The organism is Actinoplanes palleronii, assembly GCF_016862315.1.
Lineage (GTDB): Bacteria > Actinomycetota > Actinomycetes > Mycobacteriales > Micromonosporaceae > Actinoplanes > Actinoplanes palleronii.
Map to the genome: position 1 here is coordinate 1 of NZ_BOMS01000026.1, position 230,686 is coordinate 230,686.

At 71.4% G+C, this 230,686-nt stretch carries 181 protein-coding genes and 2 pseudogenes; 82 read left to right on the forward strand and 101 right to left on the reverse strand.

Annotated elements, in window-relative coordinates; translation table 11 throughout:
* On the forward strand, positions 1 to 558 hold a 558-nt coding region (locus Apa02nite_RS09910; RefSeq protein WP_203824769.1), incomplete at its 5' end, for a RidA family protein.
* A gap of 46 nt (positions 559 to 604) precedes the next feature.
* Here Apa02nite_RS09910 and Apa02nite_RS09915 read toward each other — a convergent pair.
* Together Apa02nite_RS09915 and Apa02nite_RS09920 are read right to left on the reverse strand one after the other, a co-directional pair.
* A complete protein-coding gene (locus Apa02nite_RS09915) occupies positions 605 to 1,042 on the reverse strand; it encodes a hypothetical protein (RefSeq protein WP_203824770.1) in 438 nt (145 codons plus the stop codon).
* Between the two features lie 478 nt (positions 1,043 to 1,520).
* Complete coding sequence (locus Apa02nite_RS09920; protein ID WP_203824771.1) at positions 1,521 to 2,012, reverse strand: peptidase inhibitor family I36 protein; 492 nt, start codon at positions 2,010 to 2,012, stop codon at positions 1,521 to 1,523.
* A 223-nt stretch (positions 2,013 to 2,235) separates the two neighbouring features.
* On the opposite strand from Apa02nite_RS09920, the gene Apa02nite_RS09925 reads away from it, so the two are divergent.
* Together Apa02nite_RS09925 and Apa02nite_RS09930 are read left to right on the forward strand one after the other, a co-directional pair.
* A complete protein-coding gene (locus Apa02nite_RS09925; protein ID WP_203824772.1) occupies positions 2,236 to 2,433 on the forward strand; it encodes a hypothetical protein in 198 nt (65 codons plus the stop codon).
* Entirely contained in the window at positions 2,430 to 2,861 is a 432-nt protein-coding gene (locus Apa02nite_RS09930) for an MEKHLA domain-containing protein (RefSeq protein ID WP_203824773.1), read from the forward strand. The genes Apa02nite_RS09925 and Apa02nite_RS09930 overlap by 4 nt, the downstream gene beginning before the upstream one ends.
* A 67-nt stretch (positions 2,862 to 2,928) precedes the next feature.
* Here the strand turns inward: Apa02nite_RS09930 and Apa02nite_RS09935 are convergent, their stop codons facing one another.
* A complete protein-coding gene (locus Apa02nite_RS09935; RefSeq protein WP_203824774.1) occupies positions 2,929 to 4,308 on the reverse strand; it encodes an FAD-dependent oxidoreductase in 1,380 nt (459 codons plus the stop codon).
* Positions 4,309 to 4,664: 356 nt separating this feature from the next.
* Between Apa02nite_RS09935 and Apa02nite_RS09940 the strand changes: the two genes are divergently transcribed.
* The 3 genes from Apa02nite_RS09940 (at position 4,665) to Apa02nite_RS09950 (ending at position 8,332) form a co-directional block, all read left to right on the forward strand.
* A complete protein-coding gene (locus Apa02nite_RS09940) occupies positions 4,665 to 5,033 on the forward strand; it encodes a hypothetical protein (protein WP_203824775.1) in 369 nt (122 codons plus the stop codon).
* Positions 5,034 to 5,124: 91 nt separating this feature from the next.
* Positions 5,125 to 6,438 (forward strand): hypothetical protein, encoded by a 1,314-nt coding sequence (locus tag Apa02nite_RS09945; protein ID WP_203824776.1) that lies wholly within the window; start codon positions 5,125 to 5,127, stop codon positions 6,436 to 6,438.
* 214 nt (positions 6,439 to 6,652) lie between these two features.
* On the forward strand, positions 6,653 to 8,332 hold the full coding sequence (locus Apa02nite_RS09950) for a serine/threonine-protein kinase (RefSeq protein WP_203824777.1): 1,680 nt from the start codon (positions 6,653 to 6,655) through the stop codon (positions 8,330 to 8,332).
* On the opposite strand, the gene Apa02nite_RS09955 is transcribed toward Apa02nite_RS09950, so the two are convergent.
* The 7 genes and pseudogenes from Apa02nite_RS09955 to Apa02nite_RS09985 form a co-directional block, all read right to left on the reverse strand.
* Positions 8,299 to 9,102: an AfsR/SARP family transcriptional regulator gene (locus Apa02nite_RS09955; RefSeq protein WP_203824778.1), complete on the reverse strand. Its 804-nt coding sequence runs from the start codon at positions 9,100 to 9,102 to the stop codon at positions 8,299 to 8,301. The two genes, Apa02nite_RS09950 and Apa02nite_RS09955, sit on opposite strands and share 34 nt — an antisense overlap.
* Positions 9,103 to 9,136: 34 nt before the next feature.
* The gene (locus Apa02nite_RS09960) at positions 9,137 to 9,568 is read right to left on the reverse strand and encodes a LuxR C-terminal-related transcriptional regulator (protein WP_203824779.1); all 432 of its coding nucleotides are present in this window, start codon (positions 9,566 to 9,568) and stop codon (positions 9,137 to 9,139) included.
* An 18-nt stretch (positions 9,569 to 9,586) separates the two neighbouring features.
* Positions 9,587 to 9,865 (reverse strand): hypothetical protein, encoded by a 279-nt coding sequence (locus Apa02nite_RS09965; protein WP_203824780.1) that lies wholly within the window; start codon positions 9,863 to 9,865, stop codon positions 9,587 to 9,589.
* A gap of 626 nt (positions 9,866 to 10,491) precedes the next feature.
* Complete coding sequence (locus Apa02nite_RS09970; RefSeq protein ID WP_203824781.1) at positions 10,492 to 11,790, reverse strand: AAA family ATPase; 1,299 nt, start codon at positions 11,788 to 11,790, stop codon at positions 10,492 to 10,494.
* A 213-nt stretch (positions 11,791 to 12,003) separates the two neighbouring features.
* Positions 12,004 to 12,563, reverse strand: a pseudogene (locus Apa02nite_RS09975) (IS701 family transposase); the annotation flags it as partial.
* A gap of 179 nt (positions 12,564 to 12,742) precedes the next feature.
* Positions 12,743 to 13,618 carry an alpha/beta fold hydrolase gene (locus tag Apa02nite_RS09980; protein ID WP_203824782.1) on the reverse strand — a complete coding sequence of 292 codons (876 nt, stop codon included), beginning with the start codon at positions 13,616 to 13,618 and terminating at the stop codon, positions 12,743 to 12,745.
* Positions 13,619 to 13,682: 64 nt separating this feature from the next.
* Entirely contained in the window at positions 13,683 to 14,378 is a 696-nt protein-coding gene (locus Apa02nite_RS09985) for a GNAT family N-acetyltransferase (protein WP_203824783.1), read from the reverse strand.
* 211 nt (positions 14,379 to 14,589) lie between these two features.
* On the opposite strand from Apa02nite_RS09985, the gene Apa02nite_RS09990 reads away from it, so the two are divergent.
* A complete protein-coding gene (locus Apa02nite_RS09990) occupies positions 14,590 to 15,852 on the forward strand; it encodes an MFS transporter (protein WP_203824784.1) in 1,263 nt (420 codons plus the stop codon).
* A 181-nt stretch (positions 15,853 to 16,033) separates the two neighbouring features.
* Here the strand turns inward: Apa02nite_RS09990 and Apa02nite_RS09995 are convergent, their stop codons facing one another.
* The 6 genes from Apa02nite_RS09995 to Apa02nite_RS10020 all read right to left on the reverse strand — a co-directional run bounded on the left by Apa02nite_RS09995 (position 16,034) and on the right by Apa02nite_RS10020 (position 24,776).
* The gene (locus tag Apa02nite_RS09995; protein WP_373872897.1) at positions 16,034 to 17,179 is read right to left on the reverse strand and encodes an IS701 family transposase; all 1,146 of its coding nucleotides are present in this window, start codon (positions 17,177 to 17,179) and stop codon (positions 16,034 to 16,036) included.
* Positions 17,180 to 17,237: 58 nt separating this feature from the next.
* The gene (locus Apa02nite_RS10000) at positions 17,238 to 18,650 is read right to left on the reverse strand and encodes an MFS transporter (protein WP_203824785.1); all 1,413 of its coding nucleotides are present in this window, start codon (positions 18,648 to 18,650) and stop codon (positions 17,238 to 17,240) included.
* A 93-nt stretch (positions 18,651 to 18,743) separates the two neighbouring features.
* Positions 18,744 to 19,688 carry an acyl-CoA dehydrogenase family protein gene (locus tag Apa02nite_RS10005; protein WP_203824786.1) on the reverse strand — a complete coding sequence of 315 codons (945 nt, stop codon included), beginning with the start codon at positions 19,686 to 19,688 and terminating at the stop codon, positions 18,744 to 18,746.
* Positions 19,689 to 19,692: 4 nt separating this feature from the next.
* Positions 19,693 to 20,169 (reverse strand): GNAT family N-acetyltransferase, encoded by a 477-nt coding sequence (locus Apa02nite_RS10010; protein WP_203824787.1) that lies wholly within the window; start codon positions 20,167 to 20,169, stop codon positions 19,693 to 19,695.
* Complete coding sequence (locus tag Apa02nite_RS10015) at positions 20,166 to 21,716, reverse strand: long-chain-fatty-acid--CoA ligase (protein WP_203824788.1); 1,551 nt, start codon at positions 21,714 to 21,716, stop codon at positions 20,166 to 20,168. The genes Apa02nite_RS10010 and Apa02nite_RS10015 overlap by 4 nt, the downstream gene beginning before the upstream one ends.
* 78 nt (positions 21,717 to 21,794) lie before the next feature.
* Positions 21,795 to 24,776, reverse strand: a complete 2,982-nt coding sequence (locus Apa02nite_RS10020; RefSeq protein ID WP_203824789.1) for an AfsR/SARP family transcriptional regulator — start codon at positions 24,774 to 24,776, stop codon at positions 21,795 to 21,797.
* Positions 24,777 to 25,010: 234 nt separating this feature from the next.
* On the opposite strand from Apa02nite_RS10020, the gene Apa02nite_RS10025 reads away from it, so the two are divergent.
* Positions 25,011 to 26,015, forward strand: coding sequence for an RNA polymerase sigma factor (locus Apa02nite_RS10025; RefSeq protein WP_203824790.1), 1,005 nt, complete (start codon positions 25,011 to 25,013; stop codon positions 26,013 to 26,015).
* A 10-nt stretch (positions 26,016 to 26,025) separates the two neighbouring features.
* A complete protein-coding gene (locus Apa02nite_RS10030) occupies positions 26,026 to 26,772 on the forward strand; it encodes a GNAT family N-acetyltransferase (protein ID WP_203824791.1) in 747 nt (248 codons plus the stop codon).
* Here the strand turns inward: Apa02nite_RS10030 and Apa02nite_RS10035 are convergent.
* Positions 26,754 to 27,773: an alpha/beta fold hydrolase gene (locus Apa02nite_RS10035; protein WP_307871960.1), complete on the reverse strand. Its 1,020-nt coding sequence runs from the start codon at positions 27,771 to 27,773 to the stop codon at positions 26,754 to 26,756. The genes Apa02nite_RS10030 and Apa02nite_RS10035 overlap by 19 nt on opposite strands.
* A gap of 148 nt (positions 27,774 to 27,921) precedes the next feature.
* On the opposite strand from Apa02nite_RS10035, the gene Apa02nite_RS10040 reads away from it, so the two are divergent.
* Positions 27,922 to 28,455 carry a sigma-70 family RNA polymerase sigma factor gene (locus tag Apa02nite_RS10040; protein WP_203824793.1) on the forward strand — a complete coding sequence of 178 codons (534 nt, stop codon included), beginning with the start codon at positions 27,922 to 27,924 and terminating at the stop codon, positions 28,453 to 28,455.
* A 171-nt stretch (positions 28,456 to 28,626) separates the two neighbouring features.
* On the opposite strand, the gene Apa02nite_RS10045 is transcribed toward Apa02nite_RS10040, so the two are convergent.
* Complete coding sequence (locus Apa02nite_RS10045) at positions 28,627 to 30,435, reverse strand: acyl-CoA synthetase (RefSeq protein WP_275412457.1); 1,809 nt, start codon at positions 30,433 to 30,435, stop codon at positions 28,627 to 28,629.
* The gene (locus Apa02nite_RS10050; RefSeq protein WP_203824795.1) at positions 30,432 to 32,045 is read right to left on the reverse strand and encodes a fatty acyl-AMP ligase; all 1,614 of its coding nucleotides are present in this window, start codon (positions 32,043 to 32,045) and stop codon (positions 30,432 to 30,434) included. The genes Apa02nite_RS10045 and Apa02nite_RS10050 overlap by 4 nt, the downstream gene beginning before the upstream one ends.
* Positions 32,046 to 32,671: 626 nt before the next feature.
* Between Apa02nite_RS10050 and Apa02nite_RS10055 the strand changes: the two genes are divergently transcribed.
* Positions 32,672 to 32,872, forward strand: coding sequence for a DUF3311 domain-containing protein (locus tag Apa02nite_RS10055; protein WP_203824796.1), 201 nt, complete (start codon positions 32,672 to 32,674; stop codon positions 32,870 to 32,872).
* Between the two features lie 5 nt (positions 32,873 to 32,877).
* A complete protein-coding gene (gene mctP, locus Apa02nite_RS10060; RefSeq protein WP_203824977.1) occupies positions 32,878 to 34,491 on the forward strand; it encodes a monocarboxylate uptake permease MctP in 1,614 nt (537 codons plus the stop codon).
* Positions 34,492 to 34,633: 142 nt separating this feature from the next.
* Here the strand turns inward: mctP and Apa02nite_RS10065 are convergent, their stop codons facing one another.
* Both Apa02nite_RS10065 and Apa02nite_RS10070 read right to left on the reverse strand, forming a co-directional pair.
* Entirely contained in the window at positions 34,634 to 35,017 is a 384-nt protein-coding gene (locus tag Apa02nite_RS10065) for a hypothetical protein (RefSeq protein WP_203824797.1), read from the reverse strand.
* Positions 35,018 to 35,511: 494 nt separating this feature from the next.
* Positions 35,512 to 36,033: a sigma-70 family RNA polymerase sigma factor gene (locus Apa02nite_RS10070; RefSeq protein WP_203824798.1), complete on the reverse strand. Its 522-nt coding sequence runs from the start codon at positions 36,031 to 36,033 to the stop codon at positions 35,512 to 35,514.
* A 219-nt stretch (positions 36,034 to 36,252) separates the two neighbouring features.
* On the opposite strand from Apa02nite_RS10070, the gene Apa02nite_RS10075 reads away from it, so the two are divergent.
* Positions 36,253 to 37,488 carry an MFS transporter gene (locus Apa02nite_RS10075; protein ID WP_203824799.1) on the forward strand — a complete coding sequence of 412 codons (1,236 nt, stop codon included), beginning with the start codon at positions 36,253 to 36,255 and terminating at the stop codon, positions 37,486 to 37,488.
* A gap of 65 nt (positions 37,489 to 37,553) precedes the next feature.
* On the forward strand, positions 37,554 to 38,258 hold the full coding sequence (locus Apa02nite_RS10080) for a hypothetical protein (protein WP_203824800.1): 705 nt from the start codon (positions 37,554 to 37,556) through the stop codon (positions 38,256 to 38,258).
* A gap of 145 nt (positions 38,259 to 38,403) precedes the next feature.
* Here Apa02nite_RS10080 and Apa02nite_RS10085 read toward each other — a convergent pair whose 3' ends face one another.
* Entirely contained in the window at positions 38,404 to 38,943 is a 540-nt protein-coding gene (locus Apa02nite_RS10085) for a DUF3455 domain-containing protein (protein WP_239164222.1), read from the reverse strand.
* A 656-nt stretch (positions 38,944 to 39,599) separates the two neighbouring features.
* Between Apa02nite_RS10085 and Apa02nite_RS10090 the strand changes: the two genes are divergently transcribed.
* A complete protein-coding gene (locus Apa02nite_RS10090) occupies positions 39,600 to 40,151 on the forward strand; it encodes a fascin domain-containing protein (RefSeq protein WP_203824802.1) in 552 nt (183 codons plus the stop codon).
* A 246-nt stretch (positions 40,152 to 40,397) separates the two neighbouring features.
* On the opposite strand, the gene Apa02nite_RS10095 is transcribed toward Apa02nite_RS10090, so the two are convergent.
* The 8 genes from Apa02nite_RS10095 to Apa02nite_RS10130 all read right to left on the reverse strand — a co-directional run bounded on the left by Apa02nite_RS10095 (position 40,398) and on the right by Apa02nite_RS10130 (position 52,673).
* Positions 40,398 to 41,447, reverse strand: coding sequence for a tyrosine-type recombinase/integrase (locus Apa02nite_RS10095; protein WP_239164223.1), 1,050 nt, complete (start codon positions 41,445 to 41,447; stop codon positions 40,398 to 40,400).
* 23 nt (positions 41,448 to 41,470) lie between these two features.
* The gene (locus tag Apa02nite_RS10100; protein WP_203824803.1) at positions 41,471 to 42,007 is read right to left on the reverse strand and encodes a hypothetical protein; all 537 of its coding nucleotides are present in this window, start codon (positions 42,005 to 42,007) and stop codon (positions 41,471 to 41,473) included.
* Between the two features lie 43 nt (positions 42,008 to 42,050).
* Positions 42,051 to 43,205 carry a recombinase family protein gene (locus tag Apa02nite_RS50920; protein ID WP_239164224.1) on the reverse strand — a complete coding sequence of 385 codons (1,155 nt, stop codon included), beginning with the start codon at positions 43,203 to 43,205 and terminating at the stop codon, positions 42,051 to 42,053.
* 315 nt (positions 43,206 to 43,520) lie between these two features.
* On the reverse strand, positions 43,521 to 45,257 hold the full coding sequence (locus Apa02nite_RS10110) for an ABC transporter ATP-binding protein (protein WP_239164225.1): 1,737 nt from the start codon (positions 45,255 to 45,257) through the stop codon (positions 43,521 to 43,523).
* The gene (locus tag Apa02nite_RS10115) at positions 45,247 to 46,005 is read right to left on the reverse strand and encodes a sulfotransferase-like domain-containing protein (RefSeq protein WP_203824804.1); all 759 of its coding nucleotides are present in this window, start codon (positions 46,003 to 46,005) and stop codon (positions 45,247 to 45,249) included. Before Apa02nite_RS10115 ends, Apa02nite_RS10110 begins: the two co-directional genes overlap by 11 nt.
* Positions 45,963 to 46,169 carry an MbtH family protein gene (locus tag Apa02nite_RS10120; RefSeq protein WP_067699533.1) on the reverse strand — a complete coding sequence of 69 codons (207 nt, stop codon included), beginning with the start codon at positions 46,167 to 46,169 and terminating at the stop codon, positions 45,963 to 45,965. The genes Apa02nite_RS10115 and Apa02nite_RS10120 overlap by 43 nt, the downstream gene beginning before the upstream one ends.
* Positions 46,166 to 52,099, reverse strand: a complete 5,934-nt coding sequence (locus Apa02nite_RS10125) for a non-ribosomal peptide synthetase (protein ID WP_203824805.1) — start codon at positions 52,097 to 52,099, stop codon at positions 46,166 to 46,168. The genes Apa02nite_RS10120 and Apa02nite_RS10125 overlap by 4 nt, the downstream gene beginning before the upstream one ends.
* Before the next feature lie 259 nt (positions 52,100 to 52,358).
* Positions 52,359 to 52,673, reverse strand: a complete 315-nt coding sequence (locus tag Apa02nite_RS10130) for a hypothetical protein (RefSeq protein ID WP_203824806.1) — start codon at positions 52,671 to 52,673, stop codon at positions 52,359 to 52,361.
* Between the two features lie 618 nt (positions 52,674 to 53,291).
* Here Apa02nite_RS10130 and Apa02nite_RS10135 point away from each other — a divergent pair.
* Positions 53,292 to 53,594 (forward strand): hypothetical protein, encoded by a 303-nt coding sequence (locus Apa02nite_RS10135; protein ID WP_203824807.1) that lies wholly within the window; start codon positions 53,292 to 53,294, stop codon positions 53,592 to 53,594.
* A gap of 888 nt (positions 53,595 to 54,482) precedes the next feature.
* On the opposite strand, the gene Apa02nite_RS10140 is transcribed toward Apa02nite_RS10135, so the two are convergent.
* Positions 54,483 to 55,643 carry an amidohydrolase family protein gene (locus Apa02nite_RS10140; RefSeq protein WP_203824808.1) on the reverse strand — a complete coding sequence of 387 codons (1,161 nt, stop codon included), beginning with the start codon at positions 55,641 to 55,643 and terminating at the stop codon, positions 54,483 to 54,485.
* Between the two features lie 923 nt (positions 55,644 to 56,566).
* On the opposite strand from Apa02nite_RS10140, the gene Apa02nite_RS10145 reads away from it, so the two are divergent.
* The 3 genes from Apa02nite_RS10145 (at position 56,567) to Apa02nite_RS10155 (ending at position 61,164) form a co-directional block, all read left to right on the forward strand.
* A complete protein-coding gene (locus Apa02nite_RS10145) occupies positions 56,567 to 58,720 on the forward strand; it encodes an MMPL family transporter (RefSeq protein ID WP_203824809.1) in 2,154 nt (717 codons plus the stop codon).
* Positions 58,721 to 59,035: 315 nt separating this feature from the next.
* The gene (locus tag Apa02nite_RS10150) at positions 59,036 to 59,719 is read left to right on the forward strand and encodes a response regulator transcription factor (protein ID WP_203824810.1); all 684 of its coding nucleotides are present in this window, start codon (positions 59,036 to 59,038) and stop codon (positions 59,717 to 59,719) included.
* Positions 59,720 to 59,787: 68 nt separating this feature from the next.
* A complete protein-coding gene (locus tag Apa02nite_RS10155; RefSeq protein WP_239164226.1) occupies positions 59,788 to 61,164 on the forward strand; it encodes a HAMP domain-containing sensor histidine kinase in 1,377 nt (458 codons plus the stop codon).
* A gap of 296 nt (positions 61,165 to 61,460) precedes the next feature.
* Here the strand turns inward: Apa02nite_RS10155 and Apa02nite_RS10160 are convergent, their stop codons facing one another.
* A complete protein-coding gene (locus tag Apa02nite_RS10160; protein WP_203824812.1) occupies positions 61,461 to 62,222 on the reverse strand; it encodes an SDR family oxidoreductase in 762 nt (253 codons plus the stop codon).
* 101 nt (positions 62,223 to 62,323) lie between these two features.
* Between Apa02nite_RS10160 and Apa02nite_RS10165 the strand changes: the two genes are divergently transcribed.
* The 3 genes from Apa02nite_RS10165 to Apa02nite_RS10175 all read left to right on the forward strand — a co-directional run bounded on the left by Apa02nite_RS10165 (position 62,324) and on the right by Apa02nite_RS10175 (position 65,977).
* Positions 62,324 to 63,235, forward strand: a complete 912-nt coding sequence (locus Apa02nite_RS10165; protein WP_203824813.1) for a helix-turn-helix transcriptional regulator — start codon at positions 62,324 to 62,326, stop codon at positions 63,233 to 63,235.
* 199 nt (positions 63,236 to 63,434) lie between these two features.
* A complete protein-coding gene (fucP, locus tag Apa02nite_RS10170) occupies positions 63,435 to 64,694 on the forward strand; it encodes an L-fucose:H+ symporter permease (protein WP_203824814.1) in 1,260 nt (419 codons plus the stop codon).
* A complete protein-coding gene (locus Apa02nite_RS10175; protein ID WP_203824815.1) occupies positions 64,691 to 65,977 on the forward strand; it encodes an ABC transporter substrate-binding protein in 1,287 nt (428 codons plus the stop codon). Before fucP ends, Apa02nite_RS10175 begins: the two co-directional genes overlap by 4 nt.
* A gap of 142 nt (positions 65,978 to 66,119) precedes the next feature.
* Here the strand turns inward: Apa02nite_RS10175 and Apa02nite_RS10180 are convergent, their stop codons facing one another.
* The 3 genes from Apa02nite_RS10180 to Apa02nite_RS10190 are packed head-to-tail and all read right to left on the reverse strand — an operon-like array spanning position 66,120 to position 68,571.
* A complete protein-coding gene (locus tag Apa02nite_RS10180) occupies positions 66,120 to 66,593 on the reverse strand; it encodes a hypothetical protein (protein ID WP_203824816.1) in 474 nt (157 codons plus the stop codon).
* Positions 66,590 to 68,230, reverse strand: coding sequence for an alpha/beta hydrolase (locus Apa02nite_RS10185; RefSeq protein ID WP_239164227.1), 1,641 nt, complete (start codon positions 68,228 to 68,230; stop codon positions 66,590 to 66,592). Before Apa02nite_RS10185 ends, Apa02nite_RS10180 begins: the two co-directional genes overlap by 4 nt.
* Complete coding sequence (locus Apa02nite_RS10190) at positions 68,227 to 68,571, reverse strand: hypothetical protein (protein ID WP_203824817.1); 345 nt, start codon at positions 68,569 to 68,571, stop codon at positions 68,227 to 68,229. The genes Apa02nite_RS10185 and Apa02nite_RS10190 overlap by 4 nt, the downstream gene beginning before the upstream one ends.
* Before the next feature lie 296 nt (positions 68,572 to 68,867).
* Here Apa02nite_RS10190 and Apa02nite_RS10195 point away from each other — a divergent pair, with 296 nt between their 5' ends.
* Entirely contained in the window at positions 68,868 to 69,245 is a 378-nt protein-coding gene (locus Apa02nite_RS10195; protein WP_067699586.1) for a hypothetical protein, read from the forward strand.
* A 117-nt stretch (positions 69,246 to 69,362) separates the two neighbouring features.
* Here the strand turns inward: Apa02nite_RS10195 and Apa02nite_RS10200 are convergent, their stop codons facing one another.
* Together Apa02nite_RS10200 and Apa02nite_RS10205 are read right to left on the reverse strand one after the other, a co-directional pair.
* Positions 69,363 to 70,139, reverse strand: a complete 777-nt coding sequence (locus Apa02nite_RS10200) for a hypothetical protein (protein ID WP_203824818.1) — start codon at positions 70,137 to 70,139, stop codon at positions 69,363 to 69,365.
* A gap of 86 nt (positions 70,140 to 70,225) precedes the next feature.
* Positions 70,226 to 70,456, reverse strand: coding sequence for a hypothetical protein (locus Apa02nite_RS10205; protein WP_067699589.1), 231 nt, complete (start codon positions 70,454 to 70,456; stop codon positions 70,226 to 70,228).
* 194 nt (positions 70,457 to 70,650) lie between these two features.
* On the opposite strand from Apa02nite_RS10205, the gene Apa02nite_RS10210 reads away from it, so the two are divergent.
* Positions 70,651 to 71,208: a hypothetical protein gene (locus Apa02nite_RS10210; protein ID WP_203824819.1), complete on the forward strand. Its 558-nt coding sequence runs from the start codon at positions 70,651 to 70,653 to the stop codon at positions 71,206 to 71,208.
* A 64-nt stretch (positions 71,209 to 71,272) separates the two neighbouring features.
* On the opposite strand, the gene Apa02nite_RS10215 is transcribed toward Apa02nite_RS10210, so the two are convergent.
* Positions 71,273 to 71,881 (reverse strand): response regulator transcription factor, encoded by a 609-nt coding sequence (locus Apa02nite_RS10215; protein ID WP_203824820.1) that lies wholly within the window; start codon positions 71,879 to 71,881, stop codon positions 71,273 to 71,275.
* Between the two features lie 75 nt (positions 71,882 to 71,956).
* Positions 71,957 to 73,081, reverse strand: coding sequence for a hypothetical protein (locus tag Apa02nite_RS10220; protein WP_203824821.1), 1,125 nt, complete (start codon positions 73,079 to 73,081; stop codon positions 71,957 to 71,959).
* A 138-nt stretch (positions 73,082 to 73,219) separates the two neighbouring features.
* Here Apa02nite_RS10220 and Apa02nite_RS10225 point away from each other — a divergent pair, with 138 nt between their 5' ends.
* Positions 73,220 to 74,434, forward strand: coding sequence for a WD40 repeat domain-containing protein (locus Apa02nite_RS10225; RefSeq protein WP_203824822.1), 1,215 nt, complete (start codon positions 73,220 to 73,222; stop codon positions 74,432 to 74,434).
* Positions 74,435 to 74,527: 93 nt separating this feature from the next.
* Here Apa02nite_RS10225 and Apa02nite_RS10230 read toward each other — a convergent pair whose 3' ends face one another.
* From Apa02nite_RS10230 to Apa02nite_RS10295, 14 genes are all read right to left on the reverse strand, one after another.
* Positions 74,528 to 75,487 carry a hypothetical protein gene (locus Apa02nite_RS10230; RefSeq protein ID WP_203824823.1) on the reverse strand — a complete coding sequence of 320 codons (960 nt, stop codon included), beginning with the start codon at positions 75,485 to 75,487 and terminating at the stop codon, positions 74,528 to 74,530.
* Positions 75,488 to 75,546: 59 nt separating this feature from the next.
* On the reverse strand, positions 75,547 to 76,257 hold the full coding sequence (locus Apa02nite_RS10235; RefSeq protein WP_067699595.1) for a putative glycoside hydrolase: 711 nt from the start codon (positions 76,255 to 76,257) through the stop codon (positions 75,547 to 75,549).
* Positions 76,254 to 77,222 carry an NAD-dependent epimerase/dehydratase family protein gene (locus Apa02nite_RS10240; RefSeq protein ID WP_203824824.1) on the reverse strand — a complete coding sequence of 323 codons (969 nt, stop codon included), beginning with the start codon at positions 77,220 to 77,222 and terminating at the stop codon, positions 76,254 to 76,256. Before Apa02nite_RS10240 ends, Apa02nite_RS10235 begins: the two co-directional genes overlap by 4 nt.
* On the reverse strand, positions 77,219 to 78,532 hold the full coding sequence (locus Apa02nite_RS10245; RefSeq protein WP_239164228.1) for a nucleotide sugar dehydrogenase: 1,314 nt from the start codon (positions 78,530 to 78,532) through the stop codon (positions 77,219 to 77,221). Before Apa02nite_RS10245 ends, Apa02nite_RS10240 begins: the two co-directional genes overlap by 4 nt.
* A gap of 38 nt (positions 78,533 to 78,570) precedes the next feature.
* A complete protein-coding gene (locus Apa02nite_RS10250; protein ID WP_239164229.1) occupies positions 78,571 to 79,563 on the reverse strand; it encodes a glycoside hydrolase family 191 protein in 993 nt (330 codons plus the stop codon).
* Positions 79,564 to 79,574: 11 nt separating this feature from the next.
* A complete protein-coding gene (locus Apa02nite_RS10255) occupies positions 79,575 to 80,474 on the reverse strand; it encodes an NAD-dependent epimerase/dehydratase family protein (RefSeq protein WP_203824825.1) in 900 nt (299 codons plus the stop codon).
* A complete protein-coding gene (locus tag Apa02nite_RS10260) occupies positions 80,471 to 81,199 on the reverse strand; it encodes a sugar phosphate nucleotidyltransferase (protein ID WP_203824826.1) in 729 nt (242 codons plus the stop codon). The genes Apa02nite_RS10255 and Apa02nite_RS10260 overlap by 4 nt, the downstream gene beginning before the upstream one ends.
* A 25-nt stretch (positions 81,200 to 81,224) precedes the next feature.
* On the reverse strand, positions 81,225 to 82,826 hold the full coding sequence (locus Apa02nite_RS10265) for a hypothetical protein (protein ID WP_203824827.1): 1,602 nt from the start codon (positions 82,824 to 82,826) through the stop codon (positions 81,225 to 81,227).
* Entirely contained in the window at positions 82,823 to 84,379 is a 1,557-nt protein-coding gene (pelF, locus tag Apa02nite_RS10270) for a GT4 family glycosyltransferase PelF (RefSeq protein ID WP_203824828.1), read from the reverse strand. The genes Apa02nite_RS10265 and pelF overlap by 4 nt, the downstream gene beginning before the upstream one ends.
* Positions 84,380 to 84,408: 29 nt before the next feature.
* A complete protein-coding gene (locus Apa02nite_RS10275) occupies positions 84,409 to 86,538 on the reverse strand; it encodes an Agd3-related carbohydrate-binding protein (RefSeq protein WP_203824829.1) in 2,130 nt (709 codons plus the stop codon).
* Between the two features lie 607 nt (positions 86,539 to 87,145).
* The gene (locus Apa02nite_RS10280) at positions 87,146 to 88,144 is read right to left on the reverse strand and encodes a methyltransferase (protein WP_157441771.1); all 999 of its coding nucleotides are present in this window, start codon (positions 88,142 to 88,144) and stop codon (positions 87,146 to 87,148) included.
* A 104-nt stretch (positions 88,145 to 88,248) separates the two neighbouring features.
* A complete protein-coding gene (locus Apa02nite_RS10285; protein ID WP_203824830.1) occupies positions 88,249 to 88,995 on the reverse strand; it encodes a peptidylprolyl isomerase in 747 nt (248 codons plus the stop codon).
* Positions 88,996 to 89,066: 71 nt separating this feature from the next.
* Complete coding sequence (locus Apa02nite_RS10290) at positions 89,067 to 90,284, reverse strand: cytochrome P450 (RefSeq protein WP_203824831.1); 1,218 nt, start codon at positions 90,282 to 90,284, stop codon at positions 89,067 to 89,069.
* 128 nt (positions 90,285 to 90,412) lie between these two features.
* Entirely contained in the window at positions 90,413 to 91,213 is an 801-nt protein-coding gene (locus tag Apa02nite_RS10295) for a PaaX family transcriptional regulator (RefSeq protein WP_203824832.1), read from the reverse strand.
* A gap of 135 nt (positions 91,214 to 91,348) precedes the next feature.
* Here Apa02nite_RS10295 and Apa02nite_RS10300 point away from each other — a divergent pair, with 135 nt between their 5' ends.
* From Apa02nite_RS10300 to Apa02nite_RS10320, 5 genes are read left to right on the forward strand one after another with little or no spacing between them, the layout of a single operon-like run.
* Complete coding sequence (locus Apa02nite_RS10300; RefSeq protein WP_203824833.1) at positions 91,349 to 92,521, forward strand: ABC transporter substrate-binding protein; 1,173 nt, start codon at positions 91,349 to 91,351, stop codon at positions 92,519 to 92,521.
* Positions 92,518 to 93,282 carry an ABC transporter ATP-binding protein gene (locus Apa02nite_RS10305; RefSeq protein ID WP_203824834.1) on the forward strand — a complete coding sequence of 255 codons (765 nt, stop codon included), beginning with the start codon at positions 92,518 to 92,520 and terminating at the stop codon, positions 93,280 to 93,282. Before Apa02nite_RS10300 ends, Apa02nite_RS10305 begins: the two co-directional genes overlap by 4 nt.
* Positions 93,279 to 93,938, forward strand: coding sequence for an ABC transporter ATP-binding protein (locus Apa02nite_RS10310; RefSeq protein WP_203824835.1), 660 nt, complete (start codon positions 93,279 to 93,281; stop codon positions 93,936 to 93,938). Before Apa02nite_RS10305 ends, Apa02nite_RS10310 begins: the two co-directional genes overlap by 4 nt.
* Positions 93,938 to 94,795 carry a branched-chain amino acid ABC transporter permease gene (locus Apa02nite_RS10315; RefSeq protein ID WP_203824836.1) on the forward strand — a complete coding sequence of 286 codons (858 nt, stop codon included), beginning with the start codon at positions 93,938 to 93,940 and terminating at the stop codon, positions 94,793 to 94,795. The genes Apa02nite_RS10310 and Apa02nite_RS10315 overlap by 1 nt, the downstream gene beginning before the upstream one ends.
* Positions 94,792 to 95,754 carry a branched-chain amino acid ABC transporter permease gene (locus Apa02nite_RS10320; RefSeq protein ID WP_203824837.1) on the forward strand — a complete coding sequence of 321 codons (963 nt, stop codon included), beginning with the start codon at positions 94,792 to 94,794 and terminating at the stop codon, positions 95,752 to 95,754. The genes Apa02nite_RS10315 and Apa02nite_RS10320 overlap by 4 nt, the downstream gene beginning before the upstream one ends.
* Positions 95,755 to 97,084: 1,330 nt before the next feature.
* Here the strand turns inward: Apa02nite_RS10320 and Apa02nite_RS10325 are convergent.
* Positions 97,085 to 97,969, reverse strand: a complete 885-nt coding sequence (locus tag Apa02nite_RS10325; RefSeq protein ID WP_203824838.1) for an SCO6745 family protein — start codon at positions 97,967 to 97,969, stop codon at positions 97,085 to 97,087.
* A gap of 170 nt (positions 97,970 to 98,139) precedes the next feature.
* Between Apa02nite_RS10325 and Apa02nite_RS10330 the strand changes: the two genes are divergently transcribed.
* Positions 98,140 to 99,690 carry a GGDEF domain-containing protein gene (locus Apa02nite_RS10330; RefSeq protein WP_203824839.1) on the forward strand — a complete coding sequence of 517 codons (1,551 nt, stop codon included), beginning with the start codon at positions 98,140 to 98,142 and terminating at the stop codon, positions 99,688 to 99,690.
* Between the two features lie 139 nt (positions 99,691 to 99,829).
* On the opposite strand, the gene Apa02nite_RS10335 is transcribed toward Apa02nite_RS10330, so the two are convergent.
* Together Apa02nite_RS10335 and Apa02nite_RS10340 are read right to left on the reverse strand one after the other, a co-directional pair.
* A complete protein-coding gene (locus tag Apa02nite_RS10335; RefSeq protein WP_203824840.1) occupies positions 99,830 to 100,711 on the reverse strand; it encodes an alpha/beta hydrolase family protein in 882 nt (293 codons plus the stop codon).
* A gap of 136 nt (positions 100,712 to 100,847) precedes the next feature.
* On the reverse strand, positions 100,848 to 101,420 hold the full coding sequence (locus tag Apa02nite_RS10340) for a QsdR family transcriptional regulator (RefSeq protein ID WP_203824841.1): 573 nt from the start codon (positions 101,418 to 101,420) through the stop codon (positions 100,848 to 100,850).
* Positions 101,421 to 101,667: 247 nt separating this feature from the next.
* Between Apa02nite_RS10340 and Apa02nite_RS10345 the strand changes: the two genes are divergently transcribed.
* Positions 101,668 to 102,888 (forward strand): MFS transporter, encoded by a 1,221-nt coding sequence (locus Apa02nite_RS10345; RefSeq protein WP_203824842.1) that lies wholly within the window; start codon positions 101,668 to 101,670, stop codon positions 102,886 to 102,888.
* Here the strand turns inward: Apa02nite_RS10345 and Apa02nite_RS10350 are convergent.
* The 7 genes from Apa02nite_RS10350 to Apa02nite_RS10380 all read right to left on the reverse strand — a co-directional run bounded on the left by Apa02nite_RS10350 (position 102,860) and on the right by Apa02nite_RS10380 (position 110,702).
* Complete coding sequence (locus tag Apa02nite_RS10350) at positions 102,860 to 103,936, reverse strand: tail fiber domain-containing protein (protein WP_203824843.1); 1,077 nt, start codon at positions 103,934 to 103,936, stop codon at positions 102,860 to 102,862. The two genes, Apa02nite_RS10345 and Apa02nite_RS10350, sit on opposite strands and share 29 nt — an antisense overlap.
* A gap of 186 nt (positions 103,937 to 104,122) precedes the next feature.
* Positions 104,123 to 105,118, reverse strand: a complete 996-nt coding sequence (locus Apa02nite_RS10355; protein ID WP_067699848.1) for an N-acetylglucosamine kinase — start codon at positions 105,116 to 105,118, stop codon at positions 104,123 to 104,125.
* Positions 105,115 to 106,371, reverse strand: coding sequence for a family 4 glycosyl hydrolase (locus Apa02nite_RS10360; protein WP_203824844.1), 1,257 nt, complete (start codon positions 106,369 to 106,371; stop codon positions 105,115 to 105,117). Before Apa02nite_RS10360 ends, Apa02nite_RS10355 begins: the two co-directional genes overlap by 4 nt.
* Positions 106,368 to 107,258, reverse strand: coding sequence for a carbohydrate ABC transporter permease (locus Apa02nite_RS10365; protein ID WP_203824845.1), 891 nt, complete (start codon positions 107,256 to 107,258; stop codon positions 106,368 to 106,370). Before Apa02nite_RS10365 ends, Apa02nite_RS10360 begins: the two co-directional genes overlap by 4 nt.
* On the reverse strand, positions 107,255 to 108,178 hold the full coding sequence (locus Apa02nite_RS10370; protein ID WP_203824846.1) for a carbohydrate ABC transporter permease: 924 nt from the start codon (positions 108,176 to 108,178) through the stop codon (positions 107,255 to 107,257). Before Apa02nite_RS10370 ends, Apa02nite_RS10365 begins: the two co-directional genes overlap by 4 nt.
* A 3-nt stretch (positions 108,179 to 108,181) precedes the next feature.
* Positions 108,182 to 109,498: an ABC transporter substrate-binding protein gene (locus Apa02nite_RS10375; RefSeq protein ID WP_203824847.1), complete on the reverse strand. Its 1,317-nt coding sequence runs from the start codon at positions 109,496 to 109,498 to the stop codon at positions 108,182 to 108,184.
* Positions 109,499 to 109,526: 28 nt separating this feature from the next.
* Positions 109,527 to 110,702 (reverse strand): ROK family transcriptional regulator, encoded by a 1,176-nt coding sequence (locus tag Apa02nite_RS10380; RefSeq protein WP_203824848.1) that lies wholly within the window; start codon positions 110,700 to 110,702, stop codon positions 109,527 to 109,529.
* Positions 110,703 to 110,880: 178 nt separating this feature from the next.
* On the opposite strand from Apa02nite_RS10380, the gene Apa02nite_RS51880 reads away from it, so the two are divergent.
* Positions 110,881 to 112,104 (forward strand): chitosanase, encoded by a 1,224-nt coding sequence (locus Apa02nite_RS51880; protein ID WP_203824849.1) that lies wholly within the window; start codon positions 110,881 to 110,883, stop codon positions 112,102 to 112,104.
* 54 nt (positions 112,105 to 112,158) lie between these two features.
* Here Apa02nite_RS51880 and Apa02nite_RS10390 read toward each other — a convergent pair whose 3' ends face one another.
* The 4 genes from Apa02nite_RS10390 to Apa02nite_RS10405 form a co-directional block, all read right to left on the reverse strand.
* Positions 112,159 to 114,651 carry an ABC transporter permease gene (locus Apa02nite_RS10390; RefSeq protein ID WP_203824850.1) on the reverse strand — a complete coding sequence of 831 codons (2,493 nt, stop codon included), beginning with the start codon at positions 114,649 to 114,651 and terminating at the stop codon, positions 112,159 to 112,161.
* Entirely contained in the window at positions 114,648 to 115,382 is a 735-nt protein-coding gene (locus Apa02nite_RS10395) for an ABC transporter ATP-binding protein (protein WP_232344724.1), read from the reverse strand. Before Apa02nite_RS10395 ends, Apa02nite_RS10390 begins: the two co-directional genes overlap by 4 nt.
* Positions 115,383 to 115,491: 109 nt before the next feature.
* Positions 115,492 to 116,157, reverse strand: a complete 666-nt coding sequence (locus Apa02nite_RS10400; protein WP_067699650.1) for a response regulator transcription factor — start codon at positions 116,155 to 116,157, stop codon at positions 115,492 to 115,494.
* Positions 116,145 to 117,413: a sensor histidine kinase gene (locus Apa02nite_RS10405; RefSeq protein ID WP_203824852.1), complete on the reverse strand. Its 1,269-nt coding sequence runs from the start codon at positions 117,411 to 117,413 to the stop codon at positions 116,145 to 116,147. Before Apa02nite_RS10405 ends, Apa02nite_RS10400 begins: the two co-directional genes overlap by 13 nt.
* Before the next feature lie 109 nt (positions 117,414 to 117,522).
* On the opposite strand from Apa02nite_RS10405, the gene Apa02nite_RS10410 reads away from it, so the two are divergent.
* The 5 genes from Apa02nite_RS10410 to Apa02nite_RS10430 all read left to right on the forward strand — a co-directional run bounded on the left by Apa02nite_RS10410 (position 117,523) and on the right by Apa02nite_RS10430 (position 121,196).
* On the forward strand, positions 117,523 to 117,690 hold the full coding sequence (locus Apa02nite_RS10410) for a hypothetical protein (protein WP_203824853.1): 168 nt from the start codon (positions 117,523 to 117,525) through the stop codon (positions 117,688 to 117,690).
* 58 nt (positions 117,691 to 117,748) lie between these two features.
* Entirely contained in the window at positions 117,749 to 118,501 is a 753-nt protein-coding gene (gene lexA / locus Apa02nite_RS10415) for a transcriptional repressor LexA (protein WP_203824983.1), read from the forward strand.
* Between the two features lie 151 nt (positions 118,502 to 118,652).
* Positions 118,653 to 119,348 (forward strand): helix-hairpin-helix domain-containing protein, encoded by a 696-nt coding sequence (locus Apa02nite_RS10420; protein WP_203824854.1) that lies wholly within the window; start codon positions 118,653 to 118,655, stop codon positions 119,346 to 119,348.
* The gene (locus Apa02nite_RS10425; RefSeq protein ID WP_203824855.1) at positions 119,345 to 120,400 is read left to right on the forward strand and encodes an OmpA family protein; all 1,056 of its coding nucleotides are present in this window, start codon (positions 119,345 to 119,347) and stop codon (positions 120,398 to 120,400) included. The genes Apa02nite_RS10420 and Apa02nite_RS10425 overlap by 4 nt, the downstream gene beginning before the upstream one ends.
* Positions 120,401 to 120,497: 97 nt before the next feature.
* Entirely contained in the window at positions 120,498 to 121,196 is a 699-nt protein-coding gene (locus Apa02nite_RS10430) for a DUF6518 family protein (RefSeq protein WP_203824856.1), read from the forward strand.
* A gap of 40 nt (positions 121,197 to 121,236) precedes the next feature.
* Here Apa02nite_RS10430 and bfr read toward each other — a convergent pair whose 3' ends face one another.
* On the reverse strand, positions 121,237 to 121,719 hold the full coding sequence (bfr, locus tag Apa02nite_RS10435) for a bacterioferritin (protein ID WP_067699665.1): 483 nt from the start codon (positions 121,717 to 121,719) through the stop codon (positions 121,237 to 121,239).
* 54 nt (positions 121,720 to 121,773) lie between these two features.
* A complete protein-coding gene (locus tag Apa02nite_RS10440) occupies positions 121,774 to 121,965 on the reverse strand; it encodes a (2Fe-2S)-binding protein (RefSeq protein ID WP_203824857.1) in 192 nt (63 codons plus the stop codon).
* 187 nt (positions 121,966 to 122,152) lie between these two features.
* Here Apa02nite_RS10440 and Apa02nite_RS10445 point away from each other — a divergent pair, with 187 nt between their 5' ends.
* The 3 genes from Apa02nite_RS10445 (at position 122,153) to Apa02nite_RS10455 (ending at position 125,588) form a co-directional block, all read left to right on the forward strand.
* Positions 122,153 to 123,523 (forward strand): glycoside hydrolase family 6 protein, encoded by a 1,371-nt coding sequence (locus Apa02nite_RS10445; RefSeq protein WP_203824858.1) that lies wholly within the window; start codon positions 122,153 to 122,155, stop codon positions 123,521 to 123,523.
* A 120-nt stretch (positions 123,524 to 123,643) separates the two neighbouring features.
* Positions 123,644 to 124,411 carry a S1 family peptidase gene (locus Apa02nite_RS10450; RefSeq protein WP_203824859.1) on the forward strand — a complete coding sequence of 256 codons (768 nt, stop codon included), beginning with the start codon at positions 123,644 to 123,646 and terminating at the stop codon, positions 124,409 to 124,411.
* A gap of 22 nt (positions 124,412 to 124,433) precedes the next feature.
* Positions 124,434 to 125,588: an FAD-dependent monooxygenase gene (locus tag Apa02nite_RS10455; RefSeq protein ID WP_203824860.1), complete on the forward strand. Its 1,155-nt coding sequence runs from the start codon at positions 124,434 to 124,436 to the stop codon at positions 125,586 to 125,588.
* A gap of 289 nt (positions 125,589 to 125,877) precedes the next feature.
* Here the strand turns inward: Apa02nite_RS10455 and Apa02nite_RS10460 are convergent, their stop codons facing one another.
* Together Apa02nite_RS10460 and Apa02nite_RS10465 are read right to left on the reverse strand one after the other, a co-directional pair.
* Positions 125,878 to 127,047 (reverse strand): cytochrome P450, encoded by a 1,170-nt coding sequence (locus tag Apa02nite_RS10460; protein WP_203824861.1) that lies wholly within the window; start codon positions 127,045 to 127,047, stop codon positions 125,878 to 125,880.
* A gap of 21 nt (positions 127,048 to 127,068) precedes the next feature.
* Positions 127,069 to 128,301: a hypothetical protein gene (locus tag Apa02nite_RS10465; RefSeq protein ID WP_203824862.1), complete on the reverse strand. Its 1,233-nt coding sequence runs from the start codon at positions 128,299 to 128,301 to the stop codon at positions 127,069 to 127,071.
* A gap of 84 nt (positions 128,302 to 128,385) precedes the next feature.
* Here Apa02nite_RS10465 and Apa02nite_RS10470 point away from each other — a divergent pair, with 84 nt between their 5' ends.
* Genes Apa02nite_RS10470 through Apa02nite_RS10480 form a run of 3 tightly spaced genes read left to right on the forward strand, consistent with a single transcriptional unit; the run spans position 128,386 to position 130,656 of the window.
* Entirely contained in the window at positions 128,386 to 129,051 is a 666-nt protein-coding gene (locus Apa02nite_RS10470; RefSeq protein ID WP_203824863.1) for an acyltransferase family protein, read from the forward strand.
* Positions 128,972 to 129,265, forward strand: coding sequence for an acyltransferase family protein (locus tag Apa02nite_RS10475; RefSeq protein ID WP_203824864.1), 294 nt, complete (start codon positions 128,972 to 128,974; stop codon positions 129,263 to 129,265). The genes Apa02nite_RS10470 and Apa02nite_RS10475 overlap by 80 nt, the downstream gene beginning before the upstream one ends.
* A gap of 56 nt (positions 129,266 to 129,321) precedes the next feature.
* Positions 129,322 to 130,656 (forward strand): acyltransferase family protein, encoded by a 1,335-nt coding sequence (locus tag Apa02nite_RS10480; protein ID WP_203824865.1) that lies wholly within the window; start codon positions 129,322 to 129,324, stop codon positions 130,654 to 130,656.
* Here Apa02nite_RS10480 and Apa02nite_RS10485 read toward each other — a convergent pair.
* Positions 130,584 to 131,792: a PucR family transcriptional regulator gene (locus Apa02nite_RS10485; protein ID WP_203824866.1), complete on the reverse strand. Its 1,209-nt coding sequence runs from the start codon at positions 131,790 to 131,792 to the stop codon at positions 130,584 to 130,586. The genes Apa02nite_RS10480 and Apa02nite_RS10485 overlap by 73 nt on opposite strands.
* A 138-nt stretch (positions 131,793 to 131,930) precedes the next feature.
* On the opposite strand from Apa02nite_RS10485, the gene Apa02nite_RS10490 reads away from it, so the two are divergent.
* Positions 131,931 to 134,132: an aminotransferase class III-fold pyridoxal phosphate-dependent enzyme gene (locus tag Apa02nite_RS10490; RefSeq protein WP_239164231.1), complete on the forward strand. Its 2,202-nt coding sequence runs from the start codon at positions 131,931 to 131,933 to the stop codon at positions 134,130 to 134,132.
* Entirely contained in the window at positions 134,132 to 135,724 is a 1,593-nt protein-coding gene (locus Apa02nite_RS10495) for a xylulokinase (protein ID WP_203824868.1), read from the forward strand. The genes Apa02nite_RS10490 and Apa02nite_RS10495 overlap by 1 nt, the downstream gene beginning before the upstream one ends.
* A gap of 44 nt (positions 135,725 to 135,768) precedes the next feature.
* On the opposite strand, the gene Apa02nite_RS10500 is transcribed toward Apa02nite_RS10495, so the two are convergent.
* Complete coding sequence (locus Apa02nite_RS10500; RefSeq protein WP_203824869.1) at positions 135,769 to 138,621, reverse strand: DEAD/DEAH box helicase; 2,853 nt, start codon at positions 138,619 to 138,621, stop codon at positions 135,769 to 135,771.
* Between the two features lie 270 nt (positions 138,622 to 138,891).
* Here Apa02nite_RS10500 and Apa02nite_RS10505 point away from each other — a divergent pair, with 270 nt between their 5' ends.
* Entirely contained in the window at positions 138,892 to 139,818 is a 927-nt protein-coding gene (locus Apa02nite_RS10505; protein WP_203824870.1) for an RpnC/YadD family protein, read from the forward strand.
* 9 nt (positions 139,819 to 139,827) lie between these two features.
* Here Apa02nite_RS10505 and Apa02nite_RS10510 read toward each other — a convergent pair whose 3' ends face one another.
* The 4 genes from Apa02nite_RS10510 to Apa02nite_RS10525 are packed head-to-tail and all read right to left on the reverse strand — an operon-like array spanning position 139,828 to position 143,507.
* A complete protein-coding gene (locus tag Apa02nite_RS10510; protein ID WP_203824871.1) occupies positions 139,828 to 140,421 on the reverse strand; it encodes a GTP-binding protein in 594 nt (197 codons plus the stop codon).
* The gene (locus Apa02nite_RS10515) at positions 140,405 to 140,737 is read right to left on the reverse strand and encodes a DUF742 domain-containing protein (RefSeq protein ID WP_067699686.1); all 333 of its coding nucleotides are present in this window, start codon (positions 140,735 to 140,737) and stop codon (positions 140,405 to 140,407) included. The genes Apa02nite_RS10510 and Apa02nite_RS10515 overlap by 17 nt, the downstream gene beginning before the upstream one ends.
* A complete protein-coding gene (locus tag Apa02nite_RS10520) occupies positions 140,734 to 141,159 on the reverse strand; it encodes a roadblock/LC7 domain-containing protein (RefSeq protein WP_203824872.1) in 426 nt (141 codons plus the stop codon). The genes Apa02nite_RS10515 and Apa02nite_RS10520 overlap by 4 nt, the downstream gene beginning before the upstream one ends.
* Positions 141,156 to 143,507 carry a sensor histidine kinase gene (locus Apa02nite_RS10525; RefSeq protein WP_203824873.1) on the reverse strand — a complete coding sequence of 784 codons (2,352 nt, stop codon included), beginning with the start codon at positions 143,505 to 143,507 and terminating at the stop codon, positions 141,156 to 141,158. Before Apa02nite_RS10525 ends, Apa02nite_RS10520 begins: the two co-directional genes overlap by 4 nt.
* A gap of 346 nt (positions 143,508 to 143,853) precedes the next feature.
* Between Apa02nite_RS10525 and Apa02nite_RS10530 the strand changes: the two genes are divergently transcribed.
* From Apa02nite_RS10530 to Apa02nite_RS10575, 10 genes are all read left to right on the forward strand, one after another.
* Positions 143,854 to 149,310: an ATP-binding protein gene (locus Apa02nite_RS10530; RefSeq protein ID WP_203824874.1), complete on the forward strand. Its 5,457-nt coding sequence runs from the start codon at positions 143,854 to 143,856 to the stop codon at positions 149,308 to 149,310.
* A gap of 134 nt (positions 149,311 to 149,444) precedes the next feature.
* Complete coding sequence (locus Apa02nite_RS10535; protein ID WP_239164232.1) at positions 149,445 to 150,287, forward strand: DUF4132 domain-containing protein; 843 nt, start codon at positions 149,445 to 149,447, stop codon at positions 150,285 to 150,287.
* Positions 150,284 to 154,957 (forward strand): hypothetical protein, encoded by a 4,674-nt coding sequence (locus Apa02nite_RS10540; protein WP_203824876.1) that lies wholly within the window; start codon positions 150,284 to 150,286, stop codon positions 154,955 to 154,957. Before Apa02nite_RS10535 ends, Apa02nite_RS10540 begins: the two co-directional genes overlap by 4 nt.
* Positions 154,954 to 159,687, forward strand: a complete 4,734-nt coding sequence (locus Apa02nite_RS10545; RefSeq protein ID WP_203824877.1) for a hypothetical protein — start codon at positions 154,954 to 154,956, stop codon at positions 159,685 to 159,687. The genes Apa02nite_RS10540 and Apa02nite_RS10545 overlap by 4 nt, the downstream gene beginning before the upstream one ends.
* Positions 159,684 to 164,351 carry a hypothetical protein gene (locus Apa02nite_RS10550; RefSeq protein ID WP_203824878.1) on the forward strand — a complete coding sequence of 1,556 codons (4,668 nt, stop codon included), beginning with the start codon at positions 159,684 to 159,686 and terminating at the stop codon, positions 164,349 to 164,351. Before Apa02nite_RS10545 ends, Apa02nite_RS10550 begins: the two co-directional genes overlap by 4 nt.
* On the forward strand, positions 164,348 to 165,517 hold the full coding sequence (locus tag Apa02nite_RS10555; RefSeq protein WP_203824879.1) for an ATP-binding protein: 1,170 nt from the start codon (positions 164,348 to 164,350) through the stop codon (positions 165,515 to 165,517). The genes Apa02nite_RS10550 and Apa02nite_RS10555 overlap by 4 nt, the downstream gene beginning before the upstream one ends.
* Positions 165,510 to 169,055: a DUF5682 family protein gene (locus Apa02nite_RS10560; protein WP_239164233.1), complete on the forward strand. Its 3,546-nt coding sequence runs from the start codon at positions 165,510 to 165,512 to the stop codon at positions 169,053 to 169,055. Before Apa02nite_RS10555 ends, Apa02nite_RS10560 begins: the two co-directional genes overlap by 8 nt.
* Positions 169,052 to 171,076, forward strand: coding sequence for a hypothetical protein (locus Apa02nite_RS10565; RefSeq protein ID WP_203824880.1), 2,025 nt, complete (start codon positions 169,052 to 169,054; stop codon positions 171,074 to 171,076). The genes Apa02nite_RS10560 and Apa02nite_RS10565 overlap by 4 nt, the downstream gene beginning before the upstream one ends.
* Before the next feature lie 33 nt (positions 171,077 to 171,109).
* The gene (locus Apa02nite_RS10570) at positions 171,110 to 171,877 is read left to right on the forward strand and encodes a hypothetical protein (protein ID WP_203824881.1); all 768 of its coding nucleotides are present in this window, start codon (positions 171,110 to 171,112) and stop codon (positions 171,875 to 171,877) included.
* Positions 171,874 to 172,245 (forward strand): GntR family transcriptional regulator, encoded by a 372-nt coding sequence (locus tag Apa02nite_RS10575; RefSeq protein ID WP_203824882.1) that lies wholly within the window; start codon positions 171,874 to 171,876, stop codon positions 172,243 to 172,245. Before Apa02nite_RS10570 ends, Apa02nite_RS10575 begins: the two co-directional genes overlap by 4 nt.
* Here the strand turns inward: Apa02nite_RS10575 and Apa02nite_RS10580 are convergent.
* Together Apa02nite_RS10580 and Apa02nite_RS10585 are read right to left on the reverse strand one after the other, a co-directional pair.
* On the reverse strand, positions 172,233 to 174,530 hold the full coding sequence (locus Apa02nite_RS10580) for a putative bifunctional diguanylate cyclase/phosphodiesterase (protein ID WP_203824883.1): 2,298 nt from the start codon (positions 174,528 to 174,530) through the stop codon (positions 172,233 to 172,235). The two genes, Apa02nite_RS10575 and Apa02nite_RS10580, sit on opposite strands and share 13 nt — an antisense overlap.
* A 74-nt stretch (positions 174,531 to 174,604) precedes the next feature.
* Positions 174,605 to 175,717 carry an acyl-CoA dehydrogenase family protein gene (locus tag Apa02nite_RS10585; RefSeq protein WP_203824884.1) on the reverse strand — a complete coding sequence of 371 codons (1,113 nt, stop codon included), beginning with the start codon at positions 175,715 to 175,717 and terminating at the stop codon, positions 174,605 to 174,607.
* Positions 175,718 to 175,804: 87 nt separating this feature from the next.
* Here Apa02nite_RS10585 and Apa02nite_RS10590 point away from each other — a divergent pair, with 87 nt between their 5' ends.
* Positions 175,805 to 177,205, forward strand: coding sequence for an aldehyde dehydrogenase family protein (locus tag Apa02nite_RS10590; RefSeq protein WP_203824885.1), 1,401 nt, complete (start codon positions 175,805 to 175,807; stop codon positions 177,203 to 177,205).
* Between the two features lie 106 nt (positions 177,206 to 177,311).
* Here Apa02nite_RS10590 and Apa02nite_RS10595 read toward each other — a convergent pair whose 3' ends face one another.
* Positions 177,312 to 177,959 carry a GntR family transcriptional regulator gene (locus Apa02nite_RS10595; protein ID WP_203824886.1) on the reverse strand — a complete coding sequence of 216 codons (648 nt, stop codon included), beginning with the start codon at positions 177,957 to 177,959 and terminating at the stop codon, positions 177,312 to 177,314.
* 62 nt (positions 177,960 to 178,021) lie between these two features.
* Here Apa02nite_RS10595 and Apa02nite_RS10600 point away from each other — a divergent pair, with 62 nt between their 5' ends.
* Positions 178,022 to 178,900 (forward strand): oxygenase MpaB family protein, encoded by an 879-nt coding sequence (locus tag Apa02nite_RS10600; protein WP_203824887.1) that lies wholly within the window; start codon positions 178,022 to 178,024, stop codon positions 178,898 to 178,900.
* A pseudogene (locus Apa02nite_RS52320) lies at positions 178,897 to 179,196 on the forward strand (transcriptional regulator); the annotation flags it as partial. The gene Apa02nite_RS10600 and the pseudogene Apa02nite_RS52320, both read left to right, overlap by 4 nt.
* Positions 179,197 to 179,214: 18 nt before the next feature.
* Here the strand turns inward: Apa02nite_RS52320 and Apa02nite_RS10610 are convergent.
* The 3 genes from Apa02nite_RS10610 to Apa02nite_RS10620 form a co-directional block, all read right to left on the reverse strand.
* On the reverse strand, positions 179,215 to 181,140 hold the full coding sequence (locus Apa02nite_RS10610; protein WP_203824888.1) for an AMP-dependent synthetase/ligase: 1,926 nt from the start codon (positions 181,138 to 181,140) through the stop codon (positions 179,215 to 179,217).
* The gene (locus tag Apa02nite_RS10615) at positions 181,092 to 181,937 is read right to left on the reverse strand and encodes an oxygenase MpaB family protein (RefSeq protein WP_203824889.1); all 846 of its coding nucleotides are present in this window, start codon (positions 181,935 to 181,937) and stop codon (positions 181,092 to 181,094) included. The genes Apa02nite_RS10610 and Apa02nite_RS10615 overlap by 49 nt, the downstream gene beginning before the upstream one ends.
* A 134-nt stretch (positions 181,938 to 182,071) precedes the next feature.
* The gene (locus tag Apa02nite_RS10620) at positions 182,072 to 183,244 is read right to left on the reverse strand and encodes a TetR/AcrR family transcriptional regulator (protein WP_239164234.1); all 1,173 of its coding nucleotides are present in this window, start codon (positions 183,242 to 183,244) and stop codon (positions 182,072 to 182,074) included.
* Positions 183,245 to 183,640: 396 nt separating this feature from the next.
* Between Apa02nite_RS10620 and Apa02nite_RS10625 the strand changes: the two genes are divergently transcribed.
* From Apa02nite_RS10625 to Apa02nite_RS10635, 3 genes are all read left to right on the forward strand, one after another.
* Complete coding sequence (locus tag Apa02nite_RS10625; RefSeq protein WP_203824891.1) at positions 183,641 to 184,855, forward strand: acetyl-CoA C-acetyltransferase; 1,215 nt, start codon at positions 183,641 to 183,643, stop codon at positions 184,853 to 184,855.
* Positions 184,856 to 184,872: 17 nt separating this feature from the next.
* Positions 184,873 to 187,095, forward strand: coding sequence for a 3-hydroxyacyl-CoA dehydrogenase NAD-binding domain-containing protein (locus Apa02nite_RS10630; protein ID WP_203824892.1), 2,223 nt, complete (start codon positions 184,873 to 184,875; stop codon positions 187,093 to 187,095).
* Between the two features lie 169 nt (positions 187,096 to 187,264).
* Positions 187,265 to 188,503, forward strand: a complete 1,239-nt coding sequence (locus tag Apa02nite_RS10635; RefSeq protein WP_203824893.1) for an IS701 family transposase — start codon at positions 187,265 to 187,267, stop codon at positions 188,501 to 188,503.
* A 107-nt stretch (positions 188,504 to 188,610) separates the two neighbouring features.
* On the opposite strand, the gene Apa02nite_RS10640 is transcribed toward Apa02nite_RS10635, so the two are convergent.
* From Apa02nite_RS10640 to Apa02nite_RS10660, 5 genes are all read right to left on the reverse strand, one after another.
* Entirely contained in the window at positions 188,611 to 190,320 is a 1,710-nt protein-coding gene (locus tag Apa02nite_RS10640) for an acyl-CoA dehydrogenase family protein (RefSeq protein ID WP_203824894.1), read from the reverse strand.
* Positions 190,321 to 190,323: 3 nt separating this feature from the next.
* Positions 190,324 to 190,872: a PadR family transcriptional regulator gene (locus Apa02nite_RS10645; protein ID WP_203824895.1), complete on the reverse strand. Its 549-nt coding sequence runs from the start codon at positions 190,870 to 190,872 to the stop codon at positions 190,324 to 190,326.
* 44 nt (positions 190,873 to 190,916) lie between these two features.
* Positions 190,917 to 191,729 carry a patatin-like phospholipase family protein gene (locus Apa02nite_RS10650; protein WP_203824896.1) on the reverse strand — a complete coding sequence of 271 codons (813 nt, stop codon included), beginning with the start codon at positions 191,727 to 191,729 and terminating at the stop codon, positions 190,917 to 190,919.
* Positions 191,730 to 191,946: 217 nt separating this feature from the next.
* The gene (locus Apa02nite_RS10655; RefSeq protein WP_203824897.1) at positions 191,947 to 194,145 is read right to left on the reverse strand and encodes a molybdopterin oxidoreductase family protein; all 2,199 of its coding nucleotides are present in this window, start codon (positions 194,143 to 194,145) and stop codon (positions 191,947 to 191,949) included.
* Between the two features lie 60 nt (positions 194,146 to 194,205).
* Positions 194,206 to 195,237 carry a LacI family DNA-binding transcriptional regulator gene (locus Apa02nite_RS10660; protein WP_239164235.1) on the reverse strand — a complete coding sequence of 344 codons (1,032 nt, stop codon included), beginning with the start codon at positions 195,235 to 195,237 and terminating at the stop codon, positions 194,206 to 194,208.
* 265 nt (positions 195,238 to 195,502) lie between these two features.
* On the opposite strand from Apa02nite_RS10660, the gene Apa02nite_RS10665 reads away from it, so the two are divergent.
* From Apa02nite_RS10665 to Apa02nite_RS10685, 5 genes are all read left to right on the forward strand, one after another.
* The gene (locus Apa02nite_RS10665; protein WP_239164236.1) at positions 195,503 to 196,765 is read left to right on the forward strand and encodes an ABC transporter substrate-binding protein; all 1,263 of its coding nucleotides are present in this window, start codon (positions 195,503 to 195,505) and stop codon (positions 196,763 to 196,765) included.
* Positions 196,766 to 196,872: 107 nt separating this feature from the next.
* On the forward strand, positions 196,873 to 197,772 hold the full coding sequence (locus Apa02nite_RS10670; RefSeq protein WP_203824898.1) for a carbohydrate ABC transporter permease: 900 nt from the start codon (positions 196,873 to 196,875) through the stop codon (positions 197,770 to 197,772).
* 1 nt (position 197,773) lies between these two features.
* The gene (locus Apa02nite_RS10675) at positions 197,774 to 198,589 is read left to right on the forward strand and encodes a carbohydrate ABC transporter permease (RefSeq protein WP_203824899.1); all 816 of its coding nucleotides are present in this window, start codon (positions 197,774 to 197,776) and stop codon (positions 198,587 to 198,589) included.
* Between the two features lie 4 nt (positions 198,590 to 198,593).
* Positions 198,594 to 200,513: a glycoside hydrolase family 127 protein gene (locus tag Apa02nite_RS10680; RefSeq protein ID WP_239164237.1), complete on the forward strand. Its 1,920-nt coding sequence runs from the start codon at positions 198,594 to 198,596 to the stop codon at positions 200,511 to 200,513.
* A 226-nt stretch (positions 200,514 to 200,739) separates the two neighbouring features.
* Positions 200,740 to 201,162: a hypothetical protein gene (locus Apa02nite_RS10685; RefSeq protein WP_203824900.1), complete on the forward strand. Its 423-nt coding sequence runs from the start codon at positions 200,740 to 200,742 to the stop codon at positions 201,160 to 201,162.
* A 73-nt stretch (positions 201,163 to 201,235) separates the two neighbouring features.
* Here Apa02nite_RS10685 and Apa02nite_RS10690 read toward each other — a convergent pair whose 3' ends face one another.
* On the reverse strand, positions 201,236 to 202,039 hold the full coding sequence (locus tag Apa02nite_RS10690) for an IclR family transcriptional regulator domain-containing protein (protein WP_203824901.1): 804 nt from the start codon (positions 202,037 to 202,039) through the stop codon (positions 201,236 to 201,238).
* 4 nt (positions 202,040 to 202,043) lie between these two features.
* Positions 202,044 to 203,465, reverse strand: a complete 1,422-nt coding sequence (locus tag Apa02nite_RS10695; protein ID WP_203824902.1) for an amidohydrolase family protein — start codon at positions 203,463 to 203,465, stop codon at positions 202,044 to 202,046.
* Positions 203,466 to 203,632: 167 nt separating this feature from the next.
* Here Apa02nite_RS10695 and Apa02nite_RS10700 point away from each other — a divergent pair, with 167 nt between their 5' ends.
* From Apa02nite_RS10700 to Apa02nite_RS10735, 8 genes are read left to right on the forward strand one after another with little or no spacing between them, the layout of a single operon-like run.
* Positions 203,633 to 204,769, forward strand: a complete 1,137-nt coding sequence (locus tag Apa02nite_RS10700) for a CaiB/BaiF CoA transferase family protein (RefSeq protein WP_203824903.1) — start codon at positions 203,633 to 203,635, stop codon at positions 204,767 to 204,769.
* The gene (locus Apa02nite_RS10705) at positions 204,754 to 205,500 is read left to right on the forward strand and encodes a citryl-CoA lyase (protein WP_203824904.1); all 747 of its coding nucleotides are present in this window, start codon (positions 204,754 to 204,756) and stop codon (positions 205,498 to 205,500) included. Before Apa02nite_RS10700 ends, Apa02nite_RS10705 begins: the two co-directional genes overlap by 16 nt.
* Before the next feature lie 12 nt (positions 205,501 to 205,512).
* Positions 205,513 to 206,376 (forward strand): DODA-type extradiol aromatic ring-opening family dioxygenase, encoded by an 864-nt coding sequence (locus Apa02nite_RS10710; RefSeq protein WP_067699759.1) that lies wholly within the window; start codon positions 205,513 to 205,515, stop codon positions 206,374 to 206,376.
* On the forward strand, positions 206,373 to 206,735 hold the full coding sequence (locus Apa02nite_RS10715; RefSeq protein ID WP_203824905.1) for a hypothetical protein: 363 nt from the start codon (positions 206,373 to 206,375) through the stop codon (positions 206,733 to 206,735). Before Apa02nite_RS10710 ends, Apa02nite_RS10715 begins: the two co-directional genes overlap by 4 nt.
* Positions 206,732 to 207,694: a quinone oxidoreductase family protein gene (locus Apa02nite_RS10720; protein WP_203824906.1), complete on the forward strand. Its 963-nt coding sequence runs from the start codon at positions 206,732 to 206,734 to the stop codon at positions 207,692 to 207,694. The genes Apa02nite_RS10715 and Apa02nite_RS10720 overlap by 4 nt, the downstream gene beginning before the upstream one ends.
* A gap of 47 nt (positions 207,695 to 207,741) precedes the next feature.
* Positions 207,742 to 208,377 (forward strand): D-alanyl-D-alanine carboxypeptidase family protein, encoded by a 636-nt coding sequence (locus tag Apa02nite_RS10725; protein ID WP_203824907.1) that lies wholly within the window; start codon positions 207,742 to 207,744, stop codon positions 208,375 to 208,377.
* A gap of 13 nt (positions 208,378 to 208,390) precedes the next feature.
* Positions 208,391 to 210,379 carry a sensor histidine kinase gene (locus Apa02nite_RS10730; RefSeq protein WP_203824908.1) on the forward strand — a complete coding sequence of 663 codons (1,989 nt, stop codon included), beginning with the start codon at positions 208,391 to 208,393 and terminating at the stop codon, positions 210,377 to 210,379.
* A 21-nt stretch (positions 210,380 to 210,400) separates the two neighbouring features.
* Positions 210,401 to 212,206 (forward strand): hypothetical protein, encoded by a 1,806-nt coding sequence (locus Apa02nite_RS10735; RefSeq protein WP_203824909.1) that lies wholly within the window; start codon positions 210,401 to 210,403, stop codon positions 212,204 to 212,206.
* Here Apa02nite_RS10735 and Apa02nite_RS10740 read toward each other — a convergent pair.
* Entirely contained in the window at positions 212,203 to 212,814 is a 612-nt protein-coding gene (locus tag Apa02nite_RS10740) for a response regulator (protein ID WP_198171138.1), read from the reverse strand. The two genes, Apa02nite_RS10735 and Apa02nite_RS10740, sit on opposite strands and share 4 nt — an antisense overlap.
* A 133-nt stretch (positions 212,815 to 212,947) precedes the next feature.
* On the opposite strand from Apa02nite_RS10740, the gene Apa02nite_RS10745 reads away from it, so the two are divergent.
* The gene (locus Apa02nite_RS10745; RefSeq protein ID WP_067699768.1) at positions 212,948 to 213,697 is read left to right on the forward strand and encodes a M23 family metallopeptidase; all 750 of its coding nucleotides are present in this window, start codon (positions 212,948 to 212,950) and stop codon (positions 213,695 to 213,697) included.
* A 9-nt stretch (positions 213,698 to 213,706) separates the two neighbouring features.
* Here the strand turns inward: Apa02nite_RS10745 and Apa02nite_RS10750 are convergent, their stop codons facing one another.
* Positions 213,707 to 214,951, reverse strand: a complete 1,245-nt coding sequence (locus Apa02nite_RS10750; protein WP_203824910.1) for an MFS transporter — start codon at positions 214,949 to 214,951, stop codon at positions 213,707 to 213,709.
* Between the two features lie 492 nt (positions 214,952 to 215,443).
* Here Apa02nite_RS10750 and Apa02nite_RS10755 point away from each other — a divergent pair, with 492 nt between their 5' ends.
* The gene (locus Apa02nite_RS10755) at positions 215,444 to 216,886 is read left to right on the forward strand and encodes a GGDEF domain-containing protein (protein ID WP_203824911.1); all 1,443 of its coding nucleotides are present in this window, start codon (positions 215,444 to 215,446) and stop codon (positions 216,884 to 216,886) included.
* Between the two features lie 42 nt (positions 216,887 to 216,928).
* Positions 216,929 to 217,462, forward strand: a complete 534-nt coding sequence (locus Apa02nite_RS10760; protein ID WP_203824912.1) for a GNAT family N-acetyltransferase — start codon at positions 216,929 to 216,931, stop codon at positions 217,460 to 217,462.
* Here the strand turns inward: Apa02nite_RS10760 and kduD are convergent.
* The 8 genes from kduD to Apa02nite_RS10800 form a co-directional block, all read right to left on the reverse strand.
* Positions 217,459 to 218,214 carry a 2-dehydro-3-deoxy-D-gluconate 5-dehydrogenase KduD gene (kduD, locus tag Apa02nite_RS10765; protein ID WP_203824913.1) on the reverse strand — a complete coding sequence of 252 codons (756 nt, stop codon included), beginning with the start codon at positions 218,212 to 218,214 and terminating at the stop codon, positions 217,459 to 217,461. The two genes, Apa02nite_RS10760 and kduD, sit on opposite strands and share 4 nt — an antisense overlap.
* Entirely contained in the window at positions 218,214 to 219,038 is an 825-nt protein-coding gene (gene iolB / locus Apa02nite_RS10770; RefSeq protein ID WP_203824914.1) for a 5-deoxy-glucuronate isomerase, read from the reverse strand. The genes kduD and iolB overlap by 1 nt, the downstream gene beginning before the upstream one ends.
* 10 nt (positions 219,039 to 219,048) lie before the next feature.
* On the reverse strand, positions 219,049 to 220,131 hold the full coding sequence (locus tag Apa02nite_RS10775) for a glycoside hydrolase family 88 protein (RefSeq protein WP_203824915.1): 1,083 nt from the start codon (positions 220,129 to 220,131) through the stop codon (positions 219,049 to 219,051).
* A 99-nt stretch (positions 220,132 to 220,230) separates the two neighbouring features.
* A complete protein-coding gene (locus Apa02nite_RS10780; RefSeq protein WP_203824916.1) occupies positions 220,231 to 220,947 on the reverse strand; it encodes a YesL family protein in 717 nt (238 codons plus the stop codon).
* Complete coding sequence (locus tag Apa02nite_RS10785; RefSeq protein WP_203824917.1) at positions 220,944 to 221,828, reverse strand: carbohydrate ABC transporter permease; 885 nt, start codon at positions 221,826 to 221,828, stop codon at positions 220,944 to 220,946. The genes Apa02nite_RS10780 and Apa02nite_RS10785 overlap by 4 nt, the downstream gene beginning before the upstream one ends.
* A complete protein-coding gene (locus Apa02nite_RS10790; RefSeq protein ID WP_067699782.1) occupies positions 221,828 to 222,715 on the reverse strand; it encodes a carbohydrate ABC transporter permease in 888 nt (295 codons plus the stop codon). The genes Apa02nite_RS10785 and Apa02nite_RS10790 overlap by 1 nt, the downstream gene beginning before the upstream one ends.
* A 56-nt stretch (positions 222,716 to 222,771) precedes the next feature.
* Positions 222,772 to 224,070 carry an ABC transporter substrate-binding protein gene (locus Apa02nite_RS10795; protein ID WP_067699787.1) on the reverse strand — a complete coding sequence of 433 codons (1,299 nt, stop codon included), beginning with the start codon at positions 224,068 to 224,070 and terminating at the stop codon, positions 222,772 to 222,774.
* Positions 224,067 to 226,139, reverse strand: a complete 2,073-nt coding sequence (locus tag Apa02nite_RS10800) for a DUF2264 domain-containing protein (protein ID WP_239164238.1) — start codon at positions 226,137 to 226,139, stop codon at positions 224,067 to 224,069. Before Apa02nite_RS10800 ends, Apa02nite_RS10795 begins: the two co-directional genes overlap by 4 nt.
* Positions 226,140 to 226,373: 234 nt before the next feature.
* Between Apa02nite_RS10800 and Apa02nite_RS10805 the strand changes: the two genes are divergently transcribed.
* The 3 genes from Apa02nite_RS10805 (at position 226,374) to Apa02nite_RS10815 (ending at position 229,919) form a co-directional block, all read left to right on the forward strand.
* Entirely contained in the window at positions 226,374 to 228,395 is a 2,022-nt protein-coding gene (locus Apa02nite_RS10805) for a heparinase II/III domain-containing protein (RefSeq protein WP_203824919.1), read from the forward strand.
* Positions 228,392 to 229,480, forward strand: a complete 1,089-nt coding sequence (locus Apa02nite_RS10810; protein ID WP_239164239.1) for a substrate-binding domain-containing protein — start codon at positions 228,392 to 228,394, stop codon at positions 229,478 to 229,480. The genes Apa02nite_RS10805 and Apa02nite_RS10810 overlap by 4 nt, the downstream gene beginning before the upstream one ends.
* Positions 229,481 to 229,586: 106 nt before the next feature.
* Positions 229,587 to 229,919 carry an STAS domain-containing protein gene (locus Apa02nite_RS10815; RefSeq protein WP_203824920.1) on the forward strand — a complete coding sequence of 111 codons (333 nt, stop codon included), beginning with the start codon at positions 229,587 to 229,589 and terminating at the stop codon, positions 229,917 to 229,919.
* Between the two features lie 15 nt (positions 229,920 to 229,934).
* On the opposite strand, the gene Apa02nite_RS10820 is transcribed toward Apa02nite_RS10815, so the two are convergent.
* Positions 229,935 to 230,681, reverse strand: a complete 747-nt coding sequence (locus Apa02nite_RS10820) for a sulfite exporter TauE/SafE family protein (RefSeq protein ID WP_203824921.1) — start codon at positions 230,679 to 230,681, stop codon at positions 229,935 to 229,937.
* Between the last annotated feature and the right edge of the window lie 5 nt (positions 230,682 to 230,686).

The following is a 230,686-nucleotide window of genomic DNA, read 5'->3' on the forward strand; positions in this document are numbered from 1 at the left end:
GTGGCCAGGAGCCTGATCAGCGGAATCCGACGCAACGGCTGCTTCAGCATCGAGCAGTCGGCGAGACAGGCCAATCAACCCGGCGGTGTAACGTGGCGACGCGCTCCGAACATCAGCACAGATCGGATCACCATCGTGCAAGCTCTGCAACGCGTGAATCCCACGTCCGCCCCGGCGCCGAAAGGTAAATACAGCCAGCTGACCATCGTGGCGGCCGGTACCCGCACCGCGACCTTCGCCGGGCAGATCGCCACCGATGCGTCGGCCGGTGCCGCTGAGCAGACCCGCCTCGTCTTCGCCGCCATCGGTGAGCTCCTGGCCTCGCAGGGTGCCACGCCCAGCGACCTGATCAAGTTGACGACGTTCGTCGTGGGACGTGACTCGCTCGCCGAGTTCAACACGGCCCGCGACAAGGTCTACCACGAGTGGTTTCCCGAGGGCGACTTCCCGGCCAACACCCTTGTCCTGGTGGCCGGGCTCGCGATCGAGTCGTCGCTGGTGGAGATCGAGGGAAGCTTCGTCTGCCAGGAATCCGGCGGACAACGGCGACCCGGTTAGGTCCCCTCCTCACCTCGCCGCGGGGCAAGGCATATCCCAGCCGCGTTCACGGCCCGGTGATGGCGAATCGGCTCAGCTCCTTGCCGGAGGCGTCCAGGGCGGTGACGGTGGTCATGATGCCGCCGTCGCCGGTGACCTTCGTGTTGTCGAACCAGAAGACGACGACGTCACTGTTCGCGCTCCAGATAGCCGTGGTCGCTTCCACCTGACGGCCGTCGAGATCACCAGTGATCTTGGCTGGGGCGCCGACAAAGTAGCCGAAGGCCGGCTGCTGGGCGCCGTTCTCCAAGGTGGCGGCCCCCTCGACGGCGTGGAAGCCCTGGGCGAGGCTGTCTCCTTGGACCTCGTAGATGTCGAGAGCGGGTTCCAATGATCCGTCGCTCTTCTTCGCGTAGAGCGCGAATCCGAATGTCGCGTTCGGAGAGTTCTTGTTGTGGACCGCCTCGCCCTTGATCACCCACTCCCGTGATGTCCCGGCCGACATGCCGTATGAATCACGTCGCCCGGCAGTTTGGTGGTGCGACGAGAGGTAGGGGAAGAAATCGCAGCCGGGCTCGAGCTGTCGACGACCGCCGGCGAACCTGTCGTTGCTGTCTGACCGGCGCAGCCGGTGGTCACGAGCGTCGTCGCAAAGGCCAGAAGAAGAAAGTGTGTTCTGTTCATGGAGTTCTCCCGGAAGGATCGCCGTGGCTGAAAGAGTGAGCCCACCAGACCGAATCCGGACCGGGGGCGTTCGATGCGATGGCTGAGGATGGACAAACGAGACGATGCCCCGGTGAAGTTATCCGTTTCCACCTGACAGGCACTTCCGGCTGGTCGCACGCCGAAGCAGAGGGAAGCAGGACACCGTCCTCCCCGGTGATCGGATTGCTGCGGCCATCCGAGGAGCCCTCAGGCAAAACGGCATCTGGGCCAGCCCGCTATCTAGCGGCCTGACCCAGACACCTCAAACGTCAATGTTGCTAGCACCAGTCCGGCGCCGTGCAAGGCGCAGCAATGAAACGGGCCGAAGACGCCGTGTCGTTGTAGACTCCACCGCCGGTGAAGTTGGCCCATCCACGGGGCTGGACCCGCTGCCAACGGCCGCCATAGCCGCCTTCGGCGTAGACCTCCAGCCACTGGTCGGTGTTGTTGTGGACGGACGACGCCTGGTCGTTGAGATTCACGCCGTTGTGGAAAAGGTGATTCCAGAACTTCTGCTCGCCGGGCCCGCCCTGGGCGAGGGCGGCCAGTGTGGCCGGGCTTCCGTGGCCATTGCTGTCCTGGTAGAAGCAGACCTGTCCGTTCGGGCAGCTATAGTCCGCCAGCGCTGGCGAAGAAACCGCGAAAAGGGAGCCGATAACGGCTACCGTGGTCCCGATTCCCGCGCCGAGAGCACGCCTGTTCAAAACCTTCATTGAATCTCCCATCGTCTCAAAAAATCGCGCAGCGAGGACGGCAAGCGGCCGGTCCATCGCACATCTTCCTAGAAGAGGCTACTGAGATGGACTTGAGAAAATGTTTACCGCCTCTGAATCGATGCTCGGCGAAAATCCGCAGCGCGTGGCCCGTCCGCACTCCATCCCCTCAGATTCGCCGGCTCAGCTGAGGGGACACTAACCTTCGATACGGAAGATCTAGTCTTTCTCCAGAGAGGGGCACTAGGTTGTCGCGGGGAACCAAATTCACATGACACGCGTGAAACCCATCAAAGGCGTCACGGCAACACGACTGAACGGTCGATACGAAACCCGTTGTGAAGACGTTGACCGGTCCCGCCCGACCTGTGGAGAGCTCGACGCCGGCCTGATCACGGCGTTCGAACAGCACCCGATCCACGCGGTGCTGGCCACCTGCGCCGAGATGCGTCCGACGGTCAGCATCTCCGTCCAGTGACACCCCAGCTGCTCGTGGACAGCTACCGGCGGCTCACCGGCCGGGAGCTCGTGCCTGAGGGGCTGCACGGCGACAAGGCTGCCGAGTGGCTCGATCGGGCGCCGTTCGGCCTGCTCGCCCACGACACCGCGACCGACCCCGTGGTCATCTATGCCAATCAAAAGGCACAGACCTTATTCGCGTACGGCGATAAAGGTCTTCTGGGTCTGCCCTCGCGCCTCGCCGCGGGCACGCAGGACCAGCAGTCGCGTCAGGCGTTCATGGAGTCGGTGCTGGACAAGGGTTACGTCGACGACTATCGCGGCCCGCGGGTCCGCAAGGACGGCACCCCGTTCTGGATCGAGGACGTCACGATCTGGAACCTCGTCGACGCCGACGGGACGCTCGCCGGTCAGGCCGCCCTGATCCGGCGCACCACACCCGCCTGAGAACGACCGGCCGCGGTCGTGTTCGCTCCACGACCGCGGCCCGTTCGCCGGGAGCCGGGCTCCGGGATCACGAACTCAGGACCTCGACGCGACCGGCGATCGGCCGGACCGGTGCGGGGAGTCGTCTCAGCCGGGCCAGCAGGGCCCGCGCCACGACGGCGGGGGTGAACAGCGTGGCCGGGTGCTTGAGCATCTGGGTGACGTCGGCGAAGGCCGTCGCGACGAAGCAGTCGACCACGGCGGCACGCACGATCTGCCGGACTATCCACCGCCGCGCGTCCCCGGTTTCCGGCGATCGCGTGGAGATCGCCCAGGCGGCGTCGACCACCACCTTCTGCATCGCCAGGTAGTCGCGGGCGGGAAAGTCCAGGTCAGGGGCCGACCGCAGGTACAACGACAGCGCGGAGGCGTGCAGGGCGGCCGAACTCAGTCCCTGGCCGTAGAAGGGGTTGAGCGAGGCGACCGCGTCGCCCACCGGGATCAGCCGCGCGGGAAACTGCGTGCACGCCCAGAAGTCGCGGCGCCGGCTGTCCACCAGCCGGTAGGTCACGACCTCACCGATCAGCTCGTTCTCGGCCACCCGGCCGAACGGCTCGGGCAGCAGATGCCGCAGCCGGCTCACCATGTCCTCAGCGGTGCCGCCCGGCCGGCTGTCGCCGATGCCGCCCTGCATGACCAGGTAACGATCGCCCTCCACCGACTGGAAGATCGCCCCCTCGCCGGTCGCCGGGTCAAGCGCCGCGGCCCGCCGGACCGAATCCTGCTCGGGCGGCCGCTGGAAGACGGCGGTCGCGTAGTTCACGGCGTCGCCGCCGCGCAGCATCGGCGGACGGTGCCAGCCCGCTGCGGTCAGCCAGTCAGTCACCCGGCTGCCCCGGCCCAGCGCGTCCACGACGAGCCCGGCCGGCTGACGTACGCCGGCCCCGTCCGCCTCGTAACGGACAGCGGTGACCGCGGAACGGTCGAACTCCAGGCCGGTCACCCGGCCGGTGACCATCCGGACGTTGGGGACGGCCGCCAGCTCGGCACGGATCCGCTGCTCCAGGTAGGGGCGGGTCATCGACAACACGGCGCGATCACCGATGCTTACCTTCGGCACGCCGTTCGCGTACGACCGGGAGCTCTCCGCCGTTATCCGGACCGCGCCCCCGGCCACGGCACGGCCGGTGAACCCGGGGAACCACCGCTCGATCTGCCGGGTGAAAGCGGCGAGCAGAACGTGCACCTGGTTGCCGTGCGGCACACCCGCGCGGGTGCCGCTCGCCGCCGGGCCGCCATCACGCTCGACGATCAGCACCGTATCGGCGTGGTCGGCCAGGACCCGGGCGGCGAGCATCCCCGCGACGCTGCCGCCCAGCACGATCGCCGTGTCCAGGCGCAGGGCCGGACCCCGCGGCGGCAGATCCGAGGCGATCCGCGCGAAAGTCGTGACTGTGGTCGCGGGCATACGATGAATTCCATTTCGTCGATAGCGAGCATTCGAATACTTCAACGGGCGGAATCGCGGCGTTCTCGACGGCGCGGGAAATTCCTGACAGCGGCGCCCGGAGCCGCAGCCCGGGCGATTCGCCGGATCCGTCCGATGAAGTCGCTGTCCAGTGAAAATCTTTCGCGCTGGTGTTGACTCTCTCTCGGTCCCTCACGTCCACCGTCACCGTCAGGGGCCGGCGGCGACTGCCACGCAACGGCGCGGGGCAGTCGCCGCGGGTTTTCTTTCGCGGGTAAAGAAGCACTCAATTTGACGTGCAGTGGCGTTCCGTAATTTCCGTCGGCGGGATAGATCACACCGGCGGAAAGGTCACCATGTCAACCGACGTCTCCATTGCACCGGTCGCAGCCGAGAAGCCGGGCACCCATCGGCGGGAAAAGGAAGACGGCCGGGCAGCCACGTTTCTCGCCATCTGGCTCTACCTGGGCGGCGGGGTAGTCCTCACGGCAGGGCTCTGGCGGGATCCCGGAGGCCGGCGGGTGGCCGGAAACCCCGGGGACACCGACAATTATCAATGGTGGTTCGGCTGGATCGCGCACTCACTGCATCACCTGAACAATCCATTCTTCACCGATGCCATGAACATGCCGGCCGGCGTGAACCTGATGTCGAACACGTCGATGCCGCTGGTGGCGCTGCTGCTGTCCTGGCTGACCCTGCTCGCGGGTCCGCTGGTGACCTAGAACGTCGTCCTCGCTCTGGCGCCCGTGGCCGACGCGACGGCGATGCTCTTCTGTCTGCGTCCGCCTGGGCCTGAGCCGGCCCGCGGCCGCGGTGGGTGGCGCGGTGTTCGGATTCGCGCCGGCGATCGTCAACTCGATGGTGGGCCACGTCTCGATGGCGACGGCCGGCCTGCTGCCCGTGATCGTGTCTCTGAACATCGCGGCGTGGACGACGACGAAGCGGCGGCGCGTGGGCATCGGGCTGGGCTTGGCGGCGCTGGCGCAGGTGCTGATCGGCGAGGAGATCCTGTTCCAGGCCGGTCTGGCGACCTTCGTCATGCTGGTCGTTCAGTTACTGAGTCGCCCGAAGACGTTCTGGTCGGCCGTTCCGGGCGCCCTTTGGGTGTACGCGTGGGCGCTCGCGGTCTTCCTCCCGCTCGCCGCCTATCCGCTCTACACCCAGCTCTTCGGGCCGATGCGATCGCAGGATTCGCCATTCTGGATCGACTACTTCGCTGCGGACCTCACGTCGTTCACCACGCGTTCGGAGAACATCTGGAACGGGCCCGCGAACGAGATCGCGGCGCTCCCGGGCGGTGGTCCGGCCGAGCATCTGGTCTATCTCGGGCTCCCGCTGCTGCTCACCTGCCTGGCGATGATCCTGCTCCGGCAGGCCGATCCACGGGTCCGCGCGGCCGGGGCGGGTTTCGTCACCTTCGCCGTGCTCTCGATGGGCGGGACCCTCTGGGTGCATGGCGAGCAGACGAAACTGGCGATGCCCTATCACCTGCTCGGCAAGGTCCCGGTGCTGGAGCGGGCCCTGCCCAGCCGGCTGGGTGTGGTCACCGCGATGTTCGCGGCCGCCCTGCTCGCCCTGGCGCTCGACGCCCTCGCCTGCTCCGCGCGTTCCTCGGCGCGAACGCTCGCCGCAGCCGGCCTCGTCGGACTCGTCGCCGTCACGTTGCTTCCGCGGCCACTCGCGGTGGAACCGGTGCCGGACATTCCGCGTTACTTCAGCACCGCCGCGCGGGAGTTACCCCACGGCACCAGGGCATTCGTCGTCCCTGTCGCGACGCCGCACCACACCGAGCCGATGCGGTGGCAGCAGGCGGCGGACTTCTCGTACTCGACGCCCGACGGATATTTCCTGGCCCCCTCGGGTGAGGAACGGCGGACGCTCATCGGCGTCAACCCCGGCCCGATCGAGCAGGTCTTCGTCTCCCTGGAGGAGGACGGGACCGTTCCTGCCATCACTCCCGAGCTGTCCCAGGCACTGTGGAAGCAACTGGATGACTGGGGCGTCACGACGGTGATCCTCGGCCCGAGCGTGCACTTCCAGCAGCATGCCGACCTTCTCACCCGGTTCCTCGGCGAGCCGCGGGTAGACGCCGATGGCGTAAAGGTGTGGTTCCTCGCCCCAGCATGAGGTACCAAGGGCCGGACGCGGAGATCGAGTCCCCACGTCCGGTCCAGGATTCTCCCGAATTTGCATGTGACATTTATCAATGCGTGAGTATCTTCTAATTTTCCACGTTCCACCTTCCGAGCATCGACAGGTCGTAACGGGGGAATGGCCCATCGTGGCCGCCTGTGACGGCATGGCCATTCACAGGAATGGTGACTCAGATATTGTCGCCGCCGTGTACGACTCCACCCTGCGCATCATTGCCGGTAGATACCGCCTCGTCCGCCCGATCGGCTCCGGCGGGATGGGCCGGGTCTGGGCTGCCCGCGATGACCTGCTCGGCCGTGACGTCGCCGTCAAGGAGATGCTGCCGCCGCGCGGAGTCACCGCCTACGAGATGGACGCCTTGTGTGAACGGACCATGCGTGAGGCACGAGCGACCGCGCGTCTGACACACCCGAACGTCGTACGGGTCATCGACGTCGTCTCGGATCGGGACCTGCCCTGCATCGTGATGGAGCTGGTTCCGTCCCGCTCGCTGTTCGAGGTGGTCCGTGACGAGGGGCCGATGGACCCCGAGGAAGCGGCCCGGGTCGGGCTGGACGTTCTCTCCGCGCTCCGGGCCGCTCATCGTGAGGGTCTGCTGCATCGCGACGTGAAGCCGGCCAACGTCCTGCTCGGCCATGACGGACGGACGGTTCTCACCGACTTCGGGCTGGTGGCGATCGCCGGTGACTCGCGGATGACGGCGACGGGAGTCGTGCTCGGGTCGCCGTCCTACCTCGCCCCGGAGCTCGCCCTCGACGGCTTTCCGGGAGAGGCCTCCGACCTCTGGTCGCTGGGCGCCACCCTGTACGCCGCGGTCGAGGGCCGGCCGCCCTATTCGAAGTCGACGCCGGCCGCGACGCTGGCGGCGCTGGCGACCGAGTTGCCGCGGCGACCGAGACGCCCGGGTGTGCTGGCCGACGTGCTGGAGGGTCTGCTACATCGCGACCCGGAGTTCCGCATCGACGCGTCGACCACCGAGGAGTTGCTCAGGGTCGCGGCGGGTGAGCCGTCGCGGTCGCCGGTCCGGGCCGCGATCCGGGCGGAGCGGTCCGGCGAACAGGTCTTCGGGGACCTCGACGGCATCCGGGCCCCGCTGCCGTCCGAGGCCGGTATCACCGCCGCCGTGCCCGCGACGAAGGCGTCCCGCCGCGGGCGGATCCTGCTAGCGGCCGCCGTGGTCGTCGCGCTGATCGCCGCCGCCTTCCTGGCCCGGCCCTACCTGCTGCCCGGCGACGACCGCTCTGGCGACGCCACGAGCGGCGGTACCGAGGTCAGCGCGCGACCGGCCATCGGGGCGGGACTGGTGGCGGCGGCACCGTCGACCTCGCCGTCGATCGCGCCGTCCGCCGCCCCGTCCACTCGGGTGAAACGATCCACAACGGCGACGCGCCGGACCAGTCCCACGGCCACCCGGACCGCCGAGGGCGGCGCGGGCAGCACCCCGGAGGCCGGCGGGGACACCGCGCCGACGCTCGTCGTGGCGTACTACGAGGCGATCGTCAACGACCGGTACGTGACCGCCGACAACGAGGGGACGTCGCCGCTGATCGCGTTTCCCGACGCCGCCGGTGCCTGGGAGACGTGGGACGAGATCAGCCTGGGCAGCGGCAAGATCGCCCTGCGCGCGGAGATCAACAACAAGTACGTGACGGCCGACCCGGACGGCGTCGAGCCGCTGATAGCGAGCGCCGACACCGTCGGTGACGCGGAGACCTTCAAGCTGATCAAGAACGCCGACGGGACCGTCAGTTTCCTGGCCCTGGCGAACGGCAAGTACGTGACCGCCGCGAACAGCGGGCTCGACCCGCTGATCAACACCAAGACCACTATCGGTCAGGCCGAGAAGTTCGTGCGCAGCACCCTGTGATCGCCGCGCAGGCCCAGATAGGCCGCCCGCAGGTCGGGCCCGGGTCCGATGCCCAGGTCCTCGTCCAGCATCCGGGTCACCGACTGGTGGACCCGTAGGGCCTCGGCTCGACGGCCGGTGGCGGCCAGCGTCGTCATCAGGGTCGCCTGGACCAGCTCGTTGAGCGGGTCGATGGCCGCGGCACGACGCAACGGCGCCACCAGACGGGCCGGGCGGCGCAGCAGCACCGCGAGCTCGGCGGCGGCCACGACCGCCTCACAGAACTCGCCGTCGAGGGTCGTGAACAGGGTCTGCGCCGACGGCGAGTCGGCCAGGCCGTCCGCGGTGGCGCCCCGGCCCAGCCCGATCGCCTGCTCGTAGACGTCGAGCGCCCGGCCGGGCTCATGGCGATCCTCGTGGGCGCGCGCCTGCGTGACCAGGGCGCGGAACCGGATCACATCCACCTCCGCCGCGCCGGCGACGAAACGATAGGCGTTCCCGTTCCGTACCAGACAAGCGCCTTTGATCCGGGGAGCCAGATCGGGCTCCAGCGCACGGCGAAGCGCGCCGACGTACTTGTGGATGATGTTGATCGCGCTGGGCGGGGAGTCGGCCCACATCAGCTCGGCCAGTTCGCGGACGCTGACGTCCTCCCCCGGGCGGGCCAGCAGGATGGCCAGCATGCAGCGTTGCTGCCATGGCCCCGCGTCGATCTGCTCGTCACGCCGTGAGACGCTCAGCGGACCGAGGATCCGCAGTGACAGTGCCGCGCCCGCGGTCTTCTCGATCATCCGCCGACGGTAGGCAGCCGGACGGCCGGTCAGGCTACGTCGGATGACGTAATGTCCGGGCCAGTTCGGTGCGGGAGCTGACGTTGACCTTCGGGTAGATCCGGTACAGATGGGTGCTGATCGTGCGGGGCGAGAGGAACAGTCGCTCGCCGATCTCCCGGTTGCTCAGGCCCGCCGCGACGAGCCCGGCGATCTGCTGCTCCTGCGGGGTGAGCAGGGACAACGCGTCGATCGGCCGGCGGCGCGTCTCGCCTGTCGCCCGCAACTCCGACCTCGCCCGGTCGGCCCACGGCGTGACGCCGAGCGAGTCGAAGGTGGCCACCGCGTCGCGCAGCAACGGCCGGCACTCGGTGATCCGGAACGCTCGGCGCAGTGCCGCGCCGTACGTGAGCTGCAGTCGCGCCCGGTCGAAGGGCCACCCGGTCAGATCCTCGGCGAGCGCCCGCTCGTAGTCGCCGGTGAGCACCGCGCGGGCGTAACCGAGTCAGACCCGCAGCGCGGGCGAACGGCTCTGCACGGCAATCGGTTCGAGCGCGGCGACCACCGGGCGCAACTCCCCCTGGAAGCCCCCGAGCACGGCCGCCTCGCTCAGGTGGCCGAGCGTGAGCAGTTGATAGTTCGGGAACCAGGCGCTGTCGTCGCGGTCGAAGATCCGCATGAGCTGCCGGAAGGCGTCCTCCGAGTGCCCCTCGGCGAGCGCGGCCACCCCCCGGATGCGCTGGGCCAGGGCCAGCATCGGCAGCCGGCCCGCCGCGCGCAGCACCTGCTCGGCGACGTCGGCCCGGGCCCGCGCGGCGGCGACCTCGCCGCCCAGCGCCTCGGCGAGCCCGGCGACCAGACTGCCGCCCAGAACCCACGCCGGCTGCCCGGTCTCGGTGGCCAGGGCGATGCTCTCGGCCGCAGCGGCAGGGCGGCCCGGGTGTCACCCAACCCGGCGGACGCCGACGCGGCCGTGCTCAGCGCCTGCGCCAGCGTGCCGATCCGGCCCTGGCCGCGCAGGTCGGCCGCCGCGGACAGCGCCAGGGACCGAGCGGTGTCCAGCGCGCCGACAGAGAAGGCGGCGATGGCCAGCTCGGACCGGCGCGTCGGCGGCAGGTCCATCCGGATCGCGAAAGCGCGTAAGCGGTCCAGCTCGGCGGCGCCCTGGTCGATCGGCGCGATGTTCAGCAGGATCTCACTGCGACGCGGGTCATCCTCGGGCAACCCGAGACCGAGCGCGACTTCGACGATCCGATCTCGCACGACCGCCGGCACATTCGCGTAGTAGGCCGCCAGCGAGATCTCGCTCATCGCCTTGACCGCGGTGGCCGGGTCGCCGTCGCGGCGCATCGCGTCGATCAGCTCGGCGTAGATCGCCAGCCGCTTCGCTCCCGACCCGGACTGATGCAGTTAGACCTCCCGGATCCAGATCAGCCGGGCCCGATCGGCGGGTCTCAGGGCGGACTCGTCGATCTCGGCCAGCAACCGCCGTACCGTCGCGGAATCGCCTTGTTCATGGGCCAGATCGCAAGCCCAGATCTGCCGGCTGCCCCGTTCGGCGGGGTCCGCGCTGAGCTGGACCGCACGGGCGGCGGCGGCCAGCGCGACCGCGACGGCGTTCTGCTGGGCGGCGCCGAGGGCCGTGGCGAACAGCTCGCGGGCCATCTCCTCGTCCGGGCCGGGCACGGCCGAGGCCCGATGCCACAGTTGCCGGTCCGGCTGTCCGGCCAGCACCTCGGCCAGCGCGGCATGGATCTCCCGACGGGTTCCGGGGGCGGCCCGCTGACGCAGGGCCGAGCGCAGCAGCGGGTGACGGAAGCGCACGTCGTACTGCTCCCCCACCGTCACGAGCCGGGCCGTGACGGCGGGCTGGATCGCGTCGGCGGGCACCTCCGCGCCGTCCAGGACGGCCGCGACGCGCAGGATCTCGTCGAGGTCGCTGCCGTCGTCGAACGCCGCGATCGACAACAACTGCCTGCTCGCCGACGGCAGATGGGCGACCAGGTCGTTGAAACTGCGCTCCACCCGCGCGCTCAGTGGCAGCGACGAGGGCAGCAGCGCCGAGCCGCCGGAGCGGGCCACCGCGGCGGCCAACTCGACGATGCCCAGCGGATTTCCGGCGGACTCGCTCAGCACCCGCGTCCGCAACGCCTCGGGCAACCCGGGCGCGGTCCGGTCCAGTAACGTCCCGGCGTCCCCGGCTGCGAGCGACTCCAGCCGTAACTCGGGAAGTCCGGCCGCGGCCAGTCGACGATCGATGTCCTCGCCGTCGCGAACGGCCATCAGCACGGCGATCCGGTCCGACTCGACCCGGCGGCCCAGGAACGCCAGCGTCTCCCAACTCGACACGTCCAGCCAGTGCGCGTCCTCGACGGTGAGCAGGATCGGGTCGGGTGCGCCGCCGAGCCGGTCGATCAGCTCGATGGCCCGGTGGTAGGGCGACTCGGCGGCCGACGGGGCGAGCCGTAACGGCCGCAGCAGGTGGTCGAGTCCAGCGAACGAGATCTGCACTTCGGCCTGCACCCCGGTCACGCGCAAGATTCGCAGCCCGCGCTCCCGGCCGGTCCGCAAGGCGTGCTCCATCAGCGTCGACTTGCCGAGACCGGCTTCGCCGCGCAGCACCAGAGTCGCGCCGCGCCCTTGAACCGCGTCGCTCAGCAGCGTCTCGACTGCACTGATCTCGTCGGCCCGCCCGACAATCTCCGCCATCACCACATCCTGCAACGACGGTTAGATCGACCGTGCGGTGGAGTCCGCTCCGACGGCCGCGAGCCAGGCGAACGCGGTCATCGACAGGGTGACGTGGGCATGCCACGCCCGCCAGTCCCGGACCTGATACTGGTCCAGTCCGGCGTGCTCGCGGGCCGCGCGAAGACACTGCGTCAGCCCGGGATCAGCGTGGGTGACCACGCGCAGGGGCCGGATTCCGGCATCGAGGGCCCGGGCCACCATCTGCTCGCCGATCTCCTCGTGGGTGGCGAACGTCATGCCGTCGGCGACGCCGGCTTTCCGGCATCGGTCCGGATCATCGATCCACTTCTCGGGCAGGAACAGCTGCCGATCGATCAACGTCTGGCCACGGGCGGAACGATAGGCCAGGAAGATCTCGATCTGACAGTTCTGCCGCCGTCCCGAGCCGGTGGAGTACTGGCGGCAGACTCCGGCCGACTTGATCCCCTTCTTGGCGAAGGCCGTCTCGCCGACAGTCAGCCCCCGTGCCGCTGGGCGAGATGCTCGATCGCGTAATCCCGGACGTTGTCCCGGACGCCATCCACGTCCCAGTCCGCGGAGCGCAGCAGCCGTTGCATCCCGTCCGGCGAGGCGTCGCCGGCCCAGTCGGCCAGGGTCCAACCGTTCTTGCGGGCCAGGCCGGTGAGAAGGCCGGACACGTACGCTCGGGCCCGTCGCCGGGGCTCGGCCCGGGCGAAGCGAGCCGCGATCCTGTCATGCAGCCGGTCCAGTTCGGCCTGTGGTTGCGCCATTGCTCACATTCAGCCAGCAGACACTGGACGCGGAGTTGACGCGGCGATCAGATCTCGGCAAGCAACCCCCGAACCAAGGTGGGTCTTCGCCCCGCCCGCCGACCGGGCGGGCAAGCGGTCCGGACGCCCAGAGGTGATGAGCCAGGGGTGGACTCGCCCTCCGGAGCGTCAGCTCGCCATCACTCGGTGACCGGCCGCCCCCGGTTGTCAGAGAACAGCGCCTCCACGGCGTCATGGAACGCCTCCGGCTCCTCCAGATGACCGAAGTGACCACTGTTCTCGAGAATCACCAGCCGGGAGCCCTGGATACCCCGGTGCAGCATCTCCGACCAGGCCGGGCCGCAGATGAAATCGTGGCGGCCGGTGACGACCAGCGTGGGGACGGTCAGCGAAGACAGTCGCGAGCGGTAGTCGACAAGGTCGCCGGACACCTGTACGGCCCAGGCCCGGACGTTCCTGCGCAGCAGGTCGAACTCGGCCCGGCGGCCCCAGAAGTCGGCGAAGTAGAGCGGAAGGTAGTCGCGCAGGATGGCGGTCTTCTCCGCATGCGTCACCCGGGAGTCGGGCCGGTTGAACGCCGCGGCCACGACATCGATGTCCGGAATGCCCGCATGCCGTTCGAGGTAGGTGGCGGCCTTCACCTTCACGGCCGCCCAGAATTCCCCGTCGGTGACCGGTGAGGTGCTGTAGAGGATGAGACCCGCGACGCGGTCACCCCGGCGCAGCGCGAGTCCCTGGGCGGTGAATCCGCCGTGTGAGTGGCCCAGCAGATGAATCCGCGGCACGCCCAGATGCTCGACGAGCGCGTCCAACAGGTCGACGTAGGTCTCCACAAAGGTCGCGTCCTCCGGTAACGGCCCGGACTCTCCGGTTCCGGCCGGTTCCGCGTACACCATGGTGAAGTTCTTCTCCAGACGCGTCGAACGCAGGTAGGTGTACTCGACGCCGGGCCCGCCCGACAGGGTGATCATCACCGGGCCGGAACCGGCGACGTGATAGACCTGCCGGATCCCGTTCGCTACGAATGCGTGCGTCCCCGGCTCGAGGCTGTTCATGGATCGGTCCCTTTCGAGAGGCGGTCATCACAGCGAAGATGCCGCCTGCCCCTCGAAAGTTCGGTCAGGACCTGGGCGCGGTAAACAGACTCCAGGATTCGACGTGCCGAAAGCCCATCGATTCGTACAACGCGAGGCCCGATCCGGAAGCGTGCAGATAGGCGAACTCGGCACCGGCGGCGAAACCGTCCCGCATCACCCGGACGGTCAGCGCACGGCCGAGTCCTCTGCCCCGCGCCCGGGGGGTGACAGCGATGTTGTAGACGCCGATCGCTCCGGGACCGGCGATGCCGAAGGCGGTGCCCTCGGCGAAGCCGGGCGGTCCGGCCAGGTAACCGGTCAACCGGTCCAGCACCGCTCCGCCCATCAACGGTCCGAGCGACTCGGCCGGAAACTCGAAGCCCGCGGCGAGGGCGGCGGTGTACTCGCCGGCCTCGGCCGAGGTGACCTGCCTGATCGTGGCGAGGTGCTGAGGCTGCGCGGTCAGCATCGCCTCACCGGCCGGACAGGCCATCACGTTGATGGCGCCACGGTCGGTCAAGCCGTACCGGCCGGCGACCTTCGAAGCCATCGTGTCGAGCGCGCCGAGGTCGGGGCTCGTAGAAAGGCTGACCGCCAGGTTCAGCGAGGGAAGACCGCTCTGGCTGACCAGCGCCGTCGCATCACTCTGCTCGGCGTGCCAGCCGAGTGGAGTCGCCCGGACGAGTCGAACATTCGCGTCCAGCCACGCGGCCGCGATCCGGTCGGCTTCGACCTTCATCGGGGTTCCTTCTCTCATCTCCGAAGCAGGCGAACGGAGCCGCCTTGCCTCAGCGACAACGTATTTCCTCTGAGTTGACGCCCTCTTGACGGTGACTGGAACGCTGCGGCGGCCGGATCTCCAGGCTCATCACGCGGTGATCGCCGTACCCGGTGAATGGGTTGTGAAAGGGATCCAGTCCCTGTTCAGTGCACGCCGCAAGGATTCGACCATGCGTAACCGGGCGTTCGAAAAACAGTGCACGGCTGAAGAGAGCCGGCACACCACCGCGACCAAGCCGATCCGGCACACCGGGCTGACGCTGTTCGCACTCGCCCTAGGCACCTTCGCCATCGGCACCGGCGAGTTCGGCAGCAACGGCATCATCCAGCTCTTCTCGTCCAGTCTGGGAGTCTCCATCCCCGTCGCCACCTACGCGATCACCGCGTACGCCTTCGGGGTGATGTTCGGTTCGCCGGCGATCACCATCCTGGCCGCGCGGATGAACCGGCGGACCCTGCTGCTCGGCCTGATGGTGCTGTTCCTGATCGGCAACATGCTGTCGGCCATCGCGCCGAACATCGCCATGCTGATCGTCTTCCGATTTATCACCGGCTGCGTGCAGGGGGCCTACTTCGGGGCCGGCGCCGTGGTGGCGGCCTACGTCTACGGGCCGGGCAAGGGCGGCAAGGCGTTCGCCACCGTGATGGGTGGCCTGACGATCGCCACCATCTTCGGCTCACCCCTGGGCACGTTCATCGGCCAGTCGGCGAGCTGGCGGGTCACTTACTGGACCGTCGTCGGGGTCGGCGTCCTGGCCACCCTCGCGCTGTTCGCCTGGCTCCCGCGTACCGACGAACTACGCGGCGGATCGGTCACCAGCGAGCTCGGCGCCCTTCGCCGGGTCAGCGTGTGGCTGATGGTCGCGGTCGCCGCCCTCGGCATCTCCAGCATCTTCGCCGTCTACACCTTCATCGGGCCGTTCGTGACCGACGCCGCGCACCGCAGCCCGTCGGTCATCCCGTTCGCGCTGGCCGTCTTCGGCCTCGGCATGGCGGCCGGCAACTTTCTCGGCGGCCGGGTCGCCGACCGTCACGAGAGCCGCGGCCTGACCTGGGGCTTCGGCGGCGTCCTGGTGCTGCTCGTCGTGATCGGGGTCGCGGGGAGCAACCTCGCGGTGCTGATGCCGGCGCTGTTCGGGGTGGGCGCCACCATGATGTTCGCGATTCCCACCATCCAGGTCCGGCTGACCAACGCGGCGCCCGACGCGCCGACCCTGATGGGCGCGCTCAACCTGGCGGCGCTCAACCTGGCCAACTCGCTGGGCGCGATCGGTGGCGCCTTCACCCTCGACGCTGGCTGGGGCACCCTGTCCACGGTGTGGGCCGGGCTCGCCCTGACCAGCGCCGGGCTCCTGCTGTTCGCCGCAGTGGTGCTCAGGGCCAAGCCGGCCCCCGCCGTGGCGGAGGCCGTCGCGGCTGGGGCCGGGGTCTAATACTGCTACGACGGTTCGTACCCTTCGAGGCGTTCGAGTCGTTTGCGGTAATGAGAATCGCGGGCCCGTTGGATGCAGAGCCGTCGAAAGTTTGACCAGGCAAGCACGTGTTTGGCGGCGTGCTCGACGGTCAGGATGAGTTTGGCGAACAGGCGCCTGATCTCGTTGCTGCTCAGCGGGATCAGGCTGTCTTCGTCTGCTTGCTCGATGGCTTGCCGGTGACAGCCTCGGCGGTGCGGATGATGGTCAGGAATGCGGCGGCGGCCATGGCCATGGTGATGTGTGCGTACCAGGCGTCGTAGCGACGGACCTGGTACTGGTCCATCCCGACCTCGTTCTTGGCCGTCTGGAAACTCTCCTCGACCGCCCACCTCGCGCCCGCCGTGCTGACGAGGGTGCGTAGCCGGGTGCCTCGCGGCCCGAAACACACGTAATAGGCCAGCTCACCGGTGCTGATGCTGCGGCGGGCCAGGACCCAGCCGCGGCGGCCGTGCGGAAACTCGGCACGGACCGGGACGCTGACCCAGTCGTGTACGCGCGGCCCGTGGGCACCGTCACCACAGGACATCCGCCGCCACGCTCCCGCTCTCACCTTGGCGATCAGCTGGTCGACACGGGTGACGGTGTGCAGCCCGGACGGCGCCTCGTGATCCTTACGGGTGGCCATCACATAGGCGATGTCTCGTTCTTCGCACCATTCCCGCAGTTTGCGGTGCTGCCCATAGGCCTCGTCAGCGGTGAACCAGGCGAACGGCACCTTCGCCTGCACCGCGCGTTCCAGCATGGACTGCGCTTGTTCGGGCTTGGTGGCGAACGCGACGTCGTCAGGAATGTGCGCTCGGCCGCAGCGGTCGCGGTCGGCGGTCCAGGACTGCGGCAGATACAACTCGCGGTCGATCAACGCCCGTCCGTACCGGGTGTGATACGCCAGGAAGACCCCGATCTGACAGTTGTCGATCTTACCGCTGGTGCCGGTGTACTGCCGCTGGACCCCGGCCGAGCCCTTGCCTTTCTTGATGAACCCGGTCTCGTCGGCGACCAGTACCCCGCCCTCGTCACCGATCGCCTCGACCAGGCCGGCCCGGATCTCGTCGCGGACCGCGTCCCGGTCGAAACACGGACTGCACAGCAACGCCTGCATCGAGTCCGGAGTGTCATCCCCGGCCTGTTCGGCGAGGGTCCAGCCATTACGCCGTCCAAGAGGCGCCATCAATCCACGCAGATATTTACGGGCCTGCCAGCGGGTCTCCACTCGCCCGAAATGATGCGAGAAACCCAGGAAGTACTCCTGGAACGCGTCATCCCAGCCTACCTGCTCAACCGTCACCACGCCTGACAAACGACCCAGAACTACTCGAAGTAGTGATCCGCCGTAGCAGTACTAACTAATCCACCGCTGCCGGCTGGGCGGCGAGCGCGGGGGCCCGGTCGGCCGGGTTCCCCCGCTCGCCGCTCGCCCGCCACCACTGCCCGGCCGGCAGCAGCGCGAACAGCGCCGCGGCCACCCCGAGAACCGCGATGGCGACGGCAGGCGTGATCAGGTCGCCGAGCACCCCGGCGGCGAGTGCTCCGAGACCCTGCGCCGCGGTGTTCACCGAACCGGCGATGCCCATGCCACGGCCGCGCTGCGCGTCGGGCAGCAGCCCGGCGAAGGAGGACGCCGCGATTACCGTCATGATCGCCCAGAACGCCTCGCCCAATCCGATCAGCACCAGAACGGCCACGGGTTCACGCACCCCGGCCAGCGCGATCAGCGGCAGACCAGCCGCCGCCGCGGCCACCGGGAAAACCCAGCCCGACCGTTCAGCCCCGGCGAACCTGCCGAAGATCGCGAGCCCGACGATCGCCCCGGCCGCGCCCGCCGCCATGATGAACCCGACCCATCGCGATGGAAGGCCCAGGCCGGCGGCGAGCGGGGCAGCCAGTGCCAGCGGCGCCGCGAGGAACAACCCGGTGAACGTGGACAGGAAGGCGGCGCGTCTTCCGGCCGTACCCCAGACCAGATCGAACACCCCTGCCCCGGGCCGCCGAGCCGGGCCGGACCGCGCCGCCGGACGCCGCACGACCCGGTGAACGATGATCGACGCCGCCAGGGCGAAAGTCGCGCTGTCGAGCCACAGGCAGGCGGCCGGACTCAGTGCCGAGGCAAGCAGGCCGCCCAGTGCCAGGCCCAAGAACTGGCTGCCGTTGGACAGCATTCCTCGCAGTGCCATGCCCGTGCCGTACTGTTCCGCCGGCAGGACGTCACGCAGCAGTGCCAGGTTGGCCGCCGCGTACGGTCCGGTCAGAAACGACGAGACAGCAACCAGACCGCACAGCAGAGACAGCGGCAAGCCCGGTACGGCCATGACCGCGACGAGGGCGGCGCGGACCACGTTGACCGCTACCATCACGTCGCGGCGTGGGTGTCGGTCCGCGATTCCGGACAACAGGAAGCCGCCGGCGACCGCGGGCAGCAGGGTCAGCGCGATGGCGAAACCGCTGAGCCCGGCCGAACCGGTCCGGGTGAAGACGAGCACCGCCAGCGCCACCCGGGACAGGAAATCACCGAAGACGGAGAGGGTCTCGGTCGACACCATCGCCCGGAACTCGCGGTTGCGCAGAACCAGTCCGAACAAGAGGAGACTCCTAAGAATGAAGGCCGGGTTTGCCACCGCGGAACCGTTTTCCGTCACTCTGAACGGCGGTCTCATCTGCGAGTGGAGCCGGTCCGATCGGGTATCCCGACCGGACCGGCAGGGTGGCGACAGACGCACGATGCGATGCGCGATCTGTGCCCATTCACCGGAGCCGGGCACGCCGGTGGGCGCTCCTCGTGCTCGGATGAACGGCAGCCCGGCACCGGGACACGCCTGAACCGGTACCGGGCCTCAACTTCCCCGAGACGAAACCTACCGACGGTGACTTGACGCCGAGTTGATCAACAAGGAAGCCGTGGAGACGTCCACCAGTTCGTCGACTGACGATCCGAAGCCGCCTGAGTCCCGGGCGGTGTCGACGGCGTGACGGATCGCGGCATCCAGCTCAGCGTGCTGCGCCTCGGTGGTCACGCCGCCCGCCTGCGCCGTCCGGTCCAGGCCGTGCAGCGACTCCCGCAGCAGAGCCCCCGCGGCCGCGACACGAGTCCGATTCGGTCCACTGTGGCTGGCGTCGTCGAGGGCTCCCCGCGCCATCCCGAGCAGCACCGCGGCGCCGCGCGCAGCGAATGCCGTTGCCGCGGGCAGGCGGTAGGCCCGTCGGGAGTTCCGCTCCGGGGTAAGGGATTTCAACAGCATGCCGACCTTCACGGTCGTGCGCTGCGCCACCACTGTCTCACCGTCGTCGAGCACCGAGACCGCCGATCGGGGAACGAGACACCATCGCCGGTCGGCATCACCAACTGGCGACGCGGCCAGCAAAAACCAATCGGCGGTGCCGGCGGCGCTGACCACTTTCCAGCGGCCGGAGAGCACGTAGCCACGGAGCCGGCCGAGCTGTCCTGAGGTCACGATGAGCGGATCCGGCCCGTCGCCCCAGACGCGGCTCGTCGCGCCGGATCCGAGGCAAACGGCGAGATGGCCGAGGTTGGCGTTCATCATCGTCCAGGCGGTCGGACCGTCGATCCGGGCCACCTGTTCGAGCACCGCACTGATCACGGACGGCGTTGCTTCGAAGCCGCCGAGCTCTCGCGGCGTGCTCAGCCGGAAGGCACCCAGCAGGCGCAGGATCTCGACCAGAGCGTCGTCGACCCGGCCGAGCGAGGTGCAACGCCCGCGATACCTCTCGATCGCGGGACGAAGCACCTCGGGCAACTCCGCAGGCGTCACCGACCTCCGCGGATAGGTCAGAGCGATCATCGCCCTATGCGGCCAGACTGTAGTGCACGTACTGGTCGCTGCGGCTCGCCTCGAGCCTGTCCGCGACCACCGCCCGGACCAGGCGGTGCGCCGCCGAGTTCTCGCCGAGGACGTACGCATTGACCCGGCGTTCCCCCGCCGCCGCCTCCCCGAGCAGGAAACGCACCAGGCCCGCGCCCACCCCCCGGCGCTGCCACGCGTCGACGATCACCACTGCCAGCTCGACGTCCCCGGTGGCGTCCGGCCACGACTCCGCCCAGCCGATCACCTGCTCGCCGTCGAGCGCGACGACAATCAGGACCCGGTCGTCGGCCGAATGCTGCTCGATCATTTGGATGTACGCCCTCGGCAGTGACGCGGTGCCGACGCCGAAGCGACCGAACAGGCTCTGCGTCGAGAGCCCGCCGGCCGCCTCGACGATCCGTCCGGCGTCGCCGTCGCGCCAGGCCCGGATCCGGATCGACCGCTCGGGGCCGGTCATCGGGCCAGCTCCCGCTTCAGCGCCTTGCCAGTCGCGGAGAGCGGAATCTCGTCGACGAACGTGACGATCCGCGGGTATTTGTAGGCCGCCAGCCGCAGGCGGCTCCACGCGATCAGTTCGTTCTCGGTGAGCCAGGCGCCCGGTTTGGCGACGACCACGGCCTTGACCTCTTCACCGAGAGCCTGATCGGGAACTCCGATGACCGCCGCCAGCGAGACCGCCTCGTGGGTCATGAGGACGTCCTCGACCTCTCGGGGGTAGACGTTGTAGCCGCCGCGAATGATGAGGTCCTTGACCCGGTCGACGATGTAATACCAGCCGTCCTCGTCGCGGCGTCCCAGGTCGCCGGTGTGCAACCAGCCGTCGCGCAGGACCTCCGCGGTCTCCTCCGGCCGGTTGTGGTAGCCGCGCATGACGTTGTGCCCGCGCACCAGGATCTCGCCGACCCGGTCCGGGCCATCGATGGTGTCGCCGTTGTCGTCGACCAGTTTGACGTCGACGCCCCAGATCGGCACTCCGGCCGAACCCGGGCGGGCGGCCGAGCCGGGCTTGCTGAACGTGATCGTCGGGGAGGCCTCGGTCATGCCGTACCCCTCAAGGATCGTGACCCCGAAGTTCCTCCCGAAGCCCTCGATTATCGGGACGGGCAGCGCCGCACCGGCCGACAGAGCGCGCCGCATGCTGCCCGCGATCCGCGCGACGTCGGTCGCGTCGGTCATCGCGTTGAGCAGGCTCCAGTAGATGGTCGGCACGCCGGCGAGGAAGGTGATGCGTCCGGTCTCCATGATCCGCAGCGCGACACGGGGGTCGAACCGGGGAAGAAGCACCAGGGTCGACGCCGAGGCGAAGCCCGCGTGCATGTTCACGGTCGCCGCGAACACGTGCGACAGCGGCAGGACCACGAGGTGGGTGTCGCCGAGGTCGGTGCTGCCGAGCATCTGGTTGCCGGTGGCCGCGTGCAGCAGCAGGTTGGAATGCGTCAGGACGGCACCCTTGGGCCTCCCGGTTGTGCCGCTGGTGTAGAGGATCGCCGCCGGATCGGTCTCCTGGCGCATCACCGTCTCAAAGATCGGAGCGCGGCCACTCAGCGCCTGTTCGAGGGTCTCCGCTCCGACGATCGGTGATGCCGCCTCAGACGCCGCTGTGATCAGGAAGAACTGTTCGCAGCCGGAGGTGCTGAGGAATGCCGAGAACCCTTGTTCACCGATGGGCATTTCCGGGGTTCCGGCGAAGCAGAAGAACGCCTTCGCCCCGGAATCGGCCAGGAAGTATTCGACCTCCGCGCGGGTGGCAAGCACGTTCATCGGAACGACGACCGCACCCGCTTTGACAATCCCGTAGTAGATGATTGGGAACCATTGTAGGTTCGGGCATGACAGCGCCACGCGGTCTCCCGGTGCGATGCCGCGGCCGGCCAGCAGGGCCGCAACCCGGCGGGCTTCGGCGTCGATGTCGGCGTAGGTCCAGTTCCTTGAGTCGAGGACCACGGCGGTTTGTTCGGGGTGGTTGCGGGCGCTGTCTTCGAGAAGCATCGCGAGATTCAACATCGGAATCGATGCTATTGACGCACTCTGGAAACTGAGTGGAGGAAGACTTCCGGACGTATTCCACCGGACGCGTTCGCGTCATGAGGTGCAATCAGCGGGATGCTCCGAAAGCTGAAGGTCGGCCGTACCCGATCGGTCTTGTCCGGAATGGACCTGGGAGATCTTCTCGGCGAGGGCGGCGAAGGCGGCGCGCATGTTCTCTGTGCCACCGTCATGCAATTGCTGGAGTACGCCATCAGCGCGTTCCAAGGCCTGCTCGGCGCCGATGATGTCACCAGCCGAGATCAGCATCTCGGTCAACTGCCGCAGCGCATCGAACCGCATCGGGCGATCACCGGCTCGCTGCGATATCTCGGCCGAGAGCTCGAGCTGTTCGGCCGCTTCCTCGATGCGGCCGTTCTCCGCCAGATTGCGTGCAATCGCGGTCCGGATCTCACGCTCGTCGAGGCTGCGCCCGCTCTCCTGGGCGAGCTTCAACGCCTCGCTCAGCGCATCATCCGAGGCGCTGAACCGTCCCAGGGCGGCCAGTGACTTGCCGATGAACAGCAGGCTGAGAAGCTCTCCCCGACGGTTGTTCAGGAGCCGGAACAACCACAGGGCCGTCGCGCTGCGCTCGAGCGCCAGGTCGTGCCGGCCCATCGCGTAGTACAGGCGGTAGTAGTTGGTGTGCACCAAGGCTTCTTCCAGGCGCATGCCCTGTTCCTCGAAGATGCGCAGGGCCTCGGCGAGCAGGACGATCGCCTCCTGGGTGGCACCCAGCGAATGGCGAGCGCCGGCGAGGCTACGCAGCACGTGCGCCTCACCGATCGCGTCGTGGCTCTGCCTGGCCGCGTGCAGAGCCACCCGCATGATGTCCTCCCAATCCTGGTAGTAGCCCGCCCACTGCAGGTATTGCTGCATGGTGATGGCCAGCTGCCAGGGAACGATGCCGAATTCGGCGTCGGCTGCCAGTCGTACCGCTTCCTTGAGCGCCTCCCGCTGGCTCACGAACCAGGCGATGGCCTCGTCGTAGCTGGCCGGCCGTTCGGGGACGACGCCGGGCAACGCCGCAGGCGGGGCGATCGGCGTGCGGTTCGGCTCCAGCACCACCTGCGCATTGAAGCTGCTGTGCAGGTAGTACTGGAGCAGGCGACTGATCGCCGCCTCCCGTTCGGTCACCGATTCCCCGGTGTGGAAGAGCTCTTCCGCGTACGCCTTGACCAGCAGATGTGAGGTAAAGCGCCCGTCCTCGTGCTCGGTGACCAGCGCGACCTCGGTGAGTTCGGCCAGCTCGGCCCGGGTCTCGTCGGCGCTGCGGCCGGACAGGCTCACGCAGGCCCCGGCGGTGACGCCCGAAGACAGAGCGACCGACAGTAGCCGGAACAGCCGGGCCGCGCCGGGACTGAGCTGCCGGTATGACCAGGAGAAAGCGGTACGGGGATCGCTCAGACCGCGACCGCCGGGAAATGCCTCCAGCCGTCGGGCGCCGTCACGCAGCTCGGCGGCCACGGTGACCAGCGACAGGTGCGGACGGGCGGCGATCCGGGCGGCCAGGATCGCCAGCGCCAGCGGGAGCCGGCCGCACAGTTCGATGATCTCATCGACGACCCGTGCGTCACCGGCGGCGTCGGGCGTCCTGGCCGACAGCCCGGCCAGCCGGCGTTCCAGCAGCGCGCGGGCGCCCGGAAGATCGGGCACATCGATCCGGAGAAGGTGGGCTCCGTCGAACGCGGCCAGACCGGCCAGGGACCGGCGGCTGGTGATGAGCACGAGACTCGCCGACGAATTCGGCAGCAGCGGGCGTACCTGTGAGGCGTCGCGCACGTTATCCAGCAGGACCAGTATCTGTCGTGACGCCGTCAGGCTGCGGTACATGCCGACACGCGCGTCGAACGTGTCCGGCACGTCGGCCGCCGGCACGCCCAGCGCGTACAGCAGAGAACGTAGAGCATCGCCGGCCGGAACGCTCTCCTCCTCGCCGAGGTGACCCTGAAGATCGAGATACAGTTGCCCGTCGGTGAAGTCGTCGCTCACCAGGTGCGCAAAGCGCGTGGCCAGCGTCGACTTGCCCACGCCTCCCATCCCGTCCATCGCGATGACCAGCGGGCTGGTCCGGCCGGCATCTCGCATCCCGTCCACGAAGCTGTGCAGACCGGTCAACTCGGCGTCGCGGCCGACGAACAGCGGGATGTCGGGTGGGAGCTGCGCCGGCCGCACCAGGGGAATCGGCCGGGCCGGCGTCGAAACTCGAACCGGATTCTCCGGTTCCGCGGGCGGCATCGTCGCCTGGGTGAGCGCCCGCCGCTGAGCGCTCTGTAGTTCATGACCTGGGTCGATGCCCAATTCGTCGGCGAGACGTGTCCGAATCGCGCTGTAGACCGCCAGCGCCTCGGCCTGGTGGCCGGCGGCGGCGAGCGTCGACACCAGGCTGGCGTGGACGGGCTCGTTCAGCCGGCTCATCTGCGCCGCCAGCCGCAGCGGGCCGATCATCCGCTTCGGCTGACGTACCTGGACGGCCACGTCGGCCGCAGCGGTCACGGCGTCGAAGAACTCGCCGTCGATGCTGGCAAAGGCCGCGGCGGCGTCGGCGCTGTCCGCGAGCGTGTCACCCGCCGGCCCGTGACACAGCCGCAGACCGTCAAGGTAGTGATCAAGCGCCTGGCCGAGCTCCCCGCAGCCCTGACTCGACTTCGCCTCGGCGATGTGCAAGCGGAACCTGACGAGGTCGAGCGTCTTCTGGCCCGCGGCGAAGCGGTATCCGGTCCCGTGTCGCAGCAGGTAGGAGCCGGAGGTGCGCCGGACCAGGTCGGGCTCCAGCAATCGGCGCAACGCTCCGACGTACTTGTGGATGACGTTCACCGCGCTGGCCGGCGCATCCGGGCCCCAGATCAGGTCGATCAGGTCGTTGGTGTTGACCGGCCGTCCCTCGCGGGCCAGGAGAACCGCCAGTAGGCAGCGCTGTTGACGAGGGCCACCGTCGAGCTCGACTCCTCCTCGCCACAGTCGTAGCGGCCCCATGATCTGTAGACGCAACGTATCGTCCACCCCGCCTGGCGAGGCGTCGAAGTGCGAACCAGTCATGCTGTCGCCCCCTCTTTCCCGGTCGTCGCCGATGCCGTACTCCTCGCCGTTGCGGCCCGCAAGTCACGGCGCAGACTAGAGAAGGGCTCTGGACAAGTACTTGACCGGTTGTGAACCGAACGGGCGGAGATCCGCGTGGTGTGGGTGCGCATGCTTTGCTGATGCACGCTTTCGGCGGAAAGTTCGACCCGGGCGAGAAAGAATTTCTTCACCCGCCGGAGCTACTGTCCGTACATGCTTCTCAGAACCACCGGACCGGTGTCAGCCAGCGAAACGGAGGAAATCGTTCACGCCGCCCAACAGGGCGACTCGCGTAGCTTCGCGCTGCTGTTCCAACTGCACTATCCGGGCATGCTGGCCACGGCGTACCAGTTGCTGGGCCACGTACCCGACGCGGAGGACGCCTGCCAGGATGCCGCCATCACCGCATTCGGCCGGCTCGGCGATCTGAGAGATCCTTCCGCCGTACGGCCGTGGCTGCACTCCATCGTGCGCAACAACTGCCGCGCATTCCTGCGCGCCCGCCGGCCCATCCCGGTCGGTGTGGCCGGCGAGGATGTGCTTGCCTCAGCAGAGGACGACCCGGTCACCCGCATCGAGCGCAGCGCCCAGCGCGACTGGATCTGGCACGCCCTGAGGCAGTTGACCCCCGCGGCGCAGATCGTGGCGATGCTGCGCTACTTCACCGAGAACAACTCGTACGACCAGATCGCGGCGCTCTGCGGGATCCCGGTCGGTACCGTGCGCAGCCGACTGAGCGAGGCTAGGCGACAACTGTCCGTCACCCTTTCCCTCACCGGCGACGAACGCCACGAGGCCACCGCCGCGCTGAACGCCGAGCGCCGCGAGGAGGCCGTCTCGGTGCTGGCCGCGGTCGCGGACAGTGTGCCGCTGAGCCGCGTGGCGCAGCGCTGGGCGAAGGATCTGAGCTTCCACTGGCCGGACGGGACCCGGACGACGGGACTACAACCGCTCATCGACATCATCCGGCTGGACTACGACGCCGGTGTCGGCCACGAGATCACCGGGGTGGTCGCCGGCGTTGGCATCACGATCTGGGAAAACGCGTTCATCAACCCGCCGGAGGACCCGTTCCACTGCCCGCCCGGTGCCACCTGGCTGCTTCGCGAGAATGGCGGCCTGGTGACCGAGGTGCGATTCATGCGCACGCCACGACCGGCACTGCCGGAAGCCGACGGCTCTGAGGATCGAACTTTCTCCGGCCATGGCGACTCCTGAGGGTATGACCATGAAATCCATCCACGATCTGGAGCCGCAACTCGCGGCCAACCGCCGCTACTGGGGCGGCTGGGACGGCGACACACTCGACGACGACCTGCCGATCTATCGGACCGACATCCCGCACATCCTGCTCAACGGGGTGCTGCGGGTCCGGAACCGGCCGATCGAGGACGCGATCGCGGAGGCCAAGGAGCGGCTGACCGGTTCCCGTTGGAGCTGGTGGGTCCAGCGGGACAGCGACGAGGGTACGGCCGAGAGCCTGCTGGCGCACGGCGCGAAGCAGATCAGCCACACGCCGATCATGGCGGTGGACGTCACCACGGTCGCCGCGCCGGTAGTTCCGGAAGGCTTGAGCATTCGCCTCGCCGTAGAACCGGCCGAGATCGAGCGGTACGTCGGGACCTGGGCCGGTCCGCTCGGTGTCACCGGCGACCTCGGCATCGTCGTCGAGCGGGAGCTGAACTTCTACCCCGACATGGTGCGGCTCGCGGGCGTCGTCGACGGCAAGACCGTGGGCACGTGCACACTCTCCCTCGGCACCGCGGACGTCGGCGGCCTCTACACCATCGCCACCGACCCCGACTATCGCCGGCGCGGCATCGCGTCCGCGCTGACCCTGGAGGCGTTGCGGATCACCCGGGAAACCGGCCGACGATTCGCCACCCTCCAGTCCAGCAGTGACGGCCTTCCGGTCTACGAGAAGATCGGCTTCCAGACCGTGGCCCACTACGACCTTTACCAGCTGCCCGAGTGATCCCGCGCGAGTCGCTCGGCCGGACCCATCCGGCCGGGCGGCGTCGCGTCGGGCGCCGCCGAGGCGTAAGTGGCCGGCTGCCCCTTGACCCGGCCGGGACGGACGAACTCGCCCGAGGCCCCATCGGAAACCCTCCGGGCGAACTCCATCACGACGTAGCTGAAACGCTCGGCCTCCTCGATGTGAGCGAAGTGCCCACTTTCCCGGAAACCTGCCGCGTACGCGTCAGGAATGCCCGAGCGCAGCAGCTGGGCCGCCTCGTCGCCGAACTCGAAGTCGTGTTTTCCCCAGATGACCATGGTCGGCGCGGTGATCGCACTCAGCTCGGCACGGAAGTCGAACTCGGCGGCGGGCCGCGGCCAGCACGGCAACGCGCCGAGCAGCGGAGCGAATTCCAGGCGCCGCCGCCAGTAATCGGCGAAGAAGGCCGGCAGGATCCCCCACAGCCGGGCCGTCGTCTCGTGCACCGAGCGGTCCGCGGGCCGGTCGTACGCGGCGATCATCGCCTCGGGATCGGCCCGGTCTGCGTTCGCCCAGGCGAATCGCCCCAGCCGCTCGCGGGCCGCGGTCCGGGTGTGCCCGTCGGCGACCGGTGAAGTCGCGTACAGAATCAGCCCGGCGACCCGGCTCGGATTGCGCATCGCGTACCGCTGGGCGACGAAGCCGCCGTGCCCGTGCCCGAGAACGAACACCGGCTCCGAGGAGAACTCGGCGACCACCGCGTCCAGATGATCGGCGTAGGTGTCCAGGTCGTAACGCCCACCGCGAGGCAGCCCGCCGGAGGCGCCGGTACCGACCGGCTCGAGATAGACCATCGTAAGGTCCCGCTCGAGCAGCGGCATCCGCAGGTAATCCGCCAGCAGCCCCGGGCCTCCGGGATGGACGACACACAACGGACCACGACCACGGACGTGGCAGACCAGGGAGACATCACCCACCCGTATCGTGCGCGTCATTTCCGATCTGGTTGTCAAGGCGTCTGCCCGCCCACCCCATGTCATACCGTGAGCATGTCGGAACGCAGTTGATTTCTACTGACCGGAACCCGACAAAGGCAATCGACGGGCGCCGATACATTTTATTCAACTCCGCGTCAAGTGGCCCAAAATACGCTCCCACCATTCCTTCTTCCACAGGGATGGTGCAGACGTGCTCGAAACACCGGTACGCCGGCCGGACCGTACTCGCGCGGATCAGCTCGCCGACCTGTACGCCCTTCATGGGCCGCCGATCCGCAATTTCCTCACCCGCCTCGCCGGTGGGTCCGTCGAACAGGCCGAGGATCTGCTCCAGGAGACGATGATGCGGGCCTGGCGCCACCTCGACTCGGTCCCGCGCGACGACGAGGAGGCCCGGCGCTGGCTCTATACGGTCGCGCGGCGGATCACGGTCGACGCAGTCCGCAGGCGCAAGAATCGCCCGGTCGAGGTCTTCCTCTCCGACCTGGAGAAGACACCGCACTACGACGACACCGCGGACGAGGTGATCGCCTCCACCGCCCTGAACCACGCATTCACGATGCTCACTGACCCGCATCGCGAGGTGCTGCGCGAACTGCACTTAAGGGGCCGATCGATGGAGGAGACCGCCCGGCGGCTCGACGTACCGATGGGCACCATCCGGTCGCGTGCCTACTACGCGATCCGTGCCCTGCGCGCCGGTCTGAACAGTCACGACCACTAGCTTGTTCTGGCGCCGGCCGATACGGGTGCGGCGCTCGGGCGTTGAGGGCGCCGACCTCCCCCACCACCGTCGTACGCCGGAATGTTCTCTGTCTTCCTTCAACGCGGAAATGAACGGGCGGCCGGCACCCTGGGACGTCATGCCCCGGGTGCCGGCCGCCCGCCGGGACACTCAGCGAGTCCGCACGCGCCACTGGAACGGATAGGTGCCGAGCGCCGAGCGAACCACGTCGGCCTCGGCCACCGCGACGACCACCTCGGCCACAGGAGTGCCGTCCTCGATGCCGACCGACACCTCGGCACCGGACAAATCCGCGGCGAGCACGCGGCGGATGGTCTCGGCCCGCAACGCCGGCTTGAACTCCTTGCCGACCGCCGTGACCGGAATCTCGTCGATGATGTGGACCGCCTTGGGCGCCATCGCCGGCTCGGGCACCCGTCCGGCCGCCCACGCGACGAGTTGTTCTTCGGTCAGTTCGGCGCCCGGCCGCAGGGTGACGAAACCGACCGGCACCTCGCCGGCATGCTCGTCGGGACGGCCGACGGCCGAGGCCGCGGTCACGTCGGGGTGGATCAGCAACGCCTCCTCGATCACCACCGGATCGATGTTGTGGCCACCCCGGATGATGACGTCCTTCTTGCGGCCGGTGATGAACAGGAAGCCGTCGGCATCGACATATCCGAGGTCGCCCGTGTCGAGCCAGCCGTCGTTCACCAGCCCCCGCTGGTCGAGGCCGGTGGGCGTGACATAACCCGGGAACACCGCGGGTCCGCTGATCTCGAGGACCCCAGTCGTCCCCGTCGGCAGCGGCCTGCCCTCCGGGTCGACGGCACGGACCTGCTGGTACGGCATTCGCAGGCCGACCGAGCCTCGCCGGGGCCGGCCGGGTTGGATGCCGGCGACGGCGCAGGTGGCCTCGGTGAGGCCGTACCCGTCGCAGATCGGAACGCCGGTGTGCGACTCGAATCGGTCGCGGATCTGGGCCGGCAGCACGGCCGATCCGCTGACGATGAACTTCATCGAGGACAGATCCGCGTCGACAGGCAGCTGACACAGCCGCCCGAGGACCGTCGGAACCGCGGCGACGGTGGTCACCTGGTAGCGCTCGATCAGCCGCCACAGCCCGGCCATGAGCTCCGGATCGCGGAAACCGAGCGGACCCGCCCACACCACCCGGGCCCCGATGAACATGGGCGCCAGCACCGAGGTCATCACCCCGTTCACGTGGAACAGCGGTAGCCCGCACAGCACCGTGACGTCATCGAAGGAACTGACCATCGACGACGCACACCACGCGGTGAATACCTCGTTGTGGTGGGTGTGCGCGGCCAGCTTGGGCGTGCCCGTGGTGCCCCCGGTGTGAAAGTACGCGGCGAGGTCGTCCGGACCGGGTGGGAGAGCCACGAGCTGATCGGCGCTCTCAACGGCCGCCCACTCCTCGAGGTAGGCGACCGGAACGGCCTTCTCTCCCAGCGACGGCCCCGGCCCTCGCGCACCGTCGGGGCGCAGCGCCAGCACCGCTTTCAGCCCGAGCCGCTCACCGAGGACGGTCGCCAGATTCCACACTCGCGGATGGACCTCCGGGCCGGCCGCGATCAGCACCCGTGCCCCGGAGACCGCGAGCATCGCGCCGATCGCCTCGGGCGCGAGCATCGGGTTGATCGGCAGAATGACCCCGGCAGCCTGGACCCCCAGGATCGCCGCGAGCATCTCACCGTTGTTCGGACTCGGCATCGCCACCGCGTCGCCCCGGCCGACCCCCAGCCGGGTCAGGGCGTTGGCGATGCGAGTGACCTGCTGGAACAGCTCCGGGTAGGTGAAACTGTCCGGGGCGTCACCGAGTGTCCCGAGCAGGACGACCGCCTCACGGTCGGGAAAGCTCTTGGCCGTCTGCTCCAGCAGGGCGTACGTGCTGGCGGGCAGTCCTCGCTCGGCGAGTGGGACCTTCTCCATCGCCACGGGGTCCACAAACGGGTTCATCGGATGTCGCCTCTCTGATTCGCGGCGAGCAGAGCACGGGTTTTCGCGCGCTGCACCTTGCCGCTCGTGGTCACCGGGATGGAACCGGTGGGCAGCAGCTCAATCTCGGAAATCTCGATGCCGTGCTCGTTGCCGACCGCAGCGCGGACCATGGCCTCGATCTGCACGCGGAGGCCCGGGTCCAGGGGCAGAGGCATGCGAACCTCGGCCACCAGCGCGAGCCGATCTCCCTTGTCGCCCAAGGGCACGACAGCGCAGCGCCGGCCGTGCAGCAGGTCGACACTGCGCTCGACGGTGTGCTCGACGTCCTCCGGGTGGAACAACCAGCCATCGAGCTGGATCAGGTCGGCCAGCCGGCCGGTGACGAACAGCTCGTCCTCGAACAGGAATCCCCGGTCCCCGGTACGCAGGTACGGCTGCTCGTCGAAGCCGTCGATCCGGGCCTGGAACGAGGCCGCGGTACTCCCCTCGTCCTGCCAGTAGCCGCGTCCCACGCTCGGCCCGTGCACCCAGATCTCGCCCATCTCACCGGCCGGCATCTCGGCCGAGGTGACCGGGTCGACGATGCGCACGGCGAGGCCCTCGGGGCGGCGCCCGCAGCTGACCAGCGGGCGCCCGGCTCCGGGCTGCTCCACGGCCGTGCCGCTGCGCAGCGACTCCCTATGGAAACGCACCGTGCGCGGTGTGCCGCCATACCTGAGCCCGCTGACCAGCACGGTGCCCTCAGCGAGCCCGTAACAGGGCGCGAACGCGTGAGGCTTGAAACCGGCCGGGCCGAAGTGATCCGCGAATCGCAGCAGCGTGTCCTCGCGTACCGGCTCGGCCCCGTTGAGCACGATCGCCAGCGACCCGAGGTCCAGGCGTGCCGCCTCCTCCGCGGGGACACGGCGCACGCACAGGTCGAAGGCGAAGTTCGGCGCGACGGAGAAGTTCCCGCCGATCTCGGAGATCGTGCGCAACCAGACGCCCGGATCGCCCACGAACGCCTGCGGCGGGATCACCGTCGCGGTTCCGCCGCGGAAGGCGGTGAACATCAGCACCGCGAGTCCCATGTCGTGATAGACCGGCAGCCAGGAGACTGCGCGCAGATCCTCGATCCCCGGGGCGACGGAGCGGGTGAACTCGTCGACCATGCGTAGGTTCTGCATGTAGTTGTGGTGCGAGACCAGCACCCCCTTGGGAGCGCCGGTGGAACCCGAGGTGTACTGCACGAGGGCCGTCTCGTAGGCGACCGCGACCGGCTCGGCGGTCAACCCGGCGGCCACCGCTCTCTCGACGTCCTCGGCGACCAGGATCACCGGGGCTCCGGTGTGCCGGGCCGCTGCCTGAGCCGCCTTTCCCGGCGGGACCGGAACAGCCACGGCGCCGGCGTACCAACTTCCGAAGAGAGCGGGCAGGAAGTCCAGGCTGGTTCCGAACGAGAGAACGACCCGGTCACCGACGGTGACCTGGCCGCTCAGCGATCCGGCCACCGCCCGTGCCCGCGCGTCAAGCTCGGCCCAGGTGAGCATTCCCTGGTCGGCGATCCGTACGGCCGGCTGATCGGCGAATCCGATCGCGTTGCGGCGAAGCAGCTGCATCACATCGGCCGGGCTTCCGGGGTTTTGCATTGTTTTTTCCTGTCGTCCGGTGGGCCCGCGAACGATCATGGTCAAACCGGAAACGAACCCCCAGGCGCTCCAGCAATCCGCGCTGGAGCGCCCGCGCCGGCCGTTCACGCGGCTACGGGGTGAACCTGCGTAAAGGCACTGCGGACAGGCGGTTCTCGCCTTCGGGGTCTTACTGGATTAACGTTCGCCGGAGCCCAATTCTCAATACTGACGATCTAGTTCTCCGCGGAACTGACGATCCTGATTTCCGCGGGCGCAGGGCAGTGCGTCACCGGTTATCGGAAGTGACGCCGAGGCCGCGCGGGGTCGTGTGCGCCGGAGCGGCCACGGCAAGCGGTGGCTCCGACCGCGGCCACCGCCACGACGGCGAGGTTGGTGCGCTTGGACAAAACAGTTCCCTCCGGTGGTGCTTGCCGGAGGAAAAGTACGGTCTCGCAGTGAGTTGTCTCTTGACTCGCGAGAGCCGCCAGTCCAGTCGATCTTCAGTAGGTGTCGCGAGGCGACGTCGATCCAACGCTCCACCGGGCCGGGAACAGGGTGCCCCGGGCGACGATAATCGAGGGCAGTTGACAGACTCTTCCGTCTCCGGAAATCCGTTCTCCAGTGTCCTGATCAACGATTCCGGTATGAAATCGTCCCACCCTCGCAGTCGCTGGAACTGGCTGCTTCCGATCCCGATCGTGCTGCCGCTGGCCACGTTCCTCTTCAACGCCGACGGCCCCCGGCTGGCCGGCTTCCCGTTGTTCTACTGGCTCCAGCTGGCGTTCGTCGGGCTCGTGGTCGTCGTGACCACGCTGGTTTACCAGCTCACGAAGCAGGAACGGTGACTCCCGTGTGGCGTGATCACCTGACTCAGATCATCGTTTTCGCCGTGCTGTTCCTCGGCGTCAGCGCCCTCGGCTTCTTCGCTGCCCGCTGGCGGCGTACCGGGTCACTCGACCACCTGGACGAGTGGGGCCTGGGAGGCCGCCGTTTCGGCACGTGGATCACCTGGTTCCTGCTCGGCGGCGACATCTACACGGCGTACACGTTCGTCGCCGTACCGGCGCTGCTGTTCGCCGCCGGCGCGACCGGGTTCTACGCGGTGCCGTACACGGTCATCATGTACCCGCTGGTGATGATCGCGCTCGTCCGGCTCTGGTCGGTCTCCTACAAGCACGGCCTGGTGACCCCGGCCGACTTCGTACGCAAGCGCTTCCAATCACGGACACTCGCGCTGCTCGTGGCGATCACCGGCATCGTGGCGACCATGCCCTACATCGCACTGCAGCTGGTGGGCATCGAGGCCGCGCTCAAGACGATGGGACTGGTCGGCGCCAGCGGCTTCACCCGGCACCTGCCGATCCTGATCGCGTTCGCGATCCTCGCCGCGTACACATATTCCAGCGGTCTGCGCGCCCCGGCGCTGATCTCGTTCGTCAAGGACGCCCTGATCTACCTGGTGATCATCGTCGCGGTGATCTACCTGCCGATCAAGCTGGGCGGCTGGGGGCACATCTTCAACGCCGCCGCGGCCAAGTTCGAGGCCACCCCGGCGCCCGGTGACGGAATCCTGCTCAACGCCAACAACCAGCTCAACTACGTCACCCTGGCGCTCGGCTCGGCGCTCGCGCTCTTCCTCTACCCGCACACCGCGACCGGGGTGCTGGCCAGCCGCGACCGCGGGGTCATCAAGCGGAATATGGCGGCGCTGCCCGCCTACTCCCTCGCCCTCGGGCTGATCGCCCTTCTCGGGTACGGGGCGATCGCCGCTCACGTCACGCCGGTGCTCAAGGACAACAACACCGTCGTCCCGGCCCTGTTCGACGGCCTGTTCCCGCAGTGGTTCGCCGGTGTCGCCTTCGCCGCGATCGGGATCGGCGCGCTGGTGCCGGCCGCCATCATGTCGATCGCCGCGGCGAACCTGTTCACCCGCAACATCTACGTCGAGTACTTCGACAAGGGTGCGAGCCCGGCCCGCGAGGCCAAGGTGTCGAAGATCGTCTCGCTCGTGGTCAAATTCGGCGCCCTGCTGTTCGTGGTGGCGGTCAGCCCGCAGTTCTCGATCGACCTCCAGCTGATCGGCGGCGTGATCATCCTTCAGACGCTGCCGTCGGTCGGTGTCGGCCTCTACACGCGGTGGTTCCACCGCACCGCGCTGATCAGCGGCTGGGTCGCCGGCATGGCTGCGGGCCTGTGGATGCTCTACCAGATCCCGAACCCGGCCACCAACCACCTGCACTTCGGTGGCTCGGCCATCGCGCTGACCAAACTCGGCCTGGACTCACCGAAGACGCTGTACGTCGGTTTCCTCGCGGTCGCGGTCAACCTGATCGTCGCCACGCTGGTCACCCTGGCGCTGCGGGCGGCCAAGGTCCGCGACGGCGGCGACGGCACCTCACCGGAGGACTACCAGACCGACCGTTCCGACACCACGCCGGACAAGAAGGATCCCGCGCTCGTCTGATCGGGCCTACGAGGAAGGGGCGGTCATGATGACCGCCCCTTCCTGCTGTCCACCCGACTCGTGCTCGGCCGCGCCGCCGGAAGCCTCTCCCCGCTGGGCCGCCCGACTGGCATCCACGAGTCCTTCAGGAGTAACCGAGCCGTCAGACCCGAGACCACCAGATGGCCATGCAAGCGAACCACGGCAGCAACGCGATCGTCAGGCCCGCGAGCCACACCAGGGCGCCCGCCATCGCCGGTGGCTTGAGCCGGTGAGCGGTGCTGTTGACACCGGCGAAAACAGCACCGATCAACAGGCCTGCCATCACGAGCAGCATCGCCGCGCCGCCGACCTCGTCCGAGTCCACCTCGAACGGCGGGTGGTGGCCGAAAATCGTCACATAGGAGTGGTGGGCCTCGCCGAACGACGGGCTGGTCACGTTCACCAGAAGTGAGAAGAGAAGGGCGAGCGGCAAAGCCGCCAGTATGCCGACGAAGAAGTTTCCCACCACGAGAACAGCGGTGAACTGCGATCGGTCTACGCCCACGTCAACACCTTCTCAGAAAAAAAAGGGCCGGTCGCCGCGTTCCGAGTCCTGGGGAGAATTAGGAGATAGCGGCGACCGGCTGAGTGTCTGGCTCGTAGCCTCGTCCCAGACGCTCACCCTGGATAACGGCTCCAGCCCGGCCGTTCTCAAACGCGGTGAAATTCTTTGCCCGGAAGTTCCCTCCGGCCGGGGCCGCGACGATCGTGCACGTGAAGAGCGGCACGTCGACGGCCTTTGTACTTCGGCTCACTCAGGCCGGCAGCCAGGGCAGTCGCACCATTGGCCGTGCCCTGTGTCGAGGGCACTGTCGATAACCTCGGAATCACCGCGACCGCCACCCCGGTGACCGCCACTACGGCTCCGGGTCATCGCGAGACTCCGACGGACCGTAAGACGGCGGCGCTCGATCCGGCCCTGCTCCATGATCTCATCGATGCTGGCCGTTGCCGGCGGCAGATCGCCCACCGCGTCCACGAACAACTGACGCATGCTGTTCATCGTTCTCTCTCTTCGAACTGGAAAATGGGCAGGGCATCCTGCTCGGTGAGCAGATTCCGTAGGTTGGCTAGGCCATGGGCGGTTTGGCTTTCGACGGTTACCGCACTTTTGTGGAGAATTCCGGCGACCTCGTCGACGCTGAATTCGCCGTAGAAGCGGAGCACCAGCACGGCACGCTGCCCGGAGGGAAGCCGCCGAAGAGCGTTGCCGACGTCCAGCGACTCGCTGTGTCGGTCCACGCTGTTCACCTCGGGCCGGTCCAGCGCTTCCGCGCTGGCCACCCACTCCCGCCGCCACGGCCGGCGCGACTCGTCCATCACGCTGCTTATGACGACCCGGCACGCGTAACGGTGCGGGGAGGTCACCTTTCTCCAATTCACATACAGCTTCGTGAGCGCTGTGGACGCGGCATCCTCAGCCTTCTGCCAATCGCCGCAGGCCAGATAAGCCAAACCCCGCAGGTCGTCCAGCCGTGCCACCGCGAACTGGCGGAACTCGTCCTCGTCATGCTGGTCCACCCGACATGGCTCCCTTCCGTCGGGACAAAGACGAAAGATAATCGCCGGCCGGTTGCACCAACGGAACGACCTTTTTCTGCTAAACCCGGCAAAGAACGCTGAATCAAGTATTCGTCCAGTTTTCGTCAAGTCCGGACGGGCCCGAAAGAAAGGGCACTCTGCGATTCTCATCGAATGACATCGAGTAGGGAACCGGAAGCCGAGCCGACGCTGGTAAATATGACGCCACTGGAGCTGACGCTGCTGGAGGAGAGACCGGGCCTTCCGCGCCGCTGGTGGATCTTGGGGGTTCTCGGCACGGTCGCCTTCATGATCGAGTTCGAACTATTCGCGGTCGCGGTCGCCGTTCCCTCGATCGCAGGCGAGTTCACCGGCGCGAGCCTGGCCGCGGTTGCCTGCGTCCTGGGCGCCTACATGATGGTGTCCGCCGCACTCACGGTGCCGTGCGCCCGCCTGACCGATCGCTTCGGCCTGCGCCCCATGCTGCTGGCGGGCTTGGCCGTATTCCTCACGGGTTCGGCGCTCGGCGGCGTCGCCCCCTCTATCCCGGTGCTGGTGGCCGGTCGTGTCGTGCAAGCGGTCGGTGCGGCCGTGATCGCGCCCACCCTGCTGGGCCTGCTGCTCCCGTCGTTCGCGAAGAGCCGCCGCGCTCTGGTGATCAGCCTGTGGGCGGCAGTGACCGCCGCCGCGACGACGACCGGACCGGTGATCGGCGGCCTGCTGGCCGCTGCCGACTGGCGCTGGATCCTCCTGAGCAAACTGCCGATCGGCGCCGCCATGATCGCTCTCGGATTCTGGTGCCTTCCCCAGATCCCGCGAACGGCTACCCGGACTCCGAGGGCGGCGACACTGCTGCGCGACCGGGAGTTCACCTCGGCTGCCGCCGGCCTCTTCGTCCACTCCGTATCCTTCGTCGCCTGGTTGCTGGTCGCGGTGTTGCTACTTCAAGAGCTGTGGCACTACGGCGTTGTGCGGGCCGGCCTGGTCTTGACGGTTCCAGCCCTGTCGACCGCCCTGATCTCGATGAACACGGGTCGACTGACCGGACGACGCGGGCGAGTGCTGTGGCCGGTGGCGGGGCTGCTGATCACCGCCGGCGGCTGGGTCGCCGCCCTGACCGCGGTGCCGGGCGACCACCAGTCCCGGCTGTCCCTCGTTCTCTTCCTGGCTTCGGGAGCGGCGGCCGGCCTCGTCCAGGCGCCGCTGCTCGCTTCGGCCCCGACGGGCACCGCAACGCTGAACACCGTGCGACTGCTCGGAGCCGCGGTGGGCGTGACGGTCACCGCATGGCTGCTGTCGGGCAGCGACCTGTCAGCCTCCCTCACGGCGTACCGGCCGGCCATGTGGCTTCCCACAATCGCGTCCGCCGCCGGCGCGGTTCTGCTGCTCGCGCTCCGTTCCTCATCCTTTCACCGCGGACCGCGGGTAAAGAAGGCATCAATTACCGATCAGTAGTTTCGTCGTTTGCGTGCCTGTTGCCGGCAGCCGCGGCAAAGACTCGACCGGCCGAAAGGAATATCATGTCTGTCGCTCGCACCATTCTGTTGACCGTCGCCATCGCCGCCACCGTCGCCATCGCCGGCTGCGACCCCGACCAGAATGTCAGCGCTCCGCCGAATGCCGGAGAATCGGCGGCGCCGTCAGTGGAAGCATCGACCGCGGCGGCCAGCCCGGCCCCGGTCCAGGCACCGGTCCAGACGCCGATCGCGGCCCCCGCGACCAAGACCACTGCCGCCACTCCCCGCCGGACCACCAAGACCACTGCCGCCAAGCCGGCGGACGGGCGGCTCGGCGAGATCATCCACACCGGTCTCGACGCGACCGCCGTCAGCGAATGGGTGATCTACGGTGTGCCGGCCTCCGGCGGCAGCACAGCCTTTGCGTTCCGGCTCAGCGAACTGCAGAACAACGGCATCCTCGCCAGGACCGTGGACATCACCGAGACGACCGGGTCGCCGCTGGCCGCTGGTTTCCACGCCCTCGAACCGGCGAGCGAACTGGAAGGCGGCCGGAAGACGCCCGCCTTCGGCTACTTCGCCGGGACGCCGGCGACGATCTTCGGCATCGCCGGAAGCAAGAAGGTCGCCGCACGTACCGCGCCGTGGAGCGCGAACACGTCGGTCACCGTCTTCTGGTTCGACAACACCCAGGTCACCCCCGACACCGCGCTCACCGGCGTCACCGCTCTCGACGTCAACGGCAAGACCATCGCGGTCGCCCGCTGACCCGCGACGAAGCCTCCAGTTCTGGCGCGACTTGATCCAGCACATCCGGGGGTTTCCCGTCGAGGCGGGCCACACGGTTGCGGCCGCGACCACAAAATGGAAAGGCCCGTCCATACTGGACGGGCCTTTCCATCAGAAAGCCGGATCAGGCCGCCGGAGCGTCCCAGAAGACGTAGACCGCCTTGTACGGAACGCTGACAGTCTCACCCGCAGCGCAGGCACTGGTGGGTGCCACACCTCCGGAGGTGGCAAGCCGGTTGATGTAGTCGGCACGGGACAGGATGCCCGAGCCGGAATGGGTGGCCACCTGCAGCAACAGCTCAGGAATCGTTCCCGTGCGAGCATTGGCGGCGGTCTTCGTGGCAGTCACCAATGAACCGTCGCGCTCGGACTGCCAACTCGGGCCGGCGAAGTGATGAATACGGCCGGGCCTACCGGTCAGCCGGGCCTCGGGCACCGAGGCGCCGGTGTACGCGCCGGTCGTCGCGCCCGACGCGACGACACAGGTGTAGGTCTGAGTTCCGGAAGCCACGACGAACGAACCGATCTGCCGGGAACCCGCAGGCGGCCTGATCACGTCCGCGATGGCCGGAACCGGGACGGCCCGCGCGTCCGAGGCGGGAGACACCTCGGAGGCCGAGGCATAGTAGGTGACCGATCCCAGACCAGCCACCACGGCAACCATGCCCGCCACCCACACGGCACGCACGCGCGACCGAGTCGTCCTACGCATCTATTTCTCCCTACGCACTCGGGTGGGCACGTCGCCCGCCGACCCGATTAACGGGCGAAGTGCCATCGCTGTTCACGGCCATCCGGACTTTCTTCCACCGTGGACGCGAGGCGGCTCACGGCACCGCACAAGGATCTCGAGGATGATCGGCAGCAGACCACTCGTGTCACTGCCCGCCGGGCAAGCCGTGGCCCGCGGACCTGCAGACCTCGGTCCGCGGGCACCGGCACATCCAGAACCGCCTCCGCCACGTCCGCGACGTGAAGTTCCGAGAAGATTTCCAGCAAGCCCGCACCGGCACTGGACCGCCGTCATCGCGACCCTGTGTAACACCGCGATCGGCTGGCACCGCACCACCGGCGCGACCACCATCGCACGCGCCACCCACCACGCCAACCGCCGCTCACACGGTCTCATCACCGCCGTGACCAGCAGTTACACGACAACGCAATGACTCTGGTTACCGCTCCGGCACCAGTTCCGGATCGAATCCAGAAAAAAGTCAGAGCTAAACCATTGCGCCCCGCTAGCGTCACCGCTCGAAAGGTGCCAGGCATGGCATCCGAAACGATTTTCGCATGAAGGGGTGCCTGATGCAGGGTCGCACAATGGGAAATGGTGTACTGCACCGAGGAGCTATCTTTCTCGTTCTCATTCTGGCCGCGTTCGGGGTCGCACCGGCTGCGGCCGCGAACGCAGGACTGGCCTGTTTCTACGGGCAGCTGAGGTCGAAGGCCCACGACAAATATTACGTCAGTGTCGAGCTGGATTACACGGGCTCCAGCTATGGAATGCTCCGCGCGCGTTCGTTCGACGGCAAGGGTGAATGGGAACAGCTCGAGATGTGCCGCCTGGGCGGCAACAAGGTCGCTTTCCATTCCACCGCCAACGGCAAATATGTCAGCGCGGAGCGCGACTACGTCGGCACGAACATGGGGATGCTACGAGCGCGAGCAACGTCGATCGGGGACTGGGAGACATTCTACGAAGAATGCAACGCTCCTGGCGCCGATGATTGGTGTGCTTACAAGTCGAAGGCCACTGGATATTACGTCAGTGCCGAGATTCAGAACACCGGCAGCAATTACGGCATGCTGCGCGCTCGCGGAATCAGCATCGCCGACTGGGAGATGTTCCATTATTATTACGGGAAACCGTAATAGCCTGAAAACGGGCTGTGCTGACGGCAGTGTCGTCGACACAGCCCGTTCCCAGTTCGTCATGGCATTGAGGCTTCCGGGTAATTGCCAGGGTCGGGTCGCCCGGAGGGTTTGGCTCCGGGCTCCCCCGAAACGGAGCGTGACAGTCTCCCGTCACTCCGCTCTTACCACCCTGGCCGTCATCGGCACACAATTCGGACTAACCCGCGAAGGCCAGCCCTCACCGCCGCCAGCCCTCGTTCGTGGTTAGTCGTACTCGCCGATCAGAACATCGCCAGCAGAATCGAGCACCGGCAGGTTTCCTGGCAACGCCAACGGGTGCGGCTCTCCGGTAAGCCCGGACAGGGCCGTCGCGATCTCCTGCAAGGTCGCCTTCACGTAACGGGCCGTGGTCCCGGCGTCGTTCGGGGTTTCGGCGTGACCGGCGTAGGCGAGCGCAACGGCGTAGCCGTAGACGCGTTCGACCCAGGTAAGGGTCGTATGCCGGAGCCAGTGCGCGGAGATCATCTGCACCCGGACCCACGGCAACAGCTCGCCGACGCGAGTGAACAGGTAGTCGTAGCTGCGCCGGCCGACCGGCTTACCGCTGCGATACCGCAACAGCACCTCGTCGGCCGGGGAGCCGCGCTCACGGCAGTGCTGCTGCAGGAACGCCATCAACGTCGGTGACACCGGCTGCCACCGGAACGTCTCCCCCTTCTCCCGCAACAACACCAGGCACTGCTCGACATCCAGGTCCATCGGGCGTAGTCCGAGCAGGCCACCGCGACGGCAGGCCGTCTCGATGTGGAAACGCAGGATCAGCGAGTCGAGCTCCGGATCATTGCCCGACGAACCGGCCGCCGCGGTCAGCTCCGCGAGACGGTCGTCGGCCAGCGCGGACCGGGTCGAGGTGAGCCGGGCCGGTTTCGGCACTTTCCGGGCCGGATTAGCGCCCTCGGCGATGTGCCCGTCAGCGACCGCCCGTTTGTAGAAGCAGCGCATCGCCGAGATGAAATGCTCCGCCGCGCTCCTGCCACCCCGGTTGTTGCGCCGGCGTAGGGCGGTGGCCTGGATCTCGCGCATCGCGGCCTCGATCTCGGACGGGATCACCGAGTCGATGCGCCGGTCCGCCCACCGGTCGACAGCCTTGGCCCAATAGGTGCTGTACATGCGCTGCGATCCCGGGCCGACGGCCGCGGCGACGATCGGCACGTACTGCGCGAACGTCGGCACCGGCACCCCGGATGCGGTCGTGTTCAGCAGATCCTCAGGAGTGATCCCCATCTGCCGCAGCAGCATCATGGCCGCCTGCATCACCTCAGGCTTACCGGCCCCGCTCACGCACCACCGCCCAGCATAGCGGCGTGCAACAGTGCGGTGAGATGCCCGACCAGGGCGGCCGGATGCACCAGCAACAACTGCCGGCGCGGGAAGGCCGCCAGCAAGACCCGTTCCGGATTATCGATCCGGCAGGCCTGACGTACCCGTGCCGGAACGTTCAGGTGCCCGAGCCGGTCGATGGCGCGCAGCCGCTGCCCGGCGCCGGGTGCGATCACGATCACGCCTTCCCGGATGGCGAAGCCGACCTGAAGCCCGGGCTTCCAGCCGAGACTTGCCATGATGGGCTTGTCGACGATCCGGCCGGTGCGATCCATCGACGACAGGCCGAAGACGACATCGCGGCGCGGCAGCTCCGCAACCGTCGGCAACGGCAACGGCTTGCGCAGCAGCGGGCCTCGGCCGGCCTCCCGGCGCTGACCTTGCCGGTCCGGCATGGTCAGCCGAGGAACCAGCGGCGGCAGCGGAACCGACCTCACCACGCCCACCACCAGCCAAAACGCCGGGCCGCCGAGCAACGCACGGATGCTGTGCACGCGTGCTCTAGTGCGACTCTGTTACCAAAAGGTGCATAGTGTGTCAGATACGCCATATGGGGGTGAGAGTCCCCCTCCGGACACAAACGTTTTCCCCACGGTGTGCGCCAAGATCGACTGAGGCGCACACCGTTTTCATTTCCGGCTCGTAGACCAGTTTCAGGTTGAGCTGCCGGTAGATCTCGGCCTTGTCCTCCGGTTGAGCGGCGCGGATCACCGCCTTGATGTCGCCGACCGCGGTGACGAGCTCCCGGATCTCTTCCGCAGTCATCCGCGGTTGCCCGGTCGGTGTCTTGATGATCTGCCGTTGCAGCCGGGCCCGTTCGGCCCTTGTCTCGGCGATCCAGCCGGTGACGACGGCCGGGTCGGCTCCGGCATCGAGGGCGGCCCGATACTGCTTGAGTTTGCCGTCACATACCACGATCGCCCGCTGCGCCTCACCCTTCTGCTTCGCGGTCAGGTCAGCCGGCTGGGCGTCGGTCATCACGGTGATGGTGTGCTCGATGTTCGTCGGCGAGAACGCGGAGGCGAGCCAGTCGTCGACCGGGCCGACAAGCGCGTCCTCACGCAGGTACACGTTGCCGGGATGCTCGATCCGGTTCGCGGCCGCGTACTCCGCCGGGTACCGGCAGCGGTAGTACGGCGCGCCGTGGTTGATCTGGCTCTGCATCCGGCGTTCACACACTCCGCAGAACAGACAGCCCCGGAAAACGTACGGATGCCGGGTGCGGTGCTGCCGGTGCGGCGCCCCATAGCGGGCCCGATGCCGCATCACCTCCTGCACCTGCTCGAAAACCTCCTTGTCGACGATCGCCTCATGGCTCGGCGCCTTCGACATGATCCACTTCTCGGCCGGGTTCCAGCGCGCCAGGTTGGTGTGCCCGAGTGCGACGTCGTTGACATCGAGCAGCACCTCGTCGGTGCGCTGCTTGTTCCACACCTGATAACCGGTGTACCGCGGATTCATCAGGATGGTGCGCACTGCCACCGCGGTCCACGCCACCCCGCTGCGGTGGCGGTTACGCGCCCGGTCCTGCGCGGACGGGCAGGGGATCTTCGCCGCGGTGAGCCGTTCCGCGATGATGGCGTCGTTGAGGATGTCCCAGACCGTGGACGCGGCGACTTCTACCCCGAGAACGAGTAGTTCGCCGTGGATACGCCGGTAGCCCCAGCCGCTGTTCTCCGACGCCAGGCGCAATACCAGCGCACGGATCGACCGGATCGTTCGTGGCCGCCCGACCCGGCGGGGCCGGGAACTCCCGGCATGCCTGCGGGCGATCAGATCACGGTGCCGGCGCAACACCGTGTCCGGGCGTACGAGCAGCCGCAGCTGGTGCAGCGCCGTTCGGGGTAGCGGGTGCAGCAGAGCGGCTAGCCAGGCCCGGTCTGCCGGGTTGAACCGGACCCGTTCGCCATCAACGAACTACGCGAGCCCCCTCGACCCTGAGACGATGCTCGACCACCTCTCCCGCCTCCGGGCGGCGGCCATCGGCCTGCGGCCGAGCCCGGCTTCTCAGGACGTCAGCGTGGCGTAGTGGCCGCCGATCATCATCAGGCGGTCGTGGGTGCCGACCTCCAGGATCCGGCCGTCGCCCATGACGACGATCTGGTGGGCGTTGCGGATCGTGGACAGCCTGTGGGCGATGGTGACAGTGGTACGGCCGCGAGCGAGGGCGTCCAAGGCGGTCTGCACCGCCCGCTCCGTCGAGTTGTCCAGCGCGCTGGTCGCCTCGTCCAGCACCAGGATCGGCGGGTCGCGCAGCAGTGTCCGGGCGATCGCGATCCGCTGTTTCTCCCCGCCGGAGAACCGGTGACCACGCGAGCCCACCATCGTGTCGTAGCCCTTCGGCAGCGCCATGATCACGTCGTGTACCTGTGCCGTCCGGGCGGCCCACTCCACCTGCTCGTCGGTGGCGTCCGGCCGCGCGTACCGCAGATTCTCCCGGACCGAGGCGTGCAGCAGGTACGTCTCCTGCCCGACCATGCTGATCACCCCGACCAGCTCGTTGAGCCGCAGCGCCCGCAGGTCGAACCCGTCGACGGTGATCCGGCCCGCGGTCGGGTCGTAGAGCCGCATGATCAACGCGGCCACCGTGCTCTTCCCCGAACCGGTCTCGCCGACCAGGGCCAGCGACGAACCGGGCGGCACGTCCAGGGTGATGTCACTGATCGCGGGCTTCTCGTTGTCCGGATAGGTGAAACCGACGTGCTCGAACCGCAGGTGGCCGCGCACCGGCAGGGGCAGGCTGACCGGCAGGATCGGGTCGTCGACCTCGACCGGCAGGTCCAGGTATTCGAAGATCCGCGCGAACAGCGCTGTCGAACTGCTCCAGGTGACGCCGACGTCGAGCAGGCTGGTCATCGGCTGGAACAGCCGGCCCTGCAGGGCGGTGAAGGCCACCACCGTGCCGATGGTCAGGTCGGCGGCACTCGGCACGATCCCCGCGCTCAGGTAGATGAGCGCCGGAATGGTAGCGAACATGATGTTCATCGTGGCGCCCCGCCAGCGCCCGGCGAGCTGCGAACGCAGTTGTAGCTCGACGAGACGAGACGACGACCCGGCGAAGCGTTCGATCAGGGCCGGGCCGGTTCCCATGATCTTGCTGAGCTGCACGCCGCTGATCGACAGGCTCTCCTCGACGATCACGTTGAGGTCGGCGAGTTCCCGCTGGCGTTTGCCGGTGATCTCCTTGCGCAGCCGGGCCATCCGGCGGGCCAGCAGCAGCGCGGGCGGCAGCGCCAGCATCGACACCAGGAACAGCTGCCAGTTCAGGGCGAGCATCGCGATCGACGTGGCGACAGCGGTGGTCACGTTCGACGCGATCGAGGTGGCTGTCGAGGTGACCACCGCCTGCATGCCGCCGATGTCGTTGGTGATGCGCGACTGGATCTCACCGGCCCGGGTGCGGGTGAAGAACGCCACCGACTGGCGGTGCAGGTGGGTGAAGACGTCCACCCGCAGCGTGTGCATGACCCGCTGGCCGGTCCCGGTGGCGATCCAGGTCTGGGTGATGCCGAACACCGCCGTCAGGACGGCGACCATGATCAGGCCGCCGACCAGCCAGCCGAGCAACCGCACGTTCCCGGTGGGCAACGCACGGTCGATGATCTCCCGTACCAGGAACGGGGTGGCCATGTTCGTCAGCGACGACGCGACGATGATGGCCATGACCGCACTCAGCCGCCGCCAGTGCGGTTTGAACAGCAGCGCGATACGGCGCGGCGAGACGTCGGTGGAGCTAGACGACACTGCGGGCCCACTTGCGCAGTACGTTGTAGTCCGGCCGATGATGCCAGTAGCAGTCGTACAGGAACCTGTCGTTCTCGGTGGTGGACCGGTAGGCACGCTCGGAACGGGTGAAGCCGGTGCTGCCGGCCGCGTCCCGGTGCCACTGCGAGGTACGGCTCCAGACCTCCTGATCGCCGGCCTGCCAGGACAGCGACGACGCCAGGAACGGGATACCGGCGCCCCGGCAGTACCGTTCGATCGCACCCGCGGCGTCGGTCAGCAACTCCTCGGCCTCCACCACGTACGGCTGTTCCCCGGTCACCTCCCGGACCCGCCGCGCCATCTCCACCTGATGTCCGTAACCGATCTCCTCGCAGACCATGTCCGCGTTCATCGCGTAGTGCGACGGGATGACCCGCCGCGGATCACGGATGATGAAGGTGTGCCGCCCCACCTGCGGGATCCGCTCCCCGCCGTTGCCGAGATAGTCGTACTCGGTGGTCTCCTTGACGAACACCGGATGGTCCATGGCCCGGTCCTCGAGATGTTTCAGCAGCTCGTCGTGGCTGGTCACGGTGTGGTCGCCGACCTCGATCCGGCCCTGCACGACGATGCTGGAGAACGGTTCGTGGAAGACCTCGTGGTCACCGCGTTCCAGCATCATCCGCAGGAACGCCGTCGACATCGACCGCGGGGTACCCCAGAGGAACAGCAGGTCCGGGCCCGTCACGCCGTCCGCCCGATCAGGCTCGCCGGGCGGATGTCCCACCAGGACTCCTCGACGTAGGCCAGGCACTCGTCGCGGCTCTGCGGCCCGAAGACCTTGCGCCAGCCAGCCGGTACGTCGATCACCTCCGGCCACAGCGAGTGCTGTCCCTCATCGTTGACGAGCACGAAGAACTCGATGTCGGTACGTTCGAACGGATTGGTCATGCCGTCGGCCCTTCGGTAGGAGTGAGGCGCAGGTGCTCGGACACCCGCGCGCCGATGATCTGCAGCACCTCGGCCCGAGCGAGCTGCCGGTGCTTGTAGTCGAGGGCCATCACGTCGACCGCGCCGGAGACGTACGGGAGCCACATCGGTGCGAAGTGGTGCTCCTGCGGCCGGGCCGCGACCGCCTCGACGAACAGGATGTCGCCCTGGAAGACCGAGAACCGGTGACTGTCGGCGATCTTGATCAGGTTCTCGTAGAAGTCGACGGTGGCCCGGCCCTTCTGCCGCATCAGGAACGAATAGGGCCCCTGCCGCTCACGCAGGTGCTCGTACAGGATGTCGCCGGTCAGGTGCGGGCGCTCAGAAGCGGGAAGGTTGAGGTCGAAGTGGTGTGCGAGGGCGTTCAGCCGCTCGACCAGGGTCACCGGGCGATGCGGCGTCGGACGGGCGTCGAGCATCGCGACCAGGGCCACCTCGTGACCGGCACGCTGCAGCTGCACACCCATCTCGTGGGCGATCTCCCCGCCGGTGCTCAGGCCGAGCAGGTGGTAGGGCCCCTCCGGCTGGACGAGGCGGATCTGCTGGACGTAGTCGGCGGCCAGCGCGGCCATGGTCGCGGGCAGTTCCTCACCCGGGTCCAGTCCGCGGGCTTGAACCCCGTACACGCCGAAGGTCTTCGGAATGGCGTTGACCAGCGGATAGTAGAGCCAGCTGAGTCCGCCCAGCGGGTGGACGCAGAACAGCGAGACAGGGCTCGACCCGGTGCGCAGCGGCACCACCACGTCGAGGGTCGCCTCCTCGGGCTCGTCGGCGAGCCACGTCGCCAGGTCCTTCGCGGTCGGCACCGCGGAGACCACCAGCGGGTTGACGGCCACCCCGAACTCGACCTCGATCGCCCTGGTGAGCGCCTCAACGGTCTCCCGGCCGCCGCCGAGGTCGAAGAGGTTGTCCTCGGCGGCCACCGAGTCGACGCCCAGGGCCTGCGCGACCAGGGCACGCATCCGGTCCTCGGCCGAGGTCCGTTCCGGAGACGCGTCCGGCAACGGGGGCAGCTCGCCGACACGGTCGGCCAGATCGGCGAGTGTCAGGCTCTCGAAGACGTACCGGAAGGGCAGTTCCACCCGCATCAGCGTCCGGACCTCGTTGACCATCTGCATCGCCAGCAGCGAGTGGCCGCCGAGTGCGAAGAAGTTGTCGTCACGGCCCACCCGGTCGACGCCGAGCAGGCTGCGCCACACCTCGGCCAGGGACTCCTCGACCGGGCCGGCCGGCGGCACGTGGGCCCGTTCGCGGTCGGCCGTGCCGGGGTCGGGCAGCCGGCGGCGGTCGACCTTGCCGTTGACGGTGACCGGGAAGGCCTCCATGGCCACAAACGCCGACGGCACCAGGTGTGCGGGCACGACCGCGGGCATCTGCCGCCGCAGCCGGACCGGGTCGGGGTCGAAGCCGGTGACGTACGCGACGAGGCGTTTGTCCACACCGTCGCCGTGCACCATCGCGACCGCCTGCTCGACACCGTGCAGTCCGAGCAGCGCGGCCTCCACCTCGCCCAGTTCGACCCGTACGCCGCGGATCTTGACCTGTTCGTCGTCGCGGCCGAGGAACTCGATCGCGCCGTCGGACCGGCGGCGGGCCCGGTCACCGGTGCGGTACATCCGCTCGCCTGGCGTGAACGGGTCGGCGACGAACCGCTGCGCGGTCAGGGCCGGTCGGTTCAGGTAGCCGCGGGCCAGCGGGCGCCCGGCGATGTAGATCTCGCCGGGCATGCCGAGCGGCACATGGTCCAGGTCCGGGCCGAGCACGTAGACCCGTGCGTTGGCGATCGGGACGCCGATCGGCGCGCTGCGGCCCTCGTCGTCGTCACCGCACAGCCAGCTGGTCACCCCGATGGCAGCCTCGGTCGGCCCGTACAGGTTGTGGATCAGCGTCTCGGGCAGCGCCTCGGCGAAGCGGCGGCGCAGGCTGTGGGTCAGGGTCTCGCCACCGGCGATGATGTGGCGCAGGCTGGTGCAGCCGACGGCGCCGGGTTCGCGCAGGAACATCTCCAGCATCGACGGGACGAAGTCGACGAAGGTGACCTGTTCGCGCTGGATGAGGTCGACCAGGTAGCGGGGGTCGCGGTGCCCGTCGGGCCGGGCCATCACCAGGGTCGCCCCGTTGGTCAGCGCCCAGAGCAGCTCCCACACCGAGGTGTCGAAGGTGACAGGCGACTTCTGCAGCACCCGGCCCTCGGCGCCGAGGGTGAACCTGTCGTCCATCCAGGCGATCCGGTTGCTGACCGCCGCGTGGACGTTCACCACGCCCTTCGGGGTGCCCGTCGACCCGGAGGTGTAGATCGCGTACATCGCGTCCTCGCCGTCCACCGCCACACCGGGGTCGTACACCGGCTCGTTCGCGGCATCGCCGACGTCGAGCAGCAGGTGGTCGTGACCGGACAGCCGGTCCCGGGTGGCAGCGTGTGTCACGACGACCTGGACGCCGGTGTCGGCGATCATCGAGGCCAGACGGGCGGGCGGCAGGTCCGGGTCGAGCGGGACGAACGCACCACCCGACTTACCGATCGCGAGGACCGCCACGACCAGGTCGAAACTCCGTTCCACGCTCACGCCGACCAGCACGTCACGGCCCACGCCGAGCGCGATCAGGCGATGCGCCAGCCGGTTGGCGCGGCGGTTCAGTTCCCGGTACGACAGGCCGGCGCCCTCGAAACGTACCGCTGTCGCGTACGGTTTCCGGCGGGCCTGTTCCCGGATCAGCTCGTGCGGCCAGCGCCGGTCGCCCCGGTCGCGGACCTCTCCGGCGCTCATCGCCTCGACGGCGAGCCGTTCCGGCCCGCTCATCAACGGCAGGACACTGATCGGTACGCCGGGTCGCGCCACCGCCTCGGTCAGCAGCCGGCCGAGCATGGCGACCATCCGCTCGGCGGTGTCGTGGTCGAACAGGTCACCGGCGTACATCACCTCACCGCCGATACCGACCGGCCGACCGGCCTCATCGAGGAACTCGACGAACTGGATGCTCAGGTCGAACTTCGCCGACCCGGATCCCACACCGACCCGCTCCGAACGCACCCCGTCCAGACCGAATCGCGCCGACTTGCCGACCTGCGAGGCGACCATCACCTGGAACAGCGGATGCCGGCCCGGTACACGGGGCGGGTTCAGCTCCTCGACGACACTCTCGAAGGGCACGTCCTGGTTGCCGAACGCCAGCAGATCCTGCTCCCGTACCCGGTCGATGAGCTGGTCGAACGACGGATCCCCGGACAGGTCGGCCCGCAGCACCAGGGTGTTGACGAAGAAACCGACCAGATCCTCCAGGGCCTCGTCGACCCGGCCGGACACCGGCCACCCGAGCGGGATGTCGGTACCGGCACCGAGACGGAACAGCACCGCGGCCACCGCCGACTGCAACACCATGAAAGTGGTGGCACCGTGCCGCCGCGCCACCTCGGCTACCCGCTCGTGCGTCTCAGCGGGCAGCGACACCGGCACCGGCCGGCCGCGATACGTCGGTTCGGCAGGCCTGCCCCGGTCGACGGGCAGCGCGATCTCGTCGGGAACACCGCCGAGCAGCTCCTGCCAGTACGCGATCTGCGGCCGCGCCAGCCGAACCAGGTCACGCTGCCAGACCGCGAAGTCGGCGTACTGCACCGGCAGCTCGGTCCACCGCGGCGGATGCCCGGCCCGGCGTTGCTCGTACGCCTCGGACAGGTCACGCATCAGCGGTTTCATCGACCCACCGTCAGCGGCGACGTGGTGCACGACCAGAACCAGGACGAAGTCCTCCGGCCCGACCTCCAGCAGTCGCACCCGCAGCGGGATCCGCGCCGTCAGGTCGAAGCTCTCGCGGACCATGCGCGTGACGGTGTCCTGCCAGCCGGTCTCCGCGATCGACTCGCGAACCAGCAGCTCGCCCAGCTCGGCCATCGGCACCACCTGCTGGTACGGCTGCCCGTCCAGCACCGGGAACCGGGTACGCAACGGCTCGTGCCGCCGGACCACATCGGTCACCGCAGCCCGCAGAGCAGCCTCGTCCAGGCCGTCGGCAAGCCGGACCACCACCGGGATGTGATACGCCCCGTCGCCACCACGCAACTGCGCGGTCAACCACATCCGCTGCTGCGGGTACGACAGCGGCACCCGTTCCGAACGCACCTGACGCCGCAGCACCGGCCGGACACCGGTCTTCAACACCGACACCCGCCGGGCCAGGTCAGCCAGCGTCGACGTCTCGAACAGGTCCCGGACCGGCAACTCCACGTTCATCACCGACCGGACCCGGTTCACCAGCTGCGTCGCCAGCAGCGAATGACCGCCGAGCCGGTAGAACTCGTCGGTACGGCCGACCCGGGTCACCCCGAGGATCTCCTCCCACAACCGGGCCAGGCTCTGCTCCACCGCGCCGACCGGAGCGACGTAGTCGCGCTGCCCCGACTCGGCCCCCGGATCCGGCAGCGCCTTCCGGTCGACCTTGCCGTTCACCGTCACCGGCAGCACGTCGAGTTTCACCAGCACCGACGGCACCAGATGCTCCGGCACCAGCCCGGCCAGATCCCGGCGCAGTGCGGCCGGTTCCGGACCGCCGTCGTCGGTCACCACGTAGGCGACCAGCCTGCGGTCCGCGCCGTCGCCGTGCGGCACGACCACCGCCTGGTCCACTCCCGGCAGGCTCATCAGCGCCGACTCGATCTCACCCGGTTCCACCCGGACACCCCGGATCTTGACCTGGTCGTCGGCGCGGCCCCGGTACTCCAGCTGCCCGTCGGGCCGCCGCATCACCACGTCACCGGTGCGGTACATCCGCTCACCGGGCGCCCCGAACGGGTCCGCGACGAAACGATGGGCGGTCAGCCCGGTCTGCCCGGCATACCCACGGGCCACCCCGGCCCCCGCCAGGTACAGCTCACCAGTTGTCTGTTCCCGCAGCAGGTCGTCCAGCACGTACGCCCGCACGTTGGGCAACGGCCGCCCGATCGGCGGCACCCCGTCACCGGCCAGCGGGTCACTCACGGTCGCCGCCACGGTGCCCTCGGTCGGCCCGTACGCGTTGAACATGCGCCGTTGGCGACACCAGCGAGCCGCCACCGCCGGCGGGCACGCCTCCCCCGCCACGATCAGCGTCACCGACTCCGGCAGTCCCCCGGCATCCTCCACCACGGACAGCAGCGACGGCGGCAGCGTCACGTGGGTGACCCCACGGCTGCGTACCAGCTCCACCAGTTCCGGGCCGGGCACCAGCCGGGACCGGTCCGTCACCACCAGGGCCGCACCGGACAACAGCGTCGTCCACACCTCGGACACCGAAGCGTCGAAACTGACCGACGCGAACTGCAGCCGCCGGCAGCCCGGCCCCAGCCCGAAGATCTCCGTCTGCGACCGCACCAGGTTCCGAGCACTCGCATGGGTCACTACGACGCCTTTCGGTACGCCCGTCGACCCTGACGTGTAAATCAGGTAGGCGGCGTGGTCCGGCAGCAGCGCCTCGTGCCGGTCGGCGTCCGTCACGGCGCCACCGTCCAACCCGGAAAGCTCGCCCGCGGTCTTCGGGTCGTCGAGCACCACCTCGGTGATCGCGGAAGACGCTTCCAGGCGCGCGCCGGCGGTCGTGACCACGCATCGGGCCCGCGCGTCGGCCATCATGAACTCTGCCCGCACGGCCGGGTAGGCCACGTCCACCGGCACGTACGCCCCGCCGGCCTTCGACACCGCGAGGGCGGCCACCACGAACTCGACTCCGCGGGGCATCCGCAGCGCCACCACTACCTCGGGGCCGACCCCCTGGTCGATCAGCAGCCGGGCTAATCGGTTGGATCGCTCGTCCAGCTCCGCGAACGAGACCGTCGCGTCGTCACACACCACGGCGGTCTCATCGGCGCCGCGCTCCACCTGCGCGGCGAACATCTCCGGCAACGTCCACGGATCGCTCACAACGGCCTCCTCGGATGGGCGCCCGGGACCCCGGCGCCGTTGACAAGTACGACGATCTTCAAGGTCGCGAACCGACCGCCACTGTGGAGGAAAGCCACAGAAGCAGCAAGATGACTAACATCATCACGATCGCGGTACACAAAATGGACCTCAGCCGCGTCGCCTCTCTTCGAGAGGCAGACGCTGGCGCACATCATCAAGCAGGCATTTGCCTATTAAACCGATAGGTATTGCGTAATACCGTCTCGACTAACGAAGGTCAGGAGACACCGAACGGCGCGGACCCTTCGATGCCGAGGTCCTTGCAGTCGTAGCCGCTACCTTCGCCGTGATACATCCAGCCCTTGCCAATGAACTGACGCAGGTACCAACCGTCACCAACGGTGGTGGCTGTGCTCACCCGGGAGGCCGCCGCCAACCCCTCGGCGCACTCCATCGAACCGAGCGACCAGCCCTTGAGCAGGTCAAACAGCCCTTCGAGGTCCTTCCGCTCAGGGCAGGCGGCTATCCCGGCAACGTCAGTCGACGGCGCGGGAGCAGCCGCTCCGGGGCGGACGAAACCGGGGCGGCGCAAGCGGAAAGCGCGAACAGAACAACGGCAGCGGGCAGCACCTGACGGTGACGTACAAACATTTCAGGCTCCTCAGAATCGCGACAGGCGCGCGGCGGCGAGATGAATCCTCGGCCGCCGGCGCAGTCCGCGATATCCCGCTTCTGTGCCATCATCCACAGTGCCTGCCGACTGGTAGCCATTCACCTCGGTCTTTCATTTGGGTGCCAGACAGCCGCGCCCGCTCAGGACCACCTGAATGGCGAATCCGAGTCCGCCGAGAATCCCCCGGGCAGGGCGATTGCGTAGTCGGTTGAGGAGTGCTTGAGCTGGTGTTTTGTGCGGGAGCTGGCGGCAGCCGGGGGTCCATGTAGGACGGGTGCGGCGCCTGCTGGTGATCATGAGTTTGCGAAGACCATGAGCCAGAACAGGACCGCACCCGCTGATGTCAGCAGTACTGACCGAGATCGTGCTGCCGCAACGACCACCGCACCTGCCGCGCCCGACCACGGTCACCGATGGTGACCGGCAGAGCTTGTTCGTCGCGTTGGCGGCGGTCGAGACGCCCGCACGTTCGCCAACATCGCCAGTGCCGCAGGCAGCCGCGACGGAACGATCCCCTCGGGCACCCTGTCCCCGCTGATGCGGCAACTCACCGACGACAAACAGGTCCTGACCGCCGACCAGCCACTGTCGACCAGAAGCGGCAAACCCGCCCTCTACCGGGTCGCCGACAGCAACCTGCGCCTCTACCTCGCCATCCTCCGCGATGTTCACAACCTGACCCGGCGCGGCCGGCCCGACGCCGGCTACACCCTGTTCCAGAACCGATGGACCAGCTGGCGCGGCCGGGCCGTGGAACCGCTCATCCGCACCTCGCTCGAACAAGCCGCCATCAACGGATCCCTGCCGTGGCCCGATGCCCACGCCGTCGGCGGCTGGTAGAACCGGCAGTTCAACCCGGAGGTCGACCTGGTCGGCGCCGACCGGACACCCGTCGCCGCACACATCTACTTCTGCGGGTCACTGAAGTGGCTGGGGACAGCGTTCGACACTCGCGACCTGCACACCCTCCAGGAGGGCGCTCGCCAGATTCCCGGCTTCGACGCGTCGCACACCGGCCTGATCGTTGTCACTCGCTCCGGGGCGGAGTTACCCACCGATGTAGTTGACGTCATCTGGGGCCCCGACGATGTCGTTGGCGCCTGGCGAACCTGACCTATTACCCCCTCATCGCCAAGACGGAGACGAAGGCATCAGGGAACGACCGCACAAACTTCCGCCGGGGCCAACTCCGTGCCTGAACGACGCGATCGTCGTCACCCGCTCCGCCACCGGCAAATCGGCACGATTCCTCCAGAGGGGTTGTGCCCATGGCTTCGGACACCGTTCGACGTCGCGTCGCGCTGTCGTGACCGGGTCGAACACCCGGGCCGGCGAACTCGTGCTTGTCGGAGTCGCCCCGCACGGGGGTATCGCACCGACACGGGCAAAACTGCCATCGATCGGTGGCACGCCGAGTGCATTGTGGCCAGATCCCGGCCTGCCCCGGTCATCGTCGGCAACACCGGCTCGAGCCCTCACGTACCGGCGAAGGCTTGGTACCGCAGCAGCACTGGGTTCGCTTTTCGCCGTCGGTGGCAATGCCGTGCTCGCCACCGACGGCGTCCAGGCGTGACCGGGTGATGGCGTGGTGGTTGTCGGGGAGACGTGGGCGGGGCGAGGGTCTGCCAGGGATCCGCAGCAGGCCCTCGTGAATCGCGCTGTCGATGACCGAGCGGGTCGGCGCCTGGGGATCTCAGGAGAGTCGCTACTGCTGCCGATGCCGGCGCGTCACTTCACGGGTACTTTCATTTTGAACAGTTTCTCCGCGTTTCGGAAAGCAATCTTTTCCTTGTCTTCGCGTGGCAGATCGACTCCGCGGAACCAGTCGGTCTGCTCCTTTATGTCCGCGAACGGATAGTCGGTTGCGAACATCACTCGATCCACGCTTATGTGCTTCAGCAGGAGAGTGAGCAGATGGGTCTGGGGGAATGCGCTGGTGGTGATCCAGAAGTTGTCCTGGAAGTATTGCGCGAAGGGCTTCTTGAGCGAGCTTTCGGTCGGCTCGCCCATGTCATTGACGATCCGCTCGTAGTAGAAGGGAAGACCTTCGCCCATGTGGCCGATGATGATCTTCAGTGTGGGAAATCTGTCGAAGACCCCGTACGTGATCATCCGAATGCACTGGGTCAGCACCTCCTGGTGCCAGCCATATCCGGATCCACTGAAAATGTAGGGTTGGAACTCTTTCGTGTACTGAGAGCGCGTGGTGTCGTAAAGGATCTTGAAGATCTCGTCAGCTGGATAGCCGGGGTGCAGGTAGATCGGCACATCGAGAGCAACGGCACGTGCCAACACCGGCTCGAAATCAGGATGATCGAGATACTTCTTAGTGATGTGTCCGTTGGTAAGTGCGCCCAAGAAGCCATCTTCCTTAACCGAGCGTTCCAGTTCGTCCGCCGCCGCCTCCGGGCTCTGCAAGGGCAGGGTGGCGAAAGCCTTGAAGCGGCCCGGATGTTTGGCGATCGGCCCTTCTGCAAGTAGCCGGTTGAGACGATAGGCAAAGTCGACGCCCTTCTTCCCAGGGACATTTTGTACTGACGGCGTATGGGCAGAGAGGATTTGAACGTTGAGTCCCCCCGTGTCCATGTCGTCGATGCGGCGTTGCCCTAGATCCGCAAGACCAATCTCCGCAAGGAACGCGATATGATCCGCATTGATGGAGTTCAGCTTCAACAACTCGGGAGTTGAAAATGTCTCCTCCGCGCCGATGAAGGGCAGGTCCCGGTCTCGCTGGTAGATGTCCGCGGTACTGTCCGCGTTCTGGTCCGGAGCCTTTTTCGGATTCTTGTCGTCGCTCACTGCCGAGGTGATGGCATGTGTGGACACGCCGGCGCCGATACCGAGTGCTGTGGCTGCGGCCAGGAAGCTACGGCGTCCCATGGAGTTCATGTCAGTCTCTCTTCCGGTTTTGTGTGGTGCGGTGTCCGTGCGGCATCCGTCGGCAAGATGCGTCAGATCGAGCCTTCGTCGCCCAGGTCTCCACCCGAGCCGTGCCCACCGACGACCTCGGCGCCCGGTCCCACTGAAGCGGTGCCGGCCGGGACCCACAGGCGGCGACCGGGTACGCCGTCGCCAGAGTCACGGTGAACGCTCCGAATCGGATAGACCGGGTCGCGCTTTCCCTGACGCCGCCGCATCCACTGTCATCACCAGCTTCTTGTCGACGGATCACCTCGCCTGTCTGACGCCGAATTCGTACCTAGTGAATCTGAGACGAACGTTAGAAGTGCTCAGGTCGGTCGTCCGAGCCAGCCGGGGCGCCCCGGCGCATGCGTCCGCGTGTTGGACTTCTACGCCTGCCCGACCGCGCGAGTACGGGCCGTTGCGTTCTCGCTCTGCGAACCGGTGAGTTGCGATGATGCGCGGTGATCGGCCCAGATGGCTGTTCGAGCTCACCGATGCGGGCGGCTGCCGCGGCGCGCGGGCGGCTGGTCCTGGCCGTGGACGTCAGTGCCCGGCTGCGCCTGGACGCCTACGACACACAGTCGCGGCGCGCCTGCTGCGGCCCACTCGGGACCACATCGCCCTGATGCTGTCCGACCCGGACGTCGTGACCGCGGCCACCCGGTCGGCGGACCTGCTGCGGAAGGTGCGCGCACTCCTGCCGGGCCTCGTCGACCACGCGGTTGCAGCCGCGTCGACCGCACGGGTCAAGACCGTCACCGCCCGCACGGACCGGTCGACGTCGACGTCGTCCTCATCCGACCCAGCGGCTGTCAACCGGTCTGAGCAGCACATTAATGATCGTCTCAGATTCACTCGGTACGAAGTCGGCGTCGGACAAGCGTGGTAACGCTGGCGTAGGAGGAAAGATGGCAGTCAACGTAGCTCCGCCCGAGGAAACGCCGCCCGGCCGGGTACCGAGCCGGTGGGTACCGTGGCTGGTGATCGGCTTGTGGGTGGCGCTGGCGGCGGTCATGGTGCCGCTGAGCGGGAAGCTGAGCTCGGTGACCAAAGACAGGGCCGTGGACGCCCTGCCCGCCAGTGCCGACTCCACCAAGGTGGCGGCACTGGAGGACAAGTTGCCCGGCGGTGAGGAAAACACGTTCGTCTTCGTGTACCACCGTGCCAGCGGTGTCACCGCCGACGACCGTACGGCGGTCGAGCGTCATTACAACACCATGGCCACGCGCTACCCGCCGAAGGTGACGCCGCCGGCTGGCGAGAACGACGAGGGCCCGCCGACGCAAATCTCCAACGACGGCAAGGCCATGATGTTCACCCTCAACGTGAGCACGAGCTACGGCGAACCGGCGGTCCTCACCGGCCCGATGCGTGACATCGCGAAGGACCGCCCCGCCGGGCTGGACCTCGACGTGACCGGCCCGGCAGGGATCGACGCCGATATGGACGCTGTCTTCGACGGCATCGACGTGCAGGTCTTCATCACCACCGTCATCGTCGTCACCATCCTGCTCATCCTCACCTACCGCAGCCCGGTGTTGTGGTTCATTCCGCTGGTGGCGGTGGGTGTGGCCGCGCTGACCTCGATGGCGACCGTCTACCTGCTCGTCAAGGGCTTCGGCCTCGTGATCAACAGCCAGAACTCGGCGCTGCTGACGATTCTGGTGTTCGGCGTCGGCACGGACTACGCGCTGTTGCTCATCGCCCGATATCGGGAGGCACTGCACCAACACGAAAACGTCCGAGTCGCGATGCTCCACGCACTACGCGGCGCGGCACCGGCCATCGTCGCATCTGCGGCCACTGTCATCGGCGGCCTGCTCTGCCTGCTCGCCGCGGACCTGAACGAAACCCGCGGGCTGGGCCCGATCGGTGCGGCCGGCGTCCTGTGCGCCCTGGTGGCCATGCTGACCCTGTTCCCGGCGGTGCTCGTGGTGCTCGGCCGGCGGATCTTCTGGCCGGCCATCCCCCGGTTCGGCACGGCCATGCAGCAGAAGCCCGGGCTGTGGGGACGCCTCGGCGCCGCCATCAGCCGCCGCCGTTGGGTGGCGACGCTCGCTTCGCTGGGAGTCCTCGGCGTGCTCACCGTCGGGCTGACGGGCAACACCAGCATCCTGCGGGAGCAGGACCAGTTCCTGTCCACGCCGGAATCGGTCACCGGCTTCACCGTTCTGCGCGAGCACTTCCCGGAGCTCGGGGGCCAGCCGATGACGGTCTTCACGCGGGCGGCATACCAGGAGCAGGTTCTCGACGTCGTCAAGCACACCCCCGGCGTGGCACAGGTCGAAACGGGTGAGACCAAGGAGGGCTGGGTCGACATCTCCGTGTTCCCGAAGGACGCGCCGGACACCACTGCGGAGTACGACACGATCAGGCGGGTACGCACCGCCGTGCACACGGTGAACGGGGCGGAAGCGCTCGTTGGCGGGCCGAGCGCAGAGCACCTCGACACTGACGTGACCACCAGGCGCGATCAGAAGGTGGTGATCCCGCTGGTACTCGCCGTCGTCCTGATCATCCTCGGGCTACTACTGCGCGCAATCGTGGCCCCGCTGATGCTGATGGCCACCGTGATCGTCTCCTTCGCCGCAGCCTTCGGCGGCAGCGTGTTCATCTTCGAGACGGTCCTCGGGTTCAAGGGCATCGACTACTCGGTGCCTCTGCTGGCCTTCATGTTCCTAGTGGCGCTCGGCGTCGACTACAACATCTTCCTGACCCACCGGGCCCGGGAAGAGACCGTGCGCCTTGGCACCAGAGACGGCATCCTCAAGGCACTCTCCGCCACCGGCGGCGTCATCACCTCGGCCGGCCTGGTCCTGGCGGCCACGTTCGCGGTCCTCGTCTCACTTCCGCTGGTGATGCTGGTCGAGCTCGGATTCTTGGTCGCCTTCGGTGTGCTGCTCGACGCCCTGCTGGTGCGGTCGGTCCTGGTGCCCGCCCTCACCCTGCTGATCGGCCGCCGGATCTGGTGGCCCAGCCGGCTGTCCCGGCCAGCGGCGGAGACGCCGCCGACAGCACGGCACTCGCTCGCCGACGACCAGGAGCCCGTACTGCAACGGTGAACGCGCCGGCACGGACGAGATCCGGGACGGGTAGCCAGCCCGTCCCGCGTCTTCTCCCGTCCCCGGCGTGGGTCTGCCCAGAACGACGCCGATCTGGCAGTTCTCGATCCGCCTCGCGGCCCCGGAATACTGCCGGGCCACCCCGGCGGGGTGCATCCCGTCTGGTGACAGGTCGCCGGCCTGCTCGGTGAAGGTCCAGCCGTCGTGCATCCGTGAGCACGGCAAAGCGGCAGCGTCTTTAATACTGACCTCAGGTTGATCGGGGAGGATGAGCGTCGAAGGCATCGATCAGAGGGGTGGGCGGGCGTGCGGATCATGATCGCGGATGATGAGGCGGCCATCCGTGAGTCGCTGGAGCGGGTGCTCCAGGTCGAGGGGTATGACACCAGCACCGTCGCCAACGGTCTCGCCGTACTCGACGGGGTCGCCGGGGCCGGCGGTGACACGCTGGATCTGCTGATCCTGGACGTGATGATGCCCCGCCTCGGCGGGTTGGAGACCTGCCGGCGGTTGCGGGCGGCGGGCCGGGATCTGCCGGTGTTGATGCTGACCGCCCGGGATCAGGTCTCCGACCGGGTCGCGGGCCTGGACGCGGGCGCGGACGACTATCTGCCCAAGCCGTTCGCCACCGAGGAGTTGCTGGCCCGGGTGCGGGCCCTGCTGCGCCGGCGCGCGCCGGCCGGCGGGGAGTCGCCGGTCCTGTCGTTCGCCGACGTGCGGCTCGATCCCGACCGGTTCGAGGCGTGGCGTGGCGGGCGGTCGCTGCGCCTGACCCGGACCGAGTTCTCCCTCCTGGAGGTCCTGGTGCGCAACGCGACCCGGGTGCTGAGCCGCGACGCGCTGTTCGAGGCGATCTGGGGTTTCGACATGAGCACCACCGCCAACAACCTCCAGGTGTACGTGAGCTATCTGCGCCGCAAGATGGAGGCCGAGGGTGAGCCCCGGTTGATCTACACGCTGCGCGGACTGGGATACACGTTGCGGGAGACTCCTCCGTGACCAGGTCCGGGGGCCGGGGGCCGCGTCGGTGGATCCGGTGGTGGCGCCGGCAGTCCTTGCGGACCAGGATGACGGTGATCGCGGCGACCGCCATCGCGGTCAGTGTGTTCGTGTCCTTCCAGGTGGCCAGCGAGCTGATGGACCGCAAGCTACGGGCCACCGCCGCGGATCAGCTGTACGCCGACTCCCGCGTCCTGGCAGCCAACGCGGAGCGCGCCGGTCTGGCGCAGGTCCCGCTGCCGCCGTACCCGGGATCCGGCAGGCTGGTGCGGGTCATCCTGCCCGACGGTTCGACCCGGACGCCGGTCGGCCAGCCGGCGCTGCCCCCGGTCAGCGAGGACGCCCGGCGCGTGGCGCAAGGCGCGGCTACCGACCTGCTGGAGTCGACCGACTGGAACGACGGCTACCGCGTCTACACGCTGCGGTCGGGCGACGGCGCGGTTCAGGTGGCCGACCTTGCCGACGACAGCCCGATAAACGAGTTCGGGTTCGGCATGCTGTTGATCGGGCTGTTCTGCGTGGCCGGTGGCGCCCTGGTCGGGCGGGCCGTGGCCCGGACCGGGCTGGCACCGATCGACCGGCTGACCGCCGCCGCGGTACATGTCGCGCAGACCCGGGATCTCGACGCCGACATCCCGGACGAGGGCGGCGGGGAGATCCGGCGGCTGACCCAGTCGATCAACAACATGCTCACCGCGCTGCGGGACTCCCGGCAGGCCCAGCGGCTGCTCGCCGAGGACGCCGCGCACGAGCTCAAGACCCCGCTCACCAGCCTGCGCCTCAACGTCGAGCTGCTGATCCGGCTCGATCGGCGCGGCACCCTGGACAGCGCGCTGCCGGCGGAGAGCCGGACCCGGCTGCTCCACGATCTCGGCGCCCAGCTGGCCGAGCTGAGCACCCTCGCCGCCGAGTTGACCGAGGTGGCCCGCGGCGATGTCAGCGACGAGAGCACCGAGCTGATCGACCTCGCCGACGTGGTGGTGGCCGCCGCGACCCGGGCCCGTTCGCGCATGCCCGACATCGAGGTCACACTCGACGTGAGCTCCGTGTGGGTGAGTGGGCGGCCCGCGGCGCTGCAGCGGGCTGTGCTCAACCTCATCGACAACGCCGGCAAGTGGTCCCCCGCGGACCAGCCGGTCCAGGTCCGGCTCTTCGCCGAGGGCGCGTGGGCGGTGCTCGAGGTCGACGACGGCGGCCCGGGTATCGACGCCGCCGACGTACCGCGGGTTTTCGACCGGTTCTACCGTGCCGACAGCGCCCGGGCGTTGCCGGGATCTGGTCTCGGACTGTCGATCGTGCAGCGGGTCGTCGACGCCCACGGCGGCCGGGCCGGCGCCGCCCGCTCCGCACGCGGTGGCGCGCTGCTTCAGGTCGGCCTTCCGGCCGCCTCCCCGCCCACCGCGAGCGAGTGGTTGACCGCCGGGGAGGACACCGCGGTGCGCTGATGCGCCTCCGGGGTGCGGAGGGCGCGGCCGCCGACCGGCCGCGGAGGTCGTCGGCGCCGGTGTCCTACGGGTCGCTGCCGGCCTGCCCGGGACGCCGCACGAGACTGTGCCGCCGGGTGCTGCCCGGCCTTTGAACCTGCGCTGGCGGCAGGCCCCGGAAGAGACAAGGATGCCGGCTTCGACGCGGCGCCTTGCCTGCGTCGCCGGGGGTGCCGCGCGCTTTGACGGTCGATCAAGGACAGGAGCGGACGCGCGGGTCTCGCGGTCTCGAGATGGCAAAGCCCGCCTCGGTGTGGTCAGGCCTGCGGTGTCGGCAGAGCGATCACCTGGCGCAGGTTGACGTGGCGCGGCCGGGAGACGACGTACCCGATGAGGTCGGCGATATCGCCCGCACTCAGCGCGGGCATCGCCTGGAACATCGCCCCCAGCTGGGCGGAGAGCTCGGTGTTGTCGACGTGTCCGCCCAGCTCGGTGTCGGTCAGGCCGGGCTCGATGTTGGTGACCCGGACCGCCTCCGCGCCCAGCTCCGTGCGCAGCGAGGCGGAGAGGTGGGTGAGCGCCGCTTTGGTGGCGGAGTAGACGGCGTACTGCGGGAAGAGGGCGTGCGCGCCGATGGAGGAAATGTTGACCAGGTCGGCGGTGCCGCCGGCGGCCGCGGCGGCGCGCAGCCCGGGCAGGAAGGCGCGGATGACGCGCAGCGCGCCGGTCAGGTTGGTGTCGATCATGCGGTTCCACTCGTCCTCGCGGCCGTCGCCGATCGGGTTCGGCAGCATCACCCCGGCGGCGTTGACCACCAGGTCCGCCCGGCCGTAGGCGGCCTCCACGGTGGCGGCCGCGGCCGCCACCGAGACCGTGTCGGTGACATCGACGGGTACGGCCAGCGCACTCCCGCCACCAGCGGTGATCTTGGCGGCCACCTCGTCCAGGCGGTCCCGGCGACGGGCGAGCAGGGCGACCCGGGCTCCGCCGGCGGCGAGCAGGAGTGCGGTCGCCTCGCCCATGCCGCTGGCGGCTCCGGTGATCACGGCGGTCCGGTCGTGCAGCTCGTAGTTGTTCATGGCCACAGCGTCTGCCGGTCCGGGATCCGGCGGCAGGGCTGCGCGTTACCTAGGTCTGGCAGAACCAGGATCCGGTTCGGGGCACAGGGCAGACTGTGGCCATGACAGCGTCCCCTGCACCAGGCCGCGAGACGGACATCGGCGCGTTCCTGCGTGCGCGGCGCGCTGGCGTCCGGCCGGAGGAGTTCGGGCTGCCGGTGCTGGGCCGCCGCCGGGTGCCCGGCCTGCGCCGTGAGGAACTGGCTCAATTGGCCGGGGTGAGCCCCGATTATTACGTCCGGCTGGAGCAGGGTCGTAGCCATCACGTGTCGGAGTCGGTTCTGGACGCCGTGGCCCGGGTGCTGCGCCTCGACGGCACTGAACGCGAACACCTGATCAACCTGGCCCGGTCCGCCGGCGCCCGGTCGCGTCCGGCCGGGGCGCCTCGCCAGCGGATCCGTCCCGGCGTACGGGTGCTGCTCGACATGATGCAGACGGTGCCGGCCTTCGTTCTCGGCCGGCGCCTGGACGTGCTCGCCTGGAATCCGCTCGGCGACGCGGTCAACGGCTTCAGTACCTGGCCGGCCGGGCAGCGCAACGTCGTCTGGCGTACGTTCCTGGACCCGCGGGCCCGGACGTTCTATCGGCAGTGGAACACCGTCGCCGCCGAGACGGTCGCCTTCCTTCGTCTCGACAGCGGGCGCCACCCCGGCGACCCGCAGCTGACCGCGCTGGTCGGCGAACTCTGCGTCACCAGCCCGGAGTTCGCCCGGCTGTGGGCGGCCCAGCAGGTCAAGGACAAGACATCCGGCGCGAAGCTGCTGCACCACTCGCTCGTCGGTGATCTGGACCTCGCCTTCGAGACGCTCACGTTGCCGGGCGAGCCCGACCAGATGCTCGTCACCTACACGGCGCCACCCGGCAGCCCGGCCGGGGAGCGGCTGCAACTTCTGGCGAACTGGACGGTGCCGGGCACCTTGGTGGCGAAGTCATCGGCGCCGAGCACCGGTGATGGCGCCGATGCGAGCCTCTAGACATTGATGAAGGTGTGCAATGAGGTGCTTTTGTCGTTGATGGCCTGAATGTATTTCGTGCCGTTGTGGGCGAAAGCGCCCGCTCCATACTTCCGGAGGACGTGACGGGCTTACGGTCGGTGGTATGGCCGGAATCACACCAGCGCCCCCGCGGGACGACGTCGAGCGGCCGCGGGCCGAGCCCCTGGTAGGCAGGGGGATGATCCCCCTCTTCATCGCCCTGATCGGCTGTTTCACGGCTTGGGGCATCGCGCAGGACCTCACCACGCCGATGGTGGCCGGCTTCCAGCGGATCTTCGACATGAGCACGTTCCAGGCGTCGCTCGTCCAGCTCGCCTATTTCGGGGCGTACTTCCTGCTGGCGTTGCCCGCTGCGCTGATCAACCAGCGGTTCGGTTACAAGACCGGGATTCTTACCGGCCTCGGACTCGCGGCGCTCGGCGCCTTCCTCTTCTACCCGGCCAGCAAGATCATGACGTACGAGGCCTTCCTCGTCGCGTTGTTCGCGATGGCCGCCGGCTGCTCGATCCTGGAGACGTCCGCCAATCCGTATGTGATGTCGCTCGGACCGGAGGGGACCGCGACCCGGCGGCTGAACCTCGCACAGGCCTTCAACCCGCTGGGGACGGTCATCGGCGTTCTGCTCGCCTCCACGCTGATCCTGCCCAAGCTGGTCGACCCCGTGGACGTTGCGACGCTGACACCGGAACAGGTGCACGCCATCCGCGCGGGTGAGCTGGGCGCCGTGATGGGGCCGTACCTCGGTCTCGCTTTCCTTTTGTTGATCATTGCCGTCACCATCGCCGTCCAGAAGGCGCCGACGATCATCGAGGAGTTCCCCGACGCCGGGTCGCACACTGGCGGCACCGGGCATCTCTTTCGCGTCCTGTGGCGCACCAAGCGGTACCGCTTCGGGGTGATCGCCCAGTTCGCGAACGTCGCGGCACAGGTGTGCACCTGGACCTATCTGATCCAGTACACGCAGCAGGCCCTCGGTGGGAGCTTGCAGAAGGGCGGGTTCTACCTGCTGATCAGTCTCCTGGTGTTCCTCGGCTCGCGCTTCCTGATGACCTGGGTGATCGGCCGGGTCCGGGCCACCAAGGTGCTGGCCGCACTCGCCGCACTGGCCGTGCTGCTGTGTTTCTTCGCCATGGCCAGTCCCAACATGGCGGGCGTCATCGCCGTTGTCTCCCTCTCCTTCTGTCTGTCGCTGATGTTCCCGACCATCTACGGCGTCGCCCTGAGAGGACTGGGACCGGCGACCAAGTTCGGTGCCGCCGGCCTGGTCATGGCCATCGTCGGTGGCGCGATCATGCCGCTCGTGCAGGGCCGTCTCGTGGACAGCACCAGCGCTGCCTTGTCGTTCATCGTCCCGGCCGCCTGCTTCGCGGTGGTCGGCCTCTACGCCGTCTACGACCTGCGGGCGGCGCCGAGCGAGCACATCGGGAGCCTGACATGAGAGCCGCGCGCCGGGCGGTGGCGGCCGTTGTGGTGCTGACCCTGGCCGTGAGCGCCTGCGGCGGGCCGGACCCGTCGGATGCCACCAAGGACACCGGTGACCTCGAGGTGGTGTCGTGGTGGACCTCCGGTTCGGAGGCGGCCGCCCTGGACACGCTCCTGGCCGGCCTCCGCCAGGCGCATCCGGGAGTCGAGGCGGTCAACGCCGCGGTCGCCGGTGGGGCCGGCTCCGAGGCGATCGTCGAGCTGGCGGACCGGCTGCGGCGCCGCGACCCGCCGGACGTGTGGCAGACCTTCGCCGGCGAGTCGGTGCAGGGATACGCGGAGCGTGGCGTGGTCCGCGAGGTCTCGTCCGTGTTCAGCACCGGCGACCTGGACACCCGGATGCATCCGACGATCCTCCGGTCGCTGATGCACGACGGCAAACCGTACGGCGTCCCGACCGGATCGCATCGCGGCAACGTCTTGTGGTTCAACGCTCCACTGCTCGCCCGCGCCGGGGTGACGGCGCCCTCCGGGGTCTACTCGCCCGCCCAGTTCCTGGCCGATCTGCGCAGGGTCGAGGAGTCCGGGGCCACGCCGCTCTGCCTGGGCGCCGGGGATCCGTTCACCACCGTCGAGCTCTTCGAGAACGTGCTGCTGGGCACGATCGGTGCGGCCGGCTGGCACGACATGGTCGACGACCGGCTCGACTGGCGGGGCGATGCGGTGCACACCGCGCTGCGCTCGTTCGGCGACCTGCTGGCCTACGCCGACCCCCAGGCCGACGGCATGACCTGGGACGCGGCCACGAAGAAGCTGGCCGGGGGCGGGTGCGCGTTCGAATCCATGAACGACTCGGCGTACGGCGAGCTGCTCGCGGACGGGGCCCGGGAGGGCGCCGGCTTCGGGGCCGTGCCGTTCCCCGGCACCGGCGACAACTACCTCGCGGTCGTCGACGTCTTCGTGGCGGCGACCGAGGCGGACAACGCCAAGAACGCCCTGGCGTTCCTCGGCGGGATCAGCGACCCGGCGACCCAGCTGGCGTTCAGCCGGGCCAAGGGATCCGTGCCGGTGGTCCGCGACGTCGATGTCGCGGCCCTTCCCCCGTACCAGCGGGAGGCGTCGCGGAGCCTGTGGAACTCGCCGGTGCTGCTGTCCGTCACTCACGGCGAGGCGATGAATCCGCAGTTCCAGGAGGGGTTCTACGACGCGGTGTCGACGTATGTGCGCACCCGTGATCCCGACGCCTTCGCCGACACCCTGGAGGACGCCGTGTCCCGGGACCGGAGGCTGCCCCGCTGATCCGACTCTCCGAGAAATCATTGGCGTCCATCGCATGGCACGAACGCATCGACGGGGCCGAACGGCACCACGACGTCGCGCTGATCGAGGAACACGGCAAGCCGGCCATCCGCCAAGGTCACGGCAGGTCGGTGAACAGTTGTCAGGGTCGCTCGTAGCAGGGGGAATGGATGAGGATCACGAAGCCGTCCGGGAGGGCCCGCTCGATGTCGAGGTCGTACCCATCAGGGGTTTTGGCGGCGACAACGCCGTCGTCCGGACCGACCGTGCGGTCGTCGGTGATGGTGTAGCCCTTCGCCTTCCACTCGGCTTTGACCTTGCCCAGCGACGCCAGGTGTTGATCCTTCCGGGGCGGGTTGACGTTGTAGACGCCCTGCACGGTGAAGATCTTGTCGCTGGTCTCGCCGCCGCGGCCGGTGCATCCGCTGGCGCTCAGGCTCGGGTTGAACAAGGGATTACCGACGAGCGACGCGATCGTCTCGGCGTGCTGCTGGATCTGGGCGTTCACGTCGTTCTCGGACTTGGATTCCACGTCGTCTCCTGAGCAGCCGGAAAGGATCAGCGCCGAGGCGGCCAGCAGTAAGGCGGCCGCTCGGCTCGTGCGGTGAACAGTCATCGCCAGTCCTCCGGAGCCTGACCGTTGTCGAGGAGGGTGACTTTGTTGTAGGCGCCGGCGAGGACACGAGCCTGGTTGTTCAAGCTGTCGCTGCCGTTCTCCCAGTAGTGGGTGTGACCGGACGTGTCGGCATTCCATACGTTGCCGCCGAAGGCCGGGTCGCTGGGGGCCAGGCCGTGTGTGGCGTCAGCCTTGGTCTCCGCCATCTCGACCAGCGGTGAGCTGTCCAGCAGGCCGTTGCCGGAGTCCAACCACGCACCCGCAGAAGCGACCGGGTCGCTGTCGGACGCGCCGGCCCAGACATGCCGCGGATCGTTCAGGAGTTGGCTTGCCGTGTCGACGTGCATGCCAGGACTACCGGCCACGACGATGTCATCAACGGGCAGGTTGCCGGTCTTCGCCGCCTCGCCGACCACGGTCGAACCGTACGAGTGACCCATCGCCACCAGGTGCCCGACGTCGCTGTCATGGGTGGCGCGCAGCCCTTGCATGAAGTTCAGGTAAGGGTCCCGGCCGTCCATGGCGCGATCGTTGCCGAGCACGGACAGGTTGTCCACGTCGGGAGCGTCGTAGCCGAGCCAGTAGACGGTCGAGACGTCGCCGACCTGACCCGGGGTGAAACCGTCTGCCGCCTTGTTCACGTCGAAGATCCGCTGAATGTTGCCCTCGGTACTGCCCAGAGTGGTGCTGAGCCCCGGCACCCAGACGCCGGTGTTGCGCGCGGTGTCGGGGTTGCCCATGGCGATGACCACCTTGCCGTCGCCCACGTACGCCGACGTGTCGAAGCCGAGCAGGAGACCTCGCGGTCCCAGCTTGCCCAAAGCCTGCTCGATCCCCTCGATGTGCTCGAGTCCGGATTCGAGCTGCTGTCGTTCGGTCCACATCAGCGAGGTACCCAGTCGATCTCGCAGATACTGCTTCTCCTGCTCGAGCCCGATCCGGTTGGCCTTGTCCCGATCGGAAGCCGGCACGCCGTCAAGCCAGCCGACCTCCCGTGGGAAGTCACGGATCGCCTGGTCCTGCTGGTCGCGGGTCAGACTCTCCCACCAGTCGTGTACCTGCGCCGGCGTCCTGCCTCCGAGACCGGTCACGTCGGTCCGGGTGATGGGCGGGCCGGCGGGCCTGCTGGTGGCTCCGGTCGGCGGGAGTCCCGACAGGGCCGTGACGGTCTCCTGATCCAGTGCGTTCGCCCGGGAGAGCAGCTCGCCCAACTGGCTGCGATAGCTCTGGACGAGGCCGGCCACTCTGGCTGCCTGAGCCGTGTCCGTCAGGTGGTTCGCCGACGAGACGCTGCCGGTGGACAGGTCGACGGTGAGTCCTTCGGCGGCGCACTCTCGCAGGATGTCGGCGAGCATGGACTGCAAGCTGATGATCGTGTCGGCGTGGGTACGCAGGGCCCGGCTGATCTTCTGGCACGGCTGGTAGGTGTTGCTCAGCTCCGTCCGCAGCGCGGCGACCCGCTCCTGAGCGGCGTCGCCGGTCGGCCAGACCGCCGCCAGGGGGTGGGACGCGCCGATGAAATTGTCCAGGCTCGAGTCCAGGCCCGCGGCTACCCGGTCCCAGGCGTCGGAGGCTTGCGTGAAACTGCTCGCGTTCGTGTCAGCCAGCAACCGCAGGGTGATACCGCTACTGCTCATTCGGCGTAACCCTGATGCGGCCCATGAGCTGGTCGCGGCGCAGGGAGGACCGCGGTGATCGAGTCGGCGGATTCCTGATCGGTGAGCTGATAGTTGATCGCGGCACCGATCATGCCGGCGCCGCACAGCCGAACCCGCTCGGCGAGGTCCTGCAGGTAGGCCGACCAGCCGTCGGCTCGCGTCCCGATCACCGCAGCCGCGGCCCACTGCGCGGCGACGCCGGAGACCGTGAGATGGGCACTCTCCTTGGTGACGGCGTCGCGAGCCGCCCCCGATGAATCCTGCACCTGAGTTCCTGTCCGGATCAGGCCCTCAACGTCGATCTCCAGGTTCGGCCGCATCCAGAAACTCCCCGTCGTCGATGCCTGAACAGCAGACTACGGTCCATCGGCGTTACCCGGTGGCCCGCCTTCGAGCCCGGCGGCAGGCGGACCTGATGTCCGGACTGTGGCGTCACGGCGGCGCGGATCGCACCCTGCCAGCAGGTCGCTGGCACCGACTCGTCATTCTGGAGGGGCAACACCGGCCACTGACTCCCCCGCCAGGGCCCGACCAGGAGAAGGCCGCCTCGCGGATCAGGGTGACCACCGGGGCAGCTACGCTGTGTCACCGACGTATCGAGGAAAAGAAGTTGCAGATGATCAATGTGCAGGAGTTCGCCCGCCGGCTCGGCACTCTCGGATCCACGACAGTGACCAGCGACGACATCGAGGACCTGGCGGATGCCGCGGGTGTCCGGGTCGACCCGGCGCGGGGTATCGACGCGGGTCAGGCGCAGCAGATGCTGAACCATCTCTCGCCGCCGGTGTCGGTCACCGGGAACGAGATCGTGGCGTCGACCTGGCCGCCGCCGACCGCATCGCGCCCGGTGGCGCCTCCGGTGCTGTTCTCCAGCCCGGGCGCCGTGGACGCACCGGCCGAGCTGCCGTCCCGGGCGTCGCGCAAATCCGGCCCGTCCCGCAACAACGGACGCCCCGACTCCCGCCGCTCCGACTCCCGGCGCTCCGGCCGATAAAGATCCGGCCGACAAGAGCCCGGCCGACAAGGGTCCGGGCCGATAGAGGTCCGGCAGGTAAGGGTCCGGCAGGCAAGAGGCGGGTAAGAGGCGGGTAAGAGGCGGGGCAAGGCGCCCTCAGGCCAGCTGATGGCCCCAGGTCAGGCGCAGCGCCGGGAGGGTCCAGTGCTCGTGGATCGGGCGCAGCCGGTGCTGGGCGGCTCGGTGCGCGGCGGCGACGGCCTCCGCCCGCGTCCGGTCGCGGACCACGACGGCACGCTGGATGTCGTCCCAGGCGGTCCCCTCGGCGGCGGTGGCCTGCTGGTGACACCACCGCCGGTGCTCCGCGACGGCTCGGAGCACCACGAGTTCCTGCTCGAGCGGGTGCAACTGCGGGTCCCAGCCGTCCCGGCCCGCCAGCGCGGCGGCCAACGCGGCGGTCGGCAGGTCGGCGCGGTGCACGGCGTCCCGGACGCTCCGGTGCAGGAACCGCTTCCGCTCCGCGTACTCGGCCGGGGTCCGCACGGCCCAGGGCGCGGTGAACGCCGCCGCGGCACGCCCGCGCACCACCTGCTCCTCGGCCGCCTGCCAGGTCAGCCAGGTGTCACCGGCGTGCTGCCCGGACTCGCGCCAGAGGTCCTGACGGAATCGGACAGCTTCGTCCGCTCGTACCGATGAAGCTTTGACCTCAGCAGCGAACCTTGCCGCCGCCGCGGCCTCGCGCCGGGCCTGTTCCCGGGCCTCGAGGTGGCAGCGCAGCACGTCCACGACCGCCATCACCAGCTGGCCCGGCCGGTGCACCGCCTGCGGGCTCGCCAGCAGCATCACCGCCGGGAACGCCGCCACCAGCAGCAACATCCAGGTCATCAGCAGGGTCATCGGTTCGCTCAGCAGTGTCTGCGGCAGAAAGTTCACCGGCGGAATCCTCACGGGAGACGAGAAAAAAGGGGGGCGGCCGACTCACGGCCGACAAAAAAGCTTTTCCGGTACGACGGAAGCGGTCAGGCGGCGGTGACGGGCGGCGCACGAGAGGCACCGGCCGCAGCGGTGTTCTGCGCCGTCAAGACCCGCGTGCGATCGGCGACCACCGATGCGGTCACCGCGTCGCCGACCAGGGTCCCGCTCACCCGCTCAGCGGGGAGGCCGCGCCACAACCCGGCGACAGCCAGCAGAACCACCACGAGAACGGGCAGGCAGCGGCTGAACACACCGCGCGCCACGTTCCCGATCATGTAGGACACGGTACGCAGCGGCGATCGCCGGGAAGGACCGACGCGCGCGGCTCCACCGGGTGACGTCGGCGCGGCAAACATGACGATTGTCAGCGGTCCCGATGACAGCGATCACTGGGTCGGACCCGCGCCGGCAACGAGGCTTGTCGATGACAGGTCCCACCCGAACGGATCCCTATCGGCAGGAGCGAACCATGATGACTCGGCAACGGCTCTCGATGATCGCAGCAACACTCGTCGCGGCACTCGGACTCAGTTTCACCGGCATGGGTACGGCCAGTGCCGCACCGAGCGCCCCGGCCGCGCCGCGACCGGTGGCCGCCCTCGCCACCCCGGTCACCGGGACGGCGGAGAACGGCGGCGCCTTCGCCGGCACCTTCACCCCCGCGGCGTTCTCGACGCAGAACGGCACCCTGCTGGCCACCGGGGTGCTGGCCGGAACGGTCACTGACGCGTCCGGCGCCACGCTCGGCTCAGTCTCCCGTACCGTCAGCATGCCCGTGACCGTCGCGGCAGCGACGTGTCAGGTGTTGAACCTGGTCCTCGGACCCCTGCACCTCGACCTGCTCGGCCTGGTGGTCGACCTGAACCAGGTGCACCTGCTGATCACCGCGGTGCAGGCGCCCGGCAACCTGCTCGGCAACCTGCTGTGCGCGATCGTCCACCTGCTCGACGGCACCCCGGCCGCGGGCGGGCTGGCCGCGCTGCTCAACGCGATCCTGGCCCTGCTCGGCCAGCTCGGCGGGCTCTGACCGGACCGACCGGCGCAGCCGCACCCCGCCAGGTGCGGCTGCGCCCTCGTCGCGGCCCGGCCGGTCACGGCAGCCAGCCGGCGCTCTCGGCGAGGCGGACCGCCTCCAGGCGGTTGCGGGCACCGGTCTTGTGGAGGATCGCCGAGATGTAGTTGCGGACGGTGCCGGCGCTCAGGTGCAGCTCGGCAGCGATCTCGGCGGACGGCACCCCGGACGCGACCACGCTGAGCACGGTCATCTCACGCGGGGACAGCGGGCTGCGCGGGGCCGCCACCATCGCCACGGCCAGGCCCGCGTCGATGGACCGTTCGCCACGGACCAGCCGGCGAATGCCGCTGACCAGCTCACACGGGGCGGCCCGGGTGCTGGCGACGCCGTCGACGAGCCGGCCGACCGCGCGGTTGAGCAGCACCGACTCGTCCGGGCCGGCCAGCGCCAGGGTGGCACACCCGGGTTGCTCGGCGGTGAGCCGCGCGAGGGTCTCCAGTCCGTCGCCGGCCAGCAGCGCGATGTTGACCACGACCACGTCGGGCTTCACCGCACGGGCCATGTCCGGCGCCGGGCCGAGCGCGCCCAGGTCGGCGACCACGTCGAGGTCGTCCTCCCGGGACAACGTCACGGCCAGGGCGCCGCGGAGCAGGGGCAAGGGTTCGACGAGCAGAATGCGGATCACGATGGCCTCCCAGCCAGGAACAGAGCTTCGGGGCGGCCGGAGACGATGCCGGCCGGTTTCCTGCGGGAGGGTCGGTCAGCTGGGAGGCCCCGCGTGGCGGACGGTGCGTCCGCACGCGAGAAGATCGATGGCCGCGCGGCGGCCGGCGGCCGCGAGCTCGGGCCACCAGGTGGAGGCGAGGGTGCCCATCACGGGCGCGGTGCCGCCGCCGGAGTCACGCGCCTGCCCGCCGGGGGTCGGGTGGCCGGCGGGCTGCGCCGGGAGCGGGGTCGCCGGGGACGGCGATGTCCGCAGTGGAGGATGCAGAGCCGGCGGCTCGGTCACTGGTGTTTGCCGTGCCGGCGGCTCGGTCACGCCGGGCAGCCCGGAAGCCGGCGCCTGCGCAAGCAGGTGCATCTGTGCGGGCACGGGCGGCCGGGGCGGCGCCGGGCCCGGCAGCGGCGGCAGGGCAGGGCGCTCCGGCAAGGTGGAGAGCTCGACCTGCGGCAGATCGGGCAGCGCGGGGACTTCGACCTGCGGCAGCGTGGGGAGTTCGATCGGCGCGAGGTCGCGCAGCGCGGTCAGGTCGGGCAAGGGAAGCAGCGGGGCGAGGGTCGGCAGCGGCTGCCGGGATACCAGCGTTCGCGCCGGGGTCACCGCGCCTCGGGCCGCCTCCTGGACCGCATCGGACAGGGTCTGACGAAGCTTCGATGTCCCGGCCCGCACTCGCCGGACCGTCTCACCGGTCCGGACCTCCGCCGACGGGATCTTCAGCGGCGCGTGGAGCTTCGGGGTGTGGAGCTTCGGGGTGTGGAGCTTCGGGGTGTGGAGCTTCTTTGCGGCCGGGGTTTTCGGTGCGTGAACCTCGGGCGTGGTGATCCTCGGCCGGTGGGTGCTCTGCGAGTGGACCTTCGGAGCGGACGGCTTCGGAACAGCCACCTTCGGCACGGACCGCGTCGGTGCGGTTTGCTTCGGTGCGGTTTGCTTCGGGACGGACCGCTTCGGCTCGTGGGCGATCTTGGTGACGTCGGCGGTCGCGGCCTTGACCGCGTCGGCCGGAACCGCTGTGCCGGGCAGCCGATCGGCCAGCCCCTCGTCGGCCCGCGCCGCGTGATCAAAAAGGGTCAGCACGAGATACGCCGCCACCGCCAGGCCGAGCAACACGAGCAGGCGGACACCGCGCCGGGTCACCCCGGGCGCACCGCGCTCTCCTCTCGCCACTCCGCACAGCATCACCATCTCGGGTACCCACTCCGGATGCGCTGACACACATCGATGGCACGGACCTGCCGCACCCGGCCGGATGAACCGCACCCCAGGCGTCGAACAACCGGACTAAAGGGTCTATACCGTGCGGAAATGACCAGAAGAAAAGATGTGACGACTACCGGCCGGGCCCTCGCCACGGCCACGATCGGGCTGCTCGCGCTCGCCGGCACCACCGTCGCGCACACCGGCCCGGCGTCGGCAGCCGCACCGAGCACCGGGCTCGTCGCGCACAGCCGGGCCACGGAGGCCGCCGCCGGGCCCCACGGAGTCGCGGGCATCCGCGCCCGCGCCGTGGTGGCCGGCGCCGCCGGGATGATCACCGTGCGCCCGGACGGGAAGGTGTTCGCCACGATGAGCCGCGGCACGGTGCGGCAGTGGAGCATGGCGACCGGTCACCGGGCCGGGCCGCGGCTCGCCGCCCGTACCGGGACCATCCGCTCGATCGAGTTCAGCCCGGACGGCACGCTGATCGCGGTCGCCGGCGACCGCGAGGTGTCGCTGTGGAACGCCACCTCCGGCAAGCGATCCGTACCGCCGCTGACCGGACACACCGGGCCGGTGCGCTCGGTGGTGTTCAGCCCGACCGGACGGCAGGTGGCCACCGCCGGCAGCGACGGCACCGTGCGGCTGTGGGACACCGGCACCGGCGACCTGCTGCACGTCATGACCGGGCACACCGGCGCGGTCAGCAAGGTCGTCTTCAGTACGGACGGCCGGTTCCTCGCGACCGCCGGCGCCGACGACACGGTACGACTGTGGCGCGCGAGCACCGCCCGGCCGATCGGCGAGCCGTTGACCGCACGCCGGGGCCCGGTGTACGCGATGACGTTCAGCCGCGCCGGTGATCTCCTGGCCACCTCGGACGCCGGCAACGCCGTACGACTGTGGGATCCGGCCACCGGCGAACCCGCCGGCACACCGCTGACCGTGAGCCCCGGACCCGCGTACGCGATCACGTTCAACCCCGGCGGGACGCTGCTGGCCACCTCCTCCGGTGACGACGCCACCGTGCGGCTGTGGGACACCGCGACGCACCGGCCGGCCGAGGAGCCGCTCACCGGCCACACCGGACCGGTGCGCGCCATGCGGTTCAGCCCGAACGGGAAGCTGCTGGCCACCGGGAGCGACGACGGGACCGTCCGGCTGTGGAACCCGGCGACCGGACGCCCGGTGGGCGCGCCGCTGACCGGGCACAAGGGGCCGGTCTGGGCCCTGCGGATCAGCCCGGACGACAAGCGCCTGATCACCGCGGGCGCGGACGGCAAGGTCCGGCTGTGGCGCCTGCCCGCCAAGGCCGCGCGCTGACCGTCGGGATGACGACCTCGCACCGTGCCCGTCCGGCGACGGGTACGGTGCGAGTCGCGAGCGAGTGCTGGCTGCCGGCCGGGGCTCAGGCCGTCACTTGCCGGGCCAGCCGCGGTAGCCGATGGCACCCTCGCCGACCCGCTGGTAGGTGCCGAGGAAGCCGGCGTCGGTGAACGCCACCGTGGCGGTGTTGCCGCGCTTGTCACGCCAGCTCGCCCGGGTCAGCGGCGCCGGGCCGGCGCCGATCGCCAGGGTGATGCCGTTGGAGTCGTGCCAGCCGCCGCCCCAGCCTTCCTCCGTGGCGAACCGGCGCGCCGCACCGGACGCCCGCCGGCGCTCGGTCAGCGAGCCGCGGAACTCGTGCGGTGCCCCGGCGCCGGCCGGCCGGCACCAGCCGTAGAACGCGTCCAGCTCGGCGGTGAGGGTGACCGCGTACTCCGCGCCGGTGGTGTCCGCCCAGGCCAGGTGCTCGAGCGAACTCTGCTCGCCGCGGTCCACGTACGCGATGACCTCCGGACCGGGCAGCCACGCCTCGTCGTCGTCATCGACGTCGGCCGGCAGCAGGCGGGTCTCGAACAGCAGCACCGGCGCCTCGGCCTCGCGCCGGTCGATGGCCCGCGCGGACCGGCCGCGGTCGAACACCGCGTCGACGGTGATCCGGTAGAGCCACAGCATGCTCGCGGCCTCGGGCGCGGTGGCCAGCCGGAGCTTGTTGGCCCCCGGCCGCAGCCGGCCGGCCGGGACGGCGAAGTCCATGTGCTGGGGCAGGTCACCGCCGCCCGGGATGCGCCAGTCGTGCACCAGGCACCGGTCGTTGACCGTGATGTCCAGCGGTGCGAAGCCGGACGAGCCACCCAGCTTCGACACCAGCGCCACGATCCCCAGGGTGACCTCACCGCCCGCGTCCGCCGCCGGGACGTCGAACGTCATCTCCACCGAGCCGTCGGCGTCCAGAGTGAGATGCCCGCCGCGAACGCCGCCCCGCTCGATGCGCAGGACGGCGTTCGCGGCCGGCGGCGGCTGCGCGGCAAAAGTCACATAGGTCGATTGCATCGCGCGATGCTATCCGCCGGGTACGACAGCCGATGGCGAACCACAGTGGAGCGTGGCGGTCACACCCGGGACAGTGCCCGGTCGCTGACCGCACAGTGCATGCCGAACTGCCGGGCCCGCCGGACGGCGAAGTCGGTCAGGCCGGGGCTGTCGGCGTAGTCGAGCGCGTACAGGTCGAGTTGCAGCTGCAACAGCTGCTCGGCGATCTGCGCGTGGAACTCCAGCACGTCCGGGGGCCACGGCGCGTAGCCGTCGTCGGTCCAGCGGGCCGAGAACGACTCGAAGAGCACCCCGTCGACCAGCTCGGCGAGCCGCGGCAGCATGCCGAAACCGCGGTTGGCCAGCAGGTAACCCGGCTTCACCTCGTTGCGGATCGCCGCGATCAGGGTGAGCAGGTGCGGCACGTCCTCCGGGAAGGTCAGCTCGACGTTGAGCTGGTCCAGGAACAGCCCGGAGAACCCGGCGTCCACAGTGGCCTTGGCCTGCTCGACCACGTGCGCCACCCACTGCGGGTGACCGACGTGCACGAACGCGCCGCCCCAGTCCTGGTTGCGCTCCGGGCGCTGCCACGGCGCGGGCGGGCCCTGGTCCTCGGAGAGCGAGAGGTAACCGAGGGTCTGCACCCCCTTCTCGGCGAGGTAGGCGAGCTCGGCCGAGTTGTAGAACTCCGGCTGCAGCACCACCTTCGGGTACTCGGCCAGGTCGGTGAGCCGGCCGGCGCCGTAGTAGAACCAGATCGGCGGGCGTCCGCTGCGCTCCGGCGACGTCATGACGGCCGCCCGTGCGCGCGGTACCAGGCGAACGTCGACCGGACGCCCTCCTCCAGGGTGACGGCCGGTTCGTAGCCGGTCAGCTCGCGCAGCCGGGTCAGGTCCGGGCAGCGCCGGTGCACCGAGCCGGGCGGCGCCGGCGACGCCTCGATCGCGGCGTTGCCGTCCGCCACCCGCAGGACCAGCTTGGCCAGGTCGCCGATGTTGGTCTCGTCCCGGTCGTTGCCGATGTGCACGATCTGACCGGCCGCCGCGGGCGCCGCCATCAGCCGCACCATCGCCTCGACCGCGTCGTCGACGTGGCAGAACGCCCGGTACTGGTCGGCGCCGGGCACCCGGAACGGGTCCTCGCCACCGGCCGCGCGCAGGGCCATCTCCGGGATGACGTGGTCGGCGCCCATCCGGGGTCCGTAGACGTTGTGGAACCGGCCGACGACCACGTCGAAGCCGCGGGCCCGCGCGGTGTGCAGGAACGCGGCCTCACCGAGCAGTTTGCTGACCGCGTACGCGAACCGGGGCGCGGTGATGTCCGAGATCATCGCCGGGACGTCCTCGGCGGTGGGCACCCCGACCACGCCGGCGTCCACCCCGCCGGCGTAGACCTCGCTGGTGGAGGCGAAGAAGACCCGCTCACCGGGTGCCACCCAGTCCAGCAGGTGCATCGCCACCAGCGTGTTCACCCGGACCACCCGGGCCGGGTCCTGTTCGACGTTGCGTACCCCCACGACGGCGGCGAGCAGGTAGATCTGGTCCCAGCCGTGCGGCAGGACCGCGTACGTCTGCGGATCGGTCAGATCCGCGGAGACCACCCGGACCGACGGATGGTCCCGCAGCGCGTCCAGGTCGGCGTCCTGCCGGCCACGGGAGAAGTCGTCGACGATGGTGACCTCGTGCCCGTCGGCGACCAGCCGCCGGGCCAGGTGCAGGCCGATGAAACCGGCGCCACCGAGCAGCAGGGCGGTCACGCGGCCACCTCCTCGTCGCGCGGCAGGTAGCCGAGACCGGCGTAACGGATGCCGGCCGCGCGGACCGCGGCGCCGTCCAGGATCCGCCACGAGTCGAAGATCAGCGCCGGACGGGCGCCGCCGAGCGCCTCGGTCACGTCGATGGCCCGGTAGTCGGGATGGTCGTTGATCACCAGGATCGCGTCGCTGTCGGTGAACGCCTTGTCCAGGCTCACCGGCTCGCCGCCGTACTGGCGGATGACGTCCGGGGTGACCATCGGGTCGTGGCCGGTCACGGTGATCCCGGCGGCCGAGAAGATCGGCATCATGGTGGCGATCGGGGTGCCGCGCATGTCGTCGGTGGGCGGCCACCCCTTGTACGCCCACCCGAGCACCGCCAGCCGGGTCCCGCGCGTCTCGCCCCGGGTCTCGCGGAGCAGCCGGACGACCGTCTCGGCCACGTGCACCGGCAGGAACTCGTTGAGCTCCCGGGCCCGCCCGACCAGGTACGGCCGGTAGTCCCCGGCGCTCTCCAGCATGATGTACGGGTCCTTGGAGAGGCAGCCGCCGCCGACGTACCCGGGCTTGGACAGGTCGGGCCGCGGATAGTCCAGGTTCGTCGCGCGCAGCACCTCGAGCGGGTCCAGCCCGTGCTGCTCGGCGATCAGCGCCACCTCGTTGCCGAACGAGTAGATCAGGTCGGTGTGGCAGTTGTTGGAGAGCTTCACCAGCTCGGCGGCCTCCAGAGTGGACACCTCGACGATGCTCTGCGCCAGCCCGGCGAAGAACTCCACGCCCAGCCGCAGCGACGCCTCGTCCAGCCCGCCGATCACCTGCGGCAGCTCGACCAGCTCGCGCAGCGCCTGGCCCTGGATGGTGCGCTCGGGCGCCATCACCAGCCGGACCTCGTCGCCCCACGCGGCGCGCAGCTCGGGCAGCACCACCGCGCGGCTGGTGCCGACCGGCACGGTGCTGCGCACCACCACGAGCGTGCCGGGCCGGCAGGTGGCCGCGACGGCCCGGGCCGCCGCCGCCAGGTTGGCCAGGTTCGGCCGGTGGGTGGCCTCGTCGACCGGTGTGGACACGCTGATCACGGCGACGTCGACGGTGTCGCGGGGCAGCTCCGCGGCGACGTGGACGCGGCGGCCCACCTCGGTCCGGAAGATCTCCTCGACGCCGGGTTCGAAGATGTGCGAGCGGCCCTGCGCCAGGGTCTCGATGACCTTCGGTGACACGTCGGCGCCGTACACCGTGAAGCCCTTGCCGGCCAGCGCGGCGGTGAGCGTGAGCCCGACGTAGCCGAGGCCGACGACCCCGATCGTCATAGGCATGTGGTCCCCCTTCGGATGGTGGTGCGGTGCCGTGACGGTCACGGGCACGGCGGGGCGGTGCGGTCGAGGTCGACCACGGTGACCGTCCCGGTGAATTTCTCGGCCCGGTACCGCGCGCAGGCGGCGCGGACGTCGGCGGGCCGGGTGGCGTAGTCGACGCTGAGCACGAACTTGCCGGCGTCGCGCAGCGCCCTGGTCTCGGCCAGGTTCTCGGCGCAGTAGTCCTCGGTGCACCGCTGGTCGGTGGCCTGGAAAAACAGCTCCTCCATGGCGATGCCGTCGATCGCGGCGGTGTAGCCCGGCTGGTGGCGCAGCTCCGGGGAGTTCTGCGGGACGATCAGGAAGTCCGGGCGCCGGTCCTTGGCGTACCGGCTGATCCGAGTGATCAGCCCGGCCATCGCCCGGGCCAGGGCGTCCCGGTCGCGGCCCTGCGCCGCCGTCAGGTCGATTTCCTCGTACGCCAGCGGGGTGTCCAGGTAGACCCCGTCGAAGCCGGCGCGCAACGCCTGATCCACCCGGGGCCGGACCACCCGGTCCCACCAGCGCTGATCCCAGTAGCGGACGAAGTACTCGCCCGGCCAGTCGGCCCACTCGTTGGCGATCAGGTCGGCGGCGTCGCGCCGCAGCACCGGGTACTCCGGCCGGAAGTCCTCGATGCTGCCGATCTCGAAGTACGCCAGGACCCGTTTGCCGGTGGCGCGCACCCGGTCGATCTCGGCGGCCGAGAAGTAACCGGTGTCCGCGTCCCGGGCCAGGTCGATCACGACGAGGCCGGCCGGGCCGGCGGCGAGCTGGTCGAGCCGGCCTCGGGGATAGTCCTGCAGCTGGTACGCCCAGGAGCCAAGCCCCGGCGGCTCGGTCTTCCTCACAGTCGGCGACGGCTTCGGCGACGGTGACCGGGATGGCACGGCGGACGGGGCGGTGGACGCCGCCACCGGTGCCGCCGACCTGCCGACCGGCCGGGTGGCCTGCACGATCCCGAGCACGACCACCGCCACCACCGCGACCGCCGTGACGACCAGCAAGGACACCCGGGCCGGACTCACACCGGCGCCCCGGTCGACCAGATGTCCTTGATCGAGGTGGCCAGGTCGACGGCCGGCACCCAGCCCAGCTCGTCCTCGGCCCGCCCGATGTCGGCCCGGATCCAGTCCACCGCCGCGGAGCGTTGCGCCCCGCTGCCGTGCTCGCGGATCTCCCCGGTGAACCCGGCCTGCTCGGCCAGCAGCTGCACCGCCGAGCGCACGGTCACCGCCTGCCCGCTGCCGGCGTTGTAGATCCGGCTCGGCAGCGCGGACGCCAGCACCACGGAGCGCAGCACGGCGGCCAGGTCCCGCACGTCGACGAAGTCCCGGTACGCCCCGAGCGGCCCGAGCACGATCTCCGAGGAGCCCAGCTGCGCCGCCTCGCGCAACCGCAGCTGCGCCCGGCCGAGCACGTTCTCACCGGACTGGCCGGGGCCGATCGGGTTGAACACGCGCACCGACACCGCGTCGACCCGGCCGGCCGCCGCGGCGAGCGCAAACAGCCGGGTGCCGGCCAGGTGACTGAGCCCGTACGCGCTGATCGGCTCGGTGGGGTCGGTCTCGGTGACCGCGTGCCCGTGCGGGACCACGCCGTACTCGCCGGCCGAGCCGAGCCGCACCAGGCGGGCGTCCGGCGCGGCCGCCTCGACCGCGTCCAGCAGTTTCGCCGCGACCAGGGTGTTGGCGCGGGTCAGCTCCTCGTTCGTACCGCCGAGCCGGCCGACGCAGCAGATCACCGCGTCCGGCGTGATCTCGCGCAGCAGGGCGATCAGGCCGGCCCGGTTGCCGTCGACCAGGTCGTACCGGTCCCGGCCCGGACTGATCAGCTCGGTCACGTCCGGATCGGCCTCCAGCGCGGCGCGCACGTGCGCCCCGATGAAGCCGGACGAGCCGAACAACAGCACTCGCGAGGTCATACCGGTTCCTCCTGACGCTGACGGAACAAGACGGGTTTGAGTTCGGCGAAGCTGCGGTTGACCTGGTCGTAGTCCTCGGGCCGGCCGATGTCGAGCCAGAACCCGGTGAACGGGTAGGTGTCCGGGCGCTCGCCGCGGGCCAGCAGGTCCAGCACCAGCTGGTCGAAGCCGAACGACCGGCCGGGCTGGTACGGCGCCAGCGTGCTCCGGGACATCCCGTAGACGCCCATGCTGACCTGGTAGCGCAGGCTGGGCTTCTCCCGGAAGCCGACGATCCGGCTCGACTCCACGTCGAGCACCCCGAACTCGACCCGGTGGGTGCGCTCGGCGATCGCCACGGTCAGCCCGCACCGGGACAGCTCGTGCTGGTGCAGCAGGTCGCCGTAGTCGAGGTCGGTCAGCACGTCGCCGTTCATCACCAGGAAGTGCTCGGGCAGCCGGTCCCGGATGTTGAACAGCGGCCCGACCGTCGACAGTGGCCGGTCCTCCTCCACGTAGTCGACCCGCAGCCCCCAGCGCGCGCCGTCGCCGACGAACGCCCGGATCAGCGCGCCGAGGTGGTTGATCGCCAGCGTCACCGACCGGAACCCGCAGTCGGACAGCTGGTTGAGGACGATCTCCAGGATCGCGTGGTGGTCACCGATCGGCATCAACGGCTTGGGCAGCGTGGTGGTGTACGGCCGCAGCCGCACCCCCTTGCCGCCGGCGAGGATCACCGCGTGCATAGCACATCTACCTCCCAGTCGGGATCTACCGGTAGTACCGGGCCTGCCCCACGAGCGGGGCCAGACCCAGCAGGAACAGGGCCTGCAGCGCGAGGACGCTGCCGAGATGAAGTGCCGCGTCGACGCCGACCGCCGTCGGCGGGCCGAACAACGGGCTGACGCCGAGCAGGGCACCGACGCCCACGTGTGCCGCGACCGCGGCCAGCAGCGACGCGCAGAGCCAGACGTGGCGTTCGAAGCCGGCCAGCAGGAACCCGGCCAGGTACGCGCCGCCGAGCACCACGTGCGCCGCGGTCATCAGCACTCCGCCCGCGGTGAGCCGGCCGGTGGCGGCGAACCAGGCGACCAGCGCGAGGGCCGGGACCGCGGTCACCGCCAGGCAGGCGATCGTGTCCCGGGCGATCAGCCGCCACACCGCCGCCCGGAACGCGGCGGGCCGCTCGATCCGGCGGGTCAGCGCGACGACCAGGCGGTGGAACCGTTCGGCCCGCCACTCGACGAAGCCCATCACCATGATCAGCGGCACCACCGACGCCGCCACGTCGAAGCGGGTGAGCAGGTACGGCGCCTGCGCGTGCAGCAGCAGCACCGCGGAGCAGAGGCCGTAACAGGTCACCCCGGCCAGGCCGGAGCGGTGCGCGCGCAGCACCGCCCGGCCGGACGGTTCGCCGTCCGCGCCGCGGCCCCGGGTCGCCACGAGCGCCACCACGAACGCGGCGATCAGCCCGGCCACCGCGATCGTGACGGCCATCGGCCGCAGCGACGGGCCGCCGAGCAGGTACGCGCCGCCGGCGAGGACCGCGGGCAGCATGGTCGCCGCCAGCCGCTCCTCCTGGCGGTAGAAGACCAGGACGGTGCCGGCCATCTGGTAGGCGAGCTGGCCCGCGGTCAGCAGGATCAGCGCGGCCCCGCCACCGGCCGACACGACCACCACGATCCCGGCCATCGCGCCGGCCAGCGGTGCGCCCAGTGTGGTGCCGGCCAGCAGCCGGGCGGTCGCCCGTAACCGGCCGGCGCCGAGCAGCTTGTACGCCGCGTAGGCCGCGGTGCCGGAGTACATCCAGCCCAGCCCGCCGGCCAGGGCCAGGGCGAGCACCAGGGACCGCTGCCCGAAGACCGCGAGCACGGCCGGGAACACCGCGCTGGGCAGCGCGTAGAGCGGGCCGTGCGCCAGCACCCGGACCCGTTCCCACCGGCCGCGGTGCGCGGCGGCCGGCGCCGGCTCGTCCGGGATCTGCGGACCGAGCCGGCTGTAGACCTCGGCGGCCAGGGCGAACACGTCGGTGAACCCGTACTCGACCCGGGCGATCCGGTCGGTGCAGCCGTCCGCCTCCAGCGCCGCGGCGACCTGCAGCCCGTCGACGGCCTTGCGCAGCCGCGGGCGCATCCGGTCGACGAGTTCGTCGAGCGGGTCGGTGGAGATCTGCGGCAGCACCACCGGGTGGCTGGGCGGCGCGGGATGCTCGCCGGCCGCGAACCGGCGCCCCGCCGGGTGCTCGCGGCGCGGCCCCGGTGGCGGGCGCCGCGGCTTTGCGGCGGGCTCTCCGGCGGGCGCTGAGGGTCGCAGCCGGACCGTTTCGGCGCCGACCTCCAGGACCACGGTCTCCTCCACGTCGCCGGCGCTCATCGGGCGCCCTCGTTGATCGGGAAGCCGGGTGACCGCTGCTGCGGCGGCCGGACCCGGCCCCGGGCCTGCCCGCGCAGGTGCCGCGGCGGCTGCCCGGCGCTCAGCGGCGCGGCGAGTCCCTCGTAGACGTTGCGGTACATCTGCAGCGACTGGCTGAGCGTGAAGTGGTCCAGCACGCGCTGCCGGGCCGCGGCGCCCAGCCGCAGGCGCAGCTCGTCGTCGCGCAGCAGGGTCAGGCAGGCCTTGGCCACCGCGGCGTGATCACGCGGCGCCACCACGATCCCGGTGTCGCCGACCGCTTCGGCCACCCCGCCGACGTTGGTGCAGACCGTGGGCCGGCCGCAGGCCATCGCCTCCACCACGGTGTACGGGAACCCCTCGGAGATGCTGGTCAACGCGACGATGTTGCCCGCGTGGTAGGCGTCGACCGCGTTGCCGATCCGGCCCTCGAGCACCGCCGCGCCGGTCAGCCCGAGCTCGTCGATCAGCTGCCGGCAGGAGTCCAGGTAGTACTGGTTGACCGCCGGGGTGCCGCCGAAGATGCGCAGCCGGGCGGTCGGCATCTCCGCGCGGACCTGGGCGAACGCACGGATCAGGGTGTGCAGGTCCTTCAGCGGGTCGATCCGGCCCATGAACGCGATGGTGGGTGTCTGCGGCTCCTGCAGCGCGGCCGGGAAGTCACCCGGCTCGACGCCGTTGTACATCGTCCACATCCGCTCCGGGTCGGCGCCGTTGTGCAGCTGCCAGCGCCGGTTGTACGCCGAGTGCGGCGCCAGCACGTCGGAGGTCAGGTACGCCGCACCGGCCAGCGACCGGAAGAAGCTCAGCACCAGCACCCGCACCGCGTGCGAGGCGTCCTCCTCCAGATACGACATGTAGCGTTCACGCAGGTAGATGCCGTGCTCGCTCATCACCGACGGGGTGCCGTGCCGCCATTTCGCGGTCATCGCGACCAGGGTGGAGAGCCCGTTCATCGAGCAGTGCACGATGTCGGCCTCGACCACCGGGGCGCTCAACGGCCGCAGCATGTGCTCGATCAGCCAGGTGGCCTGCAGCGCGTCGGCCAGCGTCGGCGCCGGCCCGGACTCGCCGACGCGCAGGTCCCGCCACGCGTCGACCATCATGCCGAGCGCCTGGTTGGACATCAGCGCCGCGCTGAGGTCGCCGCCGTCGGCCGCGTACTCGTAGAGCCCGCGCAGCGCGAGCAGGAACAGGCTGCGGTTGGCCGCGCCCTGCTCCGCGGTGGTGGTCTCCAGGGGTGTCACCAGGGCACGCAGGAAGACCTCGTACGACTGGGTGAACGCGGCGCCGGGCCGCCCCCGGCTGCCCCGCCGGGGGCGGTAGTCTTCGGGACCACCGCCCCACAGCGGGACCGAGTGCACCCGGTCCAGGTTCTCCGGAACTCCGAAGACCGGCTCCTCGCTGCCGTCGACCGTCAGCGCGACGACCTGCCACCGGTAGTCCGGCATACCGCGGATGAGCTGCTCGCACCAGATGCTGACGCCACCCATCGCGAAGGGGTACGTCCCCTCCGACACCAGCGCGATCCGCACGTGTCACCCGCTTCCGGCCGGTCCGCCGCTCAGACCCGCGGAGCCGCGGTGAGCGTCACGGCGGTGTTCGCCGTCAGCGTCACGGGGGCCGTGACGTCACTGCCGTACGAGGTGGAATTGGCCGCCTGGACCCCGCCCACCTGGACCGTCCCGGCCAGCGGCGAACTCACCGTGACCGTCCCGGCGACCCGGTCGTAGACCGCGTCGACGCCGCCGGTGAGCTGCGCGAAGTGCGCGTTGCGCACCCGGGTGTACGCGCCGATCGCCGACCAGTCGGAGTTCAGCAGCGGCACCGCGTAGTACGTGTCGTACTTGGTGACCACGCGCTGCACCCAGTCGCCGACCAGCGAGCCGCCGCTGCCGTAGTCGTAGACGTTGGCGATGTGGAAGGTGTGCGTGTTGATCCCGCCGGCCGCCACGTGCTGCAGCGCGACGTCCGCCTCGTAGTCGACGATCTGCTCGTAGGTCCGGTCGGTCGGCCAGTACGGGAAGCGGCCGTTCGGCCCGTAGAAGGAGTTGTAGAACGCGGTCTCCTCGGCCGGCGTGGTGACGAAGTACGCGATGTTCGTCGGCCAGTCGGCCACCACCGAGAGGCTCGTCTCCAGCGGGTGGGTGAGGCTGGTGTTCAGGTGCGGCGGCTGGTGGCTGGCGAACGACATGTTGCCGTGCAGGTACGACACGCCCAGGTCCTTCGCGGCCTGCAGCAGGTTCGGGTTCGAGCCGGCCAGCCCGTGGTCCACCGGGACGCCGGTGTCGTCGTTCGGGTCGACCGTGTAGACGCCGAGGCCGGAGTACTCCGGGGTCTTCAGCACGTCGTCCGGCGCGGTCAGGCCGATCGCGGCGCCGGCCACCCGGTTGTCCCGGATCTCGGCGTACGTGGTGGCGTAGTCGGTCTGGTTCAGCTCCGGGTGGTTGTACGTGTGGTTCAGCCACCGGAAGTGCGTCGCCAGGCACTTCGTCGTCGCGGTCAGCTCGGCCGTCCCGCCGTTCGGGCTGCACGTGTTGCCGGCGAACGGGTCGATGTCGCTGCCGTTGAACGCGAGGTTGTAGGTGAACCCGCCGGCCAGCGGATGCGCGGTGCGCAGCGCGCTCTGCTGGCTGTCCAGGTTGACCATGTCGTGCGCGGCCAGTTGGAAGCCGGGCGTGTACTCGATGTGGCCGTCCGCGTAGTAGTGCTCCGAGGTGTTGAACCAGTCGTCGACGTCGACGTTGAGGTGGTGCCGCTGCTCACCGAGGAACAGGCCCTTGCTGGTCCACCGGAACAGGCCGTAGACCAGCAGGTCGGACTGGAGCAGGTACTGGTTCAGGGTGAAGGTGAGCGCGATCCGCTCCCGGCCGTCGGTGGAGGTGGCCCGCACCCCCAGCACGTCGGCGCCGCTGGTGGCGATCGCCTCGGCCGAGCACCCGGCGGTGATCCGGGTGCGGTAGACGTACGACTGCACCACCGGGATGGTGACGCCGGCCTTGAGGTAGTCGAAGACACCCGCCCCGGCCGTGGTCAGGTTGACGTTCAGCGGGGTGTCGCCGACCGCGGTCTCCCCGGCCGAGGTCAGGCAGTAGTCCTCCGGCCAGGTGCCGTAGCTGGTGTAGAGCGCGGCCTGGCGGACACCGAAGTTGCGCTCGTACGCCCAGAGGATGTTCCACTCGGTGCTGTCCAGGCCGTTGAGGTAGCTGCCGCCGGACGCGTACACCAGCATGCTGTTGGTCAGCAGGATCGCGTTGTACTTGCCGGTGCCGTCGGCACGGGCGAGCGTGTCGGTGGTCAGCGGGGTGCTGGCGGTGTAGAGGACGTCGTACGCCGCGCCGACGCGGTCGAGCGTGGCCTTCCACGTGGGCACGCCGAAGTCGTCGGTGGTGGTGGCGACCACGAGCGCGCGCAGCGCCACCCGGTCGGTGCCGGCCGCGAGCTTCGTGGTGGCCGCGCTCGGTGCGTGCACGGCCACCCGGCCGGTACGCCGTGGCAGCGGGGCCGGGCGGGTCGCCGCCGGGCGGGCGACCTCGCCGTAGCCGGGAACCTTGGGCGCGATCGCGCCGGGTTTCCTGGGCGGGGAGGGTTGCGCGGCGACCGGGGCCGGCAGGGCGGCCACCAGAAGGCCGGCACCGAGCGCGGCGAGGAGTGCACGCATCGGGCGGCGGCGCGGGACAGGGACAGGAGTCATCGGGCGTCCTCCAGGACGAAACAAACGAGGGAGCGGTGCCACGATGGGCGCGGGCCGGGCTCAGTCGTTCCTCAGGGATGGGCCGACGGCGAGTCTAAGCAAGATTTAAGGATTTTCCGGCCATTGATCGCGGACATTTTGTTTGCTGCGCCGGAGCGTTGACGCCAAGTGCCGCGCGATGCTAGCGAATCGTTTCAGCCAGGGCGGTGAACGGTTCAGCAATACTCGCGAGACCTCTCATCCGTGACCTGACGTGCGATTTCCGTACCGGGCCGGTAACTCGCCATTAACAGCGCCGTGACAACCCCCGGAGGGTCGCCACTGGATCGCAGTTCGTCCACTTTGGTACCGGTCTCACCGGAAAAACTGCCGATAGCACGCTTTCTCGCAGGAAGAACAAACAGTCCTTAAAGGAGTCTTAAAGCAATCGAGCGATGACTCAACGTGTTCACCGGGCGGTCAGCGGGCGTCCACACGCCCGGCAAAATGCACGACGGCGTGCGCCGGTGAAGGCCCCCGCGAATGCGTCGCCGGGGCCTCGTCCGAACGGACAATCTTTTCCTATGTTCGGGCCTGTCGACCCGTTATTGCCATTGATTTACGTCAATTAATAAGGTACAGCCTCGATCACTGCGTACGGTGGCGTCACCGGCGTGGCCGCGACACGGCGCAAACCGGCCCGGGCCAGCAGGTCGTCGAACTCGGTCAGGGTGCGTTCCCGGCTGCCGGCGGTGGCGAGCATGGCGATGTCCATCAGCGGCGCGATGCCGGCGGCGTGGTCGTCGATGAGGATCTCGGTGATCACGATGCGCCCGCCGGGCCGCAGGGCGTCCCGGCAGTTCACCAGGATGCGGACGCCCTCGTCGTCGGACCAGTCGTGCAGGATGAACTTCAGCAGCAGGATGTCGCCCGCCGGGACCTCGGCGAAGAAGTCGCCGGCCACCGCGGTGAGCCGGTCGCCCAGGCCCCGCCCGGCGGCCGCCGCCCGTGCGCCGGGCAACGCGTGCGGCAGGTCGAGCACGATCGCCCGCAGGCCGGGATGTCGCTCCAGCAGGGCCAGGGCGAACGAGCCGTGCGCGCCGCCGACGTCGACCACCGTGCCGGCGCCGGCCACGTCGATCACCTCGACCGCGGCCTGGATGACCGGCGCGGACATGCTCGTCATCGCGGCGCCGAAGAGCGCGCCCTCGTCCGGATGCGCGGCCAGGTAGTCGAAGAACGGCATGCCGAGCGCCTGCGCGGTCTGCGCCTCGCCGCTGCGGATCGCCTCGGGGATCCGCGCCCACGTGCGCCACAGGACCGGGCTGGACTGGGACGCGGCCAGGTCCCGCAGCGACATCGGCGCGTCGCGGTGCAGGACCGCGAGCACCTCGGTGCCGGCGAAGCCCTTCTCCGCGTACGTCACCAGGCCGATCGAGGCGCAGGCCCGCAGGAAGCGCGCGGTCGCCGCCGGGTCCGCGCCCTCGGCCTCGGCGATCTCGGCCGCCGTGCGGGGCCCGTCCGCCAGATGCTCGGCCAGCGAGAGGTCGACGGCGGCGCGGGCGGCCTGGGCCAGCCACGGGCCGATGATGAACCCCATGGCGGTCTCATAGGGACTTCCTGCCATGCCCGGCAACTTAGCGCCACCGGCCACGCTCGTCAGCCCGGCATCAGACAGTGCGAAAATCCGCCCGCTGCGCCGTTCGGCGCAGCGGGCGGCCGCGACCCGCGTCAGCGCTGGACGCGGGCCTTACGGATTCCGGTACGCAGGGCAGGCGCCCCGTCGACCGGCGCCGGGTCCTCGGCGGTCGGCGCGATGCCCCCGGCCGCGACCCGGTCCAGCGTGCGCAGGCCGCGCGGCGTCACCGCCCCGAAGATCGAGTAGTTCGGGCGCAGCGCGGAGTCCCCGTACACCAGGAAGAACTGACTGCCGTTGGTGTCCGGACCGGCGTTGGCCATCGCCAGCACCCCGCGGGCGTAGAGCCGGCGCACCCCGGTCGGATCGGTCGGCGCCGGCGGCAGATCGGCCGGCAACTCGTCGCGGTAGCGGTAGCCCGGTCCCCCTTCGCCGGTCCCGCTCGGGTCGCCGCACTGCAGCACCTTCAACGTCGGGTACGCGGTGAGCCGGTGGCAGACGGTCCGGTCGTAGAACCGGTGCTGGACCAGGTGCAGGAAACTCTGCACCGTGCACGGCGCGGCGGCCCGGTCGAGCACCAGCGGGATCCGCCCCAGGTCGGTCTTCAGCAGCACCGTGACGGTGCCCCGGTCCGGAGTCCGCTGCGGGTCGCGCGGCAACGGCACCGGCCGGGCGGCGGGCTCGTCGGGCGTCGGCGTGTACTGGCACGGCCCACTGGTCGGCCCGGTTGCCGGACCACCGGCCGGGCCGGTCCGGCTCGCGGCCGAGGCGGGCGCGGCCACCACGACCAGCGCCACCAGCGCGGCGGCGGCAACCGTCAGAGAGCGATGAAACTGGACCACACTGTCCTCCACGAATCGACTGCCGCCAATCTAACCGACGCGCCGCCCCGGGCCCGCCCCGCCGCGCGCGGTCACCAGGTGACCGGGAGGGCCTTGAGGCCGTAGGCGACGCCCTCCATCGCGAACGGGACCTGCTCGAACGGCACCGCGAGCGCCAGCGTCGGGATCCGCCGGTAGATCGTGGCGTAGGCGACCTGCAGCTCGACCCGGGCGAGGGACTGGCCCAGGCACTGGTGCACGCCGTAGCCGAACGCGTGGTGCGAGCGGGCCGGGCGGGTCAGGTCCAGCTTCTCCGCGCCGGGGAACTGCTCCTCGTCCCAGTTCGCGCCGGACAGGTCGAAGATGATGCCGTCGCCGGCCCTGATCGTCTCGCCGTGCAGGTCGATGTCCGCGTCGGCGATCCGCCGGATCCCGGAGTGCACGATGGTCAGGTAGCGCAGCAGCTCCTCGACCGCGTTCGCGACGAACTTCGGGTCGTCGCTCCGCTCGCGCAGCAGGGCCAGCTGGTCCGGGTTCCGCAGCAGCGCCAGGGTGGCCAGCGAGATCATGCTGGCGCTGGTCTCGTGCCCGGCGATCAGGATGGCCGAGCTCATGATGACCGCCTCCTGGTGGGTCATCTCGCCGGCCTTGACCCGGCCGCCCATCTCGGACATCACGTCGTCGGCCGGGTCGTCGATCTTCGTGAGCAGCAGCGCGCTGAGGTACTCGCCGAGGGCCCGGCTGGCCGCGGCGGTCTGTTCGGGTGTCGACTCGTGGCTGATCGCGACGGTGCTGTTGGTCTGGAAGAACTCGTGGTCCTCGTAGGGGGCGCCGAGGATCTGTGTGATCACCAGGGTCGGCACCGGCAGCCCGATCGCCTGCACCAGGTCGGCGGGTTTCGGGCCGGCCAGCATCTCGTCGACCAGCCGGTCCACGACGTCCTGGATCCGCGGCCGCAGCGCCTCGACCCGCTTGACCATGAACGGGGCGTTGACCGTGCGGCGCAGCCGGGTGTGCTCCGGGGGGTCGGTGTTGGTGATCAGGTCCGGGTGGTGCGGCGCGCCGGCCGCCCGGCCCCGGGTCATGTGCGGATAGCCGGCGCGCTTCTCGTCGATGCTGATCCGCGGGTCGTTGAGCAGCGCCCGCTGGTCGGCGTGCCGGGTGATGAACCACGGCGTGCTGCCGTCCCAGATCCGGACCTTGCCGACCGGGGTGTCCCGGGTCATCTCACGCACGACGGCGGCCGGCGCGAACGGGCAGCCCGGCTCGCGGGCCGCCGGATAGTCGGGGGCGGAGGTGCTGTCGGACATGGGTCTCCTCGAGGTCGTGACGGCACGGCGAAGACTGATGAATCCATCCCAACAGGGCTGTCTGCCAGAACCCGGACAGGAACCTGACGGGAGCCGGACGTGGCGCGGATCACTCCGGGCCGCCCGGCTCACCCGCCGGCGTCGTCCAGGGCCATCGTGTCGAGCAAGGTGCCGGCGATCTCCGCGGCCGGGGCGGCGAGCCGGTCGTTGAGCCGGAAGAAGAGTTCCTGGGCGGCGGCCGCGGGCCAGTCCCGGGGCAGGTGCGGCAGCGGCAGCCGGGGATCGCGGCGGATCACGTCCAGCCAGTCCGTCACCAGGTGCAGCTTGGCGGCGAGGGGATCGCCGGGGACGGACGACCCCCACCGCGTACCGAAATCGAGGTAACGCGCCGCGAGGGCCGGCAGATCGTACGCATGGGAGATCATCTCGGCGACGTCAGTCGTCGGGTCGGCCCGGGCATGGAAGATCCGGATGTGCGGGCCGGCACCGAGGTCCGCCAGGACCGGCTGGAGCTCGGGGTGACCCGGCGCGATCCACAGACCGCCCTGCACCGGGCCGAATCCCGCCCACGCGAGCTGGGCGCGCAGGTCGTGGCGTTCCCGGCGGCGCTCCGCGGGCAGCGAGAAGGCCAGCAGCGTCCAGGTGCCGTCCCAGTCGTGGTTGACCGCGCCGGTCTGCCACAGCCGGACCGAGCCGTCGCGCAGGATCCGGGTCGAGCGGCCGGTCAGTCCGAAGTACATCCGGCGGCCGTGCCGCTGGCGGCGCAGCAGGCCGCGGGCGGAGAGCCGGGTCAGGGCGGACCGGGCGGCCTCCGCGGAGACGCCGGCCCGGCCGAGCACCTCGATGACACTTCCGGAGGAGACGCAGACACCGCGGTCGAGCAGGTGATCGCCGAGGAAGGTCAGCGTGATCGCGGAGGCGGAGGACACGGACGCACGCTACCGGCGGTGTTGGCGGCATGTGCAGTGATGTCGGGCAGTTTATTGACCAGCGTCACCATCGCGCCTAACTTGGCCGCACGCCATCCTTCATCGGTAAAGGTCGATATGAAGAAAGCGGGCGACATGAAACGTCTCCTGTCATCCCTCGCCGCGCTCCTGCTCCTGGCACCGGCCGCCTGCGGTGACGGCGACACCGGCGCCGGCGGCGACGGGCCGCTGCGGATCGGCGCGATCCTGTCGCTGACCGGCAACTACGCACCGCTCGGCAGCGAGGACAAAAAGGCCGTCGAACTCGCCGTCCAGCAGATCAACACGGCCGGCGGCCTGCTCGGCCGGCAGGTCGAGCTGCTCGTCCGGGACGACAAGTCCCAGCCCGAGCAGTCCGTGCTCGGCTTCAACGAGCTCAAGGGCGACGTCATCGCGGTGATCGGCTCGCCGTTCTCCAACTCGGCGCTGGCCACGATCCCGCAGGTGGACCGGGCCAAGATCCCCTACGTCTCGCTCACCCCGGCGGACGAGCAGGTCAACCCCGTTCATCCGTACGTCTTCGTGGTCCCGGCCACCTCCGCCACCTACGCCGACCGGATCCTGCAGTACTACCAGGCGCAGAAGTACACCAAGGTCGCCGTCGCCCACGACAGCCGCAGCTCGTACGCGAACGCCGGCACGGCCGGGATGCGGGCCAAAGCCGCGCAGTACGGCATCACCCTGGTCGCCGACGAGGAGTTCCAGACCACCACGACCGAGTTCAGCGCGGTGCTCAACCACGTCAAGGCGGCCGGGGCGCAGGCGCTGACCGTCTGGTCCACCGGCGCGCCCGCGGTCGCCTTCGCCAAGCAGTACGCCACCGCCGGCGTCGGCCTCCCGCTGATGTTCACCGGCTCGCAGGCCAGCACCCTGTGGCTCAAACCGACCGGCGCCGCCGCCGAGGGGGTGTTCGTGGCCAGCTCGATCGCGGTGGTCGGCGACGCACTGCCGGCCGGCCCGCAGCGGACCGCGATCGACGAGCTGTCCACGCCGTTCACCACCCAGTACGGGTACCCACCGCCGCAGTTCGCCGCGGACGGCTACACCGGCGTGAAACTCCTGGCCGCCGCGATCACCACGGCGGACAGCGCGGACCCCGGCAAGATCCGCGACGCGTTCGAGGGTCTGAACCTGACCACCCCGAACGGCACCTACCAGTACTCCGCGACCGACCACGCCGGACTCACCGCCGACTACATCTCGATCAACACGGTGAAGGGCGGAAAGTTCGTCGCCACCGAGTGGGCCCTGTCGAAGCTGGCCAAGTGACAGCGCTGCTCACCGTCACGAACCTGAGCCGCCGGTTCGGCGGCGTGCACGCCCTGCGCCGCGTCTGCCTGGACGTCGCGCCCGGCGAGACCCACGCCGTGATCGGACCGAACGGCGCCGGCAAGTCCACACTGTTCCGGCTGATCGGCGGCCAGCTGACCGCGAGCGCGGGCGGAATCGTCTACGACGGGCAGCGCATCGACCGGCTGCCCCCGCACCGGCGGGCCCGGCTCGGCATCGCGATCGCGTTCCAGGACGCCCCGGTGTTCCGCGGGATGACGGTCGCCGAGAACGCGATGGTCGGCGCGCACGCGGTCACCCGGGCCGGGCCCCTGGCCGCGGTGCTGCGGCTCCCCCGGCACCGGCGCGAGGAGAAGGAGATCCGTACGGCCGCGGCCGCCGCCCTCGACCGCGCCGGGCTGGCCGCGTGGGCCGACCGGCCCGCCGAGGACCTGCCGCTCGGCCGGCAGCGGGCCCTGCAGATGGCCCGCGCGCTGTGCGGCCGGCCACGGCTGCTGCTGCTCGACGAGCCGGCGTCCGGGCTGCGCGGCCCGGAACGCACCGCGCTGGCCGGCCTGATCGAGGAACTGCGCGCCGAAGGCCTGTCGATCCTGCTGGTCGAGCACGACGTCGGCTTCGTGTCCCGCCTCGCCGACCGGGTGACCGTTCTCGACCTCGGCCGGGTGCTCGCCACCGGGCCGTTCCCAGAGATCCGCACCGACCCCGTGGTGATCTCCGCGTACCTGGGCGCTCCCGCATGATCGTCGAGGTACGGGACCTGGTGGTCCACTACGGCGCGGCCACCGCCCTGGACGGGGTCAGCCTGTCGGTGGGCGAGGGCGAGATGGTCGCGCTGATCGGCGCGAACGGTGCGGGCAAGACCACGCTGGTGAACACGGTGTGCGGAGTGAAACAGGCGTCGGGCGGGCGGATCGACGTACACGGGAATCTGGCTCTGGTGCCGGAGGGGCGGCACCTGTTCGCCTCGCTGAGCGTCGACGACAACCTGCGCCTCGGCGCCTGGCGGCAGAGGAAACGCACCACCGGCCACGTCTACGACCTGCTGCCCGGACTGACCAAGCTGCGGAACCGGCCGGCCGGGCGGCTCTCCGGCGGGGAGCAGCAGATGGTCGCGCTCGGCCGGGCGCTGATGGCCCGCCCGGACCTGCTGGTGATCGACGAGATGTCGCTCGGCCTGGCCCCGAAGATCGTCGCCGACCTCGCCGCCCACCTGCGCGACCGCAACGCCACGGACGGGCTCGCGGTGCTGCTGATCGAGCAGAACGCGCAGCTCGCCCTGGACCTGTGCGCCCGCGCCTACGTCCTGGAGGCCGGCCGGGTCGTCGCCGAGGGACCGTCCGGTGACCTGGCCGGCAGCCCCGAGGTCGCCGCCGCCTACCTGGGCCTGGAGGCGTGATGGCGGAACTCGTCGGCTACCTGATCACCGGCGTCGGGGTGGGCTGCGCGTATGCCCTGCTCGGCAGCGGTCTGGTGGTCATCCACCGGGTGACCCGCGTGGTCAACTTCGCGCAGGGCGGGTTCGCGGTGCTGGCGGCGCTCACGGTCACCACACTGCTCACGGCCGGCCTGCCGCACGGTCTCGCCGAGTCGCTGGCGGTCCTGCTGGCGACCGGAATCGGCCTGCTGACCGGGATGGTCGCGATCGGCAGACCCGGGACCACACCCCAGGCCGCGTTGATCATCACCCTCGGGCTCGGCGTTCTCGCGTACGCCGTGGAGATCTTCCTCTGGGGTGACCAGCCGCGCTCGTTCCCCGGGCTGCCCGGCTCCACCGCGGTGCTCGGCGCCCGGGTGCAGACCCACTACCTGCTGATCATCGGGGTGACCGCGGTGATCCTCGGCGCGACCGCGCTGCTGTTCGCCCGCACCGACCGGGGCCGGGCGCTCACCGCGACGGCCGACGACCCGTACGCGGCCCGGATCGTCGGGATCGACGTGGCCCGGATGGGGCTGCTCGCCTTCGCGCTCGGCGGTGCGCTCGGCGGCCTGGCCGGTGTCCTGGTCACCCCGGTCCAGCAGGTCAGCTTCGACAGTGACGTGGTGCTCGTGGTGAACGGGTTCTCCGCCGCGATCCTCGGCAACCTGACCCGGCCCGGCCTCACCCTGGCCGGCGGGCTGCTGCTCGGGGTGGTGCAGGCCCTGGTCGGCGGCTACCTGAGCACGGCGTACCAGACGGAGGTGGCGTTGATCTTCATGCTCGGGGTGCTGATCCTGCGCTCCTCCTCGGCTCGGGTCGAGGAGGTGACGGCGTGAAGTGGATCATCGCGCTGGCGGCGGCCGCTGTCGTGCCGTTCTTCCTCCCGCCGGGCCAGCTCACCGTCTACATCCTGCTCGGGCTCTCCGCGATGGCGGTCGTCGGGCTGTCGCTGCTGATGGGCTATGCCGGACAGGTGTCGCTCGGGCAGGCGTCGTTCACCGCGATCGGGGCGTACACCGCCGGGCTGCTCGCCGTGCACGGTGTGCCGACGCTGCTCGGGCTGCTCGCCGCTCCGCTGGTCGCGGCGCTCGCGGCGGGGCTGGTCGGTGTGCCGATCCTGCGGTTGCGCGGGCATCAGCTGGCGTTCGCCACGCTGGCCCTGCAGCTGATCCTGCTGTCGGTGCTCGGCGACGCCGACTGGGCCGGTGGCGCGGTCGGGTTGCAGGGGCTGCCGTACCTGTCGGCGGGTGGCTTCGAGCTGAACCAGGACCGGGACTACGCCTGTCTCGTGCTGGCCGGGGTGGTGCTGACCACGCTGATCGCGTCCGCGCTGGTCCGCTCCCGGGTCGGGCGCGGGTTGCGCGCGCTGGCCACCGCGCCGGTCGCGGCCGGGGCGAGCGGGGTGCCGGTCGGTGCGTACCGCTTGCTGGTCTTCGCGGTCTCGGCCGCCTTCGCCGGCCTCGCCGGCGGGATCTACGCGTTCTACGTGGGCTATCTGGCGCCGGGTTCGTTCCCGGTGCTGCTCTCCGTCGAGTACGTCGTGATGGCCGTCGTCGGCGGCCTCGGCAGCATCGCCGGCGCCCTGCTCGGCGCCACCCTGATCACCCTCGCCGTCCAGCTCCTCACCACCCTGGCCACCCAGCCCGGCATGCCGAGTTACGCCCCGAGCGTCCTGTCCTACGCGGTGTACGCCCTGCTGCTGATCGCCGTCGTCCGCTACGTCCCGAAGGGCATCGTCCCCGCCCTCCTCCTGCGGAAGGGCATCCTCGCCACCTTGCACCGGAGGTCATCGTGAACCGTCTGCTCGCCGCGTTCCTGGCACCGGCCCTGCTCGCACCGGGCCTGTTCGCCGGGCCCGCGCAGGCCGCCGCGCCGGTCACCCACTACACCGGCACGCTCGCCGACGGCGCCACCTGGATCGCCGACGTGCCCGCCGACTGGCACGGCACGCTGATCCTGTTCAGTCACGGCTTCGGCTCGCTCACCGCCGCCGACGCGCCCGACCCGGCCACCGGGCAGGCCCTGCTCGACCGCGGTTACGCCCTGGTCGGCTCCTCCTACGACCCGCACGGCTCACTCTGGGCGCTGGAGAGCGCGGCCCGCGACCAGTTCGCCGCGCTGGCCGCGCTCGAGGCGATCACCGGACCGGCCCGGACCACGATCGCGGTCGGCCAGTCGATGGGCGGCCTGGTCAGCACCCAGGAGGCCGAGCACGCCCGCGGCGGGCTGGACGCCGTGGTCTCCGCCTGCGGGCTGCTCGGCGGCGGGATCGACCTGAACAACTACCAGCTGGACGGCGAGTTCGCGCTGTCCCGCCTGCTCGCGCCGGGCCAGGACATCCCGCTGGTGAACTACCCGAGCCCGGCCGACGGTGCGGCCGCCGCGAGCTGGCTCAGCGCGCTGGCGTCCGCGGCGCGCGGCACGGCGGCCGGTCGGGCCCGGGTCGCGCTGGGCACCGCCCTGCTGACCATGCCGACCTGGTCGGCCGGGCAGCAGTCGCCGCCGGCCGACGCCGAGGGCATCGCGCAGGCCCAGTACGAGTGGCTGGTCACCAGCCTGCCGTTCATCATGCCGGCCCGGTACTTCATCGAGCTCAGCGCCGGCGGGAACGCGTCCTGGAACGCCGGGGTGGACTACCGCGCGCTGCTGGCCCGCTCGCCGTACCGGGACACCGTGCGCGCCATGTACCGGACCGCCGGGCTCGACCTGCGCGCCGACCTGACCGACCTGACCCGGCACGCCGCCGTGCACGCCGACCCGGCCGCGGTGGCCGGCCTGACCCGCAGCTCGACCGTGACCGGCCGGCTCGACGTGCCGATGCTGACCCTGCACACCCGCTACGACCAGCTCGCCCCGGTCGAGTTCGAGAACCGGTACGCGCAGCAGGCGCGCGGGCCGCTGCTGCGCCAGGCGTACGTGGCCCGGCGCGGGCACTGCGCGTTCACCCCGTCCGAGCACGTCGCCGCGATCCAGGCCGCCGAGCACCGGGCCGTCACCGGCCGCTGGGACGACACCGCGACCACCGGTGGCCTGCAGGCGGCCGCGCTCCGGCTGCACCTCGGTGACACTCCCGCGTTCGCCGGCTTCCACCCCGGCCCGCTGGTCAGCCACCGATGGCCGCCGGCCTACGTCCTGGGCGGGAGGGTCAGCAGGCCGGCGGCGACCACCGCACGGCTCAGCGGCCTGCCCAGCTCGGCCAGCCGGGCGCACCCCTCGGCGCCGATCTCCGCGTACGCCGGGGTGGCCAGCCGGTCGGTGGCCGCCTCGATCCCGTCGCGCTGAGCCCGCCCCTCGGCGCTGAGCACCGGCTCATCGCCCTCGATCAGCCCGCGCCCGCGCAGGTCGCCGACCGCGCCAGCCCACTGCTCCTCACTCCAGCCACGGGTGCGACGCAGGATCGGCGCGGGCACCTCGCCGGACGCCGCGTGCAGCACCAGCGCCTCCAGGCCGGTCAGCCCGGCGAGCAGCAACGCGGCGACGTGCCCGTCCCCGCGGAACTCGCGCAGCACCGTGAGCGCCTGCCAGAGGACCAGGTGGGGCTGCTCCGGCCACGGCAGCGCGGCGTGCGCGGCGAACAGCGGGCGGCCCTGCGGGTGCGCGGCCGCGGTCTCGGCGGCGCGGCGGGCCAGCCCGGCGGCCTCGGCCACCTCCGGGCCGTGCACCGCGTCGCCCAGGCCACGGGCCAGGGCCGCACCGGCGGCTTCCCGGCGGGCGGCGAGGACCGCGGCCGGGGTCGCCCGGGCCCAGGCGGCCGGCAGCGCGGCGGTCACCAGGCGCGGGTTGAAGTTGAAGAACATCGCGATCACCGGCTCGGCGCCGACCGCGCCCAGGGCGGCCGCCCGGGAGGCGAAGTAGCCGTCCCGGCCGGTGATGCCGAGCGCCGCGTACCGGTCCTGCGCCTCGGGCACGAAATAGATCATGCCGTGCACCGGCTCCGCCGAGCGCCAGGCCTGGCGCACCAGGGCCGGGTCGATCGCCGCCGGCTTGTCCGTTTCCGTCGCACCCGTCATGCCACTGCCCTCCGACACCGAAGTTACCGAAGTTACCGATGGGTACCGTCCCACGTGAGTGACGCTCGTGTCACCCCACGGTCAACACCCTGGAAGCTGCCGAGCGCCCGGACGCCTCACATTAGGATCGGATCGGCCGACCATAGGGCCATGCGAAACGGGGAGCGCCGATGAACCGCCTGCCGGTGCTGGTGTCACCGTACGGTCCCTATGCCAGCCTCGCCCTGCACGTGCACGACCTGACCATTCGCGGCCACCACACCGAGACACTGCACGCCGCGGACGAGGCCGAGGCGATCACCCTGATGCTCGGCGACCACCGCACCCACCGGGTCAGCCGGCTGGGCCGGATGTACGCGCTGACCTCGCTCGGCCGCCTCGACGAGGCGCTGCAGATCGCCGAGGAACTGGTCGAGGACCAGGCCCGGCTCGGCGGCCCGAAGGCCACCGACGCCAAGATCCTGGCGGACACCGCCGAGGTCCTGATCCACCTCGGCCGGATCGACGACGGCCTGCACTACGTCGCGCGGGCGATGGCCGTGCTGGACGTCGCGCCGCGCAAGGGCCCGCGGTACTTCTCCGCGATGGCCTCGCTGGCCGAGGCGGCCCGCGGCGCCGAGCTCTTCGAACTCGCCGACGAGGCCATGCGCCGGTGCATCGAGTCGTTCGAGTTCCCGGACGACCTGTACCGGTCCGCCGCCGACCTCACCCACACCGAGCTGTGGGCCGAGTGGGCGCTGCGCCTGGAACAGGTCGGCCGGATCGAGGACGCGGCGGCCCTCTTCGACAAGACCACGGCCGTGCTCCGGTACTGGACCGAACAGGGCATCGACTCCCCGCTCAGCACCGCGATCCTCGCCCTCTGCCACGCCAAGTCCGGCCGGCCCGCGGAGGCACTCGCCCTGATCAGCGACCAGCTGCCGAAGATGCGGGAGGCCGGCCAGTTCCACGAGGCCCGGCTGTTCCACCTCGCGTACGGGCTGGTCCTGCGGTCCACCGGCGAGTGGCGGGCCGCCCGCCGCGAGTTCCGGGCCGCTCTGGAACTCGCGGTCCTGCGTTCCCAGCGGCTGCTCTTCCAGTACGAACTGGCGATCACGGCGGCGCAGGAGTTCCCGGGCGACGCCACCCAGGCGGTGCTGGAGTCGCTGCGCAGTCACGTCGAGGCGCTGTGGCAGCTGCGCCTGGACCGGCGCACCATGCTGCGCCAGGCGTACCGCCGGGTGGAGCTGGAGGCGGAGCGCACCACCGCGGACCTGGCCGCCGCCTCGGACGCGCTGACCGGGCTGGGCAATCGGCGGATGTTCGACCGCCGGATCAACACGGTCACCACCGGCGGCTCCCTGCTGCTCATCGACGTGGACCACTTCAAGGACATCAACGACCGCTACTCGCACGGCGTCGGCGACCGGGTGCTCGGCGAGATCGCCGCGGTGCTGCGCTCGCACTGCCGGCACGACGAGGTGGCGATCCGCTTCGGCGGTGACGAGTTCGCCCTGTTCCTGTCGACCGGCGAGGACGATGCCCGCCAGGTCGCCGAACGCATCCGCCGGGTGATCGAGGCCCGCGACTGGAGCACGATCGTGCCCGGCCTGACCGTGACCCTCAGCATGGGCCTGGCCGCCTGCCGCACCGGCGAACCGGGCCGCGACCTGTACGACCGCGCCGACGCCCGCCTCTACGTCGCCAAACGAGCCGGCCGCAACCAACTCGCCGCCGCCTGACCCCGGCTGGCGCCGAGGGTCCCCTCAACCCCGCTGACACAACCACCACCAGCCGACCGACCGCGGCTGGCGCCGAGGGTCTTCTCAACGCCGTTGAGACAGCCCCCACCACCAGCCGGGCCGGGCCCTGGCCGCTGGGTCAGGAGAGGTGCGGGCAGTTCGTGGTGAACTGGGAGATCGTGGTGCTGACCGACGGGCCCGGGCAGAGGAACTGGTCGTAGCGGGTGTCGTCGTCGACGAAGCGCTTCAGCCAGGCGATGCTGTTCGACGCGATCGTGGTGTTCGCCGTGTTCGGGGCGAAGTGGCTGGCGCCGGCCAGTTCCAGGTAGGCCCGGTCCAGCCCGGACGGCAGGCTGCTGAAGAACGGCTTGGCGTGCTGGGCGACCGGCGCGACGGTGTCCGCCTGCGCACCGATGATCATCGTGGGGACGGTGAGCCCGGCGAAGCTCTTGGTCAGGTCCCACGGCGTCAGCGGGATCGCGGCCTGCAGCGACGGCCGGGACTTGGCCGCCTCCAGGGTGCCGCCACCGCCCATCGAGTGACCCATCACGGCCAGCCGGGTGGTGTCGATCCGGGTCCGCACGGTGCTGCGGGTGGTCAGGTAGTCGAGCGCGGCGAGCAGCTCGGTGCCGCGGGTGGCCGGCTGGTCCGAGGTGGTCAGCGTGTCGATGTTGAACACCACGAAGCCCTGCGAGGCGATCCGCGGCGCCAGCCAGGCCATGCTGCTGCGCAGCGCGGTGAAGCCGGGCGCGATCGCCACCGCGCCGAACGTCCCGCCGACGGTGCTGGTCGGGTAGTAGATGTCACCGCCGCCGAACCCGGTCACCGAGATCCGCGAGACGGTGGTCTGCGCGGTGGCGAACGGCCCGCTCGTGGCCTGGATGCTCGCGGTGGTCGGCGCCGGGCCGCGCTGGAACGACGTGGTGGCGGCGTTCGCGCTCGGCACCAGGGTGACGCCGGCCGCGGTCAGCACGACCGCGGCGAGCGCGCCGACCACATTTCGTGCACGGAGAATTCTCATTGCCTTGCCCCCAAGGTAAGAAATCGAGAAGCCGATCCTCACTCAGGAAAATGACAGTTTCAACGTACGACGATGATCGTGAGACCGCTGTCTCACGCGCCATTCGAGCCATTGACGGCATCTGTTCGGGTGATTCTCATTCGCCGTTCAGCAGGCTGCGGAGCGCCGGTTCGACGACGGCGAAATCGACCGCGATCGGCCCGATCAGGTCACCGAAGAGCACCGACTCGACGATCCGGACGTACACCGCCGACCTGGCCAGCAGCTCGTCCGGGGTCAGGTCGGGCAGCACGCCGGCGGCCACGAAGATGTCCCGCTGCGCCTCGACCGAACGCCGGTACACGCCGTGCACCGGTGAGATGAACAGCCGGGTGGCAGTCTCCGGCTCGGCGCGGAAGAACTGCCGCAACGGGCTGGGGCCGGCGAGCCATTCCGCGAATGTACGGGTCAGCTCGATGACACTTTCCACGTCGCGTGGCGGGTTCTCCGCGGCGGCGTCGGCGAACAATTTCCGGTCGATCGCCCACAACGCCTCGGCGAGCAGTTCGTCGCGGCTGCCGGCCACCCGGTAGAGCGTGGCCCGGCTGACGTTCAGTTCGGCGGCGAGCGCGTCCATGTCCAGCCCGGCGTGCTGCAGGAAGTGCATGGCCGCACCCCGCACCACCTCCCGGGGCGCGACGACCCGGCGCGCACTCTCCTCGGCAGCCATGACACCTCCACGCAGTGATCAACGATCAACCCAACGTAGGGTCCCCCGGTTGCGGCCCTGCTCAGCCGGTCGGCCAGGACATCCGGCACTACGGGCGACGACTCCGCCGACCCTGTCCGGGTGAACGGCGACACGACCCGCGCTCACCGGTCACGACCACCCGAACGAGGCATCTGAACGGCGCGGATGCCCCCATAAGGTCCATTCCACGAGCCGGCGGCACGGCTGATCCAGACGGGGCGGGGGCATGGCGGAGGACCGTACTGTCCGGCTGCTGCTCGCCGCCGAGCTGACGACGGCGCTCGGGATCGGGCTGACCGAGCCGTACGTGATCGTGCTCCTCCATGACGTGCGCGGCCTGTCGCTGACCGCGGCGACCGGGGTTCTCGCCCTGGCGGCGGTCGCCGGTCTGCTCGGCAGCCCGTTCGCCGGCGCCCTGATCGACAGGTACGGCGGCCGCCCGATGATGGCCGCGGGCCTGGCGCTCGCGGTGGCCGGCCTGCCGGTCGTCGCCGCCGCGACCGGCGTGGTCCCGGTCGCGGCCGGGATCGCGGTCACCGCCCTCGGTTTCGCGGTCTCGATCCCGGCCCTGGTCACGCTGCTGGCCACCCTGACCCCGGCGCACGACCACCGGCGGATCTACACGCTCCAGTACACGGTCTACAACATCGGCATGGCGACCGGCGCCGCCCTGGGCGGCTTGGCGCTGGCCCACCGCCCGCTGATCCCGCTGCTGTGGGCCGCCGCCGCCCTGACCTGCCTGGCCGCCCTCGGCATGACCGTTTCCGGTGGCCCGCGCGCCACACCGAGACCCGCCCCGGCGCCACCCGGCGGCTACCGGCACGCCCTCGCCGACCGGCGTCTGGTGCGGCTGCTCGGCGCCGCCGCCCTGCTCTCCACTGTCGGTTTCGGCATCTTCAGCGCCGCCCCGCCGGTGCTCGCGATCGCCGCGCACGACCCGGCCGCCCTGTCCTGGGTCAGCGTCGCCAACTGCGTCGCCGTCGTCGCCGGCGCGCCGCTCGCCACCCGGTGCGCCGGCCGGTTCTCCGCCCGTGCCGCGTTGCTGAGCACCGCGACCCTGTGGGCGCTGGCCTGGGCGGTCTGCATCCCCACCGTGCTCGGCGCCGGGCTGAGCACCCGAGCCGCCCTGACCTGCGCCGCGATCCTCACCGGGGCCGGCGAGCTGCTGATCGCCGGCGCGCTGCCGGCCCTGGTCGACACGATCGCCCCGGCTCCGCTGCGCGGCCGCTGCCACGCCCTGTCCAGCCTGGCGCAGACCGCGGGCATGGCAGCGGGTCCGCTCCTGGTCACGGCCACCACAGCCACCGGCAGACCGCTCCTCCTGCTGTCCGCCGCCATCGCACTGTCCGCCGCCGCCACCGGTCTTCTCCTGGAGTACGGCGGCCCGCGCCGTGACCGCACCGCCCGGCGGCGCGGGCTCACGAGGGTGCGGCCTCGAGCACGCTGATCCGGGCGCGCAGCGCCGCCACCTCGTCGCGGAGCTCGGTCGCGGCCGTGAGCAGCGCGGCGACCAGCCCGTGGTAGTCGACGCTCTTCAACCGATGATCGCCGAACTCCTCCACCAGCTCGGGGAAGGCCGTCTCCACCTCCTGCGCGAGCACCCCGATGCCGGGGCGCCCGGACCGGCTCTCGCCGACGGCCGGGGTGTCCGCCCAGTCGAAGGCGACGCCGCGCACCCCGGCCAAGCGGTCCAGCACGCCGCGCAGCGGCCGGACGTTCTCCTTCACCCGCATGTCGGACAGGTTCGGCGCGACGATCGGCACCGAGGCACGGACCTCGTTCGAGGTGACCCGCAGCCGTTCGGTGCCGCCGTTGCCGGTGTCGACGCGGATCCGGAGCCCCTCGGCGGGGCTGGTGCTGCGGACGTCGATGAAGCCACCGGGAATGGTGCCGTTGACGTTGCCGCCGAACAACCGCATACCGGTCTCCCCGGCATCGGTACGGCCGCCGAAGTACAGGTTCCCGTCGGTGCCGGCCGCCGCGGTGGGCAACAACGCGTTGCCGGAGCCCAGGGTCAGCCGCTGGCTCGGTGTCCCGGTGCCGATGCCGACGTTGCCGTTCGCGGCGACCCGGACCCGCTCGGTGCCGCCGTTCGCGGTGTCCACCCGGATCCGCAGCCCGTCCTGGCCATCGGCCGTCTTCACGTCGAGGAAACCGCCGGGCAGGGTGCCACCGTTGACGTCCCCGCCGAACAACCGCATGCCGTTCTCGCCGACGTCGGTACGACCGCCGAAGTACAGGTTCCCGTCGGTGCCCTGGCGCGCGTCCGGAAGCAGCACGTTGCCGGAGCCCAGCGTGAGTTGCTGGCTGGGACTGGTGGTGGCGATGCCGACCCGGCCCCGGGCGCTGTTCGAGGAGGGCGTCACGCGGAGCACCTCCTCGAGGTTCGAGGGCGCGCCGCTCGTGTTCGTCCGGATCACCAAGGAAGCGTTGTTCCTGGTGCCGAGGAAGTTGTTGTTGCCGTTCACCTGATTGCCGTCGAGATCCCAGGACATGGTGTGGTCTCCTCCGTGTCGTCCCTACCCGACCTCGGTACTCGCCCGGGAAGACCCACTCAACAGCTGCGGCCTCGATCCGACATTTCCCCGGCTGGTGCTCAGGGGTGTCTCAAGGGCGTTGAGACACCCCTGAGCACCAGCCGGGGACCGCGAGCTCCGCCGCGGCATGGACCACCGCTGGGGTCAGACCGGGGTGAGGAGGTTGGCGGGGGTGATGGCGGCCCGCAGGGTGGGCTCGGCGGCCGGGGTGGTGTCCAGGGTGTCCAGGGCCAGCAGGGCGGCGCCGACCACCGGCGGGGCGGAGAGCACGGTGACCTCGGCCAGCGGCGCCTGGGCGCGGGCGCCGGCGACCACCTGGTCGTGCAGCAACGGGTGCCGGGCCTGCAGGACGCCGCCGCCGAGCACCAGGGCGTGCGGGGCGGCCAGCAGGTTCAGCCGGCCGGCGGCCACCCGGTGCTGGGCCAGGATCTCCTCGGCCTGCCGGGTGATCAGCGCGGACGCCACCTGGTCGCCGGCCGTGGCCACCTCGAACAGCAGCGGGGCCAGCTCCGGGATCCGGTCCATCGGCAGCTCACCCAGGTGCAGGGCGATGCTGACCTCCTCGACGGACGCCCGGCCGAAGTGCGCGGCCACCGCGGCGGACAGCGCGGTCGAGCGGCCGCGGCCGTCCTCGCCCCGGGCCGCCTCGCGCAGCGTGTGCTCGGCCAGGTCGTGGCCGCCGCCCCAGTCCCCCGAGATCGGGCCGAGCGCGACGAACCGGGCGGTGCGGCCGTCGGCGGAGCGCCCGACGCAGTTGGTGCCCGCGCCGCACACCACGGTCACCGCGTCCGGCATCGACGTGCCGGCCCGGAGCAGGGCGAAACAGTCGTTGTCGACCAGGGCGCGGTGGCCCCAGCCCTGCCCGGACACCGCCTCCTGCAGCCGGCTCACCTCGATCGGCAGGTCGGCGCCGGCCAGGTACACCGCGACGGTGTCGATCGGGGTGTCCGGTGCCAGCCCGGCCCGGGCCCGGGCCGCCTCGAACAGAGCGCCCAGCACCCGGACGGTGCCGGTCAGGCCGATGTTGTGCGGCGAGGACGTGCCGCCGCGGACCACGGCGAGCACCTCGCCGGAGGCGTCGCCGAGGACCACGTCGGTCTTCGAGTTGCCACCGTCGGCCGCCAGGTAGAGCGCGCTCATCGCGCCCACGCGAGGTGGCTGCGACCGGCCGCGATCAGCTTGTCCGCGAGGGCGTCGGCGTATTCGTGCTGTCCGATCAGCGGGTGCGCGAGCAGCGCCCGGTAGACCCGGTCGCGTCCGCCGCGCAGGGCCGCGTCGAGCGCCAGTTCCTCGTACCCCCAGGTGTGTGTGATGAGCGCGGCCAGGTCGGGCGAGACCGCGGTGACCGGCAGCGGAACTGGGCCCTCGAGGCCCGCCCGGGCCGAGATCTCGATGACCGCGTCGGCCGGGAGGAACGGCAGGGTCAGGTTGTTGCGGACGTTCACCGAGTGCACGGCGCCGTCGTCGAGGCCGAAGAGTGAGGCGAGCAGGCCGACCGCGGCCTCCGAGTAGTAGGCGCCGCCGCGTTCGCCGAGCAGCGCCGGCTTCTCGGTGAGGGTGACGTCGCGGTACATGTCGAGCAGGATCGCCTCGATCTCGGCGACCCGCTGCCCGCGGGTCGGCACGTTCCGCGACTCCCGCACGTGTTTGTCGTGGTTGTAGAAGTACGACAGGTAGTACGACGGCACGTTGCCGAGCATCGTGATGATCTCGGCGGGCACGTCCACCTCGCCGGCGATCTCGTCGAGATGCGCCGAGATCAGCTCCGGGAGCCGGTCGACGCCGTCCACGTAGGCGGCCCGTTCCCAGGTCAGGTGGTTCAGCCCGACGTGGTCGAGGACCACCGCGGACGGCGCGACACCCAGGTGGGCGGCGAACCGGCGCTGGAACCCGATCGCCACGTTGCACAGCCCGACCGCCTTGTGCCCGGCGTCCAGCAGCGCCCGGGTGACGATCCCGACCGGGTTGGTGAAGTCGACGATCCACGCGCCGGGCTTGGCCCGCGCCCGGATCCGCTCCGCGACGTCCAGGATCACCGGTACGGTCCGCAGCGCCTTGGCCAGCCCGCCCGCGCCGGTCGTCTCCTGACCGACGCAGCCGCACTCGAGCGGGAACGTCTCGTCGGTGATCCGGGCCTGCTGGCCGCCGACCCGCAGCTGGATCACCGCGGCGTCGGCGTCGGTGACCCCGGCGTCCAGATCGGTCGTCCAGGTCACCGTGCCCGGGTGGCCGTACTGCTTGAAGATCCGGGCCGCGAACGCCCCGACGATCTCCAGCCGTTCGGCGGCCGGGTCGATCAGGACGAGCTCGGAGACCATCGAGCCGAGCCGGGCGAACCCGTCGACCAGCTCGGGCGTGTAGGTCGATCCGCCGCCGATGACCGCGATCTTCATCCTTTGAACCCTGTCAGTGTGATGCCCTGCACGAACGAGCGCTGAGCGAAGAAGAAAATGATGATCAATGGGGCCATGGCCAGCACCGTCGCCGCGGTGACCAGATTCCAGTCGACGTGGTGCACGGTGCGGAACGAGGCCAGGCCCAGCGAGAGCGTCCACGAGCTCTCGTTCTCGCTGGTGTAGAGCAGTGGACCGTAGTAGTCGTTCCAGCAGAAGAAGAACTGGAACAGGCCGGCCGCCGCGATGCCCGGCCGGGCCATCGGCAGCACCACCCGCAGCAGGGTGCGCCACTCGCCGCAGCCGTCCACCCGGGCCGCGTCGAGGTACTCGCTCGGGATGGTCAGCAGGAACTGCCGGAGCAGGAAGATGCAGAACGCGTCGCCGAACAGGGTCGGGATGATCAGCGGCCAGAGCGAGCCGGTCAGGCCGTAGCGGGCCCACATCAGATAGAGCGGGACCGTGACGACCTGCGGCGGGAGCATCATCACGCAGATCACCGTGAGGAACATCAGGTTGCGGCCGCGGAACTTCAGCTTCGCCAGGGCGTACGCGGCGGGCACGCTGGACGCCAGGGTGAGCACCGTCGCCGACACCGCGTAGATCATGGTGTTCAGCAGGTAGTGCGGCAGCGGCGTCGCCTGGAACACCTTGAGGTAGTTCTCCGGGTGCCAGGAATTCGGCCAGTAATCGCTGGTCAGGGCCTGGTCGCTGGTCATCAGCGAGAGCAGGACCAGGTAGACGACCGGCGTCAGGAACATGATCGCCAGGGCGATGGCGATGCTGTGCCGGGCGATCCAGTCGAGCCGGATCCGCCTCTTCTCGGTACGCGGCGCGGCGACCGGCGCCACCGGCCGGTCAAGCAGCCGGTCAAGCAGGGCCGTCATGATTCCTCCCCGGAGAACGCCTTGGCGCGGCGCAGCAGGATCACGGTGACCCCGAGCGCGACCGCGAACAGCGCGATCGCGAGGGCGTTCGCGTAGCCGAGCGCGCTGTAGCGGAACCCGACGGTGTAGAGCCACAGCGGGTAGGTGAACGTGGAACCCTCCGGATAGCCGAAGGACTGGGAGATCCCGGCGCCGACGGTGGCCTGCCCGCTGGCGATCGAGCCGGCCACCGCCGCCTGGTCGAAGTACTGCAGCGTGTAGATCACGCCGGTGACCGCCGCGAAGAGGATCACCGGGCGGATCGTCGGCAGCGTGATCGACCGGAACTTGTGCCAGGCGTTCGCGCCGTCCAGCGACGCGGCCTCGTAGAGGCTCTCCGGGACGCCCAGCACCGCCGCCAGGAAGATGATCATCAACTCGCCGATGCCCCACAGCCCGAGCAGGACGAGCGACGGCTTGGCCCAGGCCGGTGAGTTGAACCAGAGCGGGCCGTCGACGCCGACCATCTCGAGCAGGTGGTTGACCGGGCCGGTGCCCGGCTTGAGCAGGTAGACGAACGCGATGGTGGCAGCCACCGGCGGGATCAGGGCGGGCAGGTAGAAGATCGTCCGGTAGATGCCCGCGCCCCGTTTGAACTGGACGAGCAGCATCGACAGGCCGATCGCGCCGAGGATCCGCACCGGGACGAAGACCGCCACCATCCAGAGCGTGTTACGCACCGCCTGGAGCAGGAACGGGTCGTCCGCCATCCGCCGGTAGTTGTCCAGTCCCACCCACTGCGGCACGGAGAGCAGGTCGAACTTCGTGAACGAGAAGTAGACCGCCGAGATCAGGGGGTAGACGAAGAACGCCGCGATGCCGATCAGCGCGGGCGCCAGGAAGGAGAACGTGATCGCACCCCGGCGGAGACGGACGCCCATGCCTCAGCCGCCCAGCGACATGACGCCGTTGATCTTCTGGTCCGCCTCGGTCAGGCCCTTGTCCAGGTCGGGCACCTTGCCGGACTGGTAGGTGGTCAGGAACTGCCCGAAGGTCTCCTGGTACGCCGGTCCGGACGCGGACGGCGGCGACGTCATCGAGTTCGGGTTGTTGAAGATGTCGATGAACGTCTTGAAGTCCGGGTCCGCGTTCAGCGTCGGGTCGGCGATCGCCTTGGTCGTGGTCGGCACGTTCTTCAGCAGTCCGGCCAGCTTGATCACCGCGGCGTCGTCGGTGGTCAGGTACTTGATCAGCTCCCAGGCCGCCTCGGGGTTCTTGGCGTTCTTGGAGATGCCCATGATGTTGCCGGTGACGTAGCCGCCGCCGTAGCGGGCCGGGTCGCTGGTGGGCAGCGGTGCCACGCCGTACTTGAGGTCCGGCGACTGGTCCTTGAGGAACGCCAGGCGGTACTCGGCGTCGATGTTGATCGCCACCTGGCCCTTCTGGAACGCGTTGTCGGCGCTGAACTCGTCGCCGAGGCTGGCCTTGAACTTGGTCAGGTTCGCGTAGCCGTACCAGTCGACCAGGTTCTTCTGCCAGGTGAGCAGGGTCTTCCAGTTCGGGTCGGCGCCGACCGCGCTCTTGCCGTCGGCGGTCAGCCACTTCGCGCCGGTGGCCGGCGCCAGGTGCGCGGCGGCGTTCTCGTAGAAGTCGTAGAGCGGCAGGAAACCGACCTGCTTGAGCGACCCGTCCGGGTTGCGGACGGTCAGCTTCTTGGCGTCCTCGGTCAGCTCGTCCAGGGTCTTCGGCGGCGACGTGATGCCGGCCTTCGCGAACAGGTCCTTGTTGTAGTACATCCCGTACGCGTCGGCCAGGAACGGCATGGCGCACCGCTTGCCGTCGAACTCGGTGTACGACCGGGTGGTCGCGTTGAGCTGGTTCAGGTCCACCTTGTCCCGGTCGAGGTACGGCTTGAGGTCGACCCATGCGCCGGACGAGCAGAACTTGCCGACGATGTCGGTGGAGTAGGAGAGCCCGACGTCCGGCCCGTTGCCGGCGCCGATCGCCTGGGTGACCTTGGAGTCGTCCTGACCGGCCTTGACCGTCACCTTGATGTTCGGGTGGGTGGCGGTGAAGTCCTTGACCACCTGGTCGATCGCGGTGGCCTCACGCTCGGTGAAGAAGTGCCACAGCTCGACCGTCCCGGAGACCGCGGTGCCGGGGTCGGCGACCTTGTTCTCCTTCGGAGCCGGGGTGCACGCCGTGGTCAGCAGGACCGCGGCGCCCAGGGCGAAAAGGGTATGGGGGATCCGTTTGTTCACGTGAGCCTCTCAAGAAAGGTGAGGGGTGTCAGCTGTCGCGGACGGCGACGGTCAAGGCTTCCCGGACCGCGGCGAGACCGGCGTCGAGCGCGCCGAGCAGCACCGCGTCGTCATCGATGGTGGTGACCGCGAACGAACTCTCCAGCGGGGCGGCCCGCCGGAACGCGGTGGTCACCGTGGTGAGCAGGGTGTCGCCACCGGCCTGGGCGATCGGGCCGGCGAGCACCACGAGATAGGGGTCGAGCACCGCGATCACGGCGGCCAGGCCGACCACGATCCGGTCGGCAAGGGTGGTCAGGAACTCGCCGGGCCCGGCCGCGGCGGCGGCCGCGACCACCTCGGCGGGGGTGTCGCCGACGACGCCGGTGTCCCGGGCCAGCTCCATGATCGCGGCGCCGCCGAACAGGTCCTGCAGGTCCAGCTTGCGGTGCGGTGAGTCGGGTGAGTACAGCGGCACGTACCCGATCTCGCCGGCGCCTCCGCGGGTGCCGCGCAGCAGCGTCCCGTTGATGTCGATGGCCAGACCGAGGCCGTCCTGGCCGATCCAGAGCAGCGCGAAGTTCTCCGTGTCCCGGCCCGCGCCGCGCCGGCGCTCGGCGACCGCGGCCAGGTTGACGTCGTTGTCGACGCCGACGTCCGTGCCGAGCGCCGCGGCGATCGCGGGCACCAGGCCGGGACGGCCGAAGCCGGGCACGTCGACCAGGCGGATCGTCCCGGTCCGCGGGTCGTACGACCCGGGCACGCCGAGCTGCACGTGCCGCAGCCGCCCGGCCGGGATGCCGGCCTGCTCGCGGAGCTGGGCGACCACATCGGACACCGCGGCCACCGGGTCGGCGCCGAGGAAGTCGACGCGGGACTCGAACCGGGCCCGGACCTCGCCGGTCAGGTCGCAGAGCGCGGCCGCGACCGACGGGGTGCCGCTGGTGCCGACGTCGCGGACCGAGACGGCGGCCGCGTAGGCGGCGTCCGGGTTGGCCGCGTAGACCTCGGCGTTCGGGCCCGGCCGGCCACTGGCGTGCCCGACGACGGTGACCAGTCCGGCCTCGGTCAGCCGGCGCAGCACCTCGGAGATGGTCGGCGTGGAGAGCGCGGTCAGCTTGCGCAGATCGGCCCGGGTGAGGTTGCCCGGGTCGAGCAGCAGCTCCAGCGCGGCGCTCTCGTTCATGGCCCGGAGCAGCTTGGACGAGCCGGCAAGACGCGTCATCGGGGCCCCCGGTTGATAGGCAAGTTGTTTAACAGTTGGCTCATCCTGAGGCACTCCATCGACTGAGTCAAGAGTCGAATCTTCCTGATAGACCGGGATTGATAAACCAACTTAACAGTCGTAGAGTCCGACCCCAACGCGCGCGCTGACCCCCTCACCCCCCTCTCTCAGGAGCGCCATGACTCGCGTCAGGAAAGTTCTCTACGCCACGTTAGGCCTGGTCATCCCCGGTGCGGCCGTGATCTACGGACTGCTGCCGGCCAGTGCTGCCACGGCCGGACCGATCAAGGGCCTCGGTGGCAAATGCATCGATGTCGCCGGCGCCTCGAGCACCAACGGAGCCGCGATCCAGCTCTACGACTGCAACAATTCGGCCGCACAGCAGTGGTCGGTCGGCAACACCGACCAGACCATCCGCTCGCTGGGCAAGTGCCTGGACGTGACCGCCGCCGCCACCGCGAACGGCGCCAAGATCCAGCTGTACGACTGCAACGCCACCGGCGCCCAGAAGTGGACGTTCACCAACGGCACCCTGGTCAACGCCGGTTCCGGCAAGTGCCTGGACGTGACGGACAAGAGCACCGCCAACGGCGCCCGGCTGCAGATCTGGACGTGTTCCACCACCGCGAACCAGACCTGGGTCCTGCCCGGCGGCACCAGCCCGACCAGCCCGGCTCCCACGTCGACCACGGCGGCACCGACCGGCAAGAACCTCGACGATCCGGCGAAGAAGGACGTCGCCATGCAGATCGTCTCGGCGGCCGAGAACTCCTCGCTGAACTGGCGCGCCCAGTTCTCCTACATCGAGGACATCAAGGACGGCCGGGGCTACACGGCCGGCATCATCGGCTTCTGCTCGGGCACCGGTGACATGCTCGAGCTGGTCGAGGCGTACACCGCCACCAAGCCGTCGAACGTGCTGGCGAAATACCTGCCGGCGCTGCGCAACGTCAACGGGACCGAGTCGCACGCAGGGCTCGACCCCAACTTCACCAGGGACTGGAAGACCGCGGCGGCCGACTCGGTGTTCCAGGCCGCGCAGGAGTCCGAGCGGGACCGGGTGTACTTCAACCCGTCGGTCCGTGACGGCAAGTCCGACGGCGTCCGCGCCCTCGGGCAGTTCGCCTACTACGACGCCTCGGTGGTGCACGGCTACGAGGGCATGCGGTCCATCCGGACCCGCGCGCTCAAGAAGGCCAAGCCGCCGGCGCAGGGCGGCGACGAGCGCGCCTGGCTGAACGCGTTCATGGACGAGCGGGTCGTCGAGATGAAGAAGGAGGAGGCGCACTCGGACGTGTCGCGGATCGACACGGCCCAGCGGGTCTTCCTCAACAACGGCAACTTCGACCTGAACACGCCGCTGGACTTCAAGGTCTACGGCGACTCGTTCCACATCGGCTGACACCCCCTCGTGGGTGGGGCCGGACACCCCCTCGTCCGGCCCCACCCACCCCCCTTATTCCTTGATGCCGATGTGCTCGATCGGCGGCACCCGCAGCAACCGGGCGATCGGCAGCACCGTCGTGGCCAGCGCCAGGATCGTCGTCCCGCCGAGCACGACCACCGCGCCCAGCGGCGGCACGTACGGCACCGGGCTGCCGGTCAGCGCCCGGACCACGCTGCTCAGGGTCAGCGCGGCGATCGACCCGCCGAGCACCACGGCGGTGCCGAGCAACCCGAACTGTTCCGCGTTCACCATCCGCCGGACCTGACGCCGGGTCACCCCGACCAGGCGCAGCAGGGCCAGCTCCCGGCGCCGCGCGAGGGCGGCCATCACCATGGTGTTGGCCGCCGCCACCACCGTGTAGCCGACCATCACCCCGATCAGCAGGCGGTTCAGCCAGGCGCTCAGCGCCAGGTCCTTCGCCAGGCCGCCGGTCAGCGCGGCGGCGTCGACCACGGTGCTGCCCGGGTGCCGGGCGGCGACCGCCCGCAGCGCGGTGTCGGCCGAGGCCGGTGCGCTGATCAGGATCTCGTCGTCGAGGTTCGTCGCGGTGTGCCCGGCGACCGTCGACAGGGGCAGCACCACGTCGCCGAAGCCGAGGCCGCGCCGGTAGATCGCGACGACCCGGGCGTGCACGGCGGCGCCGTCGCCGAGCCGCAGCTCGACGTCGTCGCCCACGTCCCAGCCGAACATCGACGACTGGGTGCGCGACACCGCGACGGCGCCGTCGCGCAAGCCGGTCAGCGAGCCCGCGGTGACGTCGAGGTCGAAGGCCGCGCCCGCGGTGGCCGGGTCGACCGCCCGGGCGCCGATCGACTCGCCGTCGCCCATCAGCGGCGCCAGCACGGTGGTGTGCCGGACCGGGGTCGCCGAGCGGACCCCGGGGATCGCGCGGACCTCGGCCAGCGCCGACCCGGACAGGCCCGCGCCCGACACCAGGGCCCGCGAGGCGAGCAGACCGGACCGGCTCTCGGCGACCGCCTGACGTTCCAGGTTGTTCTGCAGGAACCACACCGAACCGCCGAACCCGACCGCGAGCACCAGCGAGGTCAGCACGGTCGCCGAGCCCCGGGCGTTCGCCCGCAGGTTGGCCGCCGCCAGGTAGCCGCCGGTCCCGAAACCCGTCCGCAGCACCGGGGTCAGCAGCCGGGCGGCCGCATTCGTGATCCACGGTGCGAGCAGCGCGACGGCGAGGACGAACAGGTAGAGCATGCCGAGCGCCGCGCCCATCGCGGTCTGCCCGCTCACCGCGACCGCGGCCACCGCCGCCGAGGCCGCCGCGACCAGCGCGACCAGGCCGCCGATCAGCCGGGTGCGGCCACCGCCGGTCGGTTCGGCGGCGGCCTCGCCCAGCGCCTCGGCGGGTTTGACGGCGCTGATCCGGCGGGCGGCGAGCAGCCCGGCCAGCACCGCCGACACCAGCACGACCCCGGCCGCGGCGGGCGCGGCGAGCACACCGGGAAGCATCGGGAAGCTGGCCGGCAGGAACCCGCGCCCGGTCAGCTCGCCGGTCAGCCAGCGGGCCGCGACCAGGCCGCCCGGCACGCCGAGCACCGCGGCGACCAGGCCGATCAGCGCCGACTCCGCCATGATCATGCGGCGGACCTGGCCCGGGGTGGCCGCCACGGCCCGGAGCAGGGCCAGGTCGCGGCGGCGGTGCCGGACCGAGAGCCCGACGGTCGCGGCGACCACGAACACGATCAGCAGCGCGACGTAACCACCGAACGAGGCGCCGATCTGGATCAGCAGGCCGGCCGCCGCGCGATCCGCCGACCGTTCCGCCAGGCCGCGATCAGTTCCGGTCAGCACCCGCGCGTCGCCGGCGACCCGTTCGACTCGGGCACGCAGGTCGGCAACGTCGGTGCCGGGCGCGGCGAGCACGCCGATCGCGGTCACCCCGCCGCTGCGCGGGGCCAGTGCCGCGGCGTGCGCGTCGGTGAAGAAAGCCGTGGCCGTCCCGGTCCCGGTGACAAGACCACTGATCTCGTACGACCGGAGCACCCCGCCCACCACCAACCCGACCCGGGAACCCGGCAGCGCGCCCCCGGCGGCACCCGCGTCGAGCACCACCTCGTCCTCACGGGCGGGTGCACGGCCGGCCGTCAGCTCGTACGGTGAAAGGATCGCACTCCCCCAGCCCCGGCCGGCCGCGAGCGAGCCGTCGGCGGTGACCACCGGGATGTTCTCGTCCACCGCGACCGCCGCGACGCCCGGCAGGTCGCGGATCGTCCCGGCCAGCGCGACCGGCACCGTCCCGCCCTCGGGCAGCGCCACCGTGCTCCGATAGGTCTCCCCGTCGAACTCCTTGCTGGTGAACGTGGTGTCCGGCCGGGCGACCACCAGATCGGCGGCGGCATAGCGGACCGGCTCGGGGTGATAGCGCAGTCCGGACTCGACCAGGACTCCCATCGCGGTCAGGATCAGCGCGCCGAGCGTGAGCGCGAGCAGGGTGGCGGCCGAGGAACCGGGGCGGGCGCGCAGCAGGCGCGCGGCGAGCGTGGTCATCGGGCACCCACCGCGCGCTTGCGGCCCAGGGCGGCCAGGTGCTCGGCGATCCGCTCCGCGCCCGGCTGTGGCATGTCGTGCACCAGCCGCCCGTCGGCCAGCACGATCACCCGGTCGGCCCAGGACGCGGCCACCGGGTCGTGGGTGACCATCACGACGGTCTGCCCGTGCTCGTCGACCACCCCGCGCAGCAGAGCGAGCACCTCGGCCGCGGTGGTGGTGTCGAGCGCGCCGGTCGGCTCGTCGCAGAAGATCACTTCCGGACGGGTGGCCAGCGCCCGGGCGATCGCGACCCGCTGCTGCTGGCCGCCGGAGAGCGCGGACGGCCGGTGCCGCAGCCGCTCACCGAGCCCGACCCGCTCGACCACCCGCGCGATCCAGGCGCGGTCGGGCCGGACGCCGGACAGGCGCAGCGGCAACAGGATGTTCTCCTCGACGGTCAGCGCGCCGATCAGGTTGAACGCCTGGAAGACGAAGCCGATCCGGCCCCGGCGCAGCTCGGTCAGCCGGGTCTCGGAGAGCCGGGACAGCTCGGTGTCACCGATCCAGACGCTGCCCGCGGTCGGCCGGTCCAGGCCGGCCGCCGCCTGCAGCAGGGTGCTCTTGCCGGAGCCGGACGGACCCATGATCGCGGTGAAGGTGCCCCGGAGGAAGGCGGCGTCGACGCCGGCCAGCGCCCGGACCGGCTCCCCGTCGGACGCGTAGGTGCGGGTGAGCCCCTGGACTCGCACCGCGGGCTCATCGAGGACGGAGGTTCGCTGGCTGTTCACACCGGAAAGTCTTCGCCGATCGCCCGGCCCGCGAAATGACGCTGGCACCACGATCCAGGTACAGCAGGCGCTACCCCCGGGGCTGTCCCGGCGGGCCGTCCAGGTAGCGCAGCACGGCGGTCACCCGGCGGTCGGCGCGGTCGTCGGGCGCCAGGCCGAGCTTGGCGAAGATGCTGCGGATGTGTTTGTGCACGGCCCCGTCCGTGATGACCAGCCGCTCGGCGATCGCGGAGTTGCCCAGCCCCTCGGCCATCACCGCGAGCACCTCGGTCTCGCGCGGGCTCAGCTGGGCCAGTCCGCTGTCCGGGCGGGACCGGGCCAGCAGCTGCCCGACCACCTCCGGGTCGACCGCGGTGCCACCGGCGGCCACCCGGTGCAGGGCGGTGAGGAACTCCTCGACCCGGCCGACCCGTTCCTTGAGCAGGTAACCGAGCCCGGCGCTGCCCCGGGCCAGCAGGTCGGTGGCGAACGCCTGCTCGACATACGCGGACAGCACCAGCACGGCCAGGCCCGGCTGCCGGCGGCGCGCCTCGACGGCGGCCACGATCCCCTCGTCGGTGTGCGTGGGCGGCATCCGCACGTCGACGATCGCGACGTCCGGCCGGTGCTCGCCGACCGCGTCCAGGAACGTGCCCGGCCCGTCGGCGGTGGCGACCACCTCCAGACCCTCGGCCCGCAGCAGCAGCGCCAGGCCCTCGCGCAGCAGCGGGTCGTCCTCGGCGATCACGATCCGCACGGCAGCTCCACGTCCATCGTCGTCGGGCCGCCCGGCGGGCTGACCATCACGAAGCGGCCATCGTAGGCCTCGACCCGGCGCCGGATGCCGCGCAGCCCGGTGCCGCCGTCCTCGTCCGCGCCGCCGGTGCCGTCGTCGCTGATCCGCAGGCGCAGCCGGTCGCCGTCGCGCCGCACGGTGACCGCGGCCGAGACCGCGCCGCTGTGCTTCACCAGGTTGGTCAGCGCCTCGGCGACCACGAAGTACGCGGTCGCCTCGACCGAGACCGCACACCGGCCGGGCACGTCCACCTCGAGCCGGCACGGCACCGCGCAGGTGCCGGCCAGCCCGGCGAGCGCACCGGCCAGACCCCGGTCGTCGAGCACCGGCGGCAGGATCCCGCGGACCACCGCGCGCAGCTCGGCCAGGGCCTGCTCGCCGGCTTCCTGCGCGCGGTCCAGGATGTCCGCGACCGCGTCCGGGTTGCGGTCCGCCGCCCGCCGGGCCGCACCCACCAGTACGGTCAGCGCCACCAGGCGGTTCTGCGTGCCGTCGTGCAGGGAGCGCTCGATCCGGCGCAGCTCGGCGGCGTGCGCGTCGAGGGCGGCGGCCCGGGTCGCGGTCAGCTCGGCGACCCGCCGGGACAGGTCGACGTCACCGGCCGGCCCGAGCAGCCGCCGGCCGGGGAGCGCCTGCAGCCGGGCGATCGCCGGACCGAGTCCGATCACGACGGCCGCGAAGCCGATGCCGATCAGCCACACGCCGAGCGCGTCGGCGAGCCCGTCGATCCGCCACCAGATCATCCCGGGGCCGCCCTGGTCCGGGTCGAGCGCCCGGTACCAGAGCGGGAACGTGCCGTTCTCGACGGCGTAGATCGGCAGGGTGATCCCGATCGCGCCGAGCAGGAACCCGGCCGTACCGTGCCCGGCCAGCCAGGCCAGCTCACGGCGGACCGCCGGGTCGCGCAGGGCGTCCCGGACGGCCGGTGGCAGCGGTGGCGGGCCGATCACCGCCGGGCCCCAGCGGGTGAGCCGGGCGCGTTCCCGGTCGGCGACCGCGCGGGTGACCCGGGGGACCGTCGGCGCGAGCAGCAGGCCGACGCCGAGCAGGCTCGCGGCGGCGACCATCAGCAGCCAGACCAGCGCGGTCAGGGCGAGCAGCGAGGTGCCGAGGCCGCCGACGACGTGTTCGAGGGCGTCGACGCTGATCCGGAGCCGCTCGACGAGGTAGTCGCGCCGGGGCCTGCTCTTCTGCGGCGTCCGTCTTTTCTGCGGCATCCGTCTGACGATAGGTGGCCGCTGGTGCCGGGGCAGTACAGCAGGCTGTACCAGCAGAGACGCGCTGGTGGGATCGCCGGGCGGCCGGGCGGTCCCTAGCGTGGGAGCCATGACTTCCTGGTTGCGTCCCGCGCTCTGGCTGCTGCTGATCCTCAGCGTGGCCGCGAACGCGGTCGCGTCCAGCCTGGACGTCGGCGTCGTCGTCGGTCTCGGCTTCGGCCTGGTGACGCTGGCCTGCGCCGTCGTCCTCGCGGCACACCACTACCGGCACCGCTGACTCGTTCCGGCCGTCCGGGCCGGGCCGCTGACTCGTTCCGGCTGTTCGGGCCGGGCCGCTGACTCGTTCCGGCCGTCCGCGCCGGGCCGCTGACTCGTTCCGGTTGTTCGACGGTGGGCTGCGGCGAGCCCGGTCGCGGCGGGGAACGCGGATCGGGGAAGATTCCGGGGTGCTAGCGGATGACGAACTCGACACCTCGATCCTGACCGAGCGGCAGCGCCGGATCCTCACCGTCATCCGCGACGGGGCCCTCCGGCACGGCTACTCGCCCTCCACCAGGGAGATCGCCGACGCGGTCCGGCTGTCCACCACCACGGTGGCCCGGCACCTGCGCGCCCTCGAGGACCACGGGTTCCTGCGGCGCGGGCGCTCGACCCGGCCGGTCGACATCCGGATGTTCCTGCGCGCGGACGAGCAGCCGCACCGGGAGACGACGACGATCGGCGTACCGGTGCTGGGCGACATCGCGGCCGGCGCGCCGATCCTGGCCCAGCAGAGCGCGGACGAGATGCTGTCCCTCCCGCGCGAACTGGTCGGCAAGGGCGGCGCCCTGTTCGCGCTACGGGTGCGCGGCGACTCGATGATCGACGCGGCGATCTGTGACGGCGACCTGGTCGTGGTGAAGCAGCAGCCCGAGGCGTTCAACGGCGACATCGTGGCCGCGATGATCGACGACGAGGCGACGGTCAAGGTGTTCCGGCGCCGTGGCGGCCACGTGATCCTCGAGCCGCGCAACCCGGCCTACTCAGACATCGACGGTGACCAAGCGGTCATTCTCGGCAAAGTCGTTTCGGTACTCCGCAGCGTGTGACAGAAACGGCAACAATCGTTTACGCACAGCACACCTCTGTCCATTTTGCAATGTGCAGATGATGGCCCTATTCTGATCATGTAACGGCTCCCGGACGCGGGAAACCGGCACCGCATGCTATCCGTGAACGCCTATTGCATGCAGGCATTCCGTGCGGTTTCCCGTCCTGTTCGACGGCGCTTCACCGCGCCCGTTTCCGGAGGTCAGCATGGCCTGGTTCATCGGCCAATCGCTCGTTTTCATCCTGCTCGCCTTCCTGCTCGGCGTGCTTGTCGGACGCCTCAGCGCACGCTTTACCGGTCGCCGCGGCACCACGCCGGAACCGACCTTTGCCGCAGCGCCGGAGAAATCGGAAAGCAATCTGAAGACCCCGGAAAAGGTATCACCGGAAAAGGCGCTTTCGGCCGAAAAGGAGTCCCCCGCCACGGTGGTGGAAAGCGCCGCGACGGGAACGCCGGTGGTCGATGAGGAATTGGAGCGGATCGAGGGAATCGGCCCGAAGATGGCCGACGCCCTGCGTGCCGCCGGGATCCACTCGTTCGCCCAGCTCGCCGCGAGCGACGACGACACCAAACGCTCCGCCATCCGGGCGGCCGGTCTGAGCTTCGCCCCCAGCCTGGTCACCTGGAGCCGCCAGGCCCGCCTGCTCGCCGACGGCGACGAGGCGGCCTTCGCCGAACTCACCGCCCGCCTGATCGCCGGCCGCGACACCGACCCGGCCCACTCCCCGAACCCCGATTCACTTACCGCCGCCACCACCCGGCGTCCGTCGCCACGCCCAGCCGGCCCACCGGCCGCCGGCCGGGACCAGGCCGCTGCCGGCCGGGATGCGGAGACGGTCCGATGATCGGGGTGCAGACGAACGACGCCCGGCGGCGGCCGCGCTTCACCCGCCCGGAGCACGCCGGCGTCCGGCGGCTCTGGTTCGCCGCGCTGATCGCGGTGATCGGCCTCGCCGCGCTCCTCACCGTTCAGCTCGGCCCGCAGCGGCACCGCATCGAGAACGACCTCACCGACCGCGCCACCCGGGCGCTGGCCGCCGCCGGCCAGCAGAAGACCGACGTCTCGTTCACCGGCCGCGACGCCGAAGTCAACGCCGATTCGCAGACCGAAGCCGACCGTGCCCGCACCGTCGTCGCGGCGGTGACCGGGGTCCGCACCGTGCACACCCGGGTCGTTCCGGCCGCCCCGGTGCGCGTCCCGCCGACGTTCCTGCTGGCCGCGTCCGGGGGCCACGCCGTGCTCACCGGCACACTGCCGGACGCCGGACTGCGTACCGCGCTGCACGACGCCACCGCCGCGGCGTTCGGCCCGGCCGGGACCGACGACCGCCTCACCGTCGCGGACACCGTCACCGCCGAAACCACGCTCACCGGGTTGCCGTCCCTGCTGCGGTTGCTGCCGGCCCGGGCCGCCACTTTCTCCGTACGATGGGAAGCCGGCGCCCTGACCCTCACCGGCACCACCCCGGCCGAAACCGTGCACACCGCGCTGACCGCGGCCGCCCAGCACCTCGGCGCCCCGGTCACCGACCGGATGACAGTGGCCGCCCTGCAACCGCAACTCTCCGCGGTGCCCCCGCTGACGTTCCGCACCGACGGCGCCACCCTGACCCCGGAGTCGCGGAAGTCCCTGCGGACCGTCGCGGACCTCCTCGCCGCCAACCCGAGCGCCACCATCCGCGTCGACGGCCACACCGACTCGCGCGGCCCGAAGGCGATGAACCTGGCGCTGAGCCGGGACCGCGCCGACGCGGTACGCACCGGCCTGCTCGAGGAGGGTGTCGCCGCGGACCGCCTGACGGTGGCCGGCCACGGCGAGGCGCAGCCGAAGGTCGCCAACGACACCCCCGAGCACCGCGCCATGAACCGTCGCGTCGACCTGACCGTGACCCGTTGACCGCCGCGCGGATCAGCCTTTCGGCAGAGGCGCCGGAGGGCCGGGTCCGACCGGAGTGTGATGTGTGGCCGCGTCCGCGTTCCTAGCATCCTCAGTCATGAAGATCATGCGCAGCGCGGTCGTGGCGGCACCGGTGACCGGCGTGCTGCTGGGGTCCCTGGACTTCGTCTGGATCAAGTACGTGCCGGGCCCGTTCGGCGGGCTCGGCAACTCGATGGCGGTGTGGGCGGTGGCGGCGTTCCTGCTCACCTTCGGTCACCGCTGGAGCCTGCCGGTCAGCGTGGCAGCGGCGGCGGCCCAGCTCGTGATCGCCGTCCCGAGCTACTACCTGGCCGCGGCACTGATCCAGCACGACGCCTGGTCGAACATGGTCAACGCCAACGCCCTGCTGTGGATGGCCTTCGGCGTGATCGCCGGTGCGGTCTTCGGCGCCGGCGGCATGCTGGCCCGCGAGCAATCCGACAGCACCCCCGGGCGTGCGGACGCCGGCCGTGTTCCCGGCAGCGGCACCTCCGGCGGCCGGCCCGGGCGCGCCGCCGCGTGGCTCAGCACCGCCGCGCTCGCCCTGCCCGGCTCGGTGCTGTTCGCCGAGGCGGTGCTCCAGGCCCGCCGGATCGGTGATCCTTCGTACCCGGTCGCCGAGCTCACGTCGTACACCATTGTTGTGATCGTCATCGGTCTCGGGACCACCGTGATGATCACGCGGACCTGGACCCGCCGCGGTCTGGTCCTGCTTCTCGCCCTGCCGCTGACCGCGGCCGGCGTCGCGCTGCTCGGCCTGGCCGGCTTCCGCTGATCCCGGTGGGCCGCCTCCCCACGGCCCACCACGCCGCCGATCAACCGGCCTCGGGGTGCTCCGTGACGTTCTGCAGGTAGAGCGGCTCGCCCAGCTTCTCGATCAGGCCGAGCTGGGTCTCCAGGTAGTCCACGTGGTGCTCCTCGTCGGCGAGGATGTCCTCGAAGATCCGGGCCGAGGTGATGTCACCGATCGAGCGCATGTACTCGAGCCCGCGCCGGAGCCGGTCGACCGCCTCGACCTCGACCTTCATGTCGCACTCGAACTGCTCCTTGACGGTCTCGCCGATCCGCAGCGAGAACAGCTTCTGGTAGTTCGGCAGGCCCTCGAGGAAGAGGATCCGGTCGGTGAGCACCTCGGCGTGCCGCATCTCGTCGATCGACTCGGCCTTGGTGTGCTTGGCCAGCACGGTGTAGCCCCAGTTGTCCTGCATCTTGGCGTGCAGGAAGTACTGGTTGATCGCGGTCAGTTCCGCGGTCAGCTGCTCGTTCAGGAACTCGATGACACGGGCGTCGCCTTGCACGTCAAATACCCCCATAGTATGACTACTTGGGGTCAAGCGTACTGCCCGTAAGGGCTAGGCGGCGTTCGGTAGTCGCGTGTCGGTGGTCCCCTCCTCCTCGATCAGCTCGAAGATCCGGTCCAGGCAGCTCCCGCAGCCGGTCCCGGCGCCACAGGCGTCGCCGACCGCCTCCTCCGTCCGCGCGCCGCAACGGACGGCCATGCGGACTTCACTTTCGCGGACGTGGTGACAGATGCAGACGAACATGCGGCGACTTTCTGATGGTTAACCTTACCTAACTTAGGTTGCCCTAAAACTCCTGGTCACGCAAACCCTTCTGGGTTGCGATCGCGGCACTGGCGGTTATATCGAGTCGTACAGATTGCTAACGGATGTCGATGCCGTTACCTTGGGAGCGCTCCCAGTAGGTCTTTCTCCCCTTGGAAGGAAGCCCATGTCTCCCAGCTCCCCCCGACTCAGAACCCGATGGATCGCGGCCACGGCCGCCGGTGTCACCGTCGCGGCCGGTGCCGTCCTCGCCGCCGCCGGCACCGCCGAGGCCGGCACCATCAGCGGCACGCTCTACCGGGACCCGGACACCGCGGTCGCCCGATGGGTGGCCGCCAACCCGAACGACTCCCGCACCGCGGTGATCCGCGCCAAGGTGGCCAGCCAGCCGGCGTCCCGCTGGCTCAGCAACTTCAACCTCGGCACGATCGGGTCCGAGGTGTCGGCGTACGTCGGCGCCGCGAACGCCGCGGGCCAGATCCCGGCGCTGACCGCGTACGGCATCCCCAACCGGGACTGCGGTGGCGCCAGCGCGGGTGGGGCGCCGGACCTCGGCACGTACCAGACCTGGATCTCGGCGATCGCGAACGCGCTGGGCAACCGCACCGTGATCGTGATCCTGGAACCGGACTCGATCGCGCTGCAGACCTGCCTGAGCGCGAGCGAGATCGCTGCCCGGGACTCGGCGCTGGCGACCGCCGTTCGTACGCTGAAAAATGCCAACCCGAACGCCAAGGTCTACCTGGACGCCGGGCACTCGACCTGGAACACCGCCGCTGACCAGGCCGGACGCCTGGTCGCGGCCGGGGTGGCGAACGCCGACGGGTTCTACACCAACGTCTCGAACTTCAACGGCACCGCGGCGGAGACCGCGTACGGGCGGGCGATCATCAGCGCGCTGAACGGGCGCGGGGTCACCGGCAAGCGCCAGGTCGTGGACACCAGCCGCAACGGCGGGGCGTCCGGGGACTGGTGCGGGGACGACAACACCGACCGGCGGATCGGGTCGTACCCGACGACGGCGACCGGTGACGACAACGTCGACGCGTTCCTGTGGGTCAAGCCGCCGGGTGAGGCGGACGGCTGCCGGTACGCGGCCGGGTCGTTCCAGCCCGATCTGGCGTACAGCCTGGCGAGCAGCGCCCCGAACCCGCCGGTGACCAGCTCACCGTCGGCCTCGTCGGCCTCACCGTCGGCCTCGTCGGCCTCACCGTCCGCGTCGGTCTCCACCTCACCGCCTTCCGGCGCCGCTTGTTCCGCGGCTTTCAAGATCACCAGCTCGTGGTCGGGCGGGTTCCAGGCACAGGTCACGGTGACCGCCGGCCGGGCGATCACCGGCTGGGCGGTGTCCTGGACGCTCGGCAGCGGCCAGTCGGTCAGCCAGGCGTGGAACGGAACGCTGACCACCAGCGGATCCACGGTGACCGTGCGTAACGTTTCCTGGAACGGCTCGCTACCGGCCGCCGGCACCGCCGATTTCGGACTGATCGCGAACGGCGCCGCCACCACCCCCGCATTGACCTGCACCGCTGCGTGACCCGGCACTGATCGGGCGGGCCCCGGCACCACGCCGGGGCCCGTCTTCGGGTTTCGGAGCGCGCCGACAGGCACTAACGTCGATGCGGTCGTTGCCGGAGTCCGGAAAGGACGATCAACCGTGGGTAACCGAATCCGCTGGGCGGTGGCCGCGTTGGCCCTGGTGGGAACACTTGCCGGGACCGCAACACCGGCGTACGCCATCGCCAACGGCGAACCCGTACCGGACGGTCACTACCGCTTCTCGGTGAAGCTGACCATGACCGGGATCCCGACCGCCAGCGGCGGCCGGCGTAACAGCGCCTGCTCCGGCGCCCTGATCGCCCCGAACTGGATCATCACGGCGGGGCACTGCTTCCGGGACGAGAACGGGGTCCGGGTCGAGTACCCGGTCGCCGACCTGACCACCGCGACGGTGGGCCGCACCGATCTGACCGGGACCGGCGGTCACGTGCTCACGGTGATCGCGGTGCGGCAGTCGCCGACCGCCGACGTCTCGCTCGCCCAGCTGGCGGAACCGGTGCGCGACATCCGGCCGATCCGGGTCGGCACCCGGGCCCCGAAGGTCGGCACGGTGCTGCGGGTGACCGGGTACGGCTCGCTCACCAGCGTGAACCCGGTGCCGTCCACGCGGCTGATGACCGGCCGGCTCACGGTGGTGTCGGTCGCGGACGCGGTGCTCGGGCTGAACGGCTACGCGCCGCGGCCGGACACCACGCCGTGCCCGTACGACTCGGGCGGCCCGTACTTCACCGAGCGCCACGGCGTCCCGGTCCTCGCCGGGGTGGTCAGCAACGGGCCGAGCTGCCCGCACACCCAGGTGGAGAACGCCGCCCGTACCGACGACATCGCCAAGTGGATCTTCTCGGTGACGCACCCTCGCCATTGAGATTTCTCGATAGAGTGGCGCGATGGGATCGCTTCGGGTCGCGGTGGTCGGCGCCGGTATCGGTGGTCTGGCCACCGCGATCGCCCTCCGGGCGCGCGGATTCACCATCGATGTGTACGACCAGGCGAGCAGCCTGAACGAGATCGGCGCGGGACTCTCCCTCGGCGGCAACGGGATGCGGGTGATCGACGCGCTCGGGCTCGGCCGGGCGGTGCGGGAGGTGGCCGCGAACCTGCACCGCATCGAGTTCCACCACTGGAGCACCGGTGAGATCTTCTACCAGCACCCGATGGGCGACTGGTACGAACAGCGGTTCGGCGGCCCGTTCCTGGGCGTGCACCGCGCCGACTTCCACCACGTGCTGCTCGCCGCGTTCGACGGGACGCCGCACCTGGGCCGCCGCTGCGTCGCGGTGCACGAGTCCCCGCACGGCGTCGAGCTGGAATTCGCCGACGGCACCACGGCCGGCGCCGACGTGGTGGTCGGCGCGGACGGCCTGCGCTCCGCGGTACGCCGGCACGTGACCGGGCCGGACGAGGCGGTCTTCGCCGCGATGAGCTGCTTCCGTGGCCTGGTACCGGCTCCACCCGGCTCCGCCGCGTTGGGACTGACCTTCTTCCTCGGTCCCGGGCGCCACCTGGTCGCCTACCCGGTCCGCGGCGGCGAGCTGATCAACTTCGTGGCGTACGTGCCGGATCCGGAGTGGACCCTGGAGTCCTGGTCGGCGAAGTGCCCGCCGGCCGAGGCGGCCGCCGCGTTCGACGGCTGGCACCCGGCCGTGACCACGCTGCTGGCGAACGCCGAGGAGACCGGGCGCTGGGCACTCTACGACCGCGAGCCGCTGCGCCGGTGGAGCACCGGCCGGGTCACGCTGCTCGGCGACGCCGCCCACCCGATGCTCCCGCACGCCGGCCAGGGCACGAACCAGGCCCTCGAGGACGCCGCGACGCTGGCCGCCTGCCTGTCCGGTCCGGGGCCGGCCGAGGGGCTGCGGCGCTATGAACAACTCCGCAAGGCGCGGACCCGGCAGATCCAGCTCGGCTCACGCGCCAACGCGGCGTGTTTCCAGGTCCCCGACGGCCCGGCCGCGACCGAGCGCAACGCCCGCCTGCAGAACCTGCCCGAGATGGTCAGCTGGATCCACGAACACGACGTCCACGCATCCCTCCCCCGCTGACCCCACCCCACACCGCGCGGGCACCACACGAGCGTGGGGACTTTCGGCGCGCTCCGCACCCCAACTCCACATACAAGGCCGCGACACCGGCTGCGTGGGGACTTTCGGTGCGCTTCGCGCCGAAAGTTCACACACAAGGGGTTTCCGGGACCACCCACGGACGTCGCCCCGGAGGGCTTCGCGTTCTGGACGCGCCAGCGGCCAGCGAAGCCCGCAGGGGTCCCGGCGGGAGCGACGGTCCGCACCACAGCGGACGCACGACATCTTGAATTCGATCTTCGTCGGCCGATCAGTTCAACCTCACCGGAAGTGCCGCATACGACGGCACCAGCACGCCCCGCCGATACCGCCGCCCCCTGATCTCCCACGCCCGCCCGGTGTCCAGCAACATCCGCAGCAACCCGGCGATCTCCGCGCGGGCCACCGGCGCACCCAGGCACAGGTGCCGGCCCGCACCGAACCAGAGCTGCCGCTGGTCCGGCTGATACCCGCGGTCCAGATCGAAGCCGCCCGCCGCGTTGTTCGCGGTCCAGGTCAGCATCAGCACCCGCTCGCCGGCGCGCAGCAGGCGGCCGTCGATCGTGACGTCGGCGGCGATCGCGCGGCCGATCAGCGGCGCCGGCGTGGTCACCCGCAGGCCCTCGCGGACCGCGTCGGGCAGGCGGTCCGGTGCGGCGCGGAGCCGGTGCTGGGCGCCGGTGTCGTGCAGCAGCGCCACGGTGCGGGCCATCGCGCTGGCCGCCGTCTCGGTGCCGGCCACCATCAGCAGCGTGGCCAGCCCTTCCGCCTGCTGTTGCGGCAGGCCCAGCTCGCGGCAGCGGCCGAGCACGGTCTCCGGGGGCGCGGAACGCCAGGCGTCGGCGATGTTGACGGTGAGCCGGGCGACGATCGCCTTGGCGCGGGCGACGGTCTGCGGAGCGAGGTGGGTGGACGCGGTGGTGCCGAGCGCCAGGGAGGCGAGTTCCTCGCCGATCGCGAAGATTTTCCGGTACGCGTCGTCGTGCTCCGGCGCGGGCAGATGGAGCAGGTCGGCGACGATCCGGCCGACCAGGACCCGGGCCAGGTCGGCCACGTCGACGGTGGCGCCGGCGCGCAGCTGCTCGCCGGCCAGGGCCAGCCGCGGGCCGAGCACCCGGTCGGTGAGGGCGCGGGCGTTCTCGTCGGTGAACAGGTCACGGGTGCGGGTGCGGAGCTGGTGGTGGCCCGGGCCGTCGAAGATCTCGTTCACCCAGTCGCCGAGCACCTGCGCCCAGAGGTGACCGACGCCGCCCTCGCCGAGCAGGGTGAAGTGCACCGGGTCGTTGAGGATCCGCCGGGCGGTCAGCGGGTCGGAGGTGACCCAGCCGATCCTCGGCACCCGGCGCAACCGGCGGGCCAGGCGACCGGCGGTGAGCAGAACCGGAAGCTGGGGGTGCGCGGCGGCGAGCACGCGGAACTCGTGGCGCCTGGCGGTGTCCATCACCCGGACATCATGGCGTGATCACGCGGAGCGCGCCGTGCGGCGGCGGAGGAGGCCTCGGGTCAGCCAGCGACGGGTGGGGCGGCGGCGGAGGGCCCGGGTCAGCCATGGTGCGGCGCCGAGCAGCAGGAACACCGCCAGCAGCGGGAGGCGCCACCACCAGGAGATCACCGCGGGCGGGGCGGACGGAACCGCCGCGACCAGCGGGCGGGCGCTCTTGGCCCAGGCCAGGAACGCGTCGCCGATCGGGAGCACACCGAACGCGTACCGGCGGGTGGTGATCGTGTCGATCGGGACGCCGAACACGTCGCCGGCGGTGGCGAGCGCCCCGGACAGTGCGCTGTCGCCCTGGATCCGGGCGGCGCCGAGGGTCACCACCGTCGCGGACAGGCTGATGCCGTGCACCAACGGGCCGGAGTCGACGTCGCCGGGGCCGTCGGTGCCGTGCGGATATTCGCGCACGGCCGGGCCGAGACCCCACGGCCGGTCCAGGAAGGCGGTCCGGAAGATCAGATATTGGGTACGGGCGAAAGCCGGGTCGATCTCCGGCAGGAAGCGCTGGATCATGCTTTGCGAGCTGCCGCGAGCCCCCGAGGTGGGACGGCCGGTGTCCACGTCCGCGGTGTGCGGCAGCAGCCCGGTGACCGGGTCGAGGCGGGACCGGGCGGCGGCCAGCCACCGGGTGACGGTGGTGTCGAAGCGCGGCGTGGTGATCGTGTCGTGCAGGCGCAGCGAGGCGATCGCGACGGTGGAGTCGACCGGCCACGCCTGCCCGGGGTAGGCCGCCAGGAACGGGGTCGGTGACGCGTCGAACGCCGCGGCGAGCTCCGCGGAGTCCTGATCAAAACGGGACACCTGGGCCGGATCACGGTCGGCCGGGTGCTGCGCGGCGAGGAGACCGCCGCGTAGCCAGTTGACCCAGCCCCGGTAGAACACCCCGTACGCCGGTACGAGCGAGGACGCGAACGGTGCCCGGCCGGTGTCACTGTCGATCCGGTCGAGCGCCCAGCGGGCCTGCGCGGCGTCACCGAGTTGCACCGCGGTCAGGCCATAGAGCGCGTAGAGGAAGAAGTAGCCCTCCGGGAAACCGTCCTGGGCCCGCTCGGCGGCGCCGGTGGTCAGCTCGTGCCGCAGGTGGGTGAGCTGACGCCGTACCGAAGAGGGGGTTTCGGCCGGGAGGACCAGGTGGGCCGCGGCGATCACGGCGACCAGGCTGATCACCGCGAACAGCGCGGAGCGCGCGAGCCGGAGCATGCCGCGAGCCTAGGGACGCACCGCAAGGTCCACCGCCCGGAGAATCCGGGTAATACCACTGTTATCGGGTGTTACGGTTCGCCGGTGGCTCCGGGCACGCACCTGCCGTCGCTGACCGGGCTGCGCTGGATCGCCGCGTTGCTGGTCTTCGGCTTCCACGTGCAGGTCGGCGGCCGCCTCCCGGACGCCACCGCCACCCGCCTCGTCCAGGACGTGTTCGGCGCCGGCGCGACCGGGGTCTCGTTCTTCTTCCTGCTCTCCGGTTTTGTGCTGATGTGGTCGTCGGCGCGGGAACGGCCCGGCGAGTTCTGGTGGCGGCGATTCGCCCGGGTCTACCCGCTGCACGCGGCGACCGCGGTGCTGGCGCTGATCGTCGGCGGCGGCCTCCCGCCGGTGCCGGTGGTGGCCGCCAACCTCACGCTGGTCCAGGCCTGGTCGCCGGACCACGCCTACTACCAGGGCCTGAACGCGGTGAGCTGGACCCTCTCCTGCGAGGCGTTCTTCTACCTGATGTTCCCGCTGCTGGCGGCCGGGATCGGCCGGCTGCGCCCGGACGCGCTGACGCTGACCCTGATCGGTGCGTGGCTGGTCATCGTGGCCGGGCCGTTCGCCGGCGGTCCGGCGGTGCCCGTGGAACCTGGCCGCCTACACGCTGCCCGGCTTCGGGCTGGTGCTGGCCGCCGCGGCACTCGCGGACCTGCGCGGCCGGTGGACGCCGTGGCGCAACCGGGTGATGGTCCGGCTGGGTGAATTGTCGTTCGCGTTCTACCTGGTTCACGTGCTCGTGCTCCGCGGCTTCGAGACCGTGCTCGACACGCCCCGCCCGGATCTCAGCGCCGGGGTGGCGCTCGCCGGGTCGCTGTGCGCCCTGCTGTCGGCGCTGGTGGTGGCCTGGGTGCTCAACACCGCCGTCGAGCGGCCGGCCCGACGGTTGCTGCTGCGGCGCGGGGCGGTATCCCGCTGACCTGCTCACACAAGATCAGAATCGGACTATTTGCACCCCTTGCTATCGTACGCCGAATGCTCACCGCCCCCGACCCGCGGACCTCGGCCAGCGCGACGCGCGGCGCCTCCCTGCCGTCGCTGACCGGGCTGCGCTGGGTGGCCGCGTTCCTGGTCTTCGCGTTCCACCTGCAGATCGTGGAGTTCTTCGCGCCCGGGCCGGCCGAGCAGGTGCTGGAGCGGCTGTTCGCGTCCGGCTCGGTCGGCGTCTCGTTCTTCTTCATCCTCTCCGGTTTTGTGCTGATGTGGTCGTGCGCGCGGGACGGGTACCGCCGGTTCTGGTGGCGCCGGTTCGCCCGGGTCTATCCGCTGCACCTGGTCACCGCGCTGCTGGTGGTGGGCTACCTGTCGGTGCACGACTGGCACGCCGTTCCCGGGCCGCCGGCGCTGATCGCCAACCTCGCCCTGGTGCAGTCCTGGATCCCGGACGTGGCGTTCTACCAGAGCGTCAACACGGTCAGCTGGACACTCTCCTGCGAGGTCTTCTTCTACCTGCTGTTCCCGCTGATCGCGGCGGGCGTCGCGCGGCTGCGGTCCCGCGGGCTGATCCTGGTCGCGGCCGGTTCGTGGCTGGTCACCGCGGCCGGTCCCGGCCTGGCCCGGCTGGTGGCCGGATCGGACGCGGTCGAGCTGTTCTTCCACTGGGTGCCGCTGGGCCGGTTGCCCGAGTTCGTCTGCGGGGTCGCGCTGGCCCGTCTGGTCCGCTCCGCGGGCGCGCCGCGGTGGCGCGGTCTCGGCCGCCTGGCCGCCGTGCTCACGGCCGGCGGATACGTCCTGTCCGCGCACGTCCCCGGCCCGTGGGGTGTCGCCGCGTGCACCATGCCGGGCTTCGCGCTGGTGCTCGTCGCGGCGGCCCGCTCGGACGTACGGGAGTGCTGGACGCCGTGGCGCGGCCGGGTGATGGTCCGGCTCGGCGAGCTCTCGTTCGCGTTCTACCTGGTCCACCTGATCGTGATCCGGATGTTCGAGGGGTGGTTCGGTTATCACCCGAAACTCGCCCTGGGCGCCGGGATCGGCCTGACCGTCTCCGCGTTCCTGCTGTCGCTGGCCGCGGCCTGGCTGCTGAACGTCGGGGTGGAGGGCCCGGCGCGGCGACTGCTGCTGCGCCGCCGGTCCCCGGCCGCCGACGCCGTCCCGATCGGCACGCCCGGCCCGGGGAAGCGGGCCACGATCCCCCGCGGGCGACGCGAACCCGAGGACCACCGGCGCCTGCCGGACCAGCGCGGACCGGGACGGCAGCCGGCACACCGGCGCGCGTCCGGCCCGATCGTGCCGCCGCGTCAGACGGCCGGGCCGCCCCGGGTGGCGGAACCGTCCGGGGATCGGCGGGCGGATGAGGCGCCCGGCCGCTGACTGAGCACCAGCAGCAGCTCGAAGCGGACGGTGGGGTCGTCGAGGTCCGGGCCGAGCAGCTCGCGCAGCCGGTTCAGCCGGTAGCTGACGGTCTGCGGGTGGACGTAGAGCTCGGCGGCCACCGCGGACCGCGAACCCCAGTGCCGCAACCAGGACTCCAGGGTGGTCAGCAGCTGCTCACGCTGGCCGGGTTTCGCGTCGGCCAGCGCCGCCAGCCGCCGGGTGGAGAGCGCGGCGAGGGCACCCGGCTCGCCGCGCAGCGCCAGCGCCGCGAAGTGGTCCTCGACGAAGACCGCGGCGGGACCGGTGCCGACCAGTTCGGCGGCGCGTTCGGCGAGCCGGACCGCCTCCGGCACCTCGGTCCACGGCAGTCCCGGCCCGACCACCGCGTCCCGGCCGGCGAGCGCCTCGGCCAGCACCGGACGCTCGGCGCGCGGGCCGGCCCGCAGCAGCAGCACCGCGTCGCCGGCCCGTTCGGCCACCACGCCGTCGGTGGCGAACCGGAACCGGGCGTCGCGGGCCTGGTCGGTGGGGAGCAGCACCGGCACCACCCGGTCCAGCGTGGGCCAGCCGATCGCGGTGACCGCCTCGCGGGCCACGTCGGCCGGTGCGCCGCCGCGCAGCAGCAGGTCGGCGGCCCGGCGGCGGCGCCGGTCGCCCTCGCCGGCCTGTTCCCGCAGCTGCCGGGCCAGGCCGTCGGTGCAGGCCGAGGCGAGCTCGTCGACGAAGGCACTGGTCGCGTCGGACAGGTCGATGATCTCCTCGACGGTGACCGGGCGGGAACCGGCCAGGGACTGGGAGGCGCTGCGCAGCAGCAGCCGGGCCGCCGTCCGCAGCGCGCCGAGCAGCAGCTCCGGGCCCCGGTTCTCGCGCGCCTCGGCCGCGCCGAGCGCCACGAACACCTCGCGGATCCGCGGGGGCAGCGCCGGCTCGTCGGTGCCGGCCAGGTCCAGGAAACGGTCCAGCGCGACCTCGACGGCGGTGCGCAGGTCCCGGTCGACCTTGGCGCCGGTGGTCTCGGCGAACGCCGGGTTGGCCTCGGCCACCGCGGCCGCGATGGCCTGCACGGTGACCGGCAGCCGGGGCCGCATGGCCGCCGCGAGGTCGGTCGGCACGCGCAGCCACGGGGTGGTCATCGGGCGATTTTGTCACTCGGTGATAACGGGCGGGTCGCAGATCGCTTCCCGGACGACGGTGCGTCATACCTGCGATCGGGTGACGATGGGGCAGGTCACACCCGCACACCAGGATCGGATCCGCTCGTGAAGCATCGGATGTCTCGTCAGCACGTGGTCGACATGTGCCGGACCATGCTCGACCGCGGCTACCTGAAGGCCACCGAGGGCAACGTCTCGGTCCGCGTGCCGGGCCACCAGCTCTACGCCGTCACGCCGAGCAACTACGACTACGACAAGATGCGCGTCGAGGACGTCTGCATCGTCGACTTCCAGGGCAAGCACGTGCCGGACGTCGGCGGGGCGGGCGGGCTGGTGCCGTCGATCGAGTGCGGGATGCACGCGAACGTCTACCGCGAACGCCCGGACGTCAACGCGATCGTGCACACCCACCAGCCGTACGCGTCGGCGCTGGCGTTCCTGCGCAAGCCGATCCCGGCACTGACCGACGAGCAGGTGCGCTTCCTCGGCAAAGAGGTCGCGATCATCGACTACGCGCCGTCCGGTACCGGCTTCCTCGCCAAGAACGTGCAGAAGAAGGTGGTGAGCGGGGACAACGCGTTCATCATCGCCAACCACGGTGTGGTGGCGCTGGGCACCGACCCGTCCCGCGCGGTGTTCAACATGGCGCTGCTGGAGAAGGTGTCGATCGCCTACCTGATGGCGCTGACCAGCGAGGCCGGCAAGGTCTACACGATCCCGGCGACGATCCGCGAGATCGCGTTCAGCAAGCTGAAGAAGGACGAGAAGCGGATCGCCTCGCAGATCGTCGACGCGGTGGAGCCGGTGCGGGTGCCCGAGGACGAGGAGCTCCCCAGCGTCGCCACGAAGGCGGACATCGCCGAAGCTGCGACCAGCGGCTACATGATCAGTGAGTACCTGGACGTCGACGACACCATGCGCCGGCTCAAGGCGCTGGTCTCCCAGCCGATCCGCGGGCTGCGCCACGACGCGCTGCTGGACGTGCTGAACTACTTCGACACCAAGTGCACCGCCAGCCGGGAGATCACCGAGCGGGCCAAGCTGCGGATCCCCGGCGGGGTGCAGCACAACCTGGCGTTCAACTACCCGTTCCCGCTCGCCGTCGACCGGGCGCACGGCGCGTACCTGACCGACCGGGACGGCAACGTCTACATCGACTTCCTGCAGGCCGGCGGGCCGACCATCCTGGGCAGCAACTACGGCCCGGTGAACGAGCAGGTGGCCGCGGTGATCGCGGAGTCCGGGCCGGTCACCGGCCTGTTCCACGAGTACGAGCTGAAGCTCGCCGAGATCATCAACCAGCACATGCCGCACATCGAGATGTACCGGTCGCTGGGCTCCGGCACCGAGGCCGTGATGGCGGCGGTCCGCGCGGCCCGCGCGAAGACCGGCAAGAAGATGGTGATCAAGGTCGGCGGGGCGTACCACGGCTGGTCGGACACCGTCGTCTACGGCCTGCGGGTGCCCGGCAGCTTCCGGATGAACGCCAAGGGCATCCCGTGGGGCGCCACCGGGCGGACCCGTGAGGCGTTCCCGCACGACCTCGGCACCCTCAAGCGCAAGCTGATCGAGAACCGGGTGCGGGGTGGCACCGCCGCGGTCATCGTCGAGCCGTTCGGCCCGGAGTCCGGCACCCGGCCGGTGCCGAAGGACTTCAACGCGGCCGTCCGCAAGCTCTGCGACGAGTTCGGCGCGATGCTGATCTTCGACGAGGTGGTGACCGGGTTCCGGACCGGGATGGGCGGCGCGGCCGGCTACTTCGGGGTGAAACCCGACCTGACCGTGTTCGGCAAGGCCGTCTCGGGTGGCTACCCGATGGCCGGCGGGGTCGGCGGCAGCGCCGAGGTGATGAGCGTGTTCGGCTCCGGGCTGGACGGCAAGAGCGGCGCGCACATCCAGGTCGGCGGCACCCTCTCGGCGAACCCGCTGTCCTGCGCGGCCGGGTACTTCGCGATCCAGGAGATGGCCCGGACCAACGCGCCGGTGCTGGCCGGCCGCGCCGGGGACCGGCTCACCCGCGGGCTGCAGAAGCTGCTCGACAAGTACGGGCTGCCGTACGTGGCGTACAACCAGGGCTCGATCGTGCACCTGGAGTGCAGCGGCGTGATGCTGCTCGACATGCGCAACCCGATCAAGCTGTTCAAGGAGAACAAGGCGCGCAAGACGCTGATGGAGCAGATGGGCGCGGCGTACGCGGCGCACGGCATCATCACCCTCGCCGGTTCCCGGATGTATACCTCGATGGCCGACACCGACGAGGTCATCGACGACGCCCTCACCCGGTTCGACCAGGTCTTCGCCCAGGTCGAGGGAGTCTAGTGCCGACGCCGCCGCAGGTGCTCGCGATCGACCTGGGCACCTCCGGGATGAAGGCCGCCCTGGTCGCCGCGGACGGCACGGTCACCGGGTGGGCCGAACGCCCGGTGCCGCTGCGGGTGCTGCCCGGCGGTGGCGCCGAACAGGACCCGGTCGCCTGGTGGGACGCGCTCGCCGAGGTCGTCGCCGACCTCGGGCGGGACTTCCCCGACCACCTGCGCGCGGTGACGACGATCTGCTCCTCGACACAGGGCGAGGGCACCATCGCGGTGGACACCGCCGGAGAACCGCTCACCCAGTGCATCAGCTGGCTGGACATGCGCGGGGCGGCTCACCTGCGGCGGCAGTTCGGGGGCTTCCCCTCGTACGATGGAATCTCGATCTTGAAAATCGCACGGTGGCTGCGGTTGACCGGTGGGATGCCGTCGGTGACCGGGAAGGATCCGGCCGCGCACATGCTCTTCGTGCGCGACGAGATGCCCGAGGTGTACGCGCGGACCGCGACGTTCCTGAACGTCCTGGACTGGATCAACCTGAAGCTCACCGGCCGGACGGTCGCGACCGTCGACTCGATCCTCACCTCCTGGGTCACCGACAACCGCACGGCGACCGACATCCGGTACGCCCCGTCCCTGGTCGCCGCGAGCGGGATCGACCGGGACAAGTTCCCGCCGATCGTGAAATGCACCGAGGTGATCGGCACGCTCGCCCCCAGCGCCGCCGATCACCTCGGTCTGCCCACGTCCGTCCAGGTGGTGGCCGGCGCGATCGACAACACCGCGGCCGCGATCGGGGCCGGTACGGTCCGCGACAACGAACCGCACCTCTACCTGGGCACGTCGTCCTGGATCGCGGCGCACGTGCCGGCCAAGAAGACCGACGTGACCAGCGGCATCGCGTCCATCCCGTGCGCGCTGCCGGACCGTTACCTGATGACCGCGCTGCAGGCCACCGCGGGCGCGAACCTCACCTGGCTCCGCGACAAGATCGTCGAGTACGACGACCCGCTGCTCTCCGCCGGCCACATCAGCCGCGACGAGGGCACCATCTTCGACGCCTTCGACAAGATCATCCCGTCGGTGCCGGCCGGCGCGGACGGCGTGCTCTACATGCCCTGGCTCTACGGCGAACGCGCACCGGTCGACGACCCGCACCTGCGGGCCGGGTTCCTGAACATCTCGCTCGAGACGACCCGGTCGGATCTGCTGCGGGCGGTGTTCGAGGGTGTCGCGCTGAACACCCGCTGGATGGCGAAGGCGGTGGACCGCTTCCTCGGCGCGCCGGTGACGTCACTGGTGATCACCGGCGGGGCCGCGCGGTCCAACTCGTGGTGCCAGATCTTCGCGGACGTGCTCGGCATCGAGATCCGGCGGGACGCGGATCCGGTGGTGGTCAACGCCCGGGGCGCCGGGTGGATCGGCGCGGTCGGCGCCGGAATGATCGATTTCGCGGACATCTCCGCCCTGGCGAGGAACAACCACGTGTTCGAGCCGGGCCCGGACCACGCAGTTTATGACGAGATTTATCCGATTTATACGGACCTGCACCAACAGCTGACCCCGATCTACAAACGGCTGAACCGGGCCGCCGGCTGACCGCCGCCGGGCGGGGCGGGGTTCAGCGGTGGGCGGGGCGGGGTTCAGCGGTGGGCGGCGATCTCCAGGGCCGCCCGGCGCACGTCGCCGTGCCAGCGGCTCGGGAACGCGTCCACCAGCCGCCACCCGGCGCGGTGCAGCGCACCCTGCCGCTCCAGATGCGCGGCCGGGCCGTCCGGGTGGACCGCGCAGAACACTCCGACCGCGTCCGGCGCCGGCCCCGCGCACAGGTCGAGCACCCACGGCCCGACGGTGTAACCCGGCCGGACCGGCACCCCCAACCGGCCGAGTTCCGCGGCGAGGCTCGCCGCCCAGCCGGACGTCGCGGTTTCCGGCTGGGTGTCAGGGGTGTCTCCGGGGCCCGGAGACACCCCTGACGACCAGCCGGGGACCGCGACCGGACCGTCCCCGTGCGCGAGCGGGTGCCCCGCATACCCGAGATAGTCGCCGAGCAGGCCGTCCGGGCCGGTCAGGGAGCTGAGCATGATGAGCCGGCGGCGGGCTCGGGTGACCATCACGGTGAACAACTGTGGGTCGGTGACGAAGCGGCGGCGGCTCGGGGAGTCCGCGTCGACCAGGCCGAGCGAGACCACCACCGCGTCCGCCTCGCTGCCCTGGAACGCGTGCACCGTGCCGACCCGCAGCCGCAGCTCCTCGATCCGCTCCGCCGGGACCGCCGCGACCAGGGCCGCCTCCAGGGCCTCGGCCTGCGCGCGGAACGGGCTGATCACGCCGATCCCCCGGTACCCGGCCGCGGCCAGCTCCTCGACGGCCCGCAACGCCGCCGCCACCTCGGCCTCGTTCACGCCCTTGACCAGCGCGGACGCCGGGACATGGAGCACGTCGATGGCGTCGGTGGCGTCGGCGAGCGGGGTGCGGGTCATCACCGATACCTTGCCGGCGTAGAACCGCCGCGCCGGGAAGTCGATCAGGTGCGGGACGCTGCGGTGATGCTCGGCCAGCCAGGTCACCGGGGCGGCCGCGGTGGCCAGGTCGTAGGTGCTGACCCGCCGGACGTCGAGCCGTTCGTCGGCGCCGTGCCGGTCCAGGACCTGGGTCACGTCGACGTCGCTGACGAACGACACGAACCGCAGCTGCCGCGGGTCGCCGACGATCAGCGCGCGCCGGGCCCGGGCCAGCACCGGAGCGGCCCGGATCTGGTCCACGTGCGAGGCCTCGTCGATCACCACGAGGTCGAACAGGCCGGGTTCCGGTGGCAGCAGGTCCTCGACGTCGGCGACCGTGCCGATCCACAGCGGCAGCGCGCGGACCAGGGGTGCGGCGTCCATCCGGGCGAGCAGTTCGCGGCGCCGGTTGCGGCCCGCCCGCAGTGCGGTGGCCAGGGCTCCGGCCGCGCGCCGGGCGTCACGGTCCCAGCGTTCCGCGCTGCCCGCGGCGTTCCGCACCGCGACACCGGCGGCCGTCCGCAGCTCACTCTCCGCGTCGTGCAGGGCCGACCAGCGGGCGGCCAGGTCGGTGCCGCCGGTCGCGGCGAGGTGGGCGGCGGCACGCTGCGCGGTGGCCGCGGCGAGAGCTTCGATCAACGTCTTTTCCGGTACGTCCGGAGCCGCGCCCAGCACCCGATACGCCCGGCGCCGAGCCGCCCGGGCACGCCGCCCCGCCCACCACCCGCCCAGCGCCGCAGCGAGCCCCGCGCCGTCCACCCCGTCCCCCGGCCCACCGTCGGAACCGTCGGGACTCACAGCGGCGCTTGCCAGCAGGGTGCGGACCGCTGCCAGGTCGACGGCGTCGTCGAACGCGCCCGGGACCTCGGCCGCCAGCTCCGCGAGGAACGGCTCATACCCCGGGAGCTCCGCCGCGTGCCCCTCCCGCTCCAGGTCATCCGTGATCCGGGCGCTCTCCCCGCGTACCCCATCGGCAGCGGCCTGGAGCGCCGCATGACCGGAACGGATGACGCCTGCCTCGACCCCCTGATCCGCGCCTGCGGTGAGGTCGGCCTCGAGCCCGGCGCGGCCGCTCGCGTCGCCGAACAGCACCGGCGGCGGACCCGGATAGCGCGCCAGCAGCCCGGCGAGCACCTCCGCCGCGTGCGGCGACTGCGTCGCCACAAGCACCGAACCGCCCCGGGCGACCACCTCGAGCGCCGCCGCGACCACCGTGTGGCTCTTGCCGCTGCCCGGTGGCCCGGAGACCACGGTGACCGGTGCTGATCGCGCCCGGACCACCACCCGGGCCTGCGCGGCGGTCAGCGGCAGCGGGGAGAGCGCCGGCTCGGGATCCTCGGCGCCGGGAGCGGACGGTGAGCCGTAGACGGCGGTGAGCGCGGTCCCGGTCAGGTCCCGACCGGCCCAGCTGCGCAGGCTGTCGGCGAGGCCGACGCCGAACACGTCCCGGACCACGAACAGCGCCGGCGCCGCGACCAGCGCCAGCCCGTCCGCCGGGATCCGCTGCTTCGCGCCGATCGTGGCGCCGGCGGTGAACCCGGTGGCGTCGGCGACCGACCGCAGCCAGGCGCCGCTGCCGATCGCTTCGAGCCAGCCGGGAGTGGCCAGGCCGGGCGCCGACTCGAACGCGGCGGCCAGTTCCCGGTCCTCGACCAGCGGGGTGACCTCGACGTCGCCGGCCGGGACGACCTTGTACCCCAGCAGCGAGCGTTCCAGGTGCACCGGCTGGCTGAGCAGCGGCACCCGCACCTTGCGCGGTTTGCCGTCGACCTCCACCCGGCCGGCCAGGAAGCCCCAGCCGCGGTGCAGGATCCGCTCCTCGCGGTGCAGCGCGTCCAGGGCGGCCAGCCGCTCGACGGCAGCCTGGCGCGGCGCCTTCTCCGCGGTCTCCAGCCAGACCAGCGGCTGCGAGCCCCGGGTCACGTCCAGGGTCCGCTCGGCGGCGGCCGGGGCCAGCTCGGCAAGCACGGCGAGTACGGTCCGCGGCAGCATCGGATGCGAGGTTACCGGGCCGGACCACACCGGCCGGGCTCAACCGTGGCGCGCACGCTGCCGGGTCCAGCCGATCAGGCCCTCGACGAGCCGGGCGCAGGCGGCCGCGCCCGCCGGGTCCCCGGCCCGCGGTCGTCAGCAGCGCGCCGGCCTCGTGCAGGCCCCCGAGCAGACGATGTAACGCCACGGGGCCGCGCCTTCACAGCGCGGCAGTTCCGGGGATCACGGGCCCACTTGTCACGGGTGCCTGGTCGTACGTACAGTGGTCTCATGTCACCCACCTCGCACGAAAGTGGCGACATGCCGGGCAGTGCTGACACCAGCCACGCCGGCCCGGCACGGACCCGGGAAGCCGCCCGGGACTACGACGGCCTTTACAAGGCGTTACTGGCGGCGCACCCCCAGGACGCGCTACGACTGCTGTGCCAGGTCGAGGCCGACGATCGCGCCGTGATCGTCGACGGGCCGACCGAGCAGACCCGGCAGCGCAGCATGCAGCGCGACAAGGTATTCATCGTCTCCCGGCCGGACGGCCACGTCGACGTGCATCACATCGAAGTACAGGTGAAACGGACCGATGACTTCCAGGTACGGATGGTGGCGTACTGGGCGGGACTGGCAGGCAAATACGACGAGCCCGGTCACCGCATCCACCAGACCGTGGTGTGGCCGGTCGGCGGCGGCTACCCCGGCTCCTTCCAACGGGACCGCCTGAGCCTGGAATACCACTCGGTGAACGTCCCTGACGACCTCGACCCGGAGGCGCTGCTGGGGAGTCCGCTCGCCCCGCTCGTGCTGTGGTCGAGCCGCCGGCCGACCGATTTCGCCGACCGGATCGCCGGGCGGATCGGCGAGCTGCCGAGCCGCGAGCAACAGTTGGTTCTCGTCGACCTTTGTATGCTGGCCGAACAGGGTCTCGCAGCTCAGGTCGTGACGGCGTTGAGGAGCAGAGGAATGGGCAACGTTCTCGAAGGAACGGACATCGGCCGCGAGATCGCTCAGAAGAACCTGAAGCGAGGCCGCGAAGAAGGACTCGAACAGGGCCTGGTGCGCTCGATGCGGCTGATGCTGCAGAACCGGTTCGGCGACTTCCCCGGCCTTGACGAGCTGGCGAGCAAACTCGTGGCCGACGACCACGACGCCAACGTTGCGAAGGTCGTCAGCGGCGCTCCCCTGGAAGAACTCCAGCAGCCCTGACCACGATGTCTAGTGGACGGTCGCGCGTTCCAGGCGCTGGGTGAGGACGCGTTCGGTCAGCGAGACCAGGACCAGCTTGACCGAGTCGCGGCGGCGGGCGTCGCACTCCACCAGGGGCAGTTCGAGGTCCAGGCCGAGCGCCTCGCGGATCTCGGTGTGCTCGAAGCGGCGCGCCCCGTCAAACGTGTTCACGCCGATGATGAACGGGATGTCGTGGTCCTCGAAGTAGTCGATGGCCGGGAAGCAGTCCTCGATCCGCCGCGTGTCGACCAGCACGATCGCGCCGAGCGCCCCGTCGACCAGGTCGTCCCAGAGGAACGCGAACCGGTCCTGCCCGGGCGTGCCGAACAGGTAGAGCAGCAGCGCGTCGTCGAGCGTGATCCGGCCGAAGTCGAGCGCGACGGTGGTCGTGGTCTTGCCGGAGACCCCGGACGTGTCGTCGATGCCGATCGACTTCTCGGTCATCTCGGCCTCGGTGACCAGCGGTTCGATCTCGGAGACCGCGCCGACGAACGTGGTCTTGCCGACACCGAAACCGCCGCTGATCACGATCTTGACGGCGACCGGCGCCGGCGCCGTGAGTGTTTCAGAGCGCCCGAACACGATCCCGGATCCTTTCGATCAGTGCGAAGGACAATTCGGCAGGCGCGTCCTCGACGAGGACGTACCCCTCGGTGACCAGGTCACCGACGATCACCCGGACCACGCCCAGCGGCACGGTCAGCGCCGACGCCAGGTCGGCGATCGACTTCGGCGTCTGGCACAGCTCGACGATCCGGCGCGATTCGAACCGCAGCGGCGCGGAGAGCGCGGCCCGGGACGCGTGCAGCTGGGTCTCGATCCGCAGGCCGTCGCGCATCGGCTCGGTCCGCCCGTTGGTGATCATGAAGGGGCGGACGATCGGATCCGGTTCGTTCATCGCGGCAGGCTCTGCCGGGACTCGGCGATCAGCGCGGGGGTCAGCAGGTCACCGAACCGCTCGGCGAGCTTGGCGATCTCGTAGCCGACCAGTCCCGGGTCGCTGTCGCCGCCGGCCATCACGCCCAGGCAGCTGCCGCCCGGGATCACCGAGATGATCAGGAAGCCCCGGCGCATCTCGATCATGATGAGTTTGAGGCCGTCGAACTCGTACCGGCGCGACGCGGTGCGGGCCAGGCTGGCCATGCTGGACACGATCGCGGCGAGCTGGTCCGCCTCGGCCCGGCTCAGCCCGTCCGACCCGGCGATCAGCAGCCCGTCCGAGGAGACCGCCACGGCGTCGCGGACACCGTCGGTCTGGTGGACGAAGTTGCCCAGCATCCAGTTGAACTGGTGCCGGTCGGCGGGCGCTTCCACGCTCATCGGTTCTCCTCGGAGGATGCTGCGAAGGGTGCTTCGGCGCCGCGTTGGACGCCCTTGCGGAAGGCGGTCAGGCGGTCCCGGACCGCGTCGGGCGAGTCGGCGACCTCGACGGTCGGCTCGGGGCGGCCGCCCCGATCGATCCGCACGGTCTGCTCGAGACGGCCGTCCCGCGAGGTGGTCGCGGCGCCAGGTTCGGGTCGGCGAGCCCGGGGGATGCGTTTGCGCAACCCGTTCGTCGTACGGTCGGCCTCGGACGGCCCGGAGCCGAAATCGGCCTCCAGCCCTACCGCGGACCCGTTGAGTGCCGGAACCGGGACCGGCGGACGTTCGGTGACCACCACGTAGTCGACCTCGAGCGCCCGCGGCCGGATGCGTACCGGATCGCCGGTGCGCGGCTGCTCGAACCGCGCGTCCGGCGCGGGCCGTCCGGGGGCCGGGCCGAGCGAGGCCGGTGCGGGCGGCGCCGGGTCGAGCGGGGCGGGCTCGGCCATCAACCCGGCCGGCAGGCTGATCCGGGCGGTCACCCCGGTCACCGGTGACGGGGTGAGCCGCACCTGGACGTCCATCTCGGCGGCGAGCCGGCCGACCACGTAGTGGCCCAGGAACCGGGACGGGCCGGTCATGAAGTCGCCGTCGCCGCACAGCCGCCGGTTGGCCTGTGCCAGGTCCTCGTCGTTCATCCCGACGCCCTGGTCGCAGACCGCGATCAGGTAGCCGTCGCCCATCCGCCGTCCGTGAATCTCGACCTCGACGTCCGGCGGGGAGAAGGTCAGTCCGTTCTCGATCAGCTCGGCAAGCATGTGGGCCAGGCCGCTGGCGATCGCGCCGTGCACCTGCGCCTCGTCCAGCCGGCGCAGCACCACCCGGCGGTACTCCTCCACCTCGGACACCGCGGCCCGGATCACGTCGGTCAGCGGCAGCGGGCCGGGCCACTGGCGCGGGCTGGCCGCGCCGACCAGGACCAGCAGGCTCTCCGCGTTGCGGCGCATCCGGGTGGCCAGGTGGTCGAGCTCGAACAGGTTCGCCAAGCCGTTCGGGTTGGACTCCTCGCGCTCCAGCCGGGTGATGAAGCCGAGCTGGCGGCGCAGCAGGTTCTGGTTGCGCCGGCCCAGGTCGGCCATCGACTCGGCGGCCGTGCGGCGCAGCTGCGCCTGCTCGGTGGCGAGGGCGTACGCGGTGCTGCGCACCCGGTCGAAGGCATCGGCCACCCGGCGCACCTCGGCGCTCGCCCCGCGGGACACCGGCAGCGGCTCGGGCGGCCCGGTGTCCTCGCCGGCCGCGGCCCGGCGGACCGCCTCGGGCAGCCGTTCGCCGGCCAGCCGGTCGGCCTCGCCGGCCAGCCCGGCCAGCGGTTCGGCCAGCGACCGGCTCGCCGCGATCGCCAGGTAGGCCGAACCGGCCAGGCAGAGCAGGACCACCGCGGACAGCAGCTCCAGCCGCAGCGTGGCCCGGTCCTGCAGGTGCTGTGCCCGGACCAGGGTGGACTCGCCGATCCGCTGGCCCAGCGCGGTCATGTCGTCGAGCGTGGTGGCCACCGCGGTCCACCAGGATCCGCTGTCGGCCAGCAGGCTCTGCCGGTCGCCGGCGCTCAGCGCGGCCCGTTCCACGGCGCGGGCCTGCTGGGCGGCGCCGGAGGCCACCACCGTCGCCATCGCCGCGCGCCCGGCGTCGTCGGCGAACTCGCCGAACTCGCCGAGCGACAGGTCCCGGGACGCGACGATGTTCAGCAGCTCGGAGAACTCGCCGGTCTGGAAGCCGCCGGCGCTGATCACGCCGTCCAGGAAGACCCACTCCTGCGCGGTCGCCTCCTTGACCTCGGTCAGCATCTCCAGCGACTCGGCGCCGCGGCGCAGCTCCAGGTCCTCGACGATCTCCAGGTGCCGGGTGTCGTCGGTGAGGTCCTCGATCAGTCCGGTGTAGAGGTCGAACGTCTCGTCGCGCTCGGCCCGGCCGGCGTCGGCGCTGGTGCGCACGGCGGCGAGCTGGTCCAGGGTGGCCAGCGACTCCGCGGCCTCCCCGCCGAACGCGTCGCCGGCGGCCAGCGCGGTGCGCACCTCGGCCCGCCGGGTGTCGACCCGCTGGCGGGCCGGTGCGATCCGGGACCGGAAGCCGGTGTTGCCGCCGAGCACCGCGACGGTCAGGCCGCGCTCGTTCTGCAGCTCCTGGACCAGGCTCTGCAGGGCGAGGATCACGGTGATCCGGCGTTCGGTCGCGGACGCGTTGCGGTACCGGGTGATCTCGCCGGTGTAGATCACCGAGAGCATCACCACCATCGCCGCGAGGGGCAGAGCCAGCATCCGTACGACACGGCTGCGGATCGTGTGGTCGCGCCGGGTCCTGCGCCACATACCGGGGTCTCCTTGCCGTGGGTGGTCGGCTGCCGCCGTTCCGTAGCCGTCGCCCAGAATTGGCGTCGGTCAACTCCCGGTCAACACCCTGATCGAGGGACACGGATGTCAGATGGCCGCTGGGCTCGGACGCTGTGATGTGCAAATTGCACGATCGGCCCCGAACGGGGGAGGCGTGAAGGTGGAGATCTATTCACGTTGATGTCGCCGGGGCCTCTGAGTTACCGATCAGTAGCACTGGCCGGTAACCCGGAGATGCATCGGGAGCTGGGCGGTTGCCGCTGATTCGCCCTTACCACCTGTAGTCTCCTGGCGAATGTTTTTGCCGAGGTAAGGGCTCGATCGGGTGTTCAAACGAATCGCCATCGTCAACCGTGGTGAGGCCGCGATGCGGCTCATCCATGCCGTCCGGGAGCTCGCCGCGGAGACCGGCGTGCCCGTCGAGACCGTCGCGCTGTTCACCGACGTCGACCGGACCGCCACCTTCGTCCGCGAGGCAGACATCGCGTACGACCTGGGGCCGGCCGCGTCGCGGCCGTATCTGGACCTGAAGCTGCTGGAGCACGCGCTGGTCGAGACCGGGGCCGACGCGGCCTGGGTCGGCTGGGGCTTCGTCGCCGAGGATCCGGCGTTCGCGGAGCTGTGCGACCGCATCGGGATCACGTTCATCGGGCCCAGCGCGGACGCCATGCGCCAGCTCGGTGACAAGATCGGCTCGAAGCTGATCGCCGAGGAGGTCGGTGTCCCGGTCGCGGCCTGGAGCCGCGGCCCGGTCGAGACCCTGGAGGCCGCGCTCGCCGCGGCCGAGCGGATCGGCTACCCGCTGATGCTGAAGGCGACCGCCGGTGGCGGTGGCCGCGGCATCCGCAAGGTCGGCTCGGCCGAGGAGCTGACCGACGCCTACGAGCGGACCAGCCAGGAGGCGGCCCGCGCGTTCGGCTCCGGCGTCGTGTTCCTGGAGCGCCTGGTCACCGGCGCCCGGCACGTCGAGGTCCAGGTGATCGCGGACGGTCAGGGCACCGCCTGGGCGATCGGCGTCCGGGACTGCTCGGTGCAGCGGCGCAACCAGAAGGTGATCGAGGAGTCGGCCTCACCGGTGATGTCGCCGGAGCGGGCCGCCGAGCTCAAGGCGTCCGCCGAGCGGCTCGCGATCAAGGTCGGCTACCGCGGCGCGGCGACCGTCGAGTTCCTCTACCACCCCGGTGAGGACCTCCTCGCGTTCCTCGAGGTCAACACGCGGCTGCAGGTCGAGCACCCGATCACCGAGTACGTGACCGGCATCGACCTGGTCAAGGCGCAGCTGCACGTCGCCGCCGGCCACCGACTGGAGGGCGAGCGGCCGGTCGAGCGCGGGCACGCCATCGAGGCGCGGCTCAACGCCGAGGACCCGGACCGCGACTTCGCACCCTCCCCCGGCAAGATCGTCCGGCTCACCTTCCCGGCCGGCCCGGGCATCCGCGTCGACACCGGCGTGAGCGAGGGCGACACCATCCCGGGTGACTTCGACTCGATGATCGCCAAGGTGATCGCGTACGGGAAGGACCGGGACGAGGCGCTCGGCCGGCTGCGCCGGGCGATGTCCGAGACCACCGTCGTGATCCAGGGCGGAGCCACCAACAAGAGCTTCGTGCTGGACCTGCTGGACCAGCCCGAGGTGATCGACGGCAGCGCCGACACCGGCTGGATCGACCGCGTGCGCGGCGAGGGCCGGCTGGTCTCCGACCGGCACTCCGGGATCGCCCTGGCCGCGGCCGCCATCGAGGCGTACGAGGACGAGGAGCGGGTCGAGGAGCAGCGCCTGCTCTCCACCGCGTTCGGCGGCCGGCCGCAGGTGCGCCACGAGAGCGGGGCGCCGCTCGACCTGAAGCTGCGCGGCTCGTCGTACCGGGTGCGGGTCGCCCGGGTCGGCGCGCACCGCTTCCGGGTCGGCATCGAGGCCGGCGACGATGTCCGCCTGGCCGACGTGACGCTGGAACGCTTCGACGAGCACAGCGGCCGGATCATGGTCAACGGCGCGCGGCACAAGCTGCTCACCGGCTCGCACGGCGCGATCACCCTGGTCGAGGTCGACGGGGTCACCCACCGGGTCAGCCGGGACGAGGGCGGCGTGCTGCGCTCGCCGATGCCCGCGCTGGTGGTGGCCACCCCGATCGAGGCCGGCGCCGAGGTCGAGGCCGGCGCGCCGGTCCTGGTCCTCGAGGCCATGAAGATGGAGGCGGTGCTGCGCGCGCCGTTCCGGGCCCGGGTCAAGGAGGTGCTGGTCGCGGTCGGCGGCAAGGTCGACGCCGGTGCCGCCCTGCTGCGCCTGGAGCCGATCGCCGGCGACGAGGCCGAACCGGCCGCCGCCGACACCGGGATCGACGTCGACCTGCCCGCCGCACCGGCGACCCTGCCGGCCCGGCAGCGCGCCGCCCGCGGCAACGAGGACCTGCGCAGCCTGCTGCTCGGTTTCGACGTCGACCCGCACGACGAGCGCCGGGTGCTCGACGACTACCTGGCCGCCCGCCGCGCCGCCACCGAGGAGGGGCACCGGCCGCTGGACCGGGAGATCGCCCTGATCGAGCTGTTCGCCGACCTGGCCGAGCTGAGCCGCAACCGGCCGGCCGGCGAGGAGCCCGGCGACACCCACGTGCACAGCGCGCGGGAGTTCTTCCACTCGTACCTGCAGAGCCTGGACGTGGAGCGGGCCGCGCTGCCGGCCTCGTTCCAGACCAAGCTGTCCAAGGCACTCGGCCACTACGGCGTCACCGAGCTGGAGCGCACGCCCGACCTCGAGGCCGCGGTGTTCCGGATCTTCCTGGCCCAGCAGCGGTCCACCGCCGACGCCGCGGTGATCGCCACGCTGCTGCGGTCCTGGCTGCAGGAGCCGCCGCCGGACGCGACCCTGCACGAGCCGGCCGGCCTCGCCCTGGAACGGCTGGTCGCCGCGACCCAGGTGCGTTTCCCCGCGGTCGCCGACCTGGCCCGCGGCGTGGTGTTCACCTGGTTCGGCCAGCCGCTGCTGCGCCGCAACCGGGCCCGGGTGTACGCGGAGATCCGCAAGCACCTGCGCCACCTGGACGAGTTCCCGCAGGCCGCCGACCGGGCCGACCGGATCGCCGAGATGGTCCGCAGCACCGAGCCGCTGGTCCGGCTGCTCGGCCAGCGCCTGGTCCGCCACAACCTGGACAACTCGGTCCTGCTCGAGGTGCTGACCCGCCGCTACTACGGCAACAAGGGCCTGAGCGGGGTGCACACGGTCACCTCCGAGGGCTTCTCGTTCACCGTCGCCGAGCGGGACGGCTCGCTGGTGGTCTCGGCCGCGGAGAGCTTCGAGAAGCTGTCCGGCACCCTGGCCGGCCTGGCCGCGCTCGCCACCCACGACGGCGCCGTCGACGCCGACATCTACCTCGCCTGGGAGGGCCAGCCGGCCGACCCGGAGGAGATGGCCACCGCGCTGCACGAGGTGATCGGCCGGCACCCGATGCCCGGCCGGATCCGGCGCCTCACCGCGACGGTCGCCGGGCGCAGCGGCGCGGTCATGCACCACCACTTCACGTTCCGGCCGTCCACCACCGGGATGGAGGAGGAGCGGCTGATCCGGGGGCTGCACCCGTACATCGCGCAGCGGATGCAGCTCGAACGGCTCCGCAAGTTCGACCTGACCCGGCTGCCGTCCGCGGACGAGGAGATCTACCTCTTCCAGTGCGTGGCGCGGGAGAACCCGGGCGACGACCGGCTCGTGGCGTTCGCCCAGATCCGGGACCTCACCGAGCTGCGCGAGCAGGACGGCCGGCTGGTCGCGCTGCCGACCACCGAGGACACCATCGCGACCTGCCTGGACGGGATCCGGCGGGCACAGTCGCGGCGCTCCTCGGACAAGCGGTTCAACACCAACCGCATCGTCATCTACGTATGGCCGGAGCTGGGCCTGACGTACAACGAGATGGAGATGATCGCCCGCCGGGTGTCGCCGACCACGGCCGGCGCCGGGCTCGAGGAGATCCTGTTCATCGCGCGGCGGCGCGACGAGGCCACCGGCGAGCTGGTCAAGGTGAACGTGCGGATCACGTTCAGTGCGACCGGCGGCACCGAGCTGATCATCGGTGAGCCGAACGAGGAGCCGGTCGAGCCGCTGGACGGCTACCGGCAGAAGGTGCTCCGGGCGAGCAGCCGGAACACCGTTTATCCGTACGAGCTGACCGAGTTCCTGGGCGCCTTCGACGAGTACGACCTCGACGAGCAGCACGTGCTGACGCCGGTCGACCGGCCGAAGGGCAAGAACTCCGCGGCCCTGGTCGCCGGCGTGATCCGCACGGTCACCGCGCGGCACCCCGACGGGATCAGCCGGGTGCTGCTGCTCGGCGACCCGACCAAGTCGCTGGGCGCGCTGTCCGAGGCCGAGTGCCGCCGGGTCATCGCCGCCCTGGACCTGGCCACGTCGCTGGGTGTCCCGCTGGAGTGGTACGCGCTGTCGTCCGGCGCCCGGATCTCGATGACCTCGGGCACCGAGAACATGGACTGGGTGGCCGCCGCGCTGAAGCGGATCGTCGAGTTCACCCAGGCCGGCGGTGAGATCAACATCGTGGTCGCGGGCATCAACGTGGGCGCCCAGCCGTACTGGAACGCCGAAGCGACGATGCTCATGCACACCAAGGGTGTCCTGATCATGACGCCGGACTCGGCGATGGTGCTGACCGGCAAGCAGTCGCTGGACTTCTCCGGCGGCGTGTCGGCCGAGGACAACTTCGGCATCGGCGGCTACGACCGGGTGATGGGCGGAAACGGACAGGCGCAGTACTGGGCGCCGAACCTGATGGCCGCCCGGGACGTGCTCATGGCGCACTACGAGCACACCTACGTGGTGCCGGGTGAGGCCGGCCCGCGGCCCGCGGTCACCGCCGACCCGATCGACCGGGACGTCTCCGACTTCCCGCACACCGTCGACGGCAGCGACTTCAGCACGGTCGGGCAGATCTTCTCGGCCACGCACAACCCCGACCGCAAGAAGCCCTTCGACATCCGTACGGTCATGCGCGCCCTCACCGACCAGGACCACGCCGTCCTGGAGCGCTGGGCCGGGATGGCCGACGCGGAGACCGCCGTCGTGCAGGACGCCCACCTGGGCGGCATGCCGGTGTGCCTGCTCGGCATCGAGTCCCGCTCGGTGCCGCGCCGGGGCTTCCCGCCCACCGACGGCCCGGACACCTACACCGCGGGCACGCTGTTCCCGCGCTCGTCGAAGAAGGCGGCCCGGGCGATCAACGCGGCCAGCGGCAACCGCCCGCTGGTCGTGCTGGCCAACCTGTCCGGCTTCGACGGCTCCCCGGAGTCGATGCGCAAACTGCAGCTGGAGTACGGCGCCGAGATCGGCCGGGCCATCGTCAACTTCGACGGCCCGATCGTCTTCTGCGTGATCTCCCGCTACCACGGCGGCGCGTTCGTGGTCTTCTCCAAGGCGCTCAACCCGAACATGACCGTGCTGGCCCTGGAGGGCTCGTTCGCGTCGGTGCTCGGCGGGGCGCCGGCCGCGGCCGTGGTCTTCACCGGTGACGTCAACCGGCGGACCGCGGCCGACCTGCGGGTCCGCGAGCTGGAGGCCCGGGTGGCCGCGGCGACCGGCGCGGACCGCAGCTCGCTCGCCGCCGAGCTGGACGAGCTGCGCACGTCGGTGCGGGCCGAGAAGCTCGGTGAGGTGGCGACCGAGTTCGACAAGGTGCACAGCATCCAGCGCGCCGTCGAGGTCGGTTCGGTCGACGCGGTGATCAAGGCCGCCGAGCTGCGGCCGCGGATCATCGCGGCGATCACGGCGCGCCGCGGCTGACAGGTGATTTTTTGGGGGATCCCGTCCGGTGGGCGGGATCCCCTAAAAATGTCGGTGCCCACTGGCACAATCCGCCTCACGTTTCGGCGAGAGGGTGGGTCATGGGCTGGGTGTCGGCAGGTGCCGGGTATGAAGTGAGCGTCGACCAGGGCAAGGTGGTCGCGCGCACGGCACAGGGCAAACGGCTGAAAAGCCTGCCCAAGGCACTCAAGGACCACGAGGCGGTGCTCGGTCTCCGGCAGCTCGTCGAGTGGCTGACCCGGCACGAGACGACGTGCCGGACCGAGGTCGAGCGGTGGATGATCCGCTCGTTGCCGGTGCCGGTCGCGGTCATCGCCCAGGTCTGGGCCGACGAGTCGTGGCGGGCCGTGCTGCGCGACCTGGTGGTCGTGCCGGTCAGCGCCGACGGCGCGTGGGATGTCGCCGGCGCCGGGCTGCTGCGCGACGCCGAGGAGGCCAAGGGCCTCGGCGTCGTCGACCTCGACGGCGAGTCCACCCGGATCACCGCGGAGCGGGTCGCGATCCCGCACCCGGTCCGGCTCCCCGACCTCGACGACCTCCGCGAGTTCGCCTCCGACCTCGGCGTCGAGCAGGGCACCCTGCAGCTGTTCCGCGAGGTCTGGCATCGGCCGGCCGACCCGGCCGAGCAGCGCCGCGAGCTGGCCCGCTACTCCGGCGCGAAGTTCAAGGAGCTGCGCCACGTGCAGTCCCGGGCCTCCGCCGCGGGATATCGCGTGCAGGGCGGCACCACGGTCTGCCGGATCTGGGAGGACGGCCGGACCGTTGTCGCCTCGGTGTGGATCGGCGAGGGCGACCCGGGGTATGAGACCGAGACCTCCGACCTGTCCTTCGCCGACGCGGCCGGGCAGCGCCTGGAGCCCGCCGACGTGCCGCCGGTGGCCTGGTCCGAGGGCCTGCGGATGGCCGCCACCCTGCACGCCGGCCGGGTCGTCGACGAGGAGCAGTCCGAGCGATGAGCACGACACTGCTCGAGGCCGGCGCGATCCTGCCCGGCCGGTCCGCTGACGCCGCTCTCGACACGATGACCGCCCGCGCCTATCGGCACCCGGCGCTGGACGGCCGCACCGTGGTCCGGCTGACCGGCGCGACCGTCGGCCCGGCCGAGGACCTGAGCATGGAGTTCCTCGGCTTCCAGGCGGCCGGGGTCACCGAGGTCGGGCACGGCAGGCGGCACGCGCTGGGCTTCCCGGCCTGGGCGCTGGTGCACGACCCGGTCAACGGGCGGCACGCGCTCGCCATGGTCAAGGACATGGAGAAGCTGGCCCGGACCGCTCGCAACAAACCCGGCAACGCCCGCGACGGCTATCTCGCCCTGGCCCAGCGGCTCGGCGACGCCGCACCGCAGTTCCTGCCGACGTTCTGGGAGCAGGCCGGGCGCGCGTTCCTGGCCGCCGACAACCAGCGGATGGCCGGGACCTGCTTCACCGACGCCCGCCGCGCCGAGCAGGTGCACGGGCTGACCGTCGACGAGGACCGGCTCCGCGACGTGCACCTGGAGTTCGCGTTCGGCGGGGCGCTGACCGCGGCCATGCTGACGGCGTATTCGCGCGAGGTGGTCACCCGGCGGACCCCGGCCGAGGCGTACGAGCTGGTCCGGTCCCTGGCACTGCAGCGCGTCGCGGGCGGGCTGGCGCCGCACGCCTCGATGGCGGCCGACCTGGCCCGGCTGGCCAAGGCCGCCGGGCTGGACCCCGAGGCCGAGGCCGACACCCTCGTGGCACTGACGCTCACCTACCCGGCGATGGCCCGGGCGCACCCGGCGGTGTGGAAGGCGTACCGGAAGAACCTGGTCCGGCTCGGCAAGCGCGACGCCACCGTCCGCGCCCGGCTGCTGGAGATCGTCCCGGACCCGCCGGGGTGGGACACCGACATCCGTGACCAGTGGCTGGAGCTGCTCGACGCCACCGGCGCGACCGCCGACCTGACCTCCCCCACCGTCTCCGGCGTCTCGGCCGCGCGCTGGCTGGCCCGGTTCCTGGCGATCCACCTGCATCACCGGACCGGGCGCCGCCACGCCGGGCTGCTCGACCTGGCCGGGCGGATGACCCGGCGGCTGATCGCCGAGGGCGGGGTGACCGTCGCCACCGACCCGTGGCAGGCCGACGTGGACCTGGTCGACGTGTTGCGGGCCGGTGGCGTGCCGGTCCGGGTCGGCCCGGCCGACGCGCACGGGTTCAACATCCGGGCCTGGGCGGACGACGCCGGCGCGGGCCGCCGCGACCTGGCCGCTGTCGCCGCCGACCCGGAGCTCCGGCCGCTGCTCCGCCGGGGCGTCCGCCGGTTGCTCTTCTCGTTCCGCGGCGACGCCGGCCTCGCCGAGCCGCCGCTGCCGGCTCCGATGCTGACCGAGCGGTTCAGCCCGGCCGGCGTCCGGGAGGTGCTGGTCGAGCTGATCGGCGACCGCGCCGGGCGGGCCGGCGCCGGCGGCGTGGCCGGGCTCGAGGCCGACCTGATCACGCTCGGCCCGCTCTGGTCGGCGGCCGGTGTCGCGCTCGCCCCTGATGCGTTCGGCCGGCTGCCGGCCGTCGACGTGGCGGCGGTGCTCGGCCGCACGCTGCGCGCCGGGTCGCTCGCGGAGCTGACCTGGCCGGCGTACGAGCAGGCCGCGGCCCGGCTGGAGAGCCTCCAGCAGGGGGTGTCCTGGCCCGACCTGGTGCTGCACGACCAGCGGGCGGCGCAGGTGATCAGCCCGGACGGCCGGGTCACCGAGCACGTGTTCCGGATCCCGCCGGCCGGGCACCGGCACGCGCCCGGCCACTGGTCGCGCACCTCCTGCCTGGCCGCTGACGGCGAGCTGCTGGTGTGCTGGAGCACCGACGACGGCCAGGCCGGGTACTGGTCGTCGCACCCCGACGAGCTGATCGAGGGCGACTGGCAGCTCCAGTACGGCCTGCCGCTGTCGCTGCCGGGCGGCGGGCTGACCACCGGACAGCAACCGGTGCACGCCGGGGACGCCCGGATCGCGATGACCTCCGGCTACGCGGTGGCCTCGGACGGCACCGCGTACTGGCGGCGGGAGGAGGGCCGGAGCGGGCCGGGGCAGGACGGCCGGATGTGGCGGGAGTTCGACCCGCTCACCGGCCAGGCCGGGCGGGTCAGCCGGCCGGCGTTCTTCGCCGCGGCCGGCGACGGCCTGATGCCCTACCAGTGTTCGCTGCGGCCGCTGCCGGCCGCGTTCGCCGGTTCACCGCTGGGCGGGCACGACGGGCTGGCCGGCTGGCGGCTGACCCGGACACCCGACGGTGTCCCGACCGGCACCGGCATCGACGGGCGCCAGGTGACCCTGCCCCGGCACCGCTTCGGCGATTGGCCGATCGGCGCGGTGTCCCTGCCCGGCACGGCCGCGCCCCTGCCGATCACTTCCGGACACCACGGTGTCCGGCTCTGGACCGCCGACGGCGAGCACGTGCTGGCCACCGAGTCCCTGCCCAGCGCCACCCTGCCGCCGCTGGACTGGTGGCACGCGCTGCGGACCCGGGACGAGGCCGGCTCCGCCGCGCTGCGGGTCGTCGACGACGCCACCGCGGCCGCCCTGCTCGCCGTCGCCGACGCGGTGACCGACCCGGCCGAGCTGCACGCGGCGGCGACCGCGAACCTCGCGGCCCACCTGCCCGCGATCACCGACGCCACGCTGCGCGACCGGATCGCCGGGGTGGTCACCCTCGCGGTCCGGCTGCGCCGCCGGCTCGCCGAGGTCACCGCGCTGCTCGGCCCGCAGCCGGAGCGGGCGTCGCGGGTGCCCCGGGTCGCCGACGACGCGCTGCGCGCCGCCTGGGCGGGCCTGTGTGACACCGGGAGCGACTACCGGTCGACGGCCTCCGACCACCAGTTCCTGGAGCAGGTGGCCGCGGCCGGCGCCCTGCTCGCCGGTGCGCCCGACCCCGCCGAGCCGCTGCCGACCGCCCCGGCCGACTGGGTGCCGCTTCTGGCCGGCCTCGGCGCCCTGGCGCTCCGGGCGGCCTCCCCGGCCACCGGCGACGACGACCGGGCCGCGCTGAGCGCCCTGCTCGGCACGATCGCCGGTACACCGCTGGACGGCAGCGGCCCGCCGATCCGCCTGCTGGAGGTGACCCAGGAGGCGCTGGCCGACGGCGCCGTGGACGTGTACCGCGACGGCGCGCGGACCTTCGTCCTCTTCGCGCCGAACGGCTTCCACCGCCTGCAGGTGGTTCACCGCTGGCAGCACCGGGCGGTCCAGGCGGCGCCGGACGGGGTGTTCGCGCTGCCGTCCGGGCCGGCCCTGTTCGACCGCGCGTCGGCCCGGCCCAGCGGCCGGCTCGCCGGTGACCGCCTGCGCACGTTCCTGACCCTGCTCGCCGAGCGCGGGCCGGCGCCGTGGCGGCCGGAAGCGGCCGACGCCCTGGCCGAGGCGACCGGGATGGGCCGGGCCGAAGCGGTGCTCCTGCTCGCCGGGCTGCCCGACATCGCCACGTGGCGGGCGACCTACCTGACCACGCAGCAGCGTGCCGCGATCGGCGTCGCCCAGCCGCCCGCCCGGATCGCCCGGACCACGCTGCAGAAGCTGAGCATGACCGAGCGGGTGGCGCTGCTCGACGCGGCGATGCCCGCCGACCCGGTGGACCTCTGGGAACACGGGCCGGACGTGGCGTCGATCGCGGCGGCGTGGATCGCGCGGCACGGCCGCCGGGTGGCCGTGCCGGAGCAACTCGTCGGCGAGGTGGCCCGGCTGGTCAACGCGTCGCGGGCGTCCACCGTGCTGCAGGCGATCGCCGGGCCCGGCCCCGACGACTGGCTGAACACCGACGGCCGCTGCACCCCGCGCGGCCAGCACTGGATCGTCACAGAGGCCGAGCGGGGTGTGCCGTTCACCGAGGAGCACCTGCACCTGACGGCCATCGCCCTGCCCTGGCTGGCGTATTCGCTGAGCTGGGACGATCCGCTGCGGGGCACGCTGCCCGAGGCGCTGCGCCTGATCCGGGAACGACTGCGCAACCCGCACCTGCTGGTCGGGTCCCAGATGCACCGGGCGAGCACCCGGCCCGACGCCGGACCGGCCGTCGTCGACGGCGTCACCTACAACACCCACCTGGTCCTGCACCTCGTCCCGGCGCACCTGACCGGCCCGGACGACCCGGCGATCGGGTTCGTCGACGACGCCACCGCGACCGCGCTGCGGATCCTGCTGTCCCCGGAGATCGACGAGGCGCTGAGCACCCCCGACGGCGCCACCGGCGATCCGCACGACCCTCGGGTCAGCGTGCCCGGCCTGGTCGCACAGGTGCAGGCGCGGCACGGGCTGGACGCCGACGCCGCCACGTACTACCTCCAGCTGCTGACGCTGCCGGACCCGACGGACAAGGCCGTACAGAAATGGAACGGCTGGAAACCCGCGGCCCTGCGCCCGGTGCAGGCGGCCCTGATCGACAGCGGTCTGGTGGTGACCGCGAAGCGGGAACGCGCCGGGCGGCCGGTGTTCCTGCCCGGCGGCTGGCACCCGGACACGTCGCCGCGGCTCCCGGTGGAGACCTGGAAACTCCCGATGTACACGCAGATGTGGCAGGCCCGGCTGGTGATCCGGTCGCTGCCCGGGCTGTTCGGCACGGCCTGGGCCCGGGTCACCGACGGTGACCTGCCCCGCTACCACGACCTGGAGGAGACCCGGTGAGCGAGGCACTGCTGGCGGCCGGAGCGATCCTGGCCGGACCGGCCCCGGAGCCCGGGCCGGACACGATGACCGCGCGGACCTATCGGCACCCGGCGCTCGACGGCCGCACGGTGGTCCGGCTGGTCGGCGCGACCGTCGGCCCGGCCGAGGACCTGAGCATGGAGTTCCTCGGCTTCGCGGCGGCCGGTGTCGCCGAGGTGGGCCACGGCCGGCGGCAGGCGCTGGGCTTCCCGGCGTGGGCGCTGGTGCACGACCCGGCCAACGGGCGGCACGCGCTCGCCCTGGTCAAGGACATGGAACGGCTGGCCCGGACGGCTCGCGGCAAGCCCGGCAACGCCCACGACGGCTACGCGGCCCTGGCCCAGCGGCTCGGCGGCGCGGCACCGCAGTTCCTGCCGACGTTCTGGGAGCAGGCCGGTCGGGCGTTCCTCGACGCCGGCAACCCGCGGATGGCCGGGACCTGCTTCACCGACGCGCGCCGCGCCGAGCAGGTGCACGGGCTGGTCGTGGACGAGGAGCGGGTGCGCGACGTGCACCTGGAGTTCGCGTTCGGCGGAGCGCTGACCGCGGCCATGCTCACCGCCTACTCGCGCGAGGTGGTCGGGCGGCATCCGGCGGCGGAGGCGTACGAGCTGGTCAAGACGCTGAGCCTGCGGCGGATCGCGGGCGGGCTGGCGCCGCAGGCCGGCCTGGCGACCGACCTGAACCGGCTGGCGAAGGCCGCCGGGCTGGACGCCGAGGCGGAGGCCGACGCGGTGGCCGCGCTGCTGCCGACCTACCCGGCGGCGGCCCGGGCGCACCCGTCGGTGTGGAAGGCGTACCGGAAGAGCCTGGTCCGGCTCGGCAAGCGGGACGACGCGGTCCGCGCCCGGCTGCTGGCGATCGTGCCGGACCCGCCGGGGCACCGCACCGAGTTCACCGACGACTGGGTGGAGTTGCTCGACGCCACCGGGGCGAGCGCCGACCTGGCCTCCGGAGCGGGCGGCCCGGCCGGTCGCTGGCTGGAACGGTTCCTGCACGGCCGGCGCCGGGGCCGGCGCAGCGAACGGCTGCTGGCACTGGTCGAGCGGCTCGCGCCGCGGCTGATCGCCGAGGGCGGCGTGCAGATCGCGCCCGGCCCGTGGAGCACCGACCTCGATGTGCTCGACCTCTGCCTGGCCCTCGGCGTGCCGGCCACGGTCGGCAACCAGCACACCGCCTCCCGCTTCGACCTGCTCTCCTGGGCCCGGGACACCGGACCGGGCCGGCGGGACCTGACCGCGATCGCCGCCGACCCGGCCCTGCGCCCGATGCTGGGCGGGAGCGCCCGGCGGCTGTTCGCCCGGCGCGGCGGGGAGAACTCGCTGACCGCGCCACCGCTGTCCGACGCGGCACTGCAGCAGATGTTCGACGCGGCCGGCGTGCGCGACGTGCTGGCCGACCTGCTCGCCGAGCTGGCCGGGCGGGCCGGCGCGGGCACCGTCGCCGGGCTCGACAACACCCTGACCGAGCTGGGTGCGCTGTGGTCGGCGACCGGCATGGCGTTCGCCCCGGAGGCGTTCGGCGGCCTGCTCGCGGTCGACCTGCCGGCGGTGCTGGCCCGGTCGCTGCGGGCCGGATTGATCACCGAGCTGAGCTGGCCGGCGTACGAGCGGGCCACGGCGCGGCTGCGGACCGTGCGGGCCGGGACGTCGTGGCCCGAGCTGGTGCTGCACGACGAGCAGACCGCGCTGGTCCTCGCGCCGGACGGGACGATCACCGAGCACGTGTTCCGGCTCCCGGCCGGCGCCCCCGTGCACCACGCCGGCGTCAACTGCGCGCTGGTGGACGGCGAGCTGGTGGTGAGCTGGTATTCCAGCGAGGGCCACCACGCGCACTACTGGTCGTCACGGCCGGACGAGGTGCGGCCGGGGGCCTGGCAGATCGCGTCGCCGGGCTGGACGACACTGGGCGAGCCGCTGCCGATCCCGGGCGGGGGCCTGACCGCCGGGTCGCGGCCGCTGCACGCCGGGGACGCGCGGGTGCCCGGGGACGCCTATCCGGTGGCCACCGACGGGCAGGCGTTCTGGCGGTGCGAGTGGCACCAGGCCGCCGAGCGGACCTGGGCGTGGCGGTGGCGGGAGTTCGACCCGCACACCGGCGAGGGTGGCCGGCTCAGCGTGCCGGCGTTCTTCACCGCCGCCGAGACCGGCAGCGGAGCCGCGGAGGACGGCTGGCTGGTTGCGCACGCGTGCCGGTTGCGGCCGGTCCCGGCGGCGTTCGCGGGCTCCCCGCTCGGCGTCCGGGACGGGATGGCCGGCTGGCGGGTGACCGCCACCGGCGCGGGCGTGCTGACCGGCACCGGCATCGACGGCCGCGAGGTCGTCATGCCGCGCCCCCGCCAGGAGCACCACGACCGCGGGGACCACGGCGAGACGCTTGTCGCCGCGGTGCTGCTGCCCGGCGCGACGGCGCCGCTGCCGGTCACCCGGCTCCGCGGCTATCCGGTCGGTGACCTGCGGATCTGGACCGCCGACGGCGAGCACCCGCTGACCGTCCAGCCGGACGTCACCCCGGCGCTGCCGCCGCTGGAGTGGTGGCACGCGATGCGGGCCCGCGACGAGGCCGGGTCGGCCGCGCTGCGCCGCCTCGACCCGGCGACCGCGGCCGCGCTGCTCGCCGTGGACGCCACGGTGACCGGCACGAACGCGCTCGCCGCGGCGGCCACCGCGACCGTGCTGGCCCACCTGCCCGAGGTCACCGACACCACGCTGCGGCAGCGGATCGCCGAGGTGGTGGCCCGCACGGTGCTGCTGGGCCGGCGGATCGCCACCGTTCCGCAGCACCTGGGCGAGCAGCCGGTGACCACCCGGCGACCGCCGGAGCTCACCGACCGCGCGCTGCGGCAGGCCTGGGAGGGGCTGTGCGGTTCGGACACCACGTACTACTCCGGGTCGACCGCCGAGCAGAGCCAGAACGCGGAGCAGATCCAGCGGGTCGGCGCGCTGCTGGCCGCGCCGGCGGCCGCCGGTCCGGAGGGGGTTCCGGCGCTCGGCGGGCACTGGACGGCCCTGCTCACCGGGCTCGGCGCGGTGGCCCTGCGCGCGGCGTCCCCGGTCACCCCGGAGGCCGACCGGGCCGCCCTGGCCGGCCTGCTCACCCTGATCGCCGGGACGCCGCTGGACGGCACCGGTGTGCCGTTGCGGGTCATCGAGGTGGTCCAGGAGCGGATGGTCGCCGAGCCGGTCGAGGTGCGCCGGGACGGCGAGCAGCTCACCGTGCTCTTCCCGCCCAACCGCAGTTTCACCTTCGGCCAGGGCGCGCAGTGGCGGCGTCAGGCGCTGCAGGCCGCGCCGGACGGCGTGTTCACCCTGCCGGACGGCCTGTTCCTGCGGGCCGACGCCCCGACGGGCGGCCGGCTCGCCGGTGACCGCCTGCGCACGTTCCTGACGCTGCTCGCCGAGCGCGGGCCGGCGCCGTGGCGGCCGGAGGCGGCCGACGCCCTCGCCGCGGCGACCGGGATGGCACGGGCCGAGGCGGCCATGCTGCTCGGCGGGCTGCCCGGGGTGGGCCGGTGGGAGGCGAATTTCCTCGGCGCCGAGCAGCGCGCCCTGCTCGGCGTCTCCGCGGCCCACGCCAAGGTGGCCCGGGCGAGCTTGGGGAAGCTGAGCTTCACGGAACGGATCGCCCTGCTCGACGCGGCGATGCCCGCCGAGCCGGCCGACCTCTGGGAGCGCGGGCCGGACGTGGCGGCGATCGCCGAGAAGTGGATCGCGCTGCGCGGACGGCGGGCGGTCGTGCCGGACGACCTCGTCGCCGAGCTGGGCAAGGTGATGGACGCGTCGCGGGCCGCGGGCACGCTCCAGGCGATCGCCGCGCCGACCCCCGGCGACTGGCTGACCACCGACGGCCGCAGCACTCCGGGAAGCCACGGGAGCATCCGGACCGAGGCCGGCGAGGGAGAGCCGTTCGACGTGCCGCACCTGCTGGCCGCCGCGACCGCGCTGTTCTGGCTGGGCTATCACCTCACCTGGGACGACCCGATCCGGGCCGCCCTGCCGGAGGCGCTGCGCCTGGTCCGCGAGCGGCTGCGGAACCCGCACCTGCTGATCGGCGCCTGGACCCATCCGCCGGAGGACGAGCCCGATCCCGGCCTGCCGCTGGTCCCCGGCGAGAGCTTGGGCCGCTATGCGGTGCACCACCTGGCGACCGCGCGGCTCGACGGGACGGACGACCCGGCGCTCGGCCTGATCGGTAAGTTCGTCGCGCTACCGCTGCGGATGCTGCTGTCCGCGTGGATGGACGACGTGGTGAGCACCCCGGCCGGGGCCACCGGTGACCCGCACGACCCGCGGGTGAGCGTGCCCGGCCTGGTCGCGCAGGTACGGGACCGGCACGGGCTGGACCTCGACGCCGCGGCGTACTACCTGCAACTGCTGGCGCTGCGGGACCCGGCGGACAAGGCCGTACAGAAATGGAACGGCTGGAAACCCGCGGTGCTGCGCAAGGCACAGGCGGCCTTGACCGACAGCGGTCTGGTGGTGGCCGCCAAGCGGGAGCGCGCCGGACGGCCGGTCTTCCTGCCCGGCGGCTGGCAGCCGTCCCGGGCGCCGGTCGCGCCGATGGAGACCTGGAAACAACAGCTGTACGAGGTGGACGGGACGGTGGCGATGGCGCCGCCGATGTCCGTGCCACGCCTGTTCGCCACGGCCTGGGGCCGGGTCACCGACGGTGACCTGCCCCGCTACCACGATCTGAAGGAGACCCGGTGAGCGAGGCGCTGCTGGCGGCGGGAGCGATCCTGACCGGTCCGGCCGGGGAGGCCGGGCTGGACACGGTGACCGCCCGGTCCTATCGGCACCCGGTGCTGCCCGGGCGGACCGTGGTCCGGCTGGTCGGCGCGACCCTCGGCCCGGCCGAGGACCTGACCATGGAGTTCCTCGGGTTCACGGCCGGCGACCCGGTCCCGGTCGGGCACGCGCGGGCGCAGGCGCTGGGCTTCCCGGCGTGGGCCCTCGTCCACGATCCGGCGAACGGGCGGCACGCGCTCGCCCTGGTGAAGGACATCGAGAAGCTGGCCCGGGCGGCGCGCAGCAAACCGGGCCTCGCGGTGGACGGCTACCACGCGCTGGCCGACCGGCTCGGCGCGGCCGCGCCACAGTTCCTGCCGACGTTCTGGGAGCAGGCCGGGCGGGCGTTCCTCGACGCCGGCAACCCGCGGATGGCCGGGACGTGTTTCACCGAGGCCCGCCGCGCCGAACAGGTGCACGGGCTGGTCATCGACGAGGACCGGGTGCGCGACGTGCACCTGGAGTTCGCGTTCGGCGGGGCGCTGACCGCGGCGATGCTCACCGCGTACGCCCGCGGGGTGACCGACCGGCGGTCCGCGGCCGAGGCGTACCACCTGGTGCGGTCGCTCGCGGTGCGGCGGGTCGCCGGTGGGCTGGCGCCGCACGCCTCGATGGCCGCCGACCTGGCCCGGCTGGCGAAGGCCGCCGGGCTGGACGCCGAGGCGGAGGCCGACGCGGTGGCCGGGCAGCTGCTGGTGTTCCCGGCGACGGTCCGGGCGCACCCGTCGGTGTGGAAGGCGTACCGGAAGAGCCTGGTCCGGCTCGGCAAGCGGGACGCCGCGGTCCGCGATCGGCTGCGGCAGCTCGTCCCGGAGCCGCCCGGCTACGACACCGACATGACCGACCAGTGGCTGGAACTGCTCGACGCGGCCGGCGCGACCGGCGAGCTGATCCCGCCGGAGTCACCGGACGGCACGGCGAGCCGCTGGCTGGAACGGTTCCTGGCCGGCCGGGAGGCGGGTCGGATCACCGGCCGCAGCGCCCGGCTGATCGCGCTGGTCGAGCGGATGCTGCCGCGGCTTGCCGCCGAGGGTGGCTTGACGATCGCGTCCCGGCCGTGGTCGGCCGAGCTGGACCTGCTCGACCTGTGCCTGGCCGGCGGGGTGCCGGTCCGCTGCGGCGAGCAGGCCGGCGACCACCTGCCGCTCGAGTCCTGGGTGTCCGACACCGGGCCGGGCCGCCGGGACCTGGCCGCGATCGCCGCCGACCCGGTCTGGCGCCCGCTGCTGCGGCGCAGTGTCCGGATCGCGGTCCGCCGGTTCCGCTCCGGCGACTCGCTCACCGGCCCGGCGCTGCCGGCCGAGACGCTGACCGTCGCGTTCGGCGTGCCCGGGGTCCGCGAGCTGCTGGTGGAGGAGCTCACCGAGCAGACCGCCCGGGCCGGGCAGGGCACCGTCGCCAGCCTCGACTTCGACCTGACCTCGCTGGCGCCGCTCTGGTCGCCGGCCGGGATGGCCCTCGCCCCGGACGGGTTCCGCCGGCTGCTGGCCGTGGACGTGCCGGAGGTGGTGCGCCGGACGCTGCGGGCCGGGCTGCCGGTGGAGCTGAGCTGGCCGGCGTACGAGGCGGCGGCCAAACAGAAACTGCGGGTCAGCTTCGGCGACGCCTGGCCCGACCTGGTCGTGCACGATCACCTCTCCGCGCACGTCATCGCACCCGGCGACCGGGTCACCGAGCACGTGTTCCGGCTGCCGGGCGCCACCTACCAGGACGTCAGCTGCCGGCTCGTCGACGGTGACCTGCTGGTGGCCGGGTGGAACTGGGACGGGCGGGACGCGTACTGGTCGTCGCACCCGGCCGACGTGTTCGACGACGACCTGCGGGTCCACCCGGTGGCCTGGGGGGTGGCCGCCCTGCAACTGCCGCTGCCGGGCGGCGGGGTCACCACCGGCACCCGGCCGGTGCACCCCGGTGACCGGGTCGGTCCCGGGACGGCGTACCCGCTGGCCACCGACGGGCAGGCGCTCTGGCTCTGCGAGCCGTCACCGGAGCACGGCTGGCGGTGGCGCGAGTTCGACCCCCGCACCGGTCAGTACGGCCGGATCAGCATGCCCACGTTCTTCACCGGCGCCCCGGACGGCCACCGCCTGGTGGAGCAGGTCTGCCAGCTGCGGCCGGCCCCGGCGGAGTTCGCCGGGTCGCCGCTGGGCCGCCGCGACGGCCTGGTCGGCTGGCGCGCCGAGATCACCGCGGACGGCGACCAGGCCGGCGAGAGCGTCGACGGCCGCCGGGTCACGCTGCCGCAGCGCGCCCTGCGCCGGTTCGACCGGGACAGCGGGTCGTCCCGGCTCAGCGCCGCGGTGCTGCTCCCGGGCGCGACCGTCCCGCTGCCGATCACCCGGACCGACGGCCACTCCCGCGGACGCCTGCAGATCTGGACCGCGGACGGCGAGCACCTGCTGGCCGAGCAGCCGGACGGGACCAGCACGCTGCCGCCACTGGCCTGGTGGCACGGGCTGCGGGCCCGCGACGAGGCCGGGTCGGCGGCGCTGCGCGAGCTGGACGAGGCGACCGCGGCCGCGTTGCTCACCGTGGACGGCGCGGTGACCGGCACCGCGCAGGTCAAGGCGGCCGTGGCGGCGAACCTCGCGGCGCACCTGCCGGCGGTCACCGACGAGGTGCTGCGGGACCGGATCGTCGAGGTGGTCGCCCGGGCGGTGCGGTTGCGGCGGCGGATCACCGAGATCCCGCAGCACCTGGACGCCGTGCCGGCGGTGGCCGGCCCGGCACCGGCCGTCGCCGACGACGTGCTCGAGGAGGCGTGGCGCGGCCTGTGCGGCTTCAGTCACCAGACCCACCACGGGTACGGAACCGGGCGGGAGGGCCGCCACGACATCCTGGCCCAGGTCGGCGCGGTCGCGGCCACGCTCGGCGGCGACGAGCCGGTGCCGCTGCGCGCGGTCGAGCCGGTCTGGTTGCCGCTGCTGGCCGGGCCGGGTGCGGTGGCCCTGCGGGCGGCGTCCCCGGTGACCGGCGACGACGGCCGGCGGGCGCTCGCCGCGTTCCTGGCCACGGTGGCCGGCACCCCGCTCGACGGCGGCGCGCCGCTGCGTGTGCTGTACCTGTCCCATCCGGACAAGGCACCGCCCCACCCGAACTCGCGGCACACCGTGCTGCTGCCGGGCGAGCAGCAGTACTACGGCAAGGACCAGACGGTCACCCACGCCGGGGTGCAGCTCACCCCGTTCGATCCGCCCGCCGGCATGACCCTCACGGAGGAGCTGCGGGCCGGCGGCCGGCTCGCCGGCGAGCGGCTGCACACGTTCGGCGCGCTGCTCGCCGAGCACGGGCCGGCGCCGTGGCGGCCGGAGGCGGCCGAGGCCCTCGCCGCGGCGACCGGGATGACCCGGGCCGAGGCGATCCTGCTGCTGGCCGGGCTGCCCGGGATCGCCTCGTGGGAGGCGAACTTCCTCACCGCCGGGCAGCGCACGGTGCTCGGTCTGACCTCCGCACACGCGAAGGTGGGGCAGGCCGCGCTGCGCGAGCTGACCCCGCCGCAGCGGGTCGCGCTGCTCGACGCGGCGATGCCCGCCGACCCGGCCGCGCTCTGGACCCACGGGCCGGACGTGCCCGCGGTCGCCGAGGTGTGGATCCGGATCCGCGGCCGGCGGACGCCGGTGCCCGAGGATCTGGTCGCCGAGCTGGCCCGGATCACCGACCGGGAGCGGGCCGCGGCGGTGCTGCAGGCGATCGCCGGGCCCGGCCCGGGTGACTGGCTGAGCACCGACGGCCGGACCGAGCGCGGCGGGTGGTCGCTGCAGACCCGGGCCGCCACCGGGGTGCCGTTCGACGAGGGTTACCTGCACGCCGCGGCGGCCGCGCTGCCCTGGCTGGCCTACGGACTGACCTGGGACGATCCGCTGCGGGCCGGGCTGCCCGAGGCGTTGCGACTGATCCGCGAACGGCTGCGCCACCCGCACCTGGCGGTCGGGACCGGCGAGCACGAGGCGACCGCCCGCCCGGCGGCCGGGCCCGCGCTGGTCGACGGCTGCACCTACGGCGGGACGGTGCGCCACCACGTCGTACCGGCGCTGCTGTCCGGGCCGGACGATCCGGTGCTCGGCCTGATCGACGACGACACCGCGAGCAGCCTGCGGGTGGTGCTCGGCGGGTGGCTGGACCGGGTGGTCGCCGCCCCGGCGGGCGACGGCGGGGATCCGCACGACCCCCGGGTCGCGGCGCCGGAGCTGGTCGACGCGGCCGGTGCGCGGCTCGGGGTGGACAGGGCGGCGGCCGCGTATTACCTCCAGGTGCTCGCGTTGCCGGATCCGACGGACAAGGCCGTACAGAAATGGAACGGCTGGAAAGTCGCCACGCTGCGCAAGGCGCAGACGGTCCTGACCGACAACGGTCTGCTGGTGGCGGCGAAGCGGGAGCGGGCCGCCCGGCCGGTGTTCCTGCCCGGCGGCTGGACACCGGCCCGGGTGCCGCGGCTGCCGGTCGAGACCTGGAAACTGCCGCTCTACCTGCACCTGAGCGGACGGCAGTTCGTCACGCTGCCGCTGCCGGAGCTGTTCGCCGCCGCCTGGGCCAGGATCACCGCCGGTGACGTGCCCCGCTACCACGACCTGCAGGAGAAGCTGTGACCACGACGCGCCCGACCGCACCGGCCGCCGCCCCCGAGGCCGATCCGGGCTCCGCCCGGCAGATCGACCCGCCCGAGCATCGGTTCGCCGACGAGCTGACCTTCCTCGCCGCCGCCGACACCGGGGCCCGGCCGCCCGGCTGGCGGCTCACACCCCGGGCGGTGGTCACCTTCATCGCCGGCTCCGGCGGCGCGCTCCTCGACGGCCCGGGCGGCAAACGGGTGATCGAGCCGAAGTTCGTCGGTGAGCGCGCGCTCGTCGAACGCTGCGTGGTCACCCTGGCCGGCGAACGCGGGCTGCTGCTGGTCGGCGAGCCGGGCACGGCCAAGTCGATGCTCTCCGAGCTGCTCGCCGCGGCGATCTGCGGGACCAGCGCCCTGGCCGTGCAGGGCACCGCCGGCACCACCGAGGACCAGCTCCGGTACGGCTGGAACTACGCGTTGCTGCTGGCACAGGGCCCGTCGCCGGAATCCCTGGTGGCGTCGCCGATCCTGACCGCGATGACCACCGGCGCGGTCGCCCGGGTCGAGGAGATCACCCGCTGCCTGCCCGAGGTGCAGGACGCCCTCGTGTCGATCATGTCGGAGCGCCGGATCAGCGTGCCCGAGCTGGCCGGGCAGGACGGGGCGGTCGGGTATGCCGTACCCGGGTTCTGCCTGATCGCGACGGCCAACCTGCGCGACCGCGGGGTGTCCGAGATGTCGGCCGCGCTGAAACGGCGGTTCAACTTCGAGGTGGTGCCGCCGATCGCCGACCTGGACGCCGAGGTCGCGCTGGTCACCCGGCAGGCCCGGGCGTCGGTGGAGCGCGGCGGGGCGGCCTTCGAGGTGGACGAGGCGGTGCTGGAGACGCTGGTGACCGCGTTCCGGGACCTGCGGAACGGGATCAGCGCGGAAGGCTGGGAGGTGGAACGGCCGTCGTCGGTGATGAGCACCGCCGAGGCGGTGGCGGTGGCGGCGTCGATCGGGCTGTCCGCGGCGTACCTGCCGGGGCCGGATCCGCTGTCGCTGCTGCCCGGGCACCTGCTCGGGGTGGTCCGCAAGGACGACCCGGCGGACGCGGAGCGGTTGCTGGCGTACTGGGACGGTGCGCTGCGGCGGCGCGCCGAGGCCGGTGGCCGGATGTGGCGGCAGCTGTGGGAGCACCGGGACGTGCTCCGTGACTGACCCGCGCGCCGCCGTCGACCGGCTCGCCGGGGACGCCCGGGTGCAGCTGATCGGGGTGCGGCACCACTCGCCGGTGCTGGCCGCGGCGATCCCCGCGCTGCTCGACGCGTTCCGGCCGGCGACGGTGCTGGTCGAGCTGCCCGCCGAGATGCAGCCGTGGGTCCACTGGCTGTCCGATCCGGACACCGTCGCGCCGGTCGCCCTCGCGGCCGCCGGTGAGGACCGGCCGCTGGCGTTCTACCCGTTCGCCGACTTCAGCCCGGAGCTGGCCGCGGTCCGCTGGGCGCGGCGCCACGAGGTGCCGGTGATCTGCGCGGATCTCCCGCTGACCGATCCGGCCTGGGAGTCCGAGCGATCCGCTTCGATGCCTGTCGCCGACGGGCCGGGGCTTCGCGAGACCGTGCACGCCACGATGTCCGGACGCGCCGGGGACGACCTCTGGGACCGATGGATCGAGGCGGAGGCGCCGGGCAGTCCGCCGGAAGCGGTCCGGCGGGCCGCTCTCGCGGCCGGGTGGGCACTGCGGCAAGACACTTCACGGTACGGCGTGGAGCCGCTCGACCTGCGCCGCGAAGCCTGGATGCGCCGCTGCCTCGCCGATGTGGCGGGGCGGGTCTCCGCCGTGGTCGGAGCGTTCCACGCGCCGGCGCTGCTCGACGGCACGTCGATGGGGTCCCTCGCCGCGCCGGTCTCGGCGGGCTCCTCCCCCGTGCCGGACCCGGCCGGTTCTTTCCTCGCGCCGAGCCCGGGTGGGCGGGATCAGCCGGTGATCTCGCTGGTTCCGTACACGTTCGACCTGCTGGACGCCCGGTCCGGTTATCCGGCCGGGATCCGGGACCCGCGCTGGCAGCAGGCGGTCCTCGAGGGTGGCGCCGAGCCGGACCGGGTGCGGGCCGCGGCCGACCGGTTCGCCGTCGAGGTGACCCGGGCGCTGCGGGCACAGGGCCAGCCGGCCGGGCCGGGCGAGGCGGCCGAGGTGACCCGGCTGGCCGCGGACCTCGCCGGGCTGCGCCGGTTGCCCGCCCCCGGCCGTGGCGAACTCGTCGAGGCCCTGCAGACGGTGCTCGCGCAGGGCGCACCGGCCGGTACCGGGCGGGGTGTCGCGCGGGCCATGGACGAGGTGCTGATCGGACGGCGGCGCGGCCGGCTGCCCGGCGGCGTCCCGGTCACCGGGCTGCGGCCGGCGGTCGAGGGGGAGATCGCCGCGCGGAAGCTGCCCGGCCCGGGCCGACCCGGCGAGCGGATCCGGCTCGACCCGCTGCGCTCCCCCACCGACCGCGCCCGCGAACTGATCATCCGTCGGCTGGCCGCGTGCGGCGCGCCCTACGGTGACCCGGGCACGGCCGGGCCGGTCTCCGGGGGCGAGACGCTGACCAGCACCTGGCGGGTGGAGTGGACCCCGGCCGTGGACGCGGCGCTGGGCCTGGCCGGCCTGCACGGGGTCACCCTGGCCCAGGCCGCGGAGGGGATGCTCGCCGCCCGCCGCCGCCGGGAACAGCAGGCCGGCGGCCCGACCGCGGAGCAGGCCCTGGCGGGTCTGGAGCAGGCCGCGGTCTGCGGGCTGCCGGGACTGGCCGGCGAGCGGCTCGGCGACGTCCGGCAGGCGGTCTGCCACGGCGGCGGCATCCAGCAGATCATCAGCGCCCTGCACTTGATCAACCGCATCGAGCGCGGCCACATCCCCGGCCTCCCCGCCACGCCGGCGCAGCCCGCTGGCCCCTCATCCCCGGCCTCCGATCCGACCGCGGCCCCTGACGGGCTCGGGGCGGCCCGGGACGAGCTGCACGCGGCGGCGGTCGCGGCGGTCGGCGGGCTTGCCGGGTCGACGCGGCTCGAGGATGCGCGGGCGTTGCCGGACCTGGTCCAGGCCGCTGACGAGGCCGGGCGGCGGCTCCGGCTGGGCCGGGCGATCCATGGCCTGGCCCGGAACGGCACGCCGCTGATGTCCGGGGCCGCGATCGCGGTCGGTGTGCTGCTCGGGCACGATTCGCCGGAGGCGTTCGGCGTCCGGCTGGCGTCCTGGGCCGACCTGCCGGACGCCGGGGCGACCGATCGGCTGCGCGGGGCGCTCAGTGTCGCCGGCGCGCTGTTGCAGTCCGGGGGCGAGTTCCTGACGCCGTTGATGGACACCGTGGACCGGATGCCGGACGACGACTTCGTCAAGCGTCTCCCGGCGCTGCGCGGCGGGTTCGACGCGCTGAGCCCGGCCGATCGGGACCGCCTGCTGCGCACGGTCGGCGAACGCCACGGCACGGTCGGCGAACACCTGCCCACCGACGCGGCCACGGTGGCCGGCTGGATCGCCGCCGACCGGGCCGGTCTGACCGCCCTGCGAGCGCTGGGCCTCACCCCAACTGCGGCCCCGGCCTCAGCCACCGCCCCGGCCTCAGCCACCGCCGCGCCTGAGCCGGGCGAGCCGCGCCCGGATGTCACGACGGACGGGATTTCGCCCGGGCAGCGCTGGCGGCTGCTGCTCGGCCGGGAGCACGAGAAGCTCTCCCCGAGACAGCGCCGACTGGCCACGGCGCTCGACGAGCTCTACGGCACCGGGCGCGGCGAGGGCGCCTACACCGTGGACGGCAGCGGCGCGGGGCGGGAGGCGGCCTACCCCGAGATCCGGGACTGGCTCACCGATCTGGAGGCGCTGTTCGGCACGTCCGTACGAGATGAGGTCCTGGCCCGGGCCGCGGAACGCGGACGCCTCGACGCGGTCCTGGCCGCGGACCCTGACCGGGTGCGGCCCTCGATCGACCTGCTGCACGCGGTGCTGTCGATGGCCGGCGGCCTGCCCGAGGCACGCCTGGCCCGGCTGCGGCCGCTGGTCGCCCGGCTCACCGCCGAGCTCACCGCGCAACTGGCCCGGCGGATCCGCCCGGCGCTGACCGGCCTGGGCACGCCCCGGCCGACCCGCCGCCCGACCGGACGCCTCGACCTGGCCGCGACCGTACGCCAGAATTTGCACACCGTGCGCCGCGACGCGACCGGGCGGCCGCAGCTGCTCCCGGAGCGGCCGGTGTTCCGCAGCCCGGGCCGGCGCAGCGTCGACTGGCAGGTCATCCTGCTCGTCGACGTCTCCGGCTCGATGGAGGCGTCGACGATCTGGGCGGCGCTGACCGCTTCCGTGCTGGCCGGGGTGCCCGCCCTGCGGACCCACTTCGTGACGTTCTCCACCGAGGTCATCGACCTCACCGACCGGGTCACCGATCCGCTCTCGCTGCTGCTGGAGATCCGGGTCGGCGGTGGCACGCACATCGCCGCCGGGCTGCGCTACGCCCGGCAGATCACGCTGGTGCCGAGCCGCACGCTGGTCGTCACGATCAGCGACTTCGAGGAGGGGTACTCGGTCGGTGACCTGGTCGGCGCGGCCCGGGCCCTGGTCGACGACGGGGTGACGCTGCTCGGCTGCGCCAGTCTCGACGACCGGGGCCGCCCGCGGTACAGCACCGGCGTCGCGTCCCAACTGGTCGGCGCGGGCATGCCGGTCGCCGCACTGAGCCCGGCCGAGCTGGCCGGATGGATCGGAGACAAGGTTCGATGAGTCTGCCACCGGTCGATCCCGCGGTCACCGCCGAGGCGGTCGCGGCCCTCCCCGCCCGCCTGCGCAAACGGCTCGACGAGGCGGTCACCCAGGCCCGGGGCTGGCCGGTGGAGACGGCGGGCGATCGGGTCACGGTCCGTCCCGACGATCAGGTGTACGTCGTGCTGACCGTCCCCGTCACCGACCCGGCGGACGCCGTCTGCAGTTGCCTGCTGGCACCCCGCTGCCTGCACCGGACCGCGGTCCTGAGCGCCGCTCCGATCCGCGCCGGCGGTGACGAGTCCCCCGCGCCCACCGACGATCCCGCGGCCGACAGCGGCCCCGCGCGGGCCGGCACGGCACCCCCGGACCAGCCACAGCCCGGCGCGTCACCGACCGGCGACCCCGGAGTCAGCGCGACACAAGCCGACGCGCCCGGAGTCAGCGCGACGCAAGCCGACGTTCCCGGGGTCAGCGCGGTGCAAGCCGACGCGGCGCACGGGCTCTGGGTGGTAGCGGCCACGATCCTGGCCAACGGCATCGCCGGCGCCGGAGCGGTCGCGCAGGCCGATCTGCTGCGCGCCGTGCACCAGGCGCGCGCGACCGGCCTGCACGGACCCGCGGCGGCCGCGATCCGGGTCGTCGAGCACCTGCGGGCCGGACGCCGGGAGGAACCCGCGTTCCGGCTCGCCGACCTCGCCGACGACCTGCGGGAACTCCTCGCCGCCTGCCACCGGCTGGCGGCCGGCGACGGCACCGTGGCCGGGGTGGCCCGCCGCGACTACGAGCCGGTCGGCGACCTGCGCCTCTATGGACTGTTCTGCGAACCGATCCGCGCCGCCACCGGGCACGCCGGCGCGGTGACCTACCTGGCCGATCCCACCGGGCGCCTCTGGGTGGTCTCCGACGTCAAGCCGTCCGACCGCCCGGCCACCGGGTCGGCGACCCGCGCCTCGGTCGACCTGGGCGAGGTCCGGCTCAGTCATCACGCCCTGTCCCGGGCCGGCCTGCGCGCGATCAACGCGCACGCGTCGACCGTCGGCCGGCTCAGCCACGGCCGCGCCCGGCAGGCGGTGGCCGCGCCCGGCGCGGGCTGGTTCGACCCGCCGCTCGACGCCCTCTGGCAGACCGGGCTCGCCGCGCAGGTGGACCGCTGGCTGGCGGGCACCGCGCTGCCCGCGCACGCCCGGCCCGCCGCTCACGACCTGGCTTTCCTCGACGGCACCATCCTCGGCACCGACCGCCGCGGCCTCCTGCTCACCCTCGACCATCCCGATGCCGCCCAACCCGATCCCGCCGCCCGATCGGACCAGACCGACAAGGGCCAGACCAGCACTCGGGAGCCGCTCACCATCGTCGTTTCCGCGCCGCACGAGGACCCCTCGCTGCCCTACGTCACCAACCTCCGGGTCCTCGGCATCCACGCCATCGGCCGGCGCATCCGGCTGGTCGGCCGCTTCACCGGCCCACGCCAGGTCGACGGCCTGGCCTTCGCCGCCCGATGGCTCCGCACCGGAGAACCCGGCCACGGCAGCCCCGCGCACGGCAGCGACTCCGCGCACGGGGGCAGCTCCGGCCACGGCGGCGACACCGGGCATGTCGATCTCGGCGCCATCCCGCTCACCCGCGCCGACGTCGCCGAGACCGTCCGCGCCCGGGGCAACTTCCTCTCACCCGGCGCCACCTTCCACACCGTCGCCGGCCGGCCCGTCCTCGACCCCACCCCGAGCCCGGCACCCGCCGCTCCCCCGCTCCACCTGCTGCGGCACCAGGTGGAACGGGTCGCCTCGGCCGGCCGCTCGGCCCTGCTCTCCGGGGTGGACGCCGACGCCCGCCGGCTCGCCGACGCCCATCTCGGCACCGCGAGCACGGTGCTCGCCGAGCTCGGCGCGGCCGGGGTCCGGCGGACCCGGGACGTCTTCGGCCGCCTCGACCCGCACGACGCGGACCGGCTGGCGCGGGCCTGGCTCACCGCGGCGGTTTACGAGCAGGCCGCGACCCGGGCGACCACCCGGCAGGCCTGGACCGCCGACTTGTGTTGACACAAATCCGGATGACCCCCTAACTTGTATCACGTGCTTGATACAAATAACGACGCCAGCCGCCGGGCGCTGCTCTGGCGGCTGGCCGGTCTCGGCGCCGGCCTCGCGGCCGCGGTGCTGCTGGCCGGCGCCCCGGCGAGCTGGCTCGGCCGCGGCCTGGCGCTGGCCGCCCCGGCGTTCGCGCTCTGCCTGCTGGCCGGCGTCACCGCCGGTGAGCTGACCGCGCGGGTCCCGGCCGGCGCCACCCGCACCGCGTCGCTCGAGGTCCGGACCACCCGGTCGTTCCTGCCGCGCCGGATGGCCCGCTGGGTGGCCGGGCTGCTGGTCCTGGCCGCGGCCTTCTTCACCGCGACCGGCCTGGCCGCGGACACCGACGACATGGGCCGCGCCGGGCGCAGCCTGACGGCCGCCTGCGGCGACCTGGTCTCCTCCACCGGACCGTGGCCGGGCCGGTTCTACAGCGTGCCGATCGCGCTCGCGGTCCTGCTCGGCCTGGGTGCGGCGGGCTTCGCCATGCGTACGGTGGTGGGCCGCGGCCGTCCCGTGGTGGACGGGGCCGGGCGCGCCGCCGACGACGAGGGGCGCCGCACCTCCGCGCGGGCGATCCTGGCCGCCTGCGGTGTCCTGGTCGCCGCGCCGCTGGCCGGGTCGGCGCTGTTCGCCGCCGGGGCGCTGGGCCGGGTCGACTGCCCGTCCGCGCTCTACCCGGCGGCGCAGTGGGCAGCGCTGGCGGTCGCCGCGGTGGCCGGGTTCAGCGCCTGCGTGTTCACCGCGTACGCGGTGCGGCCCGGGACCCGATGAGCGCTCAGCTGCGGGTGGACACCACGAGCCCGGTCCCGCCGTACGAGCAGATCCGCGCCCAGCTGGCCCACCTGATCACGCAGGGTGCCCTGCCGGCCCGGGAGCGGCTCCCCCCGGTCCGCCAGCTCGCCGCCGACCTGGGACTGGCCGTCGGCACCGTCGCCCGGGCCTATCGCGAGCTGGAGCTGGCCGGGCTGGTCACGTCCCGGCGCGGCGGCGGCACCCGGGTCGCCGACATGGTCCGGCCCGCCCCGGCACAGCACCCGGTCGAGCAGCTCGCAACGGCCTACGTCACGGCCGCGCGCCGCCTGGGTGCGAGCGACGATCAGGTGCTCACCGCCGTACACAAAATGCTTCAGGCGGGCTGAGAGGAGCGTTGCAGGTCGGCGAGCCGCAGCTCGACGATCCGGGCCGGCGGGACCGGCCGGGACCAGTAATAGCCCTGGCCGTACTGGTAGCCGAGCGACCGCAGCAGGTCGCGCTGCTCGGACGTCTCGATCCCCTCGGCCACCGACGCCAGCGCCAGCGCCGAGGCCATCTGGCTCACCGCGGTGGCCACCGCCGACTGCCGGCCCACCGTGTTGATCGACTCGACGAACGAGCGGTCCAGCTTCAGCGTGGTCACCGGGCAGGTCAGCAGCAGCCCGAGCGACGACGCCGCGGTGCCGAAGTCGTCGAGCGCCAGCTTCACGCCGAGGCCGCGCAGCGCCAGCATCGCCTCGTTGGACGCCTCGTCGTCGAGCACCGCGGTCTCGGTGACCTCGATGCTCAGGCAGGCCGGCGGCAGCTTGTTGATCGCCAGCGCCGCGGCCACGTCGTCGACCAGCTGGGCATCCCGCAGTTGCCGGCCGGCCACGTTGACCCCGACGGTCAGCGAATCGACGCCGGGGAACTCGGCGCGCCACTCGGCCGCCTGCCGGCACGCCTCCTGCAGCGCCCACCGCCCGATCGCCACGATCTGGCCGGTACGTTCCGCGATCGGGATGAACTCGACCGGCGACACCATGCCGCGGGTCGGGTGGTTCCACCGGATCAGCGCCTCGACCCCGGTCAGCCGCTCGTCGGAGAGCCGGACGATCGGCTGGTAGACCAGGCTGAACTGGTTCTCCTCGATGGCCGTGGTCATCTCCCGGATGAGCACCGCCTCGGCGCTGATCCGGGCGCCCATCTCGCCGGTGTAGGCCACCCACATGCCCTTGCCGCGGCGTTTCGCCTCGTACATCGCGATGTCCGCGTTGCTGAGCAGGGTCTGCGGGTCGTCGCCGGGGCGGGCCTGCGCGACGCCGACGCTGGCCCGGGTGACGATGGTGTGCTGCCGCACCACGATCGGCACGGCCAGGCGCCGCAGGATCTCCTCGCACACCCGGCCGGCGATCTCCGGACCGGCGCCGGGCAGCAGCACGGCGAACTCGTCACCGCCGAGCCGGGAGACCACGTCGTCGGTGCGTACCGCCGCCCGCAGCCGCTGCGCCACCTCGACCAGCAGCGTGTCGCCGGCCGCGTGACCCATGGTGTCGTTGGTGATCTTGAAGTCGTCCAGGTCGATCAGCAGGACCGCACCGTCACCGTCGCAGTCGCGCATCAGGCTGTCGCGCATCAGGTCGCCGAAGTGGGTGCGGTTGGCGAGCCGGGTCAGCCCGTCGTACGACGCCCGGTCCCGCAGCTCCTCCATCGCCACGTCCAGGCGGGAGATCAGCATGGCGTTGTCGTGGAACGCGACCAGCTGCCGCCCGGCCACCAGGAACGTGATCACGACGACGCCGATCGTCGCGCCGTACATCTGTGAGCTGGTCTTCTCCGGCAGCATCATGAAGAAGACCACGAAGGTGATCGCGATCATCCCGTACGGGAGCAGGCTGTACGGCCGCCGCTTGACGCTCTGGTGTGCCCCGCCGCTGCGCACGATCACCTGCTGGATCCACGGTCCGACCGCGATCAGCAGGGACGGGGCCAGGCGGATGACGTAGACGTACGGATGATCAAGGGTTTGAAAATCGCCGGGCAGGAACGTGCTCACGCCCTGGACCATCGCGGCACTGACCATCGGCCAGGCGGCGATCCGGGCCATCGGCGGCGCCTGGACCAGGGCGACCTTGGTCGCCGAGAACGTCGCGACGAGCACCAGCGCCGCGGTGACACTGTCGTTGACCCGGCTGCTCTCGTTGCCGGAGACCGGGTTGAACGCGAAGCACCAGGCCACCACGCTCCCGCCGACCAGCACCGTGGTGGCGTCCAGCCAGAAGACGAACTTCTCCCGGATCGTGGTCAGCCCCTGCGGGAAGATCAGGCAGGCGATGACGTTGCTGGTCATCCCGACGGTGAAGAACACCGTCTGCACCGAGCCGCCGGACAGCGACGGCACGCTGGGCGCGAGCATGGACTGCAGAGCCTGGAACGTGTCGCCGGCGGTGAAGCACGCCCCGGCGAATCCGATCATGGTCCAGAACCGGCGGTACCGGGCGTGCGCGATCCACCGCAGCCGCCACCCGCCGTAGGCGAGCGCGAAGTCCAGCGGCACCTGCACGGTCCAGTACGCGCGCACCTGATCGACCGGCCGGCCGTCCAGCGCGAAGAACAGGACCCACCCGAGCAGGGTGATCCCGAGGAGGGTGAGCAGGACAGGATCCCGCCGCAACCGCCCGAACGTCGTCAAGTTGACCCTCCCCGGTCCTCGTGGTGAAGATCGGGTGCGACGGACGAAATCCGAGGACTCTTGAAATTTTAAGATCAGAGACCGTACGACCGGCCGATGATGTCCCGCTGGATCTCACTGGTCCCGCCGTAGATCGTCGACACCAGCGTGGCCCGCACGTGCCGCTCCATGTCATATTCGGTCGCGTAGCCGTACCCGCCCATCATCTGCATGCCGGCCAGCGCGACCTGTTTCGCCACCTCGGTGGTCTTCAGTTTCGCCATCGAGCTCTCCCGGGCCAGCACCCGGCCGGGCGCGGCGTCGGCGAGCGCGGCCACCCGGTACACCAGCAGCCCGCAGCAGTCGATCTCGGTCGCCAGGTCGGCGATCCGGTGCCGCTGCACCTGGAACGTGCCGATCGCCCGGCCGAACTGCCGGCGCTCCCGGGCGTAGCCCAGCGCGTCGTCGAACGCCCGCCGCGCGGTGCCGAGCATCAGCGCGGCCAGGATCAGCCGTTCCAGGTTCAGCCCGGCCATCAGCTGCCGCCACCCCTGCCCGGGCACACCGACCACGGCATCGGCCGGCACCCGGCAGTCGGTGAACCACAGGTCGTTGACCTCGCGGCCGCCCATCGTGTCGATCCCGGCGACCCGCAGCCCGGGAGTGCCGGCCGGCACCAGCAGCATGGTCAGCCCGTCGTGGTCGCCCGGCCGGCCGGCGGTGCGCGCCACCAGCAGGATCGCGTCCGCGAAATGCGCGTTCGAACACCAGGTCTTCTGACCGTTGATCACCCACCCGCCGTCCGGGCCGGGGTCCGCCCGGCAGGCCAGGGCCGCGACATCGCTGCCGGCCTCCGGTTCGGACATCGCTATCGAAAAGGTACGACCGGCCGCCAGCCCGCCGCACACCGTCGCCTGCTGCGGGGCGGTCCCGAACCGGCGGACCGCCCCGGCCACGATGGCCGAGGTGGCGAACCCGCCGATGGGCGCCATCCCGTAGCCGGTGTGCTCGAGGAAGACACAGGTGTCGACCAGGCTGGAATCGGTCACGCCGAGCCAGCCGAGGCCGGCCATCCGCTCGTAGACCGCCGGGTTGTGCGGGTGCTCACCGCGCTGCTCCCGGGTGCCGGTCTCGCGCTTGCAGAAGTCGGTGACCGCCGAGGCGAACGCCCGCTGCTCGTCGGAGAAGTCGTGGTAGTCGAGGCTCATGTCTATCACTTCCCTGTTTTCACCTGGGGATTGACAGCGAACGTAACATATCAAATATCAAATCTGGCGAGCACCGGAGGCGAACCGATGACCGACGTGACAGCCACCGTCACTCTGGCGCGGGAGGCCGCCGCGTGGTGGGCCGGCCGCGAATTCACCGCACGGCGCTCCGCGCTGCTGTGCTGGAAACGGCACCTCGCCGCGCACTGCGACGACCTGGCCGACGTGATCCGCGCCGAGACCGGCAAACCGCACGGCGACGCCCTGCTCGAGGTGATGCTCGCGGTCGAGCACCTGGACTGGGCCGCCCGCAACGCGGAACGGGTGCTGCGCCGCCGCCGGGTCCGCTCCGGCCTGCTGGGCGCGGACCACGGCGCCGCGCTGGAGTACCACCCACTCGGCGTGATCGGCGCGATCGGGCCATGGAACTATCCGGTCTACACCCCGCTCGGCACGATCTCCTATGCGCTCGCGGCCGGCAACGCGGTGGTCTTCAAGCCCAGCGAGCACACCCCGGCGACCGGGACATGGCTGGCGCAGGCCTGGTCAGAGACGGTCAGCGGCCCGCCGGTGCTGCAGGTGGTGACCGGCGCCGGGGAGACCGGGGCGGCACTCTGCGCGGCCGGCGTCGACAAGATCGCGTTCACCGGGTCGGCGGCCACCGCCCGCCTCGTGATGGCCGCCTGCGCGCGGACGCTGACCCCGCTCGTCGTCGAGGGCGGCGGCAAGGACGCGATGATCGTGGCGGCCGACGCGGATCTCGACGCCGCCGCCGAGGCCGCGGCGTTCGGCGCGTTCGGCAACGCCGGGCAGACCTGCGCCGGCGTCGAGCGGATCTACGTGGAACGGCCGGTCCAGGCCGCTTTCCTGTCCCGGCTCGCCGCGATCGCCGAGGGCCTGCGGCCCGGAGACCAAGACCTTTCCCCGTACGGGCGGATGACCACCCCGGAACAGCCCGAGATCGTACGACGGCACGTGCGCGACGCCGTCGCCCGTGGTGGGCGAGCCGTCGTCGGGGGCGAGGGGTCGGTGCTACCGCCGTACGTGCACCCGGTCGTCCTCACCGGGGTGCCGGAGGACGCCGAGGCGATGACCGCGGAGACGTTCGGCCCGACCGTGGTCGTCAACCCGGTCGACGACCTGGACCAGGCCGTACGCCTGGCGAACGCCTCCCGCTACGGCCTGGCCGCGTCGATCTTCTCCGGTGATCGCCGGAAGGCGCTCGGGCTGGCCCGGCGGCTGCGCGCGGGCGCCACGTCGATCAACTCGGTGCTGGGTTTCGCGGCGATCCCGGCGCTGCCGTTCGGCGGGTCGGGTGATTCCGGGTTCGGGCGGGTGCACGGCGCGGACGGGCTGCGCGAGTTCAGCCGGGCGCAGTCGGTGGCGTGGCGCCGGTTCCGCGCGCCGCTGCCGGTGATGACCCTGGACCGGGACCCGGCGGTGCTGTCCCGCGCGGTCCGCCTGTTCAAAATCCGCCACGCGCGGTGAATCGGTGGCGTGGAACGGCCGGTCCAGGCCGCTTTCCCGTCCCGGCTCGCCGCGATCGCCGAGGGCCTGCGGCGCGGTGTCGGCCCGGCGTCGTCCGGCGCCGGGTCTAGTCCCAGATTCCCTGGCCCCGCAGGTGTTTGACGAGGAGGTCGGCGCCGTCGGTGAAGTGCCGGGCCATCGTGGCGCGGGCGGCCTCCGGGTCGCCCGCGGCGAACGCGGCGAGCAGCGCCTCGTGCTCTACCCGCACGGCGTCGCGCCAGCCGGGGTCGGCGGCGTAGAACCGGGCCGGCGTGTACCGCGTCGCCACGTGCAGGAACCAGCTCAGTTTGCGGGCCTGGGCCATCCGGTTGACGGTGCGGTGGAACGCGTACTCCAGTTGCTCGATCTCGTCGCTCTTCCGCGACCGGATCGCCCGCTGCAACGCCCGGTCGGCCAGAGCCAGCTCGTCCCGCTGGCCGGCCGTGATCCGCTCGGCGACCCGGGCCGCCAGCTCACCGGCGATGTCACCCTGCAGCCGGAACAGGTCCACGACGTCCTGCTCGGACAGCGGGGCGACGACGTACCCCTTGCGCGGCTCCAGCTCGACCATGTCCTCGCCGCGCAGGGTCAGCAGCGCCTCGCGGACCGGGGTGATGCTGACACCGAGCTGCTCGGCGACCTCTTCCAGCCGGATCCGCGCGCCGGGCCGCAACTCACCGGACATGATCCGGCCGCGCAACACGACGGCCACCTCTTCGGACAGTTGCGGCCGCATCGGGTCACGCTATCAAATATCAAAAGCCGCTCCGCTCGCCCGGCCCTGGAGATGATCGACTGATGCCGCGCCGACGCTACGCACTGCGCGACCGGATCGCCGCCCTCGACCCGGAACGCGACCACCTGGAGATCTATCAGCTCTCCGCCGGGCGCGAGTTCCCCTGGGACTACACCCGCGCCTTGGAGTTCGCCCTGTTCCGCACGTACTGCGTACCGAGCATCTCGCGCCTGCTCGCCGCCACCGGCGAGTTCGAGAAGCGGCCGCAGCAGCGCTACGACGACACCGCGCTGCTGATGGCCGAGATCGCCGCGCACGGGTACGACTCGCCGCGCGGCCGGGAGGCGCTCAAGGTGGTCAACCGGGCGCACGGCCGCTTCGCGATCAGCAACGACGACATGCGGTACGTGTTGTCCACCTTCGTCCACGACCCGATCGACTGGCTCACCAAGTACGGCTGGCGACCGCCGCACGAGCACGAGCGGCTGGCCGCTTTCCACTACTACCGGGAGGTCGGACGGCGGATGGGGATCCGGGACATTCCGGAAAGTTACTCGGCGTTCGCGGACTTCAAGCGATCGTACGAAAATGAGCACTTCGTGTTCTCCCCGACGAACCAGAAGATCGGCGAGTACACGGTGGGCCTGTTCGCCGCGTGGTTCCCGTCGTTCCTGCGCCCGTTGGTGCGGCTCGCGGTCCGCGGCATGCTCGACGAGCCGATGCTGCGCGCGTTCGGCTTCCGGCCCGCCCCACGCTGGGTCGGCGCGGCCGGCGACCTGGGGTTGCGCACCCGCGCGCTCGCCCTGCGCTTCTTCCCTCCTCGCCGCACCTCGGTCCTGGGCGTGTCACCGGGCAACCGCACCTATCCGGGCTATCCGGCCGGCTACCGCCCGTCGGACCTGGGCGCCCCTGCCCCGCCGGACGCCTCCACCTCCCGTTGACCCCCACCTCGCCTCCCGCGCGCCGACTCCGCACCGCCGTCGCCGGCCGCCTGGTCACCCCGTGGTATCACCCGGCGCTCGGCCTGGCCCTGCACCGACCTGCACTGGCCGGTGGGGGCGCTCGCCGCCACCGGGTTCGCCGGCACCATCCTGCGCGACTGCTCGGCGTCGCCGACTCGGTGCTGAGCAAACACCTCAAGGTCCTGCAGGACGCCGGCTACGTCACGATGACCAAGCCCACCGGCCTGGGCCGGGTGAGGACCTGGGTCAGCCTGAGCCCGGCCGGCAAGCGCGCCTATGCCCAGCACGACGGATCACTCGGCGTAGAGGGCGCTGATCGCCTCCGCATACCGCTCCTGCACGATCCGGCGGCGCAACTTCAGCGTAGGAGTCAGCTCGCCGCTCTCCGGCGTCCACCCGGCCGGCAGGACCCGGAACCGCTTCACCTGTTCGGGACGGGACAACCTGCCGTTCGCCGCCTCCACCGCGGTGGCGATCTCGGCGATCAGCGCCGGGTGCTCGGCCAGGACCTCGAGCGACGCGCCCTCGAGTCCGTGCCGGGCGGCCCACAGCGGAACGGACTCCTCGTCCAGGACGATCAGCGCGGTCACATACGGCCGCCGGTCCCCGATCGCCACCGCCTGCGCGATCAGCGGATGCGCCCGCAACAGGTTCTCGATCTGCGCCGGCGCGATGTTCTTCCCACCGGAGCTGATGATCAGCTCCTTCTTCCGATCGGTGATGGTCAGGTACCCGTCGGCGTCCAGGGTGCCGACGTCACCGGTGGCCAGCCAGCCGTCGGCGTCGGTGACCGGTTCGATGCCACCGTCGGCACGCAGGTACCCGGCGCAGACCAGCGGGCCGCGTACCAGAATCTCCCCGTCCTCGGCGAGCCGCACCGCCATCCCCGGGTTGGCCCGACCGACCGTGCCGGTCCGGAAGTGATCAGGCGTGTTGATGGTGGCGGTGCCGGTGGTCTCGGTCATCCCCCAGACCTCGAGCACGTCGATCCCGATCCCGGCCAGATAGAGCAGCACCTCGACCGGGATCGGCGCGGCACCGCTGCCCGGCCAGAGCACGTTGTCCAGGCCGAGCCGGGCCCGCAACGGACGCAGCACCCTGGTGTCCACGACGTCGAGCCGGACGGCCAGCTCGGGCGGCACCGGCTGCTCGGCCCCGCGCAACTTGTACGCCTGGAGTGCCACCTCCCGCGCGGTCTCGACGGCCGCGCGCACCGCCGGGTCGGCCGCGGCGAGCTGGCCCTGGATGCTGGCGACCATCTTCTCCCAGATCCGCGGCACCCCGAAGAACGACACCGGCCGGACGGCGGCCAGCCCGGCGAGCAGCTGGGTGGGGTCGGGACAGATGGTGACGTGCCCGGCCCGGTAGACCGCGTTGTAGATGCCCAGCATCCGCTCCGCGATGTGCGCGAGCGGCAGATAGGCCAGTGAGGGCGCGTGGTCCGGCGTCGGCACCGTCGCCTCCAGGACGACGGACTGGTAGATCACGTTGTGGTGGGTGAGCACCACGCCCTTCGGGTCGCCGGTGGTGCCGGACGTGTAGAGCAGGGTCACCGGCTGATCGGCCTGGATCTCCCGCCAGGTCTTCTCGAACGCCTCCGGGTCGGCCCGGTGTGCAGCCTCCCCCCGCTCCGCAACCTGCCGCAGGCTGACCAGCCGATCCTCACGACCCGGCGAATCCCCGGACCCGGCAGCCCGGGCCGGGGAAAGGCCGGCCGAGGCGAAACCGTCCGGAGGAAGGCCGCCCGAGGACGCGGACGAGACCGCGGACGCCACCGGGGCGACCAGCACCACGTGCCGGACCTGGGGCAGCAGCGGCAGCACCGAGCTCCACCGCTCCAGCTCCGCCTCCCCCTCCAGCACCAGGATCTCGGCACCGCTGTGCCGCGCCACGTACTCGAGCTGGGCCGGCGCAAGAGTGGCGTACACCGTGGACGGCACGGCGCCGAGGTGGGTGGCGGCCAGGTCGACCAGCCAGTGCTCCGGGCGGGCGCCCATCATGATCAGCATGCGGTCGCCGGCGCCGAGGCCGAGGTCGGCCAGCCCGCGGGACAACACGGCGACCTGGTCGCGCAGCGCCCGCCAGGTCAGCACGTCCGGCGAACCCAGGGTGCCGAGCGCGGGCAGGTCGCCGTACTCGGTGGCGTTGCGGTGCAGCAGAGCGGGAACGGTCAGCCCACGGGCGGTGTCGGCGCACCGCTGGGCGAGGGAGGAGTCCATCGTGGTTGCCCCCTTCGAGCCAGTCGCTGGCGAAGATCTCTGAGGTAGTGGTCCTTCAGCGCGTGCCGCAGGACGAGTGGCACCCGCGGGTAGACTGCCGACGTGACGGACAGGCCGCGGTCGAGCCGCCGCTGCTGCCGCGCCGACCAGGTGTAGCCGTACCCGGCCCGGATCGGCTCGGGCAGCAGGCCGACGGTGACGAACCGGTGGAACGGGATGCCGGGCCGCAGCACGGCCGGCATGGTGGCCGGCCGGAGCAGCGCCGACGCGATCTCCCGGGCCGGCGCGCCGACCCGGACGGTCTCGATCATGTGGGTCCAGTACCGCTGGAACGCGGCCCGATCGGCCGGCCAGGCGTCCGCGGGGCAGCCGATCGACGTGGCCAGCACGCTGTACTGCTGGTAGCAGGTGTCCAGCTCGGCGTCCGGTAACGGGCCGAAGACCCGCTGGTGGAGCAGGACCGCGGTGTCGAACAGGGTGGCGTTCACCCACACCTGGAGGTCGGGGTCGTCGGCGCGGTAGCCGGGGCCGGTGACCCGGCGGTGCACGGCGGCGACGGCCCGGCTGATCGCCTCACCCTCGGCCCGGGTGCCGAACAGCACCCCGTAGACGTAGGTCATCGTGGTGCGCAGCCGGTCGAGCGGGCGCTCGGCGAAGTCACTGTGGTCGTGGACGCCCCGGGCGACCTCCGGATGGGCGATCTGCAGCAGCGTGGCACGGCCGCCACCGGCGAGAAGCAGGCTCTCGGCGGCAACCCGCCGAATCACCGCCGCGTCGCCGAAGAGACCCTCGTCCATGTCGGCACAGTAAACCGCGGTTAACTTCCTGTGAAGAGCCACCGGCTCATCGCGCTGCTTTTCGGCGAAATCCGCGAATCTGAATTAACTTAAAACCAGGATATCCGGCTGCAGGCCACGAATCCGGATTAACTTCAGGCCATCAGTACGGCCACCATCAGGCGGACCAGATGCCGATCCATTCCGGTACGACGGTCGAAGCGCACCCACCCGCTCAGATCGGTCACGAGGTTCAGCGCCGCGTGCACGTGGACCCGCGCCTCCGGCACCGGCAGGCCGGGGCGGACCGTGGTCAGCAGGCGCACCCACTCCTCCACGTGCAGCCGCTGCACCTTGCGCAGCTCGTGCCGATCGATCTCGGGCAGGTTGTTGTTCTCCGCGAGGTAGACCGAGACCAGGTCGCTGCGCTCGAAGGTCAGCGTGACGTACGAATCAGCCATCATGTGCAGGGCCTGCGACGCGTCCGCCGCATCGGCCAGCGCGGCGGCGGTGGCCGCGGCGACCCGCTCGGAGGCCCGGTACAGCGCGGCGGCGAGCAGCTCGCCCTTGCCCGGGAAGTAGCGGTACACACTGGACGCGGTGATGCCCGCGGCCCGGCCGATCTCGTCGAGCCCGACCGCGTGGTACCCGTTCTGGTGGAACAGCCGGATCGCCTCGGCCAGGACGATCTCGCGGCGGGAGCTCACCCGCACCGCACCGCGCTCCAGGCCGGGCCCCGCCGGGGACGGCGCCACCGGGGTGGGCGGATCGTCCCGCAGCACCGCGACCGCGATCCGGTGCAGCGCCACCTCGGCCCGGCCCTTGGTGATCGGGGTGCGATGCGTGGTGATGCTGCCGAACACGCTCAGCGCGGCCCGGGCCAGCGCCTCCGCGTCCGGGACGGTCAGCTCCTCCGGGCGGGCGGCCCGCAGCGGCACGACCAGCCGGCCGAAGAGCACGGCCAGGTCGGCACGGAACTCCGCGCGGTGTTCCGGCTCCAGATAACGCCACTCCCACTGGTAGAGACCGCCGCTGCGGCGGTGCTTCACGGCGAGCCGGGACAGCGTGAGCAGCAGCGCCTTGAGTGTCGTCCGCGGCTCGGCGCCGGGCGGCAGGTCGGTGGTGGACAGTGCCGCGGCGAGCAGGCCGCGGGTAGCCTCGACCAGGAGCGCGTACTTGTTCGGGAAGTGCCGGTAGACCGCGGGGCCGCTGATGCCCACCGTCGAGGCGATCTGTTCCAGGCTCACGCCGTGGTAGCCGTGCTCGCAGAACAGCTCGGCCGCGACCTGCGCGATCCGCTCCCGCCGATCCTTCGGCCGCCTGCGCACCGACCCGACCGCCGACCCGGCCGCAGCACGACCGGACCGAGCAGCCGGCCCGGCCGCGACGCCAGGACCGGAGCGAACGGCCGGGCCGGTTGCCACGCCAGGACCGGAGCGAAGAGCCGGGCCGGTTGCCACGCCAGGACCGGAGCGAACGGCCGGGCCGGCCGCGAGGCCGGGGCCGGATGAGGCCGGCCGGGCGTCCGCCCGGGACCGGCTGGCGGGCGGGCCTGCCGCCCGCCCGGGCTTGACCGGCGGGTCCGCCGCCGCGTTGCTCAACACCCCGCCAGCGTACTCGCGATTTCGCCTCATGTGGACTCGCAGATCCTTGACAGGAAGCGCAAACAGATGAATAAGTTAATCCTGATTCGCATCTGACAACGACGATGGGGAGGCCCCGGAATGGCCACCGAGGCGTACGTGTACGACGCCGTCCGCACCCCACGCGGACGCGGCAAACCGACCGGGGCGCTGCACGGGGTGAAGCCGGTCTCGCTGCTCACCGGTCTGATCGCGGCCCTGCGCGAGCGCGCGCCGGGCCTGGACCCGGCGGACATCGAGGACGTGGTGCTCGGCATCGTCTCGCCGCTCGGCGACCAGGGCTCGGATCTGGCGAAAGTCGCGGCCCTCGCCGCCGGACTGCCGGACACCGTGGCCGGGGTGCAACTCAACCGTTTCTGCGGCTCCGGCCTGGAAGCCGTGAACACCGCCGCGCAGAAGGTCCGCTCCGGCTGGGAGGACCTGGTGCTGGCCGGCGGCGTCGAGTCGATGTCCCGGGTGCCGATGGGCTCGGACGGCGGCGCCTGGGCGCTCGACCCGGAGACCAGCCTGGCCACCGACTTCGTCCCGCAGGGCATCAGCGCCGACCTGATCGCCACGATCAACAGGTACTCCCGCGCCGACGTGGACGGCTATGCCCTGCGCTCCCAGCAGCGCGCCGCGGCCGCCGCCGGTGACCGGAGGTTCGCCCGCTCGCTGATCCCGGTGCACGACCGCAACGGCCTGCTCGTCCTCGACCACGACGAGCACGTCCGCCCGGAGACCACGCTGGACGGGCTCGGTGCGCTGCCCGCCTCGTTCGCCCGGATCGGTGACCAGGCCGGCTTCGACGCGGTGGCGCTGCAGAAGTACCACTGGGTCGAGCGGATCGAGCACGTGCACACGGCCGGCAACTCGTCCGGCATCGTGGACGGAGCGGCCCTGGTCCTGGTCGGCTCGGAGCGAGCCGGCGCCCGGGCCGGGCTCACGCCCCGGGCCCGGATCGTGGCCGGGGCGGTCAGCGGATCCGACCCGACCATCATGCTCACCGGACCGGCCCCGGCCGCCCGCAAGGCCCTGGCCAAGGCCGGCCTGACCGTCGACGACCTGGACCTGGTCGAGATGAACGAGGCGTTCGCCGCGGCAGTGTTGCACTTCATCGACGACCTCAAGGTCGACCCGGAGATCGTCAACGTGAACGGCGGCGCGATCGCGCTGGGCCACCCGCTCGGCGCGACCGGCGCCATCATCCTCGGCACCCTGATCGACGAGCTGGACCGCCGCGGCGGCCGGTACGGCCTGGCCACCCTCTGCATCGGCGGCGGCATGGGCATCGCCACCGTGATCGAGCGCCTCTAACCACGACGGGAGATCCGATGTCCGAGACCATCCGCTGGGAGCAGGACGCCGACGGGATCGTGCTGCTCACCCTGGACGACCCGGCGCGCGGCGCCAACACCATGAACGCGGCGTACATCCGCAGCATGGGCGAGACGGTGACCCGGCTCGAGAACGAGCGCGACAGCATCACCGGCGTGATCCTGACGTCCGCCAAGAAGTCCTGGTTCGCCGGTGGTGACCTGGACAAGCTCGGCGCCACCGGACCCGACCAGGGTCAGGCCGCCTTCGACTCGGCCACCGAGGTGAAGGCGCAGTTCCGGCGCCTGGAACGGCTGGGCCGGCCGGTGGTCGCGGCGATCAACGGGGCGGCGCTCGGCGGTGGGCTGGAGCTCGCCCTCGCCTGCCACCACCGGATCGCGCTGGACGATCCGCGGGTCCGGGTCGGGCTGCCCGAGGTCACGCTCGGGCTGCTGCCGGCCGGCGGTGGCGTCGTCCGTACGGTGCGGTTGCTGGGGTTGGTCCCGGCCTTGACCCGGGTGCTGCTGCCGGGCACCCGGCACCACGCGGCCGCCGCCCGCGAACTGGGACTGATCGACCAGCTGGTGGACACCCCGGCGGCACTCGTCGCGGCGGCCCGCGAATGGATCTTCACTAACCCGGACGCCGCGCAGCCCTGGGACGTCAAGGGTTACCGGATCCCCGGCGGGCTGCCGGCCGCTCAACTGCCGGCGTTCCCGGCCACCCTGCGCAAGCAGCTCAAGGGCGCGCCGTACCCGGCGCCGCGGAACATCCTGTGTGCCGCGGTGGAGGGCGCGCAGGTCGACGTGGACACCGCGTTCACGATCGAGAGCCGGTACTTCGTCGAGCTGGTCACCGGCCAGGTCACCAAGAACATGATCAAGGCGTTCTTCTACGACAAGAACGCCGCCGATTCCCGCGAGATCGGCGAGACCCCGCCGGTGCGCAAGGTGGCGGTGCTCGGCGCCGGGATGATGGGCGCGGCCATCGCGTACGTGTGCGCCCGCGCCGGCCTCGAGGTGGTCCTCAAAGACGTCACCGAGGAGGCGGCCCGGCGCGGCAAGGCGTACTCGGAAAGGCTTGTCGAAAAAACCGCGGCCCGCGACCGAAAAAGCGGCGCGGAAGCAAACAGCGACGCGAAACCCACCAACGGCGCGGATGCGAACAGCGGCGCGAAACCCACCGGCAACGCGACAGCCAACAGCGACGCGGAAGCGTCCGCGCTCCTCGACCGGATCACCGCCACCGCCGATCTCGGTGCCCTGGCCGGCGCCGATGTCGTGATCGAGGCGGTTTTCGAGGACCCTGCGGTCAAGCACCGGGTCTTCGCCGAGATCGAGGACGTGCTCGCGCCCGGCGCGCTGCTCTGCTCGAACACCTCGACGCTGCCGATCACGCAGCTCGCCGACGGGGTGCGCCGCCCGGACGACTTCCTCGGCCTGCACTTCTTCTCCCCGGTCGACCGGATGCCACTGGTCGAGGTGATCCGCGGGGCGAAGACCGGCGACCCGGCGGTGCACCGGGCGCTCGCGCTGGTCCGGCTGCTGCGCAAGACGCCGATCGTGGTCAACGACGCGCGCGGGTTCTTCACCAGCCGGGTGATCGGCACGTTCACCAGCGAGGGCCTGGCGATGCTCGCCGAAGGGGTGCCGCCGGCCAGCATCGAGCAGGCCAGCGGCCAGGCCGGCTACCCGGCGCCGGTGCTGGCGCTGATCGACGAGCTGACGCTGACGCTGCCCCGGCGGATCCGGGACGAGACCGCGGCCGCGATCCGGGCGTCCGGGCAGACCTGGACGCCGCACCCCGCGGACCCGGTGCTGGACCGGATGATCGATGAGTTCGGGCGTCCGGGCCGCTCGTCCGGTGCGGGTTTTTATGTGTACGCCGACGGCAAGCGGATCGGGCTCTGGCCCGGCCTGTCGGCTTTCGCCCAGTCCGGTGCCGCACCGGTGCCGTTCGCGGACCTCCAGGAGCGGATGCTCTTCATCGAGGCGCTCGAGTCGGTGAAATGCCTGGACGAGGGCGTGCTCACCACAGTCGCCGAGGCGAACATCGGCTCGATCCTGGGCATCGGCTACCCGGGCTGGACCGGTGGCGTGCTGCAGTACATCAACCAGTACCAGGGCGGCCTGACCGGTTTCGTGACCCGCGCCCGCGAGCTGGCCGACCGCTACGGCGAGCGCTTCACCCCACCGCCGCTGCTGCTCAGGAAAGCCGACGAGGGCTCACTGTTCCTCTAGTACTCCAGCAGGAGATCCGTTCTGATCTGCGGTGACGGTGTGGGTTTGTCCGTGGACAGCAAGCAGCCACCGTCAAGTCTCAGCGGTTGTGTGGACTACTGAAAATTCGGCGGTGGCTGCCGCCTACAGAGTAGACGCTCAGCGATGGTCTGAGCTGTTCAGCGAGCTGATGGACACGATCGAGGCACGCTTCGCCCGGCCTGAGTCCCGGCGCCGGGTCCGTGACTTCGTCGCCGGGCTGCTGGCGCCGTTGCCGGTGAAGAACTGTTGGACGATCGCCGAGCACGCCGGCGATGACGGTCCGGGCGGGATGCAGGATCTGATCGGCCGGGCCAGCTGGGACGACGCGCTTGTTCGTGCTGATGTACGAGACTTCGTGGCGGCCCGTCTCGGGCATCCGGACGGGGTGCTGCTGGTCGACGAGACCGGTGATCTGAAGAAGGGCAACCAGACCGTCGGCGTGCAACGGCAGTACTCCGGGACCGCCGGGAAGATCGAGAACTGCCAGCTCGCGGTGCACCTGTCGTATGCCTCACCGCTCGGGCACAGCCTGGTTGACGTTGCTCTCTACCTGCCGAAATCCTGGACCGACGATCCGCAGCGACGCGTGGAAGCCGGGGTGCCCGACACCGTCACGTTCGCCACGAAGCCGCAGCTGGCAGGCCGTCTGATCGAAACCGCAGTAGCTGGCGGGCTGCCGTGCCGGTGGGTCGCCGGTGACGAAGCCTACGGCGGTGACCCGCAGCTGGCCGCTGCACTGCGCGGACACCGACTCGGCTATGTCCTCGCGGTCGCCTGCTCGCACCGGGTGCCGACCTGCCTCGGCGTCCAGCGGGCCGATCAGATCGCCGTGGGCCTGCCAAAACAGGCGTGGCAGCGGATCTCGGCCGGCGTCGGCGCGAAGGGCTACCGCTACTACGACTGGGCGTTCATCGCCCTGCCGCAGGCCGCTGACCAGCACCAAGGTCATCACTGGCTCCTGATCCGCCGCAACCGCACCACCGGCGAGCAGGCGTTCTACCGCTGCTGGTCACCCGAGCTCGTCGCGCTGCACCACCTGGTCGCCGTCGCCGGCCGCCGCTGGAGCATCGAGGAATCGTTCCAGGCCACCAAAACCGGCCTCGGCCTGGACCAGCACCAGCACCGCCGCTGGAAAGCGTGGCACCGCTGGACCACCCTGGTCATCGCCGCCCACGCGTTCCTCGCCGCAGCGACAACGGCCAGCGCTGAAACATCAGAGGGCCTGATCGCGATCACGGTCAACGAACTCCGCCGCCGGTTCCACGCCCTGATCATCAACCCTGCACGCCGCGTCGCCGACGCCATCGCCTGGTCCATTTACCGAAGGCAGCATCAAGCCACCGCCAAAAGCAGCCACTATGCCCGGCAAGCCCTCACTGAGCCCTGAAACGGATCTCCTGCTGGAGTACTAGACCGACCGGGAACGACGAGACCGAGCGGGAACGGCGAGGCGGGCCGTTCGCACGGCCCGCCTCGCCGTGGGCAACACCGCGGTCAGGGCCGCATCTCGTACGCGCCGACCAGCGACAGCACCTGCTCCCACACGGCAGCGGTACGCGCCTCGTCGGCAACCGGCCGCAGCACCTGTCCGAGCGCCCACGCCGCCTGCTCGTCGGTGGTCGCGGTCTTGCCGTGCAGGTCGGTCGCGTACTGCGCGAAGTCCCGCACCAGCACCGCGAAGATCTCGTCGAGCAGCACCTGATCGAGACCGGTCAGCTCGGCCTGCTCCAGGATCAGGTGGCCGTAGACGACCAGCGCGAACAGCTGCCCGACCGAGAGCAGGAAGTCCAGGTCCTTCTGCTGCTCCTCGCTGGGCGCGTGCTGGAGCAGCAGCGTGCACAGCCCGTCGGCCTGCTGCCGGAACCGCGCCACGTTCGGCACCCCGGCGGACCGGTCATACGCGGCCCGCCAGTCGTGGAACCGGATCGCACCGAGCCCGCGAGCCGGACCCTGCCGGAACAGGAACTCGTCGTCGGCCGGGTCGTGCCGGGTCGGCACCGGCTCGAAGGAGGCCGCGTTGAACAGGTAGTTCGGCATGAACTTGAGGATCAGCGCCAGGTTGACGTGCACCGTGCCCTCGAGCTTCGGCAGGCCGCGGATGTCCATCGCCGCCTTGTCGAAATACGTGTCGGTCTCGAAGCCCTTGGCCGCGATCACGTCCCACATCAGGTCGACGACCCGCTCGCCCTCGGTGGTCACCTTCATCTTGGTCATCGGGTTGAAGAGCAGGTAGCGCCGGTCGTCCGGGCCGGCCGAACGGAAGTAGTCGACGGCCCGGTCACTGAACAGCTTCATCGCGACCAGCCGCACGTACGCGTCGGCGAGCTCCCGGCGCACGTGCGGGAACGCGGTGACCGGCTTGCCGTAGAGCATCCGGCGGTGCGCGTGGGTGACCGCCTCGTACATGGCGTGCTCGCAGATGCCGATCGCGGCGGTGCACAGGTTGAACTTGCCGACGTTGACGGTGTTCAGCGCGGCGTCGAACGCGGCCCGGCCGGTGTGCAGCACGTCCTGCTCGCCGACCGGGTAGTCGCGCAGCTCGAACGTGCTGACGTACATCTGCTTGTTCACGACGTTCTTGATCAGGTGGTAGTTCTCGTGCCGGCTGTCGGCGGCGAAGAAGACGTACCCCTCGGGTCCCTCGACGTCGGCCCGGCGGCCGAAGACGGACACCAGCCCGGCGACGTTGCCGTTGCCGATGTAGTACTTGGTGCCGGTGGCGGTGAAGCCGCCGTCGCCGGTCGGGGTGAGCACCATGTCGGTCGCGTAGATGTCCGCGCCGTGGCTGCGCTCGGAGAGCGCGAACGCCATCACGTGCCCGTCGTCGAGCAGCCGCGCCGCGCGCTCGCGCACCGCGCCGTTGCCGCTCTGCCAGACCGGGCCGAGGCCGAGCACGGTGACCTGCCAGACGTACCAGTAGTCCAGGCCGTAGAAGCCGAGGATCTCGCTGAGCGCAGCGTTGCGGGCGGTGTCCCAGCGCTTGTCCGGGTTGCCGTCCGCGTCGGCGGCCGGGGTCATGAACGTGGTGAACAGCCCTTCCTTCGCCGCGAAGGCCAGGAAGTCGTCGTACCAGGTCCGGTTGACGTAGCGCTCGACGAGCGCCTTCTTGCCGCGCTCCTCGAAGAAGCCGACGGTGGCGCGCAGCAGCCGGCGGCTCTCGGCGTCCAGGTGCGCGGGGTCGTACGTATCGGGGTTGAACAGCACTGTTCAGGCTTCCTTCCGGAGTTCGGTGAGTACCTCGTCGAGCCAGTCGAGCAGCATCCGCTCATAGGCGATGCCGCCGCGCAGCACGACGTGCTGGAGCCGCTGGCCGGTGGTCGGTGCCGCGTCGTCCGGGAAATCCCGCTTCTCGCCGGCCAGGTAGCGGGTGAGCAACTCCTCGTGCTCGGCGCGGTACCGCTCCACCTCGCCGATCAGCGCGGCCCGCCCGGCGGGGTCGTCGAACGCCGCGCCGCGGACCTTGACCGCCAGGTCGTGCCGGACCGCCTCGGGCTGCACCGGTTCGCGCAGCCACGCGGTCAGCACGTCCCGGCCGGTGTCCGAGACCGAGAACGTGCGTTTGTCCGGCCGGCCGTCCTGCCCGACCTCGCGGGCGACGACCCAGTCGTCGGTCTCCATCCGCTTCAGCACCCGATAGATCTGCTGGTGGGTGGCGGTCCAGAACCGGCCGATGGACCGCTCGAACCGGCGGGCCAGCTCGTATCCACTTCCGGGCTGCTCCAGCAGGGAGACCAGGATCGCGTGCTCCAGCGCCATGCCCGGATTCTGCTATGCAACTCGTTGCATAGCAAGCCGTCGGCTCAGCAGTCCCGTTTCCAGGCCCGCCGCGCCGCGGTCGCCTCGACGAGTGCCGTCAGCAGGGGCAGGGCCTTCTCGGCCGCGACCCGTCCGGCCTGTTCGAACTCCGGGATGCGGGGCAGCTCCCAGAACGCGTACTCGTCCACCTGCGGGCACAGCACCAGGTCGGCGTCCTCGGCCAGCCGGTCGGTGCCGCCCGGTTGCAGGGTGCTGACCGCGACCATGATGTGCAGCAACGTGGTCGGCGGGCGGCGTGGCAGCGGCCCGGACACGTCCACCGCGACCACGATGTCGGCGCCCAGCCGACGGGCGGCGGCGGCCGGGACCATGTTCACGATGCCGCCGTCGACCAGCAGGGCGCCGTCCCGTTCGATCGGCGGGAACACGCCCGGGATGGCCGCGCTGGCCATCACCGCGGACGCCACCGGCCCCTCGGTCATCACCACCTCCTGCCCGGTGGTGAGCTCGCAGGCCACCGCGGCGAACGGCAGTTTCAGCCCGGCGAAGTCCACCCCGCCGAGCGCGTCGTCCAGGAACGCGCCGAGTTTGCTGGTCTCGAACAGCGCCTTGCGGGTCCGGCCCGGCCGCACCAGCCGCGCCCAGCGCAGCGCCTGCGCCAGCTGGGTGATCTCGTCCGGCCGCTTGCCGGCCGCGTACAGCGCGCCGACCAGGGCGCCGGCGCTGGTCCCGGTCACCACCGCCGGCTCCAGACCCGCGCCGACCAGGGCGTCGAGGACCCCGATGTGCGCTGCGCCGCGGACCGCGCCGCCGCCCAGCGCCAGACCGATCCGGATCGGCTCGTCGTTTTCGCTCACGCCCACACCCTGAGCCTGCCGCCTCCTCCGGCACAAGCGCCGGAGAACCAGATCACCCCAAGCTACGTGTGAAGTTACGGCGCGCTCCGCACCGAAAGTCCCCACGCAACGCCCCACCCACCGCAACGTGTGAAGTTACGGCGCGCACCGCACCCAAAGTCCCCACGCAACAACCAGGCGGCGCGCTCCGCACCGAAAGACCCCACACAAACGAACCTCAGGCGGGTTTGATCTCGACGGGGATGCCGTTGAGGACCGCGTTGCCGGAGAGCGGATCGATCACCAGCTCATCGGTGAGGACGTTCGAGTTCACCCCGGGATGCGCGGCCGCGACCGACAGCCGCACACCCGGCAGGTCGTGCCCCCACCCGTGCGGCAGGCTGACCACCCCGGGCATCACCCGGTCGGTCACCTCGACCGTCGCCGACAGCGACCCGGCCCGCGACGTCACCGCGGCCGGCGCGCCGTCGGTCAGGGCCAGCCCGGCCGCGTCCGCCGGGTGGATCTGCAGCGTGCAGCGGTCCCGGCCCTTCACCAGCGCCGGCACGTTGTGCATCCAGCTGTTGTTGGACCGCAGGTGCCGCCGGCCGATCAGCACCAGGCCGGGGCGCGGCCGGTCCAGCGCGTCGCGCAGCCGGGTCACCTCGGCGATCAGCGGTGGCGCGGCCAGCTCGACCAGACCGCTCGGGGTCCGCAGCACCTCCGGGATCCGGGACTGCAGCGGGCCGAGGTCGATCCCGTGCGGGGCGGCGAGCAGGCGGTCCAGCGAGAGGCCGTCCGGCACGGCGCCGAACCGGTCACCGTACGCACCGGTCCGCAGCGCCACGTCGAGAAGCCGCTCGGCCGGACCATCCCCGGACACTGTGTCGCGGAGTCCGGCGGCACCCGCACGGCTGAGCGCCTGCTCCAGCAGCCGCTCGTGCACCAGCGCGGGATCCGCCTCCGCACCCTGGCCGGAAATGATCAGGATGAGCCGGGCCAGGATGTCGCACTCGTCCATCCCGTCCGGGCCGGGCGGCAGCACCGGCGGCGAGTAGGCCGCGAAGTTGCGCACGGCCAGGGCCAGGAACGAGAAGTCGTAGTGGCCCTTCCGGAGCGCGTCCAGCGGCGGCAGGATCACGTCGGCGTGCCGGGTGGTCTCGTTCAGGTAGGGGTCGACGCTCACCATGAAGTCGAGCCCGTCCAGCGCGCGGGCCAGGCGGTCGCTGTTCGGGGTGGACAGCACCGGGTTGCCGGCCACCGTCAGGAACGCCCGGACCTGCCCCTCCCCCGGCGTCTCGATCTCGTCGGCGAGCGTGGCGACCGGCAGCTCGCCCTTCACCTCGGGCAGCCCGCGGACCCGGCTGTGCCAGCGCCCGGTGGTGAAGCCGCGGCCGCCCGGCTGCGCGTTCGGCCGCAGGTGCGCGGCGAGCGGGAACATCACGCCGCCGGGCCGGTCCAGGTTGCCGGTGAGCACGTTGACCACGTCGACGAGCCAGCTGGTCAGGGTGCCGAACTCGACGGTGCAGGTGCCGATCCGGCCGTACACCGCGGCGGTGGGCGCGGCGGCGAGTTCGCGGGCCAGACCGCGGATCCGGTCCGCGGGCACGTCACAGACCGCGGTGACCCGCTCCGGACCGAAGGCCGCGGCCAGACCGCGCAATTCTTCAACCCCATTGATGTACGGCGTGAGCCGTCCGAGATCGATCAGCTCTTCCGCGAACAGCGTGTGCACGATCCCGAAGAGCAGGTACGCGTCCGTGCCGGGCCGGATGAACAGGTGCTCGTCGGCGTGCTCGGCGGTCCGGGTGCGGCGCGGGTCCACCACGACGAACCGGCCGCCGCGCGCCTGGATCGCCCGGAGCCGCCCGGGGAAGTCGGCCGCGGTGGCCAGGCTCCCGTTCGACTCCCACGGGTTGGCGCCGAGCATCAGCAGGTAGTCGGTGCGGTCCAGGTCGGGCACCGGGATGGCCAGGGGGTTGCCGTAGAGGTAGCCGCAGGACACGTGCTTGGGCATCTGGTCGACGGTGCTCGCCGAGAAGATGTTGCGGGTGCCGAGCGCTTTGAGCAGCGGCGTGACGTAGAGGCCGCCGGCCATCGTGTGCACGTTCGGATTGCCCAGGTACGCCGCGACGGCCTGCTGTCCGTACCCCTCGATGATCGGCCGGAGGCCGGCCTCGACCGCCGCGAACGCCTCGGGCCAGGAGACCTCCTCGTGCCGGCCACCTCGGCGGATCATCGGACGGCGCAGCCGGTCCGGATCGTCGGAGAGCCGGCCGAACGTGGCGCCCTTCGGACACAGGAAACCGTGACTGAAGACGTGGTCACGATCGCCGCGGACGCCGGTCACGACGTCGTCGGCGACGGTCAGTTCCAGGCCGCAGGCGGCCTCGCAGAGCGGACAGGTGCGGTACGCGGTGCGGTTCACGCCGGCCATGACGTCTCACCAGCCTCCCGGTAGGTTACCGAGCAGTATCCGTCATGTTCCGCGTCGTGGTCAGCCCAGTGGCGCGGTGCTCTCCCGGGTGATCAGCCGGCCCGGCACGGTCTCGACGCCGGTGCCCAGCGTGCCGCCGATCGCGGCGAACAACCGTTGCGCGGCGATCCGGCCGAGCTCCTCGAGGTTCATGTCGACGGTGGTCAGCGGCGGGCGGGCGTTGGCGGCCAGGATCGTCCAGTTGTCGTAGCCGATCACCGCGACCTGCGACGGCACGTCCCGGCCCGCTTCGTGCAGCACGTCGAGGACACCGCGGGCGATCTCGTCGGAGCCCGCGAAGATCGCGTCGACGTCCGGGCAGCGGTCCAGCAGCAGCCGGGTGGCGCCGCGGCCCCACGCCTCGGACCACATGCCGAACCAGACCTCGCCGCCGGCCAGCTCCAGGCCGGCCTCGGCGAGCCGGGCCTGCGCGCCCCGGGCCCGGTCCTGGGCGGCGCTGTACCCCGGGTCGCCGGTGATGTGCGCGATCCGCCGGCGGCCGCAGCGGATCAGGTGGTCGACCGCCAGCCGGCCACCGTCCACGTTGTCGGTGACCAGCGAGAGGTCGGCCGGGTCGTCGGACGGCGAGTACGCGTAGACCACCGGCACCGGCAGGTCGCGCCCGAGCGACGGCCGGGTGTCCGGCCGGGCGCCGACCACGATCAGCCCGTCCACCCGGCGGGACAGCAGGGCCCGCAGGTGGTGGCGTTCGCGGATGGTGTCGCCGCGGGCGTCGCAGAGGAACACCGAGGTCTGGTCGGAGCCGAACGCGTCCTCGGCGCCCATCAGGATCGGGATCGAGAACCGGCCTTCGAGGTCCGAGGTGAGCAGGCCGACAGTGCCGCTGCGCTGCGTGATCAGGCCCTGGGCCAGGGTGTTCGGCGAGAAGGAGAGCTGCTCGGCGGCCTGGACCACCCGGGCCCGGGTCTCCGCGCGCACCTGCTGCTTGCCGTTGAGCGCCTTGGACGCGGTGGCCACCGAGACACCGGCGAGCCGGGCCACGTCGCGCAGGGTGACCGCGCGGCCGGTGGCCGTCCCGTTCGTCGACTCCACGCCGCGCCTCCGTTCCCGGCGATTCTCGGACGGCAGCGCGCCGCCTGTCGAATCCCTTGACAACAAAATCACCCCGGCATTACGTTTCTGAAAACCTTTTCGGTCGACCGAAAAGGTCCTCAGTGCACGCTTCCTGCTGCTCAGATCTTCATCGAGCCTAGTACACGCGATCGGCCACCCCGAAACACGCTCCGAAACGTCGGATTCGAGGAGGACCACTGTGAGGAAAAGGACATATCGCATTTACCGCAGAGCCGTCGCGACCGTGGCGGCCCTGGGACTGGTGGCCGGCCCGGCCGCCTGCAGCTCCGGCCCGGACGACACGGCCTCCGCGGGCCCGGCCACCGCCGAGGGCACCGACGACGGCGCCCAGCTGAGCCTGTGGACCCGCGCGCCGCTGGAACTGCAGGCCAAGGCGCTGGTCACCGCGTACAACGCGAGCCACAAGAACCAGGTCAGCCTGACCATCGTGCCGAACGACGACTACGTCGCGAAGGTCGGTGCGGCGGCCGGCAGCGGTGACCTGCCCGACCTGTTCGCCGCCGACATCGTCTACGTGCCGAACTGGACCAAGGCGGGGCTGTTCGCCGACCTGACCGACCGGATAAAGCTGCTGCCGTACGCCGACAAGATCAACCAGGGACACCTGGCGGCCGGCACCTACGAGAACAAGCAGTACGTGCTGCCGTTCGTCCTCGACCTCTCGGTGATCTTCTACAACAAGAAGCTCTACCAGGAGGCCGGCCTCGACCCGGAGAAGGGACCGGCCACCCTCGACGAGTTCAAGCAGCAGGCCCTGGCCGTGCAGAAGCTCGGCAAGCCGGGTGTGCACGGCACCTACTTCGGCGGCAACTGCGGCGGTTGCAACGTCTTCACCTGGTTCCCGATGGTGTGGGCGTCCGGCGCCGAGGTGATGAACGCCGAGGGCACCACGTCGCTGCTCGACGGCCCGGCCGCCCAGAAGGTCTACAGCACCTGGCGGGAGTTGCAGGACGGCGGGGCGATCGCGCCCGGTTCCAAGGACGAGACCGGCGCCACCTGGGTCGCGGCCTTCCAGGAGGGCAAGATCGGCGTGATGCCCTACCCGGCGACGCTGCTGAAGACCGCGTCCAAGACGGTCGACGTGGGCGTGGTGCCGATCCCGGGCGCGACCGGCGGCGCCTCCACCTTCGTCGGCGGCGACGGCATCGGCGTCTCCAAGGACTCCAAGAAGGCCGATCAGGCCTGGAACTTCCTGTCCTGGCTCACCTCGGAGGCGGCCCAGGTCGACGTGCTCGCCGCGAACGACAGCACGGTCGCCCGCACCGACCTGGCCGACAACAAGTACGCCGCGAAGGACCCGCGGGTCGCCACGATCAACAAGGTCGCCGCGTCCCCGCAGAGCAAGACGCCGTTCGCGGTCAACTTCCAGCAGGCCTTCAACGCACCGGGCAGTCCCTGGGTCACGCTGCTGCGCAACCAGGTCTACGGCGATGCCGGGGCGCTGGCGAAGGACAACGCGGCCGTCACCGACGTACTCGGGCAGTAGTGACCGCGCGGCGCCGGGACCACCCGGCGCCGCGCGAGAAGCCCGCGCGAGAAGAAAGCCGGACCACCGACCCGGCACCGCGCCCGGTCCGAAGGGAATCGACAACCATGACCACCATCCTGTCCGCGCCGCCGGCGCGGCCCGGCGCACCGCCGCACGCCAGGCGACGCCGGCGCCGGGAGATCCACGGCTGGGCGTACGCCACGCCGAGCGCCTTGCTGGTCGGCGTCTTCTTCGTCGTGCCGGTGCTGCTGGTCGTCCGGATGTCGCTCTCCGACTGGGGACTGTTCGCCGGTGACCGCGGCTGGAACGCCCCGGAGAACTTCACCGACGCCGTCGACGACCGGCTGTTCTGGCCAGCAGTCGGCTTCACCGTCAAGTACACGCTGGTCACCACGGTGATCCTGCTCGGCCTGGCACTCGGGCTGGCCCTGGTGGTGCAGGAGTCGAACCGGTGGACCGGTTTCCTGCGCACCTCGATCCTGGTGCCCAGCGCGCTCGGCCTGGCCTCCGCGTCGCTGCTGTTCTACGCGCTCTACTCGCCGCAGAGCGGCCTGTTCGGCGAGGTGTCGTTCCTCGGCACGCCGACCCGCGCGCTCTGGTCCACCGTCGCGCTGATCGTCTGGCGGTTCGCCGGTTTCTACATGGTGCTGCTGCTCGTCGGCCTGCAGGCGATCCCCGGCGAGGTGTACGAGGCGGCCCGCCTGGACGGCGCGAACCGGCTGCAGACGTTCCGCCACGTCACCCTGCCGCTGATCCGCCCGTCGCTGGCGCTCTGCACGATCCTCTGCGTCACCGGCTCGATGCTCGCGTTCGACCAGTTCTACATCCTGACCAAGGGCGGGCCGGACAACAGCACGATCACCGTCGTCCAGCTGATCTACAACGCGGCGTTCGCCGGTCGCAACAACCTGGGCCTGGCCGCCGCGCTGTCGATCATCCTGCTCGGCGCGCTGCTGGTGCTGAACCTCGCGCAGTTCCGCTGGCTGCGCTCGAAGGAGGACTGAGGTGGCGCTGTTCCGGCGTACCCCGTACTACGTGCTCACCGGCGGGCTCGCGGTGATCTTCCTGTTCCCGCTGGTCTGGGCGGCGACGGCGTCGGTGTCGCCGCACGCCGGCACCGCGCAGACGCACGGCTGGGGCCTGGCCAACTACGTCACGCTGGCCAACTACCAGGCCGGTGTCGGGCGGTACCTGCTGAACTCGGTGATCGTCTCCGGGCTGACCGTGCTGGTCACCCTGCTCGCCTCGGTGCTCGGCGGGTACGCGTTCGCGACGTACCGGTTCCCCGGCCGCAACGTGTTGTTCCTGCTCATCCTGGCGATCCTGATGGTCCCGTACGCGACCCTGCTGATCCCGCTCTACGTCCTGCTCAACCAGCTCGGCCTGCAGAACTCGCTGGCCGGCCTGGCCCTGGTGCTGAGCATGTTCCAGCTGCCGTTCGCCACGTTCCTGATGCGGATCTCGTTCGAGGCGGTGCCGGCCGAGCTGCGCGAGGCCGCCCTGATCGACGGCTGCGGCTCGGTCCGCGCGCTGTGGCACGTGCTGCTGCCCGCGGTGAAACCCGGCCTGATCACGGTGGGCCTGTTCGCGTTCCTGGCCGCCTGGAACGACTTCATCACCCCGCTCGTGCTGATCAGCGACTCCGGGAAGCTGCCGTTGCCGCTCGCCGTCGCGAACATGCGCCAGCAGGTGATGGGCATCGTCGACTACGGCGCGACCGAGGCAGGCGTGGTCGTCCTGGCGCTGCCCTGCGTGCTGCTCTTCCTCGCCCTCCAGCGGTACTACGTCCGCGGGTTCATGTCCGGCGCTCTCAAAGGTTGATCACGTGACGATCGATGAAACCCTGTCCATGACCGCCACCGGCACGCCCGCGGCACCCCGCAGCGGCCGGTTGCGCCCGCTGAGCCTGCGCGAGGTGACCCTGCGCGACGGGTTCTGGCAGCGCCGGCAGCAGGTCAACCGGAACACCTCGCTCGCGCACATCGAGCACTGGATCGAACGGACCGGGTGGCTGGCCAACTTCACCGTGGCGCCGGAGTCCCGCCGGGGCCGGGAGTTCTCGGACAGCGAGATCTACAAGCTGCTCGAGGCGATGGCCTGGGAGCTCGGCCGCGAACCCGACCCCGGCCTGCGGGCGCGCTACGACCGGATCGTGGCCGTGGTGGCCGCCGCCCAGCTGCCGGACGGATATCTCAACACCCGGTTCGGCCGGGCCGGGCAGCCGCCGCGCTGGTCCGATCTGGAGTGGGGTCACGAGCTGTACTGCCTCGGCCACCTGATCCAGGCCGCGGTGGCCCGGGCCCGCACCGGCCACCCGGACGACCTGCTGGTGCTCGTCGCGCGGCGGGCCGCCGACCTGGTCTGCGAGGTGTTCGCGGACGCCGGGGTGTGCGGGCACGCCGAGATCGAGCCGGCCCTGGTCGAGCTGTACCGGGTCACCGGCGAGCGGCGCTACCTGGAGCAGGCCCGGCTGTTCGTGGAGCGGCGCGGGAACCAGGTGCTCGACGACATCGAGTTCGGCCGGTCGTACTTCCAGGACGACGTGCCGGTCCGGGACGCCGAGGTGCTGCGCGGGCACGCGGTGCGGGCGGTCTATCTCGCGGCCGGCACCGTCGACGTGGCGGTGGAGACCGGCGACGACGAGCTGCTGGCCGCGGTGGTCCGGCAGTGGCGCGCCGCGGTGAGCCGGCGGACGTACCTCACCGGCGGGATCGGCTCGCGGCACCAGGACGAGGCGTTCGGCGACGACTTCGTGCTGCCGCCGGACCGGGCGTACTCGGAGACCTGCGCCGCTGTCGGCTCGGTGATGCTGGCCTGGCGGCTGCTGCTCGCCGAGGGCGACCCGCGGTACGCCGACCTGATCGAGCGGATCCTGTTCAACGTGATCGCGACGTCGCCGTCCGACGACGGCACCCGGTTCTTCTACACCAACACCCTGCACCAGCGGGTCCTCGGCACCGAGCCGGGCGCCGACACCCAGGTCCCGCGGGCCGCGTCGACGCTGCGGGCGCCCTGGTTCGAGGTGTCCTGCTGCCCGACGAACCTGGCCCGGACGTTCGCGGCGCTGACCGCGTACATCGCCACCACCGACGACGACGGGGTGCAGCTGCACCAGTACACCGCGGCCGACGTGGGCGTGACGCTGCCCGGCGACCGGCGCGTCGCGTTCCGCGTCGACACCGACTACCCGGCGACCGGGCGGATCACCGTCCGGATCACCGAGTCGCCCGGCACCCCGTGGACCCTGACCCTGCGCATCCCACCCTGGGCGACCGGCGCCACCCTGATGACCAGCGACGGCGGCGTGACCGAGGTCGCGCCCGGCTCGGCCCGCCTGCGCCGCGTCTTCACCCCCGGTGAGCTGGTGATCCTCGACCTGCCGCTGCACCCGCGCCTGACCGTCGCCGATCCGCGTGTCGACGCGGTCCGCGGGTGCGCCGCGGTGGAACGCGGGCCGATCGTCTACTGTGCCGAGTCGGTCGACCTGCCCGCCGGCGTCGCCCTGGACGCCCTGCGCCTGACCCCGTCGCTCACCGACACCCCCGGCGCGGTCCTCGCCACCTGCGAGGTCACCGCGCTCCCGGACGAGAACTGGCCGTATTCCGGCACACCGTCCCCGCTCCCGGCACGCCGTTCCCCGGCCACCGCGGTCATCCCGCTGCGCCCTTACCACTCGTGGGCCGGTCGCGGTCCGTCGACCATGCGGGTCTGGATCCCGATCAAAACCCTTTCCGGTACGACCTGAGCACACCGCCCGTGGCTACCCGTCACGCGACGCCCGCCGCACCCCGGACCGCGACGCGGCTCCCGACCCCGGCTGGTGCTGAGGGTCGTCTCCGAGGGCCGGAGACAACCCTCGGCACCAGCTGAGCCCCGCATTCGTGCCACGCTCGCCGGTTCGTCCCCCGGTGACCGTGCGGGCTGAGAAGACTTCCCCCCGTACCGCCGATCACTCACGGGGAGAACCGCACATGAAGCTGAACCGACTGACCGCCGTCGCTGCCGCCGCCGCCCTGGCCCTCACCGGGCTGGTCGCCACGACGGCGCCGGCCCAGGCCGCCGCGGCCAAGCCGGCGCTCGTCATCGACTACGGCCACCACAAGGTCAAGGTCAAGCCGAAGGCGATCTACCCCTACAAGGACCTCTACTTCACCGGCATCCACTGGACGTCGCTGACCTCGACCACCGGGTACGCCACCGCGACGCAGAACGTCAACACCTGCATCCCGTCCTGCGCCGACGCGAACTACAAGCGCACCAAGGTCAAGCTGAAGTTCACCAAGGTCAAGCTCTCCGACTGCCGCCGGGTCTTCAGCCGCGTCACGGTCACCCAGGTGAAGTCGAAGAAGGTCGCCACCCACACCCTCCCGGTCTTCGCCAAGAAGGGCTGCTGACCGGTACAGGGTTCCCGGCTGGTGCTCAGGGGTGTCTCGGAGGGCTCGAGGCACCCCTGAGCGCCGGCCGGGGTCAGACGGTGGTGGCCGGGATGCCGGCCGTGCGGGTCAGGTCGTGGCCGATGTCGGCGGCGGCGCGCAACAGTTTCGGCAGGTAGTCGTCGAGCAGGGTCTCGACCGAGGTCTCCGCGGCGTGCACCGTCACGTTCAGCGCGGCGACCACCCGGCCCTCGCCGTCGCGCACGCCGGTCGCGACCGAGCGGATGCCCGGCGCCAGGTCCTGGTCGGCCAGGGCCCAGCCCTTCGCGCGGACCTCGCGCAGCGCGGTCTCCAACTCGGCCGGCGACGGCTGCCGGCGCGGGGTGATCCCGGAGCGGGACGCCTCGGCCACCACGCCGGCCACGGTCGCCGGCGGCAGCGCCGCCAGCAGGACCTTGCCCATCGAGGTCGCGGCGGCCGGGAACCGGGTGCCGATGGTCACCGCGAGCGTGACGATCTTCGGTACGGCCACCCGCGCCACGTAGACGATGTCGCTGCCGTCCATCTGGGCCATCGACGTCGACTCGCCGGTCTGCGCGACGAGCTTCTCCATGTGCGGGCGGGCCACGTCCCACAGGCTCAGCGAGTGCACGTACGCCATGCCGAGGTCGAGCACCCGCGGGGTCAGCGCGTACCCGCGGCCGGCGCCGCGCACGTAGCCGAGCGTCTCCAGGGTGATCAGGATCCGCCGCACGGTCGGCCGGGCCAGCCCGGTCAGGCCGGCGATCTCACTCAGCGTCATCGACGGCGTGCCGGACCGGAAGGCGCGCAGGACGTCGAGGCCGCGCGCGAGCGCCTCGATGAAGTCGGGACCCGCGCCCCTTCCGGTGTCAGTCATCGGCTCAATGCTTCCACTGCGCCGATCCCGCGTCGTAGTCGGTGTACTGGTACGGGTTGTCGAACAGCTCGGCCGGCGGGACATCGGGGTTCATCCCCCGCTTCCACGCCTCCTCACCGAGCGTCTCGCGCAGGTGATCGACGGTCGCCGCCACCTTGGCGCGGGCCGTGGCGAGATCGGTATCGACGAGCTTGCCGTCCCGTTTGACCACCCGGCCGCCGACCAGCACGGTGTGCACGTCGCCGCGCTGCGCCTGGAACGCCACGTGCCCGTACGCGTTGAGGATCGGGAACATCACCGGCGAGTCGTCGTTGCGCAGCAGCACCACGTCGGCCAGCCGGCCCGGGGTCAGCGCGCCGACCTCCGAGTCCATCCCGAGCGCCTTGGCGCCGCCGCGGGTGGCCCAGTCGACGACGTGCTCGGCCCGCAGGTGGTGGTTCGTGACCGTCTCCTGCTTCCCGTGCGCCTCCAGGTGCTCACGGGACCGGTCGGCGCTGAGCGTGGTGCGCATCGCCGAGAACAGGTCGCCGCTCCACCACACGCTGGTGTCCATCGAGAGCGACACCGGAATGCCGTGCTTGCGCAGCTGCCAGGTGGGCGGGTACCCCTGCCCGGCGCTCTGCTCGCTCTCGGTGGAGACCGAGACCGAGCCGCCGGTGGCCGCGATCCGATGGTACGAGTCGCTGCTCAGGGTGGCCGCGTGCACGTAGACGGTGCCCGGGGTCATGAAGCCGTTCTCGTACATCAGCCGGATGCCGTCGTCGTTGGTGGCGCCCCACACCCCGGCGTGCGTGGTGACCGGGACGCCCAGCTCACGGGCCACCTCGAAGGCCGCCTTCTCCGGGAACGCCGGGTCGCCGGTGACGTCGAAGGCGAGCTGGAACCCGGCCAGCTTGCCGTTCGCGATCCGGCGCCGGTAGAAGTCGCGGAACCCGTCGGAGGTGGTCCACTCCCACGGGCCCTGCTGGATGTTGCCGTAGGCGAGCACGAACCGGCCGGGCACCGCCTCGAGCGCGTCCACCGCGGCGTCCGCGTGCTGCGGGGTCTGCAGGCCGTGCGACCAGTCGACGGTGGTGGTCACCCCGGCGTCGATCGCCTCGATCGCCGAGAGCAGGTTGCCGGCGTAGACGTCCTCCGGGCGGAACAGTTTGCCGGACTCCAGGTAGTACCAGACGAAATACTGGCTCAGGGTCCAGTCGGCGCCGTAACCGCGCATCGCCGTCTGCCACATGTGCCGGTGGGTGTCGATCATGCCGGGCATCAGGATGCCGCCGGTGGCGTCGACCTCCTCGGCGTCGTCGGGGGCGGTCAGGCCGACACCGACCTCGGCGATCCGGTCGCCGACCACGAGCACGTCGGCGCCGGAAAGCACCGTGTGCGCGTCGTCCATGGTGAGTACCAGTCCGTTGCGGAAGATAACGCTCATGGTCACCTCAAATTCGGACGCCTGTCCGCTGTACGGGCAGCTTCGTTTCGAACAGCGTGTTCCGGGCCACATCTGATGTCAAGAGTGTGTTTCCGGAGTGTTGACAGCGCAGCCCGGACGGGCGACGCTATTTCAGCGGACAGACGTCCGCAGAACGGGCGGTTGTGATGGCGGAACAACGCAGCGGACCCCTGGCCGGCCTGCTCGTGGCGGACTTCTCCCGGATTCTGGCCGGGCCGTACGCGACGATGCTGCTGGCCGACCTGGGCGCCGAGGTGATCAAGGTGGAGAGCCCGGCCGGCGACGACACCCGCACCTGGATGCCGCCGGTACGCGACGGCGTCTCCACGTATTATCTCGGGATCAACCGCAACAAAAAGTCGATTGCGCTGGATCTCAAGGATCCGGACGACCTGACCGCGGCCCGCGAGCTGGCCCGCCGCGCGGACGTCATGATCGAAAACTTCCGGCCCGGCGGCCTGGCCCGGTTCGGCCTGGACCACGCCACCGTCGCGGCCGGCAACGAGAAGATCGTGTACGCCAGCATCAGCGGTTTCGGCTCCGGCGCCGGTGCCGGCATGCCCGGGTACGACCTGATGGTCCAGGCCATCTCCGGCCTGATGAGCCTCACCGGCGACCCGGACGGCTCACCGTTCCGGGCCGGCATCTCGGTCTTCGACGTGATGGCCGGCATGCACGCCAGCATCGGCATCCTGGCCGCGCTGAACCGGCGCGCGGTCACCGGCCGCGGCCAGCACATCGAGGTCAATCTGCTCAGCTCGGCGCTCTCCGGCCTGGTCAACCACTCCAGCGGGTACGTCGCCGGCGGCACCGTGCCGTTCCGGATGGGCAACGCGCACCCGAGCCTGTTCCCGTACGAGCCGCTGCCCACCAAGGACGGCGAGCTGATCGTGATCGCCGGCAACGACGGCCAGTTCCGCAAGCTGTGCCAGGTGCTCGACCTGCCCGGGCTGCCCGAGGACCCGCGCTTCGGCCGCAACCAGGACCGCACCGCACACCGCGAGGAGCTGCGCCCGATCCTGGTCGAACGGCTCGCCACCCGCACCCGCGACGAGTGGTTCCGCGCGCTGCTGGACGCCGGGGTGCCGTGCGCGCCGATCAACACGATCGACGAGGGCGTGGCGTTCGCCGAGGAGCTGGGCCTGAACCCGGTGATCGACTCCGGCGGCATCCCGTCGGTCCGCAACCCGATCACGTTCTCCGAGACCCCGCCGCGGTACGAGCTGCCGCCGCCCGGGCTGGACGAGCACGGCGAGGAGATCCGCGCATGGCTGAAGAACTAAGGTTTCCCACCGGCCTCGGCACGTCCGACGCCGACTCGATCTCGCTGCTCGGGCAGGATCTCGCGGCCGACCTGATGGGCAGGGTCGGGTTCGGGGAGCTGGCGTTCTGGCTGGTCGCCCGGCGCCGGCCGAGCTCCGGCGAGGTGCGGGTCTTCGAGGCGGTGCTCGTCGCGCTCGCCGATCACGGGTTCACCCCGACCGCGATCGCCGCCCGGCTCACCTACCTCTCCGCGCCGGACTCGCTGCAGGGCGCCCTCGCGGCCGGGCTGCTCGGCGGCGGCTCCCGGTTCCTGGGCGTGACCGAGGACTGCGGACGGTTCCTGGCCGACGCCCTGGCCGGTGGCGCGCCGGACGACTATCCGGCGTTCGCCACCGAGCTGATCGCGGCGAGCACCGGGCGGATCCCCGGGCTCGGCCACCCGGTGCACAAGGTCCAGGACCCGCGCACCCCGGTGCTGATCCGGATCGCCCAGGAGGAGGGGCTCTACGGCCCACACCTGCGGCTGCTCGAGGCGATCGCCGCCGTACACCCGAAGAAGCTGCCGTTGAACGGCGCCGGAGTCTGCGGCGCTGCCCTGGCCGACCTCGGTCTCCCGATCGAGATGTTGCGCGGTTTCGCGCTGCTGGCCCGCGCCGCGGGCCTGCTCGGCCAGCTCGCCGAGGAGCACCGCCGCCCGGTCGCCAACCAGATCTACCTGACCGTCGACCGCAACGCGGTGTACGAGCCCTAGGAAGGAATCACCATGGCCAGCATCGTCGCGGTCATCGCCTCGACACACCACCCCTTCTACTACCGGGCCAGCACCGCGACCGGCGACGACCGGCCGCCGTTCGCCGACGAGTGGACCCGCAAGATCCTGGCGTTCCGGGAGACGCTGACCCGGGCGAAGCCGGACGTACTGGTGATGGTCGGCTCGGACCACTTCCACCAGCTGTGGCTGGACAACATGCCGCAGTTCCTGGTCGGCAAGGCGCCGATGTACGACGCGAACTGGTACAACGAGGAACGCGAGTTCGGCCTGCCCCGGATGCGCCTGAACGGCCACGAGGACCTGTCCGCGCACATCCTGCGGGCCGGCCTGGACGAGGGCTTCGACCTGGCGTTCAGCAACGAGCTGCGGATCGACCACAGCATCACCTGCCCGATCATCACGCTGCGGCCCGAGGCCGACCTGCCGATCGTGCCGATCTACACGAACATCTTCGCGCCGCCGCTGCCCCAGCCGTCCCGGTTCGTGAAGCTCGGTGAGGCGATCCGGCGGATCATCGAGCAGTGGCCGTCGCACCTGCGGGTCGCGGTGATCGGCACCGGTCACCTGTCGCTGGAGCTGGGCGGGCCACGGCAGTTCGGCCCGCACGGTCCGGACCCGGAGTTCGACAGGCGCGCCGTCGAGTGGATCGCCACCGGCGACCTGGACGGCTGCCTGCGCGCGGTCAGCCTGGACAGCCTGCACGCGCCCGGCAACGCGACACACGGCTTCATGGACTTCATGCTGATGATGGGCGTGGCCGGGGCCGGCGCGAAGGCCGACTACGTGGACACGCTCGACCTGTTCCACACCATGGAGGCGTACTTCACCTGGTACCCGAACGGAGCGCCGGCATGAGCAGATACCTGCTGAACAAGTTCCTGTTCACCGTGGACCGGGACCCCGCGCTCGTCGAGCGGTACCGGTCAGAACCGATCGAGCTGCTGGCGTGGTGGGAGGGCACGGTGGCCAACTCGCTGCTGAACTCGCACACCGGCGAGGCCAGCACCTGGCTGGCCTTCACCGCGGAGGAACGCGCGGCCCTGGCGGCCCACGACCACGTGAAGCTGTTCGAGCTGGGCGCGCACCCGTTCCTGACCCTGACGCTGTTCATCGCGCTGTTCGAGCGGGACAACACCGAGCCGCTCGAGTACCAGAAGGCCTACGGGGCGAAGCTGGCGCACCTGAGCCTGCCGTACCCGGACATCGCGACATGATCAGCGCGGCGGTGCTGCGGACCTGCGGGTCGCCGCCGGTGATCGAGCGCCGCCCGGACCCGCAGGCCCGCGACGGCGAACTGACGGTCACCGTCGCGGCCGCGCCGATCACGCCGCTCGACCTGCTCTGCGCCTCCGGCGAGAGCTATTTCGGTACGCCGGCGACCCCGTACGTGCCGGGAGTCCAGGGCACCGGGCAGCTGAGCGACGGTACGCCGGTGTGGTTCGCCACCGCGGCCGGGATGCGCCCCGGCGACGGCAGCATGGCCTCGGTGGTGACGGTGCCCGAGGCGGACGTGGTCCGGTTGCCGCCCGGCGCGCCGTCGCACCTGGTCGCCGCGCTCGGCCTGTCCGCGGTCGCGGCGCTCGCCGCGCTCCGGCACGCCGGCGGGCTGACCGCCGGGCAGCAGGTGATCGTGCTCGGCGCCGGTGGCGTGGTCGGGCAGGCCGCGATCCAGCTGGCCCGGCTGGCCGGCGCCCGGCGGGTGATCGCGGTGACCCGGTCGGCGCCGGCCCGGGAACGGGCCGCCGAGCTGGGTGCGCACGCGACCGTCGCGCTGCTGCCCGGCGACGACGTCACCGCGCTGGCCGCACGGCTGCGCGCGGCCGCCGACGGGCCGGCCGACCTGGTGCTCGATCCGGTGTTCGGGACACCGGCCGCAGCCGCGCTGCGGGTGCTGCGACCCGGCGGCCGGCTGGTGAACCTGGGTTCGGCGGCCGGGCCGACCGCGCCGATCGACTCGGCGACCCTGCGCGGTGGCTCCCTGCACGTCGTGGGCTACACCAACAACGCGCTGTCCACCGTGGAGCGCGCCGCGCTGGTGGCCGAGGTCGCCGGGCACGCGGCGGCGGGCCGGCTGACCGCCGGGCACGAGGTGGTGCCGTTCGGCACGGTCGGCGCCGCCTGGCAGCGGCAGGCGTCCGGGACCGCCGGCGGCCGGATCGTGCTCGGCTTCTGAGTACCCGTACTCATGACCCGGCGGCGCCGGGACGGGATCTTGGGTACATGCCTCAGCACGACACCGACCGGGGTGCGATCGGCCCGGTCCGCCGGCGCGACCCGGTCTACCGCACCGTCACCCGGATGCTGGCCTTCGCGCTGTCGCCGGTCGCCGCCGTGGTCGCCCCCGGCCGCGCCCGGCACACCGCGTGCCGGTGGGCGCTCGCCGCGCGCTTCCCGGCGGAGAGCCTGCACGGCCTGGACCCGGCGGCCCGGGCAGCCTTCGAGGCGGCCCGCACCCGTGCCCTGTGGACGTACGGCGAACTGCTCGGCCTGACCTCCGGTCACCGCGACCGGCAGGTCCAGGCCGAGCTTTTCCACGCCGAGGTGCGACGGTGCGGGTCGGTCACCGAGGCCCGGCGGTGGGCACTGCCGCCGGACGAGTCGCGGCACGTCGCGGGTACGGCCATGGACGTCCGGCCCACCGAGGGCGCGCGCTGGCTGGAGCGGCACGGGGCGCTGCACAGCCTGTACCGCGTCTACGACAACGAGTGGTGGCACTTCGAGTACCACCCGGACGGGCCGCCGCCGCGGCTGCCGCACCCGGGTGCCGCACCGCGCGGCACCCTCTACCGGTCGGTCCGGGCGATGCCCCGCCCGGACCGGTCCCGGTGGGCGGAACGAGCGGCCTCGGTGATCTGAGATGCTCAGCGCCATGAATACGTGGTCGACCGGTCGATGGCCGGTGACGCTGGCCGGCCTCAGCGGCGTCCTGCTGCTCGCCACCCTGCCGACCTCGGCGAGCGGCGGCCTCCCGCTGTTCGCCACCAACATCGGGCGGGGTCAGGTCTACCAGGGCACCGAGTGGTCGCTGGCCGTGGCGCCGATCGCGGTGATCGCGCTGTCGCTGGTGCTGGTGCGCTGGTGGCCGTACCTGATCGTGGCCGGCGGGCTGGCGGCCGGCTGGGTGCTGGTGGCGCCGGACGTCACCGGGTACCTCGTCCGGCTCTGCCTGACCACCGTCCCGCAAGCGACGATCCTGGTCGGCGTGCTCGGCTGCGCGCAGAGCCTGCTGCGCCGCGGCGCGCCCGGACTCGGCGCGGCGACCGCCGGGCTGGCCCTCGGCGCGCGCCTGTTCGGCTCGACGATCGGCGGGCTCCTCGCGGTGTACTACCAGCCCGGCTCGGGCTACCTGGCCGCGATGCACGCCATGGTCGTCGTGGGCCTGGCCGGCGCCGGCGCGGCACTGTGGACGCTGCGGCGCGGCGACCCGGCCGCGGACGGGCCGGCGGATCGGGAACCCGCGCCGGCCGCCCGGTGGCAGCGATGGCGGCTGCCGCTGGCCGGCACGCTCGCCGTGGCGCTCGCCGTCCCGCTCTCGCAGCTCGACACGTCGGACGTCGCGGCGCTGATGGGTGTCGACGCGTTCACCCTGCAGCGGCACCCGTACGCCCAGGTCGCGATGATCGGCGCGGTCACCCTGGTGGTGGCGACCGGGCTCGCCGCGCTGGGCGGGCTGTGGTCGCTGGGCGGCGCGCTGACCGCCGCCGTGGCGCAGGTCGCGGTCGCCGTACCGCTGTCGCTGGCGACCGGGGCGCTCGCCTTCGCCGGGCCGGCGCGCTGGCTGGGCGCGCTCGCCGGGCTGGTGCTCGGCGTCCTCGCGGTGCTCAGCCGGTGGCGGGTGGCGATGGCCGGATCGCTCGCCGTGGCGGCGGCCACCTCGGTGTTCATCGCGTACGCCGCCACCACCGGCAGCCCGGAACGCATCGCCGAGCAGCACCGGGTGGTGCCGGGGCTGCTGATGATGGTCCTGGTCGTCGCGGCCGGCACCGCGGTGGCCGGTGCGGCCGCGCCGCCGCTGAACCGCACCGGCGCGATCCCGGCGGCGCTCGGCCCGCTGGCCGCGGTGATCGCGACCGGCGGCACGCAGACCCTGCAGGCCACGTACCTGGAGACCGACGGCGGGACGTCGTCGAACTCGCATCTCACCACGTCCGGCCTGCTGCTGCTGGTGGCCGGGGCCGCGGTCGCCGGGCTGGGCGTCGCGCACTACCTGACCGAGCGCTGGGCGCAACGCCAGCGGGCCGAGCAGATCCGGCAGGAGGCGGCCACCGCCGAACGCGACCGGCTGGCCCGCCCGATCCACGACGGGGTGCTCCAGGTGCTGGCCATGGTCCAGCGGCAGGGCGCGGAGGCCGGCGCGTCCGGCACGCAGCTGGCCGCGCTCGCCGGGCTGGCCGGTGAGCAGGAGGCCGCGCTGCGCAAACTCCTGGCCGGCGGAGGCACGCTGGTCCCGCCCGCCCGGGGCAGCGGCGGGACCGACCTGCGGGCCGCGCTGACCGGGCTGGCCGCGCCGGGGATCGAAGTCGCCGCGCCGGCGCAGGAGGTGCCACTCGCCGAGGTCAAGGCCCGCGAGCTGGTCGCGGCGGTGCGGGCGGCGCTGGACAACGTACGCCGGCACGCCGGTGACGGCGCCCGGGTCTGGATCCTGCTGGAGGACGAGGGCGACGGGGTACGGGTGACCGTCCGCGACGACGGCACCGGGTTCGCGCCCGGCCGGCTGGACGAGGCGCAGCGGCACGGACGGCTCGGCGTCGCCCAGTCGATGCGCGGCCGGATCACCGATCTGAAAGGCACCATGAGCATCGAGAGCAGCCCCGGCCAGGGCACCGAAGTGGAGTTCTGGGTACCCCGGGGTATTTGACATCATCTCTAGGCTGACCAGGTGCTTTCCTCTTCCTACCGGGTGGCCTGGGCGGCCCGGCGGCCACTGACCGGCGTGCTGCTGCTGGTCGTGGCCGGACACCTGCTCGTCTCGACGTTGCTCGATCTCTTCGCGGACGGCGACGTGCTGGTGATCCTGGACGGGAACCCGCAGGTGAGCGGCGCCGGCGCGGCCTCCTGGGCGCGTCCCGCGGTGACCGTGGTGTTCTGGCTGATCGGGCTGGTCGCGGCGGCCTGGGTGGTGGCCCGGGACGGCTCGGCCAGCCCGGCCGAGGCGATCTGGCACGGGATGCGGCGGCTGCCGGTCTTCGCGCTCGGCGCGGTGGCGACCGCCGGCGCCGCCGGGCTGGCACTGTGGACGGTCGCCGAGGTCAGCACCGGCCCGGTGTTCGTGCTGGTGGCCCTCGCGGTGCTGGTGGCGGCGGCCTTCCTGACGGCGCGGGTGCTGCTGATCGGGATCGGCTGGGCGGTCGGCGAGCCGCGGCGGGTGCCGGGCCGCGCCGAGACCGGCACGTTCCTGCTGGCCGCGGTGCTGCTGCCGATGCTGCTCGGCTGGCTCCGGGGCCAGGCCGGCCCGGTGCCGTACGCCGACCGGCCGCTGGACGCGCTGCTGCTGGCCGCGGTGATCGCCGTGCAGGCCGGTGCGGCCACCCGGCGGCACGTGGAGCCGGCCGCGCCGGAACGACCGGCCCGGGTGTGGCCGTTCGCCACCGCGGCCGTGCTGACCGCCGCGCTGACCGTCGGCGCGGTGACCCAGAACCCGTACCAGGCGCCGGTGATCCGGACCGGTCCGGGGACCGACAGCACGGTCGCGGCGGTGGGCTGGCCGGCCGGGCAGCACCCGGTGATCGTCACCCTGGCCGGGGTGCGGTACTGCGACGACGACCGGTGCACCAAGTACCACGGGGTGACCGGCGGGCCGGCCGCGGTGGACAGCTGGACCACGACCACGATCGGCGCGGACGGAACGGTGGTCAAGACGTCGACGAGCGGGGGCGAGGGCGCCGGCGGGCCGTTCCTCGACTACGCGCGGTGCGGGCCGGACGGGTGTCGTACCGCGTACCTTCCGGTGCGGACCTCGGCCACCGACAAGCTGGACATGAGCCTCAACCTGGAGGTGGCCGGGGCATCGGCGCCGGACGGCGCCCTCTGGTTCTTCGTCGCCGCGCCGGTCAGCGGCGGCGCCTACGGCCGCTACCGGCTCACCCTGATCCGCTGCGCCGAGGTCGCCTGCGCCTCGCCGGAACGCCACGAGCTCGGCGTCACCGACCGCACCCCGTCGGACGACTACCCGGACGGCCGGCGCGCCCGGCTGACGATCGGCGCGGAGGGCCGGCCGGCCGCCGCGTTCTGGCTCGGCCACAGCATCCTGCGCTACACCTGCGACCGGTCCCGGTGCGGCCAGGACTTCCAGCCGGCCGGCGAGGCCGTGACCACCTGGACGTCGTCCGGCGACCGCGCCGCCGCCCTCTCCGGCGACCTGGTCTTCGACGGCGACCGGACCTGGCAGCTGGGCGACTTCGGCACCGGCGAGTCGGGCGCGGTGGTGCTCGCCCGGCGGGCCACCTACGTGGCGGCGGCCGTGGCGGCCACACCCGCCGCCGGTTTCCGGATCACCGTCGGCAGCGCCGAACCGCAGCGGTACCGCCGGGAGACGGTGTGGCGCTGCGCCGGCTCGGCGTGCACGAGCGTGCCGCTGGACACGTACGCCGGCGAGGGCCGCAAGGAGATGCTGGCGGTCAGCGAGGACGGCCGGGTGCTGGTGGTCCGCGACGACCGGGTGCTGCTGCTCGAGACGCCGCTCTAGGCGGAGCCGTCCAGGCCCTGCTCGATGGCGTAGCGGACCAGCTCGGCCCGGTTGTGCATCTGCAGCTTGCCGAGCGTGTTCTGCACGTGGTTCTGCACGGTCCGGTGCGACAGCACCAGCCGCTCGGCGATCTGCTTGTACGACAGCCCCTTCGCCACCAGCCGCAGCACCTCGGTCTCCCGCTCGGTGAGCCGGGGACCGCCGGGGCGCCGGTACTCGCCGAGCACCAGGCCGGCCAGCCCCGCGGTGAAGACCGGGTCGCCGTCGGCCGTGCTGCGCACCGCGTCCAGGAACTCCTGCCGCCCGGCGGACTTCAGCAGGTACCCGGTGGCGCCGGCCTTGACCGCGTCCAGCACGTCGCGGTGCTCGCCGCTGGCCGACAGCATCAGGATCCGGACGTCCGGCTGGGTGGCGCGCAGCCCGCGGACCACCTCGACCCCGGACAGGTCGGGCAGCTGCAGGTCGAGCACGACCACCTCGGGGCGGGCCGCGGCGGCCACCCGCAACGCCTGCCGGCCCTCGCCGACCGCCGCGGTGACCAGATAACCGGCCTCGGTGAGGTCCCGCGCCACCCCGTCCCGCCACATCGGGTGGTCATCGACGACCATCACGCGCACGTTCACGCCCGTCACGATAGCCGCGTCTCCGCCGGGCGCCGGCTCGCCGTCCGGGGCCGGGTTCCCTAGAGTGGGCGTTCGGCGCCGCAGCCGCGGAGCCGATCGGCGAGGAGGGGACCGCACGATGCGCAAGTTCGTGGTCGGGATCGTGACCATGACATCCGCGCTGGCGTTGGCCGCCTGCGGTGGCACGAGCGACGAGCCGTACTTCGTCGGTGAGGGCTCTGCCGCGTCGTCGGCCGCGTCGGTCCCGGTCGCCCCGCCGGCCGAGGTCACCGCCGCTCCGAGCGCGACCGCCGCGAGCCCCAGCGCTCCGGCCGCGACCTCGGCGACCCCGATCCCGGCGAAGACCGCTTTCGAGTACGTGTTCCCGGTCGTCGGCACCAACTCGTACGCGCGGACGCACCACGACTACGCGGCCAGCGACATCATCACGGACTGTGGCAACAAGGTCCGCGCCGTCACCGACGGCACCATCCTGGTGGTCAACCGGAAGGACACCTGGAAGGCGTCGGTCAACGCCGGTGAGACCCGGGGTGGCCTGTCCGTCTCGATGCTCGGTGACGACGGGGTGCGCTACTACGGCTCGCACCTGTCGAAGATCGCCGCGGGCGTGCAGGTCGGCGCCCGGGTCACCGTCGGTCAGAAGATCGGCGAGATCGGTGACACCGGTGACGCGAGCGCCTGCCACCTGCACTTCGGCATCTCCCCGCCGTGCGCGAAGGTCGGCGACTGGTGGAACCAGCGCGGCACCGTCTTCCCGTGGCCGTACCTGGACGCCTGGAAGGCCGGCAAGGACAAGTCGCCGGTCGCCGCGGTGAGGAAGTGGAAGGACGAGAACGGCTGCCCGAAGAAGGCCACCACCTTCGGCTGACGCCGTCCGTCAGACCCCGACGGGTTCGCGGACCGGTTCGCTGACCGGCGCGCGATCCGGGGACGGCCAGGTGGCCACGACCGTGAGGACGGCGAGCGTCGCCAGCAGGGCGACGCCGCCGACCACCAGCGTCGGGCGGACCGCCTCGGCGGCCGCTCCCGCGCCGAGCATCGCCAGGCCCTGCACCGCGCACAGGCCGGACATCGCCACACCGAACGCGCGCGCCCGGTACGCCGCCGGGACCGCGCGGCCGAAGACAGCGTTCAGCGGAATGCTGAACGCGCCGGCCAGCCCGCTGACGAACAGCAGGGCCAGCACCACCGGCAACGGCGGGTGCCCGGCGACCGGCAGCAGCACCGCGCAGGACAGCACGGCGAGCGGCAGCATCGACCGGCGCCGCAGCTCCGGCGAGCAGAACCGGGTGAGCAGCACCCCGCCGACCGCGACACCGGCCGGCATCATCGCCAGCAGCAGGCCGACGGTGCGTGCGCCGCCGCCGTACTCGCCGGCCAGCGGGGCCACCACTCCCTCGGTCGCGTAGACCAGGCAGGACAGCCAGAAGAGCAGCAGGTACGAACGCAGGGTGCGGTTCGTGAAGACCACCCGTACGCCGGCGGTCGTCTCGGACCACCAGGAACCGGACGGTTCCGCGGCGGCCTGGGTCGCGGCCGCGCAGCGCCGCAGACCGGTGGCGATCAGCACGGCCGAGAGCAGAAAGGTGGTGGCGTCCACGACCAGCACGGTCTGCGCCGACCCGGCGGTGATCAGCAGCCCGCCCAGCGCGAACCCGGCCACCTGGGTGACCTCGGCGACGATGTTGTCCAGCCCGTTCGCGACCGGGTAGCGGTCGCCGTCGAGCACGTCCGGCAGCAGCGAGGCGCGCGCGGACTGGAACGGCGGCCGGCACAGGTTCGCCACGAACGCGAGCGCGACCAGCAGCGGCACCGGCGTCCCGGGGATCAGCATGACCAGGACCAGCCCGGCCCGGATCAGGTCGCACGTGAGCAGCACCCGGCGGCGCGGCAGCCGGTCGGCGAGCACCGAGAGCAGCGGGCCGCCGACCACCCAGGTCAGGTACGAGCCGGCGAACGTCAGCGCGGCCAGCAGCGACGAGCCGGACCGCTGGTAGACCAGGAAGGACAGAGCGACCGCGGTGAGCTGGTCGCCGATCAGCGACAGCAGGTTGGCGGCGAAGAGGTGGCGGTACTCGCGGACCGCGAAGATCTCGCGATAGCCGGCCTGCTGTTCGGGCACGAATCGTCCTTGTACATGAGTCGACGGCGGTCGTCCCAGGTCCAGATGGGACGACCGCCGTCGCCGACGGTCAACTCAGTTCCGCGGCCTTGTCAGCCCCAGCTACGTCCACGCATGTGGGCACCGCCTTTCCCCAGCCGCATCACTGTTCACTTTCACGACTGTTCAGCCCCAGCTACGACCACGCATCAGAAGCACCTCCTTCACCGGGGGGTCGGCTTACCAGAACTAAGTTACGTATACGGAGAAGTCGGGCATATCATCTTTTCGTCCGGCGGCGGACCGGCCGACGGTCGTGATCCGGACGCCTGGCCACGTCCGGCTCCATCCGGCTCCATCCGGCTCATCCGATGAAGAACGACATCCCCGGCGGCCCACGGAACGACGGACCGACCGGCATGATCAGAACCGGGCGGCCGCCGGAGCACCGCTTCCTCAGGTCGGCTCCGGCACGGCCGATGGGTGCGAGCCGAGCCGACAGAGGGAGAACAGATGCGCTGGCCCCGAGCCACCGCGCCGGCGTGGATCGTGCACGCCGGCCTCCTGGTCTGCGCCCTCGGCGCCGTCGTCGCGTACCTGCCGGCCGGCTCGGGCGGCCGCGCGACGATCTACACGGTCGTCGTGATCGCCTCGATCCTGCTGTTCGTCCAGGCGCTGCTCGCCGGGCACCTGAAGCACCGGCTGCCCTGGCTGGTCGCGATCGCCGGGCTGGTGCTGCTGCTCGCCGACCACCTGATCTGGCCGTACTGGATCATCGACGGCCACCTCGGCCGGGCCGAGGGCCGGCCCGCCGACCTGTTGCTCGCCGCCGCGCACGGGTTGTTCATGGTCGGCGCGGGGATGGCGGTCCGGGCCCGGATGAGCGCGGACGCCAGCGGGATCGTCGACGGCGCGATGTTCGGGGTGTGTGCCGGCGGGGTGCTCTGGGCCGGGGTGTTCCAGCCGCACATGGCGGCCGACGCCACCCCGCTGGGCATGACCCAGGTGCTGATCGACGTGCTGGCGCTCTGCGCGGTGACCGGCTGCCTGCTCCGGATGGCCGCCGCGGCCACCGGACCGGCCCGCGGCACCATCCACTATCTTCTGGTCACGGTGCTGCTGACCGCGGGCGCCCCGGCCGCCGGCGCGCTCGGCGTGCCGCACCGCGGCACCTGGTCCGGGCTGCTGATGATGCTCGCCTTCATGACCATGGCGGCCGGCGCGGTACACCCGGGTGCGCCCAAGGTGGTCGAGCCGCAGGCGGTCGTCGAGCGCCGGGCGAGCCGGTTCCGGCTGGGCTGGCTCGGGCTGGCGCTGAGCGTGAACCCGGCGATCGCGGCAGTGCAGGCGCTGCGCGGCATCGGCGCCGCCGACCCGCTGCTGCCGATCAGCATGCTGCTGGTGATCCCGTTGGTGCTGGTGCGGTTCAAGCAGCTCTCCGGGCAGCGCGACAAGGCCGAGCAGGTGCTGGCGTTCCAGGCCTCGCACGACGAGCTGACCGGCCTGGTCAACCGGCGGCAGATCATGGCCGACATCGATCGCGCGCTGGACCGGCGGCAGGCGGTCACCCTGCTGCTCTGCGACCTGGACGGCTTCAAACCGATCAACGACCGGCACGGGCACGCCGCCGGTGACGAGGTGCTGCGGACCGTCGCGGCCCGGCTGACCGCGCTGGTCGGCCCGGACGGCGAGGTCGGCCGGCTGGGCGGCGACGAGTTCCTGGTGCTGTGCCGGTCGGGCACCGAGAGCGACATCGCCGGCCTGCAGGACCTGATCCGGAGCTCGGTGCTCGCCCCGATCACGCTGCCCGGCGGTGTCCCGGTCACGGTGGGCGTCACGATCGGTGCGGCCCAGGCCGCCGCCGGCAGCGGTCTGGACCGGGCCGGCCTGATCGCCCAGGCCGACACCGCGATGTACGCCGGCAAGCCCGGCCACCGCCAGCACACCGCGGCCTGAATCGGGTTGCCTCCGGCCGGGGCGGCGGGCAGGCTGGCCGCCATGGACGTGCCAGAAATGATCAACGCCGGGGAACTCGTGCTCAAGCGCTGGGAGCCGGCCTGGGCCGTCGAGCTGGCCGACGCGGTCGGCGAGTCCCTCCCCGAGTTCCAGCCCTTCCTGCCCTGGGCCGTCGACGGCTACGGCCTGGACCAGAGCCGCGCCTTCATCGAGATGTCGGTGGACAGCTGGGACGCCGGCACCGAGTTCAACTACGCGGTCTTCACCACGATCGGCGAGCTGATCGGCTCGATCGGCCTGATGACCCGGCTGGGCCCGGGCACCCTGGAGATCGGCTACTGGATCCGCACGCCGTTCGCCGGGCGCGGCCACATGACCGCGGCGGTCACCGTGCTGACCCGAGTGGCGCTCACCCTGGACGGCGTCGAGCGGGTCGTCGTCCGGTTCGACGAGGCCAACAAGGCGTCCGCCGCGGTCGCCGCGAAGGCCGGGTTCACCGAGGTGGACCGGTCCCGCCGGGAGCCGGCCGCCCCCGGCGAGACCGAGATCCTGGTGACCACGGAGCGCCGCTCCTAGCGAGCCAGCCAGCCGCCGTCCACCGGGATCACCGCGCCGTGCACGTAGCGGGCGGCGTCCGAGGCGAGCCACACCGCCGTACCGATGAGATCTTCTGGTTCGCCCCAGCGGCCCGCCGGAATCCGGTCCAGGATCGCGGCGCTGCGGTCCGGATCGGCGCGCAGCGCCGCGGTGTTGTCGGTGGCGATGTACCCGGGCGCGATCGCGTTGACGTTGACCCCGGCCGGCGCCCACTCGTTGGCCAGGGCCTTCGTCAGCCCGACCACGCCGTGCTTGGCCGCCGCGTAGGCCGGTACCCGGATCCCGCCCTGGAACGACAGCAGCGACGCCACGTTGATGATCGAGCCGCGGCCCTGGGCGAGCATCACCCGGCCGGCCGCCCGGCACAGCTGGAAGACCGCGTCCAGGTCGACCCGGAGCACCTCGGCCCAGTCCTGGTCGGTGACGTCGGCGGCGTCCGCGCGCCGGATCAGACCGGCGTTGTTGACCAGGACGTCGCAGCGGCCCAGCGCGCCGGTCACCTGCTCGACCACCGCGGTCGCGTCGAACGCCGCGAGGTCGGCCGGCACCCACAGCGACGTCCGCCCGGCCCGTTCGATCAGCGCGAGGGTCTCCTCCGGCGCGGAGCGGGACAGCACCGCGACGTCCGCGCCGGCCTCGGCGAGCGCCACCGCGAACGCCCGGCCCAGTCCCCGGTTCCCGCCGGTGACCAGCGCGACCCGCCCGTCCAGGCGGAACGCGTCCAGGATCATCAGTGGCCCAGGTCGCGCAGCATCGGCACCGCCTTGCCGACCCACGTCAGGTCCACGTCCTCCAGCGCGCCCTGGGTCCGCTGCGTGCCGGCCAGGAACCACAGGTAGTAAGTGACGTAGCCGGGCGCGCTGACCACGGTGTGGTAACCCTCCGGCATCATGTGCACGCCGTGGTCGCGGACCGTGAAGTTCTCCTCGTACCCCTCGTCGGTGTACATCCGGCAGATCCCGAAACCGTCGCTGGGCTGCACCTTGAAGTAGTACATCTCCTCGTGCGCCGCCTCGGCCGGCAGGTTGTCGACCTTGTGACGGTGCGGCGGGTAGGTGCTCCAGTTCCCGCTCGGCGTGAACGTCTCCCCGACGATCAGCCGCCGCGCGGGCAGGTCCGGCTGGGCGATCTCGGTCAGGATCTGGTGGTACGTGCGCCCGAAGTTCGCCGCGCCCCAGCGCCCGGCCGCGACCCGCTCCGGCCCGATCACGTACGGCTCGGCGGCCAGGTCGGACGGCGCGCTGGGCAGGGCGATCTCCACCGGACCGAGCGCCTCGACGGTCACCGCGACACCGGCCGGGATGTAGACCGAGTGCGGTTTGCCGGAGAACACGTTCGCCCGCCCGCCCACCTCGGGGAACTTCGCCGCCCCGACGGTGAACGTGGCCGTGCCGCTGAGGATCACCGCGAGGATCTCCCGGTCGCCGGACTCCCCCGACCAGGACTCCCCCGCGTTCAGCTTGAGCAGGGTGAAGTCGAGCAGCTTGCACGGGTTGAAGGGCAGCTCGTTGCGCCCCGGCGACGCCGGGATGTAGCAGTGGTACTTGTAGTCCATCGGATGCTCCTTACCAGGGGTGGATCCAGTCGGGACGGGTGACGCGGGTGAGGGCTTCCAGGTAGAAGTAGTCGCCCCAGAGAGTGCCCTCGTCGACGCCGACGCCCTTGGGCTTGTCGTAGACGCCGTGCCGCAGCAGCGCGCTGCCGGCGCTCGCATAACCGCCGATCAGCGAGCCGAGGATGCGCTCGGCGAGCGCCGGTTCGCCGAGTTCGAGCAGGCCGCAGACCGCGATGGCGGCCGCGGACGAGTCCCGTTCGACACCGGTCAGCGCCAGGTCCCAGAACGGGACGCCGTCGGCCGGCAGGTGTGCCAGCAGGTAGTCCGCGCAACGCCGGGCCGCGGCCAGGAACGACGGGTCGCCGGTGTGCCGGTGGTTCAGCACGAAGCCGTAGACGCCCCAGGCCTGCCCGCGCGCCCAGCACGAGTCGTCGGCGTGGCCCTGCTCGGTCTCGCCGCGCAGCGGTTCGCCGGTCGCCGGATCCCAGTAGAACGTGTGATACGTGCTTCCGTCCGGCCGCAGAATGTGGTCTCTGAGCTGCGTCGCGTGCCGTGCGGCCACCGACGCGTAGCGCGAATCGCCGGTAACTTGTGTGGCCCAGAACAGCAGCGGCGTGTTCATCAGGCTGTCGATGATGGTCCGGCCGCGCTGCGCCGGATCGCGCAGGTCACCCCAGGCCTGGATGATCCCGGCCGGCTCCAGGACGCGAGACATCAGGTGGTCGGCCGCCGCCAGCGCGGCGCGCTTCGCTTCCGGATTTCCGGTACGACGGTACGCCGTCACACACGACAGCGTGTAGAGGAAACCGAGGTCGTGGGTGTCCACATCGGCCCGGTCGTCGATCCGCGCGGCGAAGCTGCCGACGTGCCCGCTCGCCGCCGCCAGATACCCGTCGTCCCCGGTCAGGTCGTAGGCCAGCCAGAGCTGACCGGGCCAGAAGCTGGTGGTCCAGCCCTCGTTCGCGGGGCGCAGCCGGTACCGGTCGTGCACGGTGGTGTCGCCGGGATACCGGTCGCCGAACTCGGCCAGGTTCGCGTCGATGATGGACAGTGCCGCGGTCACCGCGGCGGCGGTCACGTCGATCGCCGTCATGAGGTCCTCTCGGTCAAGATGTCAGCTGGCCCTCAGGGGTGCCTCGAGGTGTGTGAGACACCCCCGAGCACCAGCCGGTGCCGGGATGCCGGCTGGTCGTCAGGGGTGTCTCGAAGGGTCCGAGGCACCCCTGAGGGCCAGCCGGTGCCGGGATGCCGGCTGGCTTCCGGGGGTGCCTCCGGGGGTGCGAGGCACCCCCGAGGACCAGCCGGTGAGGGTGAAGCGGCAGTTCGCCCAGACCGCGTAGAGCAGCGGGGTCGCCGCGAGGCTCAGCGCAAGCACCGGCTTCGCCGCGAACAGGGCCTCGAACAGGGCGAGCACCCCGAGCGACGGCAGCGTCAGGTACCAGCGGCGGACGCCCAGGAACAGACTCGCCCGCAGCACGTCGCGCAGCCGGGCGGCCGGGTGGTCGGCCAGCGCGGCCAGGCCCAGCAGGGTGGTCGCCACCACCAGCACGATCAGCACCACGAGCACCGGGATCACCGCCGCGCCGGCCGGGTGTCCCCAGGCCGCCCGGATGTCCACCGCGAGCACCACCACCGCGGCGGTGGCCAGCGCGCCGAGCTGGGTCGCCCGCCGGAACGACGCGAGCCAGGCCCGGCCGAACGTGCGGACCACCGGGCCGGGGTGGGCGGCGAAGACCGCGAACGCGGCGCAGAGCCCGGGTGCGACGAGCGGGGCGGCCAGGATCGCCAGGAGGCCGGGACCGAACATCGCCGCGAGCACCGGCAGGGCCGAGACGGCGAGCAGCAGGTTGGTGGCCAGCGCCAGGTAGGCCAGGTCGAAGACGGCGCCGAGACGGTCCAGCCGGCTCATCCCTTCAACCCCGTGGTCGCGATGCCCTCGACGAAGTACCGCTGGCCGACCAGGAAGATCACCGCGATCGGCAGCACCGAGAGCACCGACCCGGTCATGATCAGGGCGTACTCGGCGCTGTACTGGCTGATGAACGTGCGCAGGCCGAGCTGGATCGTCCAGAGGTCGTTGCTGCGCAGGTAGAGCAGCGGGCCGAGGAAGTCGTTCCACGTGTTCACCAGGGTGAGCAGCGCCAGGCTGGCCAGCGCCGGGGTGGAGAGCGGGAGCATGATCCGGCGGTAGATGCCGTACTCGCTCATGCCGTCGATCCGGGCCGCGTCGACCAGCTCGTCCGGGACCGACTCGTAGAACTGCTTCATCAGGAAGACCCCGAGCGCGCCGAACGCCTGGATCGCGATGATCGACCACAGGGTGTCCGACAGGTGCCACTTCGAGAGCAGCACGAACTGCGGGATCATGTACGACTGCCACGGCACCGCGAGCGTCCCCACGTACGCCAGGAACAGCACGTCCCGCCCGGGGAACCGGATCTTGGCGAAGCCGTACGCGGCGAAGCTGCCGGTGAGCACCTGCAACAGGGTGACCACCACCGAGAGCAGCACGGTGTTGCCGAGCCAGGTGGTCATGTCCGAGCGGGTCCAGATGTCCACGTAGTTGTGCCATTCGGCGCTCGACGGCAACCACGTCACCGGCAGCGTGAAGACCTCGTTGTTCGTCTTCAGCGACGAGACGACCATCCAGTAGAACGGCAGCAGCACGGCCGCCGACGCGACGATCAGCGCCAGGTAGCCGAGGATCCGACCGGCCCGGGCCCCACGCCGGGCCGGCCGGGGCGCCGCCGGCGGGAGCAGGACGGGAGCGGGGTTCAGCAGCGTGCTCATCACGCCTCCCTTCGCCGGTTCACCAGGAACTGCACGACGGTGACCAGGAAACAGATACCGAAGAGCACCACCGACACCGCCGAGGCGTAGCCGAACTGGTTCTCCTCGAAGCCCTTGCGGTAGATGTACTGGGCCAGCACCAGGGTGGACTGGCCGGGCCCGCCGTTCGTCATCACCAGGATCAGGTCGAAAACCTTGAAGCTGTTGATGGTCAGCATCACGATCACGAAGAACGTGGTGGGCCGCAGGCAGGGCAGGGTGACCGCGCGCAGCCGCTGCCACGCGTTCGCGCCGTCGACCCGGGCCGCCTCGTAGAGCTCGCCGGGCACGGTCTGCAGGCCGGCCAGGAAGATCAGCATGAAGTAGCCCATCTCCCGCCACGTGCCGACCACGATCACCGCGGGCATCGACCAGTCCGCCGAGGTGGTCCAGCCCGGCGGGTTGTCCACGCCGACCGCGCGCAGCACCGCGTTGATCGGGCCGTACCCGGGGCTGAACAGCATGTTCCAGACCTGGGCGACGGCCACGATCGAGGTGATGTAGGGGAAGAACGCGACCGTACGGAAGAACGCCACCCCGCGCAGCCGCTTGTTCAGCAGCAGCGCCAGCCCGAGCGCCGCCAGCAGGGTCAGCGGGATGTGGAAGACCGTGTAGTAGAGGGTGTTGCCCAGCGCGGTCCGGAAACTGGCGTCCCGCACCATCTGCTGGAAGTTGTCCAGCCCGGTCCACTCGGACCCGCCGAACATGTCCCAGCTGGTGAACGCGTAGTAGAAGAGCAGCACCACCGGAACCATGGTGAGCAGCGCGAAACCGATGAAGTTGGGCAGCAGGAAGCTCCACCCCAGCAGCGTGTTCCTGCGCCGGCGGGCGGCCGGAATCGTGGTCATGGTTACTCCTGGAGGTGCGGCGGGCCCGGCGCGGACGGAGCGCCGGGCCCGCACGGTCACTTGTTCAGGACCTCGTTCTTGGCCCGGTCCTGCGCCTCGGCGATCGCGGCGTCGATGTCCTTGCTCCCGGAGAGCACCGCGGTGTGCAGGTCGTTGAGGATGTTCTGCAGCGGCGCGGTGTACTTCCCGACCGGGTTCTCCGGCTTGGTGTCGTGCTTGGTGAAGGCGAACTTGGCGACGGCGTCGGTGGGCACACCCTTGACCGCGAAGATCGTGTCGGCGGCCGCGTCGGTGTTGGCCGGGGTGATCCCGATCGCGGCGAGCGCCTTCGCGGCGTCCGGGCCCGCGGCGTACGAAAGGAATGCCTTGGCCGCGTCGATCTCCCCCTTGTCGATCTTGGGGTTGATCCCGAGACCGGTCGGGTCGGCGAACGTGACCGGGGTGGCCGCGGTGCCGGTGGTCGACTTGTCCGCCTGCGGCGCCGGCGCGATGCCCCACTCGAACGTGTCGGCGTCGCCGCTCTTCTGCTGGCTGAGCAGGGTCGCGATGTACCAGGTGCCCATGGTCATCATGGCCGCCTGCTGCTTGCCGAACTGCGCCTGGTAGGTCAGGTTGTTGGTGGTCGCGTCGCCGAGCCCGACCTGCGCGCCGGCCTTCTGCAGGTCCAGGGCGCGGGTGTAATACGGCTTGAGGTACCCGAAGTTGCCGCTCGCCAGGTCGGCGCCGGGCGTCTGTGCCAGCGCGAAGCCCTGCAGCGTGGACTGCCAGACGTGCTCGTAGATGCCGAGCGCCTTGGAGCCGGCCGTCTTCAGCCCGGTGGTCAGCTGCTTGCCGGCCGCCGCGTAGTCGTCCCAGGTCCACGACCCGTCGGGGTACTTCACCTTCGCCTGGTCGAAGAGCGCCTTGTTGTAGTAGATGACCCAGGAATCACCCCGGTAGGGCACCGCAAAAGTCTTGCCGTCGACCTGGTAGGACGACAGCCCGTTCGCCGACTTCAGACCGGCGGCCACGTCCGACACGTCGAGCAGTTGCTTGCCGCTCTGGTACGTGTAGAAGTTCTTCAAGGTCTTCTGCACGTAGATGTCCGGCGCCTTGCCGGCGGCCAGGTCGGCGATCATCTGGGTGTCGTAGTTCTTCGGGTCGTACTCCTTGAGTTCGACCGTGACGTCCGGGTTCTTCTGGTGGAACCCGTCGGCGAGCAGCTTGAACTCGGGTGTGGTCGCCAGACTCCAGCCGGCCAGGGTGAGTGTGGTCTTGCCGTCCGCGCCGGCGCCGTCGTCGCCGGACGAGCACCCGGTGAGCGCGAGTGAGAGCACCGTGGCGGCACCGAGGACGGCGGTTATCGAGCGGTTCATCCCTTCTCCTTCAGGTCGAGGTGATGCCGGGTGGTGACACCGTCCGGCCAGGTCACTGTCACGTTCTCGCCGGGGCCGAGGCCGGCCCGGCAGTGCGGTCCCACCACCGGTGCGGCGGTGAGCGCGAGGAGGGTGGCGGTCCAGACCCCGGCGCGCACCGGATGGTCGGCCCACGGCACCCGCACCGGCCCGCCGAGCGGCCCGGCGTCGTCGTGCACGGTGAATCCCGCTTCGCTCCCGCCGCCGAATCCCGGTTCACTTCCGGCTTCCGGGCCGGGCCTACGGCCAGGTTCGCGGCCATGGCCGAATCCCGGTTCACTTCCGGCTTCCGGGCCGGACCTGCGGCCAGGTTCGCGGCCAGTGCCGAAGCCGGGTTTACTTCCGAGGGGCGGGATTGCGGCTAAGTAGGAGGTCAGGCCGTTGCCGGTGGCGGTCACGGTGGCGGCGATGACCGCTGCTTCGCCGCGGCCCGCGACCGGCCAGCCACCGACGCGCAGGCGGAGCGTGTCCGGGTCGCCGGCGAGGTCGTCGACCCGCGCGAGGCGTAGCTCGAACGGGCCGCGGACCAGCGAGAAGACCGTGAGGGTCGCGGCCCGCTCGGCCGTTCCGGACCGTCCGGATCCGTGGTCCGGGCCGCTGTCATCGGCACGGATCCAGTGCACCGGACCGCGCGAACCAGCCAACCCTTCCTGTACGACCAGAGTGCGCATGCCGGCCCGGTGCGTGGTGTTCCCGGCCCGGTCGATCAGGGTGACCGACTGGTCCACCGGCGCGATCCAGCCCGACTCGTCGAGCACCGGCGCGGTCGCCGTGGAATAGCCGAGCCGGGCGTAGAGCGGGGAGTCCGCGCCCGGCTGCCCCTCGTACGCATGGTCTGTCCCGTGGTTGACGACCCGCACGATGCCGTCGGCCCCGGTCCCGCTGATCAGCCACCCGGGTGCGGTGACCGCCCGCGACACGTCCCCGCGCTCGATCGGCAGCGGCTCCCCCGGCGCGGTCCACACCGGATGGTCGGCCGGCAGCGCGATCCCGAGCAGCCCCTTGCTGGCCCAGTACGGCGACCCGGGCCCGGAGTACGACTGCGCCAGCCGCCGCCACGGCCCGTGCCAGCCCAGGCTCAGCAGTCCGTCGGCGTCCGGCGCCCCGCGCTCGGCGAAGTGCTGCACGATCCGCGTCGCGGCGTGCCGGAGCTGGCCGGGCGGCGCCGACGGCACCCCGGCGATCGCGCCGGCCCAGAACGGGGCGGCCGCCGCGAACCGGTAGATCAGGCTGCGCCCCTGCAGCAGCGGCGACCCGTCCCCGCCGACCAGCGCCAGTGCGTCCTGCAGATACCGGTCGAGGTCGTCGGTGTAGCGCTGCCGGCGCGGCGCGGCGAGATCCTCGGCGCCGGCCATCCGCGCCCAGAGGGTCGGATAGAGGTGCAGCGCCCAGCCGGTGTAGTGGTCGTACGCCCGCCGCGACCCGTCGGACAGCCACCCGCCGGCCCGCCGGAACGAGTCGTGCGTGGCCAGGTCGGCCTCGACCTCGCCGGCCGACCACGGCCCGCCGACCGACCGCAGGAACGTCTGCACGACCAGCCGGAACCAGACCCAGTTGATCTGCGGGTACGTGTCGTCGCCGACGGCCGGCGCGAGATAGTCGACGACCTGCTCCTGCACCCGCTCGCCGAGCCGGTCCCACAGCCAGGGCCGGGTCATGTCCAGGATCAGGGCGATGCTGGCCGCCTCGACCTTGGCCTGGCCGTGCTCGGTGAGCCGGACCCAGCGCTCCGGCGAGGCCGGGTCGACGCCGGCGGCCAGGCCGGTGGCGTACCAGTCGATCAGCTCGTCGAGACCGGCGCCGCGCGCTCCGGCGATCCGGAACCCGGCGGTCAGGAACGTCCGGGCGAAACCCTCGAGGCCGTCGACGTCACGGCCGTAGCCGCCCTCGGCGCCGGGCGGGACGATCCGGGCGTGGCCCGGGGACCCGTGGCGGCGGGCGGCGGCGAGCAGCCGGTCGGCCAGGTTCAGCCAGTCGTCTCGGGACCAGTCCTGGTCCGTTCTGGTCAGTGTTCTCAGGTCCTCAGGCACGCGGCACTCTCCGAACGGGAGCGGACGGCTCGGTTTCGAGGACGTTAAACGCTCACAATCGAGCATGTCAATGTCTTGAACGGACTGTTGCAGTCAGAAGTGATCGTGCGTTCTCCACCTGGAGTTTCCCTCGACAACCGTCCAGAGTGGCGGTTTCGGAGGCGCTCCGGCAGCCATCCATGAACACCGAAGTGATCTGTTACGATCACGATCGATCAGGTCGGGACGGGGGACATGAGCAGCACCTCGGAACACCGCAACGGCCCGCTCCCGGCAGCCGGCCCGGCTGCGGCCGGCGGCCCGGTCGCCGCGGCCTGGGCCGGTCTCGGGCCCGCCGCCCTGCTGCCGCCCGGCCGCTGCCTGCCGGTGCCACCGGCCACCGACCGGGCCACCTGGGATCCCGCCGCGCTCGACCCGGTCACCCTCGGCGGGCTGCGCGACCGCGCCGCCGCCGAGCTCGGGACACCCTGGCCGGTGCCGCTCGCGAGCGGCTTCGCCAGGTACTTCCGGGACGGCGACCGGGACACGTACGAGCAGGTGATCTGGGCCCGGCGGGACCGGGTCAGCCGCGCCGCGGTGCTCGCCGCGGTCACCCTCGAACCGCGCTGGCTGGACGAGGTGGTCGACGGCGTCGTGCTGTGGTGCGAGCAGAGCACCTGGTGCTGGCCCGCGCACGACGACACGTTCACGCGCCACGGGTCGGTGCTGCCGGAGGTGACTACGCCGTACCTCGATCTCGGGGCCGGCGAGGTGGCCGCCCAGCTCGCCTGGATCGACCATCTGCTGGGCGCGCAGCTCGACGAGCGGGCGCCCGGGGTGCGTTCGCGGATCCGCTACGAGGTGGAGCGGCGGGTGCTCCGCCCGTTCCGCGAGCGCCGGGACTGGCACTGGCTGGGACTCGACGGCGACGTGCACAACTGGAACCCGTGGATCCACGGAAACCTGCTGGTCGCGGTCCTCGGTCTGGTCACCGACGCGTCGTCGCGGACGGCGCTGACGCGCCTGACGATCGAAGGCCTGGATCGGTACGTGCTGGCGCTCCCACCCGACGGCGCGATCGACGAGGGCTACGCGTACTGGTGGAACGGCGCGGGACGGCTGCTCGAGGCGCTCGACCTGCTCGACTACGCCTCGGGCGGGGCGCTGGGCGGCGCACCGGTCACGGCGTCGCTGCGCGAGACGGTCGCCTTCCCGCACCGGATGCACCTGGGCGGACCGTGGTACCTGAGCCTGGCGGACAGCCCGGCCCGCCCGTCGAGCGAGCAGCCGTGGCGTGCCCTGCATCGGGAGGCCCGGAGGGTGGACGACCCGGCAGCGCTCGCCCACGCGGCAGCCCAGCGGCGGCCAGGCTCACCGGTCGCGCAGGAGAGCGACGGCCTCGGGCGGTTGCTGTCCGCCCTGACCGACCCGTCCTGGGCGGCGGCCGCCACCTCCCCGGCTCCCGCCCCCGCAACGCCCGCCCCCGCAACGCCCGCCCTCACGGCGCCGGCCCCCGCCGCTCCGACCGCTGCGGCGGAGCCCTGGCTGGCGCGGGACGTGTGGTGGCCGTCGACCGAGGTGCTGGTGGCGCGGATGGCGACGGGCAGCTCGGCCGGGCTCACCCTCGCCGTCAAGGGTGGGCACAACGGGGAGCACCACAACCACAACGACGTGGGCAGCGTCGTGGTGGCGCTGCACGGGGTGCCGGTGCTGATCGATCCGGGGCGGCCGACGTACACGGCGGCGACGTTCGGGGCCGGGCGGTATGACGTGTGGGCGATGCAGAGCTCGTGGCACAACGTTCCGGAGATCCGGGGCGTGGCGCAGGCCGCCGGCCGGGAGCACGCCGCCCGGGGTGTGACGACGAGCAGCTCCGACGCGTACACACAGATGTTTTTGGATCTTGCGGACGCCTATCCGGCGGCCGGCGTGCGGACCTGGCACCGGATCGCCCGCCTTGATCGCGCCGCAGGCGTGGTGACCGTAAGAGATCAGTGGGAGCTCGCGCCGGCGGGCCGCGCGCCGACCCGGATCCACCTGGTCCTGGCCGGCGCGGTCCGGACCGGCGCCGGATACGCCGAGGTGACCGCCCTGGACGGCGCGGGTGTGCTGCGGCTGGCCTGGAGCCCACCGGTACCGTCCGCGACAACCGTGCGCGAGCCGGACGACCCCCTGCTCAGCAGCGTGTGGGGCGATCATGTGACTCGGCTGGAGATCGACGTGAGCGGGCTCGGACCGATCGGTACGCTCGACCTGACCGTGAAGGAGCAGCGGTGAACACATCGGACAAACGGGGTCCCCTGCCGGACACCCGGCGGGCCCGGCTGCTCGAGGCGCTGCAGCGGGACGGCGTGCTACGGATCTCCGACCTGACCGAGACGCTCGGTGCCGCGGCCGTGACGATCCGCCGGGACATCGCCCAGCTGGCCGCGGAGGGCCTGGTCCGGCGGGTGCACGGCGGGGTGACGCTGCCGTCGGCGGACGATCCGCCGTCGGCGTCCGAGCCGCAGGTCACCTCGCTCGGGATGCTGGTGCCGTCGCTGGACTACTACTACCCGGCGGTGGCGCGTGGCGCCGAGGAGGCGGCCCGCGAGCTGGACATGCGGATCGTGCTGCGCGGCTCGTCCTACGAGACCGAAGATGATCGGCCGCAGCTGGCCCGGCTCGTCGATCAGGGCGTGGACGCGCTGATCGTCGCGCCCCGGATGGACGTGCCGACCGCCGGCCGCACCGTCGACTGGCTGGCCGGCACCGGGCTGCCGGTGGTGCTGCTGGAACGCACCGCGGCGACCGGCCCGTTCCACGACGCCCTGGAGTCGGTGGTCACCGATCACGCGCTGGGCGCCGCCATGGCCGTCCGGCACCTGGCCGGCCTGGGCCACCGCAAGATCGGCGTGGTCCTGGCGGTGGGCAGCCCGACCCGCCCGCACGTCCGCCGCGGCTGGCTCGAGGCCACCACCGAGTGCGGCCTGGACGTGACCGCGACCGTCGACGCCCAGATCCCGAACGCGGCCAGCCCGTCACTGACCGCCGCCCTGGACGAGGTCCTCGACCGCTGCCTGGCCACCGGCACGACGGCCTTGCTGGTCCACGCCGACCCGGAGGCGATAGCCCTGGTCCAGCGCTGCGAGGAACGCCGCCTGGCAGTCCCCGGCCAGCTCTCGGTGGTCGCCTACGACGACGAGGTGGCCGGCCTGTTCAGCCCGGCGCTGACCGCGGTCCGCCCGCCGCGCCGCTCCATCGGCCGAGCCGCCGTCCGCCTGGTCGCCGACCGCTTGACCGACCCTGATCGCCCCGCCCACCGGGTGGTGATCAGTCCCTCCTTGCACCTGCGAGCCTCCACCGCCGCCCCACCCCGCTGAAATCCCCCCACCGTGAGGAGTTCCGGGCCCGGCGCGCAGCCGGACGGCTGACATGCGGGTCTCGGTCAGGAGTAGCGGTTGAAGATGGTGGGTAGGGTGAGCCGCCATGAGCACTGAAGCGATCGTGACCTACCGGACCAGCGACGAAGGCTATACGTTGCACGCGGCCCTGCTGATCGCGGAGCTGGACGTCGACGCCGCCGACGAGCTCCGGGAAAGCCTGGAGAAGGCGGTCACGGCGTCGGAGTGCCGGCAGCTCAGCCTGGACCTGGCCGAGGTGACGTTCATCGACTCCTACGCCCTCGGCGCCCTGGTCGGCGCCCGCAACAGCGCCGCCGCGGCCGGGCTGACCATGGTGCTGACCCGGCCGTCGCCGCCGGTCCGGCAGGCCATCGAGGTCACCGGCCTGGCCGACGTCTTCGGCCTCGACCCGGTCTGACCCACCCCGGCTTGCTCAGCGGAGGGCTTTCCACCAGAGGTAGGTGGCCAGGCCGATCGCGGCCACGGCGATGACCACCTGCAAGGGCCGTTCCGGGCTCCTCCGGACCACCGCCGGGCCGAGCCAGCTGCCGGCCAGGCAACCGATGGCGAGCAGGGCGGCCGCGTCCCAGTGCACCGGGCCGATCAGGGCGTACAGGATCGCGGCGGCCAGGTTGGCGGCGCCCAGGACGATCGTCTTGACCGCGTTCGTGATGGCCAGGGCCTCGGTCGTGGCGACCGCCATCGCGGCGAGCAGCAGCACCCCGGCCGCCGCCCCGAAGTAGCCGCCGTAGATGCCGATCAGGAGGATCGCCAGGTTCAGCGGCGGGCGACGGCCCGGGCGGGTGTACCAGTCGCGCAGCGGTTCGCGGAACAGCAGAGCGAGTGCGCCGAGCACGATCAGGAACGGGACGATCAGCTCGAAGGCCGACGTGGGCGTACCCATCAGCAGCAGGCCCCCGGCGATGCCGCCGGCCGCGCAGACCACCCCGGCCCGGACCATCCGGCGGCCCTGGCCGCGCAGTTCGCGGCGTGCCCCGCCGGCGGTGCCGGCCGGTGCGGCCAGCAGCGCGACGGTGTTGGTCATGCTCGCGGCCACCGGTGGCAGCCCGGCCGCCAGCAGCACCGGATAGCTGACCAGCGAGGCGAGTCCGGCGATCGAGCCGGTCAGCCCGGACCCGACACCTCCGGCCAGCAGCAGGGCGGCGCGTTCAAGGTCCACGTCGG

What these genes read in the sequence shown, in the direction of transcription:
- Apa02nite_RS09915 (WP_203824770.1), bottom strand. Translation starts at nt 1,042, where the DNA reads ATGTCGGCCGGGACATCACGGGAGTGGGTGATCAAGGGCGAGGCGGTC.
- Apa02nite_RS09920 (WP_203824771.1), bottom strand. Translation starts at nt 2,012, where the DNA reads ATGGACCGGCCGCTTGCCGTCCTCGCTGCGCGATTTTTTGAGACGATG.
- Apa02nite_RS09935 (WP_203824774.1), bottom strand. Translation starts at nt 4,308, where the DNA reads ATGCCCGCGACCACAGTCACGACTTTCGCGCGGATCGCCTCGGATCTG.
- Apa02nite_RS09940 (WP_203824775.1), top strand. Translation starts at nt 4,665, where the DNA reads ATGTCAACCGACGTCTCCATTGCACCGGTCGCAGCCGAGAAGCCGGGC.
- Apa02nite_RS09955 (WP_203824778.1), bottom strand. Translation starts at nt 9,102, where the DNA reads ATGATCGAGAAGACCGCGGGCGCGGCACTGTCACTGCGGATCCTCGGT.
- Apa02nite_RS09970 (WP_203824781.1), bottom strand. Translation starts at nt 11,790, where the DNA reads ATGGCGGAGATTGTCGGGCGGGCCGACGAGATCAGTGCAGTCGAGACG.
- Apa02nite_RS09980 (WP_203824782.1), bottom strand. Translation starts at nt 13,618, where the DNA reads ATGAACAGCCTCGAGCCGGGGACGCACGCATTCGTAGCGAACGGGATC.
- Apa02nite_RS09985 (WP_203824783.1), bottom strand. Translation starts at nt 14,378, where the DNA reads ATGAAGGTCGAAGCCGACCGGATCGCGGCCGCGTGGCTGGACGCGAAT.
- Apa02nite_RS09990 (WP_203824784.1), top strand. Translation starts at nt 14,590, where the DNA reads ATGCGTAACCGGGCGTTCGAAAAACAGTGCACGGCTGAAGAGAGCCGG.
- Apa02nite_RS10005 (WP_203824786.1), bottom strand. Translation starts at nt 19,688, where the DNA reads ATGATCGCTCTGACCTATCCGCGGAGGTCGGTGACGCCTGCGGAGTTG.
- Apa02nite_RS10010 (WP_203824787.1), bottom strand. Translation starts at nt 20,169, where the DNA reads ATGACCGGCCCCGAGCGGTCGATCCGGATCCGGGCCTGGCGCGACGGC.
- Apa02nite_RS10015 (WP_203824788.1), bottom strand. Translation starts at nt 21,716, where the DNA reads ATGTTGAATCTCGCGATGCTTCTCGAAGACAGCGCCCGCAACCACCCC.
- Apa02nite_RS10020 (WP_203824789.1), bottom strand. Translation starts at nt 24,776, where the DNA reads ATGACTGGTTCGCACTTCGACGCCTCGCCAGGCGGGGTGGACGATACG.
- Apa02nite_RS10025 (WP_203824790.1), top strand. Translation starts at nt 25,011, where the DNA reads ATGCTTCTCAGAACCACCGGACCGGTGTCAGCCAGCGAAACGGAGGAA.
- Apa02nite_RS10030 (WP_203824791.1), top strand. Translation starts at nt 26,026, where the DNA reads ATGAAATCCATCCACGATCTGGAGCCGCAACTCGCGGCCAACCGCCGC.
- Apa02nite_RS10035 (WP_307871960.1), bottom strand. Translation starts at nt 27,773, where the DNA reads ATGACATGGGGTGGGCGGGCAGACGCCTTGACAACCAGATCGGAAATG.
- Apa02nite_RS10045 (WP_275412457.1), bottom strand. Translation starts at nt 30,435, where the DNA reads ATGAACCCGTTTGTGGACCCCGTGGCGATGGAGAAGGTCCCACTCGCC.
- Apa02nite_RS10050 (WP_203824795.1), bottom strand. Translation starts at nt 32,045, where the DNA reads ATGCAAAACCCCGGAAGCCCGGCCGATGTGATGCAGCTGCTTCGCCGC.
- Apa02nite_RS10055 (WP_203824796.1), top strand. Translation starts at nt 32,672, where the DNA reads ATGAAATCGTCCCACCCTCGCAGTCGCTGGAACTGGCTGCTTCCGATC.
- Apa02nite_RS10075 (WP_203824799.1), top strand. Translation starts at nt 36,253, where the DNA reads ATGACGCCACTGGAGCTGACGCTGCTGGAGGAGAGACCGGGCCTTCCG.
- Apa02nite_RS10080 (WP_203824800.1), top strand. Translation starts at nt 37,554, where the DNA reads ATGTCTGTCGCTCGCACCATTCTGTTGACCGTCGCCATCGCCGCCACC.
- Apa02nite_RS10085 (WP_239164222.1), bottom strand. Translation starts at nt 38,943, where the DNA reads ATGGTTGCCGTGGTGGCTGGTCTGGGATCGGTCACCTACTATGCCTCG.
- Apa02nite_RS10090 (WP_203824802.1), top strand. Translation starts at nt 39,600, where the DNA reads ATGGGAAATGGTGTACTGCACCGAGGAGCTATCTTTCTCGTTCTCATT.
- Apa02nite_RS10095 (WP_239164223.1), bottom strand. Translation starts at nt 41,447, where the DNA reads ATGCAGGCGGCCATGATGCTGCTGCGGCAGATGGGGATCACTCCTGAG.
- Apa02nite_RS10120 (WP_067699533.1), bottom strand. Translation starts at nt 46,169, where the DNA reads ATGACCAATCCGTTCGAACGTACCGACATCGAGTTCTTCGTGCTCGTC.
- Apa02nite_RS10135 (WP_203824807.1), top strand. Translation starts at nt 53,292, where the DNA reads ATGCGGCAACTCACCGACGACAAACAGGTCCTGACCGCCGACCAGCCA.
- Apa02nite_RS10140 (WP_203824808.1), bottom strand. Translation starts at nt 55,643, where the DNA reads ATGAACTCCATGGGACGCCGTAGCTTCCTGGCCGCAGCCACAGCACTC.
- Apa02nite_RS10145 (WP_203824809.1), top strand. Translation starts at nt 56,567, where the DNA reads ATGGCAGTCAACGTAGCTCCGCCCGAGGAAACGCCGCCCGGCCGGGTA.
- Apa02nite_RS10150 (WP_203824810.1), top strand. Translation starts at nt 59,036, where the DNA reads ATGATCGCGGATGATGAGGCGGCCATCCGTGAGTCGCTGGAGCGGGTG.
- Apa02nite_RS10155 (WP_239164226.1), top strand. Translation starts at nt 59,788, where the DNA reads ATGACGGTGATCGCGGCGACCGCCATCGCGGTCAGTGTGTTCGTGTCC.
- Apa02nite_RS10160 (WP_203824812.1), bottom strand. Translation starts at nt 62,222, where the DNA reads ATGAACAACTACGAGCTGCACGACCGGACCGCCGTGATCACCGGAGCC.
- Apa02nite_RS10165 (WP_203824813.1), top strand. Translation starts at nt 62,324, where the DNA reads ATGACAGCGTCCCCTGCACCAGGCCGCGAGACGGACATCGGCGCGTTC.
- fucP (WP_203824814.1), top strand. Translation starts at nt 63,435, where the DNA reads ATGATCCCCCTCTTCATCGCCCTGATCGGCTGTTTCACGGCTTGGGGC.
- Apa02nite_RS10175 (WP_203824815.1), top strand. Translation starts at nt 64,691, where the DNA reads ATGAGAGCCGCGCGCCGGGCGGTGGCGGCCGTTGTGGTGCTGACCCTG.
- Apa02nite_RS10180 (WP_203824816.1), bottom strand. Translation starts at nt 66,593, where the DNA reads ATGACTGTTCACCGCACGAGCCGAGCGGCCGCCTTACTGCTGGCCGCC.
- Apa02nite_RS10185 (WP_239164227.1), bottom strand. Translation starts at nt 68,230, where the DNA reads ATGAGCAGTAGCGGTATCACCCTGCGGTTGCTGGCTGACACGAACGCG.
- Apa02nite_RS10190 (WP_203824817.1), bottom strand. Translation starts at nt 68,571, where the DNA reads ATGCGGCCGAACCTGGAGATCGACGTTGAGGGCCTGATCCGGACAGGA.
- Apa02nite_RS10195 (WP_067699586.1), top strand. Translation starts at nt 68,868, where the DNA reads ATGATCAATGTGCAGGAGTTCGCCCGCCGGCTCGGCACTCTCGGATCC.
- Apa02nite_RS10205 (WP_067699589.1), bottom strand. Translation starts at nt 70,456, where the DNA reads ATGATCGGGAACGTGGCGCGCGGTGTGTTCAGCCGCTGCCTGCCCGTT.
- Apa02nite_RS10210 (WP_203824819.1), top strand. Translation starts at nt 70,651, where the DNA reads ATGATGACTCGGCAACGGCTCTCGATGATCGCAGCAACACTCGTCGCG.
- Apa02nite_RS10225 (WP_203824822.1), top strand. Translation starts at nt 73,220, where the DNA reads ATGACCAGAAGAAAAGATGTGACGACTACCGGCCGGGCCCTCGCCACG.
- Apa02nite_RS10230 (WP_203824823.1), bottom strand. Translation starts at nt 75,487, where the DNA reads ATGCAATCGACCTATGTGACTTTTGCCGCGCAGCCGCCGCCGGCCGCG.
- Apa02nite_RS10235 (WP_067699595.1), bottom strand. Translation starts at nt 76,257, where the DNA reads ATGACGTCGCCGGAGCGCAGCGGACGCCCGCCGATCTGGTTCTACTAC.
- Apa02nite_RS10245 (WP_239164228.1), bottom strand. Translation starts at nt 78,532, where the DNA reads ATGCCTATGACGATCGGGGTCGTCGGCCTCGGCTACGTCGGGCTCACG.
- Apa02nite_RS10255 (WP_203824825.1), bottom strand. Translation starts at nt 80,474, where the DNA reads ATGACCTCGCGAGTGCTGTTGTTCGGCTCGTCCGGCTTCATCGGGGCG.
- Apa02nite_RS10260 (WP_203824826.1), bottom strand. Translation starts at nt 81,199, where the DNA reads ATGCACGCGGTGATCCTCGCCGGCGGCAAGGGGGTGCGGCTGCGGCCG.
- Apa02nite_RS10265 (WP_203824827.1), bottom strand. Translation starts at nt 82,826, where the DNA reads ATGAGCGCCGGCGACGTGGAGGAGACCGTGGTCCTGGAGGTCGGCGCC.
- Apa02nite_RS10275 (WP_203824829.1), bottom strand. Translation starts at nt 86,538, where the DNA reads ATGACTCCTGTCCCTGTCCCGCGCCGCCGCCCGATGCGTGCACTCCTC.
- Apa02nite_RS10280 (WP_157441771.1), bottom strand. Translation starts at nt 88,144, where the DNA reads ATGGCAGGAAGTCCCTATGAGACCGCCATGGGGTTCATCATCGGCCCG.
- Apa02nite_RS10290 (WP_203824831.1), bottom strand. Translation starts at nt 90,284, where the DNA reads ATGTCCGACAGCACCTCCGCCCCCGACTATCCGGCGGCCCGCGAGCCG.
- Apa02nite_RS10300 (WP_203824833.1), top strand. Translation starts at nt 91,349, where the DNA reads ATGAAACGTCTCCTGTCATCCCTCGCCGCGCTCCTGCTCCTGGCACCG.
- Apa02nite_RS10310 (WP_203824835.1), top strand. Translation starts at nt 93,279, where the DNA reads ATGATCGTCGAGGTACGGGACCTGGTGGTCCACTACGGCGCGGCCACC.
- Apa02nite_RS10315 (WP_203824836.1), top strand. Translation starts at nt 93,938, where the DNA reads ATGGCGGAACTCGTCGGCTACCTGATCACCGGCGTCGGGGTGGGCTGC.
- Apa02nite_RS10325 (WP_203824838.1), bottom strand. Translation starts at nt 97,969, where the DNA reads ATGACGGGTGCGACGGAAACGGACAAGCCGGCGGCGATCGACCCGGCC.
- Apa02nite_RS10330 (WP_203824839.1), top strand. Translation starts at nt 98,140, where the DNA reads ATGAACCGCCTGCCGGTGCTGGTGTCACCGTACGGTCCCTATGCCAGC.
- Apa02nite_RS10335 (WP_203824840.1), bottom strand. Translation starts at nt 100,711, where the DNA reads ATGAGAATTCTCCGTGCACGAAATGTGGTCGGCGCGCTCGCCGCGGTC.
- Apa02nite_RS10340 (WP_203824841.1), bottom strand. Translation starts at nt 101,420, where the DNA reads ATGGCTGCCGAGGAGAGTGCGCGCCGGGTCGTCGCGCCCCGGGAGGTG.
- Apa02nite_RS10345 (WP_203824842.1), top strand. Translation starts at nt 101,668, where the DNA reads ATGGCGGAGGACCGTACTGTCCGGCTGCTGCTCGCCGCCGAGCTGACG.
- Apa02nite_RS10350 (WP_203824843.1), bottom strand. Translation starts at nt 103,936, where the DNA reads ATGTCCTGGGATCTCGACGGCAATCAGGTGAACGGCAACAACAACTTC.
- Apa02nite_RS10355 (WP_067699848.1), bottom strand. Translation starts at nt 105,118, where the DNA reads ATGAGCGCGCTCTACCTGGCGGCCGACGGTGGCAACTCGAAGACCGAC.
- Apa02nite_RS10360 (WP_203824844.1), bottom strand. Translation starts at nt 106,371, where the DNA reads ATGAAGATCGCGGTCATCGGCGGCGGATCGACCTACACGCCCGAGCTG.
- Apa02nite_RS10365 (WP_203824845.1), bottom strand. Translation starts at nt 107,258, where the DNA reads ATGACGGCCCTGCTTGACCGGCTGCTTGACCGGCCGGTGGCGCCGGTC.
- Apa02nite_RS10370 (WP_203824846.1), bottom strand. Translation starts at nt 108,178, where the DNA reads ATGGGCGTCCGTCTCCGCCGGGGTGCGATCACGTTCTCCTTCCTGGCG.
- Apa02nite_RS10380 (WP_203824848.1), bottom strand. Translation starts at nt 110,702, where the DNA reads ATGACGCGTCTTGCCGGCTCGTCCAAGCTGCTCCGGGCCATGAACGAG.
- Apa02nite_RS51880 (WP_203824849.1), top strand. Translation starts at nt 110,881, where the DNA reads ATGACTCGCGTCAGGAAAGTTCTCTACGCCACGTTAGGCCTGGTCATC.
- Apa02nite_RS10390 (WP_203824850.1), bottom strand. Translation starts at nt 114,651, where the DNA reads ATGACCACGCTCGCCGCGCGCCTGCTGCGCGCCCGCCCCGGTTCCTCG.
- Apa02nite_RS10405 (WP_203824852.1), bottom strand. Translation starts at nt 117,413, where the DNA reads ATGCCGCAGAAAAGACGGACGCCGCAGAAGAGCAGGCCCCGGCGCGAC.
- Apa02nite_RS10410 (WP_203824853.1), top strand. Translation starts at nt 117,523, where the DNA reads ATGACTTCCTGGTTGCGTCCCGCGCTCTGGCTGCTGCTGATCCTCAGC.
- Apa02nite_RS10425 (WP_203824855.1), top strand. Translation starts at nt 119,345, where the DNA reads ATGATCGGGGTGCAGACGAACGACGCCCGGCGGCGGCCGCGCTTCACC.
- Apa02nite_RS10430 (WP_203824856.1), top strand. Translation starts at nt 120,498, where the DNA reads ATGAAGATCATGCGCAGCGCGGTCGTGGCGGCACCGGTGACCGGCGTG.
- Apa02nite_RS10440 (WP_203824857.1), bottom strand. Translation starts at nt 121,965, where the DNA reads ATGTTCGTCTGCATCTGTCACCACGTCCGCGAAAGTGAAGTCCGCATG.
- Apa02nite_RS10445 (WP_203824858.1), top strand. Translation starts at nt 122,153, where the DNA reads ATGTCTCCCAGCTCCCCCCGACTCAGAACCCGATGGATCGCGGCCACG.
- Apa02nite_RS10455 (WP_203824860.1), top strand. Translation starts at nt 124,434, where the DNA reads ATGGGATCGCTTCGGGTCGCGGTGGTCGGCGCCGGTATCGGTGGTCTG.
- Apa02nite_RS10460 (WP_203824861.1), bottom strand. Translation starts at nt 127,047, where the DNA reads ATGGACACCGCCAGGCGCCACGAGTTCCGCGTGCTCGCCGCCGCGCAC.
- Apa02nite_RS10465 (WP_203824862.1), bottom strand. Translation starts at nt 128,301, where the DNA reads ATGCTCCGGCTCGCGCGCTCCGCGCTGTTCGCGGTGATCAGCCTGGTC.
- Apa02nite_RS10480 (WP_203824865.1), top strand. Translation starts at nt 129,322, where the DNA reads ATGCTCACCGCCCCCGACCCGCGGACCTCGGCCAGCGCGACGCGCGGC.
- Apa02nite_RS10485 (WP_203824866.1), bottom strand. Translation starts at nt 131,792, where the DNA reads ATGACCACCCCGTGGCTGCGCGTGCCGACCGACCTCGCGGCGGCCATG.
- Apa02nite_RS10490 (WP_239164231.1), top strand. Translation starts at nt 131,931, where the DNA reads ATGTCTCGTCAGCACGTGGTCGACATGTGCCGGACCATGCTCGACCGC.
- Apa02nite_RS10500 (WP_203824869.1), bottom strand. Translation starts at nt 138,621, where the DNA reads ATGCTGCCGCGGACCGTACTCGCCGTGCTTGCCGAGCTGGCCCCGGCC.
- Apa02nite_RS10505 (WP_203824870.1), top strand. Translation starts at nt 138,892, where the DNA reads ATGTCACCCACCTCGCACGAAAGTGGCGACATGCCGGGCAGTGCTGAC.
- Apa02nite_RS10515 (WP_067699686.1), bottom strand. Translation starts at nt 140,737, where the DNA reads ATGAACGAACCGGATCCGATCGTCCGCCCCTTCATGATCACCAACGGG.
- Apa02nite_RS10520 (WP_203824872.1), bottom strand. Translation starts at nt 141,159, where the DNA reads ATGAGCGTGGAAGCGCCCGCCGACCGGCACCAGTTCAACTGGATGCTG.
- Apa02nite_RS10525 (WP_203824873.1), bottom strand. Translation starts at nt 143,507, where the DNA reads ATGTGGCGCAGGACCCGGCGCGACCACACGATCCGCAGCCGTGTCGTA.
- Apa02nite_RS10540 (WP_203824876.1), top strand. Translation starts at nt 150,284, where the DNA reads ATGAGCACGACACTGCTCGAGGCCGGCGCGATCCTGCCCGGCCGGTCC.
- Apa02nite_RS10565 (WP_203824880.1), top strand. Translation starts at nt 169,052, where the DNA reads ATGAGTCTGCCACCGGTCGATCCCGCGGTCACCGCCGAGGCGGTCGCG.
- Apa02nite_RS10575 (WP_203824882.1), top strand. Translation starts at nt 171,874, where the DNA reads ATGAGCGCTCAGCTGCGGGTGGACACCACGAGCCCGGTCCCGCCGTAC.
- Apa02nite_RS10585 (WP_203824884.1), bottom strand. Translation starts at nt 175,717, where the DNA reads ATGAGCCTCGACTACCACGACTTCTCCGACGAGCAGCGGGCGTTCGCC.
- Apa02nite_RS10590 (WP_203824885.1), top strand. Translation starts at nt 175,805, where the DNA reads ATGACCGACGTGACAGCCACCGTCACTCTGGCGCGGGAGGCCGCCGCG.
- Apa02nite_RS10595 (WP_203824886.1), bottom strand. Translation starts at nt 177,959, where the DNA reads ATGCGGCCGCAACTGTCCGAAGAGGTGGCCGTCGTGTTGCGCGGCCGG.
- Apa02nite_RS10600 (WP_203824887.1), top strand. Translation starts at nt 178,022, where the DNA reads ATGCCGCGCCGACGCTACGCACTGCGCGACCGGATCGCCGCCCTCGAC.
- Apa02nite_RS10610 (WP_203824888.1), bottom strand. Translation starts at nt 181,140, where the DNA reads ATGGACTCCTCCCTCGCCCAGCGGTGCGCCGACACCGCCCGTGGGCTG.
- Apa02nite_RS10615 (WP_203824889.1), bottom strand. Translation starts at nt 181,937, where the DNA reads ATGGACGAGGGTCTCTTCGGCGACGCGGCGGTGATTCGGCGGGTTGCC.
- Apa02nite_RS10625 (WP_203824891.1), top strand. Translation starts at nt 183,641, where the DNA reads ATGGCCACCGAGGCGTACGTGTACGACGCCGTCCGCACCCCACGCGGA.
- Apa02nite_RS10630 (WP_203824892.1), top strand. Translation starts at nt 184,873, where the DNA reads ATGTCCGAGACCATCCGCTGGGAGCAGGACGCCGACGGGATCGTGCTG.
- Apa02nite_RS10635 (WP_203824893.1), top strand. Translation starts at nt 187,265, where the DNA reads ATGGACACGATCGAGGCACGCTTCGCCCGGCCTGAGTCCCGGCGCCGG.
- Apa02nite_RS10645 (WP_203824895.1), bottom strand. Translation starts at nt 190,872, where the DNA reads ATGGCGCTGGAGCACGCGATCCTGGTCTCCCTGCTGGAGCAGCCCGGA.
- Apa02nite_RS10655 (WP_203824897.1), bottom strand. Translation starts at nt 194,145, where the DNA reads ATGGCCGGCGTGAACCGCACCGCGTACCGCACCTGTCCGCTCTGCGAG.
- Apa02nite_RS10670 (WP_203824898.1), top strand. Translation starts at nt 196,873, where the DNA reads ATGACCACCATCCTGTCCGCGCCGCCGGCGCGGCCCGGCGCACCGCCG.
- Apa02nite_RS10685 (WP_203824900.1), top strand. Translation starts at nt 200,740, where the DNA reads ATGAAGCTGAACCGACTGACCGCCGTCGCTGCCGCCGCCGCCCTGGCC.
- Apa02nite_RS10690 (WP_203824901.1), bottom strand. Translation starts at nt 202,039, where the DNA reads ATGACTGACACCGGAAGGGGCGCGGGTCCCGACTTCATCGAGGCGCTC.
- Apa02nite_RS10695 (WP_203824902.1), bottom strand. Translation starts at nt 203,465, where the DNA reads ATGAGCGTTATCTTCCGCAACGGACTGGTACTCACCATGGACGACGCG.
- Apa02nite_RS10700 (WP_203824903.1), top strand. Translation starts at nt 203,633, where the DNA reads ATGGCGGAACAACGCAGCGGACCCCTGGCCGGCCTGCTCGTGGCGGAC.
- Apa02nite_RS10705 (WP_203824904.1), top strand. Translation starts at nt 204,754, where the DNA reads ATGGCTGAAGAACTAAGGTTTCCCACCGGCCTCGGCACGTCCGACGCC.
- Apa02nite_RS10710 (WP_067699759.1), top strand. Translation starts at nt 205,513, where the DNA reads ATGGCCAGCATCGTCGCGGTCATCGCCTCGACACACCACCCCTTCTAC.
- Apa02nite_RS10715 (WP_203824905.1), top strand. Translation starts at nt 206,373, where the DNA reads ATGAGCAGATACCTGCTGAACAAGTTCCTGTTCACCGTGGACCGGGAC.
- Apa02nite_RS10720 (WP_203824906.1), top strand. Translation starts at nt 206,732, where the DNA reads ATGATCAGCGCGGCGGTGCTGCGGACCTGCGGGTCGCCGCCGGTGATC.
- Apa02nite_RS10725 (WP_203824907.1), top strand. Translation starts at nt 207,742, where the DNA reads ATGCCTCAGCACGACACCGACCGGGGTGCGATCGGCCCGGTCCGCCGG.
- Apa02nite_RS10730 (WP_203824908.1), top strand. Translation starts at nt 208,391, where the DNA reads ATGAATACGTGGTCGACCGGTCGATGGCCGGTGACGCTGGCCGGCCTC.
- Apa02nite_RS10740 (WP_198171138.1), bottom strand. Translation starts at nt 212,814, where the DNA reads ATGGTCGTCGATGACCACCCGATGTGGCGGGACGGGGTGGCGCGGGAC.
- Apa02nite_RS10745 (WP_067699768.1), top strand. Translation starts at nt 212,948, where the DNA reads ATGCGCAAGTTCGTGGTCGGGATCGTGACCATGACATCCGCGCTGGCG.
- Apa02nite_RS10755 (WP_203824911.1), top strand. Translation starts at nt 215,444, where the DNA reads ATGCGCTGGCCCCGAGCCACCGCGCCGGCGTGGATCGTGCACGCCGGC.
- Apa02nite_RS10760 (WP_203824912.1), top strand. Translation starts at nt 216,929, where the DNA reads ATGGACGTGCCAGAAATGATCAACGCCGGGGAACTCGTGCTCAAGCGC.
- kduD (WP_203824913.1), bottom strand. Translation starts at nt 218,214, where the DNA reads ATGATCCTGGACGCGTTCCGCCTGGACGGGCGGGTCGCGCTGGTCACC.
- iolB (WP_203824914.1), bottom strand. Translation starts at nt 219,038, where the DNA reads ATGGACTACAAGTACCACTGCTACATCCCGGCGTCGCCGGGGCGCAAC.
- Apa02nite_RS10775 (WP_203824915.1), bottom strand. Translation starts at nt 220,131, where the DNA reads ATGACGGCGATCGACGTGACCGCCGCCGCGGTGACCGCGGCACTGTCC.
- Apa02nite_RS10780 (WP_203824916.1), bottom strand. Translation starts at nt 220,947, where the DNA reads ATGAGCCGGCTGGACCGTCTCGGCGCCGTCTTCGACCTGGCCTACCTG.
- Apa02nite_RS10785 (WP_203824917.1), bottom strand. Translation starts at nt 221,828, where the DNA reads ATGAGCACGCTGCTGAACCCCGCTCCCGTCCTGCTCCCGCCGGCGGCG.
- Apa02nite_RS10790 (WP_067699782.1), bottom strand. Translation starts at nt 222,715, where the DNA reads ATGACCACGATTCCGGCCGCCCGCCGGCGCAGGAACACGCTGCTGGGG.
- Apa02nite_RS10795 (WP_067699787.1), bottom strand. Translation starts at nt 224,070, where the DNA reads ATGAACCGCTCGATAACCGCCGTCCTCGGTGCCGCCACGGTGCTCTCA.
- Apa02nite_RS10805 (WP_203824919.1), top strand. Translation starts at nt 226,374, where the DNA reads ATGAGCAGCACCTCGGAACACCGCAACGGCCCGCTCCCGGCAGCCGGC.
- Apa02nite_RS10815 (WP_203824920.1), top strand. Translation starts at nt 229,587, where the DNA reads ATGAGCACTGAAGCGATCGTGACCTACCGGACCAGCGACGAAGGCTAT.